Genomic DNA, 228928 nt, shown 5'->3' with positions numbered 1-228928 from the left:
AGCTCGACGACCCGGACCGTGTCCGCCTCCTCACGTCGGTGACCGAGGGCCTGCAGCGGGTCCGGCTCGCGCTCGAGGGCACGCTCCAGCTCGGCGGCATGGTGCTCCAGGTCCTGGTCACCACCGTCATCCTCGGTCTCGTCGAGCCGTGGCTGCTCCTGCTGCCCCTCGCAGCGCTGCCGCCCGTCTGGCTCGCCGACCGCGCGCAGCGCGTGCTCGACCGGGCGCGCGACGCCGCGGCCGACGACGTACGCCTCTCCCGGCACCTCGTCACCGCCGGGACGACGGGCACCTCGGCCAAGGAGATCCGGCTCTTCGGCGCGCGTCACCTCGTCGCGGACCGGCAGCGCGCGGCGTGGGACCGCACGACCGCGGTCCTGTGGAGCGCGCACCGGCGCTCCGCGCTGCTGCGCGCGGCGGGCCAGGTGTGGTTCGCGCTCGCCTACGGGGCCGCGGTCCTCCTCGTGCTGCGCAGCGCCGCGTCGGGCACGGCGGCGATCGGCCAGGTCGTGCTCGTCGTCACGCTCGCCATCCAGGTCAGCACGCAGGTCGCGGGCGCGCTGTCGCTGTTCGGCAACCTGCAGGACGCCGGACGGACGGTCGAGAAGCTCCTCCGGCTGCGCGCGACGGCGACGCCGCGGGGCGCGGCTGGCGTCGCGGGTGGCGGCACGGCCGGCGGCGCGGGTGGCGCGCCCGCCGAGGGTGCGACCACCGCCGGGCAGCTGCCCGATCGCCTCACCGGCGGCCTGCGCGTCGAGAACCTCACCTTCGCCTACCCGGGCGCGGACCGGCCCGTCCTCGACGGCGTCAGCCTCGAGCTGCCCGCGGGCGCGACCGTCGCGCTCGTGGGGGAGAACGGCGCGGGGAAGTCCACCCTGGTCAAGCTCCTGTGCGGGCTGTACCGGCCGACGTCGGGCCGCATCCTCGCGGACGGCGTGGACCTCGCCGAGGTGGCGCCCGGCGCGTGGCAGTCGCGCGTCGCGACGCTGTTCCAGGACTTCGCACGCCTCGAGCTCTCGCTGCGCGAGGACGTCGGGATCGGGCGCGTGGACGCGCTCCACGACGACGACGTCCTGTGGGCCGCGCTCGACGAGGCCCGCGCCCGCCCGATCGTCGAGCGCTCGCCCGACGGCCTGGACCAGGTCCTCGGCACGAGCTACGCGGACGGCGCCCAGCTCTCGGGCGGGCAGTGGCAGACGCTCGGTCTGGCCCGCACGCTGCTGCGCGCCGACCCCCTCCTGCTCGCGCTCGACGAGCCCGCCTCCGCGCTCGACGCGACCGCGGAGCACGCGCTGTTCGAGCGGTTCACGGAGACCGCGCACCGGACGGGCAGCACGTCCGGCGGCGTCACGCTGTTCGTCTCGCACCGCTTCTCGACCGTGCGCGACGCCGACCTCATCGTCGTGCTCGACGGCGGCCGCGTCGCCGAGCTCGGCACCCACGACGAGCTCGCCGCCGCGGGCGGGTCGTACGCCGAGATGTACGCGCTCCAGGCCCGCGCCTACCGGTGACGGCCGTCTGACAGGGTGGGGACATGACCGCCGACACGATCGCCGACGTCGTCCTCCTGCTCGTGCTCGTCGGTGCCGGGGTCCTGCTCGTCTGGTGCGCCCGGGCGACGGCGTCCGGGCGCCTCGGGCGCAACCAGCTCGCCGGGATCCGCACCGCGACGACGCTCGCGAGCGACGAGGCGTGGCGCACCGCCCACCGGGCGGCCCGGCCGCTGAGCGAGGCCGCGGGCTGGGTGCTCGTCGCCGCCGCCCCGGCCCTGTTCCTCGTCGGCGACGAGGCAGGTCTCGTCGTCGTGCTGGTCGCGACGGGCCTGACGCTCGCGCTCACGATCGGGGGGCTCGTCGTCGGGACGCGCGCCGTGCGGCGCGAGGCCGACCGGAGCCGGTGACGCGCGCTCGGGTCGGGATCGCGTCGGGCGGGCCCAGCGTCAGGCGGGCTCGGAGACCAGCTCACGCTCCGCCGTCGGGCCGGGCCGGGACTCCTGGGCCGGGCGGCGCGACGCCGGGCGGCCGTGGGTGAGGTAGAGCGGGAGGCCGGTGAGGAGCAGCCCGCCGACGAGGTTGCCGAGCACGGTGGGGATCTCGTTCCAGACGAGGTAGTCCATGATCGTGAACTCGCCGCCGAGCAGCAGCCCGGACGGGAACAGGAACATGTTGACGATCGAGTGCTCGAACGACATGAAGAAGAACAGCATCACGGGCATCCACATCGCGACGGCCTTGCCGGGCACGTCCTTCGCGAGCATCGCGCCGACGACGCCCATGGACACCATCCAGTTGCACAGCATGCCGCGCACGAACAGCGTGAGCATGCCCGACGCCCCGTGCTCCGCGTACCCGACCGTGCGGCCCTCGCCGATGTGCCCGATCGCCTGACCGACCTCGTTGGGCGGGGTGTCGAACCCGTACGTGACGACGATCGCCATCATCACCGCGACGGCGAGCGCGCCGAGGAAGTTCCCCACGAACACGAGGCCCCAGTTGCGCAGGACGCCGCGCACCGTGACGCCGGGTCGCTTGTCGAGCCAGGCCAGCGGGCCGAGGACGAACATGCCGGTGAGCAGGTCGTACCCGAGCAGGTACAGCAGGATGAACCCGACCGGGAAGAGGACGGCGCCCAGGATCGCGTGGCCCGTGGTGACCGTGACCGTCACCGCGAACGCGGCGGCGATCGCGAGGATCGCGCCGCCCATCGCGGACCGCACGAGCGTGTCGCGCGTGGACAGCAGGACCTTGCTGGCACCGGCGTCGATGATCGTCGGGACGAGCTCGGCGGGCTTGACGTAGGACATGGGCGGGCTCCGGTCTCTGAGGCGACGTCGCGGCAGGGGAGCGCCCGACGGCGCGTCCCACGCTAGGAACCCGCGGTTTCGCCCGCGTTCCCGCCGGGGAGCGACCTCGTTACCGGGGTCGCTCAGCGCGCGGGGCCGCCCTGTGAGAACTCGCACCCGACGCGGGCTCGACGACGACCGACCGGACCGTCGCGAGGCGGCGCACCGCGCGCTCGAGGGCCCGCGTGCGGCGCGGCGTCGCGCGGAAGGTCACGACGATCCGCCCGGCCCGGCCGTCGTCATCGACCGGCTCGGTCGCGAGCGAGTCGAAGCTGACCCCGCGCGTCGAGAACACCCCGGTCAGCGCCGTGAGCGTGCCCGGCTGGTCGAGGCCGTGCACGGTCGCGACCCACGCGGCCTCCGCCCCGGCCCGGCCCGACGGCGCCCGGTCGCCGGTCGCGGACGACGCACCCGGGACGGGCGCACCGGTCCGGGCCCGCTCCCGGCCGGCGGGCCGGTCGTCGTCCCGCGGCACCGTGCTCGCGGCGACCATCCGCTCGATGCCGTCCGCCGCGTGCGCGAGGCGCCGGGCCTCGTCGTCGGGCAGGTCGTCGAGGAGCACCCGCGTCCACCCGCCCGGCCCGAGGACCACCGGGACGCCGAGCACGCCGCGGTACGGGACGCCGTCGTGCCCCGCGAGAGTCCGGTCGAGCGGTCCGTCGAGCCGTCCGTCGAGCTCGCCGTCGAGCGCGACCTGCCCGGCGACCACGATCTCGCGGCCGTCGAGGATCACCTCGAGCAGGTCGACCGTCGCGCTGGCCGTCCCGGCGGGCGTCTTCGCTCCCGACTGGTGCGTCATCCACGGTCGCGTCACGAGCCGCAGGTCGGCGGGCCACGTGTCGATGAGGTCGAACGCCGCACCCATGTCCGCCGTCGCGACGCGCGCCAGCTCGGTCTTCGCCGCGGCGATCTCGGCGGGCAGCGCGTCGAGCGTCCGGCCCCGACGCAGCGCCGCGACCGCGCGGGCACGCTCGTCGGCGTCGAGACCGCTGACGCGGACCGTCGACCACAGCGGGACGGCGTCCTCGCCGTGCTGGCCACCGACGAACCCGCCGACGCGGTGCCGACGCACGCCCAGCTCGACCGCGAGCTCGCGCCGGAACCGCAGCGTGTCGAGCCACGCGCCCATCCCGAGCACGCGGTGCCGCCCGAGCCGCTCCGCCATGACGGCGACGCCGAGCTCCACGGGGTTCGTCACCACGACGACGACCTCGTGCCCCGATCCGTGGCGCGCGATCGCGTCCGCGTACTCGGCGAGGACGGCGCCGTTCGTCGCGGCGAGGACGCGGCGGTCGGGGTCGGCGCCCGTGCGCGCCGGGGGAGTGAGGCCGGCGGCGACCACGATCACGTCGGCCGTGACGTCCTCGGGGGAGTGCGCGACGTCGAGGAGCGGCGCGTGCTCGTCGTACGCGTCGACCAGGTCCGCGCGCAGCCCGTGCACGGCCCGACCCGACGCCCCGCCCGCGCGACCGACGAGCTGGAGCCGCGCCGTCGGCGGGAGCACCCGTCGCTCGACGATCTGCGTGCACACCTGCCGGCCGACGTCCCCCGTCGCCCCCACCACCGCTACGTCCACCCCGGCAGGCTACGTCCCGACCGATGAGTCCGGGCGCCCTGGCGCGTCATGACCGGTGAGGACGCACCGGGACGAGAGGAGCAGGACGATGACGACCGCCGACCCGACGGTGAAGAACCTCGACGGCTACGGGACGCCGCCGATCGAGTGGGCGCGCGTGCACGACACGCTGTTCGGCCGGCTCCCGCAGGAGCCCGGGTCCGGCGGGCCGAACCGGCACACGACGTGGCTCGCGACGACCGACCCCGACGGGAAGCCGCACGTCGTGCCGTTCGGCGCGCTCGTCCTCGACGAGGAGATCTTCCTGTGCTCCGGCGAGGGCACGCGCAAGAACCGGAACCTGCACCGCGACCCGCGCTGCACGCTCACGGTCGCGACGGAGCCGTTCGACCTCACCGTCGAGGGCAGGGCCGAGCGCGTCACGGACCCCGAGGCCCTGGAACGCGCGGCGGCCGGCTTCCGCGCCGACGGGTGGCCCGCGACCGTCGACGGCGACGCGCTCACCGCCGAGTTCAGCGCACCGTCCGCCGGCCCGCCGCCATGGGCGGTCTACCGTCTGATCCCCGAGCGCGTGTTCGCGTTCGGCACGGCCGAGCCCTACGGCGCCACGCGCTTCGACCTCCCGCCGAGGTAGAGACCAGGTCACGCGAACGCGATGTCGGCCGCGGCGGCGACCATCTCGTCGAGGACCGCGGAGACGACCGGCCGGGGCTCGTGCCGGGTCGCGCGGTGGCGCGCGACGAGGCGGCGCGAGCCGAGGCCGGGCAGGCCGACGACCGTGACGCCGTCGGGCACCTCGTCCGACGCGCCGCCCTCCACGGCGAGCGCCGGGAGCATCGCGACGCCGAGCCCGGCCGCGACGAGGGACAGCGCGACGTCGAAGTCGTAGTAGTTGTGCCGCGTGCGCAGCGTCCCGCCGAGCCCGCGGGCCAGACGGCGCAGGGCGCGCGCGGCGGCGGTGCCGGGCTCGGGACCCAGCCAGACGGCGTCGCGCACGTCGTCGAGGCGGGTCGGGGTCGACATCCCGGCGGGGACAACGAGCCGCCACGGCTCGTCGAGCAGCACGATCTCGCGCGTGCCGCGCGGCGCGGGGGAGTCGGCCTCGTAGTCGCGCTCCAGGAGCACGACGTCGAGCTCGCCCGCGCGCAGGAGGCGCAGCGCCTCGGTGGGCTCGCGCTCCTGGACGTCGAGCTCGATGCCGGGCGCCGTCTCGGCCAGGCGCCCGGCGACGGGCGCGACGACGGCGCGGATCGCCGTCTGGAACGACCCGACCGCGACGCGGCCCATGACCTCGTCGCCGAGCGCGGCGAGCGCCTTGCGCGCCTCGACGAGCTCCGTCTCGATGCGTTCGGCCGTCTCCGCGAGCACGCGCCCGGCCGGCGTGAGGGTCACGCCACGTGGTCCGCGGTCGAGGACCGCGACGCCCTCCTCGGCCTCGAGCCGCTGGATCTGCTGGGAGACCGCGGACGGGGTGACGTGCAGAAGGTCTGCTGCCGCGAGAATGCCCCCGCCACGGTGCACGGCAAGGAGAAAGCCAAGTCTGCGTGGGTCCGTCGCCATGTAGAGATGCTAAACGGCCGGTGCAGAATCCTTCGATTGTGCTGAAGCGCGCGAGGCCTCACACTTGTCGTGGCGCCGGTCGGTTACCTCCTCCTCCTTACGGGTCGGCGCCCGAGCTTCCGCACCACCCGCGCCACCAGCCATCGGCCCGGAGCGCACAGCCACCGCAGCGTCGCGGTACCCCCTCCACCCCTCTTCGTCACCGGAGTACCGCTGTGCCCGTCACCCTCGACGCGTTCGTCATGTTCCTCGGCTGGATCGGCGCCGCCGCCGGAGTCGTCGCCTACGCGATGGTCAGCCGCGGCCGCTGGGCCGCGTCGTCCGCCCCGTTCCAGCTCACCAACCTCACCGCCGCGGGCCTCATGGGCATGGTCGCGGCCGCGAACGGGGTGTGGCCGTCGGTGGCTGCCAACATCGTGTGGATCCTCATCGGCGTGCAGGCGATCGTCGTGATCGTCCGCGCGCGGGCGCGCCGCCGCGCGACCGTCGACGACGTGGCGGCCCCGGCCCCCGCGGTCGTCCCCGGCGCGGTCACGGCCACCGCCCCCGAGTCGGCCCTGCCCGACGGCGACCCCTCGCCGCGCGAGGTCGGGCTCGCCGCCTGACTACACCCCGGCGGGCGTGACGAGCCCGATCAGCAGGCCCATCACGAGCACGGTGACCAGCTCGTGCGCGACGTTGAGGACCGTGAGCCCGGCCGGCCGGCCCTCGAACGCGTCGTGCGTGACGAACCGCGCGGCGGTGAACCCCGCCCACAGCACGAGGGCGGTCAGCAGGGCGTTGCCCAGGTAGGCGCCGCCGTAGAAGGACCACGCGAGGTACGTCGCCCCGGCGAGCACCCAGGCGGTGACGAAGCTGACCACGACCGTGACGACGATCGGCACGACGGCGTCCCGGCCCTCGCCGGACGGGACGACCTTCGCGACGCGCATCCAGTACGTGCCGAACACCTTCGGCGTGTACCAGACCGAGCCCACGACCATGCTCGACACCGTCGCGGCCAGCACCGCCCAGTAGTTGATCTCCGGAACCATCGGACCGCTCCCTCGCGTCGACGCCGTCGCTCGGAGCGTAGCGCTCAGGCGGTGGCGCCCGCCTGCGGTCCGACGACCACGTCGACCACGACCGCGCGGTGGTCGGACAGGCCGGTGTCGACGGCCGTCGCGGGGCCGAGGGCCCGGATCGTCGCCTGCCCGGGCGTGGCGTCGACGAGGACGTGGTCGATCTGGCGGACGGGCCGGTCCGTCGGGTGGGTCAGCACGTCGGCGAGGGACGTGAAGCCGCTGAGCTCCGCAGGCTCCGGCGCGCGCAGGTTGAGGTCGCCGAGCAGCGCGAGCGGACGGGGGAGCGGCGCGCACGCCCGGACGAGGGACCGGAACTGGTCCGCGGTGAACTCCGGGCGGGACGTGGTGTGGGTCGTCACCACCGTGAGCGGTCCCCACGGCGTCACGACGGCGGCCGCGAGCGCCGCGCGGGGCTCGTCCGGGACCACGCGGAACGGGACGAGGCGCGCGGCCCCGCTCGCCGAACCGGGCGTCCGGCGCCGGACGCGCGAGCGCCACGGCATCCGGTCGAGCTCGAGCCGCGACCACCGCGCGACCGGGAACCTGCTGACCAGCCCGATCCCGTAGGACGCGACGCCCGGCACGCGCCGCACGCCCGCACCGGGTCGCGCCGCGCGCACCCAGGCACCCGAGACGCCGCGCAGGGTGGGGGAGAAGTGCCGGTGGTCGGCGCGCAGCGCCTCGGCGGCGACGGCGACGAGGTCCGCACGCTGCGAGCGGGGCGCGTCGCGCTCCACCTCCTGCAGCGCGAGCACGTCCGCGTCGAGGTACGCGACCGCGCGCGCGAACCGCTCGACGTCGACCGTCCCGTCGAGCGCGGCGCCGTGCAGCGCGTTGAACGTCGCGAGGCGCAGCGCGCCGTCGGGTCGCGGGGGCAGTCCGGGCGAGGCGGCGGTCGGCACCGCACGATCCTCGCGCGGACGGACGATCCGCGCGACCACACCGGCGAGGCAGCGACCTCCGGGCCGCGGGAGCACCCAGTCCCTGGGCGCCGGTCGCGCTCTCGGCCCGCGGGTCGCGGTGTCGGGGCGGTCGTCCGCCGTCGCGACCTCGTCAGCGAGTACGGCGCCAGGCGACGATGCGCTCCACCGCCTCCGCGACGGTCTCCGGGGCCGCCGCGAAGGAGAGGCGCACCCAGTCGCCGCCGCGGACGGCGTCGAAGTCGGTGCCCGGGGTCAGTGCGACGCCCGCCTCGGCGAGCAGCCGCTCGCACCACGTCACGGAGTCCAGGCCGTCGCCGGAGACGTCCGCGTAGACGTAGAACGCGCCGTCGGCCGGGGCGACGCGCGACCAGCCGAGGTCGTCGAGCCGCGACAGCACGAGCTCGCGCGACGCCGCGTAGCGCGCCAGGTTCTCCGCAGCGGCCGTGTACCCCTCGGGCGAGAACGCCGCGACGCCCGCGTGTTGCGCGAGCGCGGGCGGCGACAGCGCGACGTTGCCCGCGAGCGCGTCGACCGGACCGACGAGCTCGTCGGGCAGCACGAGCCACCCCAGCCGCCAGCCCGTCATGGCCCAGTACTTGGAGAACGAGTTGACGACGACGGCGCCCTCGCCGACGTACCGCGCCGCGGTCGGCAGCGCGGCGGGCGAGGCGCCCGGGTCGCCGTACGTGATGCCGTGATAGATCTCGTCGCTCACGAGCCGGACGTCGTGGTCGGCGCACCACGTGGCGACGGCGTCGAGCTCGGCGGGCAGGATCATCGTCCCCGTCGGGTTCGCCGGGCTCGCGACGACCAGCCCGTCGAGGCCGCCGTCGTAGTACGCCTCCATGAGCTGCGACACCGTGGGCTGGTAGCGCGTCTCCGGGCCGCAGTCGAGCTCGACGACCTCGCAGCCGAGCGCCCGCAGGATGTTCTTGTACGCGGGGTAGCCGGGACGGGCGAGCGCCACGCGGTCGCCGACGTCGAACGCCGCGAGGAACGCGAGGAGGAACCCGCCGGACGACCCGGTCGTCACCGCGACGCGCGCCGGGTCGACATCGACGCCGTACCAGCGGTCGTAGTGCTCCGCGATCGCGCGGCGCAGCGCCGGGACGCCGAGCGGCTCCGTGTAGCCGAGGTCGCCGCGCTCCAGCAGCTCGATCGCCCGGCGGCGGACGACGTCCGACGCACCCGTCGACGGCTCGCCCGCGCACAGGTTGAGGACCGACGCCCCCGCGTCGCGCAGCCGGTTCGCCTCCGCGAGCACCTCCATCACCGCGAACGGCGGCACGTGCGAGCGGCGCGAGACCTTCATCGACCCAGACATGAAGCCATCATGCCGGGTCAACGGACCCGACCACCGCCGACCCCGGGGTTGTCGCCGCCGCACGGCGCCGAACCCGGGGTTGCGGGCGAGTTCGGCGGTCGGACGGCGCACAACCCCGGGTTTAGCGCCGGGTCGGTCATCCGTTCGAGGGATGTCGGCGACGGCGAGGGATCGGTCGTCCGGGCGACGCGCCGTCGTCGGCCGGCGGGGTCGGATGGACGGCATGGCCGAGGACGTGTGGGACGACGGCTCCGAGGACCGGGCGAGGGACGATCACGCGCGAGGAGGTCGCAACGAGACGTTCCGGCCGGTCCGGGGATGGGGCGTGCTGTGGCGCAGCGCGTTCGTGCTGTGGCACGGCGGGCGCGAGTACGTCGTAGACGTGGACTTCCTCGACTGGGACGAGCGGATCCGGCTCTACCGCGACCGGCGCCTCGTCGACGAGCAGCGGTCCCGGGCCCGCTTCGACCTCGGCGACGCGCGGATCGAGGCCCGGATGAGCCTCTACGGGGTGCGGTACGTGCGCGTCGTCGACGCCGTGGGCGACGTCCGGGACGTCCCGCCGATGCCCGGCACGGCCGAGGCGTGGCGCGACCGCATGGACCGGGAGCGCCCGACGGCGAGCCGCGCCGTCGGCGTCGCCGCGTGGGTCGTGCTCGTGGTCGCGCTCGTGACGCAGGTGCCCCAGCTCCTCGACCTCGTCTCCGGGTTCACCGGCTGGACGCCGCCGTTCGTGCCCGACCTGCCCGCCTCCGTGAACACGGTGCTGTCCGTGGCCGGGGTGGTCGCCGCCGTCGACCGCGGGCTGCGGCGTCGGTACCACCCGCTCCTGGACGGCTGACCCGCCGCCTCGTCCCGCGTCGCGGAGCCTGCCTAGGGTGGAGGGACACCGACAGGGGAGGTTCTCGTGTTCCGACGACGGTCCCGCGCCACCTCGGACGACGACCCGGTCCGGCGCGCCGCGCAGTACCGGGTCGACCGCGAGATCGCGCGCGAGAGGTCCGACCGCGGAGAGGCCGGGCGTGACGAGGCCGGGCGGTCGGACACGCCCGCTCCGCCGGGGGGCGAGGCGCCCGCCGCGGCGTCCCGAGAGCCGGACGACGACGCCGGCTCCCGCGGACCGCGGCGCGTACGACCCGAGGACCGAGCGATGTACGTCGACACGGTGATCGACCAGGCCATCCGACGCGGGGAGTTCGACGACCTCCCGCTCGCGGGCAAGCCGATCCCCGGGCTCACGGGGACGCACGACCCCGACTGGTGGCTCAAGTCGGTCATCGAGCGCGAGCAGCTCACCGGGCTGGGACCGCCCGCGATGCTGCTCAGGCAGGAGGACCGAGAGCTCGACGACCGGCTCGACCGCGAGCTCGACGAGACGACCGTCCGCGAGATCCTGACGGACTTCAACGCGCGCGTCGTCGACGCCCGCCGCCAGCTCCTGGGCGGGCCGCCGGTGGTCACCCCGACGCGCGACGTGGACCACGAGGTCGCACGCTGGCGCGCCCGCCGCGACCGGACCGCCTGATTCCACGACTCCCCCCCGCCCCGCACAACCCCCCGCCGAGCACGACATGAGGGTCGCTATCGGGCTGATAACGACCCCCATGTCGTGTTCGGCGGAGCGGCGTCCGAGCGGCTAGCGGCCCTGGAGCGCGCGGACGTTGTCGCCGAACGTCCAGCCCTTGGAGCCGTCCCAGTTGATCGACCACGTCATGAGGCCCTTGAGGCGCGACGCGTACGGCTGGTACGCCTGCGTCACCAGCGACGGTGCCATGTAGCCGCCGCCCGCTCCCGCCTGGGCGGGGAGCCCCGGGACCTGCTTGTCGTAGGGCACCTTCACCGTGACGCCCTGGATCGTCAGTCCGGCGTTCAGGCAGTCGGTCTGCTTCTGGAAGCCCTGGACGGTCCCGGCGCCGTACGAGTCGCCGCTGCAGCCGTACATCGAGCCGTTGTAGTACTGCATGTTGAGCCACCACAGGCGGCCGTTGTCGACGTACCTCTTGATGATCGGCAGGTACGAGCCCCAGATCGAGCCGTACACGACGCTGCCGCCCGTCACGTACGCCGTCTCGGGCGCCATGGTGAGGCCGAAGGTGCTCGGCATCTCCGCGAGGACGCCGTCGATGATGCGGATCAGGTTCGACTGCGACGTCGACAGCGTGCTGATGCTCCCGCTGCCCGACAGCCCCGTCTCGATGTCGATGTCGATCCCGTCGAAGTGGTTGTCGCGCAGGATCGGCACGACCGTCTCCACGAAGCGGTCCGCGACGGCCGGGCTGGACAGGTCGATCCCGGCGGTCGCGCCGCCGATCGACAGGAGCAGGCGCGTCCCGTTCGCCTTCGCCGCGCACATCTCGGCGGGCGTGGGCACGTCGACACCGGTGTCCATGCCGTCCTGCCAGAGCACGGTGCCGTCCGAGAGGATCACGGGGAACGCGAGGGTCACGACGTTGTACCCGTGCGCGGAGATCCGGGGGTCGTCGATCGGGATGTGCCCGAGGCCGGGGTGCACGCCGTTGGACGCGCCGTCCCAGCTCTCCCAGTACCCCTGGAGCACCTTGCCCGCCGGCTTGCCCTGCACCGCGCAGTCGGTGGGGTCCGTGGGGTCCGTCGGGTCGGTGGGGTCCGTCGGGTCGGTGGGGTCCGTCGGGTCGGTGGGGTCCGTCGGGTCGCACGCTCCGCCGTCGGACCACAGCGTCGGGGTCGACGAGGGGGTCCAGCCCGCCCCGACGTAGGCCGTGTGCGTCACGCGCGCGGTGTAGGTGCGCCCGTTGTACGTGACCTGGGTCCCGGCGGTGTACGTCGAGCCCTCCGCCCAGGCGGTGGCCGCGCACTGGGCCGCGGCCGCGGGGGCGAGCGCACCCGGGACGACGGCCGCGCCGCCCACGAGGGCCGCCGCCAGGGCGACGGTGGCCGCTCCGGCGAGGAGCGGGGTCGGACGAGATCTCACGGGGCACCTCGAGTTCGGTCGCACGGCGGCCGAGGCGGGCGCCGTCGGCCGATGATCCCGCCAGTCTGCAAGCGGGCCACGGCGTCGCGCATGAGGGAGAACCACACGATCCGCACGGCTCGTCCGGGCGCGGACCCGCGGGGTGTACGGGTGGTCCCGGACCTGCCGACGCACGCGACGTCGGGGGCGCGGCACGTCGCCGGCGCTGCCGCGCCGAGCGGCCTCGCGCCCGGGCGCCTAGGGTCGGCCGCATGGCCGACTGGCAGCCCGACGTCCTCGGCGACGACTACGAGCAGCTCACGCTGCCGCTCGCCCCCGACGACGAGGGCGACGTCGTCGCCACGCTCGTGCGGCGCCGTCGGCCCGGGGGAGCCGCGGCGGACGGCGCCGGCGCAGGGACCACCGCGGGGGACGGGCAGCACCTCGACGTCCTGTACGTCCACGGATGGTCCGACTACTTCTTCCAGACCGAGCTCGCCGACTTCTGGGAGGCGCACGGCGCACGCTTCCACGCGCTCGACCTGCGCAAGTACGGGCGCAGCCTGCGGCCCGGCCAGACGCCCGGCTACGTCACCGACCTCGCGACGTACGACGAGGACATCGAGGCCGCGCTCGCGGCGATCGGCCACCACGGCGACGGGCGCTCGCCGCGCGAGCTCGTGCTCATGGGCCACTCGACGGGCGGGCTGACGCTCAGCCTCTGGCTCGCCCGGAACCCCGGCCGCGCGGCGGCGCTCGTCCTCAACAGCCCGTGGCTGGAGTTCCAGACGCGCGAGGTCGGGCGCCTGCTGCTCGAGCCCGTGATCGGGGCGAGGGCGCGGCTCACGCCGACGCGCCCGCTGCCGAACGTCGACCTCGGCTTCTACACGCGATCGGTGAGCAAGGACTTCGACGGCGAGTGGACGTACGACCTCGCGTGGCGCCCCCAGCACGGGTTCCGCACCACGCCCGCGTGGCTGTCCGCCGTCTTCCACGGGCAGCAGACGGTCGCGCGCGGCCTGTCCATCGGGGCGCCGGTGCTCGTGCTGCTCTCCGCCCGCAGCACGCTGCTGCCCCGCTGGACGCCCGAGATGATGCACACGGACACGGCGATCGACGTGGACGGCGTCGCGCAGCGGTCCGTCCAGCTCGGCGATCTGGTCACGGTCGCGCGCCTCGACGGCGCCCTGCACGACGTCGTGCTCTCGGCCCGGCCCGTGCGCGCGCTCGCGTACGGGCGGATCGCGCAGTGGGTCGGCGCGTACCTCCCGCGTCCCACGCCTCCCGTGCCCGACGACGACCGGGCACCCGCGCCGGACGACGCACCACGGGCGGCGAGCGGCCTCGGTCCGCTGCTCTCCCGCCTCGGGGCGGGCGCCCACCGTGCCGGGCGGGCCGTCGCGCGCGCGGTGGGCTCCGCCGTCGGGACGCTGCGCGGCACGAGGGCCGGCCGCCGGTGAGCGGAGCGCTGACGGGGCTGGACCACGACGCCGCACCCCGCCCAGGGCGACCCGCCCCGCGCACCCGCGGCCTTACGGTGAGCAGGTGAGCCAGACACTCGACCAGGGGCCCTTCTTCCACGGCACCAAGGCCGATCTCCGGGAGGGCGACCTGCTGACCGCGGGCTTCCGGTCGAACTACCGGCCCGAGGTCACCATGAACCACGTGTACTTCACCGCCCTCGTGGACGGCGCCGGCCTCGCCGCCGAGCTCGCGGCCGGCGACGCGGCACCTCGGGTCTACCGGGTCGAGCCGACGGGTCCGTTCGAGGACGACCCCAACGTCACCGACAAGAAGTTCCCGGGCAACCCGACGCGGTCGTACCGGAGCAGCGCACCGCTGCGGGTGGTCGGCGAGGTCACCGACTGGCCGCGGCTGAGCGAGGAGGCGCTGGCGGCCTGGCGCGCGCGTCTGGCGGCTCTCCTGTCCGACGAGCGGGGCGAGATCATCAACTGAGTGCTGCCGCTCCCGGGCGCCGCGCACACGCCGTCTCCCACCGCAGGGGGAGGGCGCCGGGTCGGGGCTCGCACCCTCGGTGGATACTCCGACGGCGGTCCGGCACTACCGTCGGCGACGTCGTGCGCGAGGTGCCCAGCAGAAGGAGCGGTACGAGTGTTTCGCGAGGTCCCTGTCCTGCCCGTCGTGGTGCCCCTGGCTGCCGCCGTGCTCGGGATGCTGCTCTGGCGTCTGCGCCGCGCGGACCGGCTCACGGTGCCGCGGGCCGCCGTCGCGCTCGCGCTCGCCGTCTATGCGGCCGGGGTCGTGGCCAACACGGTGTTCCCGATCTTCCTCGACAAGCCGGTGAGCAGCGCGCCGTGGAACGCCCACCTGGCCCTCGTGCCGCTGGCGGACTACGAGGTCGCCGACGCGGTGATGAACGTCCTCGTGTTCGTGCCGCTGGGCATGCTCCTGCCGCTCCTCCTGGCGCGGACGTCGTGGTGGCGCGCCGTGGCGGCGGCGGCGGCCTTCAGCCTGGCGATCGAGGTCGTCCAGTACGTCACCTCGCACCTGCTCGGGGGCGGCCACATCGCCGATGTGAACGACCTGCTCTTCAACGTCGTGGGCGGCGTGCTCGGCTACGCGCTGTTCGTCCTCCTGTGCCGCGTCCCCGTGCTCGACGCGTTCCTCGAACGTTTCCGCTGGTCCACAGGACCGCGAGCGCGCCTTGGCGGAGCGGACCTGCGTCGCGTGCATCCGCACTGACGGTTGCCCGGGTCCGCGGCGTGTCGCGGCGGCGGAGCGCGACCGCCCGACCGACGCTCAGCCGTCGAGCTGCGTGCGGACGAAGTCGACGATCCCGTCCGCGGCGGCCTCCACCTCGGCGAGGCAGTCCTCGAAGTCCTGCTGACCGCCGTACCAGGGGTCGGCGATGTCGAGCACGTGCTCGGGCTCGCCCGGCGCGACGCGGGGGGCGGCCGGGTCGAACGAGCGGTACATCCGCACCGGGCCGGCGGCGTCGAGGCGGCGCAGGGCGCGGGCGTGCTGGGACGTCATCGCGAGCACGAGGTCCCGCGCGGCGAGGTCGCCCGCGCGCACCTGTCGGGCGCGGTGCGTCCCGTCGACGACGTACCCGTGCTCGGCGAGGACGGCCCGCGCGCGGCGGTCGATCGGGTTCCCTCGCTCCTCGTCGCTGATCCCCGTCGAGTCCACCACGACGCGGTCGCCGAGCCCGGCCGCCTCGAAGCGGTCGCGCAGCACCACCTCGGCCATCGGGGACCGGCAGATGTTGCCGGTGCAGACGGTCATGACGCGGTAGGGCACGGGGGCCTCGGTACTGGTCATGGGCCCATTCTGCGGGAGGCGCGCGCGCTCCTCACGTGCGGCCGGTCGCCGGGCGGCCCGCGACCGCCACGTCTACCGTGAGGACATGATGATCGGGGCGGGGTCGGGGCGGATCGCCGTGACGGGCGCGAGCGGGCTCCTGGGGTCGAAGCTCGCGTTCCGCCTCGCCGCCGAGGGCGCGACGCAGCGCCTCGTCGTGCGCGACGCCGCCCGGGCGCCCCGCCTCGGCGACGACCCGCTCCCCGAGTCGGACGTCGCCGTCGTCGACGGGTACACGGACACGCGCGGGATGGTCGCCGCCTTCACCGACGTGGACACCGTGTTCCTGGTGTCCGCCCGCGAGGACCTCGACCGCGTCGCGCAGCACCGCGCGGCGGTCGACGCCGCCATCGCGGCGGGCGTCGGGCACCTCGTCTACGTGTCGTTCGTCGGCGCGGCACCGGACGCCGTCTTCACCTTCGCGCGCGACCACTGGCGCACCGAGGAGTACATCCGCGCGACGGGCGTGCGGCACACGTTCCTGCGCGACAACCTCTACCACCGCGGGCTCGCGCTCATGGTCGGCGACGACGGCGTGATCCGCGGACCCGCGGGCGACGGGCGGGTCGCGTCCGTGTCGCACGACGACATCGCGGACGTCGCGACCGTCGTCCTGCTCGACGCCGACACGCACCGCCACGACGGCGTCACCTACGACGTCACAGGGCCCGAGGCCCTCACGCTCGACGAGGTCGCGGAGGCCCTGACCACCGCGACCGGCCGCGACATCACGTACCACGCCGAGACCGTCGACGAGGCGTACGCGTCCCGCGAGCGGTACGGGGTGCCGCGGTTCGAGGTCGACGGCTGGGTGTCGTCGTACACGGCGATCGCCGCGGGCGAGCTCGCGCACGTGAGCGACGCCGTCCCCCGGCTCGTCGAGCGCCCCGCGCAGTCGTTCGCCACGTGGCTCGACGACTACCCCGAGGAGTGGGCGCACCTGCGCCCCGCGTGAGCTCGGCGCGCGTCGCCGCTCGGCGCGCACCCGCGAGATCGACCCGCACGTCCGAGATCGACCCTCGGTGGGTCGATCCGGCGACGGGCGGGTCGATCTCGGCGGTTCCACGCCGTGCGCGAAAACCCCTGGCGTCGCCGCGGGGGGCGGACGTACCGTCGTCGTACACGCGAAAGGAGGTGGTCCTGGAAGTGAAGATTCTTCGGACTCGTGAGGTGGTTGCGCGCTAGTCGTCGCGCAACCGATCCAGCAACGGACCGGATGCGGTGAGCCCGTGAACCGGGCGGGGTCTCCCGAGGGGAGACGCCCGACGGCGAGCGAGTACCACGCAACCACCGGAGCCCGCGGGTGTCGTGCCCTCGTCCAGCACGACAGGAGGAACCCTCCAGCCCGCGGGCTTCTCGCTGCCCGCGCCCTGCGCTGCGTGCACGAGACAGTCGCGTCCGGCACGTCCGGACGCGACTGTTCTCCTGCGCTCAACGGGTGACCGGGGCCGGGGCGGGCTCCGGGAGGGCGGCCTCGGCGACCGGGGTCGCGGCGGCGGCGGGACCGGCCGGCTCGACGACGGGCCGACGGCGGCGCAGCGCTCCCATCGCGACTGCCGCGAGGGCGAACGCCGCGACCGGGACCCACAGCGCGGTGTGGAACGCGGCGAGGCCCGCCTCCGGCCCCGTCGCGTCGCCGAGGGCGAGGACGCTGACGGCCGTCGCCGCGGAGATGCCGATCGCCGCGCCGAGCTGGAACGCCGTGTTGAGCACCCCGCCGGCCACGCCCTGCTCCGCGTCGGTCACGCCCGTGGTCGCCGCGATGGCGATCGGCCCGTAGACCAGTGCGAACGCGACCCCGACGAACGCCATCGACGGGACCATGACGGCGTACGTCCAGTCGAGCCCCGACGCGAGGAACCACGCCGCCGCGAGCGTCCCGGCGACGAGACCGCCGACGATCACGCGCGGCACCCCGAAGCGCTCCACGAGGCGCGGTGTGAGCACGGGCGCGAGGACGACGTCGATCGCCATGAGGAGCATCGCGAGCCCGGTCTGCAGCGGTGTCCAGCCCCGCAGCTCCTGCAGGTAGAGGGTGAGGAGCACCTGGAACCCGTAGAACCCGCCCGCGAAGAGCACCGCCGTCACGTTCGCCCGCACGAGCTCGGTCGACCGGAAGAGCCGCAGCGGGAGGAGCGGGTGCGGCGCCCGGCGCTGCCGGGCGACGAACGCCGCGAGGAGCACGGCACCGCCGCCGAGCGCGGCGACCGTCCACGCGAGCCCCTCGCCCGGGTGCTCGAGGCGCACGATGCCGACGGCGAGCAGGACCATGGCGCTCGTCGCCAGGACGGCACCGAGGACGTCGAGCGCGCCGCGGACGCGGCCCGTCGGGTCGCGCGGGACCGTGACGAGGGCCAGCGCGAGGAGCACGACGGCGAGCAGCACCGGGGCGAAGAACACCCACCGCCAGTGGATCGCGGCCAGGAGCCCGCCCACGACGAGCCCGAGCGAGAAGCCCGCGGCGCCCGCCGCGCCGTACACGACGAGCGCGCGGTTGCGGCGCGGCCCCTCGGCGAACGACGTCGTGATGAGCGACATCCCGGCGGGCGTGAGGAAGCCGGCCGCCACGCCCGTGACGAAGCGTGACAGCAGGAGCATCCAGCCGTCGGTCGCGAACCCGCCGAGCCCGGAGAACACGAGGAAGACGAGCAGCCAGAGGACGAACATCCGGCGTCGGCCGTAGAGGTCGGCCGCGCGCCCGCCGAGGAGCATGAACCCGCCGTACCCGACGACGTACGCCGTCACGACCCCGCCCAGCTCGCCGGTCGCGAGCCCCAGGTCGGCGCGGATCCCGGGGAGCGCGACGGACAGCATCGCGATGTCGCTGCCCTCCAGGAAGATCGCCCCGCACAGCACGAGGAGCAGCCCCCAGTCCCGGAGGCTGAAGCGTTCCGCCGCTCGTGCTCGCTCACGACTGCGGCTCGTCGTCCCGTCGGTCATGCCCGTCCCCTTCCTCCTGAGTACCGCTCGGTACTCGGTTACCTCTTGATACCGAGCCCATCGTGGGTCAGGATCAGGAGGCATGGAAGACGGCACATTCGACTCACCAGGTATCACCGTGGATACCGTGGCGGCGCGCGGACGGACCGCGGACGGGCACGAGGCTGCTCGCGCGGGCGCGCCCGACGACGCCCCGACCTCCGAGGACCGTCACGGCTGCCCACCGGCAAAGTGGGAGAGCGACGTCGAGGTCTGGCAGTGGGACGCGCGCGAGGACTGCGAGGTGCGGCAGATCCTCGACCGCATCGCGGACAAGTGGTCGCTGCTCGCCATCGCGCTGCTCGACCGGCGGGTCATGCGGTTCACCGAGCTCAAGCGGGAGATCGACGGGATCAGCCAGCGCATGCTGTCGCGCACGCTGCGCCAGCTCGAGCGCGACGGCATCGTCGAGCGCACGGTCTACCCGACCGTCCCGCCGCGCGTCGACTACGCCCTCACCGAGATGGGGCGCTCCCTCCACGCGACGACGAAGGCGCTCGTCGTGTGGACCGAGGCGCACCAGGAGCGCATCGCCGCCGCGCGCAGCGCCTACGACGAGCGCGAGGCGTCGCTCCAGGACCTCTGAGGGCCGCAGGTCACGCGACCGCGGTCGCGAGCACGCCGAACGTCGGGTCGGGCGTGATGGGGGACGGTGCGGGCTCGTCGCCGGCCGGACCGCTCGTCATCTCCCACGTCCCGTCGCTCTCGACGCGGACGGCGGCGGTGCGGGCCCCGGACGCGTCGACGACCTTGACGCTCCCCCCGAACGGCCGCCCCGGGAGCTGCGCGAACGCGGCCCGGACGAACCGCGACGCGGCCTCGGGCAGAGGGTCGCCCATCTGGAGCGGCCGCACGTGCCAGATGCCGAACGGGCGCGGCTCGAGCACGACCGCACCGCCCTGCGCACCGACGAGCAGCGCGGCGTTGGTGCGCTCGTCCGCGATCGCCGCCGCCTCCACCCACTCGGTCGCGGTCGTGAGGACGCGCGTGAGCGGGACGACGTTGCCGACGGGCGCGAGCACCTCGCCCTCGACACGCGCGAGGCGCCGCACGACGAGCGAGCTGAGCCCCGCCGCGAGGAGGGGGGAGTCGGCGGGCACGTCGGGGAGGCGCAGGTTCTCGCGCGTCCTCGTGGCGGCGGGTCCCTCGTTGAGCGACAGGAGCACGAGCAGCTCCGGCCCCGTGAGCTCGATGAGCCCGTCGTCCGGACGGCTCGCCGCCTCGGTCTGCGTGGTCATCGGTCGTCCCTCTCCTCGTGCGGACCGCGGCCGCGGTCCGGCGCGTGGGCCGCGGTCACCACGGCCATACCTTCTTCAGCGTCTCGGTCGCCCCGTCGACGAAGTCCCCGCCCGCGTCCCACACGTCGCCGGCGAGGTCGGCGGCACCGTCGGCGAGGTCGCCCCCACGATCCCACAACCAGCCCGCGCCGTCGGCGATGCGCTTCGTCACGGGGACGTCGCCGGAGAGCAGGGTCGCGACGCCCCACACGGCTCCCGCACCCGCGATCGCCCAACCGACCGGGTTGCTCGCGAGGAAGATCGCCGCGCCGATGCCGGCGGCGCCGAGACCCGCGGTGATGACGCCGTCCGTCCCCTTGAACCCGTCGCCCTCCGCGAAGCCCTCCCACGCCTGCACCGAGCCGCTGTACACCGAGTAGCCGTCGAACAGGAACCCGGCGCCCTTGAGCACCTTGCCGGCGGACGCGAGGTTGTCCGCGAGCCCCGCCACGTTGAGCGGGTCGTCGAGCTTGTTCATCGCCGCCCAGGCGTCGACTCCCTGGGACGCGACCCAGTTGAGCACGCCGCCCTGGGTCATGTCCGTCGTGAGCCACGACGGCGGGACCAGCCAGTCCGGCGGACCGCCGTCGCCACCCTGGGTCACCGGATCGCCTGGCCCACCCGGAGAACCCGGTCCGCCGGGCCCACCGGGGCCGCCCGGCCCGCCCGCGCCACCGTCGCGGCTCGTCGCGTCCTGCTGCTCGGCGTTGCCGCGCAGGACGTCGGCGGCGTCCGTGAGCAGCGCGGCGGTGCCCGTCAGGCTCGGCCGCAGGGTCGACGTCCACGCGGTGCGGAACTCGGCGGCGTCGGAGCCCTCCCAGCCCGCTCGGCCCACGGCCGTCTCGATCGCCGCCGCGGCCAGCTCCAGGGCCTGCGCGCCGTCCGCCACACGGCCCGCGAGCGAGCGCAGGGCCTCGACGTCGGCCCCGTACATCCCGCTGCTCATTCCTCGCCCCTCTGCGCTCTCACCCGCACCCCCCGCACGCTCCCGGGTCGGTCACGCCGTGCCGGCGCCGCCGACAGGGTACGGAGGCGGAGCGGGAGACGTCGATGGTGACCGGTCCCCATGCCCGTCAGGACGGGCGCACGCCGCGGCGGCGGTCGTCGGCCACGAGCGCGCGGTACCGGCGCCACTGCCGGACGGCGAACCGGCCGAGGAACACGCAGGCCAGCACGCCGACGGCCACCCAGCCCCAGGGGAACGGGTCGCCCGCGTGGTAGCTGCGGAAGCCCTCCGTCCAGCCGTACACCTGGGCGCGGTACCAGCCCAGCACGAAGACCGCGACGACGGCGGGAGGGACGACGGCGGCGAAGGTCAGGAACCACGCGTACGTGCGCGCCTGCTTCGTGTCGCCCACGAACCGCGTCCGCGCCGCCCCGTCCATCCGTCCACCTCCGTGCTCGGGCCTCCGGGCACCCTACCCGGCGCCGGCCGACCGGCCGAGGCGTTCGCGCCCCGGCCCGTCGGCCAGCGTCCGTCAGCGCGCGAGGTGGGGCTCGACGAGCTCGACGTACCGGCGGGCGAGCGTCGCCACGACGTCGGCGCCGGGCGCGGCCCAGACGTCGGCGTGGAAGATCTCGACCTCGACGTCACCGGCGTAGCCCGCCGCCGCCACCGAGCGCGTGAACGCGGCGAAGTCGACGTGGCCGTCGCCCATCATGCCGCGGCCGAGCAGCGTGTCCGCGGGCAGGGGCGTGATCCAGTCGCACACCTGGTAGCTGACGATCCGGCCCGCGGCGCCCGCCCGCGCGATCTGCTCGTGCACCTTGGGCTCCCACCACAGGTGGTAGGTGTCGACGACGACGCCCACCTCCGCGGGCGCGAACGGCTCGGCGAGGTCGAGGGCCTGCTCGAGCGTCGAGACGACGCCGCGGTCCGCCGCGAAGATCGGGTTCATGGGCTCGATACCGAGGGTCACGCCCGCGTCACGCGCGGCCGGGACGAGCGCGGCGATCGCGTCCGCCGCGCGTGCCCGGGCACCGATCAGGTCGCGGTCGCCGTCGGGCAGCCCGCCCGGGACGAGGACGAGCGTCGGCGCGCCGAGGGCCGCCGTCTCCGCGATCGCGGCGAGGTTGCTCGCGTGGGCCGCGGCGCGCGCGTCCGGGTCGCTCGCGGTGAAGAACCCGCCGCGGCACACGGACGACACCCGCAGCCCGGCGTCGCGCACCCACCGCACCGCGGTGTCGAGCCCGACGTCGGCGACGGGTTCACGCCAGACCCCGATGGCCGGGAGCCCCGCGGCGACGCAGCCGTCGATCGCCTCGCGCAGCGACCACCGCGCCGTCGTCCGCTGGTTCAGGGACAGCCGCGCGAGCCGAGGATCACCGACCCCCGGCGTCCCGACCCGCGCGCGGACCCCGCTGGGCACGTCCACGTCACCCACCGCTCCGCCGAGCAGGTGGTCCTGGTCCGTCGCGCCACCAGGACGAGCCGAGACCACCTGGTCGGCGCGCAGGATCGCCTGGTCGGCGGAAGACCGGGGGACGGAGGACGGGAACTCCGAGATCTCGGTGCTCATGCGACCACCTCGGCGACCTCGGCGGGCGCGCCCGCGATCTCGCCACGGTCGATGCCCGCCGTTGCGAGGACGAGGCCGAGGCGGTGCGCGGCGAGGTCCGGGTCCGGCAGGAGGCGCGCCTCGTTCGCGAGCTCGAAGGCGCGCGCGAGGTGCACGACGCTCCGGGCGGACTGCAGGCCTCCGACCATCGTGAAGCCGGGCTGGTGTCCCGCGAGCCACGCGAGGAACGCGATGCCGGTCTTGTAGTAGTACGTCGGCGCCTCGAAGACGTGGCGCGAGAGCGCGAGCGTCGGCGCCATCTCGGCGTCGTAGCGGTCGAGGTCGCCGTCGTCGAGGGCGGTCAGCGCGGCCGAGGCGGCGGGGGCCACGGCCGCGAACGCGCCGAGCAGCGCGTCGGAGTGCCGCTCGCCGTCGCCCCGGATCAGCTCCGGGTAGTGGAAGTCGTCGCCGGTGTACAACCGGACGCCGTCGGGAAGTACGGCGCGCAGACCGACCTCGTGCGCCGCCGAGAGCAGCGACACCTTGACCCCGTCGACCTTCGCGGCGTGCGCCCGGACGAGGTCGACGAACGTCGCGGTCGCGGTGTCGACGTCCCCGGACCCCCAGTAGCCGCGCAGGTTCGGGTCGAACGCCTCGCCGAGCCAGTGCAGGACGACCGGCTCGCGCACCTGGGACAAGATCGCGTCGTACACGCGCAGGTAGTCGTCGGCCGACGTCGCGACGCGCGCGAGGTGCCGCGACGCCATGAGGATGACCTGCGACCCCGTGCCCTCGACGAACGCGACCTGCTCCGCGTACGCGCCGATCACGTCGTCGACCGTCCGCAGGTCGTCGGGCGACCGGTGGTCCGTCCCCGCGCCCGACGCGATGCGCGCGCCCAGCTCCCGCGCCTGGGCGGCGCTGCGCGACACGAGCTCCTGGACCGCGGGCCAGTCGAGGCCCATGTTCCGCTGCGCGGTGTCCATCGCCTCGGCGACGCCCAGGCCGTACCGGAACAGGTGCCGCCGGAACGCGAGGGTCGAGTCCCAGTCGACGACGGCCGGCGCGCCGGGCACGTTCTCGCCCCGCGGGTCCGCGACGACGTGCGCCGCCGCGAACGCGACGCGCGACGCGTACGGGCCGGGGTGGTCCGCCCACTCCCGGGGCGCGCGCAGCTCGACGAGCCGCGCGCCGCCGTCGGGCAGCGGGATCCGCACCCCGCCCGGCGCGCTCATGCCCCCACTCCGGACGCGGCGCCCAGCTCCACCCGACGCCCCTCGCGCGACGACGTGTACCCCGCGTCCACGAGGCGCAGGCCGCGCACGCCCGCGTCGAAGTCGTACGGGTGCGGTCGCCCGGCGTGGACGTCGCGCAGGAACTCCTCCCACTGCGCGCGGAACCCGTTGACGAACTCCTGGTTGTCCGGGATCTGCTCCCACTGTGCGCGGAAGTCCTGGTCGGTCGGCAGGTCCGGGTTCCACACCGGCTTCGGCGTGCGGGCGCGCGGCTGGATGCGGCACCCGAACAGACCCGCGACCGCGGACCCGTGCGTGCCGTCGACCTGGAACTCGACGAGCTCGCCCCGGTCCACGCGCACCGCCCACGACGAGTTCACCTGCGCGAGGATCGGGCCGTCCGCCCCGGCGAGCTCGAAGATCCCGTACGCCGCGTCGTCCGCCGTCGCGGCGTAGGGCTTGCCGTGCTCGTCCCAGCGCTCGGGGATGTGGGTCACGGCCTTCGCCATGACCGCCTCGACCGGGCCGAACAGGTTCTCCAGCACGTAGTTCCAGTGGCAGAACATGTCGAGGACCATCCCGCCGCCGTCCTCGGCGCGGTAGTTCCAGCTCGGGCGCTGCGCGGGCTGCCAGTCGCCCTCGAACACCCAGTACCCGAACTCGCCGCGGACGGACAGGATGCGGCCGAAGAACACGCCGTCGATCAGCCGCTTGAGCTTGAGCAGGCCGGGCAGGTACAGCTTGTCGTGCACGACGCCGTGGATCACCCCGGCCGCGCGCGCCGCCTCCGCGAGCTCCTCGCCCTCCGCGACCGACTCCGCGATCGGCTTCTCCGTGTACACGTGCTTGCCCGCCGCGATCGCCTTGAGGATCGCCTTGGTCCGCTCGGACGTCACCTGCGCGTCGAAGTAGATCGTGGCCGTGTCGTTCGCGAGCGCCGCGTCGAGGTCGGTCGTGTACTCGGCGACGCCGTGTCGCGCGGCGAGCTCGGCGAGCTTGGCGCGGTTGCGGCCCACGAGCACGGGCTCCACCTGGAGGCGCGTGCCGTCGTCGAGCTCGACGCCGCCGTCGTCCCGGATCGCGAGGATCGAGCGGACGAGGTGCTGGCGGTACCCCATGCGCCCGGTCACGCCGTTCATGACGATGCGCACGGTGCGGGTGGTCGGTCGGTCGCCCCCTGCGGCGTCCGTGGTCTGGCTGGTCATGCGGGCGGTCATCCGTTCTGCGAGAGCGAGCGCTCGGCGGGCCGGCCGCCGAGGTAGAGCTCGGAGAGCTGGGGGTCGGCGAGGAGCTCGGGCGCGGGGCCGGTGATGTGCACGCGGCCGAGGTCGAGCACGCACCCGATGTCGGCCGTCTCGAGCGCGCGGCGCGCGTTCTGCTCGACGAGCAGCACCGCGACGCCGGCGTCGCGCATGCGCACGACCTGCTCGAACACGGTCGACGTCGTCTTGGGGTCGAGGCCCATCGACGGCTCGTCGAGCAGCACGACCTCGGGGCTCACCATGAGCGAGCGCGCGAACTCGACCTGCTTCTGCTGCCCGCCGGACAGCAGGCCGGCGAGCTGCTTCCACCGCTCGCCCACGATGGGGAAGAGGTTCTGCACGAACGCCACGCGCTCCGCGATCTTCTGCTTGTCGCGGAGCGTGTACGCGCCGAGCAGCACGTTCTCCGCGACCGTCATCTCGCGGAACACGCTGTGCCCCTGGAGCACGTGCGCGAGCCCGGACTGCAGCATCTCCTGCGGCCCCTGGCCGGTGACGTCGCGCCCGCCGACGAGGATGCGGCCCGAGCGCGGCTTGAGCAGCCCGCTCGCGACCTTGAGCACCGTCGACTTGCCCGCGCCGTTGGGCCCGACGAGGCACACGACCGTCGACGCGGGGACCTTGATGGTCAGCCCGCGCAGCACCATCGCGGCGCGGCCGTACCCGGCCTGGACGTCGTCCAGCTCGAGGAGGTACTCCTGCTTCGCCCCCGTCCCGGGGGTCGGGTCAGACACCAAGGTAGGCCTCCAGCACTCGCGGGTCGGCTTGCACGACGGCGGGGGTCCCTTCGGCGATGGGCCGTCCCCGGTCGAACACGATGACGTGGTGGGACAGGCTCATGACCATGTCCATGTTGTGCTCGACGACGAGGAACGTCTTGCCCTCGGCGTTGAGCTCCTGCACGAGCGTCCCGATGCGGCCGATGAGCGCCGGGTTCACGCCGCCCGCCGGCTCGTCGAGCATGATCGTGTCCGGGTCGCCCATGAGGACGCCCGCGAGCTCGAGGAGCTTCTGCTGCCCGTAGGACAGGTTGCGCGCCTCGACGCTCTCCAGGTGGTCGATGCCGACGCGCACGAGCAGCGCGCGCGCCTTGTCGATCTCCTCGGGGTTGCGCGCCCCGGCCAGCAGCTCGCGCACCCGTGTGCGGCGGACCGCGACGAGCATGTTCTCGAGGACGGTCATGCGCGGGAACACGCGGCAGAGCTGGAAGCTGCGCCCGATCCCGGCGCGCGCGATCTTGTGCGGCGCGCGCCGCGTGATGTCCTCGCCGCGGAACGTGACCGTGCCGGAGTCCGGCTTGATCATGCCCGTCACGCAGTTGAAGAACGTCGTCTTGCCCGAGCCGTTCGGGCCGATGAGCGCGTTGATCTTGCCGTGCTGGAACGTGACCGTCGCGTCGCGGACGGCGTGGACGCCGCCGAACGACTTGGTGAGGCCGACGGTCTCGAGGTTGCGGGTCGTCTGCGCGGTGGTCGTCGTCGTCATCGGTCCTCCTCCGGGCCCGTCCGAGGGGCCGCGTCGCCGTCGCCGTCCGGCGGGACGACGGCGGTGGTGGGTCCTGCGGTCGGCTCGCCCTCGGCCGGGGCGGCGGCCGCGCGGTTGCGCTCGAGGAGCTCGGCCGCGGTCATCTCGCGGATCGAGGAGTCCTGCGGGCCGAAGCGCTTGAAGAGGGCCTGGGCCGCGGGGATGATCCCGTCCGGCATGAAGAGGACGACGACGCCGAGCAGCAGGGCGGTGGCGACGAGGTGGAACTGCGTGTCGCCGAACTCGAGCTTGAAGTACTCCAGGCCCGTGCCGACGACGACGGCGCCCAGCAGCGGGCCGAAGAGGTGCCGGACGCCGCCGAACAGCGCCATGAGCACCATGTACGAGCCGAGCATGATGGAGAACTGGAAGATCGGGTCGAGGTCGCCGAACCACAGGGCGTACATGCCGCCCGCGAGGCCGGTGAACGTCGCCGAGACGACGTACGCGACGAGCTTGTAGTTGCGCGTCGGGACGCCGAGCGCCTGGGCCTTGTCCTCGTCCTCGCGGATCGCCTTGAGCCCGGTGCCGAACCGCGAGCGGTCGATCGCCCACCACGCGACGAGCATGACGACGAGCAGCGCGGCGAACAGGTAGAAGAACGTGCGGTGGTGCTCGGGCCGCAGCAGGTCGGGGAACGGGCGCGGGACGACGAGGCCGTCGGACCCGCCCGTGAAGGACCCCCACGCCTGGAAGACGAGCAGCAGGATCAGCACGAACGAGATCGACACGATGACGAACGACGCGCCGCGCACGCGCAGCGCCGCGATCCCGACGGGGATGGTGATGAGCAGGACGAGCGCGCCCGCGACGAGCCACGCGGCGAAGCTCGGGAGCCCGAGGTCGCGGATCAGCAGGCCCGTGCCGTAGGCACCGAGCCCGAAGAACGCGGCGTGCCCGAGCGAGACGTACCCCGTGAAGCCGCCCATGAAGTTCCAGGCGGTCGCGGTGCACGCATAGCTGAGGACGACGATGCCGGCCGACAGGATGTACGCGTTGGGCGCCATCGTGGGGAAGGCCAGGACGAGCACGGCCAGGACGACGAGCACGGCGAGGCGGACGACGCGGCCCCAGGGGCGGCGTGCGGGAGGTGCGGCGGCAGCGGCGGCCGAGCCCGCGCCGTCGGGCACCGGGCTGGCGGCCGCACGGCGGCTCGCGGGTCGGGTGTCAGAAGCGTTGGGCAAGGCGACCTCCGAAGAATCCCTGGGGCCGCAGCATCAGCGTCGCGAACAGCGCGACGTAGAAGATGGTCTGCGCCCACGTGGTGCCGAGCGGCACCTGGAGCAGGCTCTGGCCGATGCCGAGCACCATGGCGGCGATCGCGGCGCCCGGGATGGACCCCAGGCCGCCGACGACGATGATGGCCATGAGTGGGCCGATCCAGTGCCAGTGCAGCGACGGGTAGATCGTCGCGTCGAGCGACAGCGCGGTCCCGCCGATGGCGGCGGTCGCGAGGCCGAGGCCGAAGCCGTAGCCCGCGACGCGGTCGGTCTTGATGCCGACGAGCTGCGCGGCCTCGCGGTGCTGGATCGTCGCGCGCAGGGCCTGGCCGAACCGGCTGTGCTTCATGAGCAGGTACAGCAGCGCGAGGGACAGCGCCGCGAGCCCGAAGGCCACGAGCTTCACGACGGCGATCCGCGCCCCGAAGAACTCGATGCTCGCGCCCGAGTACGGGAGCTGGATGCGCCGCTGCGTGCCGCTCCAGACGAAGCCGATCATGCCCTCGATGAAGAGCGCGACGGCGAACGTGAGGAGGACGGACATCATCGTGAGCGTCGCGGGCCGCAGGCGCGTGATGAGCAGGCGCTGCATGCCCACGCCGACGAGGAAGAACAGCGGCACCGTGACGACGAGCGACAGCAGCGGGTCCATGCCGGTCTGCTGGTTGAAGAACCAGGCGAGGTACGCGGCGAGGATGAGGAACGCCGAGTGGGCGATCATCACGACGCGCATCACGCCGAAGTACAGGGTGAGGCCCGCTGCCAGGAGGGCGTAGAGCCCTCCCAGCAGCACGCCGAGCACGAGGCTCTGGAAGAGGAGCGTTCCTGTCACGAGGTGATCACCAGGCCGGCTTGGGGAAGACGAAGTCGGCTTCCTTGGCGTCCTGCGGCAGGACGATCTGGATCTCGCCGTCCACGTACTGCTGGATGAGGTGGGCGCCCTGCGGCTTGCCCGTCTCGTCCCAGGTCAGCGGCCCGACGACGGTCTCGACCTCGTTGCTGCGCAGCCACGAGATGAGCTCCTGCTGGCACTCGCCCTGCTCGGCGCACCCGACGGCCTCGACCGCGGCGGCGACGACCTGGCCGGTCGTGTACGCGTTGGCCTCGTCCTCGCCGGGCGGGTTGCCGTGCAGCTCCGTGTACCGCTCGACGAAGTCGACGTTGGACGGCCAGCTCGCGGTCTCGGTGTAGCCGGTGGGCGAGAGGATGCCCTCGGTCTTGGCGCCGATCGCCGCCGAGAACTCGGGGTTGGTCGGCGCGGTGGAGAACGCCGCGAGCGTCGGCTGGTAGTTGAGCTGCTGGAGGGCGACGATGAGGTTCACCGCGTCCTGGTACTGCGTGCCGCCGATGACCATGTCCGCACCCGAGTCGTTGATCTTCGCGGCGATCGAGGAGAAGTCGGTGGTGTTGGGCGGGTAGACCTCGTCGACGACGATCTCGAGCCCGGCGTCCGCGAGCTTGTCGCGCAGGCCGTAGGCCGTGCCCTGGGCGAAGGGGTCGTCCATGGCCGCGACGGCGACGGTCTGCGGGCGCTCGCCCTCGGGCATGTCGAGGATGTGGTCCGCGAGGTAGTTGTAGTGGTCGTCGGCGACGGCGGGGGCGGCGTAGAAGAGGTTCTCGAAGCCCTGCTCGAAGACCTCGTTCGCGGCGCCGGCGGGCTCGACGAAGAGCATCCCGTACTCCTCGGCGACGCGGGCGCTCGGCACGACGAGGCGCGTGGAGAACGGCCCGAACACGAGGTCGACCTCGTCCTGGGCGATGAGCGCCTCGTAGTCCTGCACGACGCGGTCCGCGTTGGACTGGTCGTCGAGGATCTTGAGCTCGACCTGCCGCCCGAGGAGGCCCCCGTCCTCGTTGACGAACTGCGCCCAGGCCTCGTAGCCGCGCTGGACGCCCTTGCCGGGCTCGGAGAAGTCGCCGGTGAGCGGGAGGGAGATACCGATGACGATCGGGTCGTCGGACCCGCCGCCTCCGCCCTCGCCGTCGGACCCGCCGGAGCACGCCGTGAGGACGAGCGCCGTCGCGGACACGCCGGCCGCGAGGGCGAGCGCGCGGCGTGAGCGGGGGCGGGTGGACATCCGTGGAGTCGACCGAGAATGCATGGACGTGACTCTCCCTACTTCGTCGTAGTGAAGACCTGAGGCCGTACTGCTCCGTACGAGACTGCTGCATTGCGAAAGCGCTTTCGTAAGCGCTTCCGCTAGAGTACGGTGCGGACAGCGGATGTGGCAAGCGTCACGTCGGGGAGGGCCTTCGGGCCACCGACCGGGCGACGCACGGACGAGCGGAGCAGGGGTGCGTCGAGAGAGTCGGACCACGAAGGGTCGCAGCGCGCTGCGGCTGGTCGACGTCGCCGAGCGCGCGGGCGTGTCCCTCGCGACCGCGTCGCGCGCGCTGTCGGGCAGCGACGGCGTCTCGGAGGTGCTCGCGGAGCACGTCCGCGAGGTCGCCACGGAGATGGGCTACATCGCCAACCCGCACGCGCGCACGCTCGCCGGGGGCACGACGTCGGTCGCCGGCCTGCTCGTCTACGAGATCGGCGACCCGTACTTCTCCGAGATCGCGAGCGGCGTCGTGCGCGTCGCGACCGAGCACGGCTGGAGCGTGCAGATCAGCCACACCGAGCGCGAGCCCAGCGCCGAGGTCACGCAGATCCGCCTCATGCGCGCGCACCGCGTGGGCGCGATCCTCGTCGCCGGGTCCGGGTACGTCGAGCCCGCGATGGAGGCCGACGCCGCGCGCGAGCTCGAGGCGTTCCAGGAGTCCGGGGGGCGCGTCGTCGTCATCGGGCGGCACCACCTGCACAGCGACGCGGTGCTCCCCGACAGCGAGGCGGCGGCCGCGAGCCTCACCGACCACGTCCTCGGTCTGGGCCACCGGCGCCTCGCCGTCGCGGCCGGGCCCGAGCGGCTCACGACCGTCGCGGACCGCATGGCCGGCATCCGGAGCGCGGTCGCGGCCCAGGGCCTCGACCCCGACGACCTGTTCGTCGTGCACGCGCCGTTCACGCGCGAGGGCGGCCGGGACGCCACGCAGCGCATCCTCGCCCAGCGCCCCGACACCACCGCGATCCTCGCGCTCAACGACGCCATGGCCACGGGCGTGCTGTCCCTGCTGCGCGAGCGCGGCGTCGTCGTGCCGCGCGACATGTCCGTCACCGGGTTCGACGACATCCAGGTCGCCCAGGACCTCGCGCCCGCGCTGACCACGGTGCGCCTCCCGATGAGCGAGATGGGGGCGACGGCGTTCGAGCTCGCGCTCCGGCCGCCGTCGGGCCGCCCGCGCCGCAAGCGCACCGACCACGAGCTCGTGGTCCGCGACTCGACGGCCCCGCCCCGCCCCGGCCCGCTGTGGGCATGAGACGGGCCCGGTTCTGCGGCGAGAACCGGGCCCGTCTCATGCCCACAGCGATGGGGTGGGGCGGGGGCGTCAGAAGGGCTTGCGCGCCACGACGAGGAAGCGCGGGGCCTCGTCGACGAACTCGTGGCCCGCGGCGAGGTGCAGGTGCAGGGCGCGCAGCGGCGCCTCGTACCGGGCGACCGCCTCGGGTGCGAGCGACGCCAGGTCCGGCACCTGCCACGCCATGAGCTTGAGGTACCAGAGCAGCGAGGACAGGTCACGGAACCGGCGCAGGCCCTCGTGCTCGCGCGCGACGTCGACGACGAACCCCGCGTCCCGCAGCACCTCCACCGCCGCGGCGAGCGTCACGGAGTCCGGGTCCCACGGGAGCTCGGTGCCGAGCGCGGTGTTGAGGCGCAGGCCGTCGCGCGAGTCGACCTGCTGGGTGAGGAACACGCCGCCGGGCTCCAGCACGCGCAGCACCTCGTCGGGGTCGAACTCCTCGTGCCGGTCGAGCACGACCGCGAACTGGCCGTCGAAGAACGGCAGGAGCTGCTCCTCGTCGCCCTCGACCGCCCGGACGTCGACGCCCAGGGGCTCCAGCCGGCGTCGGGCCACCGGCAGGTTGGGCGCCCAGCCCTCGGTCGCCGCCGACCCGGCGGGCAGCGGGCCCAGCGTGGACAGCAGCTCGCCGCCGCCGGTCCCGAGGTCGAGCACCGGGCCGCGCCCGCTGCCGACCAGCTCGCGCGCGAGCGCGGCGTAGTCCCACGGCAGCGCGTCCTCGACGACGCGGTCTGCCACGGGCGAGAGGTCGAACCCGACCACGGGCACGGCGCGGGCCCACGCCACGTGCTCCTCGAACGAGGCGTCCCGGGCGGGGACGGGCACGTCGGCCGCCCGGTCGGAGGTGGCGGGGGTGTCGGGGACCGCGGCAGGCATGCGTCGATTGTCACCCGTGCGGGTGCCGTCGCCGAACATGCGCGCCGGGCCCGTCGCGCGCCCACGGGGAGCCCTCCCCGTCGCCGCGGGGCAGGTGCGCGCGGTAACCTCCGCGATGCCCGTTTCGCGCGTTCCGTGACAGGCGGCGCGCGGCGAGGACACCGATCGACCAGCGAGGGGACCAGACGACGTGAGCGGGATGTGGGGCGCCGACGTCACCGAGCTGAGGAGGCTCGCGCAGTCGCTGCGCTCCGCCTCCGACCAGCTCGTGAGCACGACGTCCGAGGTCAGCGGACTCGTGGAGGCCGCCGGCCGGTGGCAGGGCGGCGACGCCGACCAGTTCCGGGGCGAGTGGACCGGGTCCTCGGTGGCGCTCCTGCGCGGGGTGAGCCAGACGCTCGCCGAGGCGTCGCAGGCGGTGCTGCGCAACGCCGACGAGCAGTACCTGACGAGCACCGAGGGCGGCGCCATCCCGTCCCCCGGCGTGCCCGGCCCGGGCGTGCCCACGGGCCCCGGCGGCGGGCCGCTCGGTGGCGGGACCACGCTCGCCGGGTCGATCTGGGACGTCGGGGAGACCCTCGGGGAGTCGACGATGTTCGTCCTCGACGGGCTGAAGGCCTGGAAGGTCGGCCAGTCCCTCACCGCGTTCCTGCAGGCCAGCCGCCTCGCCGACCTGTCCGACGCCGCCGCGAGCGCGTCGGTCTTCGCGCGCGGCATGGTCCTCGACGACGCGATGGGGCTCCTCGGCGGCCTCGGGACCGCAGGCCGGCTCGCGGGCGGCGTCGGCGGCCTGTTCGGCGTCATCGGCGGCTTCAACCAGATGTTCAACACCGAGTACGACGGCGTCCGGGGCGGCGTCGACCGCGTCATGGGAGGCCTGTCGGTCGTGGGCGGCGCGGGGACGATGCTCATGATGGCGGGCATGCTCACCAACCCGGTGGGCATCGGGATCGTGGTGGGCGCGGGCGTCGTCGCGGGCGCCTGGGCGCTGGGGAACCTCGTCGTCGACAACTGGGACGCGATCTCCGGGTTCGCGACCAACCCCGGCCCGTACCTCGCGGACGGGTGGAACACCGTGACCGACTTCGCGGGCGACGCGGTCGATACGATCGGGGACGTCGCGTCCGACGTCGGGGACGCGATCGGCGACGGTCTCTCCGCCGCCGGTGACTTCGTCGGAGGGCTCTTCTCGTGACCCAGCAGACCATGCGGTGGTCCGCGTCGGACGTCGCCGCGGCCGAGCGCGCGCTGGAGCGAGCGACCCCGGGCGAGGTCACGCACGTCGTGACGCTCACCGACGAGGAGATCGTCATCCTCGACGGCCTCCAGAACCCCCAGCTCGTGGCGGTCCCGTGGCTCGACGCGCAGGAGGGCGCGGACCGCACGCTCGTGGGCCGCGTCGCGCTCCGCTCGCTCCTCGCGCGCGGCATGGTCGTGCCGAGCGAGGACGCGGCCCCGGCCGAGCCCGTGGACGGCCGGCCGGCCGTCGGCATCGAGGCCGTCCCGGAGATCACGGGTCCGCTCGTCCTGCGCCGCACGGCGCACGCGATCCTGTCCGTCGAGCGCACGACGTCGATCGGCCGGCACTGGGTGTACGTCTACCTCCACGAGGACGACCGCGTGCTGGAGGAGGAGGTCGCCCCGAGCGGCCACCACGCGTTCAGCGTCTACCCGCTGTCCGAGCTCGCGGGCCGGCTCGCGGTCTTCGTCGACCCGGGCTCGAAGGCCCTGCTCGACGGGCGCTCCCAGACGTTCACGCCCGACGAGTTCGCCGCCCGGGCGCCGAGCCTGCCGGAGCTCGCGGACGCGCTGGCCGTGACGACGCTCGGCGCCGTGCGCGCGGGTTCCGACGTCCTGGAGCAGGTGAGCGTCTACGCGACGCCCGACGGCGTGTACACGGTCCGGGGCGGCGAGCACAGGGCCGACGGCGCGCCGACCTCGCTCACCCTCTCCGAGGTCGGGGCGGCCACGGTCCGTCGTCTCCCGCTCGAGCTGCTCGGTCGATGAGCGGGCCGACGGCACCGCCCGCGACCGACGTGCGCGCGACGCGCAAGGTCAGGCACCACGCGGCGCGGTCGGGCCTCGGCAGGGTCCGGCACGTGTCGGCGGCGACGCCGAACGCCCCGGCGTGGGCGGTGACGGTGGTCGTGGTGCTCGTGTTCTCCGTCGGGCCGGCGCTCGTGGGGAACGCCGGACCCGCCGCGATCGGCTACCTCCTGCCGTCGTTCGCGGCGATCGCCGCCGTGATCCTCTGGTTCCTCGGGTCCGAGAAGCTGGTCGTGCTCGACCACGGGATCCTCGTCGGCTCGTTCGCCCCGTTCCTGCGCCCGGTCGCGGTGCCCTTCGCGGCCCTCGACGTCCGGACCGTGCGCGCCGCCGTCGCGAGCCCGCGCACCCTCGGCCTGCTGCTCACCGACCGCGGCGTGTCGACGGCGTCGCGCACCGTGCTCTGGTCGCGCCGCGCCGTGACCTTCGTGGGGGTCGCGCCGAGCCAGCTCCGGCAGGCGCGCGCGCGGGGGCTGCACGTCGACCTCGCGACCGCGACGGCCGTCGACCTCTGGGTCTTCTCGGCCCGCGACCCGCGTCGCCAGGAGCAGGTCGTCCGCGCGCTGGGCGACGCCGCGCGCGCGGCCGGGGTGCCGGGCGCCGAGCAGGTCGAGGCGCTCGCGCTGCCCGCGCAGCCGGTACAGGTCTCGCCCCAGGGAGCGGACCGGCTCGCGGTCCCGGAGCGGCTGCGCAGCGCCCGGGCGCGACACCCGCAGACGACGCGCTGAGCGTCTCGCGGACGGTCGACCGGGCGTCAGGCCGAGGAAGGCCCGAACGCCGCGGCGAGGAGCGCCGTCGGGCCGTCGCCCTCGGTGCTCGCGGCGCCGAGAGCGGCGACCTGGAGCACCATCCACGGGCTGAAGGCCCACGGGGTCGCGGCGACCGCGCGCGCGACGTCGCGCGGGTCCGCCCAGGCGGTCTCCATGACCTCGTCGGGGTTCGGCTCGACCGTGCCCGCCGCGCGCGCCGCGTAGACCGGGCAGATCTCGTTCTCCACGACGCCGGACGCGTCGACCGCGCGGTAGCGGAAGCCCGGCACCGCGACCTCGAGGCCCGCGATCTCCAGCCCGAGCTCGTGCCGCCCGTGGCGGACGATCGACTCCTCGGTGGTCTCGGTCCAGCGCGGGTGCCCGCAGAAGGAGTTGGTCCACACGCCCGGCCACGTGCGCTTCCCGAGCGCGCGCCGCGTGAGCAGGAGGCGGCCCGCGTCGTCGAGCACGTAGCAGGAGAAGGCGAGGTGGAGGGGCGTCTCGGTCGTGTGGACCGCGGCGCGCTCGAAGGTGCCGGTTCGGCGACCCTGGTCGTCGACGGTGACGACGTGGTCGGCGGCGACGGGGACGTGCGAGGTCATGCGGCCACTCTCGCACACGCCGGACCTGCACGGGGAAACGCTGTCAGGAGTCTGCGGGACCCCGCGGCGAGGCCCCGGGGAGGACGGCGGGCGAGGCTCGGCCGTGAGGGGAGTCACCCCGACGTCGCGCCCCACCGTCTTGCCGGGCCCACCCTGGCGTGAATTAAGGTGAGGGTAACCTCACTAGGCCACCACCGACCGGGCACGCGCCCCCGAGCAGATCCGAGCACCATGACCTCGCCCGCGACCGCCGACGCGCCGATCGGCGTCCCCGACGGGCCCGTCCGGCCCGCGACGGGCCGTGACGACCGCCCGGCCGGGGTCGCCCGCACCAACGCGGGCCGCAGCCTCGGGCTCCTCGTCGCCGTCGTGGTCCTCGCGGTCGCGATCGTGCTCAGCCTCGTCGTCGGCTCCAAGCCGGTCCCGCTCGGCACCGTATGGGACGCGCTCACCGGGTACGACGGCTCGGGCGACCACGTGATCATCCGCGACCTGCGGCTGCCCCGCACGATCGTCGGCCTGCTGGTCGGCACCGCGCTCGGGGTCGCGGGCGGGCTCATCCAGGCCATGACGCGCAACCCGCTCGCCGACCCGGGCATCCTCGGCGTCAACGCCGGGGCGGCGTTCGCCGTCGTGCTCGCGGTCGCGTTCCTCGGGTTCGCGGACATCCAGTCCTTCATCTGGTTCGCGTTCGCCGGGGCGGTCGTGGCGACGATCGCCGTCTACGCGATCGGCTCCCAGGGGCGCGGGGGAGCGACGCCCGTGCGCCTCACCCTCGCGGGCGTCGCGCTCGGGGCCGTCCTGGGCGGCATCTCGCAGGGGATCACGCTGCTCGACCCCGCGGCGTTCGACCGCATGCGCTTCTGGGGCGCCGGCTCGCTGGCCGGCCGCACGATGGAGATGGCCGGCACGATCGCGCCGTTCGTCGTGGTCGGGCTCGTCATCGCGCTCGTCGTCGCGCGCCCGCTCAACACGATCGCGCTCGGCGACGACCTCGCGAGCTCGCTCGGCGCGCACGTGGGGCGCACGCGCGTCCTCGTCGGCGTCGCGGTGATGCTGCTGTGCGGCGCCGCGACGGCGGCGGCCGGGCCGATCGCGTTCGTCGGGCTCATGGTGCCGCACGTCGCGCGCTGGACGGTCGGCCCCGACCAGCGCTGGATCCTGCCGTACTCGGCCGTGCTCGCGCCCGTCCTGCTGCTCGTGTCCGACGTCGTCGGCCGGGTCGTCGTCATGCCCGGCGAGCTGCAGGTCGGGATCGTCACGGCGTTCGTCGGTGCGCCGGTCCTCATCGCGCTCGTGCGCCGCTCGAAGGCGAGCGGGCTGTGAGCGCCCCGGTCCGGGACGACGCGCCCGTGGGACCGCGCGTGGGCGGGCCCTCGTCCGACCGCGCGCACCGCGTCGACTTCGGCCGCCCCACACGCGTCGTGCGGGGGCTCGGCGGCCGCGCGAGCCTGCGGCTCGACCTGCGCACGCTCGCCGTGTGCGGGGTGCTGCTGCTCGTCGCGCTCGCGATCGGCGTCGTCGCGCTGACCACCGGCGACTACCCGCTCACCGTGCCCCAGGTGCTCCAGGCGCTCGTGGGCGCCGCCGACGGCCCGGTGCACATGGTCGTCGTGGAGTGGCGCCTGCCGCGCGCGCTCATGGCGCTCGTGCTCGGCGCGGCGCTCGGCGCGAGCGGCGCGATCTTCCAGTCGCTCACGCGCAACCCGCTGGGCAGCCCCGACGTCATCGGGTTCAACACCGGCGCGTACACGGGCGCGCTCGTCGTCATCATGCTGCTCGGCGGCGGGTACGTCGGCGTCGCGGCGGGCGCCCTCGTCGGCGGCGTCGTCACCGCGGGCGTCGTGTACCTCCTGGCCTACCGGCGGGGCGTGCAGGGCTTCCGGCTCATCATCGTCGGGATCGCCGTGTCCGCGATGCTCGCGTCCGTCAACCAGTGGCTCATCGTCAAGGCGGATCTCGAGACCGCGATGGCGGCCGCCGTGTGGGGCGCCGGGTCGCTCAACGGCATGACCTGGGCGCAGGCGGTCCCCGCGTGCGTGCTCGCGGCGCTCCTCGCGCTCCCGCTCCTGTGGCTCGCGCCGCGCATGGGGCTGCTCGAGCTCGGGGACGACGCCGCGGCGGCCCTCGGCCTGCGCAGCGAGCGGGTGCGCCTCGCCCTCGTGATCGTCGGCGTCGCGCTCACGGCCCTCGTGACCGCGGCGGCCGGGCCCATCGCGTTCGTCGCCCTCGCCGCCCCGCAGCTCGCGCGCCGCCTCACGGGCGCCGCGGGCGTGCGGATCCTCCCCGCCGCCGTCATGGGCGCCGTGCTGCTCGCGGCGAGCGACCTCGTCGCCCAGCGCGCGTTCGCGCCCACCCAGCTCCCCGTCGGCGTCGTCACCGTGAGCGTCGGCGGCGCCTACCTCGTCTGGCTCCTCGTCCGCGAGGCCCGCAAGTGACCACGAACCCGCAGACCGGAAGGACCCCGGTGGCTCTCACGAACCTCGCGGCCGCCCCGAGCGGCGCAGTCGCCGACGCGCCGACCGACGCGCGCGCCGACCGCGTCCCGCCCGCGGACCGCCTGCACGCCGACGGAATCACGGTCGGCTACGACGACCGCGTCATCTCCTCCGACCTCGACGTGAGCATCCCCGACGGGTCGTTCACGGTGATCGTCGGGCCGAACGCGTGCGGCAAGTCGACGCTGCTGCGCGCGCTGTCGCGCCTGCTCAAGCCGTCGCGGGGCCAGGTCGTGCTCGACGGCCGCTCGATCTCCTCGATCCCCGCGAAGGAGGTCGCGCGCCGCCTCGGCCTCCTGCCGCAGACGTCGATCGCGCCCGAGGGCATCACCGTCGCCGACCTGGTCGCGCGCGGGCGCTACCCGCACCAGAAGCTCCTGCGCCAGTGGTCGCGCGAGGACGAGGCCGCGGTGGTCGGCGCGCTCGCCGCGACCGGGACGACCGAGCTCTCGGGCCGCCTCGTCGACGAGCTCTCCGGCGGGCAGCGCCAGCGCGTGTGGGTCGCCATGGTCCTCGCGCAGGAGACGCCCCTCCTCCTGCTCGACGAGCCGACGACGTTCCTCGACATCGCGCACCAGATCGAGCTGCTGGAGCTGTGCGCCGACCTCAACCGCGACCGCGGGCACACGCTCGTCGCGGTGCTGCACGACCTCAACCACGCGTGCCGCTACGCGACGCACCTCATCGCCATGAAGGACGGCGCGGTCGTCGCCGAGGGCGCGCCGGCCGACGTCGTGACGGCCGACCTGGTCGAGGACGTGTTCGGCCTGCCGTGCCGCATCATCGCCGACCCCGTGACGGGCACCCCACTCGTCGTGCCCGAGGGTCGTCCTCGCCGCGCCTGACCGCGCGGCCCCCGTTCCCCGCCGGTCGACCCACCCGCCCGACCGGCCCCCCACCGTCCTGCGCTCGCCCGCACCGCCTCGTCGGAGGAGCAACGCATGACCCGCACCACCCGTCCCCCGTCCACCCTGCCCACGGCAGCCCGCCCGACCCGGCACCGGCGCCCGGTGCGCTCCCTCGCCGCCGGCGCGCTCGCCGTCGGGCTCGCGGCCACGCTCGCCGCGTGCTCGGCCGGCACCGAGCCCGGGACCGACGGCGCGGACCCGACCGCGGCCGCGGACGGCTGGTCCTGGACGTCCTCGGGCTACGGCACGACGTACGCGCTCGACGAGGCGCCGGACAGCCTCGTCGTGGACGGCTACACCGCCGCGGCGCTGTGGGACTACGGCGTGCGGCCCGCCGGGGTGTTCGGCTACGGCTTCTCCGACGCCGGCGCGCTGTCGATCGGCAACGCCCGGGTCGACGAGATGGAGGTCGTCGGGGCCGACGCCGAGCTCAACCTGGAGAAGCTGCTCGCGCTCGAGCCCGACCTCGTGATCGGGTTCGGCAACGAGGACGGCACGGCCTGGACCTGGTGGGACGACACGGTCACCGAGGAGGCGACGGCGGTCGCTCCGTTCGTCGGCATGAGGTTCTCGGGCCGGCCGGTCGTCGAGGTGATCGAGGACTACGCGTCGCTCGCGGAGGCGCTCGGCGGCGACGTCGACTCGCCGGAGGTCGCGGACGCGAAGGCCGCGTTCGACGAGCGGCTCGACACGCTGCGCGGCATCGCGGCGGAGAAGCCGCTGACGATCCTGCCGCTCAACGGCGCGGAGCAGCTGTGGGTGGGCCAGAAGAACCTCGGCCAGCTCGCGCTGCTCGAGGAGCTGGGCTTCACGATCGGCGGGCCGCAGGACCAGGAGGGCTGGGCCGAGCTGAGCTGGGAGCGCGTGCCGGACCACCCGGCCGACGTCGTGCTGAGCTACACGGGCTCCGACGAGGCGATGGCCACCAACCCCGTCTACGCGGGGCTGCCCGCGGTGCAGGCGGGCCAGGTCGTCGGGTGGGACGACAAGCGGCCGTTCACCTACGCGAGCTACGTCGAGTGGTTCGACGAGCTCATCGCGGTGCTCGACGGCGCCGAGGTCGTGTCGGGCGCGCCGACGTCCTGACGCCCGCGCCGTCCCACCAGTCGAGGACGACGGTCGCGTGGTAGGTGAGCCAGCGCGACGGCTCGCCCGCGGGGGCGTCGACCTCGAACCACACCCGGCCCGGGTGGCGCCGGCCCTGGAGCCAGGTGCCGTCCGGGCGCCGGGCGCGGCGGACGTGCTCGACAGCGTCCGCCGCGCGCGGGTCGGGAGGCGTCCCGTCGAGCAGCGACGCCTCGCGCAGGTAGACCAGCGCGTTGAGCACGCTGTAGTACCAACGGAACGGGTACGCGAGACGGAACACCCAGTCCCCGACGGGCTCGCCCGTGCTCAGGCGGCGGAACAGGCCGCGGCGCAGCAGATACTCCTCGCCGGAGCGACGCGCCGCCCGCAGCTCGTCGCTGCCGCCCGCGAGCTCCTGGTACGCGAGCAGGCCCTTGAGCGCATTGAGGGTCGAGTGGAACGAGGAGACGGTGGCGCCCTCGACCCAGTCGCAGTTCCACCCGCCGTCGGGCAGCCGGCCCGCCACGACGGCGGCGAGCAGCTCCGAGACGTCGGCCCCGAGCCACGCACCCGCGGCGAGCGTGTACCCGTTGATGCACCAGTCGACCTCGCCGCCCCAGTAGGGCAGGTCGTCGTACTCCCAGCGGCTGTGCGCCGCGAGCAGCTCGGGCGTGCGGCGCGCGCGCAGCACGCCCGGGTCGAGCCCCCACTCGCGCAGCGCGACGAGCGACCACGTCGTCGCCGTCCAGGGCTGGCCCTCCTCGGGCGCTCCGCCGGCGTCCACCGCTCCCGCGTCCGCCGGGAAGTACGCGCCGCCCGCCCACTGCCCGTCGGGGTCCTGCAGCGCGAGCAGGCGCGCGCCGAAGCCCTCGGTCGCGACGCGCGCCCGCGTCGCCTCCCAGACCTCGGGAGGCGCGTGCACGACGTCGCGCTCGACCCGCCACCGCAGCGCCGGGTCGGCGTCGAGCAACCAGTCGACCAGCCCGTCCTCGGGCGGCCCTCCGGGAGTGGCGGCGGCCATCCCGCCACGCTACGCCCGGGCGCACGCGGCGTCAGCCCTCGTCGTCCGCCCGTCCGGCGACGACGGCGACGGCGCGCGCGAGCTCGTCCCCGCTCGGGACGGCGTCCGGGTCGAGGAGCCAGAGGATGCCGAGGCTCTGCACGAGCACGAAGTCGAGCCGGGCGACGGCCGCGAGGTCGGCCTCGCTCAGCTCGGGCCGGGCCGCCCGCCCGACGCCGCACGCTTCGACCTCGTCATCGGGGCCGACGGCGTCCACTCCGCGACGCGTCGGCTCGCGTTCGGGCCGGAGGAGCAGTTCGTGACCTACCTCGGCGGCTACGCGGCGTTCTCGACGTCCCCGATCCGGTCGCCGGCCGGGTGGTGCTCCCGGGGGACGCGGCGTCGTGCGGCTCGCCCATGACGGGCCAGGGCACCGCGACCGCCCTGGTCGGCGCCTACCTCCTCGCCACGCGGCTGGGGGCGACCCCCGACGACCCCGCCGGCGCGGCGCGGCGGTACGCGGCCGACGTCGCCCCGTTCGTCGAGGCGGGGAAGAAGATCCCCGGCGGGGGCATCGCCCGCATGGTGCCGGGGAGCCGGCTGGAGGCGGCGGTGCTGCGCGCGACCACCGGCGTCATGCTGTCGCGCGCGCTGCGCCCGCTGGTGCGGCGCATGTTCCGGGCGGGTGGCGATGCGCCGTCGCTCCCGGCGACCGACGCGGCGCCGCAGCCCGTCCGCTGATCGCGCGTCCGTGCCGGGCCCGCCGCGGGCCCGGCACGGCGGGTCGTCAGACGAAGCCGAACACGGGCGGGAAGACGACGGCCACGATCGCGGCCCACGCCGCGTACACGGGCAGGAACCGGGTCTGCCAGGCGACGAGGTCGGCGAACGGGCGCCGCCCGCGCAGGAACGCCGTCGCGAGGACGGCGGACCACACGAGGTGCACGAGCAGGAGCAGGTTGAGCCCGAGCGCGGCGGCCTTGTTGGGGCTGACGCCGAACTCGGCGATGCGCGTGAGCATCGCGGTGAGCGCGACGGCGTCGACCGCGAGCGCCGCGACGACGAGGACGACCTGGAGGCCGTCGAAGAACGACCCGGGCGCGAGCGGGTCGCGTGCCGAGACCGAGTAGAGGAGCAGGCACAGGACGAGCACGAGGATCGCGTCCATGAGGATGAGCAGCTCGCGGTCGACGGCGGCGAGGTTCCCCGCGGTCGCGAGGACGACGAACGCGGCGAGGAGCATGACGAGCGTCAGCGGCGTGAAGACGCGCGTCAGCACGGGCGCGATGTTCTCGACGACGTTCTGCTTGGCCTCGACGAGCCACGCGGCCACGATGAGCGCCGCCGGGACGCACAGGGTCAGGATCCAGGCGTCGAGGTAGGGCTCGAGGTCGACGCCGGCGAGCGAGAAGACCCCGATCGTCAGGCCGAGCAGGACGCCGCCGCCGAGCGCGATGAGCGTGTAGTACACGGCGAGCTCGCCCGTGAACCGCACGAAGTCCATGCGTCGTGCGTCCGAGCGCCACCGCCCGCCGACGTACGCGAGCCCGACGACGGACCACAGCGTCACGGGCGCGGCGAGCGCCGCGAGGACGAACGTCGAGTCCGTGGGCTGGAACGGGTACAGGTTGAGGACGAGGCCCAGCGCGACGAACGGCACGACGAGCGCGCCGACCACGCGCGCCGTGACCTGCCGCTTCCACGCGAGGTAGGCCGTGAGGAACGGCAGCACGAGGAGCCCGACGTTGAGGCCGACCGTCTCCCACGGGAGGAGCACGGTCGCGACCTTCACGGTGACGCCCACCGCGACGGCGAGCGCGAGCACCACCGCGAGCTCGCGCCACGACCGCGTGCGGCCGGTCGGCTGCTCGCCGACGAGGACGAGCTGCTTCCACAGCCGCTCGGAGTGCTCCTGCGCGAACTCGCGCGAGAGGTCGTCGAGCGTGCCCATGCGCTTCACCGCGACGAGGAACGCCTCGTCGTCGTCGAGCCCGGTCGCGCGGAGGTCCTCGACCCGCTCGCGCAGGTGGTCCTCCATCTCGTCGACGTCCGCGCCGGAGATGGCCTCGCGGCGGCGGACGTAGCCGCGCCACTGGTCGATCTGGGCCTCGAGCGCGGCGTGCGGGCCCGGGCTCGCCCCGCCCGCGGGAGCGGTCGTGGCGCCCATCAGGCCCACCCCTCCGCGACGCGCGGCGGGGTCGGCAGCCCGTCCTGCGCCGCGCGCCAGACCTGGTGGAGCGCGTGCGCGACGACGTCCCACTGCGCCTGGCGCTCGACGAGCGCCTCGCGCCCCGCGGCGGTGATCGCGTAGTGCTTGCGGCGCCGCCCGACGTCGGACGTGCCCCACGACGCCTCGACGAGACCGAGCCGCTCCAGCCTGTGCAGGAGCGGGTAGAGCATGCCGTCGGTCCACTGCATGCGGCCGCCCGAGAGCTCGTCGACGCGCTTGAGGATCGCGTACCCGTACGACTCGCCGTCCGCGAGGATCCCGAGGACGAGCGGGGTGGCCGACGCGGCCACGAGGTCCTTGTCGATACGCATGGCACTCCTATGCCTAGTTCTTCTAGGGATACAGACCCTAGCAGATCTAGGGTTGGCGGAGCGGCCCTGGGGGCTAGCGTGGTCCTGCGACGCGGTCGTCACGTCGCGAGCGGGACGCCCCTCGCCGGCCGCGACCGGGGGGTGGGCCATGCCTCGCACGTACCTCTTCGCCCTGACCGACGGCGGCGGGACGGTCCCGCCGGAGGTGGGGGCCGTGCGGCGGCTCGTGGAGCGCGGGCACCGCGTGCGCGTGCTCGCCGAGGACTCGATGGCTCCCGAGGTCCGCGCGACGGGTGCGACGCTCGTCCCGTGGCGCACCGCGCCGAACCGCCCCGACCGCGACCCGGCGCACGACCCTCTCCAGGACTGGGCGGCGCCCAGCCTGCTCGCGCAGGCGCGCGACATGGGCGACCACCTCATCGCGGGGCCCGCGCCGGACTACGCGCGCGACGTGCTCGCGGCCGTCGACGACGAGCGTCCCGACCTCGTCGTGACGTCCGTCTTCGCGTTCGGCGCGATGATCGCGGCGCAGTCGCGCGGGATCCCGTTCGACGTCCTGATCCCCAACGTCTACGCCCTGCCCACGCCCGGCCGCACGCCGTTCGGTGCGGGGCTCACGCCCGCGCGCGGGCCGCTCGGCCGGCTGCGCGACCGCGCGATCACCGGTCTCTCGACGCGCGTGTTCGACCGGTACACGCGCGACCGGCTCAACGCCCTGCGCGCCGACCTGGGCCTCGACCCGCTCGGGCGCTCGTGGGAGCAGATGAGCGCCGCGCGCCGCCAGCTCGTCATGACGAGCCCGGCGTTCGACCTCCCCGGCCCGCTCCCGGCGAACGCCCGGTACGTGGGGCCCGTGCTCGACGACCCGGCGTGGGCCGACGACGTCCCGTGGGCCGCGCCGCCGGGCGACGCCCCGCTCGTCCTCGTCGCGCTGTCGTCGACGTTCCAGGACCAGGCCGCGCTCCTGCGGCGCATCGTCGCCGCGCTCGCGACGCTGCCCGTGCGCGGCGTCGTCACGACCGGGCAGGGGCTCGCGCCCGACGCGGTGCCGGGCGCGGCGAACGTCTCCGTGGTCTCCGCCGCTCCCCACCACGAGGTGCTGCGCGACGCCGCGCTCGTCGTCACGCACGGCGGGCACGGCACGCTCCTCAAGGCGTTCGCGGCGGGCTGCCCCGTCGTCGTCCTGCCGCACGGGCGCGACCAGGGCGACAACGCGGTGCGCGTCACGCTGCGGGGTGCGGGCGTCACGCTGTCGCGGAAGGCCTCAGCAGAACGGGTCGCGCGGGCCGTCGGGCAGGTCCTCGGCGACCCCGCGTACCGGCGCCGGGCCGCCGCGCTCGGCGCCGCCGTCCGGCGTGACGCCCAGCACAGCACGCTCGTCGCCGAGCTCGAGGACCTCGGGCCCGAGGGCGACCCACGACCGTCACGCTGACCCGACGGACGCCGCGACGCGAGGGCGCGACCCCGTCCCCGGCCATGGCCGGACCGCACCGTCCCGGGGATGCACGAAGTCCCGGCCAGGAGAACCTGACCGGGACTTCTCGAGGGTCTTCCGACTGCACCAGTCGGAACCTCGTCACGTGCGCGAGGGGGGACTTGAACCCCCACGCCCTTTCGGACACTGGCACCTGAAGCCAGCGCGTCTGCCATTCCGCCACTCGCGCGTGCCGCAGAAGACTAGCACGACGCACGACGGCGCCTGGAACCGCTCGGCCCGACGTGACGGCCGCCACGTGCCGGTCGTCACGGACGACGAGGAGCCCCGACGGCCGGGCGCCCGACGTTCACACGCTCCGCCCCGAACGCGCCACATCCGTCCGGAGATCGTGCGACGAATCGGGCCTCCGGCGCAGACGTGATCGATACGATCTAGGTAGTCTGCCCGGGACGCGGGTATGCACGAGGGGGCCACCAGGAGCACGTCCGGAGGAGCAGACGACGACCGCGCGGCGCGAGCCGCGGCACGAGCGAGCACGAGGGAGGAGGTGGCATGGGAGTCCTGGACCGCTTCGAGAAGGGCGTGGAGCGCGTGGTGAACAACGCGTTCGCCAAGGTCGGGCGCAGCGAGGTCAAGCCCGTCGAGCTCGCGAGCGCGCTGCGGCGCGAGGTCGACGACCGCGCCGCCGTCGTGGACCGCGAGCGCACGGTCGTGCCCAACGAGTTCACCATCGAGCTGTCGGTGGACGACTTCGGCCAGGTCGAGGGGTGGGGCGCGGAGACGCTCGCCGACGAGCTGGCGTCGAACGTCACGCAGTACGCGGCGTCGCAGCACTACGCGTTCGTCGGCCCGGTGAGCGTGAGCTTCGAGCAGAACGACGCGCTCGACGTCGGCCGCTTCCAGCTCCGCTCGGCGAGCGTGCGGGGCAACGTGGCGCCCGCGACGTCCGCGTCCCCGAGCACGCGGCACCCGCTCGTCGACATCGACGGGCAGCGCTACCTGCTCACGGGCCCGGTCACGGTCATCGGCCGCGGCTCGGAGGCCGACATCGTCGTCGACGACCCGGGGGTCTCGCGCCGCCACCTGGAGATCCGCGTGACGCCGGAGGGGGTCATCGCGACGGACCTCGGCTCGACCAACGGCCTGTTCGTCGAGGGTCACCAGGTGCCGGCCGCGACGCTGCTGGACGGCAACTCCCTGACGATCGGCCGTACCCGCATCATGTTCTGGACCGGCGCGTCCGACAACGAGGAGTGGTGATCCGGCCCGCATGACCGACCTCACGTTCACCCTGCTGCGGCTGGGCTACCTGGTGCTGCTCTGGGTGTTCGTGCTCTCCGCGATCGGGGTGCTGCGTCGGGACCTGTACGGCACCAGGATCACGCCGCGCCGGGGCCGCAAGGGCACCGCGCAGGCCGCGCGCCCGACGTCGGGCCCCACCCCCGCCGCGGCGCCCGAGCCCGCGCGTCCTGCCGCACCGGCCGGGCCGTCGCGGCTCGTCGTCACCGCCGGCCCGCTGACGGGCACGACGATCCCCCTCACGACGTCGTCGATCCTCATCGGGCGGGCACCGAGCTGCACGCTCGTGCTCGACGACGACTACTCCTCGTCGCGCCACGCGCGCATCTTCCCGCAGCACGGGTCCTGGTTCGTCGAGGACCTCGGCTCCACCAACGGCACCTACGTCGAGGACCAGCGCATCGGCCAGGTGACGCCGCTGGGTCCGGGCACGCGGGTGCGGATCGGTCAGTCCGTCGTCGAGCTGCAGAGGTAGCCCGCAGTGAACATCGCCCTGCGCTACGCCGCGCGCTCCGACGTCGGGCTCGTGCGCTCCAACAACCAGGACTCCGGCTACGCCGGCCCGCACCTGCTCGTCGTCGCCGACGGCATGGGCGGCCACGCCGGGGGAGACGTCGCCTCGTCGATCGCCATCGCGGCGCTCGCACCGCTCGACGGCGAGTCGCACGGCCCGGACGACGCGCTCGCCGAGCTCGAGCGCTCGATCGACCACGCGCGCCAGGACCTCGTGGACCGCAGCGTGACCGACCCCGAGCTGGTCGGCATGGGCACGACCGTCACCGCGATCCTGCGCGCGGGCAACAAGCTCGCGATGGCGCACCTCGGCGACTCGCGCGCGTACCTGCTGCGCGACGGCGAGCTCACCCAGGTCACGACCGACCACACGTTCGTGCAGCACCTCGTGGACACGGGCCGGATCTCGCCCGACGAGGCGGAGACCCACCCGCAGCGCAACGTCGTCATGCGCGTGCTCGGCGACTTCGACATCGACCTCACGCCCGACATGTCGGTGCGCGAGGCGAAGCCGGGCGACCGCTGGCTCCTGTGCTCCGACGGGCTCTCGGGCTTCGTCAGCCCCGAGACGATCGCCCAGTCGCTCTCGGACACCCCCGACGTCGACGAGTGCGCCGACCACCTGCTGCAGCTCGCGCTGCGCGCCGGTAGCACGGACAACGTGACGGTCGTGGTGGCCGACATCGTGGACCTCGACACGCTGCCCGACGGCACGGCGCCCGGCACCGGGGCCCAGGTCGTCGGGTCGGCCGCGATCGACCGCGACGCCCCGACGTCGGCCGCGGACGGCCCCGCCGCCCGGGCGGCGGCCCTCATGGCGAGCGCGAACGCACCCGCCGCGGCCGAGGAGCCCGCGGCGGACGGCGCGGCGGATCCCGCGCAGGGGGCCGAAGGCCCGGCCGAGACCCCGGGGGACGGCGACGACGACGTGCGGCCCGGCCGCGCGCCCCGCCGCTGGATCACGGTCGTCGCGATCCTCCTCGTCGTCGCGGGCCTGGGCGTGGCCGGCTGGGCGGGCTACCGCTGGACGCAGACGCAGTACTACGTCGGCGTCGCCGACGGCCAGGTCGCCGTGTTCCGCGGCATCCCGGAGAACGCGGGCCCGGTGACGCTGTCGACGCCGATCGAGCTCACGGGGACGCGCGTCACGGACCTGCCGGGCTACGTCGTCGACCGCCTGGAGACCACGATCCCCGCGGAGTCGCTCGAGGACGCCCGCGCGCGGGCGGAGCGCCTCGTCGCCGAGGCCGCGGAGGAGTCCACCGACGCGCCCGCGACCGACGACACCACGGAGGCTCCCACCGAGGGCGCCACCGAGACCCCGGAGGCCGGGGCGCCCGACGTGACCCCGGCACCCACCGACGGCGCCGGCTCGGGGGCCTGATGGCCACGGTGGAGACCACCGAGGTGCGCCCCGGCCGGGGCGCGGAGCTCGGTCTGCTCGTCCTCGCGCTCGCGCTGGGCATCGGGGCGTACGCGCTCGTGGGCCTCCAGCTCACGGGCGAGCTCCCGGGCCGCTTCTACGTGTACAGCATCGGCACCGTGGTGCTCGCGGGCGCCGCGCACCTGCTGCTGCGCTTCAAGGCGCCGTACGCGGACCCGGTGATCCTGCCGATCGCCGTCGCGCTCAACGGCATCGGCCTCGCGATGATCTTCCGCCTCGACCTCGGCTCGCAGGTCACGGGCGGGACCCAGGACCTCGCGCCGCGCCAGCTCCAGTGGACCGCGCTGGGCATCCTCTGCGCGTTCGCCGTGATCTGGTTCCTGCGCGACCACCGGACCCTGCGGCGCTACACATACACCGCGATGATCGCGGGCATCGTGCTCGTCGCGCTGCCGCTCGTCCCGGGCCTGGGGACGCGCATCAACGGCGCGCAGATCTGGATCAACGTCTTCGGCTTCTCGCTCCAGCCCGCGGAGTTCGCGAAGATCGCGTTCGCGATCTTCTTCGCCGGCTACCTCGTGACGAACCGGGACACGCTCGCGCTCGCCGGGCCCAAGGTGCTCGGGCTCCAGCTCCCGCGCCTGCGCGACCTCGGGCCGATCATCATCGTCTGGCTCGTCTCGCTCGCGATCCTCGTGTTCGAGCGCGACCTCGGCACGTCGCTCCTCTTCTTCGGGCTCTTCGTCGCGATGCTCTACATCGCGACCGAGCGCGTGAGCTGGGTCGTCATCGGCCTCCTGCTCATCGCGGTCGGCGCGGTGCTCGCGGCGTCGACGTTCGGCCACGTCCAGGCGCGCGTCGACGTGTGGCTCCATCCGTTCGACCCGGAGATCTTCGGCCGCAGCCCCGGCGGCTCGGGCCAGCTCGTGGGCGGCCTGTTCTCGCTCGGCAACGGCGGGCTGTTCGGCACCGGCTGGGGCGCGGGCTACCCGCGGACGGTCCCGTACGCGTTCTCCGACTTCATCTACGCCTCGCTCGGCGAGGAGCTCGGGCTCACGGGCCTCATCGGCATCCTGCTCGCCTACCTCATCCTCGTGGAGCGCGGCCTGCGCACCGCGATCGGCGTGCGCGACGGGTTCGGCAAGCTCCTCGCGGGCGGCCTCGCGTTCGTCATGGCGTGGCAGCTCTTCGTCGTCGTCGGCGGGATCACGCGCATCATCCCGCTGACGGGCCTCACCATGCCGTTCGTCGCCCAGGGCGGGTCGTCGCTCCTCGCGAACTGGCTGGTCGTGGGCTTGCTGCTGCGCATCTCCGACGACGCGCGGCGGCCGTCGTCCCTGCCCGTGCGCGGGCAGGTGGCCCCCGGCGGGGCGCGCACGCGCCCCGACTCGGAGCCGGTCGAGGTCGTGGGCGGCGGGGCTCCCGCCGTCGGTGCCCGGCCCGACGACGCGCCCACCACGGTCGGGGCGCCCGCCGCGGGCGCCTCGGCGGGACCCGTCACAGGTCCGACGCGCGCGACGACGGGCGTGCAGCCCGCCGTCGGACAGGCCGGCGACGTCTCGGCCCACCCCGACGAGCTGCGCACCGAGGTCGTGCGGCGCCCCGGTCCCGACGGCACCCACCCCGAGACCGACCCCTGGGGAGGAGCCCGGTGAACGTCCCCCTGCGTCGCGTCGCGACGGTCGTCCTCGTCATGTTCCTCGCGCTCATGGTGTCGACGACGTACATCCAGTTCGTCCAGGCGGACTCGCTCAACAACGATTCGCGCAACGCCCGCACGATCTACCGCGAGTACAACAAGTTCCGCGGCCCGATCGTCGTCGCGGGCGACGCGATCGCCTCCTCGACCCCGGTGGACGACGCGTTCGGCTTCCAGCGCCAGTACGCGAACGGCCCGCTGTACGCGCCGGTCTCGGGGTTCCTCTCGCTCACCAACGGGCGCACGGAGATCGAGGACAAGGAGAACGACTACCTCAACGGCGAGGCGAGCTCGCTGTGGCTCGACCGCCTCAGCGCGCTGTTCACCGGCAAGCAGCCCCAGGGCGCGTCCGTCGAGCTGACGATCGACCCCGCAGCGCAGCAGGCCGCCTGGGACGCCCTGGGAGACCAGCGCGGCGCCGTCGTGGCGATCGAGCCGAAGACCGGCCGCGTCCTCGCGCTCGTGTCCAAGCCGAGCTACGACCCCAACGAGCTCGCGACGCACGACACCGCCCTCGCGCGCGAGCGCTACCAGGAGCTGCTCAACGCCGACGGCAACCCGATGTCGAACCGGGCCATCCGGGGCAACACGTACCCGCCGGGCTCGACGTTCAAGATCGTCACCTCGGCCGCGGCGCTCGAGAGCGGGCAGTACACGGCCGAGACCGTGATCCCGGCCCCGGACGAGCTCCCGTACCCGCAGTCGACGCAGACGATGAAGAACTTCGGCGGCACCCGCTGCTCGCCGACGGGCGAGATGACGCTCGCCGACGCCCTCCGCATCTCCTGCAACACCGCCTTCGGCGACCTGGCCATGACGCTCGGCGAGGACGCGATGCGGGACCAGGCCGAGGACTTCGGCTTCGACGCCCCGCTCGAGATCCCGATGGACGTCACGCCGAGCCAGTTCCCCGCCGAGGGCACCCCGGGCGCCGACCCGGCGGGCATCGCGCGCGCGGGCATCGGGCAGGGCGAGGTCAAGGTCACCCCGCTCCAGATGGCGATGGTCGCCGCCGCGATCGCGAACGACGGCGTGCAGATGGCGCCGTACACGGTGGAGACGATCCGCAACCCCGACCTCGACGTCGTCCGCCAGTCCGAGCCGCGCCGCCTGCGCACCTCGGTGTCGCCGTCGACCGCCGAGCAGCTCACGCAGATGATGCTCGGCGTCGTGCAGAACGGCTCCGGGAAGGCGGCGCAGATCCCGGGCGTGCAGGTCGCGGGCAAGACGGGCACCGCCGAGACGGGCGGCGAGGCCGCCCCGCACGCGTGGTTCACGAGCTTCGCGCCCGCCGACGACCCGCAGGTCGCCGTCGCGGTCATCGTCGAGAACGGCGGCTCGCTCGGCAACGAGGCGACGGGCGGCGCGATCGCCGCGCCGATCGCGCGCGCCGTCATGGAGGCGGTGTTGAACGGATGAAGCCCGTGAGGGGGCTGACGCTCGGCAACCGCTACCGCCTCGTGCGGCGCATCGCCGTCGGCGGCATGGGCGAGGTCTGGGTCGCGGCCGACGACGCGCTCGGGCGCGAGGTGGCCGTCAAGGTCCTGCGGACCGAGTACGCGGGCAACGAGGACTTCCTCAACCGCCTGCGGACCGAGGCCCGCAACAGCGCCGCGCTCTCGCACCCGAACATCGCGCAGATGTACGACTACGGCGAGACGAACGGCTCCGGGTACCTCGTCATGGAGCTCGTCGTGGGCGAGCCCATGGCGGACCTGCTGGAGCGCGAGCCCGTGCTCCCGCCCGCGCGGCTCCTGCCGATCCTCGCGCAGACCGCCCGCGCGCTGCACGCCGCGCACCTGTCCGGCGTCGTGCACCGTGACGTCAAGCCGGGCAACATCCTCATCGACCGCTCCGGCACCGTGAAGATCACCGACTTCGGCGTCTCGCTCGCGGCCAACCAGGTCCCCATGACCGCGACGGGCATGGTGATGGGCACGGCCCAGTACCTCTCGCCCGAGCAGGCCGTCGGGCAGGCGGCCACCGGGGCGTCGGACATCTACGCGCTGGGCATCGTGGCGTACGAGTCGATCGTCGGGAACCGGCCGTTCACCGGGTCCACCCCGGTCGACATCGCGGTCGCGCACGTCAACGAGCCCGTGCCGCCGCTCCCGTCGTCGGTCGACCCGGAGCTCGCCGAGCTCGTCATGGTCATGCTCGCCAAGGACCCTTTGGCCCGGCCGCACCCGGCCGACGCCCTCGCGCGCGTCTTCGAGGAGATCCAGGCCCGCCTCGCGGCCGACCCGTGGTCCGCCCGGGCCGGCGCCGCCGCCAACACCCGGCGCGGCCGGCGCGCCCGCACGACGGCGGACGACGCCCCCCGCGCACCCGAGCCCGACCCCGCGCCCGTCATCACGCCGCTCGTCATCCCGGCCGCCGTGCGCGACCCGCACCCGGTCGACCCCGCGACGCCGTGGATCGCCCCGGAGGCCCGACCAGGCGCCCACGCGACCGAGCCCGCAGGTGGCCACCTCGCCGAGAGCGACGCCGAGCCCGTCGGGCGGGCGGCCGCTCCGCCGTCCGACACGCCGCCCGCGCCCGGGCCCGCCCTGCCGTGGGAGCGCCCCGTCCCCACGACCGCGGGCGACGACCCGGCCGGTCCCCGCGCCTACCCGCCGCGCCGCGAGATGCACGGCGGCACCCGCTCGTCGCGGCGCCCCCAGCCCGCTCGCGGCGGCACGCGGCCGGGCTCCGGGTCGGCCGCGAGCACCCCGCCGCCGGCACCGGCCACGCGGGCCGAGGCCCGGCGGCAGTCGCAGGCCGCCCCGTCCCGGTCGTCCTCCGGGCGCCGCACGTCCACCACGACGGGGCGACGCCTCGGCGGGCTCCCGAACGGCCTGACGTGGCCCCTGGTGGCCCTCCTCGGCCTCCTGCTCGTGCTCGTGATCGCCACCATCGCCTCCCTCGGGGACCGGGACGGGGGCGACGCCGACGCGGCTCCCGCGGCCGTCGTCGGGACGGTCCCCGACGACGCCGCGCCGGGCTCCCCGGCCGCCTCCGGACGGGTGACATCGTGACGACATCGTTGTGTTCCCGGCTTTCCCGGACGCCCTCCAGTGGGATGATTGCGCCAGATGTGCCGCGCGCGGACGCGCCCGCGGCTCCGACGACACCGAAGGACGAATGAGTGGTGGACAACGCTCCCCGAGTGCTTGCCGGGCGCTACCAGGTCGGTGAGCTCATCGGCCGTGGTGGCATGGCCGAGGTGCACATCGGGCACGACAACCGCCTCGGTCGCACGGTCGCGATCAAGATCCTGCGGTCCGACCTCGCCCGCGACCCCACCTTCCTCGCGCGCTTCCGCCGCGAGGCCCAGGCCGCGGCGTCCCTCAACCACCCGGCGATCGTCGCGGTGTACGACACGGGCGAGGACGTCCACGCGGACGCCACCGGCAACTCGGTGCACGTCCCGTTCATCGTCATGGAGTACGTCGAGGGCCACACGGTCCGCGACATCCTGCGCGACGGCCAGGCCGTCCCCATCGACGAGGCCGTCGAGATCACGGCGGGCGTGCTCGCGGCGCTCGAGTACTCACACCACGCCGGGATCGTGCACCGCGACATCAAGCCCGCGAACGTCATGATCACGCCCACGGGCGCGGTCAAGGTCATGGACTTCGGCATCGCCCGCGCGATGGCGGACTCGGCCGCGACGATGACGCAGACGCAGGCCGTCATCGGCACCGCCCAGTACCTCTCGCCGGAGCAGGCGCGCGGCGAGACGGTCGACGCGCGCTCCGACCTGTACTCCACCGGCTGCCTGCTCTACGAGCTGCTCACCGGCCGCCCGCCGTTCATCGGCGACTCGCCCGTCGCGGTGGCCTACCAGCACGTGCGCGAGGCCCCGGCGACGCCGAGCGCCGTCGCGCCGGACGTCCCCGAGGTGCTGGACCGCATCACGCTCAAGGCGCTCGCCAAGGACCGCACGGCCCGCTACTCGAACGCGGCCGAGTTCCGCGCCGACCTCGAGAACGCCGTGCGCGGCGGGGCGATCACGGCCCCTGCGCTCGGGGTCGCCGCCGCCGCGGCGGGCCTCGGTGCCGCCGCCGCGGCCGCCGACCTCCAGCCGACGATGGTCGAGTCCGCGACGCAGGTCATGGCGCCCGCAGCGGCCGCCCCGAACCCGTGGGCGACGAGCGTGGCGCCGGCCGTCCCACCCGGCGAGGAGGTCCCGGGGGACGACGAGGAGGAGCCCAAGAGCCGCAAGGGCCTCATGTGGACCCTCATCGCGATCGGCGTGCTCGCCCTCGCGGCGATCATCACGATGCTCGTCATCAACAGCCAGGGCGAGGAGGAGCCGACGACGGGCACGGTCCCGACGCTCTCGGCGCCGATCACGCCCGAGGAGGCCGAGAAGGCGATCACCGACGCCGGCTTCGAGTACGCGCAGGCCATCGACCAGGAGTCGACCGAGCCCGAGGGGACGTTCACGAAGACCGACCCGGCGGGAGGCACCACCCAGGAGCTCGGCGTGACGGTCACGGCGTTCTTCTCCGCCGGACCGGACGCCGTCACGCTGCAGGACCTCAAGGGCAAGACCCAGGAGGAGGCCCGGCAGTACCTCGCGGACAACGGTCTCAACGTCGGCGACGTCGCCACGGAGGACTCCCCGGACGTCGCGAAGGGGTCCGTGACGCGGACGGACCCGGGCGCGGGCCAGTCCGTGCCCGCAGGGTCGACGGTCAACCTGTTCGTGTCGAGCGGGCTCGTCACCCTGCCTGACGTCACCGGTCAGCAGTTCGACGCCGCGAAGGCGACGATCGAGGCCCTCGGTCTCGGGGTCGACCGTAGCGACGAGGAGTCCGACGAGGCCGAGAACCAGGTCCTCTCGCAGCAGCCCAACGCCGGGAGCGTGCCCCAGGGGTCGCGCGTGACCCTCAAGGTCGCGATCCCGCGTGCCGCGGAGACGACGACGGTCCCGTCCAACCTCGTCGGGATGACCGAGGCGCAGGCAGAGGAGGCGCTGCACGGCGCCGAGCTCAACATGGGCACCCGCCAGACGCAGGAGTCCGACCAGTGGCCCGCCGGCACGGTCATCGGCTCCGACCCGCGAGGGGGTGCTGAGGTCCCCGTCGGCACCGAGGTCTCGCTCATCGTCTCGACCGGCCCCGGCCCGTCGACCGGTGGCGACAACGGCGGCGGCCCCGGCGGTGGGGGCGGCGGAGGCGGCGGCGGGAACAACGACGGCTGACGCGCCGCCAGGCTCGGCATGACGAACGGGCCCCCACCTCGCGAGGTGGGGGCCCGTCGTCGTCCGGAGGACGAGCGGTCAGCAGCCGGGACCAGCGGCGCCGGAGTCCTGGGCCCGTGCCGTGGCCCGCGGACGGGTCGGCTCCCGGGTCTACTGGCGGACCAGCGGTGCCATGCCCGCCGAGCGCTCGACGGCGCCGTCGAGCCCGCAGGCCTCGAGCCAGTTCGCGAGCAGGCGGTGGCCGCCCTCGGTGAGCACGGACTCCGGGTGGAACTGGACGCCGTGCAGGGGCAGGTCGCGGTGCTGCAGGCCCATGATGACGCCGCCGGCGGTCGAGGCGGTCACCTCGAGCTCGGCGGGCACCGTGTCGCTCACGACGGCGAGCGAGTGGTAGCGCGTCGCGGTGAACGGGTCGGGGAGCCCGGCGAGGACGCCCTCGCCCTCGTGCTCGACGAGGCTCGTCTTGCCGTGCATGAGCTCGGGCGCGTGCGTGACCGTCGCGCCGTACACCTCGGCGAGCGCCTGGTGGCCGAGGCACACGCCGAGCATCGGCGTGCGCGAGGTCGCGCACGCACGGATGACCTGCTCGCTCTGGCCGGCCTCCTTGGGCGTCCCGGGCCCGGGCGAGACGAGGACGCCGTCGAAGACGGTCCCGTCGGCGTCGTGGAACCGGCCCTCGGCGTCGGGCTCGGGCACGGCGTCGTTGCGCACGACGACGGTCTGGGCGCCGAGCTGGTCGAGGTAGCCCACGATCGTGTAGACGAACGAGTCGTAGTTGTCCACGACGAGGATGCGGGTCGGGTGGGTCATCGCGGGGCCTCCACGGACACTGCGCCGGCGGCGTCGGTCTGGATGTTGGGGTCGTTGAACGGCATGTACTCGGACACGATCGGGAACAGCCACTCGAAGCACGCGAGCACGACGGCGGCCGCGAGGACGAGCAGGATCAGCACCCGGACCCACGCGGGCCCGGGCAGCACGCGCCACAGCGCCCCGTACATCACGCGCTCCCTTCAGCGGCAGGAGCCGTCTGGCCGACGAGGTCCGGCGGCGTGCCGTCCTCGACGGGCATCCAGTAGTCCAGCTTCGCGTTGACGATGAACCGCGCCACGAGCGAGTTCAGCCCGATCGGGTGGCACGTCGTCAGGGTGAGGTACCGCTCCGTCGGCTGGACGCCGGGCTGCCACGGGACGGGCGCCACGGCCTCCACCTGGTCCGGCTTCACCGCCTGCATGTGGTCCACGCGGTACACGTACCAGACCCCGCCGGCTTCCACGACGATCGGGTCGCCGATCTCGAGCTCCTCCACGTCGTGGAAGATCTTGCCGTACGTCTGCCGGTGCCCCGCGACCGAGAAGTTCCCGACCGCGCCCGGCATGACCGTCTCCGGGTAGTGCCCGGCCATCGCCTGGTCGAGGATCGAGCGCTTGTCCGTCCCCTCCGCGATCGGCATCATCTTGCCGTCCCACCGCGGCACGTAGAGCGTGCCCCACACCTCGCCCAGCGCGGGCGCCTCCATGACCGGCGGCTCGTCCCGGCGCACGGCCGTCGCGACGTCCCCGGCGTCCGGCGTGGGCGCGTCCATCTCCTCCAGGACCTGCGCCTGCACACGGTCGGCCTGCACGTCCGTCCACCAGAGCTGCCACACCACGTAGAGCCCCAGCAGGATGCCGAGCGTGATGAGCAGCTCCCCGACGACGCCGACGACCGTGGACACGGGGCCGCGCCCCGAGGCACGGCGGCCCGCGTGCCGCACCGGCGTGGACGTGGTGGCCGTCACGACGCCACCGCGTCGGACGGGCGCGCGTAGCGGAGCTCGAGCGCGCCCTCGTAGCCGGGGAGCTCGAGGTCGGACGTGTCCTCGACCGACCAGCCCAGGTTCACCGCGTCGACGTACTCCTGGTACACCTGGACGCCCGGCGAGCGCTCCAGGGCGTCGCGCAACGCGTCCGGGTCGCCCACGGCCTCCACGACGTAGGGCGGCGAGTACACGCGTCCGTGCAGCAGGAGGATGTTGCCCGCGCACCGGAACGCCGACGTCGCGGTCACCCGCTGCCCCTGGAGCGTCATCGCCTCCGCGCCGCCGGCCCACAGGGCGTTGACGACGGACTGGATGTCCTGCTGGTGCACGACGAGGTCGTCCGGACGGATCTGCGGCGGGTAGTTGCCCTCGGGCGGGGCGTCGTCGAGCGTGACGGTCAGGCCCGTGCCGCTGACCGGCGTCGTGCCCGCCGCGACGGCGGTGCGCGACGCGAGGTCGGGGTCGACGCCGGCCGGCGCGTCGCCGGTCTGCGACAGTCCCGCGATCTCCTCCGTGAGCGCGTCGACCTGGGCCGAGAGGTCCGCCACGCGGTCCGACTCGCGGTCGACGAGCTGGGCGAGGTTCTCGGGGTGACGCGAGTCCTCGCCTCGGGCGAGGCGCGCGTTGGCGGTGAACATGACGCCGGCGAGCGCGAGGACGAGGGCGACCGTCACGGCGGACCGGACCCGGCGCGAGCGCGGGGGCGCGGCGGGCTCGTCCGGCGTCGCGGAGGCGGGGTCGGTGCCGCTCACGGACCGTCTCCTTCCTGGGCGGACGAGGGCGTCGACCGTCTCTCCGACGTGTCTCGGCCGCGCGTCTGTCGTGTCGTCGTCGCCGCGACCGGGCCGTTGCCCGCGCGCGGTGTCCCTGCCTATTGTGTGCGCCCACTACGCTAGTCGACGAACGTCGTCCACGATCGTGACGGACCCGTGCTCTCACGGAGCCCCGCGGCGCGTCGACGACCTTCGCCCGAGCCATGCACGGTTCCTGCACGACGACGGCAGGCGTCCGCTCCCGCGGTGCGTCCCGACGCCGCCGCAGCGGACCCCACCAGGACAGGAGCCCACCCTCGTGCCCGAGTCGAAGTCGCGCAAGAAGCCCAAGCCGCAGCGCCCGCCGAGCGTGCCCAAGCCCGAGTCGGGCAACCCGCGCTGGCTCGTGCCCACGATGCTCGGGCTGATGCTCCTCGGGCTGGCGTGGATCGTGCTGTTCTACCTCAGCGGGCCCAAGCAGCTTCCGATCCCGCCGCTGGGCGCCTGGAACCTCGGCGTCGGCTTCGCGTTCATCATCGCGGGCTTCGCGCTCACCACGCGCTGGAAGTAGCCGTCCCGACGACGTCGGCCGTCCGGGCCGCGGGCGGTTTCCTGCGCCCCGGACGGCGACCGGCTTCCCCGAGAGCACGACGACACAGGTGTAGTTCCACACCTGTGAGTAACCCTGGGGATAACCCGGTGGAATCGCTGGAAGACGGAGTCGGCGTCACGAGAAGCAGATGGAGACCGGCCCCGCGTTCGCGTACGTGATCCATGCCGCTACAGCGAGCACGGCAGCCATGACGATCGTGGCGACGCCGGAGACGATCGCGCGCCGGTCCTTGGGCGCGTATGCGTACGCCGCACCCAGGGCAAGACCGACGACTAGACCCCCGAGGTGCGCCTGCCAGGCGATTCCTGGGAAATAGAGTCCGATCGCGAAGTTGATGCCGATGAGCACGATGATCTGCATCGCATTGCGCCCCGTCCTCCGAAGGACGAGGAGGATGGCGCCGAACAGGCCGAACACAGCCCCCGACGCGCCGACGACAGCTTGGCACCACATTGGGTTCAGCGGGCCTCCGGCGAGCAGGAGATAGCCGACCGAGCCGCCGATCGCCGAGAGCACGTAGAGCGCGACGAAACGCCAGCGACCCAGCATCTGCTCCAGGAACGGACCTGTGACCCACAAGGCGTACATGTTGAAGAGGATGTGGACGGGGCTCGTCGAGTGCAGGAATGCCGAGGTGAGGAATCGATAGGCCTCCCCCTCAGCATCCACAGGCGCGAACCACCACATCTCGGTCCATGCCCTGCCCATCACGAGCTGCAGGATCCAGCTCACCACGCACAGGCCGATGATCGTGAACGTCACGACCGGCGGGCCCCCGCGGACCTTGCCTCCGAGCGCGGTGCGCTGCGTCGGCGCCTGCCGGGCGGCGTCGCGCACGCAGTCGACGCACTGCACGCCGACGGCGGCCGGGCGCTGGCACTCGGGGCACGCGGGGCGCCCGCACCGTTGGCAGCGCACGTACGACACCCGGTCCGGGTGCCGCGGGCACACGGGCGGGACGGCAGGACCGTCGTGCGGTCCTGCCGTCCCGTACGCCGGCGGGCCGGGCGGCCCGGGAGGTGTCGTCGAGATGGTCAGTCCTCGATCGTGACGGACGTGATGACGATGTCCTCCTGCGGGCGGTCGCCCGGGCGGGTCGGCGTCGCGTTGATCGCGTCGACGACCGCGCGGGACGCGTCGTCCGCGACCTCGCCGAAGATCGTGTGCTTGCCGTTGAGCCAAGGCGTCGGCACCGTCGAGATGAAGAACTGGGACCCGTTGGTGCCCTCGGCCTCGCCCGTGACCGGGTTGCGGCGCAGTCCCGCGTTCGCCATCGCCAGGAGGTAGGGGCGGTCGAACTGCAGCTCGGGGTGGATCTCGTCGTTGAACGTGTAGCCCGGACCGCCCGTGCCGGTGCCCAGCGGGCAGCCGCCCTGGATCATGAAGTCCTGGATCACGCGGTGGAAGATCAGGCCGTCGTAGAAGGGCTCGGTGCGCTCTGCACCGGTGCGGGGGTCGGACCACGTCGTGGTGCCCTGCGCGAGCCCGACGAAGTTCGCCACCGTCTTCGGGGCGTGGTTCGGCAGGAGCTCGATCCGGATGTCACCTGCGGTCGTGTGGAGGGTTGCGAACATGGGCACCATCCTCCCACGAGACCCGCGCGCGACCCGTCCGACGCGATGTCTCGCGGGGCGGGCACGGTGGTGGCAGAGTGGTCGGAAACGCCCATCGCATCCGCACTTTCGTCCCGTCGGACGACGACCCCGGGGAGCACGCATGACCCGTTCTCGCTCAGCGAGCGACTCCGTCAAGGACACGCTCGAGTCGATCGACACCGAGAAGCTCAAGGACCAGGCCGCGCAGGCCGCCGCGACCGCGCAGAGCGCGGCGAGCCAGCTCGCCGACCAGGCCAAGGACGCCGCGGTGCAGGCCAAGGAGTGGGGGACGCCCAAGGTGGAGGCGTTCCTCGAGTGGCTCCAGCCGCGCGTCGAGAAGGCGTGGCAGGACAGCATCCAGGCCGCCGCACCGCGCGTCGAGAAGGCGGCGGGCAAGGCCGCGCCCGCCATCGACACCGCGCACGACAAGCTCGTCGACGAGGTGCTGCCCAAGATCGTCGCCAGCTTCAACGCCGCCGCCGCCAGCGCCGCCGACTCCGCCCAGCGCGCGGCCGACAACGCGGCCGAGGCGACCGCCGCCGCGTCCGCGGCCACGGCAGCGGCGACCGGCAAGAAGGCCCGCAAGCTCGCCAAGGAGGCGCAGAAGGCCGCCGCGGAGGCGGCGAAGCAGGCGCAGAAGACCGCGGGCAAGGCGGGCAAGAAGGCCGCGAAGCATGCCGACAAGGCAGCCGAGAAGGCCGCGGCGAAGCTCGCTGCCGCAGCCGACAAGGCCGCGGCGAAGGCCGCCGAGGCCGACGCGTCGAAGGGCAAGGGCCGCACCCTCTGGTGGATCGCTGGCGGCGTCACGGCCGCGGGCGTCGGCTACGTCCTCTACCGGCGCGCACAGCCCACGACCGACCCCTGGGCCGAGCCGTGGGAGCAGGAGGAGCAGCAGGTCCACTTCGACGACGTGGTCGGCGACGCCCGGCACGCCGTCGGGGACGCCGCCGAGTCGCTGGGCGAGGCCGCGGGCGTCGCCGTCGCGAAGGGCCGCGAGGCAACTGACAAGCTCGCCGAGCGCGCCGCCGAGGTGCGCGACGACGTCAGCGACCGCGTCAGCGACGCCGTCTCGGACGCCAAGGACGCGGCCAAGAAGGCCACCAGCCGCGCCCGCAGCACGACCCGCAGCGCGGCCTCGTCCGCCAAGGACGCCGCCGCGGACGCGAAGGACGACCTGGGCGACGCCGCCAAGAAGGCCCGCGAGGCGGCCGAGGACGCCGCGGAGGACGCGGCCAAGAAGGCCGACGACGTCTGACCCCGCCAGAGCGGCACGCTGGACACGCACGCACGACGCCGGGCCCACCGCAAGGTGGGCCCGGCGTCGTCTCGGGACGATGGGGCTCCCGGTCACCGAGTGGCGTGTCCTACGGCGCCCTCGAGGCCGTCGCACGATGCTCGCCCCAGTGCTTGCCGAGCCAGTCGACCTGCTGTTCTCGGAGGTCGAGCTGCAACGGCCTGCCATCGAGGCACGCGTACTGCGGGAACGCCGCGAGCTCGCTGTCGACGTCGATCCTCAGGGTGGTGGGATCGACGGCGAGCATCCCGTCGTCGAACAGCCTGTGGATATCACGGCGAAGCATGAGCCCACCGTGCGCGTGGTGCTCGCCGAGCCGCGCATAGCTGTAGAGGTGTCCCGCGTCGAGGACTCGTTCCGGCGCACCGCCGGTGAACGCGCAGGTGCTTCCCTGGCTCGACAGGAGATGCGCCCGGAACTGACGTTGCCCGCGTCTGACGCGCACGAGCGAACGGCGAAACCCACCCGAGAGCTCCAGCGTCACACCCGCGCCGTCGCTCCACACGGCATCCGGGAGTCGGCCCTGCACGCGGCTCAGGGCACGGTCGGCGTCCTTGCGGGCGAGCGCGTCGCGGAACGCGTCCCAGTCCAACGGACGCATCGCGTTGATGTCCACGGCATTCGTCTGGACCGCGCGGACCTCGTGCTCGTCCAGGACTCCCTCGAGCGAGGTCCACGCAGCGTCGTACCGGGCCGTGTAGAGCTCGACCTCGGCGACGTCGGCTCTCGCAGCCTCGAACGCTGCACCGCACTTCATGCACCGATAGCGCGGCGTAGCCCTCTTGCGGAGGGAGATTCGCGTCGTCCCGCACTCCGGGCACCTGTTGAGCACCTTCTGGCCCGGTGAGGTGTCGATCTGCTCGATGACCGAGATGCCGAGGAGGCGCACCTTGTCCCACAGGGCGATCGGGTCGCCCACCCGAAGGTTCTTGTGGTTGGGCACGTTGCTGTCCCAGGAGTAGTACGCGTCGTACTGATCGTCGTAGCCCGAATGACCACCGTGGCCGCGGTTCTCTCCCGCGGCCATGAGCAACCATGCGCGCCGCCGGCCGAGCTTCTCCACGTCGAGAGCTTGCCACGACGCCATCGAGGAGCACGCCGCACGCGCCGGAGCCGCGCACTCGCGAAGAGAGGTGTCAGACGAAGACGACCAGCATCGAAGTTCTCGATGCTGGTCGACGGAGTGGAGCCAGGGGGACTCGAACCCCCAACCCCCTGCTTGCAAAGCAGGTGCGCTACCAATTGCGCCATGGCCCCAGGTGACGCGGCCAGGGGCCGGTCAGGAGTGAGACGTGCTCACTCGAAGGTGTCGGTGACCTCTGCCCAGAGGTCACGCTCGGCGTTGTCCTCCGTGTACTTGCGCCACAGGAGATATCCGGCGCCGGCGGCGAGGAGCAGGACGAGAAGCTTCTTCATGACGTTCCCCCTCGAGTGGGTTCGGCAGTGGGCCTAAGAGGACTTGAACCTCTGACCTCTTCCTTATCAGGGAAGCGCTCTAACCGTCTGAGCTATAGGCCCGTACGCGCCTCGCCGGACAGCCCCGGGGGGCCGCTCCGCTCGCAGGCAGCGATTGAGGTTACCCCACCGGGAGCCGCAGACCCAAACCGAGGGCCCGTGGCCCCCGGTCCGGGAGCCGTCCTCGGTCAGTCGTCGGTGAGCGTGAGGTGCACGCCGCCCACCAGCGCGGCGACGATGTTGTACAGGAACGCCATGATCGTCGAGAGCGCGGTGATGATCACCACGTTCACCACGCCGAGCAGCGTGGCGATGGAGATCACACGCCCGAACGCGACGTACTGCTGGATGTCCACGTCCGTCTCGGTCCCGACGATCTGCGTGAACAGGTCCTCGATCTTCGCGAAGACCATCATCCCGTCGAGGACGTACCAGACCACGGCCGTCGCGACGACCGTCATGATGCCGATCGCGACGGCGAGCAGGAAGCCGAGCTTCATCGCGGACCAGGGGTCGATGCGCGAGACCGCGAGCCGGACGCGGCGCGGGCCGCCGTCGTGCCGCACCGTGGGCGTCGCACCGGTGAGGGGGGTCGCCGATCCGGAGACGCCCGCGGCGGAGTAGTGCATCGCCGCCGGCGCCGGGGTGTTCGTGGACGCCGCTGGGGCGCTCGGCGCTGCCGCGCTGGTCGTGGGCACGCGCCTCACCGTCTCGTCGTCGATCTCGTCGTGGCCGGGCTGGGGGTCGGTCTCCGCGGGAGCGGCCGGGACCGCCGCCGAGACCTTCTTGGCCGCGCTCTTCGCCGCGGCGATGGCCGCGGCGGCAGCCTTCACGGCGCCGGCGCGGGCGACCGCGACGCGACTCTCGCCGGACGCGCGCTCCATGCCGTCGTCGTCGACCCCGCGCTCCGGGGCGGCCTGGCTCGGGGCCCGGCCCGCAGACTGGCCCGGCGGCGGGGGCGGGGGAGGCGGCGGGACGGCGCCCGACGCCGCACCGTTCGACGCGCCGTTCGACTCCCCGTGCTTGCTCGGCGCGGGCGCACCCCCGGCGCGCGAGGCCGGGTCCGTGTCGGGACGCGGCACGGTCAGCCGGGGCGTGATCGTCGGCGGTGCGTTGTTCTCGCTGCTCATCTGGTTTCCTCGGTGGTTCCGGGGGCCGGCTCGGTCCCGCTCGCCTCGTCGGACGAGGCGGTCGGGTCGGTGGTCGGTGCGCTGCTCGTGTCGGTGCCGCCCGGGGCCGTGCCGGTCCCGTCCTCGCCCTCCACGGTATCCCGATCCTCTCCGAGGCGACGCTCGACGTTCCGCGCGACCGCGATGATGCGGTCGCCCTTGTCGGGCTTCGCGAACGTCACCCCCTGCGTGTTGCGGCCCGTGAGGTTCACCTCGTCGACCGCGGACCGCACGATCTTCCCGCGTTCCATGATCACCAGCACCTCGTCGTCGGCCTCTGTCACCAGAGCCCCCACGAGATCTCCACGAGCCTCCACCAGGTTCGCGACCTTGATGCCCAGACCGCCACGGCCCTGGACCCGGTACTCGTCGATCCGCGTGCGCTTCGCGAACCCGCCCTCGGTCACGACGAAGAGGTCGGAACCCTCCTCGACGACGTCGGCCGAGAGGAGCTCGTCGCCCTCGCGGAACTTCATGCCCGTCACGCCCGACGTCGCGCGGCCCAGCGGTCGCATCGTGTCGTCGCCCGCCGGGAACCGGATCGACTGGCCCTTGCGCGAGACGAGGATGAGGTCGTCGTCGGCGTCCACGAGGAGCGCCGCGACGAGCTCGTCGGGCGTGCCCGACTCGTCCTCGCGGAGGTTGATCGCGATGAGCCCGCCCGAGCGGGGCGAGTCGTACTCCGACAGCCGCGTCTTCTTGACCAGACCGCGCCGCGTGGCGAGCACCAGGTACTCCGCGGCGCCGTAGTCGCGCAGGTCGAGGACCTGGGCGATCTTCTCGCCGGGCTGGAACGCGAGGAGGTTCGCCACGTGCTGGCCCTTGGCGTCGCGGCCGCCCTCGGGCAGCTCGTACGCCTTGGCGCGGTAGACCCGCCCCAGGTTCGTGAAGAACAGCAGCCAGTGGTGCGTCGTCGTCACGAAGAAGTGGTCGACGATGTCGTCCTCGCGCAGCTGCGCGCCGCGCACGCCCTTGCCGCCGCGCTTCTGCGCGCGGTAGCTGTCGCTGCGCGTGCGCTTCACGTAGCCGCCGCGGGTGATCGTGACGACCATCTCCTCCTCGGCGATGAGGTCCTCGATCGAGACCTCGCCGTCGAACGGGAGGATCGTCGTCCGACGCTCGTCCCCGTACTTGGCGACGATCTCGCCCAGCTCGTCGCCGACGATCGACCGCTGGCGCTCCGGCTTGGCGAGGATGTCCTCGTAGTCGAGGATCTTGCGCTCGAGCTCGTCGTGGTCGTCGATGATGCGCTGCCGCTCGAGCGCCGCCAGACGGCGGAGCTGGAGGTTGAGGATCGCCGTCGCCTGGATCTCGTCCACGCCCAGCAGCCCCATGAGGCCCGCGCGGGCCTCGTCGGCGTCGGGGGAGCGGCGGATGAGCGCGATGACCTCGTCGAGCAGGTCCAGCGCCTTGAGGTAGCCGCGCAGGATGTGGATGCTGCGCTCGGCCTCGGCGAGCAGGTACCGGGTGCGCCGCACGACGACGTCGAGCTGGTGCGTCGTCCAGTGCCGGACGAACGCGTCGAGGCTCAGGGTGCGCGGGACGCCGTCGACGAGCGCGAGCATGTTCGCGCCGAACGTGTCCTGGAGCTGCGTGTGCTTGTACAGGTTGTTGAGCACGACCTTCGCCACCGCGTCGCGCTTGAGCACGATCACGAGGCGCTGGCCCGTGCGGCCCGACGTCTCGTCGCGGATGTCGGCGATGCCCTGGACGCGGCCGTCCTTGACGAGGTCGGCGATCTTCGCGGCGAGGTTGTCCGGGTTCACCTGGTAGGGGAGCTCGGTGACGACCAGGCACACGCGGCCCTGGATCTCCTCGACGTTGACCACCGCTCGCATCGTGATCGACCCGCGGCCGGTCCGGTACGCCTCCTCGATGCCCTTGTGGCCGAGGATCGTCGCGCCGGTCGGGAAGTCCGGACCCTTGATGCGCAGCAGGAGCGCCGCGAGGAGCTCCTCGCGGCTCGCCTCGGGGTGGTCCAGGTGCCACTGGACGCCCTCGGCGACCTCGCGCAGGTTGTGCGGCGGGATGTTCGTCGCCATGCCGACCGCGATGCCCGCCGAGCCGTTGACCAGCAGGTTCGGGAACCGCGACGGCAGGACCGCCGGCTCCTGGGTGCGGCCGTCGTAGTTGTCCTGGAAGTCGACGGTGTCCTTGTCGATGTCCCGGACCATCTCCATGGCGATCGGGGCCATGCGGCACTCGGTGTACCGCGGGGCGGCCGCCGGGTCGTTGCCGGGCGAGCCGAAGTTCCCCTGGCCCGCGACCAGTGGGTAGCGCAGCGACCAGTCCTGCACCAGGCGCACGAGCGCGTCGTAGATCGCGCTGTCGCCGTGCGGGTGGAACTTGCCCATGACGTCGCCGACGACGCGCGAGCACTTCGAGTACGACCGGTCCGGGCGGTAGCCGCCGTCGTACATCGCGTACAGCACGCGGCGGTGCACCGGCTTGAGGCCGTCCCGGACGTCGGGCAGCGCGCGCCCGACGATGACGCTCATCGCGTAGTCGAGGTACGACCGCTGCATCTCGAGCTGGAGGTCGACCTGCTCGATGCGCCCGTGGTGCACCGCGACCGCCGTGCCGTCCGCGTGCACGACCGCCTCGTCCCCGTCGCCGGGGGCGGTGGGCTCGGTCTCGGGGTTCTGCTCGTCGGTCACGGTCTACCTCGCTCGTTCGTCTCTGCGTGCTCGCTGCGCTCGGTGGCTGGCTCTGTGTCTGCCGCGGACGACGCCGGGGCGCGTCCGAGGGCCGGTCGCCCGCGGGGCGCGGGCACCGGCTGCTCAGATGTCAAGGAACCGCACGTCCTTCGCGTTGCGCTGGATGAAGCTGCGGCGGGACTCGACGTCCTCGCCCATGAGGACGGAGAAGATCTCGTCCGCGGCCGCGGCGTCGTCCAGGGTGACCTGGTTGAGCGTGCGGTGCTCCGGGTCCATGGTCGTGTCCCACAGCTCCGAGTAGTCCATCTCGCCCAGACCCTTGTAGCGCTGGATCCCGTTCTCCTTGGGGATCCGCTTGCCCGCGGCCTGCCCGGACGCGAGGAACGCGTCGCGCTCCTTGTCCGAGTAGACGTAGTCGTGCGGGGCGTTCGACCACTTGAGCCGGTACAGCGGCGGCTGTGCGAGGTACACGTGCCCGTTCTCGATGAGGGGGCGCATGTACCGGAAGAGCAGCGTGAGCAGGAGCGTCGCGATGTGCTGGCCGTCGACGTCGGCGTCGGCCATGAGCACGATCTTGTGGTAGCGGAGCTTGGTGAGGTCGAAGTCCTCGCCGATGCCCGTGCCGAACGCGGTGATGATCGACTGGACCTCCTGGTTGGACAGGGCCCGGTCGAGGCGCGCGCGCTCGACGTTGAGGATCTTGCCGCGGATCGGGAGGATCGCCTGCGTCCGCGGGTTGCGACCGCGGACGGCGGAACCACCGGCGGAGTCGCCCTCGACGATGAAGATCTCGCACTCCTCGGCGCGGTTCGACTGGCAGTCGCGCAGCTTGCCGGGCATGCCGCCCGACTCCAGCAGGCCCTTGCGCCGGGTCGCCTCGCGCGCCTTGCGGGCGGCGAGCCGCGCCTGCGACGCCTGGATCGCCTTGCGGATGACGTCGCGCCCCTCGTTCGGGTGCGAGTCGAACCAGTCCGTGAGCTGCTCGTGGACGACGCGCTGGACGAACGTCTTCGCCTCGGTGTTGCCGAGCTTCGTCTTGGTCTGGCCCTCGAACTGGGGCTCGCCGAGCTTGACGGAGACGACGGCGGTCAGGCCTTCGCGGATGTCGTCGCCCGTGAGGTTGTCGTCCTTCTCCTTGAGGATGCCCTTGTCGCGCGCGTACCGGTTGACCAGCGAGGTCATCGCCGCGCGGAAGCCCTCCTCGTGCGTGCCGCCCTCCGTCGTGGAGATCGTGTTCGCGTACGTGTGGACGGACTCGGAGTACGAGCTGGTCCACTGCATCGCGATCTCCACGGAGATGCGCTTCTCGGTGTCCTCCGACTCGAAGTCGATGACGTCGGGGTGGACGAGCTCGACCTTCTTCGCCGCGTTGAGGTGGGTGACGTAGTCCACGAGGCCGCCGTCGTACTTGTACGAGACGGTGCGAGCAGGCGTGGACGCGCCCGGGGTCGCGTCGTCCGCCTCGGAGACGCCGTCCGCGTCGGCCGCGCCGTCGCCGCCGGTGACCTCGTCACCCGTGTCGAGGTGGGCGGGACGCTCGTCCGTCAGCGTGATGCGCAGGCCCTTGTTGAGGAAGGCCATCTGCTGGAAGCGGGCCCGCAGGGTCTCGAAGTCGTACTCGGTCGTCTCGAAGATCTCCGGGTCGGCCCAGAACGTCTGCGTGGTGCCCGTCTCGTCCGACGGCTCGAGCCGCTCGACGGGCGTCACCGGGTTGCCGCCCTCGGTGAACTCCTGGCGCCACGAGTACCCGTCGCGACGGACCTCGGACACCATGCGCGTCGAGAGCGCGTTGACGACGGACATGCCGACGCCGTGCAGACCGCCGGAGACGGCGTACCCGCCGCCACCGAACTTGCCGCCCGCGTGGAGGATCGTCATGACGACCTCGAGCGTCGGCTTGCCCTCGGTCGGGTGGATCGCGACGGGGATGCCGCGGCCGTTGTCGACGACGCGGACGCCGCCGTCGGCCAGGAGCGTCACGTCGATCGTGTCCGCGTGCCCGGCGAGGGCCTCGTCCACAGAGTTATCCACAATCTCGTACACAAGGTGGTGGAGGCCCCGCTCGCCGGTCGAGCCGATGTACATGCCCGGACGCTTGCGGACCGCCTCGAGGCCCTCGAGGACGGTGATGTTGCTCGCGTCGTAGCCGCCGTCCGCCGAGGGTGCCGCCTCCGCGGACGCCGTCGGGTCGGAGATGGCGGTGTCGGTGTGGTCTGCCACGGGCAGGACTGCTCCTCGTCGTCGTGCACGCTGCGCCCGCGTTCGTGCGGAAGCGGTCGCCGCTGCTCAAGGGTTCCGGGCCCGTACCACGGTCGACGTCGGCTCCTCCGCCACGGGGGACGACCGGCCGTGGACGGCCGGCCGCACCTCCTCGGAAGGGCTGCGCGCACGGGTGGTGAACAGACCCGGAATGACCTCCCCAGTCTACCCGCCACGAGCCGAATTCCGCGGATTGTGGCCCTCCTGGGGGCGGCTGAACCGGCATTCCCGACGTGATCCGCGCGTCGCCGTCGAGATTCCTCCACACAGTTGTCCACAGCCTTTGTCCACCGGGGGGAGCGATGCCCCCGCACGGCCGCCGGAGCCCTGGCGGAACGCTCTTACGGCCGGGGTGTGGGAACGCTCCCTTCGGGACAAGTCGGGAATCGGCATTTCGCGCTGAAAGTGGTCTAATACCACACACCATCATGATTCGCGCGTCGTCCGCGCAGGAGTGATCCGCGTGCGGGCGGCCTCACTCCGAAGGGACCCTCACCTCGTGAAGAGACTCCTCGCGAGCGCTGCGGCGACAGCGCTCGCGCTCGGTGGCCTGCTCGTGGCCACCGCTGCCCCCGCCTCCGCCCACACGCCGCAGATCTCGGCGTCGTGCTCCACGCTCTCCGTCAAGCTCACGCAGTACCCCGCCAAGAGCAACGACGTCACCGTCACGGTCGACGGCAAGATCCTCGAGAAGGCGCAGTTCACCGGCCGGTTCGAGAAGTCGTACCCGCTCGACGGGACGACGAGCCACACGTGGAGCGTGGCCGTCGACGCGCCGGACGGCAAGGACGGGACCCAGTACGACGTCACGAAGTCCGGCACGACCGAGGCCTGCGACGTCCCCGACGACGACTCCGTCCAGGTCGCGGTGTACGTGTACCCCAAGCTCCGCGCGGACCAGCCCGCGGCCTGGGAGAACTCCGGGCTGCAGCGGATCGTCACGAGCGCCGAGATCGATCGGCCGGCGAACCCCAGGGACAAGGCCGGCTGGCTCGTCCAGCCCCTCACGCTGGAGACCGTGCTGCAGGCCGTTCCCCAGGTGGAGCTCGACGAGCTCTGCACCGCCTGGGGCGTGCAGCAGGACCTGGTCGACCTTCCGGGTGGCCTGGAGGACGTGCCTCGCGAGGTCCAGTACTCGAAGGACGGGAAGCACCTCAACCCGTTCCCCGAGGGCACGCTCATCGAATGGGACCACGCGGAGCTCGTGGACCTGCTCCCCGCCGGATCGTGCGACGACCGCCCCACGCCCGGCCCCACGCCGGGGAAGACCGCGACCCCGACGGTCCCGGACGCGCTCACCACGTGCGAGGCCGAGCTCACGGAGGACAACCTGCCGTCCGACTCCGCAGAGATCGTCTACAGCCCGACCGCTGACGGCGTGCTCGCCGAGCTGACGGACGACAACCTCACCTTCTCCCCGGATACCGCGCAGCTCGGCTACGTCGTGGCACCGGACGGGCGCTCCGCAGTCTTCCCGCTCGAGAAGCTGCAGCCCGGCGACGAGGCGTGCGCCCTCGTGCCGGGCACGATCGAGGCGGTCTGCCAGGGCGACGTCCCGTACCTCGGCTACGAGGTCGCGCTGCCCGCCGGGGTCACCGTCGACGACGAGAACCCGCTCACGATCACGTTCCTGCACCCCAGCGGCGGCGAGAGCTACGTCATGACGGACCAGCCGCTGAGCGGCACGATCCTGTGGCCGGGCGCCTCCGCCGAGGAGCCCCGGCAGTGGCCCGGTTTCGTGCGCAACGATGACGGGTCGTACACCGAGACCGAGGGCAACTACGCGTGGACACGTGACGGCGTGGAGGTCCTCTTCGAGGTGAACCCGTCCTACTCGAAGGTCGTCTCCTACCCGCCGACGACGAGCGCCTGCGCCAACCCGCCGGTCGCCCCGGTGGCGGTCGAGAACGTCGCCGGCCCCGCCGAGCCGGCCGGCCCCGCGCTCGCCACGACGGGCGCGACCGTCGCCGGTGCCGCGGCGTTCGCCGCCCTGCTCGTCGGCGGCGGTGCCCTGGTGTTCTGGCTGCGTCGCCGCGTGCAGTCCTGACGCCGACGCGGTGACCTGACCCGGTCCCCCCCGCGAGGCCCGCCGTGCCCCCGGTCACGGCGGGCCTCGTCGTCTCCGGCGACCCACGCCCGGACGCGGCCCGCAGGACGGTGTGAGGACGCGCCGTCGGGCACTCAGCCCCAGGTGTCGCGCGGGCCCGGCCCGCGGACGGACTTCTTCCCCCGCCGGAAGCTCGGGCCCGCGGGCCCGAGGACCGTGACCGTCTCCACGACGCCCTCACCGACCTCGTGCGCGAGCCGCTCGAGGAGCTGTGGTGCGAGCAGGCGCACCTGCGTCGCCCAGGCCGTCGAGTCCGCCCGGACGACGAGCACCTTGTCCTCGAAGGTCTCGGGCTCGCAGTGGTCCGCGACCTGGTCCCCGACCACCTCGCGCCACCGCCCGACGACGCCGCCCACCGACACGTCGGCGACCCAGTCGCGCTCGCGCAGCAGGCGCGCGACGACGTCGCCCAGGAGCTGCGGGTCGCGACCACCCGGTCGAGCGCCCGACGTCGACGGGTCGGCCAGGATCCGACGCCGCGGCTCCTGGCCGGGCCGCAGGCCCTTGGCCCGGGCCGCCGCCTTCGCCCGGTTGAGCGCCTGCCGCGCCACCTCCGCCGGCGGGGTCAGCTCCACGACGTCCCCCACGGGCAGCCCCGTGGCGCGAGGCTCCACGCCGTCCCGGTCCTCCACGGCGTCCGACGGCTCGGCGCCCGGCGTCGCGTCACGGTTCGGCACGGCTCACCGTCCCGTCCTGCACGACGAACCGCGCCCCGTCCAGGAGGGCGGGCACGTCGTCGGGCACCGCCGCCGTGATGATGACCTGGCCCGCGTCCGCGACGAGCTCGGCCAGCCGTTCGCGGCGCCGGACGTCGAGCTCGGCGAACACGTCGTCGAGCACGAGGACAGGCTCGCCGTCGGGACCCCACTGGTCCGCCCACAGGAGGGAGTCCAGTCCCGCCGGTGCCCCGTCCCGGAGGAGCCGGTACGACGCGAGACGCAGCGCGAGGGCGAACGACCAGGACTCGCCGTGGCTCGCGTAGCCCTTCGCGGGAAGCCCGCCGAGGGTGAGGACGACGTCGTCCCGGTGAGGTCCCACGAGGTTCACCCCGCGCTCGATCTCCTTCGCCCGCACCGCCCGCATGGCATCCAGCATGCGCTTCTCGAGCGTCGGTGCGTCGGGGAGCCCCGACGGCGGTCCGTCGCCGTCCCGGTCCGGCTCGCCCGGGGCGGGCGTGCCGCTGACGGCCCCGTCCGGGTCGAGCGCCTCGTCGACCGAGGACCGGTAGGCGATCCGCGCCTCGCCCTGCCCGGCGCTGACCTGCTCGTACGCCTCCGCGACGTACGGCGTCAGGGCCGCGACGAGCTGGAGGCGCAGCGCCGTGATCTCGGCACCGAGGCTCGCGAGCCGCGCGTCCCAGACCTCGAGCGTCGCGAGGGGGGAGGGCGCGCCCTCGGGCGCGTCGTCGTCGGGCGGTGGCTCCGCGGCCGCGGGACGGCGCGCCCCGCGGCCGCGCCCCCGGAGCGCGGTCGCGGACTTGAGGAGCGCCCCGCGCTGGCGCAGCACGCGCTCGTAGTCCGCGAGGAGCGCGGCGACCCGCGGGACCAGGAGCACGGCGAGCTGGTCGAGGAACCGGCGACGACCGTCCGGGTCGCCCTTGACGAGCGCGAGGTCCTCGGGCGCGAAGAGGACGGTCCGCACGATGCCGAGGACGTCGCGCGGCCGCTTCGCGGGCGACCGGTTGATCCGCGCCCGGTTCGCCCGGCCGGAGGCGATCTCCAGCTCGACGGTGCTCGCCCGGTCGCCCCGGACGACCCGCGTCCGGACGACGGCGCGCGTGGCCCCCGCGCGCACGAGCGCCGCGTCCCCGGCGACCCGATGGCTCGCGAGCGTCGCCACGTACCCGATCGCCTCGACGAGGTTCGTCTTGCCCTGACCGTTCTGCCCGACGAGGGCGTTCACGCCCGGGGCGAGCTCCACGTCGACGGACTCGTAGGAGCGGAAGTCGACGAGGGACAGGTGGGAGACGTACATCGCGAGGACGTGCCGGGGACGGCCGACCGGTCAGGCCGGGTCGGCGGCCTTCACGGCGTGCCCGCCGAACTGCTGGCGCAGCGCGGCGACGGCCTTGAGGGCAGGGGACTGCTCCTGGCGCGAGGCGAAGCGCGCGAACAGCGCCGCCGAGATCACGGGCAGCGGAACGGCGTTGTCGATGGCCTCGTCGACCGTCCAGCGGCCCTCGCCCGAGTCGTCGACCCAGTCGTCGATCGCGGCGAGCTGCGGGTCCTCCTCGAGCGCCTTCACGAAGAGGTCGAGGAGCCAGGACCGCACGACCGTCCCGCGCGTCCACGCCTTCATCGTGCCGTGCACGTCCTTGACCAGCCCGCTCTTCGCGGCGAGGAGCTCGTAGCCCTCCGCGTAGGCCTGCATGAGGCCGTACTCGATGCCGTTGTGGACCATCTTCGCGAAGTGCCCGGCGCCGACCTCGCCCGCGTGGACGAAGCCCTCCTCGCGCGGCCCCTCCGGGCGCAGGGCGTCGAACACCGGCATGGCGGCCTCGACGTGCGTGCGGTCGCCGCCCACCATGAGGCCGTAGCCGTTCTCGAGCCCCCAGACCCCGCCGGAGACGCCGACGTCGAGGTAGCCGACGCCCTTCTCGCTCAGCTCGGCGGCACGCGCCTGGTCCTCGGCGTAGTACGAGTTGCCGCCCTCGATGACGAAGTCGCCCGCGCCGAGCAGGCCGCCCAGCTCGGTCACGACGCTCCGGGTCGGCTCGCCCGCCGGGACCATGACCCACACGATCCGCGGGCCGTCGTCGGGCAGGGCCGCGACGAGCTCGGCGAGGGTCGCGACGTCCGACACCTCGGGCCGCGGGTCGTAACCCACCACCTCGATGCCGGCGGCGCGGATGCGCGCCCGCATGTTGTTGCCCATCTTGCCGAGGCCGACGAGTCCGATGCGCGTGACCATGCGAGTCCTCCGGGGTGCGGTGATGCGGTCGGGGCGGTGGTGCGAGAGCGGTCCTCGCGGGTCAGCCCGCGAAGCGGATCGGCACGAGCAGGTAGCGGTAGTGCGACGAGTCCTCGCCGTCGAGCGAGTCCTGCCCGGTGAACTCCACGGGCTTGTTCGGGTGTGTGAAGCTCAGGCGCACGAAGTCCGTGCCGAGGGCTCCGAGACCGTCGAGGAGGAACTGCGGGTTGAACGCCACCGAGATGTCCTCGCCCACGAGCACCGCCTCCAGCGCCTCGGACGCCTGCGCGTCGTCTCCCTGGCCCGCGTCGAGCACGACCTGCCCGTCCGTGAACGACAGCCGGATCGGCGTGTTGCGCTCGGCGACGAGCGACACGCGCTTGGCCGCGTCGATGAGCGGGGCCGTCGGGACGACCGCGTGGATCGGGGTCTCGTCGGGGAACAGCCGGCGGACCGCCGGGTAGTCCCCGTCGACGAGCTGCGACGTGGTGTGGCGGCCTCCGGCCTCGAAGCCGATGAGGTCGACCCCGGCGCCCGTGTTCAGGCCGACGTTCACGAGACCCGAGCTGCCGAGAGACTTCGCCACGTCGTTGAGCGTGCGGGCACGGACGAGGGCGACCGCCGAGTAGCTGGGGGTGACCGGGGTCCACGTGAGCTCGCGGAGCGCCAGGCGGTAGCGGTCCGTGGCGAGGAGCGTGATCTTCTCGCCCTCGATCTCCACCCGTACGCCGGTGAGCAGGGGGAGCGTGTCGTCGCGGCTCGCCGCCACCGTGACCTGCGCGACGGCGTTCGTCAGCTCGTCGCCGGAGACGGTGCCGGAGAGCTCGGGCATGGCGGGCAGCGCCGGGTACTCGTCCACAGGCATGGTGAGGAGCGTGAAGCGGCTCGCGCCGCACGTCACCGTGACCTTGTTGCCCTCGAGGACGACGTCGACCGGCTTCGCGGGGAGCGCGCGGGAGATCTCGGCGAGCAGACGGCCCGACACGAGCACCGTGCCGGGCTCGCTCACCTCGGCGGGGATCTCCGAGCGGGCCGAGACCTCGTAGTCGAAGCTCGACAGGCCGATCGTCCCGGACGCGTCCGCCTCGAGCCGCACGCCGGCGAGCACCGGGGCCGGTGGGCGGGTCGGCAGGGTCCGCGCCGTCCAGGTCACCGCGTCGGCCAGGACATCACGCTCAACCCGGAACTTCATCCCACACCCTCTCGTCCCAACGTCCTGATCGGACTCGATCTTCACATGTGCCGTCCGGCCCCGCCTCGGCGCCCGGACCGTCGTCGGGCCGGGCGCGTCCTGGCCGCTCGCGGGAAGGCCCGTGGGCGGTGGACGCGAGGAGCTCGGGTCGCAGGTCCGCGCACACGTGTCGTGCATGAACCCTACGCGAGGAGCCGGTCGGGAGGAACTGGAACGACGGGCCTGTGGATGGTCCCGTGCGCTGATCGCGTCGTGGCGTCGCGCCGTGCGTCCCGACGCTCGTCGACGGCCGTCTGGTGGTGGGTGCGGCATCGTGGTCGGGTCGGTGGTCGGGCGGAGGCGCGGGTCGGCCGCCGGAGCCTGATGAAGGCGTGTGGAATTTCCCCCTAGATCAAACCTTCGTCGTCGTCATAGGGGTTGTGGAATGCGTGGAAAACGGGTGTCGTCGCAGGTCAAGCGGCAGAAATGCGTGTGGACGAACCCGTGGCCCCGCTGTGGGAAAGTCGCACGGCCTGTGGGTGGACGATCTGTCCCCACACGCCGTCCACCGATCGGCGCCTCGTCGTCCACACCGTAGGGCCTGTCGTCCACAGTTATCCACAGAAGCGTGCACAGCGGAGTGGTCCGGGTGCCGTCCACAGTCTGTGCACGACGTGCCGTTTCCACAGCAGTACCGGGGAAAACGCACGATACTGCGCCGATCGTGGGGCGCCGCTGCGCCGTGTGGTCGACCGAAGATCGCCAGATCACGCGGATGTCACAACGCACAGGTGGCCTGTGGATGACTGTGGACAACTCGACCCACACGCTGTGTACGAAGGCGTGCGAAGGGCGTCGCGGGCCTCGTGGTGTCGTTCGGGAGGGCTGTATCCACAGGATGATGCACCCCGGTGGGCATCTCTGTGGATCTGTGGGGGTCGCTCGGGACGGCGACGAGCGGGCGTCCCGGAGCGCGGTGGACCACGGCCCGGACCACGGGATGCGCGGCCGGGCCCGGCATCGCGTCTCAGCCTCGGTGCTGCTGCTTGATCCTGCTCGTCAGCTCCGTGACCTGGTTGTAGGTCGACCGTCGCTCGGCCATCTGCTCGGTGATCTTGCGGTTCGCGTGCATGACCGTCGTGTGGTCGCGGCCGCCGAACTGCTGCCCGATCTTCGGCAGGGACAGGTCGGTCAGCTCGCGGCACAGGTACATGGCGATCTGCCGTGCCGTGACCAGGACGCGCGAGCGCGAGCTCCCGCAGAGGTCGTCGATCGTCAGGCCGAAGTACGCGGCCGTCTGCGCGATGATCGCGGCAGGGGTGATCTCGGCGCTGTCCTCGTCGGTGATGAGGTCCTTGAGGACGATCTCGGCGAGCGGGAGGTCCACCTGCTGCCGGTTCAGGTTCGCGAAGGCGGTCACGCGGATCAGCGCGCCCTCGAGCTCGCGGATGTTCGTCGAGATGCGAGACCCGATGTAGGAGAGCACGTCGTCCGGGGCGGCGAGCCGCTCGCTCGACGCCTTCTTCCGCAGGATCGCGATGCGGGTCTCGAGGTCCGGCGGCTGGACGTCGGTGATGAGACCCCACTCGAACCGGGAACGGAGCCGGTCCTCGAACCCGTTGAGCTGCTTGGGCGGGAGGTCGGACGTGATGACGACCTGCTTGTTGGCGTTGTGCAGGGCGTTGAAGGTGTGGAAGAACTCCTCCATCGTCTGTTCCTTGCCCTGGAGGAACTGGATGTCGTCGATGAGCAGCACGTCGACGTCCCGGTAGCGGCGCTGGAACGCGCCGGCCTTGCCCTCGCCGATGGAGTTGATGAAGTCGTTGGTGAACTCCTCCGAGTTCACGTAGCGCACGCGGACGTTGGGGTACAGGTTGTGCGCGTAGTGGCCGATCGCGTGCAGCAGGTGCGTCTTGCCGAGACCCGAGTCTCCGTAGATGAACAGCGGGTTGTAGGCCTTGGCGGGTGCCTCCGCCACCGCGACGGCCGCGGCGTGCGCGAACCGGTTCGACGACCCGATGACGAACGTCTCGAAGACGTACTTGGGGTTGAGCCTGCTCGGCTCGGCCTGCGGTCGGGGCGGGGGAGGGGGCGGGAGGTCGGGCAGGCCGTCGTCCGGCTCGATGTACGGCCGCTCGACGGCGGGGCGGGACGCGGGAGCGACGACCGGGTCCGAGCTGAGCTCCGGGTCCACCGTGATCCCGAAGCGGACGTCGCGGCCGAGGCACGACGACATCGCCGTCACGAGCTCGTCGCGCACGCGGGTCTCGAGATAGGTGCGGGTCTGCTCGTGCGGCACCGCGATGAAGACCGTGTCGTCCAGGATCGCGAGAGGCTTGGCGAGGCGGATGAAGGCGATCTGCCGTGGCGTGATGTCCGGGCTCGCCTCGAGGATGCTCAGGGTCTGCACCCAGACGTCGGCGATGTTCTCGTCCGGGTTGGCCACGGGCAGTTCCTCACAGGTCGAGGGTGTGCGTCGGCGCGCGGAGCCGACCGTCGAGCGCGCGCTGACGGGCCGGGCGGGGTGCGCCGACGAAGGAAGGTCACGGGTGTGGTGATGCTGAGGTCGATCGTGCCATGGGAACCCCTCGTCCACATAGTTGTCCACAGGCTGTGGGTTGTAGGGTGAGCCTGCTCTCAGCGCCCGGAGGATGCCGTGGCGACCGCGACGGTGCGGCACCCCGCGCCGCGAGGTATCTCACGTCTCCTGGTTTGACCCGGTGGGGTCGCGCAGCGTAACGTCAGACAGCCGTTCCAGGTGTTCTTGGCGCGCCCGCGTGGAGGAGACTCGACACGAGGCCTCGCGTCGTGAGCTGACTGCACGGATCCGGTGCCCCCAGCAATGGCCCACTCGATCTGCGTGCCTGGACGGCGTGCGTGCGGGAGACCGCACGATGCACCACCTGAACCACCGACAGGCTCCAACCGGGACCTGTCACTGCATCGTCGAGGACATAGACGGTGTACCTCCCCGACGTTCTTGGAGTACCTCGTGAGCAAGCGGACCTTCCAGCCGAACAACCGGCGCCGGGCGAAGACCCACGGCTTCCGGCTGCGCATGCGGACCCGTGCCGGCCGCGCCATCCTGGCTGCCCGCCGTCGCAAGGGCCGCACCGAGCTCTCTGCCTGATCCCACGTGCTCCCCGCGGCGCACCGACTGCGCCGTTCCGTCGATTTCGAGCGGGCGGTGCGCCGCGGCGTGCGTGCGGGTAGGTCGACCGTGGTCGTGCACCTCTCGGAGGATCTCGAGGGGGATGCGCAGCCACAGGTCGGCTTCGTCGTCTCCAAGGCAGTGGGGAACGCGGTGCACCGCAACCTCGTGAAGCGTCGTCTGCGTGCCGCGGCCGCGGCACGCCTCGACGTGCTGCCCGCGCACGGACGTGCTGTCGTCCGAGCGCTTCCCGCCTCGGCGTCGTCGTCCTTCGACGCCCTGAGCGCCGACCTCGACCGCGGCCTCCAGAACGCGGTCCGGCGACTCCACGAACGCTCGGGCGTGGATCGATGACGACCACGCACCCGGTCGACGCTCCCGGCGTGGAGTCCCCCGAGGACGCCGGCGGAGCTCCCGGCATCGTGCGTCGCGTCGTCGCCGTGCTGCGTCGCGTCCCGGCGCTCACCCTCATCGGCATGATCCGGGCCTACCAGTCGGTGATCTCGCCGATGACGGGTCCCACGTGCAAGTACTACCCGTCCTGCTCCCAGTACGCCCTCACGGCGGTGCGTCGTCACGGCGCCCTGCGCGGAACGGGCCTCGCCCTCTGGCGGCTGCTGCGCTGCAACCCCTGGAGCCTCGGTGGGGTCGACGACGTTCCGCCGGCACGACACACGCACTAGTCCCGAGCCCCGTAGCGGGCGATTCACAAGCTTTGTCCGAAGTTGAGGGAGCAGTCACTGATGGACTTCTTCGCGTTCCTCGCCCCGATCGAGTGGGTCGTGGCGTGGATCATGTACCTGTGTCACCAGGGTCTGGTGTTCCTCGGGTTCTCCGACGGCCCGGGCCCCGCGTGGGTCCTGTCGATCGTCGGGCTCGTCATCATCATCCGCATCCTGCTGATCCCGCTGTTCTTCAAGCAGATCAAGGCGTCGCGCGGCATGCAGATGCTGCAGCCCGAGATGCAGGCGATCCAGAAGAAGTACAAGGGGAAGACGGACCCGGCGTCCCGTGAGGCGATGAGCCGCGAGACGATGGAGCTCTACCGGAAGCACGGGACGAACCCGTTCGCGTCGTGCATGCCGATCCTGCTGCAGTCGCCGATCTTCTTTGCGCTCTTCCGCGTGCTGAACGGGCTCGTGCCGATCTCCGACGGTTCCGCCAAGCCGATCGGCCCGATCGACGCGTCGGTCGCGTCCGACATCGAGAGCTCGTCCGTGTTCGGGGCCCAGCTCTCCGACGTCTTCCTGCGGACCGACGACCTGCAGACCAAGATCGTCATCGCCGTGCTCATCGTCGCGATGTGCGCCACCACGTTCTTCACGCAGCGCCAGCTCACCATGAAGAACATGCCGAAGGCCGCCCTCGAGGGCCCGATGGCGTCGACGCAGAAGATGATGCTCTACGTCTTCCCGTTCATCTTCGCGGTCTCGGGCGTCAACTTCCCGGTCGGCGTCCTCGTCTACTGGACGACGACGAACCTCTGGTCGATGGGGCAGCAGTTCTACACGATCCGGCGCATGCCTGCGCCGGGCTCCGAGGCCGAGCGCCTGCTCAAGGAGCGTCAGGCCCGCAAGCGTGCCGCGAAGGGCATCGTCGAGGATGCGACGCCCGTGATCGAGCAGCCGCGCGGCCAGCGTCAGCAGCCGAAGCGCAAGGATCGGCAGAAGGGTGCCGCTCCGGCGCGGCCCGCGGCGTCGTCGTCGACGCGCTCTGAGGACGCACCGGTGGAGGACGCGCCCGTGGTTGAGGACGGCCCTGTGACGGACAACGGCGCGAAGGGCTCGTCGTCTCCCGCGACGCCGAAGCCCGCGCCCAAGAAGAAGAAGCAGAAGTAGACCCGCGCCCGAGCGCGCCCGCCGTGAGGAGCACCGTCATGACGCCTACCGAGACCCCCGCGCCCGAAGAGGCCGCAACCGACGAGTCGTCGCGCGAGACCACCCGCCTGGAGGAGGAGGGCGAGATCGCCGCGGACTACCTCGAGGAACTGCTCGATATCGCCGACCTCGACGGTGACATCGACATCGACGTCGAGCACGACCGTGCAGCGGTCGAGATCGTCGCCGACGACCCTGCGGCGTTGCGTTCCCTCGTGGGTGACGGCGGGGAGGTTCTCGACGCTCTTCAGGAGCTGACGCGTCTTGCCGTGCAGGCGCGGACCGGGGAGCGCAGCCGTCTGATGCTCGATGTCGCCGGTTTCCGCGCGGACCGTCGACGTGAGCTCACCGCACGGGCCGAGGAGGCCATCTCCCGCGTCCAGTCGGGCGGTGCGAAGGTCTCGTTGGAGCCGCTGAACGCGTTCGAGCGCAAGGTGATTCACGACGCCGTCGCCGCAGCCGGCCTGCGGAGCGACTCCGAGGGCGTCGAGCCGCAGCGCTACGTGGTGATCTACCCCGCGGACTGACGCCGCTCTCTCCGTGCTCGACGTTCGCCCCTCGTTTCACGTGAAACGAGGGGCGAACGTCGTCGTGGCGACCATATCCCCGGATGTCGGCCCGGACGGGTGGTCGTGAGCATGGCGTCGTCGTGCTCTGGGATGCGGTCGGGGCGTGACGGTACGACCTCCGCAATCAAGCGCCTCCGCATTCCTGGGCGGCTCATGCCGGGATCGACGTCGTGCCTGGTCGACCTCGCGGAGTATGGAGGGTCACCTGCTGAGCGGGAACGCCGCCGGGCGTTTCACGTGAAACGATGTGGCGTGCCCATTGACGAGGAGGCAGAAGAGCCGATGCACGACCAGGCTGACGGCAACGCAGAGCCGGAGATCTCGCGGGAGGCAATGGCCGAGTACTTCGGTGCGTCGTTCCCGACCGTCGAGCGGTTCGCGGACCGGCTGCGTGACGAGGGTGAGCTACGCGGGCTCATCGGGCCCCGCGAGGTCCCCCGCATCTGGGACCGGCACATCCTGAACTCCGCCGCGGTCGTCCCGTTCCTCCCAGAGTCCGGTCTTATCGCGGACATCGGGTCAGGCGCAGGTCTCCCGGGGGTGGTGATCGCCGCGATGCGTCCAGAGGCCACCGTCTACCTGATCGAGCCGATGGAGCGTCGGTGTGCCTGGTTGTCGGAGATCGCGACGGACCTGAACCTCGCGAACATCGAGGTCAAGCGGGGGCGCGCCGAGGAGTACCACGATGCGTTCGAGTGCGATGCCGTGACGTCGCGCGCCGTGGCCGCGTTGGACAAGCTGGTGCGGCTCTCGCTACCGCTCGTCCGACCGGGCGGGGAGATGATCGTCCTCAAGGGTCGAAACGTCATCCGAGAGATCGAGCCCGCCCGCAAGGTACTGCGCCGACTCAAGGGAAGTGAACCCGAGATCGTGGACGCACCGACGATCCCCGGTGTGGAGACCACGACTGTCGTGCGGATCGTGCGGCAGACTGGGTCACGCTGAACCTGTCCCTGTGCGCCGGCACGGCTGGTGCGACGACACGGGGACGACCCGCGCTCGACCTCCACCGATGAGTGGACCGGACGGCGCATGCTGGGAAGCGACGACGGAGAGGATGAGACGCGTGACGGAAAGCCCTGTCGACCCTGGGGAGCTTCAGGATCGGTCGGCGACCTCACTCTCCCCCGACGGCGGAGGGGCTCGGAGTTCCGGGAGCGAGGAGGACCGGAGAGCGGCGCTCATGGCAAGCCTGCCGATCACGGACGATTCGACGCCCCTCGCTGCTCAACTCGCCGAGGATGCCCGTCGTCGCATCGACCTCCAGGGTCGACGTTTCCCACGCCCCACATCGACGCGCATCATCACCGTGGCGAATCAGAAGGGCGGCGTGGGGAAGACCACCACGACGGTGAATCTCGCCGCCGGCCTCGCGCTGGCGGGATTGAACGTTCTCGTCATCGACAACGACCCCCAGGGAAACGCCTCCACAGCGCTCGGGGTCGAGCATCGCGCCGGGACGCCGTCCGTCTACGAGGTCCTGGTCGACGGCGACCCGTTGGCCAGCGCCGTGCAACAGTGCCCCGACATCCCGACGCTCTGGTGCGTGCCCGCGACGATCGACCTGTCCGGGGCCGAGATCGAGCTGGTCTCCCTCGTTTCACGTGAAACACGGCTTCGACGTGCCCTCGACGAGTACCTGGCAGAGCGCGAACGTGAGGGCCTGGCACCGATCGACTACGTCCTGGTGGACTGCCCTCCGAGCCTGGGCCTCCTCACGGTCAATGCGTTCGTCGTCGGTCGGGAGGTGCTCATCCCGATCCAGTGCGAGTACTACGCGCTCGAAGGACTGAGCCAGCTCCTGAAGACGATCGAGCTCATCAAGTCGCACCTCAATCCTGGCCTGCACGTGTCGACGATCCTTCTCACGATGTACGACGGCCGCACTAATCTCGCGCAGCAGGTGGCGGCGGAGGTCCGCGAGCACTTCCCCGACCAGACGCTGAGGACGACTGTCCCGCGCTCGGTCCGCATCTCGGAAGCGCCAAGTCACGGGCAGACGGTGATGACCTACGATCCCGGCTCGACGGGTGCGCTCGCCTATCTCGAGGCCGCGCGCGAGCTGACGCAACGGGGTGCCAACCGGCCGGAGGATCGCGATCTTGATGCGCTCCCGCAGCACGAGCCGAAGCGGGAGCAAGGTGTCGCAGCCGGGCCCGGCAGCGAGACACAGACGGTCCGAACGGAACACGAGTTCGCCGGCACCATCGGTGGTCCCGGCCTGCGGCAGGAGGAACTGCGATGAGCGAGAAGCGTCGAGGGCTCGGTCGGGGGCTCGGGGCTCTCATCCCGACGAGCTCGGAGGGGAAGCGTCCCGTCGACGTGTTCTTCCCGAGCCCGACGACGGACGAGCCGCGGACCGATGAGGCATCGAGTGACGGTGCGGCCACGGCCACGGCCACGGCCGCTGCTGCGGCGGCAGACGAGCAGGGCGCCGCGGAGAGCAGCGCGGGCGCCACACCCGTCGTGACCCTGGTCGCCGAGTCCGGTTCGGGGCCCGCTGACGTGGACTCGCTGACCTCGCTCTCTCCCCACGACCTCGCCGAGCTGGACGCGTTGAGCGTGGAGTCTCTGCCCGTGAGCGTCCCCGAGGTCGGGAACTCGCCGTCCGCGCGCGATGCGGACGACGACACCGCGGTGCACGACGGCGAGGCTTCCGACGCTGTTTCACGTGAAACGGTGACGGAGACCGCGACGGGTGAGGAAACGACGCGACGTCCTGTCGTCGAGTCGGCATCGGAGGTCCCTGCCGGCGAGGACACCGCCGTCTCCGAGGAGTGGACAGGGGGCGCCGCGGACGACCTCGTTCCGGTCCCCGGGGCAAGGTTCGCTGAGGTGCCGACGGCGTCCATCCGGCCGAACCCTCGTCAGCCGCGCACGGTCTTCGACGAGGGCGACCTCGACGAGCTGGTGGGATCGATCCGAGAGATCGGTGTCCTTCAGCCGATCGTCGTCCGGCCTGTTCCGGGGGAGGACGGCTCCTTCGAGCTGATCATGGGCGAGCGGCGCTGGCGCGCGACGCAGGCGGCCGGGCTCGACGTGATCCCCGCGATCATCCGCGAGACAGATGACGCGGACCTGCTGCGCGACGCGCTCCTCGAGAACCTGCACCGGAGCGCCCTCAACCCGTTGGAAGAGGCCGCGGCGTATCGCCAGCTGCTCGACGACTTCGGGTGCACCCACGAGGAGCTCGCAGAGCGGATCTCCCGCAGTCGTCCCCAGATCTCGAACACGCTGCGACTCCTGCGGCTCCCGCCGCTCGTGCAGCGTCGTGTCGCGGCCGGAGTCCTCTCCGCCGGACATGCCCGCGCCCTGCTCGGTCTGACCGACGGGGCTGAGATCGAGCGTCTCGCTCAGCGCATCGTCGCCGAGGGGCTCTCCGTGCGTGCGACCGAGGAGATCGTCGCGATGGGTGGTCTGGACGGTGAGCGTCGAGCTCCCCGTGCCCCGCGGGCTGGTCAACGATCCGCCGCGATCGACGAGCTCGCTCACCGGCTCTCGGACCGCTTCGAGACGCGGGTCAAGGTCGACCTCGGCAAGAACAAGGGGCGCCTGACCGTCGAGTTCGCGTCGGTAGAGGACCTCAACCGGATCCTGGACGTCATGGCACCGGACGACCCGGGCCTCCTGCGCAAGTAGTCGGGGAGCATTCGTCTGGGTCTGGGTCTGGGTCTGGGTCTGGGTCTGGGTCTGGGTCTGGGTCTGGGTCTGGGTCTGGGTCTGGGCCTCGGCCTCGGCTGGCCCTGGGCCTCGGCTGGCCCTGGCTTGGGCCCGCGCTGGGTCTAGCCCTCTTCGGAGTTGGCTCAGCGTCGGAGGCTCCCGACCGGCCCAACCGCGCCGCGGCAGGCGGGGGATGTCCAGATCGGCCTTTCTCACGACGCTGCGGGCGACAGTGGCGGAGTCGGGTCCGTGCGCTGGCCTTGCGCCACGTCGCTGGCGCAGATGAGGAGTTCCCGCAGATCCGTCGTCTCGCGTCGGCGGGCGCGCCCTGGCCCATCATCGTGGGGGAGGGGAGTGCCTCGCCCCCGAACGACGTTGAGAGAGTGTCTGCGGTTGCGCTTCGAGGTGCGGTGTCTGGGAGCACCAGTGGCGCCCGGGTGCCCGTCGCGACGCCGGCACAACCTTCTACACAGCGGTCCGCGTGAAACTCCTAGCCGTCGCGGTTCCTGAGGGCTTGGACGTTTCACGTGGAACAGGCGGCGAGAGAGGGATTCGAGAAGCGTGTCGACCCGCCCTCACTGGGTCGGCCGAGTTCCTGTCGAGCCACCTTCGCCGGATCGGTCGAGCAAGGCTCGTCCGAGAGAACTGGCTCGTCGGTGCCCCCGTCGCCGAGCACGTGGTACCTCGCACGGGCATCGCCGGAAGATGACCGCGCCCTTGCACGCTCTGAGCGCACGGCCGAGCCGAGACGCTGGGTCTCGCCGGAACGCCGCCGTGGCGCGACAAGGCGGGCTGGCCGGAACGTTGCCACGCGACAACAACGTCCGCGCGCCGCGCGAGCTCGAACGATGCCCGCGCGCGCCGCGGGAGCTCGCCCGAACCCCCGACGTACGCAGCACCCAGCCCCTCCTTGCCCGCGGGGTTGCCGCACGTGCACGCCCGGGTCCGCGGCGGCCCCGCCGTCGTCGCGAGGTCGCCCGTCCCGTCAGGGCTCGCGTCGTCGACGACGAGCACTCCTGCGTCCGGCGCCGCCGCAGGCAGGCGTGCGAGCGTGCCCGGGCGGGGGCAGCGTCTCGTCGCACGTGGGTCCAGCGTGTCGCGATCGGAGCGGTGCAGCAGCTCGGGGGCGGCGACCTGCTCCGTCGTTTCACGTGGAACATCGCGTACCCGAGCACCGCGGGGGGGGGCCGCACAGATCAGCTCCTCGTCCGGCAGCGCATCGGCCGGTTCGGCAACGGGCCCTCGCCGTGCTGCTCGCGATGGCTGGTCGGCAGCGACGAGCACGCGCGGATCAGGGCCACTCGCCGCGCGGCCCGCGTGGGACGCGAGATTCCAAGGGACGGCGCGCCACCGCTTGCCGAGAACCTGGCCTCGACCAGCGGTCGCCGGCATGGCGTCGGCACTTCGCGTGGCACAACGGTCGCTGCGCGGTTCCCTGGCGTCGTTTCACGTGAAACCCCGGCCCCAGCCTCGTGCGGGACGACGCCTCAGGTAGCGCGGGATGCGCCTGGCAGGGGAGGGATGGATCTCTGTTTCACGTGAAACGGAGTTCCAGCGCCGCGTGGCGATCGATCGGGAACCGTCGTCCATTCACCGAGCCCGCGAAGCGTCTGCGGCACTCGTTCCATATCGTCCTGGTGAGACCAGTCCAGCGCTTTGGCGCGGCAGCAGGGAGCGGATTCCCCCTGAGGGGGATCGCACACCGGCGTGCAGAGGTCCCCACCGGGACCCCAACGCAGCGTCACCGAAACAGAGGGGCCCGGGACGACGGTGAGCGGATGGCCCCGGGGCGACGGGCCGGCCGCTGAGGCGCGGACGACGCGAAGCGTCCATGAGCTTGGGCAACGACAGCTCCGGAGTGCTCGCATCTCTCCTGTTCCCGCACGGCGGGGGCGCCGGAGTCCGTCCTGGTCGATATCCTGCGTCGAGGCCCGAGGCCCGAGGCCCGAGGCCCGAGGCCCGAGGCCCGAGGCCCGAGGCCCGAGGCCCGAGGCCCGAGGCCCGAGGCCCGAGGCCCGACACTGACAGCCACAGCTGCCGAGAAGCGGACTCCGACGGGGCGACGGACTCCACGCGCCAGGAGAGGTAACTGTCGCTCCCGTCGGCGAGCGGGCGAGATCGCTGTGCACAGAAGCAGGCTCGATTCTCGATCCCAACCAGGCGGTGGCGCGGAGATCCGCCGCGCGCAGGGATCTCCGACTCAGCAGGTGACGGTGTCGGACGTACAGCGTCGCGCGAAGAGCGGCGGCACACCGACGAGTGCCTGCCTCGAGCATGGGCCCTCGCCGGCACGCACCCGCCGGTCGTCCGCGCGAGCGCCCAACGGGAGCGAGCGTCGACCGTGTCCGAGCGTTCTGTCGAAGCGAGCATCGACCGTGTGCTGAGCCGGGAGCGTCGGAGCGGACTCAACGGCACCCGACCCATGTCGCGATCGCGACCGAGGCGCCGTCGCATCACCGAGAGGTCGACTTCGGCCACGGTGGGGACTCGACACGACACGACCACGTCGGGTCGACGAGGTCGAACGTACCGTCGTCCAGGACGACGACGTCGTCCGAGCGCCAGGAGGGAGGCTCGACGCGTGCGATCCGTCCCGCGAGCTCGTGGCCCGGACTCAGCTACCGCTCGAGCTCGCAGAGCTCAGCAGCCCAGTCCTCCGCGGGTCGTCCCGGACCTCGCCGCCGCCGCTCACTGCCCGAGGGCCTGAGCCCCACCACGGATCGATCCCGCCATCGCCCCGTGACGAGAGGCGCATCGTCCGCCGAGCACCGGATCGGAAAGCCTCGAGGTCGGGGGCGAGGACGGCGGCGAGGACGGTCCGGCGCCGGCGAGAGCCCATCGACACTCGACGTTCCACGTGAAATACGGGGCGCACGGGGCGCACGGGGCGGTCGAGGACGCTCAGCGGCGCACGTGGGTGTGGACGAGCGAGCGGTAGAGGTGACCCAGATCGAGGCCGGCGGCACGCGCGGCCTGGGGGAGGAGCGACGTCTCGGTCATGCCCGGTGCGACGTTGACCTCGAGGAACTGCACCACTCCGTCGGGGTCGAGGATGACGTCCGTGCGGGAGAGGTCGCGCAGCCCGAGCGCGGCGTGCGCACGCACCGCGACCTCGCGGACGATGTCCAGCACGTCGTCGTCCAGACGTGCGGGGGCGAAGTACTCGGTCCGCCCGGGGTTGTACCGCGCGTCGAAGTCGTACGTGCCCGTCGTGACGATCTCGACCGGGGGCAGCGCTTCGGGACCGGTGCCGACGTCGACGACGCTGACCGCGAGCTCGACGCCACGCACCGCGCGCTCGATCAGGGCGACGTCCCCGTAGGCGAAGCAGTCGACCATGGCGCGCGGGAGCTGGTCCGCTCGCTCGACCAGGGTGACACCGAGCGCCGAACCGCCATGGGTCGGCTTGACGACGAGGGGGAGGCCGAGCCGGGCCACGACCGCGTCCAGGACGGGCTGGGCGCCGAGCTCGCGGAAGAGGCTCTGGGGGAGGGTCACGTACTCGGGCGTGCACAGGCCCGCGCCGAGCACGACGCTCTTCGCGACGGGCTTGCTCCACGCCGAGCGGCTCTCCCGCGGTCCGGTCCCCACGTAGGGCACGCCGACGAGCTCGAGCACGTCGCGGATGGAGCCGTCCTCGCCGCTCGCGCCGTGCAGGAGCGGCCACACGACATCAGGGCGGGTCGCATCGAGGAACGGGAGGAGGTCCGCGTCGACGTCGTGGACCGTCACCTCGAGGCCGGCAGCGCGCAGGCTCTCGGCGACGCGGCGTCCGGACCGCAACGAGACGTCGCGCTCGTGGGACAGCCCGCCCGCGAGAATGACCACGTGGTTGCCCGCGGGCACCTCGTCATCGGGCCGGAGAAGGCGAAGGTGCTGGTCAGGGCGTTGCGCGTCGGTCTCGGCCGCGCCACCGGCCTCGTCCGCCGTCGTCGGGGTGCTCGTGGTCGTGTCCACTGTTGACGGACTCCTGTTCGGTGCCGGCGTCGCCCGGTAGGGTCCGCTCGGCGTCGTGGTGTAAGAGCTTCAGGCCAGGTCGGGCGACGGGTTCTCGACGTCCGTGACGTCAGGGTCGAGCTCGGCGTTCGTCCCGAAGATCTCGACGAGCTCCTGCTCGGCGTTGACGACGCCGGCGAGGCGCCGAACTCCCTCACGGATCCGCTCGGGGGTCGGGAAGCAGTACGAGAGGCGCACGTGGCTCGAGCCCGTGCCGTCCGCGTAGAACGCCGTGCCGGGGACGTAGGCGACGCGGGCCGTCACGGCGCGCGGCAGCATCGATCGGGCGTCGAGGCCCTCGGGGAGCTGCACCCACGTGTAGAAGCCACCGTCCGGGACGGTCCAGCGGGCCGACGGGAGATGCTCCGAGAGCGCACCGATCATCGCGTCGCGCCGCTCCCGGTAGAGCTCGCGGAACTGCTTGATCTGGCCCTTCCAGTCGCACGTGTCGAGGTAGGCGGCGATCGCGAGCTGTGACGCGTTGGAGGGGCACAGGATCGCCGACTCGCTCGCGAGCACGAGCTTCTCGCGCACCGCGTGCGGCGCGACCACCCAGCCGACCCGGTACCCGGGGGCGAAGGTCTTGGAGAAGGACCCGAGATAGAGGACGCCGTCCTCGTCGAGCGACCGCAGCGCGGGGAGCGTCTGGCCGTCGAAGCCGAGGAGCCCGTAGGGGTTGTCCTCGATGACGAGGACGCCGTAGCGCTGCGCGATCTCCAGGATGCGCGGGCGGCGCTCCGCGGTGAGGGTCACACCGGCAGGGTTGTGGAAGTTGGGCACGGTGTAGAGCAGCTTGACGCGTCGGCCGTCGGCGGCGAGACGGGCGAGCGTCTCCTCCAGCGCCTCGGGGACGAGGCCGTGCTCGTCGAGGGGCACGTGTACGACGTCGGCCTGGTACGACCGGAACACGCCGAGGGCGCCGACGTAGCTCGGTGCCTCGGCGACGACGACGTCACCGGGGTCGACGAAGATCCGGGTCACGAGGTCCAGGGCCTGCTGCGAGCCCGTCGTCACGACCACGTCGTCGGGGTGGCACTCGATCCCCTCGAGCCGGACCACGTCGAGGATCTGCTCGCGGAGCGTCTCGTCGCCCTGCCCGGACCCGTACTGGAGCGCGGTCGCGCCGCGCGTCGCGACGAGCCGCTGCATGGTGTCGGCGATCTGGTCGAGCGGGAGTCCTTCGAGGTACGGCATCCCGCCGGCGAGCGACACGACCTCGGGGCGGTTCGCCACGGCGAACAGCGCCCGGATCTCCGACGCTCGCATCCCGTGCGCTCGCTCTGCGTAGGCACCGAACCACGGGTCGAGGCGGGTGCCGCCGGGAGCGGGCTGCTGCGGGGGAGTCGTCGGTCCAGTCACGACCCCCAGTGTCGCACGGTGCATCGGGGGATCCCGTGAAGACGCCGGAGGGCGGACCGCGGTGCGCGCGGTCCGCCCTCCGGGCAGTGATCGGGTGCGGCTCAGACCGCCGTGGCGAGCACGGCGTCGATCTCCTCGGTGAGCGCGCGCTTGGGGCGCGCCCCGATGATCGACTTCTGCAGCTCGCCGCCCACGTAGACGTTGAGCGTCGGGATCGACACGATCCCGTAGGCACCGGTCGTCTCGGGGTTGGCGTCCGTGTCGAGCTTGGCGATCTTGATCTTGCCGTCGTACTCCTCGGCGAGCTCTTCGAGGATCGGCGCGACCTGGCGGCACGGGCCGCACCACGTCGCCCAGAAGTCGACGAGGACGGGGACTTCGGACTCGAGGACCTCGGCACGGAACGTGTCGTCGGTGACCGGAACGGTCGGCATGGTGACCTCCTGCGGTAGGACTCGGTGGGTGAGGGACGCTCAGGCCTGCAGCTCGGCGAGCGCCTCGGGCAGCTCGTCGGGGTTCGGCGTGGTCGGCGTGCCGGCGAGGTCCTCCAGGCCGGCGGCGTCGGCGAGCTCGGTGAGGTAGCGCTGTGCGTCGAGCGCGGCCGCGCAGCCGGAGCCCGCCGCCGTGATGGCCTGGCGGTAGGTGTGGTCGACGGCGTCGCCGCACGCGAACACGCCCTCGAGGTTGGTCGCGGTGGTGCGCCCGACGACCTGGATGTAGCCCTCGTCGTCCAGGTCGATCTGTCCCTTGACGAGCTCGGTGCGGGGCTCGTGCCCGATCGCGACGAACAGGCCCGTCGCGGGGAGCTCGCGCTCCTCGCCGGTGACGGTGTCGCGCAGGGTCACGCCCTCGACCTTGTTCTCGCCGTCGATCCCGGTGACCTCGCTGTTCCAGGCGAACTCGATCTTCGGGTCGTTCAGGGCTCGGTCGGCCATGATCTTCGAGGCGCGCAGCTCGTCGCGACGGTGCACCACGGTCACCTTCTCGGCGAAGCGGGTGAGGAACGTGGCCTCCTCCATCGCGGAGTCCCCGCCGCCGACGACGGCGATGTGCTGGTCGCGGAAGAAGAACCCGTCGCACGTCGCGCACCACGAGACGCCGCGGCCGGACAGGCGCTTCTCGTCGTCCAGGCCGAGCTCGCGGTACGCGGACCCGGTCGCGAGGATGACGGCGCGGGCACGGTAGGTGTCGCCGTTGCCCGTCACGACGGTCTTGACCGGGCCCTCGAGGTCCAGCAGCGTGGCGTCGTCCCACTCGATGCGCGCGCCGAACCGCTCGGCCTGCTTGCGCATGTTCTCCATGAGGTCGGGGCCCATGATCCCGTCGGGGAACCCGGGGAAGTTCTCGACGTCCGTCGTGTTCATCAGCGCGCCACCGGCGGTGACCGAGCCCGCGAGCACGAGCGGGGCCAGCCCCGCGCGCGCCGCGTAGATCGCCGCGGTGTACCCCGCGGGACCGGACCCGACGACGATCAGGTTCTGGACGGCAGACTGCTCGGTCACGTGCTCTCCTCGATGCTCGGTGCGTGGCGGCCGACCACGCGAGAGTGTGAACGCCGCTGGGGCGGCTTCTGTTCCACGGTACGGGTGTTCGGCACGCTACGGGGACCGGGCGCACGGCGCGCGGGCCGTCCACGCACCGTGGGTGGGTGACGGCCGGACCGGGGTCAGGTCCTCCGGCGACCGGAGGTCAGGAGATGAGGATCTCGTTGATCTCCGCGCGGAACTCCCCGGACGGGTTCTGCGGCAGCTCGGTGAACCACAGCACGATCGACTCCGCCTCGACGGGCTGGTCGAACGTGAACTCCGCACCGGGGGCGAGCGGCCCGGAGGCGAGGACCGGGCCCTCCGTGGGGGCGTCCGGGCTCGTGGCACGGATCTCGACGTTGCCGCCGGTGACGGCCGTGTCGAGTACGACCGTCGAGACCGGCGCCTTCTCCTCGAGCGTGACCGCGAACCCGATCCCGGTGCGCAGGCCGGCGAAGTTGGCGGCGTTGTACCGGCGCGAGAACCACGTGGTGTCGGGCTGCTGGTCGTAGGCGAGCGGGGCGAGCTCGGGGTGCTCCCCGTCGTTGTTCCCGGAGGCGTCGCCCTCGGGGTCCAGGGCCTGGCCCGAGGCGATCACGGGACGGACCTCCGTCGCCGGGGGCGCCTGCTCCCCCTCCGCGGTCTCTCCGTCACCCTCGGACGGGGCCTGCGACCCCTCGCCCGTGGGCTCCTCCTCGCTCGTCTGCAGAGCAGGCCCGAAGCCGTCGAACGCCGTGCCGACCGCCCACACGACACCCCAGACCACGAGGCCGAGGACGAGGACGAGGACGATCGGGGTCGCGTTGAAGCGGCGGGGACCGCGTCGGCGGGGTGCCGGCTCGCTCCAGGCCTGCGGCTCCTCCGTGACCGGGGGCACGGGCGGCGGCGCGGCCGCGTACTGGACGGGCGTTGCGCCGGCGTCGTACCCGACGGGCGGCGGGGGGACCGCGTAGGCCGCGGTCGCCGGGTCCGGTGCCGGCGGCGGGACCGCGGCGGTCGCACCCGTGGCGGCCCCGGCGGCGTACGCGACGCCCGGACCGGCGGACCCGGGCACGTCCCCCACGCGGTGGATGCGTCCGGTGGTCGGTCGTCGGACCGGGGGTGCGGGGGGAGGCGTGCCCGGGGGGGCGCTCGTCGCGCCGTCGAACGCCGTGCGGACGGACTGGCGGCTCACGCCCGCCGTCGCGGGCTGCACGAAGGACGGCAGGGCGGCGACGACCGAGACCTCGCCCCAGGGCTCGACCGCGCCGACGACGTCCGCGGGGGAGCGGGGCACGTCGCCCGCAGGCGGTGCCGTCCACTCCTCCGCCGTGCCCTGCGTGCCGGCGAAGGCACGCGCGCAGAGCGCGTCGAGCTCGGCCGGGACGTCGGGGCGGACGGCGGAGAGCGGCAGGATCTCGTCGCCCGCGCGCTGCGCGGGCAGCGGGTGGATGGCGTCGGGGGCGATCCAGGGCACGTCGAGGGACGGCCCGGCCCAGCGCGCGGTCATCGCGTAGTAGAGGAGGGCGACGAGCCCGACGGCGTCGGTGCGCGACGTCAGGTCGGCGTCGTGCTGGTCGTGCCCGGCCACTCCCGCGTCGAGGCCGAGGCCGGTGAGGAGGACGCGGCTGCCGTCGACGCGGACCGCGTCGGGTCGCAGCGCGAGGTGGTGGACCCCCCGTCGGCGGGCGACCTCGAGCGCGGCCGCGGCCTCGCCGACGATCGCGCGGGCCTGCTGCGGGTCGACGATGCCGCCCGCGACGACCTCGCTCAGCGTGATGCCCGTGTACCGCTCGGTCACGACGTACGCGACGCCGTCCTCCGTCCCGACGTCGAGGACGCGGGTCAGGCGCGGGTCGACGACGAGCGCGGCGCGCCGGGCGGAGTCGAGGGCGTCGGCGACGTGCGCGCCGGAGACCAGCGAGATCCGGACGGGCCGGTCGAGGATCTGGTCGTGCGCCGACCATGCGGTGACGTCCGACAGGTCGGACGCGAGCTGCTCGTCGAGCCGGTAGCGCGCGACGAGCAGTGTTCCTGGGGCCACGCCGTTCACCGGACCTCCTCCGTGGGACTCGTGGTCGACACACCATGGTACGCGGGCCCTGATTGCCCGCGTATCACCCGATTGGTTCCGGGCGGTCGGGCCGCGCTCACCGGCGCACGAGCCGTCGGACGCGGCCCACGACGGGCCCGGCGAGCTGGTCGAGCTCACGCACCCGCATGAGCTTGAGCCCGCCCGCGTAGACGGCCGTCATGACGGCCCCGGCGGCGGCCACCACGACGACGGCCTGCCACCACGAGAGCCCGTAGATGCCGTCCGGGCCGTCTCCGGTGAGGACGACGAACCCCCGCAGCACGCCCCAGCCCGCGACGGCGCTGACGACCGCGGCGAGGCCGGCCTTGACGTGGAGCCGCAGGATCCGGGCGCCGTCGAGCCCGCGCAGCGTGCGCCGCAGCCCGACGGTGCGCAGCGCGACGGCCACGAGGTTGGACACGCTCATCGCGAGGCCGATCCCCACGACCCAGAGCTGGGGCGCCAGGACCTGGGTCGCGAGCCAGGACACGCCGACGAGCACGAGCGTGCCCGGGACCTGGATCCAGAAGACCGTCCGGCCGTCCTCGAACGCGTAGTACACCCACTTCATGAGCACCATGCCGCCGAGCGGCACGAGCCCGAGCGCCATGGCCCGCAGCACCTCGGAGACCGCCTCGCCGGACGCGGCGTCGACGGAGGGGACGAGGAGCTTGGTGATCGGCAGGGCGAGGACGACCAGGACGACGGTCGCGAAGACCGTGAAGACCCCGACGGTGCGCACGCCGCGCGAGAGGTCGTGCCGGACGCGCGCGAGGTCGCCCGCGTGCGCGGCTGCGCTCATGCCCGTGAAGAGCGCCGTCGCGATCGACACCGTCACGAGCGAGTGCGGCAGCAGGTAGATCATGAGCGCCTGCGTGTAGGCCGCGTTGCCCGCGACCGCGAGCGCGCCGGAGAAGGCGTCCGGGGCGCCGGTGACGAGTCCGGTGACGGCGCCGAGGGTCCCGGGGTCGTCGCGGTAGGGCCCGAACGTCTGCGCGAGCGCCGCGCGCGGCGCCTCGCTCGCGAAGCGCGTGGTGAACAGGACGCCCACCTGCTCGAGGAGGACGGCGGCGAACGTCCAGAGCGCGACCTGGCCCGCGGAGCGCAGCCCGATCCCGTGGAGCCCGAACCGCAGGTGCCAGCGGAAGCCCGCCCGCCACAGGGGGACGACGAGGATGAGCGCCTGCGCCGCGACCCCGAGCGTCGCGGTCCCCGCGAGCAGCGCGATCTTGGGCCCGTCCCACTGCGTGAGGTCGTCGACGTTGCCCACCGCGGCGGGGCCGTAGATCGCGATGAACGCGCCGAACCCGACGATCGACACCACGTTGTTGAGCACGGGCGCCCACATGAACGGGCCGAACTGGCCCCGCGCGTTGAGCACCTGCCCGAGCAGCGTGTACAGCCCGTAGAAGAAGAGCTGTGGCGTGCACCAGAACGCGAAGGCGACCGCGAGCGACGTCTGCGGCGCGGTCCACCCCGGCCCGGTGTAGAGCGCGACGAGGATGCTCGACCCGGCCGTGAGCAGCGCCGAGAGGGCGATCAGCACGACGCCCGAGAGCGTGAGCAGCTTGTCGAGCCGCTCCTGGGTGTTGTGCGCGCGGTAGGCACGGACGATCTGCGGCACGAGGACGGCGTTGAGGACGCCGCCCGCGAGGATCGCGAAGAGGACGTTGGGGATCTTGTTCGCGACGTCGAACGCGTCGGCGACCAGGCCGGTGGTCCCGATCGCGGCGACCAGGAGGACGTTGCGCACGAGACCGAGCCCGCGCGAGACGAAGGTGCCCGACGCCATGAGCGCGGACGAGCGGCCGAGCCCGCCCGAACGGGGGGAGGGCGCCGCGGTGGCCCCGGCCTCCGCGGTCTCGTCCGGGGTGCCCGACGCCGCGGGGTCGCCCGGGAGCGCCCCGGACGGGACGACGTCGCGCGTCGTGCCGGGCCGCGTGCCGTGCCCGGCGCCGGCGGGCCGGACGTGCCGGGGCTGGTCCGGGCTCACTCGACGCGCTCCTCGTCCCGCCGGCCGGGCTGCGCTGCCGGCGCCGGGTCCTGCGCGGGCGGTGCCGGCTGGTCCACGGTGGCGCCCGCCAGACGGCGGGGCGAGCGGCCGCGCCGCACGGTGCGCCAGATCCCCGCGACCAGGGCGAGAGCCAGGAGCACGGCCACCACCACCGTACCGACCGACTCCCAGTCCGCTCGGACGCGCACGACGAACTCCTGCGGCTCCGCGACGCGGACCTGGGGCTGCGCCGCGCTGACGAGCTCGACCTCCACCGTGACGTTCCCGCTCCCGAACCCCTCGACGGGCACGCCGACGCTCGTCTCGGTCGCGACCAGGTCGCCGTCGGCGTCCCGCGTGGCCGCCGGGATCGTCACCGTCCTGCGCTCCGGGGCGCGCAGCCGCGGATCGTCGGGCCGGAGCACGACCTCGACGGTCGCGTCCTGCGCCAGGGTGCTGCGCACCCGGACCGGGAGGTCCTCCTGCTCGGCCACGAAGAGGAACGGGGTGCGCGTCTCCACGGAGAGCGTGCCCCGGACGGCGGCGGACTGCTGCTCGGCGTGCTGGACGGCGAGCACGCGCGACGGTTGCGCGGCACGGAACGCGACGGCGGTCGGCGTCACGAAGCCGGGCTCGAGCGGCCGTGTGATCGTCGCGGGGTCGGTGGCGACCGTCGCGAACGCGGCGAGGTCGGTGCGCGACCGGTCGAGAGCGCGGAGCTGGGCGACGGTGATCTCGCCCTCGGACGCGCCGGAGTCCGGGAGCGGCGCGCGCTCGACCGCGGGCGGCGCGGCCGCGAGGAGGTCGTCCACGGGGGCCAGGTCGACCCACGGGGCGGCCCGGAGGGCGTCGAGCCGTGCCGTGAAGACGGCCGGCTCGGCCTCCCAGCTCCGGGGCAGCGCGACGAGGACGTGGCGCTGCTCGGCCGGCCGCTCGCGGGCGATCACCGCGGTCTCGGCGAGGATCCGCTGCGTCGCCGTGACCCCCGAGCCGTCACCGGCGGACAGCAGGGCGGTGAGCACCGGGTCGGCGACGAGCGCCTTCACGGGCCCGGCGGCGGTCGACACGTCGGCGACCCCGGAGGGCGTGTACGTCAGCGACTCGTCCGGGACGAGCCCGCCGGGACCGACGACCGTCGCGGTCGCGCCCGACGCCGCGGCGAGCGTCGTCGTGGCCAGGTCGGGGACGGCGTCGCCCGGCCAGGCGAGGTCGGTCCGCCACCCGGCGGTCAGGCCGGTGGTGGAAGCGTCCGCGCCGTCGGCCACCTCGTCCGTGCCGGCCGTGTCGCCTGCCGTCGCGTCGTCCGTCGTCGTGCCGTCTGCCGTCGCGTCGTCGGGCGACGGCCCGTCGGTCGTCGGGTCGGTGGGGAGCGGGGTCCCCTCCGGCAGCGCGAGTCCCGCGTGCGCGAACGCCGCGACGTCCGGGTCGTAGGCGCGCAGGGCGAACGTGGACCGGCCCGCGGCGGCGGCACCCACGGCGTCGGCCCAGGCGTTCACCGCCGGGTCGGTCGCGCCCGTCGCCGCGGCGAGCAGGGCCGGGTCGGCGACCCACGCGACCTCCGGCGCCCCGCCGGTCGCCGCGAGCAGCCGCCCGAGGCGACCGTCCGTCCCCGTCGCGGTGGAGAGCGCGTCGTCGTACGCCTGGGGGTCCGGGTCCACCGGCGGACCGGTCATGGCGGCGACCACGCTCAGGCGCAGCGGCGTCACCTCGCTCGACGGCTCCCAGAGGACGAAGGTGCGCTGCACGGCCAGGCGTGCGCCGCCGTCGGACACCGTGAGGGAGATGCCGCGCGGGCCCCAGTCGCTGCCGGCGTTCAGGTTGAGCTCCGCGACCGGGACCGTGAGCGTCACGTCCGCGCTCGCGCCCGGTGCGAGCGGTGCTCCGAGGTCCTGGGTCGTGACGCCGACGCCGACGCGGCCGTCGGGCCCGGTCGTGGCCCAGCTCTCGAGAGCCGACCGGGTGCTCAGCACGCGCCGGTCGATGCCGAGCGCCACCTCCGGCGACCCGAGCGTCTCCGCGGTCCCGTTGGTCACGCGCGCGGTGACGGTGAGCGTGGCGCCCGGGCCGAGGACGGTCGGCTGCAGCGACGACACCTCGAGCGTCACCGCGTCCTCGGTCTCCGTGGCGGTGGTCGCCGTCGTCCCGGCGGCCGCGCCCGCCGCGGTGAGGGATCCGCCGAGCACGACGCCGACGGTCAGGACCAGGAGGACGACCAGGGCGACGAGGAGCCGAGCGGACCTGCCGAGGAGCGGGACCGACGCGGCGCCTGCGGGGCGCGCGCCGCTGCTGGGGGAGGGCGTCATGAGTGGTCGGTCGAGCTCCGTGGGGCGGGCGGTGCCTGGCCGCCGCGGCCGTCGTGCGGACGGCCGGGCGAGCGGACGATCGTCCGGGTCACCCTACTCTCGACCACCCCGTGGAACCGCGCCGGCCTGCCCTCCAGGACGCTCTGCGCGACGGCGGCGATCCTGCGCTCGTTCGGGTAGGCGAGGCGGTCGGGCAGGTCCGCCACGGGGATCCACGCGACGTCCTCGGCCTCCCCGTCCGGGTCACCCTCGACCGTGAGGTAGCCGCCCGTCGCGCGCAGGAGGAAGTGGTGGACGACCTTGTGCACGCGGCGGTCGTCGCCGGTGAACCAGTAGTCGATGACGCCGAGCGGCTCCTGCACCGCTCCGTGGATGCCCGTCTCCTCCGCGATCTCGCGGACCGCGGCCTGCTCTGGCGTCTCGTCGCCCTCGAGGTGACCCTTGGGCAGGCACCACTCGAGGCGTCCGCCCCGGTTGCGTCGCGCGATGATCGCCGCGCACACGTCGCCGCCGGCGATCGTGACGACGAGCCCGCCGGCCGAGACCTCGTCGACCACGGGCAGCGGTGGGGGCGCGGGGGCCGGGCGCGAGCGCGGGTCGATGCGCAGCGCGTGCCCGCCGGGCGGGGCGGGGACCGGGAGGGGCTGCCCGCGACCGTTGCCACGCCCGCCCGCCGGATCCCTCCGGGGCTCGTCGGCGTGCGCAGGGGTGGACATGTCCCAACTTTACCGAGTGGACGTCGGCTCCCCGGGACCGGCTCCCCGGTGCGGGCCTCGCATCTGGCAGGCTTGGGTGTCGTGCCCCAGCCTTCGTCGTCCCAGCCGTCGCCCCCGCCGGCATCTCAGCCGACGCCGCAGTCGCTCGACCTGCAGCGCCGCGCCCTCGCCGTCCTCACCGAGATGGCACCCGCGGCGATCGAGCTCGGCGAGGCGTTCCGCGCCGCCGGTCACGAGCTCGCGCTCGTCGGCGGACCCGTCCGCGACGCGTTCCTCGGACGGGCGAGCAACGACCTCGACTTCGCCACGTCCGCGTCGCCCGACGAGACCGAGGCGCTCCTCGCGCGCTGGGGCGACGCGCACTGGGACATCGGCAAGGAGTTCGGCACGATCGGCGCCAAGCGGTTCGGCCGGGGGGGAGCCGCCGACGACCTCGTCGTCGAGGTGACGACGTACCGCACGGACGAGTACGACCCGACGTCGCGCAAGCCGGCCGTCGCGTTCGGCGACACGCTCGAGGGAGACCTGTCGCGCCGGGACTTCACCGTCAACGCGATGGCGGTCCGGGTGCCGGAGATGACGTTCGTCGACCCCTTCGACGGCCTCGACGACCTCGCGCGCCGCGTGCTGCGCACGCCGATCGCCCCCGAGCGGTCGTTCGACGACGACCCGCTGCGCATGATGCGCGCCGCGCGCTTCGCGGCCCAGCTGGGGTTCGACGTCGACGGCGGGACGCTCGCCGCGCTCGTCCTCATGACCGAGCGCATCGAGATCGTGTCCGCCGAGCGCGTGCGGGACGAGCTCTCGAAGCTGCTGTGCGCGGCGTCGCCGCGCCGCGGGCTCGAGGTGCTCGTGGACACCGGCCTCGCCGACCACGTGCTGCCCGAGCTGCCCGCGCTCAAGCTCGAGATCGACGAGCACCACCGGCACAAGGACGTCTACGAGCACTCGCTCACGGTGCTCGACCAGGCGATCGCCCAGGAGACCGGGCCTGACGGCGCGGTCCCGGCCCCCGACCTCGTGCTCCGCCTCGCGGCGCTGCTGCACGACGTCGGCAAGCCGCCGACGCGGCGCTTCGAGCCGGGGGGCGGCGTGAGCTTCCACCACCACGAGGTCGTCGGGGCCAAGATGGTCGCCAAGCGCCTCAAGGCCCTGCGCTACGACAAGCAGGTCGTCAAGGACGTCGCACGGCTCGTCGAGCTGCACCTGCGCTTCCACGGGTACGGCGACGGCGCCTGGACCGACTCCGCCGTGCGCCGCTACGTGACCGACGCCGGCCCGCTGCTCGAGCGGCTGCACCGCCTCACGCGCGCCGACTGCACCACACGGAACCGGCGCAAGGCGCAGCGGCTGCGCGAGTCGTACGACGACCTCGAGCGCCGCATCGCCGCCCTCCAGGAGAAGGAGGAGCTCGACGCCGTCCGCCCGGACCTCGACGGCCAGCAGATCATGGCGATCCTCGGCATCCGGCCGGGACCGGTGGTGGGGAAGGCGTACAAGCACCTGCTGGAGCTCCGTCTCGACCGCGGGCCGGTCGACGAGGAGACCGCGCGCGCGGACCTCCTGGCCTGGTGGGCCAACCAACCGGAGTCGTCGACTTCCTGAGGTTGGTCTGCGCTGGGCCGAACACGACATGGGTGCCGTTATCGGGCTGATAACGGCACCCATGTCGTGTTCGAGGGCGCATGACGTCGTGGTCGACGCCGCGGTGACGGTTCAGACGTCGTCGGTGGCCAGTGCGGCTTCGACCTTGACGTCGTCGACCGGTGCGTCCTGCGTCCGGTCCTGCGCGGGGCCGTGGCCCGGGCCGTGGTCCTGCGGCGCGGGGCGGCGCAGGAGGAACGAGAGGCCCACGGCCACGAGCATGACGGCCGTGCCCCAGACGAACGCGTCGCCGACGCCCTCGGCGAGCGCCGCCTGCGGTGACGCGCCCGCCTCGCCGTAGGCGATGGAGCGGGTCGTCATGACGGCGACGAACATGGCCGTGCCGGCGGCGCCCGCGAGCTGCTGCACGGTGCCGATCGACGCGGACCCGTGCGAGTACTGGTGCGGCTCGAGCGCCGAGAGCGCGGACGTGAACAGCGGCGTGAACATGAACGCGAGGCCCAGGCTCAGCGTGACGTGCAGCGCGAGGACGAACCACGGCGACGAGCTCGCGTGGATCGTCGTGAACGCCGCGAGGGCGACGGCGACGACGCTCACGCCGGGGATGACGAGCGGACGCGGTCCCACCCGGTCGTAGAGCCGGCCGACGGTCGGGCCGAGCAGACCCATGAGGAGCCCGCCCGGGAGCACGATGAGGCCGGTCGCGAGCGGCTCGAGGCCCATCGCGTCCTGCAGGAACAGCGGCAGGAGGATGAGAGAGCCGAACATGGCGACCATGCCGACCGCCATGATGCCGAGGGGCACGCTGAACCCACGGTGCGTGAACACGCGGAGGTCGAGGAGCGCGCGGTCCTCGCGCTGCAGCACGATCTGGCGCCACACGAACGCGCCGAGCGCGAGGGCCCCGAACGCGATGGGCACCGCCGGCGGGACGACCGGGGTGTGGCGCGCGGCCTCGCCGATGCTCGACAGCCCGTAGACCAGGCCGCCGAACGCGAACGCCGCGAGGACCAGCGAGAACGGGTCGAGGCGCGAGTGCGTACGGTCGGCGACGTCCCGGATGTACAGGAAGCCGAGGACGAGCGCGACGAGCGCGATCGGGAGCACGATCCCGAACACCCACCGCCAGCTCAGGGAGTTGAGGATGAGGCCCGAGAGCGACGGGCCGAGCGCGGGCGCGGCGGCCATGACGATCGAGATGTTGCCCATGACCTTGCCGCGGATCGTCGGTGGGACGAGGGTCATGATCGTCGTCATGAGCAGCGGCATCATGATCGCCGTGCCCGACGCCTGCACGACGCGGCCGACCAGCAGCCACGCGAACCCGGGGGAGACGGCGGCGAGCAGCGTGCCCGCACTGAACAGCGACATCGCGAGCAGGTAGGCGCCGCGGGTCCCCAGGCGCTGCAGCAGGAAGCCGGTCGCCGGGATGACGACGGCCATCGTCAGCATGAACGCCGTCGTGAGCCACTGACCCGTGCTGGCCGTGATGCCGAGGTCGGCCATGAGCGGCGCCAGCGCGACGCTCATGGTCGTCTCGTTGAGGATCACGACGAACGCGGAGCCCAGCAGCAGCGCGATGACGAGGAAGTCCGCCCGGGGTAGCCGGTCGACGGGTGCCGAGGTGTCATGGGTGGGGGAGGCTGTCACGGGGGTGTCTCCGCTCGCGTCGGTGGCGGCCCGGGCTCCGGTTCGGACCCGGTTCGGGGCAGGGCGGGCTGCGCGGGGGCAGCACGGGCTCGCGTGCGGTGCACGCGACGTCGGTGTCGGTTCTCGGTCGGCGGGGCCACGGTGGAGGGTGGGTGACCCGGGACGATCGACGCGGTCGGCCACGACGATCCGTACCCTGTACGACCATTCACCATCCTGCGTTATTCCCGCCGACGGTGACGACTTCTTTTCCGCCCCGGACTCATCGGTGCGCCGACGGCAGAACCGGTGCCGGAACGGCGCCGGAGCGGTGCGCTTCGATCAGGCGGGCGTGGTCCGCGACGCCGCCTCGGCGTCGGGCACGACGGCGTCCCCCGCCCCGGCCGGGGTCCGCGCCCCGCGCGTCCACATCACCAGCGCGGCGAGCGCGTACGCGACCGCGAGGGCGACGAACACGCCGCGCGACCAGCCCGTGTCGGGGAGCGTGAACGCCGCCAGCGCGGCCGCACCGACGAACGCCGCGTTGTACAGGACGTCGTAGAACGCGAACGCCCGGCCGCGGAACTCGTCGTCGGTGTCGCGCTGGACGATCGTGTCCACGGCGATCTTGGTGCCCTGCGCGGCCAGCCCGAGCAGGGCGGCGCCCGTGTACACGACCGCGCGCGACGGCGTCGTCACGAGCAGGAGCTGGCTCGCCGCGGCGAGCAGCAGCATGATCGCGATCCACACCTGCGGACCCGTGTACCGCGAGAGCGTGGGGGTCAGCACCATCGCGCCCGCGCCACCCGCGCCCGTGAGCCCCACGACGATCGCGAAGGTCGCCATGCCCGCCGTCTGGCTCCCCGCGTCGAGGAGGTTCCGGGCGATGAGGATCGACGCGATGAAGACCACGCCGTAGAGGAAGCGGTGCGTCGCCATCGCGAGCAGCGCCTGGCCCGGGGTGCGCCGCGCGACGAGGTACCGGGCGCCGTCGGCCAGCCCGCGTGCGACCTTGACGATCTCCGACCGGATCGCCGCCTCGGCGGGCCGCTCCGGGCCGAGCTCCGTGCGGCCGAGCCGCAGCGCGAGCAGCGACGCGACCCCGAAGACGAGCGCCGCGCACACGAGCGCGGACGAGTCCTTGACCCGGCCCGGCTCGAACGCGAGACCCAGGACCAACCCGATCCCGCCCCCGACGAACGCCGCGCCGGCGCCGAGCGTCGGGGTCAGGGAGTTCGCCGTGAGCAGCAGCGGGCCGTCCACGACGCGGGGGAGGCCCGCGGACAGGCCCGCGAGGAGGAAGCGGTTCACCGACAGCGCCGCGAGGCCGAGCGCGTAGATCCACCCGCTGACGCCGCCCGAGAGCATGAGGGCCGCCATGCCGAGCGTGATGACCACGCGCACGGCGTTGCCCCACGCGAGCACCTGCCGGCGCTGCCAGCGGTCGAGGAACACCCCCGCGAACGGGCCCACGATCGTGAACGGCGCCAGCATCACCGCGAACGCGCCCGCGATCGCCGCGGCCGTGCCCTGCGACTCGGGCGAGAAGAACAGCAGCGACGCCAGGCCCACCTGGAACATGCCGTCCCCGGCCTGCGAGACGAGGCGGACGGCGAACAGCCTGCGGAACCCGCGCAGCCGCAGCAGCGCTCGCAGCTCGGCGACGACACTCACCCTCCAACCCTAGGCGGTCGTCACGGCCCACCGAGCCGCCGCAGGCAGACCCGGGCTGGGACCTGCCGTTCTCGCATCCTGGGAACCCCCTGGCCAAGAATGCTTAGGAAGGTTACCTTTTCGTTTTCGTCACGACCCGCCGCAGTGGCCGGGCCCGGAGAAGCAGCGAGGCATTCTCGAATGACACGAACCCCCAGGACGGCGGCCGCAGGGCTCGCCTTCGCAGCGACGGCAGCGCTCGTCGCCGGCACGGTCGGGGCGGCGCACGCCGCACCCGCGACGGCCGGCGGAGACGGCGCCAACGGCTACAAGACCGTCGGCTACTACCCCGCGTGGGACGCCGGCAACGAGGACGGCTACCAGGTCGCCGACCTCCAGAGGACCGGGGCGGCGTCGGACCTGACGCACCTCAACTACGCGTTCGGCAACGTCACGACCGACCTGGTCTGCGACATCACCGACCGCGAGGACCCCGTCGACGGCGGCCTCGAGGGCGACCCCCTCAACGACTACGTCCAGCTCAAGCCGGCCGGGCAGGCCGTCGACGGCGTCGCGGACACCGCCGACCAGGCGCTCGCGGGCAACTTCAACCAGCTCAAGAAGCTCAAGGAGGCCAACCCGGGCCTGAAGGTCCTCATCTCGCTCGGCGGCTGGACCTGGTCGGACAACTTCTCCGACGCCGTGTCCACGCCGGAGAACCGCGAGCGGCTCGTCGAGTCCTGCCTCGACGTGTACTTCCGCGGCAACCTTCCCGTCGTCCAGGACTCGGAGAACGGCACCAAGGGCGGCGACGGCGTCGCCGCCGGCATCTTCGACGGCGTCGACCTCGACTGGGAGTGGCCCGGCGCGACCGGTGAGCACCCCACGCCGCGACCGGAGGAGGACGCGGAGAACTTCGTCCAGTTCGCGCAGCTCCTGCGCGCCGAGCTCGACGAGCTCGGCACCGAGACCGGCGAGGACTACCTCATCACCGGCTTCGCACCGGCCGGCTGGGCCCCGCGCACGTACGGTGGCTGGCTCGACCCGCGCTTCGTCGACGCGCTCGACTTCATCAACGTCCAGGGCTACGACTACCACGGCGACTGGAACACCACCCGCACCGGGCACCAGGGCAACCTGCACGTCTACGACGACCCGACCACCGGCGAGCCCGCCAACTGGGGCCTCGCCGCGGACGGCGTCCTCGGTGCCTACCACGCGGCCGGGTGGCCCAAGGAGAAGCTCGTCCTCGGCATGGCCGCGTACGGCTACGGCTGGAAGAACGTCACCGACCCGACGCCCGGTGCCGCCGCCGACGGCGCCCTCCCGTTCACCTACTACTCCGAGATCAAGGCCAAGGGCCTCCCGGAGTACTACGACGAGGTCGCCGGGCAGGGGTACTTCTACGGCGACGGCGAGTGGTGGACCGCGGACACCCCGCGCTCCGTGACGGCCAAGGCCGAGTACCTCGCCGTCAACGGCTACGGCGGCGGCTACTTCTGGGACCTCGCGGGTGACCTCGACAACGAGCTCCTCGGGACCCTGCGCGGCACGTTCGAGACCGCCACCCCGGGACCGCTCGTCCCCGCCGACGCGGCCGCCCCCTGGTACGCCTCCGGCGTGTACGCCACGGGCGACGTCGTCTACCACGACGGCGTCGAGTACCGCGCCGCCTGGTGGACCCGGAACCAGGAGCCCGGCCAGCCGAACGGGCCCTGGCGCGCCATCGGCGGTCCCGGCACCGCCCCGGCGGGAGCGGCACCCGCCTGCGGCGACGCCTGGGACGCCGGGCGCACCTACACCGCGGGCGACGTCGTGACCCGCGCGGGCGTGAACTACACCGCGCAGTGGTGGACCACCGGCTCCCAGCCCGGCACCGACGTCCACGGCGCCTGGGACGCGGGCAGCCCCTGCGCCTGACGCACCGCACGACGAGCACACGGGCAAGGCCCCTGCCGATCACCGGCAGGGGCCTCGCCCGGATCTCCACCTTCGCTGCGCTCCGGATCAGCGCTCGACTCTGCTGGTCGCGCTGGTCCTGCGCTCCGCTACGGCCGAGGGCCCGGCGAAAAGCGTGCCGGGCCATCAACCTTCGCTGCGCTCCGGATCAGCGCTCGACCTCACCGGCGATGAAGGCCTCCAGCTGCGCACGGCCCTTCGTGTCCTCCATCTGGACCGGCGGGGACTTCATGAAGTAGGTCGAGGCCGAGAGGATCGGGCCGCCGACGCCGCGGTCCTTGGCGATCTTCGCGGCGCGCACGGCGTCGATGATGATGCCGGCGGAGTTCGGGGAGTCCCACACCTCGAGCTTGTACTCCAGGTTCAGCGGGACCTCGCCGAACGCGCGGCCCTCGAGGCGCACGTAGGCCCACTTGCGGTCGTCGAGCCACGCGACGTAGTCCGACGGGCCGATGTGGACGTTGCGGTCCTCCTTCTTGCCGCCGAGCGGGCCCTCGAGGTTCGAGGTCACGGCCTGCGTCTTGGAGATCTTCTTGGACTCCAGGCGCTCGCGCTCGAGCATGTTCTTGAAGTCCATGTTCCCGCCGACGTTGAGCTGGTACGTGCGGTCCAGCACGACGCCGCGGTCCTCGAAGAGCTTGGCGAGCACGCGGTGCGTGATCGTCGCACCGACCTGCGACTTGATGTCGTCGCCGACGATCGGGACGCCGGCCTCCTCGAACTTCGCGGCCCACTCCGGGTCGGACGCGATGAAGACGGGCAGCGCGTTGACGAACGCCACGCCGGCGTCGATCGCGGCCTGCGCGTAGAACTTCGCGGCCTGCTCGGAGCCCACGGGGAGGTAGCAGACGAGCACGTCGACCTGGGCCTCGCGCAGCGCGGCGACGACGTCGACCGGCTCCGCGTCCGACTCCTCGATCGTCTGCGCGTAGTACTTGCCGATGCCGTCGAGGGTCGGGCCGCGCTGGACGGTCACGCCGAGCGGCGGGACGTCCGCGATCTTGATCGTGTTGTTCTCCGAGGCGTTGATCGCCTCCGAGAGGTCGAAGCCGACCTTCTTCGCGTCGACGTCGAACGCCGCCACGAACTCCAGGCTCGACACGTGGTAGTCGCCGAACTGCACGTGCATGAGGCCCGGGACGGTGCTGCTCGGGTCGGCGTCACGGTAGAAGTGCACGCCCTGGACGAGGGACGATGCGCAGTTGCCTACTCCGACGATGGCGACGCGGATGGAGGTCATCCTCGCTCCTTGGTGTTCGATGTTCCAGGGTCCTCGGGTCGCCTCGCGCCGTCGGGCTCCTGCTCGGATGGTTCCGCAGGATGCGGGGTGCTGCTGGTCCGCGCACGGGCGGTGCTCCGGGAGTGCCCGGAGCTCCGGTCGCGCTCGGTGGTGATGAGACCGTCGAGCCAGCGCACCTCGCGCTCGACCTGCTCGAGTCCGTGACGTTGCAGCTCGAGCGTGTACTCGTCGAGCCGCTCGCGGGTGCGAGCCGCGGACTCTCTGACCGCCTCCAGCCTCTCCGTGAGCCGGGTGCGCCGGCCCTCGAGGATGCGGATGCGGGTCTCGGCGTCGGTCTGCGCGAAGAACGCGAACCGGACGTCGAAGCTCTCGTCCTCCCAGGCTGCCGGCCCCGACGAGGCCAGCACGCTCTGGAGGTGCTCCTTGCCCTCGGCGGTCAGCTCGTAGACGATCCGCGCGCGCTTGCCCGAGAGGGCGGGCGCGAGCGTCGACTGCGCCGCGGACTGCTCGGTGCCGCTGATGAGCCCGCGGGCCACCAACGACTTGAGGGCGGGGTACAGCGAACCGTAGGACAGCACGCGGAACGACCCGAGCATGAGGTTGAGCCGCTTGCGCAGCTCGTACCCGTGCAGAGGGGACTCCTTGAGGAGGCCGAGGATCGCGGTCTCGAGCACCGGCGTCTTGCTGCGCACGAGCCCACCTCCTGACGCTCCTCGGGCGTGCCCCGGCGGGCTCGCTGTGACCTGGTGGTCGACTCGATGTATCGAGTCGATACATCGACAGGTTAGGTCGTCTCGATGTGTCGTGCAATCTTCGGGGAGTGTCGCGCAACGCGCCACAGATGTGAAGGACCCGCGGAGGCGGCGGGACGCCGCGGCGAATCAATGGCGCACGATCGCGCTGTCAGTGCTGCAGACCCTTGTCCCGACAGGGCGACGCCCTATTGTTCAGGGTGGTCCGGCGTGTGCCGACCCCGTGCCCGACGACGTCCCGCGCCCGAGGCGGGGACGCGCCGTCGGGCAGGCGGTCCGCTCGCGGCGGGCCACGAGCAGGTCCGCGGACGACGTGGAGCCGGCTTCCCGTTGCCCCCCAGAGGAAGGTAGACCGTGGCGCGATCCACGAGGACGAACGGACGGACGACCCCCCGCGGGCGCCGTCGGTTCTTCAACTACCCGCGCTCGCACGTCAAGAGCTTCCGTCGCTGGCTGCCGTCGTGGCGCGTCGTCGTCGGGACCATGCTGACCGGCGTCGCGCTCGTCGCGGGCGTGCTCGTCGCGGCGTGGTTCACGACCGAGGTGCCGACGAAGCTGCCGAGCGTCGGCGCGCAGACGTCCACGGTGTACTGGGGCGACGGGGCGACCGAGATGGGGACGTACGCGGTCGAGAACCGCGAGATCGTCGACTACGCGTCGCTGCCCGACTACGTGGGCAACGCGGTCGTCGCCTCGGAGGACAGCACCTTCTGGACCAACTCCGGCGTGGACTTCCGGGGCATCGCACGTGCCTTCTACAACAACCTCAAGGGCGGCGGCCGCCAGGGTGCCTCGACGCTCACGCAGCAGTACGTCGAGCGGTACTACACGGACACCGTCACGGACTACGCGGGCAAGGCCCGTGAGGCCATCCTCGCGCTGAAGATCACGCAGCAGCAGGACAAGGAAGACATCCTCGGCAACTACCTCAACACGATCTACTTCGGCCGCGGCGCGTACGGGATCCAGGCGGCCGCGCAGAAGTACTACGGCGTGAACGCGGCGGACCTGACGATCTCCCAGGCCGCGATGATCTCGGGCATCATCCCCAACCCGACGAACTGGGACCCCGCGAACAACCCCGAGCAGGCGCAGCACCGCTGGGAGCGGTCGCTCAAGAACATGCGGGACGACGGCCACATCGACAAGGCCCAGTACGACGAGGCGATCGCGGCCGGGTTCCCGACGGCGAACCCCTACGAGAAGTCGGACAAGTACTTCGGACCGACCGGGTACCTCCTCACCATGGTCGAGCAAGAGCTGGCGAGCAAGGGCATCGGCATCTCCGAGGCCGACCTGACGAGCAAGGGCTACAAGGTCGTGACGACGATCGACCAGGGGATGCAGGACGCGGCGGCGGCGACGGCCGAGTCTCTCCCTCGCGCCGAGCGCGGCGAGGAGAACCCCGTCTCGGAGAACATCCGCGCCGCGATCGTCTCCATCGACCCGAACGACGGCTCGATCCGGGCGCTCTACGGTGGCCGGGACTTCCTGCAGAACCAGTACAACAACGCGACCCGCGGCGCGGCCCAGGGCGGCTCGACCTTCAAGCCGTTCACGCTCATCGCGGGGCTCGAGAACGGCCACACGCTCGACGAGCGGTTCGACGGCGACTCGCCCAAGACGTTCCCCGGCGCGGACAACGGCAGCGACTGGAAGGTCCGCAACTTCAGCGACCACGACTGGGGAAACATCGACCTCACCGAGGCGACCGCGCAGTCGGTGAACACCGCCTACGCGGAGCTCAACCTCGAGGTCGGGCCGGAGAAGACCGCGGACGTCGCAGCACGTCTGGGCATCAAGGCCGACGTCGGGTCAAACCTGGCGAACGTGCTCGGTGACGCGACGGTGACGCCGCTCGAGCTGACGAACGCCTACGCGACCATCGCCGCGCAGGGCATGCGGTCGACGCCGCACATCGTGGCTTCCGTGACCGACTCCCGGGGCAACCTGGTGTACCAGGCACCGGGCGCCGACAAGCGCGAGCAGGAGTTCGCTCCGGACGTCATGGCTGCCGCGACGTACGCCCTCTCCCAGGTCGTCGAGAAGGGGTCGGGCAAGCCGGCGCAGGCCATCGGCCGCCCGGCCGCCGGCAAGACCGGAACCTCCACCGACAACAAGTCGGCCTGGTTCGCAGGATTCACCCCTGGTCTCGCGACGGTCGTCGGTCTCTACCAGTCCGGACCGAACGGCGAGCAGGAGCAGATCACCCCGTTCGGCAAGTGGGTCGGGGACGAGATCACGGGTGGTTCCTGGCCGGTCGAGGCCTGGACCTCCTACATGCAGACGGCCGTGGCGAACCTGCCTGCCGGCGAGTTCCCGGCGTACACGCCGCCCAAGCCGCAGCCGACGGAGACGCCCACCGAGACCCCGACGGAGACCCCGACCGAGGACACGCAGCCGGAGGAGCCGGTGGAGCCGGAGCAGCCGGAGAACGTCACGGTGCCCAGCGTCGTCGGCATGGAGAGCCGGGCCGCGCGCGCCCAGCTCGAGGCGGCAGGGCTCAAGGTGCGGATCACCGAGGAGTTCTCCGACCAGCAGCCGCGGGGCTTCGTCATCAGCCAGTCGTCGATGAGCGAGGTGCCGCCCGGGTCGACGATCGCGCTCGTGGTCTCGAAGGGCACCGATCCCGGGCAGCAGCCGACCGACCCACCAGACCCGGAGAACCCCAATCCGTCCCCGACCGAGACGGGGAACCCGGGCGGTGGCGGGAACGGTGGCGGCGGCGGGAACGGCAACCCCTGACCTCGGCCGTTCCGGAGATTTCCAGGGGCCCGCGCCGAGCGGGTACCCTGGGGAGCTGCCGTCCGCACGTCGGACGGCAACAGCACGAATGCATGAACCCTCCTGTCACGGAGAGACCGTGACCGCGAAGACCAGAGGAGGTGGGTTATCCGCATGCGTCAGTACGAACTGATGATCATCCTCGACCCCGAGATCGAGGAGCGCACCGTCGCCCCGTCGCTCGACAAGTACCTGTCGGTCATCAAGACCGACGGCGGCTCCGTCGACAAGGTGGACATCTGGGGTCGTCGCCGCCTCGCGTACGACATCAACAAGAAGTCCGAGGGCATCTACGCGGTCGTCGACTTCACGTCGACGTCCGACACCGCCAAGGAGCTGGACCGTCAGCTCGGCCTCAACGAGGTCGTCCTGCGGACCAAGATCCTGCGCACGGACGCTCGCTGACCCTCCCCGCGTCCCCCGTCCGACCGTCCCGCACGGGATGCTCCACGCCGTAGCGCGTGTGGGCGCCGCGTGATGGGATGAGCGACGCGAGAACGTTACGAGCGAGGCGCGCGGCGCCGTCGACGACACAGACGACACACGAAGGAGCTGGCCATGGCAGGTGACACCGTCATCACGGTGATCGGGAACCTCACGGGAGACCCGGAGCTGCGTTTCACCCCCTCGGGTGCGGCGGTGGCCAACTTCACGGTGGCGTCGACGCCGCGGACCTTCGACCGCCAGTCGAACGAGTGGAAGGACGGGGACACCCTGTTCATGCGCTGCTCGATCTGGCGCGAGGCCGCGGAGAACGTCGCGGAGTCGCTGACGAAGGGCATGCGCGTCATCGTGCAGGGCCGCCTCGTCCAGCGCTCGTACGAGACTCGCGAGGGGGAGAAGCGCACCGTCGTCGAGCTGCAGGTGGACGAGATCGGTCCTTCCCTGCGCTACGCCTCCGCGAAGGTCACCCGCGCCCAGCGCTCGGGTGGCGGCGGCTTCGGCGGCGGTGGCGGCTACGGAGGTGGCGCCAACTCCGGCGGCGCCTCCGGCGGCGGATTCAGCTCCGGCGGCGGTCAGCAGCAGAGCGACGACCCGTGGGCCACGGCCGGCCCCGCGTCGTCCGGTGGTTCGTTCTCCGACGAGCCCCCGTTCTGATCGCCCGCCACTCCCAGAACACACACCCGTCCCCGCGGGTGCCGCGCCGCTCGTCGGCGCGGACCGCGCGCGGGGATCGCACCTTGTAGAGGAGCAACACCATGGCGAAGCCTGTGGTGCGCAAGCCCAAGAAGAAGTCCAACCCGCTGAAGTCGGCCAAGATCGAGTCGGTCGACTACAAGGACACCGCGCTGCTGCGCAAGTTCATCTCCGACCGCGGCAAGATCCGCGCGCGTCGCGTGACCGGCGTCTCCGTCCAGGAGCAGCGCCAGATCGCCCGTGCGGTGAAGAACGCGCGCGAGATGGCGCTGCTGCCGTACACGTCGACGGCTCGCTGAGCGGGAAGGGAGAGAACTCATGGCCAAGCTGATCCTGACCCACGAGGTCACCGGTCTCGGTGAGCCCGGCGACGTCGTCGAGGTGAAGGACGGGTACGCCCGTAACTTCCTCGTCCCGCGCAAGCTCGCCACGCCGTGGTCCAAGGGCGCCGAGTCGCAGGTGACTGCGATCCGCAAGGCGCGCAAGGCCCGCGAGATCGCGTCGCTCGACGACGCGAAGGCGATCCGCGACTCGCTGCAGTCGAAGCCGGTCGTCGTGCCCGCGAAGGCCGGCGCCGCCGGTCGTCTCTTCGGTGCCGTGACGACGGCGGACATCGCGTCCGCGGTCGCCGCTGCCGAGGGCCCGTCGGTCGACAAGCGCAAGATCGAGATCGGCCAGCCGATCAAGGCGACGGGTGACTACACCGTCTCCGTCCGCCTCCACCCGGAGGTCTCCGCGACCCTCGCGGTGAAGGTCGTCGCTGCCTGATCTGCTGCTGAGCAGTCCTCGAAGGCCCGGTCTCTCCTCGGAGGGGCCGGGCCTCCGTGCTGTTCAGGCCGTGCCGGTGACCATCCAGGCGGTGCCCCGGGCGCGAAGGCCCGTGGTCACGGCGCGAGCCGCCATGAAGACCCCCGCGAAGGCGAGCCACAACCACGCGAGCCCCGCTGCGCCGTCGGGCGCCCACTGCCGGACGGCGAGCGCGAACGGCGCGTAGACCACCAGCGTGAGCATGCCCGCCCAGGCGAGGAACCGGCCGTCCCCGGCGCCGATGAGGACGCCGTCGAGGACGAACACCCAGCCCGCCATGGGCAGGAGCAGCCCGCACACGGCCATGCCGACGGCGACCGCGGCGCGCACGTCCGGGTCCGACGTGAAGAGCAGCGCGAACCACCAGCCGCCCGCGGCCATGACGATCCCGAGGGCGGCGCCTGCCGCGACCCCCCACTGCAGGGTGCGGCGCAGGACGGCCCGGACGCGCGGGACGTCGTCGGCCCCGAGCCCGTGGCCGACGAGCGCCTGTGCGGCGATGGCGAGCGCGTCGAGCGCGAACGCCGCCAGACCCCACACGGAGTTCACGACCTGGTAGCCCGCGAGCGTCACCTCGCCGAGCCCGGTCGCCACGAAGACGGTGAGGAGGATCGCGAGGCGCAGCGAGAGGGTACGGACGAAGAGCGGCACCCCGGCGCGCGCGTTGGACCAGATGCCGCCGGCCGCGGGGCGCAGGGACGCGCCGTGGCGCCGTGCACCGCGCACGACCACGACGACGAGCACCGCGCCCATGCTGAGCTGCGCGACGGCCGTCCCGATGCCCGAGCCGGCGATCCCGAGACCCGCGCCGTAGACGAGGACGACGTTGAGGACCGCGTTGAAGGTGGCACCACCCGCGGCGACCCACAGGGGCGTCCGCGTGTCCTGCATGCCGCGCAGCACGCCTGTGGAGGCGAGGACGAGGAGCATCCCCGGGAGGCCGAGCGCAGACCAGCGCAGGTAGACGACGGCGTGCTCGGCGACGTCGCCCGTCCCGCCCATCGCTCCGACCGCCCAGGGCGCGGTCGCCCACAGGGCGGCGGCGAGGAGCACGCCGAGCCCGACAGCGAGCCACAGGCCGTCGACGCCCGACTGGAGCGCCTCGCGCGTGTGCCCGGCGCCGATGCGACGGGCGACGGCCGCCGTGGTCGCGTAGGCGAGGAAGACGCACAGCCCGACGAGCGTGACCAGGAGCGTCGAGGCGAGGGAGAGCCCGGCGAGCTGAGCCGTGCCGAGGTGGCCGACGACGGCGCTGTCGACGAGGACGAAGAGCGGCTCCGCGACGAGCGCGCCGAGGGCCGGGACGGCGAGCGCGAGGATCTCGCGGTCGAGCCGGGAACGGGTGCGGCGTCCTGTGGACGACGACGCCGGGTCGGGTGGCGTCCGGGTGTCGCCGACGTGGCCGGGCGGTGTCCGGCGTGTCGTCGGCGTGTCGTCCGACTTTCTTTCTTCCACACCCCTGAGGGTAGTGACGAGGCTGGTCAGAGGCCGCTCGCGCTGATGTACACAGGGAGATCGTGACGTTGTCCACACGGTTATCCACCGGGTGTGCACAGCGAGGGGGACTGTGTCCACAGGTTCGGGGGTCCCTGTCCACCGGGCGTGCACAGGGCCGTTTGCGGGGTGTCGACCAGCGATCTAGTGTCGCGGGGTCGTGCTTGTCGGAGGCGGGAGGCGCGGCCACCGGGACAGTCGTGTGGGTGGCCCGCGGTAGAACACGTGTACGACGAAGGTTTGTCCCGGTCGCGCGGTCCCTCGGTGGGTCGTGAAGGGCTCGGGGGAGCGAGGGGCGCATGTCGATCGAGGAGCTCGAGGAGAGCTACGGGGGACCGGGGCCGTCAGGTTTCGACCGGACGCCTCCCCAGGACGTCGCGGCGGAGATGAGCGTGCTCGGCGGCATGCTGCTGTCCAAGGACGCCATCGCCGACGTCATCGAGCAGATCCGTGGCTCCGACTTCTACCGCCCCGCGCACGAGGTCGTCTACGAGGCGATCATCGACCTCTACGGCCGCGGCGAGCCCGCCGACGCCATCACCGTCGTGGCCGAGCTGACCAAGCGCGGCGAGCTGCAGCGCATCGGCGGCGCCCCGTACATCCACGACCTGATGGCCGGCGTCCCGACCGCCGCGAACGCCGGGTACTACGCGCGCATCGTGCGCGAGCGCGCCGTGCTCCGGCGCCTCGTCGAGGCCGGCACGCGCATCGTGCAGCTCGGCTACGCGACCGACGGCGGCGACGTCGACGAGATCGTCAACAACGCCCAGGCCGAGGTCTATGCCGTCACGGAGCGTCGGACGACCGAGGACTACCTCCCGCTCTCGGAGATCCTCGGCCCCACGTTCGACGAGATCGAGGCCGCGCAGGGCCGCGGCGAGGGCATGACCGGCGTCCCGACCGGCTACTCCGACTTCGACCGCCTCACCAACGGCCTGCACCCCGGTCAGATGATCGTCGTCGCGGCGCGACCTGCCATCGGCAAGGCCCTCGCGCTGGACACGCCGCTCCCGACGCCGTCGGGCTGGACGACGATGGGTGACGTCGCCGTCGGTGACCTGATCCTCTCCGCGGACGGGACGCCCACGCGGGTCGTCGCCGCGACCGAGGTCATGGTCGACCGCCCGTGCTACGAGGTCGAGCTCGACGACGGCACGGTGATCGTCGCGGACGCCCAGCATCAGTGGGTGACCTCGACCCGCGCCCAGCGACGCGCGGTGCGATCCGGCCAGACGCCGGACTCGTCCGTGCGGACGACCGAGGAGCTCGCCGCCACGCTCCGGACGGCGACTGCCGACAAGCGCGCGAACCATTCCATCGTCACCGCGGCGCCGCTCGACCTGCCCGACGCGGACCTCCCGATCCACCCGTACGCACTCGGGGTGTGGCTGGGCGACGGCAGCTCCCGACGTGCCGAGCTCACGTCCGCCGACCCCGAGATCGAGATGCGGCTCGAGGGGCTGGGCTACGTCGCGCGGCCGGACGCGGACGACCTGCTCGCGCTCGGTGTGCCGGGGACCGACCACATCCCGGCGGCGTACCTGCGCGCGAGCGAGGCACAGCGTCGGGACCTTCTGGCGGGGCTGCTCGACACCGACGGCACCGTCATGCCGCAGGGCAGCGTCCAGATCAGCCTGACGAACGAGCGGCTCGCGCGCGAGACGCGTGAGCTCATCCTGTCGCTCGGGTATCGCACGGGTTGGTCGACGAAGACCGTGAAGGGACGGACCGAGGCGTCGTCGACGGCGTACACGATCACCTTCACGACCGAGGACGACGTGTTCTGGCTGGAGCGCAAGCGCCTCGTCCACAAGGAGCGCCGCCGTCCGGGCACCGCGCGGCTCACGTCACGGTTCGTCGTCGACGTCCGCCGGGTCGAGTCGGTGCCGGTGCGCTGCGTCGAGGTCGACCATCCCTCGCACCTGTACCTGGCAGGACGATCGATGGTGCCGACGCACAACTCCGTGCTCGGCATCAATGTCGCGACCCACGCCGCGGTGCACCACCAGATGGCGTCCGTCATCTTCTCGCTGGAGATGAGCCGCAACGAGATCACCATGCGCCTTCTCGCCGCCGAGGCGCGGGTGCCGCTGACGCGGATGCGGTCCGGGAAGATGGACGAGCAGGACTGGCAGAAGCTCGCGTCGACCATGGGCAAGGTCGCCGAGGCGCCGCTGTTCATCGACGACTCGCCGAACATGTCGCTCATGGAGATCCGGGCGAAGTGCCGCCGCCTCAAGCAGCGCCACGACCTCAAGCTCGTCGTCATCGACTATCTCCAGCTCATGAGCTCCGGCAAGCGCGTCGAGTCGCGCCAGCAGGAGGTCTCCGAGTTCTCGCGTGCGCTCAAGCTCCTCGCGAAGGAGCTCGAAGTTCCGGTCATCGCGATCTCGCAGCTGAACCGTGGTCCGGAGCAGCGTGGGGACAAGAAACCACAAATGAGTGATCTTCGCGAAAGTGGATCTATCGAACAGGATGCTGACGTTGTGATCCTTTTGCATCGCGAAGACGCGTACGAAAAAGAATCACCGAGGGCGGGTGAGGCGGATCTCATTGTTGCCAAGCATCGAAATGGTCCGACCGACACTATTACCGTCGCGTTCCAGGGTCATTATCAGCGGTTCGCCGATATGCAGATGTAGCGAGCGCCTGTGTAGAGATGCAGCCAACTTTTCTCGATCGGCCAAATAGGCAACTTGACTGCAATCAGACCTCCCGCAGGCCAAAGCCCTAACCATCATGCCGTCTAGTCGTGTTGAAGTCAGGTGACGGCCCGGTCGGGGCGATCTTGCGTCGATAGATGGTGGCGGATACTCAAGGAGGTGGCCGGTGGCGGTGAATCGGTACGACCGTGAGGTGCGAGATGGTGAGTACCTCCAACGGGTTCGTCGGCATCCGCCGAGCGGGTTGCTGCCGCTGGTCGCGGCCGCTTCGGCGCGTTATCCGATGGATGGTTGGGAGTCGAGTCCCGGGCGCCGGTACACCCCGTGGGCTCTGGCCGATGTCGCGAGAGTGAGCTTGGCCTACGGCAACGAGAAGCGCGGCGGGGTTACTGATGAGGACGATCTGCTCTCGTGCTTGTGCGCCTACAGTTCCTTGGGTGATCCGACGCTCACGCCCGACAGTGGCGCAGGGGAGTTGTTCGCGTTCTTCCTGAGACTGTGCTCCGAGCAGCTCCCGTTTCAGCGGCGCGCGTTCGGCAGTCTCGCCCGGACGATGGCTCTGTTCGAGCAGACGATGCCCGCGCGGGAACTCGAGGTGATCCGCCAGGGGTGGGACGAGGAGGTCCTCGGTGCGTCGCTCGAGAACTACGTGCGCACGGCGTTGCTGCTTCAGGCCGGCGCCGTGAACAACCTGGGCACGTTTGATCTTGCCTGGCTCGATCAGCCGAACTTTGAGGAGATCCTCCAGACACTGCCCCGTGATGCGTTTCTCAGCGCGTTGACGAAGCAGTTCGTGACGGATCCCGTCACGTTCAGGAAGGATCAGGATTCTCAGCCTGCCCTCGAGCAGGAGTATCGCCGCTTCGGCCACAACCCACTGTGGGCAAGACCCGTGGTGCGGTCGCTTGGCGAGTCGCTCCTCATCCCGGTCATCGACCTCCTGGCCCTCAAGGTCAGCCCGCTGGGCATCTTCTACTCGGGAGTCGCCGCATATGGCGAAGCGTTCTCTCGGGACCTAGGGCATCTCGTCGAGGCGTATGTTGGGCGACAACTCCGACTCCTACCAGCAAACCATGACGTGCGCGCAGCGATCACCTACGGGCGTGACAAGCGTCAGAGCGTGGACTGGATCGTCATAGGACCAGGTGTCACGGTTTTGATCGAGGTCAAGTCCGTACGGCCGACAGAAGCCGTACGACTGGGTACCGCACAAGCGGCGAGCGCGCTGCAGCGCATGTTGGGCAAGGCTCACACGCAGATCGCGGAGACCGCGCGACTGGTGCGATCACGGCAAGCAGAGTTCGCCGTGATCCCCGACCAACCCATGCTCGGGCTCGTCGTAACGCTTGAACCTTTCGACACCCTCTACGACCCTTTCCGCGTCGTAGAGTTCCCTGCACCTGGCGTTCCGACCGCGATCTGCTCGATCGCAGACCTTGAGTTCCTCGTCGGAGCCGACTCGGACCCGTTCCTACTTCTGACGCGGCAGCACGAGGAGTCAGGCCAGATCGACGTCCGGCGCGTTTTAACTGGCCGGCCAATCGAACGCAACGCCGTACTCGACGCGGCCTTCGGGCGATACTCCTGGTTGCGCTCCACCAGCCAGGGCCTGGACGCGTAGGCCGCCCACTACCCTCCCGTGACACGACCGCATCTCAGAAGCCCGGATCCTTCGGGGGCGAGGATGTCGAAGACCTGCTCCACGGCACCAGCCTGAGCTCCAGGGTGCTCGTCCTGACAGGATGAGAGTGCTCGTCATCGGGCCCGACGTCGAGGGCGAACCGCCCGCCGGCGCGCCGCGCGCTACGAGTTTGGGCACATTGCCGCGAACGTCTGTGTCGCGGCCGCGCCCGAGATCCTCGTCCGCCAGGCGGGCATCGTTGCCGTCTATCGACCGTTCACACGCGAACGCGCCCCCGTCCTCCCCTCGGGAGGGCGGGGGCGCGTCGAGCGCTATGCGTTTGCGTGGCTCGTGGGGTGAAGGGCGGGCTTGGCGAAGAACCCGGTGAACCCCAACACGGCGACGGCTCCTCCGATGGCCATCGTGGTGACTGCGCATCCGAGCAGTAGGGTCACCTGACTGCGTGGCACACCGTCCTCGGCCAGCGGGTTGTCGGAGATGACGCTGACGGTGTAGCCGATCACGAGGCTGACCACCCCGAGCAGGATGCCGAGCACCATCAGCGAGACAGGTACTTTGCGCGACATGGCATTCCTCCAGGTCAGGGGTTGCAACCGGCGAGGAAGGTGCTGCCCCAACCGCCGTTCGGACGCCAAGAGTCGATGTTCCAGGTGTCCTTGACCCTAGCGATGGTCGGAGAACGGGCGGACCTACTCGTCGCGGGAGATGAGCGCGTGGAGTGTGGTTGCGGTCGCGGCGAACGTACTAGTGCCCGCGCTCACCGCCGCGAGGCAGGCGACCGCGGTCCCAGACGCCTGTGTCGAGATGGCGGCGGTGGCAGCGGTGCAGAGGGCTGGCACTGATGAGACGGTGAGGATGAACGCGGCACGAAGGTTCACCAGCCCGCCTGTCCTGTTCGGCGTCGGCGTGGGCTTGCGGCGTACCCTGAACATGGTTGACCTCCTGGACTTGACTCGAGCGTCATGAACGGGGCCGGCCCGCGGCCCGCACCGCTGCTACGGTGCGGGCCGCTCGCGTCGGGCTGGCCTCGGTGCGTTCATCATGGGCGCCCTCTCCCTGGCTGTCACGGCACCGCCGCGGTACGATTGACCGGCCAGGAGTTGCCATCTGATATCACACGTCAGTAGCGATCAGGCCGGTCAAAACGTAACGATCAATTGTGCGAACGGGTCACGAGCATGGCATTGCCGCCCCTCTCAGCCAAGCAACGGACGTCGCTCGAGCGCCGCGTCAAGCGACTCGTCGCCATGGCCGACTCGGTCCACAATGCCCGCGACCGCTACGCCGCCGCGTACGGCGAACTGGATCGACTGCGCCTACGCAGGGGGTTCGCCTACCGGCCCGACATCGACGACTCCCAAGAGGCATCGGACCGGAAAGCTCCACCGCATGGCGAGCGACCCGCAGCCAGTCGCCTCGTCACACCACGTGGGGGAGCGCTCCGACTGCAACTCACCGCGCTAGCCGCGAGACAGTCAGCGGTACGGCCCCGCCTCACTCTGCCGGTCGGCCAACCGCGAGGTGCTGAGACCGGCCAGCCGCGCAGCTGGGCCGACTTGTTCGCATCACCCTCGCAGGCGACCACGGGCGGTCGGGCCAACGTCTCGCGCATGGACAAGCGTGTGAAGCAGGTGCGTTCGGCCCTGCGTCGCATGGAACAGGAAGGCCTCGCCATCGTCGGCGACCATCTGGACCTCCTGCAGGAGGACGCTCTGTCTGCACAGGCGGGGGCACCGTCCTACAAGCCGCCCAGACTGCCGGAGCCGACCTTCGATCTTCCAGGAGACTTCATCAACAAGGGCTGGGTGCACGTTCTCGAAGACACCGAGATCCTGCTGCTCCTCATGGTTGCCTGCGGAGCGGGACGCCTTGCCGACGTCTCCCCGGAGATAGCGATCCCGAGCCGAACCCGACTCTTGAACTACGGGATCACCCGCGACAGCTACAGCACCGCCCATCACGCGCTCAGCGACTTCGGGCTCCTACAAGTCGACGACGTCGGCCGCTACGACGACGGGCGAGTGATCGACTACGGCACCGAGGACGGACAACTGCAAGTACATCGACTTACGCTGCGTCCCGACGGGTTCGCTCGTGACGCGTACCCCGTCGTGCGCGATGCGCTCCAGGTCAGACTCGCGATCTAGAGACACGCGTACGTTGCGGACGGCACGCTCAAAGCTTGCCTTCAGCCGGCACTCAGTTGCTCGGCCGTCGTCCTCATGACCGTCTCCCAGCCCTCGCGAAGCGCCCACCGCGCCGTGTGTTCGTCTGTGTGGATCTCAACGATCTTGCCGGGAACCTCGCCGAGAGAGGACGGCTGGAAGTGGAGGGCGGCAGCGAACGCGGCCTTGTGGGCGACCGCAAGTAGCCGTGCCACCTCGCCAAGTGAATCGGGGTCGATTGGAACCGCCTCAAACTCTTCGTGCCGGGCACGGGGTTGCTTAGGTCGCGGCGTGCGCTTCCGCCACATGAGCCGCTCGCCAGCCTCACTGACCCGCGGCAGTCCGTGCGCGAGCCCATGGCGATATGCGAGTAGGTCAGCGGCGTGGTCTAGCGTGAGCGTTAGTCCGCGCCGCTCCTGCTCAGTCAACGGTGGAAGCGCGCGGCGCACGCGCCCGATCACGTCGCTGCTCCCGTACGACCGGTAGTACTCGGTTTCGTACTCGCGTGGTGTCGCATCGCGCCCAACGGTGAGCGCCAGTGCAAGGCGGTTAAGCATGTCCTCGAGTTCCGTCGCCCGGTAGATGACGTCAGCGATGGAGCGCAGTTCATCAGGTGTGAGTTTGTGGTACCGGAGCTTCATGAACTCAGCGATGGGAACCATCGCGGGAGCATACTGCCACTCCCGCCATCCGACGCCGGTCAGCAGGGACTGCTGGACGTCTCTCCGCGGAGCTGGTGTATCCCGTGCTCGGTGGAGTTGGGTTGCCGGGGTTCTTGTGCCACCCGAGCCTGTAGGAAGGGCATCGTGGGACGCCGTGGGGCACGTCGAGACTGCGACATACGGTCGCAGGCGGGTCGTGCGCGTCGGGGACGACGGCCGTGTCGACGACGGCCGTGTCGCAGTGCGCTTCGAGACCGCCCGGCCCGGTCCTGGCCGTCAGCGCTGGGAAGACCTGGATGTCGAGGATCTCACGCTGGTCGAGCCGCTCGGCCCCGACGGCGTGCCGGTGCGTGGCACGCTCCTGGACCGGGAGGAGTAGGGCCGAGGTCAAGACCCAACGGCTGCGTTAGGGCGCGGAGTACCTATTCCGCTCGTCGACGGAGTTGTTCGGCGGTGCAGTGCTGAGTGTGCGGCTCGCGTACGAGCTCGTGAAGCGTCCTCCGCGCGAGCGAACCTGGACCGGGCATAGAAGACCTCGAGACGGGCGGGGTCTGACTCGAAGCCACAGGACGGCGACAACGTGAGGGTGAGCCAGCGCTGGTCGGCCATGGTGCACACGGCGCTCCGACTCGCGTGCCGACGCCGCACCCGCGCCGTCCTAGGGGTCCGACTACGCGACTGCCTTGTCGTTAAGGACCCAGCCGCTCGGGCCGCAGTGGTAGATGGACCCGGCGGTCCAAGTCGACGTGAGCCACACATGGGTGAGCCCATCAGGCAGGTCTGGCAGGACGGTGGGTAGGGGAGGGTCCGCGCGCATGAGCAAGTCGGTGGCTGAGAACGGTCCCGAGGCGAACCCTGGGACGATCACGAACATGTGCTTCTCGGGGAGACCGGACCTGGTGAGCTTGGCGATGTTGTGTGCCTGTTGCGGTTCGCGTATCCACTCATCGAACCAACGGACCAGCCCGTTGCCGTCGTCAGCGACGATGCCGCCTGTGAACTCGATTCCACGCTCGACCGTGAGATAGATGCTTCCGGGAAAGTTGGTACCGCCCTGATGGGCGTCAACGACTCCGAGTGACCGAAGCACTTGCGCCGCTGCAACGTCGTTCGGGTTGGCTTCCAGGCGGCGCAGTAGGCCTGGTGCCTCTCGCTGAAGGGTCCTGATCTTGCATCTGGGGTCCAGTGAGAGCATCCATCCGCCGTCTAGCCCATCCACGATCCAGCGCTTCCCGTCACCGTTGGCGACGTTCCAGGTCTCGATCGCTCGTCTGTCGGCTGCCGCGGTGACCTCGCACGCCCCAAACACGGTCCCGTCCCGGACCAGGTTCAGGTCGTACATCGAGCTCTCGCTGCCGTCGTCGTGCTGTTCGACCGTGACCCCGTCGAGCGCAGCCTCGATGTGGGCCGCAGCCCGGGCCTCCTCCGCGCGCAGGTCTCCCATGCGCGGCATCATGCCTGGCCGGCGGGTTGTCTGACTATCGGCCGTGGCACCCGGCCTCGACGATGGCCTGCTGGTCGGAGAGGCCCACGAGGCCTTAGCAGCGCCAAGTCGCATCGTGGTCAGGGTGGCCCTCGCGAGGGATGACAGTTGCCGTGAAATTAAGTGTTGTGGACCGCACCGTCGAGGTTGCGACGATCTGCAACGGGTGCGCCTCATCTGGGCCGTCTCGACTTCCCCTACCTCTACCCGACAAACGTCCGGTGAAGCGAACTCGAGCCCTCTGACCTGCCATGATGCCAACTAGTCTGCTTGGCTCGGTCAGGTAGTCCCGCGCGAAGCAAGCTTCGCCGCCCCCGGGCGAGCAAACTTGGCTGCATCTCTACAGCCTGCGCACCCTTCATCGCTAGCAGGCGGCGGTCGGTGGTGACATCGAGATGCGGCCGTCCCTGCGCAGAGATTCCTCGTCGCCGAGGGGCGGATCATGTGCGATTGATCCGACGTGGCAAGACGCGCCGGCACCTGCGCCGAGCTGTTCGCCCATGGTCGGCGACGGCACCTACCGGCGCCGCCGACGGAAACGTCGACGGCGGGGAGCCTTCTTCGCGGCTGCTGCCGCCCGTGCCTCCGCGGCGCGTGCTGCCCGGCGCCGTGCCCATGCGGCGACGGTCTGGTCGACGTCCCGCGGCATGGTGACGAGCGGCGGGCCGGCGGGTGCTCGGTAGCGGCCGCGGAGCACGCGGCGGTTGAACTCCTCGACCTCGTGGCGCACGTCGTCCTCGACCCAGATCTCGTCGAGGCGCTCGTCGAGCGCGGCGTCTTCTCTGCGCAGCTCGATGGAGGGTGGCAGCACCACGAGCCGCTCGCGCTTGACGAGGTTCTTCAGCCACCAGTCGGGGTCGTAGCGGTCGGGGATGGGGAGCGGCTTGCCGCTGCCGGGGAGGTCGTCGAACTCGCCGCGTTCGATGGCCTTGCGGATGTGCAGGTCGGCCAGCAGGGCGATCGCCACCTCCTGGTCGACGGCGACGGCGTACGGGTTGAAGAACGCGGGGGACGGGTGCGGGTCGGCCATCGTCTCTCCCTCCCAGGGTTTGCCATACAGTTGTATTGTGTCACGCGTACCGCCGCAGGGAAGGGAGCCCGGGTGCCGAAGCTGGTGGACCACCAGGAACGCCGCGAGGCGCTCGCGCGGGCGCTGTGGCGGGTCGTCGACCAGCACGGCTGGACCAAGGCGACGATGCGCGAGGTCGCGAGCGAGGCCGGGGTCTCGCTCGGGCACGTGCAGCACTACTTCGCGTCGCGCGCCGGGATGCTGACCTTCGCGATGGAGTTCGCCGCCGAGCAGACCGCGGGCCGGGTCGCGCGGGGGCTGGCCGCGCTCGACCAGCCCCCGCACCCGCGGGACGTGCTCCGGCTGGTTCTCGTCGAGATGCTGCCCCTGGGGCCCGACGCGCGGGCGTCGAGCCGCATGAGCGCCGCGTACGTCCTGGAGGCGTTGCACGACCCGGCGCTGCGCGAGCGGGCGCGCCTCGGGCTCCGTGACGGCCGCGCCATGGTGGCGCAGCTCGTGCGCGATGCGATCACCCACGGACAGATCGCACCGGACCGCGACCCGGACGTCGAGACCGACCTGCTCCTGGCGCTGACCGGGTTCACCCCGCTGCTCGAGCTCGAGGTGATCGAGCCGCGGGCCGCAATGGCAGCCATCGACCAGCACCTGGATCACCTCTTCGCCCGAGCCGCCTGACCGCGGCCGCCGCGAAGCCGCAGGGGTAGAGGCTCGCGTGGTGCGCGCACGACCGCCCGTCGCGGCGGCGTCGCTCGACGCGGTGTCGTCGCCCGACGTGGGCTCCGTTGACCCCACCCGGCACCCGGGCTACTCTCTGCGCCCCCATTCGGAAAGTGCGCCCGAAATTTCGGGGGTCACGACACGAAGGAGTGCCTGATGGATGGAACGACCACGACCGCACGGAGCGGCGTGCAGCGCCGTCGCGGAGCCGCGCTCGTCGCGGGCGGACTCGTCGGCGGGCTGGCCCTGGCGGCCGGCCTCGCCACTCCCGCCGCGGCGGCGAGCGTCCCGGCGGCGGGGAGCGTCCCCGCGACGGCGACGCCCGGCGTCGGGCCTGACGGCCTAACCGGCGCGCAGCGCGCGACGCTGGAGACGTACCTGGAGGACACGTACACCTCGCTGGAGGCCATGACGGACGAGGGGACCGGCCTGCCCGCGGACAACATCGAGGGTGACCTGGACCCGGCGTCGAGCAGCGCGTACACGTCGCCGACGAACATCGGCGGCTGGCTCTGGTCCACCGTCGTGGCGCGCGACCTCGGCCTGGTCGACGCCGCCGAGGCGCACGACCGCCTCGCGACGACGCTCGACACCGTCGCGTCCCTCGACCGGCACGACGCGAGCGGGATGTTCTACAACTGGTACGACCCCGCGACCGGCGACCGGGTCGAGACGTGGCCGGACAGCGGCGACGTCGTCCACCAGTTCCTCAGCTCGGTGGACAACGGCTGGCTGGCCGCGGGCCTGCGCGTCGTCGCGGAGGCGGAGCCGAGCCTCGCGGACGAGGCGCGCGCGATCTACGACGACATGCACTTCGGCGCCTTCTACAACCCGGACGCGCGCCCGGACCTCGGCGTCGGGCTGCTGCGCGGCGGGTTCTGGGACGAGGAGCCGCCCGGCTGCTCCGTGGCGGGCGACTACCTCGGCACGGGCACCGACGTCTACTACACGTGCCACCACTACGACACGACGGTCTCCGAGACGCGCATCGCGACCTACCTCGGCATCGCCGAGGGCGAGGTGCCGCCCGAGGCGTACTACGCGAGCTACCGGACGTTCCCGGACACGTGCGACTGGTCGTGGCAGGAGCAGAAGCCGATCGGGGAGACGCGCGAGTACCTGGGCGTCCCCGTCTTCGAGGGCGCGTACCGGTACCGCGACCTCGCGGTCGTCCCGGGCTGGGGCGGCTCGATGTTCGAGGCGCTCATGCCGGACATGCTGGTGCCCGAGGCGGAGTGGGGCCCGACGTCGTGGGGCGTCAACCACCCGCTCGTGGTGCGCGCGCACAAGGAGCACGGCCTCGACGAGGCCGGCTACGGGGCCTGGGGCTTCTCGCCCGCGAGCAACCCCTTCGGCGGGTACGCGGAGTACGGCGTCGACGCGATCGGCCTGCGCTCCGACGGCTACCTGTCCGACGGCGAGACCGACGTCGACCTCGGGTTCGAGGGCTGCCGCGAGGCGACGAACCCCGCGCCGGAGTTCGGCGACGGCGTCGTGACGCCGCACGCGTCGTTCCTCGGGCTCGCGTACGACACCGAGGGCGTGCTCGACAACCTCGCCCACCTCGCCGACGACCTCGGCGCGTACGGGCCGGGCGGGTTCTACGACGCGGTCGCCGTCCGTTCGGGCACGGTCGCCGAGCGCTACCTGTCGCTCGACCAGGCGATGATCGTCGCCGCGATCGGGAACGTCCTCGACGACTCGCGCCTCAAGGACTACTTCGTCGACGACCAGCTCGAGCAGCGGCTGCGCCCGCTCATGGCGGCCGAGACGTTCTCCGCCACGGCCGACCTCACGCCCGGCGTGGGCGCCGACGTCCAGGTCCAGGCGCGCTGCCTCGGCCACCGGGCGGCCGTCGCCGTCCGGGCGACGAGCACGGGGGACGGCCGCGCGGACGTCACGCTCGCCACGCCCTACGGGTCGCGGTCGTTCGACGACGTCGTCCCGCACCGCAGCACCTACCAGTCGTTCGCGGCGCGCACGGCGGAGATCCCGTCCGGCACCGCGACGGTGACGGTCACGTCCGACGACGGGTCGACGACCCAGGAGCTGTCCTACCGCTACGCGGGCGTCTCCTGCGGCTGACCGGCCGCCTGCTCGCCGGTCGACCGGCACGCGACGACGGGAGGGACGCGGACCGCGTCCCTCCCGTCCGTCGTGGTCCCGGCGTGCCCCGGGCGCGTGCGTCCGGACCGCGCGTCAGGACCGCCTCAGGTTCGCACGTCGGGACCGCACGTCCGCACCGCGCGCCAGGGCCGTCTCACGACCGCGGGGGAGCGGTGGACTCCCGGACGACGAGGCGTGTCGCGAGTTCGGTACGCAGCGTGTGCCCGTGCGCGGTGCGCGCGCGGTGCACGAGCCCGACGGCGGAGGCGCCCATCTCGACGAGCGGCTGGCGGACCGTGGTGAGGGGCGGGTCGGTCCAGGGTGCGACGGGGAGGTCGTCGAACCCGACGAGCGAGACGTCGTCCGGCACGGACAGCCCCGCCTCGCGCAGCGCGCGCAGCGCGCCGAGCGCCGTGTCGTCGCTGCTCGCGAAGATCGCCGTCGGGGGGTCGTCGCGGGCGAGCAGGCGCTGCGTCCCCTCGTAGCCCGCGGGGACGCCGTACGTGCTCAGGCAGACCAGGTCCTCGTCGACGGGCACGCCCGCCTGGATCATCGCGGCGCGGTAGCCGGCGAGCCGCGCGATCGCGTTGTCCTGCTCCGGCACGCCCGTGATCGTCGCGATGCGCCGGTGCCCGAGCTCCAGCAGGTGCGTCGTCGCCTCGAGCGCCCCCTGGAAGTTCGCCGCGCCCACGCTGAGCACGTCCTCGGGCGGGCGTCGCCGCGGATCGACGACGACGAGCGGCACCCCGGCGGCCGCGAGCGTCGCGCGTGCCTCGGCGTCGGGCACCGCGACGACGCTCACGAGGCCGTCCGTGCCCCGGGCGAGCGCGTGCCGGACCCACGCGCTGCAGTCGTCGGGGTCCAGCTCCACGGACAGCACGACGTCCAGGCCCAGGCGCCGCGCCTCCGCGACCGCGCCGCGCACCACCGCCTCCGACCACGGGCCCTCGAAGTCGACGATGCGGACGTCGACGAGTCCCGTCCGCTTGGCCGTGGGAGGCCGGATCTCGTAGCCGTGGCGCTGCAGGACCTCGGCGACCCGCTCGCGCGTCGCCGCCGAGACGTCCGGGCGCGCGTTGAGCACCTTCGACACGGTCGGGACGGACACCCCGGCCTCGGCCGCGACGGCGGCGAGGGGGACGTTCCGCCGGCCGGGCCGCGCGGTGCTCATCCGGCTCCTTCGTCCCCGTCGCGCCGCGGAGCGACCTCCGTGGCGCGCGCCGCCGTCAGCCAGCCGTGCGGGTCCTCGCTCGCGACGAGGTCCGTCCCGGACACGAGCCACGTGGCCCCGGCGCGGAGCGCCTGCGGGACGATCGAGCGCGTGACGCCGCCGTCCAGGCCGACGGCGTGACCCGGGCCCGCGACCTGCCCGACCGTGGCGAGCGCGTCGACCTGGAACGTCGAGCCGGCGTGGCCGGGGGTGATCGACATGACGAGGACGTCCGTCCCGGGCTCGACCTTCGGCACCTCGACGCCGGGCGAGAGCGCGACGCCGGCGCGCGCACCCCGGGCGCGGACGCGGTCGAGGGCGGCGCGCCAGTTGCGCGTCCCCGCGTGGACGACGACGAGCTCGCAGAAGTCCGTCCAGGGGTCGACCTCGCGCAGCGGCTCCTCGACCATGAGGTGCGCCTCGGCGGCCAGCCCGCTGGCGGCGGTCACGGCCGCCGCCTCCGCGGCGGTGAAGCCGCCCGCCGCGGCGTAGCGGCCGTCGGTCCGGTCCCAGTGGACGGTGCGGAGCCCGGCCCGAGCGAGCCGCTCGGCCTCCGCGGCGACGCGGTCGCGCGGCGTCGACCAGAACGACGCGGCGACGCGGGTGCGGGAAGCCCTCATCGGCTCGCGCCGCGCGCGACGGGCGGGAGGTCGAGCAGGGCCTCGGCGCACCGCTGCTCGGTGACGAGGGCGGAGACGAGGCCGGACCGCGTGACGGCGTGGACTGCCGCCGCCTTCTCGTGCTCGGCGGCGACCGCGATCACCTGGGGTACCCGGGCGAGCTGCCGCGCGGAGATCGAGAGGCACCGCTCGGCGAAGTCGGGGACGAGGTCGCCCTCGGCGGTGAGGAGGATGCCCGCGATCTCGGCGCGGACGCCGCGCGCGGTGAGGTCGTCCCGCTCGTCGCGTCCGAGGACCTCGCGGAGCTGGGAGATCGGCGGGTCCCACGAGCCGATCGCGACGACCGCGACGTCGACCCGGTCGAAGAGCGAGAGCGCGCGGGCGATGTCGGGCTGGCGGCGCAGCGTCGCCGCGGTCGCGGCGTCCTCGACGACCAGGGGCGCGAAGATCGCGTGCGCGTCGCCGCCGGCGCGCAGGGAGACGCGGCGGATCACCTCGACGGGGGAGTCGGAGAGGTCGGAGCCGACCGCGCCGGTGAGCTGGACGACGGTCACGGGGGGCAGCGCGGTGAGGCGCTCCGTCATGGCGGTGAGCGTCCGTCCCCACGCGAAGCCGAGGGTGTTGCCCGGGCGCAGCGACCGGGTGAGCAGCTCCGCGGCGGCCGCGCCGACGTCCTCGCGCAGCTCGGGCACGGTGTCGCGGCCCTGGACCACGAGGCACTCGTCGAGGCCGAGGTGCGAGCGCAGGCGCGCGGAGAGGGCCGGGTCGACGACGCCGGCGTCGTCGATGGTGATGGTCACGATCCCGGCCTCGAGCGCCTGCTCGAGCATCCGGGCGACCTTGAACCGTGAGACGCCGAGCTCCGCGCCGATCTCGACCTTGGAGGCCGAGTCCACGTAGTAGCGGCGGGCCACGTGTGCCAGCTCGTGGCGCGAGAAGTCCGTCATGTCACCCATTCTTGCTCATCTGAGCGCTCGTCTGCGCATATGTTACCGATCTGTGATCGAGGCGCGTTGCTTGTGGCCTCGTGGTGTCCATACTATCGACATACGAGCAATCGCGTGCTCATATGAGCACCCGCAAGGAGGCGAGAAGTACATGTCGCGACGACGCGTCCCCGACGAGGTCGGGATCGCGGGGATCTTGGTCCTCGTGGTGGTGGTGATGAGTCTGCTGTCCCCGAACTTCCGCACCGCCGGGAACTTCGAGGTCCTGCTGCTGAACGGCGCCGTGGTGGCGCTGCTCGCGCTGGGCCAGACCTTCGTGCTGCTCACCGGTGGCATCGACCTCTCGACGGGGTCCAACCTCGCCCTCACGGGCATGGCCGCCGCGCTCGGGATGCAGGCGGGCCTGCCCTGGTGGGCCGCGACGGTCCTCGCGCTCGTCGTCGGCGTCGCGGTGGGACTCGTCAACGGGATCTTCGTGCACTACCTGCGCCTGCCCCCGTTCATCGCGACGTTCTCGATGTTCGGCATCGCCGGGAGCATCCCCATGATCCTCACGGGCGCGGCGTCGGTCACGGTGCGCGACCCGATGTTCGCCTTCCTCGGGCGCGGCGGGGTGTTCGGCATCCCGACGCCGATCCTCATCGTGGCGCTCGTCGCCGTCGTCTTCAGCGTCCTCCTGGCGCGCACGAGCACGGGCGTCCACATCTACGCGCTCGGCGGCAACAAGGAGACGGCGCGCCTCGCGGGCATCCACACCGGGCGCACCACGCTCTTCGTCTACGCGGTCTCCGGTCTGTGCGCCGCGCTCGCGGGCGTCGTGACGACCTCGCGCCTCATGGTCGGGTACCCGTCCGCCGGCTCGGGCAACGAGCTCTTCTACTCGATCGCCGCCGCGGTGGTCGGTGGCGTGAGCCTGTTCGGCGGGGTCGGCTCGATCGGCGGCGCGCTGCTCGGTGCGGTGCTCATCGCGACCGTCTCGAACGGCATGAACGTCGTCGGCGTCGACAGCTTCTGGCAGCCCCTCGTCATCGGCGTGATCATCCTCGCCGGCGTCAGCCTCGACACCTACCGCCGCTCGCTCTCGACCACCGGGGGGAGAGGCCGCCTCTTCCTCCAGCTCCTGCAACCACGTCGCGCCTCGCGCGCCACGTCCTGACCCCCCACCGCTCGAAGGAGAGTTCTCATGCGACGCAAGATCATCGTCTCGGCCCTCGCCGTGACCGCCCTCGCCCTCGCGGGCGCCTGCTCCGCCGTCGACACCGGCACCGGCACCGGCGACGCGACCGGGAGCGGCGCGACCGACCAGGCTCAGACCACGCTGCCCGCGTCCTGCGACGGGGAGAACCCGTACGTCGCGGTCAGCCTCCCGAACCTCACCAACCCCTACTACGTGGCGATGAAGAAGGGCTTCGAGGACGGCGGCGCCGCCAACGGGTTCGACGTCGAGGTCCAGGTCGCGAACGACGACGACGCCCAGCAGCTCGCCCAGGTCGAGGCCATGCTGCAGAAGGACCCGTGCGCGCTCGCGCTGAACCCCGTGAAGTCGGAGCCCGCCGCGGGGATCGTCAAGGCGGCGAACGACGCCGGCGTGCCCGTCTTCACCGTGAACGTCATCGTCGACGAGGACGCGCTCGCCGCCCAGGGGGCGTCGATCGTCCAGTACCTCGGCGCGGACAACGAGGCGGGCGGCCGCGCGATGGGCGAGCAGGTCCTCGAGGACCTCGGCGCCGACGCCGCGCTGAGCATCGGCTTCATCACCGAGCCCGACGAGCGCCCGGTCGTCATCCGCGACGAGGGCTTCACCGACGCGGTGTCGGCCAACCCGAACGCCTCCGTCGTCGCCAAGGTCGACGGCAACGTCAAGCCCGACGACTCGCTGCGCGTCACGGGCGAGATGCTCCAGGGCAACCAGGACATCAACGTCATCTGGGCCTCGACCGGCCCCGCCGTCTACGGCGCGCTCCAGGCCCTGGGCAACCGCACCGACGTCGCGCTCTACGGGTTCTGCGCCTCCGAGGAGACGCTCACCGAGGTGTACCGCGGGTGCGTCGCCCAGGAGCCGGAGAGCTACGGCACCCAGGTGACCGAGCAGATCCGCGCGTACGTCGACGGCGAGGACGTCGAGCCGGAGATCCTCCTGCCGCTCAAGGCGTTCACCGTCGGCGAGACCCCTGCGCCGGGGGAGGTCGGCTGACATGACCGACGTCACGACGTCGGTCCCGCGGGGCGCCGCCGAGGGTGGCGCCCTGCGGGCCAGCGGGATCGTCAAGAGCTTCTCGCACGTGCGGGTGCTCAAGGGCATCGACCTGACGCTCGCGGCGGGCACGGTCACCGGGCTCGTCGGGCACAACGGCGCCGGCAAGTCGACGCTGCTCCGCGTGCTCGCCGGGGCGCACCCCGCCGACGAGGGCACGGTGACCGTGGACGGCCACGAGCTGCCCCAGGGCTCCCCGACCGCCGCGCTCGACGCCGGGATCTCGACCGTCTACCAGGAGCTGTCGCTCCTGCCGAACCTCACGGTCACGCAGAACGTGTTCCTCGGCCGTGAGCTGACGCGCGGCGGGGCGCTCGACCGCCGCACCATGCGCGAGCAGTCGCGCGCGCTCGCGGACCGGTTCGGTCTCGCGGTGGACGTCGACCGCAAGCTGGGCGCCTACCCCGTCGCGACCCGCCAGCTCCTCGAGATCGCGGTGGCCGTGGCGCGCGACGCGCGCTACCTGCTGCTCGACGAGCCGACGACGAGCCTCGAGGGCGGGCAGGTCGAGCGGTTCCTCGAGACCGTGCGCGACCTGGCCCGCACCGAGGGCCTCGGGATCCTGCTCGTCGACCACAAGCTCGACGAGCTGTACGCGGTCGCCGACCACGTCGTCGCGCTCGTCGACGGCGAGGTCCGCATCGCGGGTCCGGCCGGCACGGTCGACCGCCAGGCGGTCGTGCACGCGATCGCCGGGGACGAGGCGACCGCCTCCACGGGCGGGGTCACCGAGCCGGCGCACCGCACCGACGTCGTCCCGCTCGACGCGGGCGCGCGCCCGTCCCTCGTGGTGCGGAACCTGCGCACGCCCACGCTCGCCGACGTCAGCCTCACGGCCCACCCCGGCCGGGTGCTGGGGGTCTACGGGCTCATCGGCGCCGGCCGCACCGAGCTGCTGCGCACGCTCGTCGGCCTCGACAAGGTCCTGGGCGGGAGCATCGAGCTCGACGGCGCGCCGTACCGGCCCGCGGCCCCCGCCGAGGCCCAGCGGCGCGGGCTCGTCTACCTGACCGAGGAGCGCAAGGTCGACGGCATCGTCGGAGGGCTGGACGCGACGACGAACGTCGTCCTCCCCGTCCTCGACCGGTACCGCCGGCTCGGCCTGCTCGACAAGCGGCGCATGCGCCGCGAGGCGGCGGCGCTCATGGACCGCATGCAGGTGCGCGGGGACCGCGAGGGCCCCGTCGAGCGCCTGTCGGGCGGCAACCAGCAGAAGGTGCTGCTCGCCCGCGTCCTGGCGCAGGCACCGCGCGTGCTGCTGCTCGATGAGCCGACCAAGGGCGTCGACATCGGCGTCAAGACCGAGATCCACCGGCTCCTGCGCTCGCTGGCCCACGACGACGGGCTCACGGTCGTCGTCGTGTCCAGCGAGGAGGAGGAGATCCTCGAGCTCGCGGACGACGTCGTCACCCTCACGGAGGGCCGGTGCGACGGCGACGTCGTCGCGGCCGGCGACCTGTCCTCCGTGGACCTGCGGCACGCGGCCTGGAGCGCCGCGTGACCTCACCGAGAACCCCTGGACGAGGAGTACCCATGACCATCCCCGACACCACGACGCGCCGCCGTGCCGCCGTGCTCGAGACCGCCCGGGCGGTCGTCGCGCACGAGGCGCAGGGGGTCGCCGCGAGCGTGACCGACCTGGGCGACGTGTTCCTGGACGTGGTCCAGCGGGTGTACGAGTGCACGGGCAAGGTCTTCGTCACCGGGGCCGGCACGTCCGGCGCGGTGGCGCGCCGCATGGCGCACCTGCTCTCCGTGTCCGGCACCCCGTCGGTGTTCATCTCGGGCGCGGACGCGCTGCACGGCACGATGGGCGCGATGGCCCCGGGCGACATCCTCGTCGCGATCTCCCGCGGGGGCGGGAGCGACGAGATCAACGACCTCGTCGTGCGCGCCAAGGAGCGCGGCGTCGACACGGTCGTCGCGGTGACGGCGGACGCCACCTCGCGCCTCGCGCGGAACGCGGACGTCGTGGTCGAGCTGACGATGATCCCGGGGATCGACCCCGGCGAGGTCATCGCGATGGGATCTACCCTCGTGACGGCAGCGTGGGGCGACGCGCTCGCCGTGGTCCTCATGCGGATGCGCGGGTACTCGTGGGCGAACGTCCTGCACTCGCACCCGTCGGGGGCCGTCGGCAAGATCGACGAGGCGCCCCAGGAGCTGCCGCCCCTCGAGCCCTACTGGAAGTAGCCATGGACCTTGTCGCAGGGGTCGACTCCTCGACCCAGTCCTGCACCGTCGAGCTGCGTCGCCGGGACGACGGCGCGCTCGTCGGGACCGCGTCGGCCCCCCATCCCCGCACCGCGCCTCCGGTCAGCCGGCAGGACCCGCGGGACTGGTGGGCCGCGTTCCGGGCGGCGTTCTCGGGCGCCCTGCGCGACGCCGACGCCGACCCGGCGCAGGTCGTCGCGCTCGCCGTCGGCGCCCAGTGCCACGGGCTCGTGCTGCTGGACCGGAGCGGCGAGCCGCTGGCCCCCGCGCCCCTGTGGAACGACACGACGGCGGGCCCGGCGGCCGCGCGGGTCGCCCACGAGTACGGGCTCGGACGGTGGATGGAGGACGTCGGCATGGCGCCGTCGTCCGCCCTGACCATCATGAAGCTCGCGCACGTGGCGGAGACCGACCCCGCGCTCCTCGAGCGCGTCGCGCACGTCCTCGTGCCGCACGACTACCTCACCTACCGGCTCACCGGGTCGACGGTCACCGACCGGTCCGACGCCGCCGGGACCGGCTACCTCGACGTCCACCGCGGCGTCTGGCGGCCCGAGCTCCTGGACCGCTTCGTCTCGCCGGACGTCGGCTGGGAGGACGTCCTCCCGACCGTCCTCGGTCCCGACACCCCGGCCGGGACCGTGCGGCCGGACGTCGCCGCCGAGCTCGGGCTCCGGCCGGGCGTCGTCGTCGGTCCGGGCGGGGGAGACCAGCACCTCGCCGCCGTCGGGCTCGGCCTCGTCGAGGGCGACCTCGGGGTCTCGCTCGGCACGTCCGGCGTCGTCCTCAGCCCGCGCCGCACGTCCGTCGTCGACCCCCTCGGCACGGTCGACTCCGTGTGCGACGCGACCGGCGGGTATCTGCCGCTCGCGTGCACGCTCAACGCCGCCAAGGTCACCGACACCTTCGCGCGGCTCCTCGACGTCGACCACGCGACCCTCGAACGCCTCGCGCTCGCCGCCCCCGTCCGGGGAGAGCGGCCGACGCTCGTCGCCTACCTCGACGGCGAGCGCACCCCGCGGCGACCGGGCGCGACCGGCGTGCTCGGCGGGATCACCGGAGAGACCTCGCGGGAGGACCTCGCGCTGGCCGCGTTCGAGGGTGTCGTCGCCGGCCTGGTCGGGGCGGCCCGCGCGCTCGAGCGGGTGGGCGTCGACACGAGCGGGGAGGTCGTCGTCAACGGCGGCGGCGCCCGGTCGCTCGCGTACCGGCAGGTCCTCGCCGACGCCCTCGGCCGCCCCGTCGTGCGGCGTGCGGCTCCCGAGGCGACGGCGCGCGGGGCGTGCGTCCAGGCCGTCGCCGTCCTCGAGGGCACCACCGTGGCGGGAGTCGCCGCGTCGTGGGCGCCCGAGGTGCTCGACGTCGTCCCGCCCCGCGACGTGCCCGCGACGATCGACGCCCCCTACTACGACCTGCTCGCCACGGTCGCGGACCGGCCCCGGCCGCCCGCGGCCTGACCGCACCACCAGGGAGAACGCATGCTGTACATCGACTCCGCCGACCGCGACCAGGTCGAGCGGCTCCTCGCGACCGGACTGTTCGCCGGCGTCACCACGAACCCGACGATCCTGCGCCGGGCGGGCCTCACCGTCGACGACGCCCCCGACGTCCACCGGTGGGCGCGCGCGGCCGGCGCGGGGACGGTGTTCCTCCAGGCCGTCGGCCCGGACGAGGCGGCGCTGGAGGCGCACGGCCGGGAGCTCGTCGGCCTCGGCCCGGACGTCGTCGTCAAGCTGCCCGCGACCCGCGACGGCCTCGCCGTCTCTCGCCGGCTGACGCGCGAGGGGGTGCCCGTGCTCGTCACGGCGGTCTACCACGCGTCCCAGGCGCTCCTCGCGGACGCGGCCGGTGCGGGCTGGATCGCGCCCTACGTCGGGCGGATGAGCGACCTGGGCCTCGACGGCGTCGAGCAGACGGTCGACCTCCACGCGACGTTGCTCGCGTCGGGCCAGGGGTGCCGCGTGCTCGCCGCGAGCCTGCGCGACACGACCCAGGTCGCGGCGCTCGCGGCCCGCGGGATCGAGGACTTCACGCTGTCCACCGCGCTCTGCGCGGCGCTCCTGGAGAACCCGGACACCGTCGCCGCTGCGGCCCAGTTCGAGACGGACGCCCGCGCGGCGGGGTGACGTCCTCCGGACGGACGACGACGCGGGGCGGGGACGATGTCCCCGCCCCGCGTCGTGACCTGCAGGAGGGTGCGGTGCGCGCGGCTCCGGCCGCGTCGCGTCAGTCGTCGAGCGAGACCGTGCCGCGGGCGACGCCGCCGAGCCAGGCGAGGCTGGGCTTGGGCGTGCGCTCGAAGGTCTCCGGGTCCCACGCGACGAGCCCGAACGTCGGGGCGTACGAGCCCCACTCGTAGTTGTCGAGCAGCGACCAGTGGAGGTAGCCGAGCAGCGGGAGGCCCGCCTCCATCTCGGCGTGCAGCGCGCGCAGGGCGTCGCGCGTGTAGTCGATGCGGCGCGCGTCGTCCGCCGTCGCGATGCCGTTCTCCGAGACGAGGACCGGCAGGCCGGTGAGCTCGTACCCGAGGCGCGCGGCCTCCGCGATGGCGGCCGGGTAGTACTCCCACCCGGTGAGCGTCTTCTCCGAGTCCTCGGGGGCGGGCAGCGGCCCGTCCACGGTGATGCGCGTGCGCGTGTAGGCCTGGACGGCGACGAAGTCGTCGCCGCGCGCGGCCTCGAGGAAGACGGTCTCGCGCGGGTAGGCGTACTCGCGCAGGACCTCCTCGGCGCCGGGGTCGGCGAAGAACTGCTGCGGCGCGACGGGCCACCCGACGGGCACCCCGACGGTCCGCACGAGCTCCACGGCCCGGCGGTGCGCGGCGATGAGGTGCTCGGTCGCGACCGGGTCGGGCGCGTGCATCGTGCCGGCCTGGAGCTGCTCGGTGCCCTTGGCGGCCGTGATCATCATCGCGAGGATGTTCGGCTCGTTGATGGTGAACACGTGCGACGCGCGGTCGAGCAGCGGCAGCACGTGCTCGACGTACCGCGCGAACCGCTCGACGGACCGCGGGTCGGTCCAGCCGCCGTCCTCCGCGAACCAGCGCGGCGAGGTGAAGTGGTGCAGCGTGACGAGCGGCGTGACCCCGTGCTCGAGGCAGCAGTCGATCATGCGGCGGTAGTGGTCCAGCTCGGCCCGCGAGAAGCGACCCTCGGCCGGCTCGATGCGCGCCCACTCGATCGAGAACCGGTACGAGGTGAGCCCGGACTCGGCCAGCAGCCGGATGTCGTCGGCGTACCGGTGGTAGGAGTCGGCGGCGTCGCCCGACGGCTCGGCGAGGGTCGAGGCCGGGTCGACCTCGCGCGCCCACCAGTCGCTGTTGACGTTGTTGCCCTCGATCTGGTGGGCCGCCGTCGAGGCGCCCCAGACGAAGTTCTCGGGGAAGGTGATCGACACGGGCTCTCCTCGTCGGTCGCCGGTCACTTGATGCCGGTCATGGCGATGCCCTGCACGAAGTAGCGCTGCAGGAACAGGAACAGGATGAGGATCGGCGTCACGACGAGCACGGACCCGGCCATGAGGAGGCCGTAGTAGGTGCCGTTCGAGCCGACCGAGTACAGCGAGAGCGCGACCGGGAGGGTGTACATGTTCTCGGTCTGCGCCACGACCAGGGGCCACAGGAAGTTGTTCCACGACCCGAGGAACGTGAGGATGCTCAGCGTCGCGAGCGGCGGCCCGCACTGGGGCAGCACGATACGGAAGAAGATCCGGAACTCGCCTGCGCCGTCGATCCGGGCGGCCTCGATGAGCGCGTCCGGGATGCCGAGCATGAACTGCCGCATGAGGAACACGCCGAGCGGTCCGGCGAGGAACGGCAGGATGAGTGCCGGGTAGGTGTTGACGAGCCCCATGTTGGACACGAGCACGAACATCGGCACGAGCGTGACGACGCCCGGGACCATGAGCGTGAGCATGACGAGGGCGAACAGCACCCGCTTGCCGGGGAAGCTCATCTTCGCCAGGGCGTAGCCGACCATCGAGCAGAACACGATGTTGCCGAGCACCACGGCGACGGCCACGACGATCGAGTTGGTGAAGTACTGCCCGTAGTTGAGCTGGGAGAGCCACCGCTCGTAGTTGTCGAGCGTGGGGTCCTGCGGCCACCACGTGATGGGGCGCTGGAGCAGCTCGCCCTGCGTCTTGAAGCTGCCGAGCGCCATCCAGATGAACGGCATGAGGGTCAGGAGCAGCCCGACGACGAGCGCCGTGTACGTGGCGCCGCGCGACCACCGGATCGGGCGTCGCGGGCGGCGCCGGGTGGTCGTGCCGGCGGTCCCGGGCGTCGCGGGGGTGGTCCGCGAGGACGTGACGGTCATGTCAATCCTCCTTCGACCGCAGCAGGCGGAACTGGACGGCGGCGAGCGCGGCGATCAGCGCGAACAGGACGTACGCGGCCGCGGAGGCGAACGCGTAGTTGCCGTAGCCGAACTGGTTGTAGACGTAGTAGCTGATGGTCAGCGTGGAGTTGACCGGGCCGCCCTTGGTCATGACGAACGGCTCCTCGAACACCTGGAGGAAGCCGACGGACAGCAGCACCGCGCCGAGCAGCAGGGTGGGGCGCATGAGCGGGACCGTGATGGAGCGGAACCGGCGCCACGAGCCGGCGCCGTCGACCTCGGCGGCCTCGTAGACGTCGCGCGGGATCGCCTGGAGCCCGGCGAGGAAGATGATCATGAGCGTGCCCATGTTGCGCCAGGCGGCCATGAGGATGATCGACGGCATGGCCCAGGTGCTGTCGTTGAGCCAGTCGGGACCGTCGATCCCGACCCAGCCGAGCACGGTGTTGACGAGGCCGGAGTCCTGGAGGATGAACCGCCACACGACGGCCACCGCGACGATCGACGTCACGACGGGCGTGTAGTAGCCGACGCGGAAGACGCTGCGGAACTTCTCGATGCCCGAGTTGAGGGCCACGGCCAGGGCGAGGCCGAGCACCATCGTCAGCGGGATGCCGACGAGGACGAAGTAGAAGGTGTTGAGCAGCGCCTTGCGGAAGAGCTCGTCCTGGAAGACGCCGGTGAAGTTCTCGAGCCCGACGAAGTTCACCGCGAACGGCGTCTTGATGTCACGGATCGTGAGGTCCGAGAACGACATCCCGAACGACGCGAGCAGCGGCCCCAGCATGAAGACCGTGAAGACCGCGACGAACGGGAGCGCGAACAGCCAGGCGACGAGCGCTTGCCGTCGCCGGTGGACGGCGCCGGCCGTGCGCCGGCGCCGTCCCTCGGTGGTGGTGGTCATGACCGACGGGTCCTGTTACCAGCCGAGCCCGAGCGTGTCGGCCTTGGCCTGGATCGCCTTGGCGGCGTCCTCGGACGTGACCTGACCGTTCGCGACCTTCTCGGCCTCGGTCTCGATCGTCGCGGAGAGCTCGTCCCAGCTCGGCACGGTCGGCGGGGCGATCGTGTTCTCGAGCTGCTCCTGGAGCACCTGCGTGCGGGGGTTGGACGTCAGGGGCTCGTAGTCCCACGCGGTGGTGAGGGCGGGAAGGTCGCTCGTCGCGTCGAACCAGGCCTGCTGCGTCTCGGGCTGGGCGAGCCAGCGCACGAGCTTCCACGCGCCGTCGGGGTTCTTGGCCTCGGCGAAGACGCCGAGGTGCCCGCCGCCGATGTACGAGTCGTTGTTCGCGGAGCCCGCGGGCACCGGGACGGTCGCGACGTTCTGCTCGACCCAGTCCTCGCCCTGGAGGTCGGCGAGCACGTTGACCATCCACGGGCCGGAGATGAACGCCGGGTCCGAGCCGTCGACGAACGCGCTGTTCTGCGAGTCGCCGTAGCCGGACAGCGGGGACAGGCCCTCGGTGAAGAACGACGCGTAGTAGTCGAGCGCGTCGACCATCGCCTGGTTGTCGAGGTCGAACGCGTCGCCGGCCTCGTTGAGGACCGAGCCGCCGGCCTGCGAGTAGAACGGCAGGATGACCTGCGTGGAGTCCTCGGCGTCGCCCATGGGGAGCTGGAGGCCGTAGGTCGAGCCGTTGGCCTGCATCGCCTCGGCGAACGACGTGAGCTCCTCCCACGTCGTGGGCGCCTCGACCCCGGCCGCCTTGGCCAGGTCGGAGCGGTAGTACAGGACGCGGGTCTCGACGTACCACGGCACGCCGTACTCGACGCCGTCGGCGACGGTGGAGGCGGCAGCGCCCTCGACGAAGTCCGCGCTGTCGACGAGGCCGTCCGGGACGGGCGCGAGGCCGCCGGTGGCGACCATCGTCGGCATGAAGGACGAGCCGATCATGATCGCGTCGGGCACGGTGCCCGCGGCGACGGCGGTCTGGAACTTCGTCATGACGTCGGCCCACGGGATCGTGGTGACCTCGACGTTCGCGTCGGGGTTCTCGTCCGTGAAGCCCTGGACGAAGTCGGGCAGCTTCTCGCCCTCCTCACCCATCGCCCAGATCGTGATGTCACCCTTCGCGGGCGCGTCGTCCACCGTCGTGGTGGACCCGGCGTCGGTCTCGCCACCCGTCGAGTCGTCGTCCGCACGACCGCACGCGGTCAGGGCCAGGAGTCCGACGACGCCGATGGCGACCGCCTTGCGTCCGAGCTTCATGAGCAATCCTCCTCATCGAGCAGTCGGCTCGTCTGGTGTGAGCCGCTGTGGAAACTACCTTAGCGTGCGCTCGGTTAGTATTTTCAACCGGGGCGTCCAGGCCGTACCGTTGGCGCCGAGAGACTGGGCGAAGGAGACGGTGATGAACGAGAGCGACTCCGCAGGTGGCGGCGCCACGACGGGGACGGCGGGGGGCCGGGCGACGACGACCGGGACGCGTGGCACGACGGCGGCCGGCCTGCCCGACCGACGCATCGTCCGGGGCGAGCAGCGCCGTCGCGAGATCCTGCGCACGGCCGTCGAGGTGTTCGGCGAGCAGGGCTTCCGCGGCAGCTCGCTGCGCGAGATCGCGGCGCGCGTCGGCATCTCCGAGGCCGGGCTCCTGCACCACTTCGGCAGCAAGGCGGGCCTCCTGACGGCGACGCTCGAGGAGCGCGACCGGCGCGACCTCGTGCGACGCACCGAGGACGAGGCCGCGGGCGCCGACCTCCTGACGACCATCCGCGACCAGGTCCGGCGCAACGCCGAGACGCCGGGTCTCGTCTCGCTGCACGTCGTGGTCGCCGCCGAGGCGACGGACGCCGCGCACCCGGCCCACGACGTCGTGCGCGACCGCTACCGCGCCCTGCGCCACCAGGACGACACGCGCTTCCAGGACGCCGTCGCGCGCGGCGAGCTGCGCCCCGAGGTCGACCCGCAGGCGATCGGCCAGCTCTTCTCCGCCGTCATGGACGGCCTGCAGCTCCAGTGGCTGCTGGACCCCGACAACGTCGACATGGTCGCCCTCTTCGACCAGTTCCTCGCGCTGCTGCGCCCCGAGGGCACGACCCCCGCAGCACCCGAGACCCGCACCACCGAGCAGGAGACCGCGTGACCCTCACCGCCAGCCCCGCACGCACGACCCCCCTCGCGGGCGCGACGCTCGCCTCGGGCGAGCTGACCGTCGAGCTCACCGGCGGGGGTGACGTGCGCGCCGTGAGCACGGGCGGCCTGCTCGTCAACCAGTACCTGCCGGGCGAGCACGACCGCATGCCCGGCGGCGTCCTGCTGCGCGCGACCCGCGCGGACGGCGGCGTCGAGGTCGCCCGGCTCACCGGGTCGGCGCCCGCGGTGACGTCGGTCGAGGTCGGCACCGACCGGGTCGTGTGGTCGGGCGAGGCGCTCGGGCTCGCCACGCGCGTCGCGCTGACGCTCGACGGACGCACGCTCGTCTGGCGCGTCGACCTCACGGCCGGCGCGAGCACGCCCGCGGACGCGCGCTACGACGTCGTGCACGCGCAGGACCTCGCCCTCGCGCCGCCCGCGGCGGCGCTGTCGAGCGAGCCGTACGTGTGCCAGTACCTGCTGCACCGCGCGTTGGAGCACCCCGACGCGGGCACCGTGCTCGTCAGCCGGCAGACCATGTCCGCCCAGCCGCGCCTCCCGCTCGCCGTCGCGTTCCTCGTCGAGGGCGCCGTCGCGCACCTCACGGACTCGCTCCAGGTCTTCACGGCCCGGACCCGGCGCGACGGCGTCCCGCACGGCCTGCTCGGTCCCGTGGACTCCGGCGTGCTCCAGTACGAGTACGCGATGCCGACCCTCGTCTCGCGCCCGCTCGACCTGTCCGGCGGGACGGCCCGCGTGCACGCGGTGACCGTCGTCGACCCCGACGCGCCCGGCCCGCTCGCCGCGCACCTCGACGAGGTGGCCGGCTGGGCGGCGGCTGCGGTCGCCGCCGCCGCCGACGAGCGCGCGACCACCCCGCTGCCGCGGACCGGGTCCGTGCTGCGCGACGCGCCGCTCCTCGCGGGCGACGAGCTCGACGAGGCCGGGCTGCTCGCCGCCGTCGGGCTCGGCGCCGACGACGTGCTCCTGCCCGAGCGCGACGCCGACGGCACGCTGCTGTCGTTCTTCACCGCGGACGGGACGCACGTCGTGGACGCGCGCAAGGACACCGTGACCGAGCGCTCGCACGGGCACGTGCTCAAGGCGGGCGACGACGTGCTGCCCACGGACGACGTGCTCTCCACGACGGCGTTCGCGCCGGGCGTCTTCGCGTCGCACGTCGTGCTCGGCAACACCACGGCGAACCGCCTCGCGACCGTGCACCGGCACCACCTCAACCTGCTCCGCAGCAGCGGGCTGCGGGTCCTCGTCGACGACGGCCGCGGCCCCCGGCTGCTCGGGCTCCCCTCGGCGCTCGTCCTCGACGTCGGCGGCGTCCGCTGGGTCTACGAGACGCCGCTCGGCCGCGTGGACGTGCGGACCGTCGCGCACGACCGCGAGAACCGCATCGACGTGGACGTGCGCTGCGACCGGCCGCTGCACGTCACCGCGACGCTCGAGCTCGACGACGAGGCGGGCGGCTGGGTCGTCGAGCACGTGGCCCCGACGGCGGACGCGGGCGAGGCCGTCGTCGTGCATCCCGTCCCGGGCGGCGACGTCGACGCGCACTACCCCGACCTGCGGTACGTCGTGTCGTCGAGCGCGTCCGTCGTGCTCGACCCCGAGCACCCGGCGGGCGCCCCTGACGGGACCGCGCACCGCCTCACGAGCGCGACCGACACCGGTGCGCTCCGGCTCGCGATCACCGGCTCGCTGGACGGGGCCGACGCCGCGCTCGCGCTCGCCGCGCCGGCGCACGACCCGCTCACCGACGTCGACGCGACCCTCGCGGGCCACCTCGCGACCGTCCGCGGGGTCGTGCGCGGCCTGCGGTTCGCGCCCCACGCGGAGGTGGAGACGCAGGAGCTCGACCTGCTCGTGCCCTGGTACGCGCACGACGCCCTGATCCACTTCCTCGTCCCGCACGGCCTGGAGCAGTACTCGGGCGCCGCGTGGGGCACGCGCGACGTGTGCCAGGGACCGTTCGAGCTCGCGCTCGCGGGCGGGCGGCACGACGTCGCGCGCGCGATCGTGCTGCGCGTCCTCGCGCACCAGCACACGTGGGGCGAGTTCCCGCAGTGGTTCATGTTCGACGCCTACGGCGAGCGCTACAACGACTCGTCGCACGGCGACGTCGTCGTGTGGCCGCTGTTCGCGCTCGCGCAGTATCTCGACGCGAGCGGCGACCTCGCCGTGCTCGACGAGCCGGTCCCGTTCTGGGACCACGCGCACCGGCGCCCGGCCGCGTCCGGGCCCGACGCCGCGGCGACCGTGCGCGACCACGTCGCGCGCCTGCTCGACCACCTCGACCGCGACCGCCTGCCCGGCACCGCCCTGCCCGCGTACGGCGAGGGCGACTGGGACGACACGCTCCAGCCCGCCGACCCGCGCATGCGCACGGACCTCGCGTCCACGTGGACGTCCGCGCTGCTCGTGCAGGCCGCCGAGCTGCTCGCGCGCACCACGTCCGGCGGCGACGACCACGCCGCGCTCTCGCAGCGCGCCGGGGCTCTGGCCGCCGAGGTCCGCGCCGACCTGCGCGAGCGCGCGCTCGTCGACGGCGTCATGGCCGGGTACGTGCGCCACGGCGCCGACGGCGACGAGCTCGTCATCCACCCGTCCGACACGGTCTCCGGGATGCGGTACCGCCTCATCCCCATGACGCAGTCGATCATCGCGGGCATCCTCACCCCCGAGGAGGCGGAGCACCACGAGCGCCTCGTGGTCGAGCACCTCCACTTCCCCGACGGCGTGCGCCTCATGGACCACCCCGCCGCGTTCGACGAGGGCGTCCCGCACACGTTCCTGCGGGCCGAGCAGGCCGCGAACGTCGGCCGCGAGATCGGGCTCATGTACGTGCACGCGCACATCCGCTACGTCGAGGCGCTCGCGGCCCTGGGCCGCGGCCGCGCGCTCGACGAGCTGCTGCGCATCAGCCCCGTCGACCTGGGCAGCCGCCTCGCGCACGCCGCGCCGCGCCAGCGCAACGCGTACTTCTCGTCGAGCGACGCCGACTTCCCGGACCGCCAGAGCTTCGCGCGCGACTTCGACCGGCTGCGCGACGGGACCGTGGGCGTCCGCGGTGGCTGGCGCGTGTACTCCAGCGGGCCGGGCATCTACCTGCGTCAGCTCGTCCAGGGCGTGCTCGGCCTCACGGAGCGCTCGGGGTCGTCCGGCGCGCTCGTCGTCGACCCCGTGCTGCCCGCGGCGGCCGACGGCCTCGCCGTCGACCTCGAGCTCGCCGGACGGACGCGCCGGGTCGTCTACCGGGTCGTCGAGCCGGGCGAGCGCGTGCGGGTGCGCGCGGGGTCCGACCTCGGCACGCTCGCCGACGTCACCACGACCCCGCGGGCGGGCGACTACCGCGAGCGGGGCGTCGTCGTCGCGACGGGCGACCTGGGTGACGCGGGGCTCGTCGAGATCATGGTGCCCGCGGGCTCGTAGGCCGCGAGATCTCGCCGTCCCGAGCCGTTCCCCGCGCAGGGGTCGGAGGCGCTAGCCTTCGGACCACGCCGCCGTCGGGACGGCGTCACCCGCGACGAAGGAACACGCCGTGAGCCAGCCTCCGTACCAGCAGCACCCGGGCGGCGACGCCCAGCAGCCCCCGCAGGCCCCCGGGCCGTACGGGCAGGGCCAGCCCGCCTACGGGCAGCCGGCCGCTCCCGGTCCCTACGGGGCGCCGGCGCCGTACGGCCAGGGCCAGCCCGCGTACGGACAGCCCGCGCAGCCCGAGCAGCACCAGCCGGCCTACGGGCAGATGGCGCCGCAGGCTCCTCCCGTGGCGCCGTACCCGCCGCAGGGCCAGCAGCCCTACGGGGCGTCGTACCCGCCGCAGGGTCAGCAGCCGTACGGCGCGCCCTACGGCCAGCCCGGCTACGGCGCGTACGCGCCCGCCGGCCCGCAGCCGATGACGTGGCGCACGATCCTCGCGTACGTGTTCAGCCCGATCGCGGTGTTCTTCCTGCCGATCGTCTTCGGCGTGCTCGCGATCGTCTTCTCCGCGATCGCGGTCCGCCGGAACGAGAAGACGGCGAAGATCGCGCTCGGCGTCGCGATCGCGTGCACCGCGGTGGGCTTCATCCTGGGCGCGATCAGCGGCTACCAGGCGGCCAGCCAGTACTTCTGACGCCGCCCGTCCTTCTCAGCCGCAGTCGACCCCCGCGTACGGCGTCTCCACGACGACCGGGCCGTCGTCGGTCGCCACCGTCAGCGTGGCGGTGCCCGCGTCGACCGACGCGGCCCTCGTGCTGAACGACTGGTAGGCGTTGCGGCCCGGCCGGACGTCGGCGAACGAACGCTCGCCCGCGGCCGTGCCGAGCGTGACGTCCACGGCGTCCTCCCCGACGTTCAGCGCGCGCACGGCGACGTGCGCCGTCCCCGCCAGGCAGCGCGCGTCCACCTCGACGTGGACGGGCGGGAGCTCGCGGACGCGCACGTCGCGGTAGGTGACGACGTCGGGCGCGGACCCGTGCGCCTGCAGGCCGACGTACCCGACGAGGCCGCGGCTGCTCGAGTCCGGGTCGAGCGGGCGGTCGGGGAACGGGACGCCGGGCAGGTTCTCGTACTCGTTGATGACGACCCCGTCGCGGATCACCGTGTAGTGCTGCCCGACGACGCGCACCTCCAGCTCGTTCCACGTGCCCTTCGCGGTGGGTCGGGCGCGGTCGAGCCCGATGTCGGCGAACCCGTAGACCGAGCCCGTCTTGCGCGGGTCGTTCGACCCTCCCTCGGGCGAGTCGTTCACCTGGATCTCGTGGCCGCAGTTCACGGCGATCCAGGAGAGGTTGCCGGTCTCGTTGCCGTTGAACGTCGTCGGGCACCCCTCGACCGGCCCGGAGAGGTCCGGGAACCGGACCTGGACGCCGCTGTTGGCGCGCGCGTCGCCGGGCGCGTCGTCGCGAAACTGCACGACGAGCGAGAAGTCGCCGTACTGCCGCACCGGGTACCAGAGCGTCCCGAACCCGCCGCCCGCGCCCGCCCGGGAACGGATCGTGCCGTCGTCGAGCAGGTCGAACCCGCCGTCGCCCGCGTACTCCCAGGCCGCGAACGACTCGGCGGTGCCGTCGAAGATCACGTCGTACCCGTCGTCGGGCGCCGCGGCCACGGCCGTCGTGGTCTCCTGCGCCGTGGTCCTCTGGGCCGCGGGCACGACCGCCGCGGCCGGCGCCGCGAGCGCGACCCCGACGGCGAGCGCGGCCGCCCCGGCGAGGCGGACGCGGTGCGCCCGACGGAGGACGGGGGGACGGGTGGTGCTCGACATCGGAACTCCCTCGTTCGACGCGTGTCCCTCCACCCTCGCACGGATGCCGGGCGCTCTCCACGGCACGGGGAGCGAGCGCACACCCGGGGCCGCGCCCGTCCGCACCCGCGTGCGCGCGTCGGGCGCGGTGGGAGAATCGACCGGTGTCCGGAGCCGAGGAGCGAGTGCTGGAGTCCGCCCGGGTCGCGGCGACGCTGCGCGACGAGATCCTGGACGGGGTGCGACGCCCGGGGTCCCGGCTGGTCGAGCGGGACCTGGCGGCCGACTTCGGCGTGAGCCGCATCCCCGTGCGCGACGCGCTCAAGGCGCTCGAGGGGGAGGGGCTCGTCGTGCTGCGGCCGCACACGTGGGCCGTCGTCCGGGAGTTCTCCGACGCGGACCTCGCCGACCTCGACGAGGTGCGCGAGGTCCTGGAACCGCTGGCGTTCCGTCTCGCGGCCGAGCGGCACGGCGCGGAGGGCCTGGACCGGCTCCGACGCGCGCTCGCGCGAGAGCAGGAGGGCGCGCGCACCGCCGACAGCATCGGGTCGCGCCGGTCCGCGGCGGACTTCCACGAGATCGTGACCGAGCTCGCGGACAACCGGCTCCTGCGGGACATGATGCAGGGCATCCGCAGCCGCGTGCGCTGGGCGTTGTCGCAGCACGACGACCTCGCGCACGTGACCGAGGAGCACGCGGAGCTGTTCGAGGCGGTCGCGGCGCGGGACGGCGAGCGGGCGGCGGCGCTGGCGGAGGCGCACGTCGACAGCAGCCGGCGCGAGCGCGCCGCGCACGTCGCGGCCCTGCGCTCGGGGGGCTGACCGGCCCGTCGACGGGACCGTGGGCTCGGCCCGGGGCTCAGACGGGGCCGACGGTCCCGTCGTGCGACGTGGCCGGCCGGGCGGGGATCTCGGTCGCCTTCTGCCACGACCCGACCAGCCGCCCGTCGCTCGTCTCGAGCCGGAACGGCGCGAGCGGGAGGTTGCCCGCGCGGCGGCGAGCGCGGAGCACGTCGATCGCGTCCTCGTCGCTGTCGGCGCCGAACGGCTCGCCGCGGCGCGCGCCGGTGGCGGTGACCACGCGGTAGCGGGTCATGCTGTCGTCGTCGTGGTGCACCTCGTCGGCGAGCGCGGCGACCTCCTTGGCGACCTCGAGGTTCGGCAGCGCGACCCAGGTGCGCTCCGGCCCGTCGAGCGTCCAGCCGTCGGTCTCGTCGCGCCGGATCACGTACTCGCGCGACGCGCTGCGGGCGCGCCAGGTCGCGTCGTCTTCGGCAGTCCAGGTGAGTGTGTTCATGAGCGCTGGTGCGGGTCGGACGGCGGTCCGGTCTCTCGTCGGTCGAGCGGTAGTTCCCCCTGTCCGTCGTCCGGTGACCCACCCGCAGCGTACGCTGCCCGCCCCGCGGGCGTGTCCACCCTGGGGAGGAGATCACCCGTCGCGCAGGTCACACGCCGTCCGTCGCACGGACGACCCGCCGCGGCGGGGTGACCGGTGTCAGGAGCCGAGCGGGGCGACGGGCGCCCGCCAGTCCGTGCCGACCGGGATGTTCTTCACGGGTACCGCCAAGGCGTCGCCGCCGCCGAGCCACGGCATCCCCGGCGCGAGGGTGCCGAAGCCGGGGCGGCCCTGCGACGGCCCGAACGCGGGGAGGTGCGCGCCGTAGATCGCCAAGGTCTCCTGGATGGGCCGGTAGCACCCGGTCCGGGTGCTCGGGTCGTACGCCTGGATCGTGCCGAGCGCGCGCAGGCCGGTGGCGTCCGAGCGCCAGACCGGGGCGCCCGCGTCGCCGAGGTCGGTGCGCATGTCCGTGCAGAGCAGCGTCATCCCGCGGAACATGACCGCCCCGGTGATCCGGCCCTCGGTCCAGCCGGTCCCGATCCCCATCTTGCCCACGAGCATCCCCCGCGTCTGCGCCGCGGACGCGGTCCAGCCCACGACGCGGCCGTCGCCCGGCGTCCTCCCCGTGAGCGGGTCGCGGACGATCTGGTACGCGTCGTCCCCCGGGACCTCGCGCACGAGAGCGTTCCCGTCGGGGTAGTTCTGGGAGAACGTCCACCCGTAGAGGCGGTCGCTGCCTCGCACGGACGAGAAGATCACCGAGCAGGCTCGCGGACCGAGGAGGAAGGTCCCGCTGTCACCGGCGACGGCGTAACCGCCGGTGCAGGCACCCTCGTAGCCCCCGGACGCCGTCCCGCCGTTGCTGAAGATCATGGGGTCGCCCGGTCGGAAGACGTACCCCCCGGCCGGCGTGGCCGTGACCCCCGCGGCGGTGGTGACCGTGCTTCCGCTCGCCGCGCCGACGTCCTGCCCGAGCGCCGTCGCGGTGCCCAGGCCGAGCGCCAGGGCACAGATCGTGGCGAGCGTCACGCACAGTCGTCTCCTCATGGACCGATCCTGGCGCCCCGACGGTCCTCTTGCCAGGGGTGGCAGCCGTGCGTCGTGGGCCGCGGGGGCTGGTACGCCCGCGCGAGCGACTCCGCTACCCTGCACGAGCCGCCTGCGACGAGAGGACCCGTCCGATGTCCCACCCCACCGACCCGAACCACCCGGTCGACGACCACACCGTCATGCGGCCGCCGCGACGGTACGGGGACGACGGCGGGACGGGCTCGGCCGGACCGGGGCCGTCCGCGCCCGGCTACGGGTACCCCCACGCCCAGGCGCCCTACGACACCGACCCCTACGGCACAGGAGGGCGCCGCGCGCCGGGCCGGCCCGGCGACCCCCACGCGACGCTCCCGCCCGCGGACACGGGGGCGACCTGGCCGCCCGCGGGAACCGCGCCCGGGTACGCGCCGCCGCCCCCGCCGCCCGGCGCTCCGTACGGCACCTCGACGGCCCCGTACGGCGCCCCGGCGACCCCGTACCCGGGCCCGTCGGGCCACGCCTACGGCGCGCCGGACGACGCGACGGTCGTGCCGGGCCCGCCCGCCCCGCCGTCGGACCCCTACGGCTTCTCCCCGTACACGACGCCGCCCGGTCGCGGCTCGCGGAAGTGGCTCGTGCCCGTCCTCGCGGGCGTGGGCGCGTTCGTGCTCGTCGCGGGCGGCCTCGGCGTGTGGCTCGCGGTGCGCGACGACGCGTCGCCCGCCCCGGAGCCGACGACCGCCGAGCAGGCGCCCGCGACGGAGACCCCGGCGGAGCCGGAGGAGACCGACGAGCCGGAGGCCACCGAGGAGCCGGTGGACACCGACGTCACGGACGACGAGCCGTGGCTCGAGCAGCAGTACCGCGCGGGCGCGGAGATGGACCCGGAGTCGGGCCCGGCGCTCGCGCCCATGTCGTGGGACTACTTCTCCGACAACGACTACCTCGTCAACGAGGACCGCATCGCGCTCGTGGCGCGGCGGGACTTCGCGTGCGACGACCTGCCCGCGATCCCTGCCATCGAGGCGATCGCGGGCTCGTGCCAGGCCGGGTTCGAGGCCCGCGTCGTGTCGGACGACGGCCCGACCCTCGCGCTCGACCTGGTCCTGGTGGACGTCGGGTCGGAGGAGGAGGCCGAGCGCATCGCCGCGGCCTTCAACGCCGCGCCGGAGGGCGACCCCCTCGCCGACACCTCGGGACCTGCGCACCCGACCCTCGCCGCCGCGGTGCCGCAGCCGGGGTTCCAGGGCACGTACGCGCTGCTCGACGACGGGGACTCGCCCGGGGTCATGTTCAACACCGGGACCGTCGTCATGATGTACCGGCTCGGCATCGACGACGGGCTGGAGCGCGACCAGATCCTGCCCGTGGCGCAGGCCGTCGGGTTCGTCATCACGGACCACGAGCTCGCCAAGTCGTTCGGCGAGAAGAAGTGGCTGGACACCAAGGCCGGCTGAGCGGTCGACGGCGCGCCTGGGTACCCTGGGTGCGGTGATGGATCCCGCCGGGGCGTAGCCGCCCGAACCGCCGCCAGGGCTGATGGTTCCTGCCTCGTCGCACGTCGGCGGGCAGGGTGCTGCCCGCGGGAAGAGGTCCGCATGAGAGCCAGACGCGTGCCCCAGCCCGCGCTCGACCGCATGGTCCCGTTCGCAGGGCACCCCGTCGTCGTCGGTGTGGTCCCCGGCGGGGACCCGCTCGTGGTCCGCACGGCCGCGGCCTGGGCGGACGCCGCCGGGTCCCGCGTGGTCGCCGGGTACGCCGACACCTCGCGCCACGTGGTCGAGGAGCACCCCGACGGCTCGGTGACGCACGCGCCGCTCGACCCGGACTCCGCCGACGACTCCTGGCAGGAGGTCGAGGCCGGGCTGCGGGCCGAGGTCGAGGAGGCGCTGCGGGGCACGGGCGTGGCGTGGGAGCTGCGCTACCTCGCGGGTCGCCCCGACCGCGCGCTGACGCACCTCGCGCGGGCGGTCGACGCCGCGGTGATCGTCGTCGGGACGCGCGCGCCCGGGTCGACCGCGCACCTGCGCGAGCTCGGCGAGGGGTCCGTCGCCGCGCACCTCGCCCACCACCAGCACCGGCCGGTGCTCACGGTCCCGCTCGCGGTCGTGGACTGGAAGGAGCTCCGCACGCCGTGGGAGAGGTGAGACGAGGGACGCCGCTCCTCGCGCTCGCGGGGCTCGTCGCGCTCGGGGGAGCGGTCGGCACGACGGCGCGCGCGCTCCTCGAGCAGGCGTTCGCCCCCGTGCCCGGGTCGTGGCCGTGGACGACGTTCTGGATCAACCTCGCCGGGTCGTTCGTGCTCGGCGCGCTGCTCGAGACGCTGCTCCGCTCGGGACCGGACGCCGGGTGGCGGCGGGGCGTGCGGCTCGGCGGCGGGACCGGCGTGCTCGGCGGGTTCACGACGTACTCGACGTTCGCCGTCGAGGTCGAGCGGCTGGCGAGCGGGGGGCACGCCGCGCTCGGCGCGGCGTACGCGCTGGGGAGCGTCGCGCTCGGCGTCGCGGCCGCGGCAGGCGGGATCGCGCTCGCCGCCGTGGCCCGACGGCGGCTGGTCGCCCGGGGCGGTGGGGCGCGGTGACGGGCGTCCCCGAGCTGGTGCTCGTCGCCCTCGCCGGCGGGCTCGGCGCGGCGTCGCGGTTCCTGCTGGACACGCTCGTGGCCCGGCACAACCGGTGGTCGACGCCGCTCGGCACGGTCGTCGTGAACGTCAGCGCGTGCTTCCTGCTGGGGCTGCTCACGGGCTGGGGCGTGACGCACCCGGGCCACGGCGACGTCGCGGCGGTGCTCGGGGTCGGCTTCCTGGGCGGCTACTCGACGTTCTCGACGGCGTCGGTCGAGGGCGCGCGCCTGCTGCTCGCGGGCCGCGGTGCCGTCGCGCTGCTGCACGCGCTCGGGATGCTCGTCGTGTGCCTCGCGGCCGCGGTGGCGGGGATCGCGGCCGGGGGTGCGTGAGCGGGCGTGATCGATGCGACGCACCGCCGGCTCGCGGCGATCAAGCGCATCGCGGAGTCGTAGGCCGGGCGATCACGACCCCGGGGCGGGGACGGGATGCTCCTGGAGCGCCGTCGCGACCGCGTGCAGGTTGTGCGCCATGAGGCGGCCCGTCTCTCGGGCCCACTCGTGGCCGTGGCCGGTCTGCACGTAGTCCGGGCCCGGGCCGGGACCCTGGTTCCAGTAGGTCCAGGCCTGGCCGGGGATCGTGTAGCCGATGTCGGCGAGCGCGCCGCTGACCTCCGAGATGACGTGGTGCGCGCCGTCCTCGTTGCCCGTCACCACCACGCCCGCCACCCGGTTGTAGGCGACCGGCGCGCCGTCGGGCCCGTCCTCGGAGAGCATCGCGTCCATGCGCTCGAGCATGCGCTGGGCGACCGACGACGGGCGGCCCAGCCACGTGGGCGTGAGGACGACGAGGATCTGCGACGCCAGCAGCCGCTCGTGCACGCGCGGCCAGTCGTCGCCCGCACCGGCGTCGGTGACGACGCCCGGCAGGACGTCGAGGTCGACGAGCCGCACGTGCTCGACCTCGACGCCGCGGTCCTGCAGCGCCTCGGCGACCACCCGCCCGAGCGCCTCGGTGTTGGACGGCTCCGGGGACTTCTTGAGCGTGCAGCTCACGAACAGCGCCTTCATGGGTCCTCCCGTGTCGCCGGGCAGGGCGACGGTGTCCTCGTGCCTCCGCCCGGACGGCCGACGGCGGGTGGCTTCACCGTCCCGTCCAGCGTCGCGGGGCCCCGGCCCGCTCGCAACGCGCCGAGCGCTGCGCCCCGGGCAGGCGCTGCACGCGGAGGTGCCTCTCCCGACCGGGAGTGCCTCTCGGGCCGGCCGTCGCGCCCGACGTCACGGCAGGGCGGCGTCGTCCTGCCGGTACCCCGGCGCGAGGCGGACCTCGCCCTGCCCGACGGCGGCGACGTCGTCCCACGGCACGAGGAACGTCCCGCGGTGCCGGCGACGCACGAGCTGCGGGACCGGCCACGGAGCGGTGACGCCCGTGCGTTCGTACCCGAGGAACGACCCGCCCGTGCGCGGGCTCACGAGGATCCCGACGACGCGCGCCCGCCCGACCCGGCTGCGTCGCCGGACGCTCGCGCTCAGGGCACGGTCCTCCGGGTGCGCGTCGTCGGGGTCGTCCCCGGCGTCGGACGGGCCGCCGTCGGGCAGCGTGTCGAGCGCGAGCCGGACGTCCACGAGGAAGCCGAGGCCCTCGCCGTCCGGGCCCAGGACGTGCGCGTCGAGCAGGTCGCCGAGGATCACGGTTCCTCCTCGGGGTCGTGCCGGCCGCCGGGGACGCGGCCGACGACGTGCTCGCGCAGCCAGTCCTCGGTCCAGTGCAGGTCGAGCGAGTCCGCGCGGACGGTGAGCTCGAGCGCCGTCCCCACGTGCCCGACGTCGGCCCACCGGACCCGTTCCCAGCGTGACGCGGGCGGTCGGCCGCCGAGGAGGCGCGTCACGAGCACCGGGCCGGTGAGGATCGCGCCGACCTCCGCCGGCTCGCCGGGCACCGCGTCGCGCGGCCCGTCGTCCCGAGCGCTGCCGTCCGCGCCGTCCGTGGCGACGAGCTCGAGGTCGTCGACGGTCGTGACCGGCTCGCCGTCGACGTCGAGCACCTGGCGGCTCAGCAGGTGCAGGCGCGCGTCCACGACGCGCACCCCCGTCGGCGTGGAGGCGTCCCGGCTCATGACCCCGCTCCCGTCGCGATCATCAGGGGTATCGCCGCGACGGCCGCGGCGACCACGATCACCAGGTACACCATGCCGAGCGCGTTGGTCGCGCGCCCGTTGACGTGCTCGCCCATGTACTCGGGGTCGTTCGCGACGAGGAGGATCGGCACGTACGTGAGGGGCAGCGCGACGGCGGAGAACACGACGGACATCTCGGTGACCGCCACCGGGTCGACGCTCGTCATGAGGATCGCCACAGCGAGCAGCAGCGCGACGACCATCGACACGTGGAAGCGCGCGGCGCGGGCCGGGCGGCGGAACTTCCCCCACGACCAGCCGAGGTACTGCGCGAGCGTGTAGCCGCTCGACAGCGCGGTCTCCAGCGCCGCGCCGAACGTCGCCGCGACGATCCCGACGATCACGACCGCGAGCAGGAGCGTCCCGCCGGCCTCCGCCACGGGCAGCACGATCTGCGACAGCGACGAGACCTCGATGCCCGCCGGGAGGAGCACCACGGCCGCGCACGCGGCGATCGCGACGGACAGCAGCCCGCCGAGCGGGAACCCGACGAGCACGTTGACCCGGTTCTGCGCGAGGTCCTTCGCGGTCCACCCCTCCTCGACGGCGCCGGACGAGAAGAAGAACACCTCGTACGGCGTCATCGCGGCCCCGAACAGCGCGACGGCGTAGTACCAGTACGTCGCGACGTGCTCCGTCGCCGGGGGAGAGGGCGGCACGGCCTGGCGCAGCAGCTCACCCCAGTCCGGGCCGAGCAGGAAGAGCGCGACCCCGAACCCCACGAGCAGGAGCCCGAGCAGCCCCGCGACGTTCTCCATGACCTGGAACTTCACGCGCCACAGCACGAGCCAGACGGCGAGCGCCGCCACCGGGATCCACAGCCGCGGCTCGACGCTGCTCGCGAGGTGCAGCGCGAGCGCGATGCCGCCCACCTCGGCCGTGAGCGTGAGCAGGTTGATCGCGAACGACGACGCGAGGTTCGCGCCCGCCGCGCGGGGGCCGAGGCGCTCGCGGATGATCTCGAACGTCGCGCGCCCGCTCACCGCCGCCACGCGGCCGGACATCGACGCGAACAGGCAGATGCCGACGACGCCGACGACCACGACCCACACGAGCGACAGCCCGAACCGCGACCCGACGACGGCGTTCGTGACCAGGTCCCCGATGTCGACGAACCCGCCGATCGCCGTGAGGATCCCGAGCGCGACCCCGAGGAGCCGCTTCACGCGCCACCCGCCAGGGCCAGGGCCGTGTCCACGTCGTCGGCGGCGCGGGCCAGGTCGGCCTCGAGCTCGGACGCCGTGAGCGGGACCGCACCGGCCTCCGACAGGTCGCCGCCCGCCTCGCGCGCGACCCACGCGCGCGCCGCGACCACCTCGCGCGTCGCGTCCGCGACGGCCACCAGACCGGCGTCGCGCTGCGCGGACGAGACGTCGTCGGGCGGGACGAGGGTCGTGAGCGCCGTGGTGGACTCCTCGAGCACGCGCACCTGGTCCAGCACCGCGGCGTCCGCGACGGGCGTGGTGACGCGGTCGGCGTCGAGCAGGCGCACGGTGAGCCGCGTCGTCTCGACCGCCGACCCGGCCTGGGCGAGCGCGTCGGCCACGGCCGCGGTCGCCTGCCCGGGGTCCTGCCGGCTCACCGTGCAGCCCGCGGTCGTCCCGAGCACGAGCGCGAGCACGAGCGCGTGCGCGTGCCTCGGCACGGCCCCGGAGCGGGTGATGCGCGCGCGACGTCCCACGTCAGCGATGGTCCCGCCGGGAGCCGCTGCTCGCACACGGACGGCCTCGCCGGTGGCGCGGGCGTCCGTGGCCGGCGTCAGGGGCGCAGCAGGGACTTGATCGCGCGGCGCTCGTCCATGGCGGCGTAGCCCTCGGCCGCGTCGTCGAGCGACAGCTCGAGGTCGAACACGCGCGCGGGGTCGATGCGACGCTCGAGGACGAGGTCCATCAGCTCGGGCAGGTACCGGCGGACCGGCGCCGGGCCGCCCGACCAGTGCACGTGCCGGTAGAACATGTCGACGACGGGAAGCTCGACGCCGTGCGGCAGCCCGACGACGCCGACGTGTCCGCCGGGGCGCACGGCGCCGAGCGCCTGGGCCACCGACTCCGGCGTGCCGACCGCCTCCACCACGCCGTGCGCGCCGAGCCCGTCGGTGAGATCCAGGACGCGCGCGACGCCGTCGTCGCCGCGCTCCGCGACGACCTCGGTCGCGCCGAACGCCCGCGCGAGCTCCTGGCGGGGCGCGTGCCTGCTCATGGCGATGACCTGCTCCGCCCCGAGCTGCGCGGCGGCGAGGACCGCGAGCAGGCCGACGGCGCCGTCGCCCACCACCACGATCGTCCGGGCCGGTCCCGCCTGCGCCTCGCGGGCGCCGAACCAGCCGGTGCCGAGGACGTCGGACGCGGTGAGCAGCCCGGGCAGCAGGTCGTCGTCGGGACGTTCGGGCGTCGCGACGAGCGTCCCGTCGGCGAGGGGGACGCGCAGCAGCTCGGCCTGGGCGCCGCGCACGGGCTCCCGGTGGACGCACGACGTCTGGTAGCCGGCGCGGCAGATCGGGCACGTGTTGTCGGACGCGAAGAACGACCCGACGACGAGCTGTCCCGGGCGCACGGTCCGGACGTCGGCGCCCACCTCCTCGACGGTGCCGACGTACTCGTGGCCCATCGCCACGGGGTGGTCGATCGGGTTCGCCCCGCGGTACGTCCACAGGTCCGAGCCGCACACGCACGCGGCCTCGACGCGCACGATCGCGTCGGTCGGTGCGAGCAGTCGCGGGTCGTCGCGCTGCTCGACGCGGACGTCGTACGGGGCGTGGATGACGGTCGCGCGCACGGCGGCTCCCTGTGGCGGGCGGACGGGACGCCGTCGAGCCTACGACCGCCCGCCCGGGCGAGCCCGCCCGGATGCCTGCGTCGGGGCTTGCCGGGTCACCGCGGGCGCTGCGCCTCGCTCAGGATGTCCAGGGCGGTCGCGCTCAGGGAGCGACCCTGCTGCTCGGACCTGCGGACGAGCTCGTCGTACGCGGCGCCCATGTCGACACCGAGCAGGTAGGCGAGCGCACCCTTGGCCTGCTCGACGGCGGCCCGCCCCGCGAGCGCCCGCGCGACGTGGCGCGTGAGCTCCTCCGCGCCCAGGTGGTCGGGCTGCGCGACGGCGAGCGTGAGCATGTCGGCGAACGCGCGCAGGATGCGGCGCTGCTCCTCCGAGGGGCCCACGGGCTCGCGCCCGAAGACGTTGAGGCCGCCGAGGACGCCGCCCTGCCAGACGAGCGGTGTGGTGAAGACGCTGCGGTAGCCGGCGTCGACGATCGCGGGACCGACGTGGGGCCAGCGCTCGAGTATCTCCGGGACGCCCGCGGCCTCCACGGGTGACTCGGACGCGAAGACGTCGACGCACGGGCCCTCGGTGCGCTGGGCCTGGTAGAGCTCCAGGTGCGTCGCGGTGTGCGAGGTCGCGCTGAGCATCTCCAGCTCGCCGTTGGTGCGGACGAGGACGCCGCCGGCGTCGCCTCCGGAGAAGTGCACCGCGTCCTGCGTCAGGTGGTGCAGGACGTCGGTGATGTCGTGCTCGCGGAGGAGAGCGGCGGTCGCCTGCGCGAGGGAGTCGGTGGGGGTTCGCGGCGTCATGGTTCCTCGGTCCTCTGCGTCTGGACGGCGTTGCTCTCGTCGTAGGTGAAGCTCAGCCGTCTTCTGACGACGTCCTCGGCGACCTCCTCGAGCGTCGTCGACCGGGCGAACGCGTGCGCCCGGAGCACGGCGAGCGCGTCACCGGGGGCGACGCGGAGCTGCGCGGTCACCATGCCCGTCGCCTGGTGCACCTCGGCGCGCGTCGACCAGTCGAGCGAGTCGAGGTCCCCCAGGAGCGACAGCCCGACGACGTCGGCGAGGAACTGGACGTCCTGAGGCCCGCGGGCGAGCGTCGCCGACGCCGTGAGGAGGCTGAGCACGCCCATGACCCGGCCGCCCGCGTGCATGGGGACGGCATGGTAGGTGGCGGGTCCGCTGATCGCGCCGACGACGTGCGTGAAGACGGGGAACGCGTTCGCGTCGCGGCTCCCGTCGACCTCGCTCACCACGACGCGGTCCTCGGTGAGCGCGACCTGGGCCGGCCCCTCGCCGAGCATCTCCTCGAGGTCCTCGATGCGTCCCGCGACGCCGTCGGACGTGGCGACGGTGAGCCGGTCGTGCGACGTCGCGGCGACGGTCAGCGCGGCGCTCTGGGCGCCGAGGACCGTGGCGCACGCCTGGCACAGGCGCGCCGGCATGGGGAGGTCGTCGTCGACCGCGGCGAGCGCGCGCGCCAGGAGTCCCAGCAGCTCTGACGCGCCCACCGTCCGCCTCCGTCCTCGTCGTCCACCGCGGTCAGTCTTTCATCACTGCGGTCGCACGCCCGGCGACACGACCTGCAGGGTCATCGTCCTGGCCACTCGTCCTCCCACGCGGTGCGCCGCTCCACGATCTCGCCGACGCGTCGGCTCGGCGGGGCCGAGCGGAGGACCGTCTCCGCCGCCGCGACGATGCCCACCCCGCGCCGTCGTGCCGTCGCGCGCAGCGCGTCGTGGGCCTCGCCCGCCGTGGTCTCCTCGTGCGCCATGAGCACCCCGGCCGCCCGCTGGACGGTCACCTCGGCGCGGCGCCGCCGGGCGAGGTCCGCCCGGGGGTCCGCGCCGACGTCGGACCGGAGCCTCAGCTCTCCGGCGACGAGGCGTACCAGCGCCTCGGCGGCCCGGACCGACGGTTCGGGCCACGCCTCGGGGGTGCGCGAGTAGAGGGTGAGCGCGATCACGACGCCGGGCCGCACGTCGGCCGGGGCCACGACCGCGCGGCAGTACCCCTCGCGGGCGAGCGCGAGCCGCCAGGCGGACCAGCGCGGCTCGTCGGTCGCGTCGGGCACGAGCTGGGTCGCGTGCCGCGACCGCGCCGTCCGGCCGGGTCCCTCGGCCGCGAGCAGCTCGGCCCGGTCGCACCGCACGGCACCGGCCGCGCCCCCGCCGAGCTGGGCGACCACCCCGTGCTCCGACACCGTGAGCGACGCCTCGACGTCGTCCCCCAGCGTCCCGGCGGCGCCGATCACGTACCCCTGGAGACCGCTCGCGAGGCTCATGGCCCGCTTCCCGTCCGGCGGCCGGCACAGGGGCGGGTAACCGTCGCACGGTGGAGCACCGAGGTCTGTCGGGAGCCCGCGTCTCCTGGAGGCCATCCTCGTTCCACCGTACGCCGGTGCGCGCGGTTCGTTGCGCGGGCTGCGGCGGTTGCAGAAGCGCCGCGTCGGACTACAGTCCGGGTCTTGAGTCTGGACCTGGCTCACGACCCGCTGAACCACGACGGAGACGACCCATGTCCCTGGAGGATCACGCCACGCTGCACCCGCTGTCCCTCGCCGACGACACGACCCTGGGGCAGTACCGGGTCGACCTCGCGACCGACACCTGGTGGTGGTCGGCCGAGACGTACCGCCTGCACGGCTTCGAGCCGGGCGACGTCGTGCCGACGACGTCGCTCGTGCTGGCCCACAAGCACCCCGACGACCGTGAGCGCGTCCGGGACGTGCTGGAGCGCGCACGGCGGGACGGCGCACCCTTCTCGAGCCTGCACCGCATCATGGACGCGCGCGGCAGGGAGCGCGTCCTCGTCGTCGTCGGCCAGGGGCGGCGCGACCGCGACACGGGGCGGGTCGTCGAGCTGCTCGGGTACTTCGTCGACGTGACGCGACCGGTCCGTGCGCAGGCCGGACGCCAGGCGCAGCGGGATATCACGGCCGCGGCCGACAGCCGGGGCCCGATCGAGCAGGCGAAGGGGGTCGTGGCCGCGACGCTCGGGGTCCGGCCCGAGCAGGCGTTCGCGCTCCTCAGGCGCGCGTCGAACGAGCGCAACGTCCGTCTGCGCGAGCTCGCGCGGCAGGTCGTCGAGGAGGGCACGCGGCCCGACGACGACCGCGCCGACCGGGTCGCCGTGCTGTTGTCGTAGGCGCCGCCGTCGCGCCCCGGACGCGACGTCCGACGGCCGCCAGACGTCGCGTCCGCGCGCGGCGAGGCTGGGTCCGTGACCACCACCTCGACCCGCCCCGCCCCGGCGCACGTCGTGATCGACCCGGGGATCCTGTACTTCGGCACGCCGGTCGCGCTGCTCAGCACGGTGAGCACCGACGGCCGCGTCAACCTCGCCCCGATGTCGTCGGTGTTCTGGCTGGGCCGGACGGCGGTGCTCGGCCTCGGCGCACGCTCGCAGACGGCGTTGAACCTCCTCGCGACGCGCGAGGTCGTCGTGAACCTGCCCTCGACGGCCGAGGTCGACGCCGTCGACCGCCTCGCCCTGACGACCGGGCGGGACCCGGTCCCGGAGCGCAAGGCGTCCGTCGGGTACCGCTACGAGCCGGACAAGTTCGCGCGCGCGGGGCTGACGCCCGTCGCGTCGGACACGGTCGCGCCGCCGCGCGCCGCGCAGTGCCCCGTCGCGGTCGAGGCACGGCTCGTGCACGCCCACCCGCTCGGGCGCGACGATCCCGCCCGCGCCGGGTCGCTCGTCGCGTTCGAGGTGCGCGTGACGCGGGTGCACGTCCACGAGAGCGTCCGCATGCCGGGGACCGCGCACCGCGTCGACCCCGACCGGTGGCGTCCGCTCCTCATGAGCTTCCAGCGGTTCTACGGCCTCGGGCCCGAGGCGCACCCGTCGCGCCTCGCGACGATCGACGAGGACTGGTACCGCTGAGACGGACGCGCGACAGGTGCGCGAGATCGGCCCGAGCGTCCGAGATCGACCCTCAGGGGGTCGACCTGACGACGGGTGGGTCGATCTCGGGATGGGGCCCGGGGCTGACGTCCGCGGCAGGACGGACCGCGGGGCCGGCCGGTCAGCGCCGGCCGAGCGCCCGCACGACCGCCGCGACGTCGGCCGGGGCCTCCTCGGCCATGAAGTGGCCGGCCGTCGTCGTGAGGTGCTCCAGGTCCGGCGCCCAGCGCCGCCAGACGCCCGCGGCGTCGTACCCGAGCTGCGCGCCCCAGTCCTGCTGCACCACGGTGACCGGCATGGCCAGCCGGTCCCCGGCGTCGAGCGACGCCTGGTCGTGCTCGACGTCGACGGTCGCCGTCGCGCGGTAGTCCGCGACGATCGAGTCGACGGCGTCCCGGCTCGCCGCGAGGTAGTGCGCGCGGACGTCCGCGGGGATCGCCGCGGGGTCCTGGGTCCACGCGTCGAGGAAGGACCCGAAGAACGCGTCGGCGCTGTTGCGGATCATCGCCTCGGGCGTGGTCGCCGCGGGCTTGGCGCTGTCGCCGTAGCCGCGCAGGTCGGGTACGACGACACGGTGGTCGCGCGCGAGGTCCGGGGCGACGTGCCGCCACATGTGGCGGGTCTGGGGGAAGCCGTGCAGCAGGACGACGGTCGGGCCGTCGCCCGCGGTCTCCGCGCGCAGCGCGACGCCGGGCGCGACCTCGACGGTGCGGGTCTCGAAGCCGGGGATGTGCATGGGTGGGTCCTCTCTCGGGTGGTTCGGGCCGCCGGAGGTCGTGCCGGGCGGCTCGCGACCATCCTCGGAGCGGCGGATCAGCGTCCGATCAGTGCCGCGCGCCGCCCGGGCCGCGCGCACGCCGCCCTCGTCGCCGCCGCGGCACGGCCCGGCGAGAATGGCCGGGTGGTGGAGCTGCGCATCGAGGTGCTCGGGCCGGTCCGGCTGCTGCGCGACGGCGCGGAGGTCGACCCGGGCGGGCCGCGTCAGCGCGAGCTCCTGGCGCGGCTGGCGGCCGCGCGCGGTCGTCCGGTGTCGTTCGAGCGGCTCGCGGCGGACCTGTGGGACGACGACGCCGAGCGCGAGCTCCGCGCCCGGCGCGGTGCCCTCGCGACGTTCGTCGGCGACCTGCGCCGCCGCCTGGAGCCCGAGCGCGCACCGCGCACGCGGCCGCGCGTCCTCGTCACCGAGCACGGCGGCTACGCGCTGCGGCTCCCGGACGGTGCGCTCGACGCGGCGCGGCTGGAGTCGGCCGTCGCCCCGGTCGGTGGACGCACGACGCACGGTCCGGCCGCCTCCGCGCCCGGCGCCACGCCGGGGCTCGGGGTCGGGGACGCGCCGTCGGGCACGCGTGCCCTGCAGGACGCGGTCGCGGCGTGGCGCGGGGAGCCGTACGCCGACCTGCCGGACCGCGCGTGGGTGCGGGCGGAGCGGCGGCACCTCGCCGAGGTGCACGCGCGGGCCGTCGAGCTGCTCGCGGAGGCGCTGCTCGCGGACGGGCGCCCGGGCGAGGCGGTCGCGGCGCTCGACCTGCACGCCGCCGCGCACCCGTGGCGCGAGCACGCGTGGGCGCTGCTCGCGCTCGCGCTGTACCGCGAGGGCCGCCAGTCCGACGCGCTCGACGTCGTGCGCCGGGCGCGTCGTCGGCTCGCCGACGAGCTCGGCCTCGACCCAGGACCGGAGCTCGTGCGGCTCGAGCGCGACGTGCTCGCCCAGGCGCCGGCGCTCGACGGCCCGACGCCGGGTGCCCGCCTCGCGGTCACGGCCCCGACCTCGCGCGCCCACCTGCGGTCCACGGTCGACGTCGCGCGCACGCTCGCGATCGCCGGGGGAGACCACCTCGCGACCGCGCAGCAGCAGCGGGTCGCCGCGGCGCTCGCGGCCGAGGCGACGGGCGACCCGGTGCTCACCGCGCGCACGGTCACGGCGTACGACGTCCCGGCCGTCTGGACCCGGAGCGACGACCCCGAGGCGGCCGCCGCGCTCGTCGGCGTGGCGCGGCGCACGCTGCGCCGCCTAGGCCCCGAGGCGAGCCCGGTGCTCCGCGCGCGCCTGCTCGCCGTCGTCGGGATCGAGCACCGGGGGACGCGCGACGCGTGGGCCTGGGCCGCGGCCCAGGACGCGGTGGGCGTCGCGCGCGCCGTCGGCGACCCGGGGACGCTCGCGCTCGCGCTCAACGCCCGGTTCCTCCAGTCGTTCCAACGTCCGGGCGCGGGCGCCGAGCGGGAGACGACCGGCGCCGAGCTCGTCGCGCTCGCCGCCGCCCACGACCTGCCGACGTTCGCGATCCTCGGGCACCTCGTCCGGATGCAGGCCGCCGCGGGGGCCGGGCGGTTCGGCGACGCCGACGCCCACGCCGCCGCGGCGGAGGACGTCGCGGCCGGGTACGAGTCGCCCGTCGTCCCCATGCTCACGGCCTGGTACCGGGCGATGCGCGACGCCGAGACCTCCGCGCCCGACGCCGCGGCGCGCGCGTACCGGGCCGCCGACGACCTGCTGGCCGGGGTGCGCATGCCGGGCGTGCGCGACGGGCTGCTCCCGCTCGCGCTGCTCACGGTGCGGCTTCGCCACGGCCGCCCGCTCGTCGGGCTCGGCGACGCGGGACCGTACGCGCCGTGGGTCGCGCCGCTGCTCGCGCTCGACGCCGGCGACCGCGAGGCCGCCGCCGACCTGGTCCGCGTGGCACCCGAGCCCCCGGCCGACCACCTGCGCGAGCTGCGGTGGGCGCTCGTGGCCGAGACCGCTGTCCGGCTGGGGGACGCGCGCCTCGCGCGTCGTGCGCGGGACGCGCTCGCGCGCACCCCGGACGAGCTCGCGGGAGCCGGGTCGGGGCTCGTGTCGCTCGGCCCGGTCCGGGCGTGGCTCGACCGTCTCGGCCCGGTCGCGGACGGTGCGAGCGGGCGCCCGGGCGGCGGGTAGCGCCGCGGGGACGACCGTCCGTCGGGCAGGTGAACTTCGGGGGCGGGGTCTTGAGGTCGGCGGGGACGACACGTACCGTGAGGGCGGCGAGGCGGAGCAGCCTCGGCACGACCCCCCCAAGGAGAACTCTCGTGGCCAGACCATCTGCCGCGCGTCTTGACAGCGCTGTCGGACGACGCGGGGCCAGCCCGACGTCCGACCCCCACCCCCGACGAGGCCGCCGCAGCCGGCCCGGCGGAGCCCTCGCCGGGGCGCTCGCCGCCGCGCTCGCCGTCGGCGTCCTGCCGCCCGCTGCCGCGGTCGCGGCCCCCGTGGTGCCCGCCGCCGAGAGCGACCTCGCGTCGCTCGTCGACGTGTTCGTCGGCACCGAGGGCGACTACGGCAACGACATGCCCGCCGCGCAGGCGCCCAACGGCCTGGCCAAGGTGAACCCGCGCACGACGCCGGGGCGCAACAACACCGGCTACGACTACGCGCAGTCCAAGATCTCGGGCTTCACGCACACCAACCTCGACGGGGTGGGGGGCTCCGGCGGCGGCGGTGACATCCTCGTGGTCCCGACCTCCGGGTCGTACACCGCGCGGCCGGGCACGGGCACGTACGCGCACACCTTCTCGCACGACGACGAGCAGGCCGGCCCGGGCTTCTACTCCGTCGGGCTCGGCAACGTCGCGGGCAAGGACGGCGCCATCGCGGCCGCGCCGGGCACGATCGAGGCCGAGGTCGCGGCGACCACGCGCTCGGGCGTGCACCGCTACGCGTTCCCCGAGGGCTCGACGCCGAGCCTCGTCGTCGACCTCGAGACGAACAACACGAGCCGCCGCTCGTCCTCGGTGCAGGTCGAGACGCGCGCCGACGGCACCGTCGAGCTGTCCGGCCAGGTCACGGGCTACTTCTACAACGCCGCCTACACGCTCTACTACACCGCGCGCACGCTGCAGCCCGCGACGGTGCAGACGTGGGGCGACGACGACAAGCTCGTCGACGCGACGTCCCAGGACGGCGTCGACACGGGCGCGATCCTCACGTTCGACCCGGCCGACGCGGGGGACGTCGGCCTGCAGGTCACGCTGTCGCCGGTGAGCGTCGAGCAGGCGCGGATCGACCAGCAGGTGGAGCTCGGCGACCTGTCGTTCGACGCGATCCGCGACCGCACGCGCGCGGAGTGGAACGCGACGCTCGGGCGGGTCGCGATCGACGCCTCGACGGCGACCGACCCGACGGGCGAGCTCCAGAAGCTCTTCTACACGCACCTGTACCGCATGTTCGCGATGCCGATGAACGCGACCAGCACGTCCGGCACCTACCGCGGCGTCGACGGCGCGGTGCACGCGGCGCAGGGCTTCACGTACTACGACTCGTGGGCCACGTGGGACGACTTCCGCAAGTTCTCCGTCATCGCCTACATCGACCCGGCGCTGTACCGCGACATGGTGCAGTCGCTCGTCTACCTGTTCGCGGACGCCGAGGCGACCGGCACGGGCAGCGGCCTCGGCGGGTTCGTGCACTCGGTCCCGACGGTCCGCTGGGAGCGGTCGTCCGTCGTGGTCGCGGACGCGATCGCCAAGGGCTTCGACGGGTTCGACCGCCTCGACGAGGCGTACCCGGCGCTCGAGCGGCTCGCCGGGCAGTACAGCGCGGACGAGCTCCAGCGCGGGTACGTGGCGGGCAACCCCGGCGCGTCGGTGCAGCGCGGCTACGACCAGTACGGCCTCTCCGTGATCGCGGACGAGCTCGGCCTGACGGACGAGGCGCAGACGATGCGCGAGCAGGCGTCGTGGCCGATCGAGAAGCTCACCAAGCCGGGCGCGTGGACCGCGGCCGACGGCACGCAGGTCGGCCTCCTCACCCCGCGCGCCGCCGACGGCTCGTGGCAGAGCGCCGACTACGCGAAGTTCGAGGCCGCGAGCCTCTACCAGGGCACGCTCTGGCAGTACCACTGGTACGACGCGTACGACATGGACGCGCTCGTCGAGGCGATGGGCGGCCCCGAGGCGGCGCGCCTCGCGATGCGCCACATGTTCGGCGAGCACGCACCGGACGACGGCAAGGCCATGCTCCACTCGAACGCCAACGAGATCGACCTGCAGGCGCCGTACCTCTTCAACTACACGGGCGAGCCGAGCCTCACGCAGAAGTGGGCGCGCGCGATCTACACGAAGGAGACCTGGAACAGGTACATCGCGACCGGTTCCTCCAGCGCGGTCCCGAGCGGCGGCGGGGAGTTCACGCCGCCCGTGAAGACGAAGGTCTACCAGCTCGACCCGCGCGGGATGCTCCCCACGATGGACAACGACGCCGGCACGATGTCGACGATGTTCGTCGCCGCGGCCGTCGGCCTGTTCCCGGTGACCGCCGGGTCGGACGAGTTCCAGATCGGTTCGCCGTTCTTCGACTCCACGACCATCACCTACGACGACGGCAGCGCCTTCACGGTCACGGCCGACGGCGTCTCCGAGGACGCGTTCTACGTCCAGTCCGCGACGCTCGACGGCGCACCGTTCGGCAACACGTGGGTCGACTACGCGACCGTGATCGGGGGCGCGGACCTCGCGTTCCGCATGGGCGAGCAGCCGAGCGACTGGGGCACGGACACCGAGCCCGCGTTCTCGATGAGCACCGCCACCGACGAGCCCGCCGAGGGACCGCGCGTCAGCGCGGACCCCACGACCGTGCAGACCGGCGACGGCAGCGCGCTCGACGCGACCGTGACGCTCACGCTCGACGGCGCGCGGTTCGCCGCGCCCGCCGGCACGGACCTCGTCGCGGGCGGGGCGGCGAACGTCGTCGGGCTGCCCGACGGCGTCACGGCGGCCGTGACGGTCGCGTCGCCGACCGCGCTCACGGTCTCCCTGACGGGGACGGCGTCCGCCGACGCGCGCTTCTACGTCCACCTGGGCGACGGTGCGCTCGCCGACGGCGTCGCCGCGTCGTCGCTGCGCGGACAGGGCGTCTCGGTGCTCTCCCCGCTGCGCCTGTCCGTGGCGTCCGCCGAGCGCGACGTGCTCGCCGGGCTCGTCGACGACGCCGTGCTCGTGCGGCACGGGAACTACTCCTCGGTGACGTTCGACCGGTTCTCCACCGCGCTGACCCAGGCGCAGGACGCCCTCGCGGACGAGGCGGCGACGAGCATCGCGCTGCGGTTCGCGGCCGACCGGCTCGGCGCGGCGATCGACGCGCTCGACCTCACGGGCGGCGGCTACCGCACGCTCGAGGCCGAGCAGTCCGAGGAGTGGTCGGGCGGCGAGCTGAAGAACGAGGCGAACAGCTCGTCGGGCAACCTCGGCGGCGTGCGCTCCGGGTCGTGGGTGCAGTACCGCGACATGACCTTCGAGACCGCGGCCGGGGACACGCCGCCGCGCTTCCTCACGGTCCGGTACGACACGAGCTTCGCCCCGACGGACACGCCCAGCACCGTGCGCGTGCACGCCGGCGACGTGAACGGCCCCGTGGTCGCGACCGTGGACCTGAAGGGCACCAGCGGCTGGGGCAAGTACACCGAGGTGACGGCGGAGCTCGGCGACGTCCAGGCGCTCGTGGACGCGAAGGCCGTCACGTTCGAGCTGCTCGCCCCGTCGGGGCGGAACTGGGTCGGCAACTTCGACTGGTTCCGCTTCAGCGCCGAGGACCCGACGGCCCCCGGCCAGCCGGGCGAGTCGCCGACCGTGACGATCGAGGCCGAGGACTGGACCGCGAACTCCGGTCGCGGGCTCAAGAAGGAGTCCTCGACGTGGACGAGCGGGCCGGTGACGAACGTCGGCGGCACCGCGGACGGCGACTGGATCGCCTACGGGCCGGTCGACCTCGGTGAGCTCCCGCTCGGCGAGCTGTCGGTCCACTACGTGCACAACTCGAACCGGTCGGGGAACAACTCGGCGCTGTCGGTGTACCTCGACGCGTTCGACCCGGCGAACCCGGGCGAGCCGTTCGTCACCGTGCCGCTGCCGACGACCGGGTCGAGCTGGACCTCGGACGGGACGGCGACCGTCGTCCTGCCGCAGACGGTGCAGGGGACGCACGAGGTGTTCGTGCGCCTGTCGACCGAGGCGTACGCCGACCACCCGTACGTCGCGAACCTCGACAGCCTGACGTTCGCGCCGGGCGGCCCGACGTCGGTCGTCGTCGAGTCCGAGGCCTGGACCTCGAACTCGGGCCGCGGGCTGAAGAACGAGAGCTCGACGTGGACGAGCGGGCCGGTGACGAACATCGGCGGGACCGCGGACGGCGACTGGCTCGCGTACGGCGAGATCGACCTCGGCTCCGCCGCGCTCGACCAGCTCTCCGTGCACTACGTGCACAACTCGAACCGGTCCGGGCGGAACTCCGCGCTGTCGGTGTACCTCGACGCGTTCGACCCGGCGAACCCGGGCGAGCCGTTCGTCACCGTCCCGCTGGCCAACACCGGGTCGAGCTGGACGACGGACGGCACGGCCGTCGTCGACCTGCCGACCACGGTCCGCGGCAAGCACCAGGTGTGGGTGCGCCTGTCCACCGAGGCGTACGCCGACCACCCGTACGTCGCGAACCTCGACAGCATGCGGTTCTTCACCGACGCGTACGAGGTCGAGGTCCCGCCGACCGACACGGCCGCGCTCGCGGCGTCGGTCGAGGACGCCGCGGCGTTCGAGGCGGAGATCGAGCGGTACGGCCGGATCGACGCGGGCGTCTTCTCGCGCGAGCTCACCGCCGCGCGGTCGCTCCTCGCCGACGCCGGCGCCGCCCAGGCGCAGGTCGACGAGCGGGCGCGCCGTCTCGGGCTGGCGACCGACCAGCTCGTGCCGGCCGAGCGTCGTCGGCTCGAGAACCTCGTGACGAGCGCGGAGGCCCTGACCGACGACGGGTACAGCCCCGAGTCGTGGCAGGCGTTCCGCACGGCGCTCGCCGCGGCGACCGAGATCCGGGACGACGCCGCGGCGTCGGACGAGGCGCTGCGCGACGCGCGCCTCGCGCTCCAGGGCGCGATCGACGCCCTGGAGGAGCCGGCGGACGTCGAGCTCGTCGAGGTCACGCTCAGCCCGCGCTGCCTGGCCGGCAAGCCGTACGTCGCGGTCCGCGCGGTGAACGTCTCCGACGCCACGGTGGACGTCGAGCTCGCCTCGGCGCTCGGGGCCAAGACGTTCACGGACGTCGCGCCCGGCGCGAACGCCTACCAGTCGTTCGCGGCGCGCGGCGTCACCGGTGACCTCGTGGTCACCGTGACCGCCACCGGTCCCGACGGCGAGCAGACGGTCGAGCAGACGGTCACGATCCCGACCTGCTGACCCGCACCCGACGTGCCCGCGTCACGGCCTCGTGCCGTGACGCGGGCACGGTCGTCTCCCGGGACGGGCGGGGTTCGGGCGTGCGGAAGAATGCGCAGAGGTCGGCCCCGGTCGAGGGCCGGGACGGGGAGGCGTGCGATGGCGGTCGTCGGGTTCGGAACGCCGGGTCGCGGCGCGGCGCGGGTCAGGACGGCGCGCCCGTGAGCCCGCGCGGCGGCTGGTGGCCGCTCGGCGGGCGCGGGCACGGGGAGGAGCGGCCCTCCGCCGAGCATGCCGCCGCGGCCGAGGCGCAGACGCGCCTGCTGGGCGTGCTGGCCAAGGAGCTGGCGGCGGCCCAGACCGAGCCGTGGGACGAGCTGTCGTACCGCGCGTTCGTCGTGGCCGACCGGACGCAGTCGCACGTGTCGCTCCGCGGCGCGTGGCCACCGCCCCTCGCGCAGAAGCCGACCTCCTCGACGTTCGCGGAGGCGCTCGCCGAGCTGCGGGCAGCGACGGCGGCGCCCGGCCGGGGGGCCTGGTTCACCGTGTCGATGACGGTGCGCGCGGACGGCGAGGTCGACGCGTCGTACGACGTCGACACCGAACCCGGCTTCCTGCCCCCGGCCGGCCCCGCCGACTTCGCCCGCGACCTGGAGCGGTTCCCGCGGTCGGTCGAGGCGCAGCCGACCTGGCTGCGCGAGCGGCTCTCGTGGGCACGGCTGACGTCCGAGCAGAGGTCACGCGCCGAGGCCGGGGTGGGCGCGCTCCAGCCGTACCCCGCGCTCGGCGGCAGCCGACCGCTGTTCACCGTGACGGTGACGCCGGAGGACGACGTCGTCGACGTGCTCGACCACGCGACCGGCCGGCGAGCGCTCGTCGACCGGGACGGCACCGTCCGCCTCGTCGCGCCGGACCCCTCGGCCCGCCCGAGCTGACCACCCCCTACCGCACGAGCGCGCGCACCGCGTCGATCGTGTCGGCCTCGTCGGCGGTCTTGTCGTCGCGGTAGCGCAGCACGCGCGCGAACCGGAGCGCGAGGCCGCCGGGGTAGCGGGTGGACCGCTGGAGCCCGTCGAACGCGATCTCGACGACCTGCTCCGGCCGGACGTGCACCACGTACCCGTCGTCGGACGTCTCCAGCTCGCGGAACCGGCGCGTCTGCCACTCCAGCATCTCGTCCGTCATGCCCTTGAACGTCTTGCCGAGCATGACGAACCCACCGTCGGGGTCGCGCGCGCCGAGCCAGATGTTGGACAGCCACCCGCGGCGCCGGCCCGAGCCCTGCTCGACCGCGAGCACGACGAGGTCGAGCGTGTGCCGGGGCTTGACCTTGACCCAGCCCGCGCCGCGCCGCCCGGCCGCGTAGGGGGTGTCGAGCGACTTCACCACGACGCCCTCCTGCCCCTCGGCCACCGCGCCCTCGAAGAACGCGGTCGCGGCGTCGGGGTCGGCGGTGACGAGGCGTCGGACGGCGTGGGGGCCCGCCACGTCGTCGAGCACCGCGAGCCGGTCGCGCAGCGGCTCGTCGAGCAGGTCGCGGCCGTCGACGTGCAGCGCGTCGAAGAAGAACGGCGACAGCTCGAGCGACGCCGCGAGCTCGGCCTCCTCGGCGGCGCTCCGCTCGCCCTGGGTCGCGGAGCGGGCCGCGGTCTCCTGGAAGGGGCGCGGGACGCCGTCGGGCCCGACGACGAGCGCCTCGCCGTCGAGCACGAGCGCCCGGGCCGGGAGGGACCGCGTCGCGGCGACGATCTCCGGGACGCGCTCGGTGATGTCGTCGAGCGAGCGCGTGAAGACGCGCACGTCGTCACCGTCGCGGTGCACTTGGATGCGGATCCCGTCGAGCTTCACGTCCACGGCCACCGCGGTGCCCGACGGCGGGCGCTCGCCCTCTGCGACTCCCTTGCCGCCGGGTCCGGCGCCGAGCTTCTCGAGCGCGGCACCGACGTCGGACGCTGACTGCGCGAGCATCGGCCGGACGGGACGGCCGACCGTGAGTCGGAACGTCGCGAGAGCCTCGGTCGCGGCCTCGGGGCTCCCGGCCGTGAGCGCGGCGCGCGCGACCGGTCCCGTCGCGCCCGCGAGCATGACCGCGCGGCGCACCGCGTCGGCGGGCACCCCGGCGGCCTCGGCGACGGCGTCGACCACGACCGAGTCGAGCGCGCCCTGTCGCAGCTCGCCCGAGACGAGCCCCGCGAGGAGCGACTGCTCGCGCGCCGTCGCGGCACCGAACAGCGCGGCGGCCTCGGCCTGGCGGGCCGTCGCCGAGCCGGGACCGGAGAGACCGGCCATGCGCGCGAACGCGGCGTCGACCGCGGTCAGGGTGAGGCTCGGCTCCTCGGCCGGGGTGGGCAGGTCGCGCAGCGACCGCCACCCGAGTCCCGTGCGCCGCTGGCGCAGCTCGCCCGCGAGGTACGCGACGGCGATCTCGACCTCGTCGCGCGCGGCCCGGTCGGCGGAGTCGTCAGCCGCGCCGGTCGGGCCTGCGTCGGCAGCGACGCGGCGCAGCAGATCCGCGATGGCCGCGCGCTTGGCGAGGCGCGAGCGCGTGGCGGCGACGGCGTCGGACGTGGCGGCGACCTCGGCGAGCAGCATGCTCCATCCTCACGCCGACCACCCACGTCCGCCCGTGCTCCCGCCGGTGCCGAACCCGGGGTCGCTCCCGACGATCGCCGCCCCGTGGGGAGGAACCCCGGGTTCGGCGGCCCAGGGGAGCGCCCAATCGGGAGCGAGCCCCGGTTCGGCGGCGCGGGACGCCGGCGGCCGGTCAGCGGGCGGGCGCCACTACGACGTCGACCGTCCCGACCGACGGCAGCGCGCCCCGCAGCCTGGCCTCGGCTGCGGCCGAGGTCCGGTCGGCGACGGCGACCGGCGTCTGCGGCGGCACGAGGACGCGCGCCTGGACGGCCAGGCGGTGGCCCGACCAGCGCAGCCGGACGTCGTCCACACCCTGCAGCCCGTCCACGCCGTCGAGCGCGTGGCGCGCCCGGTCCGTGAGGTCCGGGTCGACGCCGTCGAGGAGCCGGCGCCCGACGTCGCGCGCGGTGCCCCACAGCAGCACGAGGATCGCGGCGGTGATGAGCAGGCCGACGAGCGGGTCCGCGAGGGGGAGACCGGCGAGGACGCCGAGCGCGCCGAGCACGACCGCGAGCGACGTAAACCCGTCGGTGCGGGCGTGCACGCCGTCCGCGACGAGCGCGGCCGAGCCGATGCGGCGTCCCACCCGGATGCGGTACACGGCGACCGCCTCGTTGCCCGCGAACCCGACGATCCCCGCCGCGATCACCCAGCCCAGGTTGTCCACAGGCTGCGGGTCCGCGAGGCGCCGCACCGACTCGACGCCCGCGACGACTGCCGAGAGGGCGATCATCGCGACGATGAACAGGCCCGCGAGGTCCTCGGCCCGGCCGTAGCCGTGGGTGTACCGGCGCGTCGCCGCCCGGCGGCCGAGCACGAACGCGATCCACAGCGGCACGGCCGTGAGCGCGTCGGAGAGGTTGTGGACGGTGTCCGCAAGCAGCGCGACCGAGCCGCTGACCGCGACGATGCCGAGCTGCGCCAGCGCCGTCGCACCGAGCACCACGAGCGACACCTTGACCGCCCGGATGCCCTGCCCGCTCGCGACGAGCTCGTCGTCGATCGAGTCCGCGGCGTCGTGCGAGTGCGGCACGAACACCTCGTGCAGCCAGCCGCGCAGCCCGGCCGGGTGAGGATGATCGTGGTCGTGGTCGTGGTCGTGGTCGTGGTCGTGGTCGTGGTCGTGGTCGTGGTCGTGGTCGTGGTCGTGGTCGACGGCGGCCGGGCGGGTCGTGCTCATCGGTCCGCCGCCGTGGACGTGGCGGTCCCGGCGGCGGGGGAGGAGCCGTCGACCGTGGCGTGCGCGTCGTCGGCGTGGTGCGCGGGGTGGTCGTCCACGGCGTGCTGCGCCTGGAAGACGGCCTGGGTCACGAGCGTCCGCGCATGCTCGTCGACGAGCGAGTAGAAGACGCGGTTGCCCTCCTGCCGGGCGCGGACGATGCGACCCCAGCGCAGCTTGGCGAGGTGCTGGGAGACGGCCGTCGGCGACTTGCCGACGATCTCCGCGAGCGCGTTGACCGGCAGCTCGGTGTCGCGCAGGGCGAGGACGATCCGGACGCGCGTCGCGTCCGCGAGCAGCGAGAACACCTCCGCCGCGAGCTCGACGTACTGGCTCTCCACCCCGAAGGTGCATGCCTTCGTATCTTCACGCATACGCAGATACTAACGGAGTGCGCACGCCCACGAGGCCGAACCCGGGATCGCTCCCCACCGGCGCGGCGTCGTGGGGACCGACCCCGGGTTCGGCGGTTCGGGGGCGGCCCTGATCCGTGGCCGTGTCGCGGGACTTACGATCGCGACGTGAACGCCTCGGGAGCACCGGCGCGCCGCCGTGTGCCGCTGTGGCTCGTCGCGGCGGTGGTCGTCGTCGTGCTGCCCGCGACGGGGCTGCTCCCCGCCGCCGACGCGCGCGACCTGCTCGCGCGGACCGGCCCGGTGCTGGTCTTCCTGCTCGCGATCACGGTCGTCGCCGAGCTGTGCGCGGGCGCGGGCCTGTTCGACGCCGTCGCCGGGCGGGCGGCGCGGCTCGCCCGGGGGCGGCGGCTCGCCCTGTGGGGGCTCGTCGTGGTCCTCGCGACGGCGAGCACGGTCGTGCTGTCGCTCGACACGACGGCGGTGCTCGTCACGCCCGTCGTGCTCGCCCTCGCGCGCCGCACGGGCACGAGGCCCCTGCCGCTCGCTCTCACGGTCCTCGCGCTCGCCAACACGGCGTCGCTGCTCCTGCCCGTCTCGAACCTGACCAACCTGCTCGCGGCGCACCGGTTCGGCTCCGGGTACGTCGGGGTGATGTGGGCGCCCGCGCTCGCGGTCCTCGCCGTCACGATCGTGGTCCTGCTCGTGCTGCACGGCCGTGACCTGCGCGGACGCTTCACGCTCGGGGGAACCGGCCCGACGCCGCCCGACCAGGTGCTCCTCCGGGTCACCGCCGCCGTCGTCGCGCTCCTCGCGGTCGCGTTCGCGGTCGAGCTGCCCGTCGCGCCGACGGCGCTCGCGGGCGCCGCGGTCCTCGTGCTGGCGACATGGTGGCGGCGCGTGCAGCCCCTCGTGCCCGTGCGGGAGATGCTGCCGTGGCGGTCGGCGCTCGTCGTCGCCGCGCTGTTCGTCGTCGTCGAGACGTGGCACGCGCACGGGCTCGGCGACCTCCTCGCCGCCGTCGCCGGCACGGGCACCGGCCCGGGCGACCTCGCGCGGCTCGCTGCGACCGGCGTCGTCGCGGCGAACCTCGTCAACAACCTGCCCGCGTTCCTCGCGCTGCTGCCCGCGGCGGGGGAGAGCGTCGACCGGCTCGCGACCCTGCTCGTCGCGGTGAACGCCGGGCCGCTCGTCACGCCGTGGGCGTCGCTCGCGACCGTGCTGTGGTGGCAGCAGTACCGCCGTCACGCGTTCGAGCAGGGGCCGCCGCCCGCGTGGCACGTGGTCCGGCAGGGCCTCGTGCTCGCGCCCCTGACGGTCGCTGCGGGCGTCGCCGTCGTGGCGTTCGGCTAGGCAGAGGGGCGCGCTCGGCGCCCGGGTGGCGTCCCGTCGTCGTGCGCACGCCGCACGGCCTCACGTCACAGGCGGTCGAACGGGGCGGCGTAGGTGAACCGGCCCGCGTACTCGTCGCGCCACGCGCTCAGGGCGCGCGCCTGGAAGTAGTCCCCCCACGCCGGCTCGGGAGCCTCGATCCCGAGGGCGCTGGCGGGCACGAACCCGAACCGGGAGTAGAGGGCCGGCTCCCCGAGTAGCACCACGACGGGTTCCGCGAGGGCGTCCGCCGCGCCGAGGATCGTGTGCATCAGCGCGGAACCCACTCCGCGCTGCTGGTGGTCGCGACGGACGCTGAGCGGCCCGAGCCCCAGCGCCGGCCGGTCCCCGAGCCGCCCGCGGGTGGCGACCACGTGACCGACGACCTGCGGGTCGGGCAGTCCGGTCTCGGCGACCAGCGACAGCTCCGGGATCCACCCGCCGTCCTCGCGCAGCCACCCGACCAGGGTGGCCTCGCCGGGTGCGCCGTCCGGCTCGACGGACGGGGCGGCGTGCTCGACCGCGGAGAACGCGTCCGCGGTGACCGCCCGGATCGCCGGGACGTCGGACGGGCGCTCGCGTCTGATCAGCATGCCGACACTCTCGACGCGTGCGCACCCGGGGGCAACGGAAAATCGCCACCGGACGCGGATCGTCACCGTCAGGGCGCTCGTCCTCGCGTTCGGGGGAGCGGTCGCTACGTCGAGACCGCCAGGCACCCGTCGGTCCAGTCCCAGTCGCTCGCTGCCCGCTCGGCGACGTCACCGCCCGCGTCGTAGGCAGCGCTGACCTGCTCCGGGGGCAGGCTCGTGCGGATCGTCGGACCCCCGCACCCGCTCCCGATGAACGCGCCGTCGCGCTCGATCCACAGGCAGAAGGCGGTGTCCGGCTCGAGCGACTCGGCGAGGAAGAACGCGTACCCGTCCTGCTCGTGGAGAAGCCGGGTCTCGCCGATCGATCCCGGGTCGACGTCCGGGGAACTCAGGTCCACCGAGTCCTCCGGCCCGGCCTCCGTGGCCAGCACCCGGGACGGGTCGCAGGCGGAGGTCCCGGTCCCGCAGGACACGGTGGCAGCAGCGGTGATCAGTACGAGCGCCACCGGAAGCACCGCTCGACGTCGCGGGCCGAGGTCTCGGCGCAGGCTCGCGAGTAATCCGATCGCATGCATGTCGCAACGATACTGGAATCGATCGTCATGATCGAGGAAGGTCACCTCCCGACCGGCCGCGCGTCCTCGCGTGTGCCGCGCGGTGGTGCGTCGGTGGTGCGCCGGTGGTGCGCCGGTGGGCCGGGGCCGCCGCCGGTCCGGCTGCCCGGAGGGAGCCCAGCAGTGCGTCGCGGGACGCGAGGGCCGCCGAGAGCGCGTCCGGGGACGCCGGGAGCAGCGGGAGCCGCACGCGCGGGCTGGCGATCCGGCCGTCGGCGGCGAGGACGGCCTTGATCACCGCGGGATTGGGCTCGGCGAAGAGGGCGCGCGTGAGCGGGACGAGCGCGTCGTGCACCGTGCGGGCCCGGTGCGCCGGGCCGTGCCGCCAGGCTTCGATCAGCTCGGCATAGGCGCACGGGGCCACGTTGGCGCTCGCGGTGATCGCGCCGCGGGCGCCGAGGGAGATCAGCGGCCCCGCGTACAGGTCGTCGCCGGCGAGCACGGACACGTCGGGCCGAAGGGCGCTCAGGAACGTGACCGTCGTGTCGTCGATCGAGCCCACCGTGTGCTTGAACCCGGCCACGCCGGGCAGGTCGGCGAGCCGGTGGAGCGTGTCCGCCGTGAGGGTCAGGCCCGTCCGGTACGGGACGTTGTAGACGACCAGCGGGACGGGGGCCGCCGCCGCGAGGCGCCGGACGTGCTCGACAACGCCCTCCTGGGAGGGGCGCGTGTACGACGGGACCGCGACGAGCGCGGCCGTCGCTCGGGGGTCGAGGGCCGTGATGAGGTCGACGGACGCGGCGGTGCTGCTCGTCCCCGTGCCGACGACGAGGTGCCGGTCGTGTCCTGCGCAGACCTCGGCGCAGACGTCGACGACCTGACGCGCCTCGGCGCGAGTCAGCGTCGCCGGCTCTCCGGTCGTGCCCAGGGCGACGACGCCCGCCGCGCCCTCGTCGAGCACCGCTGCGGCGAGCGTCGCGAGCGCGTCGAGGTCGAGGCGGTCGTCGTCGGTGAACGGGGTGACCAGGGGGACGTAGAGACCGGAGAGCTCCATGACGGCCACTCTGGGCCGACCACGTCGTCGGGTCTAGTTCCTGTTCGTGCGGCATGCCGTAAGTTCTCCTTATGCTCGACGTCCGCAGGCTCCGACTGCTCCGGGAGCTCTCGCACCGAGGAACCATCGCGGCGGTGGCCGAGGCGCTCACCTACACGCCGTCGGCCGTGTCGCAGCAGCTCTCCGCGCTCGAGCGCGACGCCGGGGTGCCCCTGCTGGAGCGGTCGGGCCGCCGGGTCCGGCTCACCGCGGCCGCCGAGCGGCTCGTCGAGCACACCGAGAAGATCCTGGAGATCCTCCGCGAGGCCGACGCGGACCTCGCCTCGGCCGCCACGACGCTCCGCGGGACGCTGCGCATCGGCGTCTTCCCGACCGCCGTGCCGACCCTGCTCACGCCCGCGGTCGTGCGCCTGAGCTCCGACCACCCGGGGTTGCGGCTCCTGGTCTCCGAGCTCGACCCCGCGACGGTCCCCGCCGCGCTGCGCGGGGACGCGGTCGACGTCGCGCTGGTCCAGGAGTACGACCACGTCCCGCTCACGGTCGGGCCCGGCGTCGAGACGGAGCCGCTGCTGGAGGAGACGGTCCACCTGGCCGCCCTGGACGCCGGGTCGCTCGCCGATCGTCGCGACGCGCCCTGGATCGCCGGGACGCCCGGGACCCTGTGCCACACGCTGACCCTCAGGGCCTGCGAGGCCGCGGGCTACGCCCCCGGCATCCGTCACCACGCGGACGACTTCGGTGCGGTCCTCGCGCTGGTCGCCGCCGGGCAGGGCGTCGCGCTCGTCCCGGACCTCGCGGCCGGGAACCCTCCCACGGGTGTGGTCCTCACGCCGCTCGCCATCCGCCGTCGGACCTCGCTCGCCTACCGTCGCGGGACCCGGGCGCACCCGGAGGTCGCCGCCGCACGCGCAGCGCTGCACGTGGCCGTGGCGACCGCCCGACTCACGCGCACCACCGGGTAGCAGCACGAGGATCGACGGCGCCGGTGCGCACGGCCGCGCCGGGGAGCCGTCAGCTCTCGGGGTCGTCCTGGAACACGCGCACCTCCTGGCGGCAGCGGCAGGCGACGGCGATCTTCGCCGCCCACCGGAGCGCGTCGTCACGCGTGGGTACGTCCAGCACGGTGTAGCCGCCCTCGATCCGGGCGGTCTGCGGGTACGTGCCCTCGGTGACGGTGCCGTCCCCGGAGACCAGGACCGGCGGGACGCTCTCGTCGATCCCGCCGCCGAACACCCAGACTCCGGCCTCCTTGGCCTCGCGCACCACCGTGTGCGCCGCGTCCGCGGCGGCCTCGAGGCCGCCTGGACCGAGCTCCATCTCGCCGCTGGGGAACGAGATCAGGTACTTCGCCATCGCACGACTCCTTCGTCTCCGGGGATCCCGGCCCATCGTCGCTCGGGGTACCCACGCCACGCCGACCCTTGACGCCCTGGATGTCCGTCTCGTAACGTCCGTACTGCACAACGCAAGAAGTTGACAGAAGTCCAGCACAAAGCAGTGCACACGCTGCAACTCTCGAATTCCGCCACGGGTCCGACCGGTGACCATCCCTGACGGGTCGTTTCGTGGCACCCGGCCGACCGGATCCGACCTCGGGCCCGGTCCCGACCCCGAACCAGCCCTGACCCGACCCACCCGTGACGGTGGCGCCGCACCAGCACGATCGCGTCCGCCGTCGGGCACCGTCGCCCGCGGGTGGACGAGCCCGCCCCGGCGGGAGAACGAGGACGTTCATGAGAACCCCCTGGAAGCACACGGTCGTGGCGGGTGCCGCGCTGGCGCTCGTCGCGCCGCTCGGCGTCGTCGCCGCGGCGCACGCCGCGGACGCCACCAACCTGGCGCTCGGCAAGCCGATCGCCGCGTCGTCGGTGACGCAGACCTACGTCGCGGGCAACGCGAACGACGGGAACACCGGCTCCTACTGGGAGGGCGCGGGCGGCCAGTACCCGTCGCACCTCACCGTCGACCTCGGGGCGGAGGCCGACGTCGACCGCGTCGTCGTCACGCTGCCCCCGCCCTCCGTGTGGTCGTCGCGCACGCAGACGTTCAGCGTGCTCGGCCGCTCCGACGGCGAGACGGCGTTCCGGACGCTCAAGGCGTCGGCGGCGTACCGGTTCGACCCCGCGAGCGGCAACACGGTCGAGATCCCGCTCGACGCCGAGGTCGACGAGGTGCGCCTCGCCTTCACCGCCAACACCGGTGCGGGCAACGGTCAGGTGTCCGAGCTCCAGGTCTGGGGCACGCCCACGGGCGGCACCGACCCGACGGACCCCACCGACCCGACCGGTCCCACGGACCCGACCGGCACCAACTACGCGAAGAGCCGCCCCGCGACGGCCTCGTCGACCGAGTGGCAGTTCGTCGCCGCGAACGCGGTCGACGGCAGCGCGACCACCTACTGGGAGGGCGCGGGCGGGCAGTACCCGTCGACGCTCGACGTCGCGCTCGCCGCGCCCACGCAGCTCAGCAGCGTCCGCGTCCGGCTCAACCCCGACGCCGCGTGGGGCGCGCGCACGCAGACGTTCTCCGTGTGGGGCCGCACCGGCATGGGTGCCTGGCAGGAGCTCAAGGCCTCGGCCGGGTACGCGTTCGCGCCGGGCAGCGGCAACCTCGTCGACGTGCCCGTGACGGGCACCGCGACCGACGTGCGCCTGCGCTTCACCGGCAACACGGGCGCGGGCAACGGCCAGGTCGCAGAGCTCGAGGTCTACGGCGCCCCGGCGCCGAACCCCAACCTCACCGTCACCGCGGTGACCGCGTCCCCGGCGTCGCCCACGGCGACGACCCCCGTGACGCTCACGGCGACGGTGACGAACACGGGCGACCGTGCGTCGTCGGCCACCACGCTCGACGGGAAGCTCGGCGGGTCGACCGCCGGCTCGGCCGACGTCGCCGCGCTCCAGCCCGGCGCGAGCGCGCAGGTCCAGGTCGCGGCGGGCACCCGCCCCGCGGGCGAGTACACGGTCGGTGCCGTCGTCGACCCGGCGAACACCGTCGTCGAGCAGGACGAGACGGACAACGCGTTCACGGCGACGGCCAAGCTCGTCGTGGGCGAGGCGCCCGGGCCGGACCTCGAGGTCGTCTCCGTGTCGTCGAACCCGGCCAACCCGGCCGTCGGCTCGGCCGTGACGTTCTCGGTCCAGGTACGCAACCGCGGCAACCAGCCCGTCGCGGCCGGGTCGGTGACGCGCGTCGTCGCCGGCTCCACGACGCTCGACGGCACGACGCCGGCCGTCCCCGCGGGCGCGACCGTCACCGTCACGCCGAGCGGCTCGTGGACCGCCACGAACGGCGGGGTCACCGTGACCGCGACGGCCGACGCGACGGGCGTGGTCGCCGAGACGAACGAGGACAACAACACCGGCACGCTCGCCGTGACCGTCGGGCGCGGCGCCGCCGTCCCGTACACGACGTACGAGGCCGAGGACGGCCAGTACACGGGCACGCTGCTCCAGACCGACGCGCTGCGCACGTTCGGGCACACGAACTTCGCGACCGAGTCGTCGGGCCGCGAGTCCGTGCGCCTGACCAGCACGGGCCAGTACGTCCAGTTCACGTCGACGAACGCGACGAACTCGATCGTCGTGCGGAACTCGATCCCCGACGCTCCCGGCGGTGGAGGCCAGGAGAAGACGATCAGCCTCTACGCGGACGGCCAGTTCGTGCAGAAGCTCACGCTCTCCTCCCAGCACGCCTGGCTCTACGGCACGACCGACCAGCCCGAGGGCCTGGTCAACACCCCGGGCGGGGACGCGCGCCGGCTCTTCGACGAGTCGCACGCGCTGCTCGGGCGGTCGTTCCCGGCCGGGACGGTGTTCCGGCTCCAGCGCGACGCGGGCGACGACGCCGCGTTCTACGTCATCGACCTCGTCGAGCTCGAGCAGGTCGCCCCTCCGCTGGCCAAGCCCGCGCAGTGCACGTCGATCACCGAGTACGGCGCGGTGCCGAACGACGGGCTCGAGGACACCGCCGCCATCCAGGCCGCCGTCACCGCGAACCAGAACGGGGAGATCGACTGCGTCTGGATCCCGGCGGGGCAGTGGCGCCAGGAGAAGAAGATCCTCACCGACGACCCGCTCGACCGCGGCATGCACAACCAGGTCGGCATCCGCGACGTGACGATCCGTGGTGCGGGCATGTGGCACTCGCAGCTCTACAGCCTCATCCCGCCCCACCTCGCCCCGGGCGTCATCAACCACCCGCACGAGGGCAACTTCGGGTTCGACATCGACGACAACACCCAGATCTCCGATCTCGCGATCTTCGGCTCCGGCACGATCCGCGGCAACAACGCCCAGGAGGAGGGCGGCGTCGGCCTCAACGGCCGGTTCGGCAAGAACACGAAGATCACCAACGTGTGGATCGAGCACGCGAACGTCGGGGTGTGGGTCGGGCGCGACTACTCCAACATCCCGGAGCTGTGGAACCCGGGCGACGGGATCGTCTTCTCCGGCATGCGGATCCGCAACACCTACGCGGACGGCATCAACTTCAGCAACGGGACGCGCAACTCGACGGTGGTGAACTCGACGTTCCGCAACACCGGCGACGACGCGCTCGCCGTCTGGGCCAACCCGTACGTCAAGGACCGGGCCGTGGACATCGGCCACTCCAACACGTTCCGCAACAACACCGTCCAGCTCCCGTGGCGCGCCAACGGCATCGCCATCTACGGCGGCTACGACAACTCGATCGAGAACAACCTCGTCTACGACACCATGAACTACCCCGGTATCATGCTGGCGACCGACCACGACCCCCTGCCGTTCTCGGGGACGACGCTCATCGCCAACAACGGGCTCTACCGCACCGGCGGGGCGTTCTGGAACGAGGACCAGGAGTTCGGCGCGATCACGATCTTCCCGCAGACGCACGACATCGTCGGCGTGACCATCCGCGACACGGACATCGTCGACTCCACGTACGACGGCATCCAGTTCAAGAACGGCGGCGGGAACATGCCGGACGTGAAGATCACGAACGTGCGGATCGAGAAGTCCAACAACGGCTCCGGCATCCTCGCGATGGGCGGCGCCCGTGGCAACGCGATCCTCTCGAACGTGACCGTCACGAACTCGCGTGACGGCGACGTCGTCAAGGAGCCCGGCTCGCAGTTCGCGTTCACGGGCCAGTAACGGGGGGGGCGACCCGGGTCTACCCCGCGGTGCCGAACACGACATGGGGGTCGTTATCCGCCGGATAGCGACCCCCATGTCGTTCTCGAGGGCGGGGAAGGTCGTGGTCGACGGCGGGCCGTCGGGTCTGGTCCTCGGCACCTGGTCACACCGGGGTGACCAGGTGCCGGTGATGTGCCGTCTTCCGCACGTCGTCCCGCCCGCGCAGACTCGGGGCATGACGCACCAGACGCACGAGTTCGACGACATCCGGGCCGAGTTCGACGCCACCGTCGGGCGGACCGTCTACGCGACCATGGTCACGGTGGACTCGCAGAACCGGCCGCGCACGCGCGCCCTCATCCCGGTGTGGGAGGTCGTCGACGGCGCCCCGCTGGGCTGGCTCGCGACGTACCGCACGCCGGTGAAGGCCGCCCACCTCGCGAACAACCCGCACGCGAGCTTCTCCTACTGGGCGCCCCGCGGGAGCGACTTCGCGGCCGCGGACGTCGTCGCCGGGTGGGTCGACGACGAGCAGGACCGCCGCCACGTGTGGGACCTCTACGCGCGGACCAGCCCGCAGGGCGCCGGCTACGACCTCGGCGCCTTCTGGACGTCACCGACGGACCCGCGGCTCCACGTCCTGCGCCTCGACCCCTACCGCGTCCAGGTGATCCGCGGCCTCGACCTGCGCAACCGGATCTGGACCCCGAGCGACGTCCCGGCCGTCGTCCCACGAGCGGCCGTCGCACCGGCCTGACGGGCGCTCTCCGGCGGACGGCGGGTACGCCGCGGGTGCCCGCACAGCGGGGCTCAGCGCGGCGACGGCCGGTCGGCGACGGGCAGCGACGGCACGGTGTCCTCCACGAAGCGGGGGCGGCAGGCGAACCAGCCCCCGACCACGCCGGGGACGGCGGTGGCGGCGAGCACGAGGAGCGGGACCGACCACGACCCGGTCGCCTCGCGCAGCAGGCCCAGGCCGATCGGGCCGAAGCACGCCAGCGCGTAGCCGAGGCCCTGGACGAAGCCCGACACGGCCGACGCGGTCTGCGGCGTCCGGGTCCGCCGGTTGATGAGGGTCATGCACAGCGGGAACGTGCTCACCCCGATCCCCAGCGCGCACATCCAGAGCGCCGTCCCGTCGAGCGGGGAGAGGAGCAGGCCGACGTACCCGGTCACGAGCACGACGGCGCACACGACGACCACGACGAACGGGTTCGCCAGGCGCGTGGCGAGGTGCGGGACGACCAGCGCGGCGGCCATGCCCCAGGCGGAGTAGAGGGCGACCATGGTGCCGCCGAGCGCGGCGCTGCCGCCGGCGTCGGTGAGCACGGCCGGGACCCACGTGATGATCCCGTAGTTCGAGAGCGAGATCGCCGCGAACAGGACGACGAGGCCCCACACGGTCGAGGACCGGCCGATCCGCGGTCTCGCGCCGACGGCGGTCGAGGTGCCGGGCGCGTGGTGGTTCGCGGGCATCCGGGTCGCCAGGACGAGCCACACGATTGCGGCGAGCGCCGCAGGCCCTGCCCAGATCCCGACCGAGAACCGCCAGCTGGTCGCCTCGGCGACGGGGACGGCGAGGAGCGGGGCGACGAACTGACCGGTCTGCATGAGGATCAGGTAGAGCGACGTCCACAGGGCGATCCGGTCCGGGAACCACGCCTTCACCAGGGGGACGATCACGACGTTCGCCGCACCGATCCCGGCGAGGGCCAACACGGTCGACGCCACGAGCCAGCCCGTCGACGGGGACGCGGCGCGCAGCACGAGCGACAGGGCCGTCAGCGCCAGAGCGACCGTGGCTGTGCGCTCGAGCCCGAACCTGCGCGTCACCACGGGAGCGAGGAACCCGAAGAGCCCGAACGACACCGCGGGGACGGTGCCGAGCAGGCCGGCCACGGCCACGCCGTAGCCGAGGTCGGCGCCGATGGTCTCCAGCAGCGGGGTGAACCCCGTGACGGCCGTCCGGAGGTTGATCGCCGTCAGCGCGACGGCGAGCCCGGCCCACAGGGTGAGGCGGACCCGCCCGGCGGGGACGCGGGTGGGGGAGAGTGTGGCCATGTCAAACTCCGCTGCGAGATCGGCCGACGATAGGATCATGGGATGAATCCCGAGCAGTCTGACACGCGTGAGCCGCTGCGTCGAGTAGGACTCATCGACCAGGCGGCGGCACGGTTCCGCGACGAGGTGGTCTCCGGGCGCTGGCCCGTCGGCGAGCGCATCCCGACCGAGGTCGCCCTGGTGGCCGAGTTCGGCATCGGGCGGAACACGGTCCGCGAGGCGCTCCAGTCGCTGGTGCACGCGGGCCTGCTGCGCCGCGAGCAGGGGCGTGGCACCTTCGTCATCTCCCGCTCCGAGCTGACCGGCACCCTCGAGCGTCAGCTCGCCGGAGGCACGCGCCGCCACTACCTCGAGCTGCGCCTCGCCCTGGACAGCACCGCGGCCTCGCTCGCCGCCGCGAGCCGCACGGACGCCGACGTCGTGCTGCTGCGCGAGCTGCGCGACCGGCGGGAGGCGGCGTGGTCGACCGACGATCCCGACGCGCGCGCGAGCGCGGACCTCGACCTGCACCGCGCGATCGTGGAGGCGACGCACAACCCCCTGTACGTGACGCTGTACTCGAGCATGCTCGACGTGTTCGCCGTCCACATGCGCGACGAGGAGAACGAGGACGAGGACGCGGCGCACCGGCACCACCACGAGCTGGTCGAGGCGATCGCCGACGCCGACGCGGACGCTGCCGCGGAGGCGGTGGCCGCGATCATGGACCCGTTCCTGCGCTGAGCCGCGCCGCGGCAGCCGAGCGCGCGGTCAGTCCAGGCAGAACTCGTTGCCCTCGACGTCCTGCATGACGATGCACGACTCGTTCTCCTCGTCCGCGACCATCACGCGCACGCACGTCGCGCCGAGGGCGACCAGACGGTCCCGCTCGGCCTCCAGCGTCGCGAGGCGCTCGGCGCCGACGAGCCCGGTCCCGACGCGCACGTCGAGGTGCACCCGGTTCTTGACGACCTTGCCCTCGGGGACGCGCTGGAAGTACAGGCGAGGGCCGACGCCGTCCGGGTCGCTGCACGCGAACCACGCGTCCCGCTGCTCGGGCGGGAGCGCGGCGTTCGCGTCGTCCCACGTGGCGAAGCCGTCCGGGGGCGACGGCGGGGCGTAGCCCAGCACCTCGCACCAGAACCGGGCGACGCGCTCCGGCCGCGCGCAGTCGAACGTGACCTGGACCTGCCTGACCGTCGTCGTCATCCCGCCACCCTAGGCACGCGGGCCCTCCTGGTCGGAGGGCATTTCCGGCCCCGGCGCGTCCGCTACCGGCGCGTCGGCCACCGGCGCGTCGGCCGTCGACACGTCCGCCACCGCCGTCGCCGCGGTCGGCCGCGCGGGGAACGTGCGCCGCGCGACGAGGACCACGACGAGCGCGCCGGCGACGATCCCCGCCCCGAGGAGCGGGACGACGTCGAGCCCGGACCGCGCGAGGACGAGCGCGCCGAGCGCGGCGCCGCCGCCGATGCCGACGTTCGACGACGCGTTGACGAGCGCTCCCGTGAGGTCCGGCGACGCCCCGTGCGCGCGGATCGCCGCGGCCTGGAACACCGGTGCGACGGCGCCGAACCCCGCGCTCCACACGCCGATCGCGACGAGCACCCCCACGGTCCCGGGGAACGCGAGCCCGACCGCGAGCATGCCCGCCAGGACCGCGATCAGCGTGACGACCGTCGTCCGGCGCGGCCGGTGGTCGAGGCGCGCGGCGGCGAACGCCGTCCCGACGAGCCCGAGCGCCCCGAGCACGAGGAGCGCCGGGCCGAGCGCCGACTCCTGCAGGCCCGCGCCCAGGAGCAGGAGCGACACGAACGTGTAGACCGTGTACTGGCCCAGGTACGTGAGAGCGTTCGTGGTCGTGGCCACCGCGAGCGCGGAGCGCCGGCTCGCGCTCGACGCGTCCGACGGCGGAGCCCCGCCTCCCGGCACGGGCGGCAGCAGGAACGCGATGAGCACGGTGGCCAGTGCGCACGCGCCCGCGAGGACGCCGAACGCGGGACGCCAGCCGATCGCGGTGCCGAGCGTCGTCGTCAGCGGGACGCCGAGCACGAACCCGACCGCCGCCCCGGTGGTGACGAGCGAGAGCGCGCGCCCCGTGAGGTGCGGCAGCACGAGCCGTGACGCGTACCCGATGCTCACCGAGAAGAACACCGCGTGCGACGCGCCTCCCAGGGCCCGTGCCGCCGCGACGACGGCGAACGTCGGCGCGACGGCGACGAGCACGTTGCTCACCGTGTAGAGCACGAGCGTCGTCAGCAGCAGTCCCTTGCGCGGGAGCCGGGCCGTGCCGAGCGTCAGCGGCACGGCGAGCGCCGCGACCATGACCGCGTACGCCGTGACGAGCAGGCCTGCGACGGACTCGGTGACGTCCAGGTCCGCGCTGAGAAGCGGCAGCAGCCCGACGGGCACGAGCTCGGTCGTGATCGCCACGAACGTCGCGAGGCCCAGGGCGACGATGCCGCCCGCGGCCTCGCGGACCGTGCCGGGCCGGAAGGGTGCGGTCATGCGTCCGTCTCGACCTGCAGGGTCGTGTGGGGGTTCTCCAGGCCCTCGACCATGACGATCGTGCACGCCGTGACCCGGCCCTTCCACCGCGCCGCGACCTCGAGGTCCGCGCGCGGCTCGAGGGGGTAGCGGTTGGCCGTGAAGCTGTTGCCCCCGTTGCCGTGCGGGGACGCGTGGACGTGGTTCATGTACCGGATGCCGGTGTCGAGGTCGACGACGACCGGGTGCGCGAACGCCTCGGACTGGCTGAAGCCCCGGCGCTTGCGCTCGGGGCGGGTGTCGGCGAACTCGGTGACCTCCACCGTGTGCCCGACGGGCAGGGGAGCGGGGTAGTTGAGGGCGACGGTGCGCAGCATGCGTCCACCCTAGGAGCCGGACCTACCCGCCGTCCCGGAGACGCTGCCGCGCGATCTGGCATCCTGACGCGGTGCGCGTCGAACCGGTGACCGAGGACGTGCTCGTGGGCCGGGTCGTGGACCGCGTCCTCGGGTTCCGGCGCCGCGACCGGGCGACGGTGCCCGACGGCGCGGTGCGGCTCCTCGTCGACGGCCACCCGTCGACGCACCCCGAGGCGCTCGCGGACCGGCTCGTCGCCCCGCTGCGCGCGGCGGGCCGACCCGTCGCGCGGGTCCGCGTGGAGGACTTCTGGCGCCCCGCGTCGCTGCGGCTCGAGCGCGGTCGCGAGGACCCGGACGCGCTGCTCGACGAGTGGATCGACGTGGCGGGCCTCAACCGCGAGGTGCTCGACGCCGTCGGCCCGGGCGGGACGGGTCGCTACCTGCCGAGCCTGCGCGACCCGGCGACGAGCCGGTCCACGCGGGCGGCGCCCGTCGCCGCGGAGCCGGGGCTCGTCGTCGTGCTCGACGGCGCGCTGTCCCTCGGCCGCGGGCTCGCGGTGGACCTCTCCGTGCACCTCGCGCTGCGCGACGCGACGCTCGCGCGCCGCACCGCGCCCGCGGACGCGTGGACGCTCGACGCGTACGCGCGCTACGAGCGGGAGGTCCGGCCTGCGGAGGCGGCCGACGTCGTCGTGCGGGTCGACGACGCGCGGCACCCCGCGCTCGTCGTGCGCTGACGCCCGCTACGCGAGGTGGCGTGCGCTCAGCGCGGCAGGTGCGCCTCGACGAGGTCGACGATGGCCGGGTCGTCGGGGAGGGTACGGGGGCGGAAGCGGTGCACCTCGCCGCCGGGGAGGACCACGAACTTCTCGAAGTTCCACGTGACCCGGCCGGCCTTCCCCTCGGCGTCCGGCGCCTTCTTGAGCTCCTGGTAGAGCGGGTGCGCGTGCCGCCCGTTGACGCGCACGCGGTCGACCACGGGGAACGTCACGCCGTACGTCAGCGAGCAGAACTCCTGGATCGCCTCGTTGGTGCCGAGCTCCTGGAGGAACTGGTTGCTCGGGAACCCGATGACGGTGAACCCGCGGTCGCGGTACTTCTCGTGCATCGCCTCGAGCGTCGCGTACTGCGGCGCGAGGCCGCACCGCGACGCGACGTTCACGACGAGCACGACGTCGTCCGCGTGCTCGCGCAGGGTGCGCGTCGTCCCGTCCATGGCGTCGAACGGGATGTCGTACAGGCTCATGCGGGGCGCTCCTGACGGTCAGGCGGAGACGGGTCGTCTCCCATCCTGCACCCGGCGGCGCCCGAGATGTGAAGATCTCGGGCCGAGGTCGCGCCCGCGGTCGCCGTCCACCACCGGGCCCGTCAGACTCGCGACATGACCACGCCCGACCTGGACGACTCCCGCACGGACGGCACGTCGCGCCTCGGGAGCGCCGTCGTCGGCGTGGTCGTGGGGCTCGTGATCTTCGCGTGCGTGGGCGTCGTGGGGTACTCCGTGTTCGTGGGGGTCACCATGAAGCAGTGGGCCGGGTCGTACGACTCGTCCCAGCCCGAGGCCACCGTGACGGCCGAGGACGCGACCGCCGTCGGGCAGGAGGCCGGGCTCGACGCGTCCAACGAGGCGTACCGGCAGCGCGCGGGCGCGCCCGAGGACCACGCGGAGGCGGCGCTCGCGGTGCCCGCCGTCCAGGCCGCGCTCGACCCGGTCGCCGACGGGTCGGCCGTCGACGGCGACGAGGTCTCGGCCGCGCTCGTCGCGGCGGGCTTCGAGAACGTGCAGGTCGTGGACAGGAACGCGTTCGGCGACGTCGTCCCGGTCGTCGGCGTCGGGGTCGCGGTCCCCGGCGGCTGCGTGTACGGGGCGGTCGCGCCCGACGCCGTGACGCTCGACTCCGGAGGGCCGATCGCCGACGGCGGGTGCCTGGAGATGCCGTCGCACTGACAGCCTCCGCCGGTGCCGACGCGAGATCGGCCCGAGCGTCCGAGATCGACCCTCGGTGGGTCGATCTCGCGACCCGCGGGTCGACCTGGGTACGGTCAGCGGGGCGGGCGACGACGCCCGCGCAGGTGACGGAGGGTGAGACATGCGGATCGAGGGCACGGTCGCCCTGGTGACCGGAGGGGCCTCGGGCCTCGGGCGCGCGACGGCGGAGGGCCTGGTCGCGGCAGGGGCGCGGGTGGTCCTCGCGGACCTCGCGTCGTCCGACGGCGTCGCGGTCGCCGGGGCGCTGGGCGACGCGGCGCGGTTCGTCCCCACGGACGTGACGAGCGAGGACGACGTGGCGCGGGCGCTGGACGCCGCGGACGACCTGGGCGGGGCGCGCGTCGTCGTGAGCTGCGCCGGGATCGTGCTCGCGCAGCGCGTGCTCGGGAAGTCCGGCGTGCACGCCCTGGACGCCTTCCGGCGCGTCGTGGACGTCAACCTCGTCGGGACGTTCAACGTCGTCCGTCTCGCGGCCGAGCGCATGCTCGCCCTCGACCCCCTGGGGCCTGACGGCCCCGGTCCGGACGGGGAGGAGCGCGGCGTCGTCGTGCAGACCGCGTCGGTCGCGGCGTTCGACGGGCAGGTCGGGCAGGCCGCCTACGCGGCCTCCAAGGCGGGCGTCGCGGGCCTCACGCTGCCGCTCGCGCGCGACCTCGCGCAGCACCGGATCCGGGTGATGACCATCGCACCGGGCATCTTCCGCACCCCCATGATGGCGTCGCTCCCCGAGGCGGCGCAGGAGTCGCTCGGCGCGCAGGTGCCGCACCCGAGCCGGCTCGGGCGGCCGGAGGAGTACGCGCACCTGGTGCGCGCGATCGTCGAGAACCCGATGCTCAACGGCGAGGTGGTGCGCCTCGACGGTGCGATCCGCATGGCGCCGCGCTGAGCGCACGGACCGCGCCGCGGCGCGGACCGCACGGACCGCGGGCGACCGCCCGCACGAGAGGAGAAGGACGATGCCGCCGTACACCACGGCGACCGACTTCCGCGCCGACCTGCTCGCGCGCGCGACCGCGGCCCAGCGCCGCGCCTACGCGCGGCACTTCCCGGGCGACGACACGCTCGCCGGGGTGCGCATGGGCGACGTGTTCACGCTCGCGAAGGGTGCGCTCGACCTGCCGGTGGACCAGATCGAGCTGCTCCTCGAGGACCGCGTGCACGAGGTGCGGGCCGGCGGCTGCTCGATCATGGGCAAGGCGGCGACGGCCCGGCGCGTCACCGTCGAGCGGCACGCGGAGCTCGTCGAGCTCTTCCTGCGCCGCCACGACCGGATCGACACGTGGGACCTCGTCGACCTCACCGCCTACCAGGTGCTCGGGTCGTGGCTCCTCGACCGGCCACGGGACGTCCTCGACGACCTCGCCCGCGCGCCGGACTGGCCGCGCCGGCGCTCCGCGATCGTCGCGACGGCCGCGTTCCTGCGGCGCGGCCAGGTCGACGACACGTTCCGGCTCTCCGAGGTCCTCGTCGACGACCCCGAGCCCTACGTGCAGAAGGGCGTCGGGTGGATGCTGCGCCACGCGGGCGACGTCGAGCCCGAGCGGCTGCGGACGTTCCTCGAGGACCACGCCGCGACCATGCCGCGCGACGTGCTGCGGGCCGCGGTGGAGAAGCTGCCGCCCGCGGAGCGCAAGGAGTGGCTCGCGCGCTGACCTGGCCCGGACGAGCGGAGGAGCGACGTCATGACGGAGGACCCGAGGACCCGTACGGCATTCGCCGCGCTGCTGCGCGCGTGGGGTGACTCGCTCGTCGCGAACGACCCCGCCGCGATCGACGCGTTCGTCGACCCGGGCTGGGTGGTCGTGGGGACGGACGGGAACGCGCAGCCCCGCGCCGGGTTCCTCGCGGTCGTCGCGTCGGGGGAGCTCGTGCACACCGAGATGTCGTCCGAGCTCGTCGCGGTGAGCGTGCACGACGACGTCGCGGTCACCCTCGCGCGCGGCGTGTCCGCGGGCACGTGGCGGGGGACGCCGTTCCGCGACGAGGAGTGGTCGGTCGACACGTTCGTCCGTCGCGGCGACGCGTGGCGCTGCGTCCACACCGCGCTCGTCCCCGCCAGGTCGGGCGGGACCTGACCGACGGGAGCCGCCGGCTCAGCCCAGCCGGGTGACGGTCGCGTCCCCGCGGTCCGCGCGCAGCAGCCGGCCCTGGACCGCGACGTACCACGACCCGGTCGTCGCGTCGCCGCGCCACTCGACGTCACCGTCGCGGAGGTCGAGCGCGACGAGCCGCGCGGTGTCCTCGCCGTCCTCCGACCAGGTCGTCACGACGAGCAGCGCCCGCGCCCCGTCCGTGAACGCCTGCGTGACCATCGACATCGGGGCGGGGGTCGGGGCGCCGTCGGGGTCGGGCGGGGCCAGCACCTCGGCGGTTCGCGTCCAGAGCACGCGTCCGGTCTCCACGTCGACGCCCACGACGACGTTGCCCATCCCCTGGCGGACCACGGCCGTGCCGGCCGCGACGACGTAGGCGGACTCGGCGCCGTTCACCCCGGAGCTCTCCCAGCGTCGTGCGCCCGTCGCGTCGCGGGCGACGAGAGAGGTGACCTCGCGCGTGAGGACGAGGCCGCCCGTGGCGCCGTCCGTGGCGTGCGGGACGAGGACCGTGCCCGGGGGCTCCCAGCGGACCTCGCCCTCGGGCTCCAGCACGACCGGGGGTCCCGTCGACGCGGCGCCGTCGGCGGCGGAGCCCGGTGGCGTCGTACGGTAGAGCGCGCCGTCGGGAAGCCGCGAGAGCACGTCGGCGGGCGCCCGCGGGTCGTCGACCCGCGTCCCGTCGGCCGTGAACCAGGCGTCGACCCCGCATCCCTGCACGACGACGAGCCCCGCCCCCAGGACGAACGTCGCACCGTCGAGGTCGGCGTAGGTGACGCTCTCCGTGTCGGAGTACGGCGCGCACGACCCCTCCTCGGGCACGAACGGGAGCTCGTGCTCCCAGCGGACCTGGCCCGTCCTCGCGTCCTCGAGCGTGACGACGGCGGGGCGGCCGGCCGAGAGGTCGGAGGGCACGCCCGTCGTCGGGTCGACCGTGACGCGCGGCCCGTCCGGCGCCTCGCCCGCGCGGCGGAACCGAGCGACGCTCCCGTCCGGACCGGGCGCGGACCAGCCGCGCGCCGCGTCCAGCGTGCGGGTCTCGGCGTTCCCCTCGGCGTCGATCACGGTGACCTCGGCGCCCTCGGCGGCGGGGACCGGCTCGTCTCCGAGCGGCGTGAGGGCGGTCGTCGCCTCGAGGGGCGACGGCACGTCGTCCGTCACGCACACGAGCTCGTCGTCGGGCACCGGAGCCGTCGCGGAGACCACGAGCTCGCCGCCGCACCGCGAGGTGGGCGGGAGCGGCACCGTCCACCGGACCTCGCCGGTGTCGACGTCGTGGGCCACCGCCTCGTCGTCCCGCACGAGGACGACGAGACCGGGCAGCGTGGCGGGGGTCCCCGCCGTCTGCGCCGGCACGGTCCAGAGCTCGGTCGGTGCGGCCGGGAGGGGCTCGACGCCGCCGACCGCACGCCGCACCGTCTCGAGCGACCCGCGCGACGACACGGCGTCCACGACGATCATGCCGCCTACGACGACCACGGCCGCGGCGGCCGCGACGAGGGCTCCCCGTCGACCCCGCCGTCGTGCGGCGCCGGTCGGGCGAGGAGCGTCGGGGCTCGCGCTCCCGGTGTCGCCGTCCGGGGAGCCGGTGCCCGCCGGCGCGCCCGCCGGGTCGCCGTCGGGAGCCGCGTCCGCGGCGTGCGGACCCTCCTCGAGCTCGAACGCGACCCGGCCGTGGTCAGGACGTCGACGTCGTGGCATGCGCCGATCCTAGGTGCGCGCTGCGGGGGCCCCCGGACCGGGTCGCCATCGATGAACTTTCGACTTTTGATTGACACCCGACAGAAGCCTCGTAGGATGACGACCGGGTGGTAGGTGAGAGGCCGCCCGACACGGTGGGACGCGCTCCTCCGGCACGACGACGTGCGGAGGACTCGCTCGACGACGAGACGAGGAGGACCAGACGCAGGGCGCTGTACGGCCCTGACGAGGACGGACGACGAAGAGGGCCGCCCGAGGACCTGTCGTCGGCGTGACGACGAGCGCCTGTACCGCCGTCCGCCGCCGACCTGCACCACCCGCGGTGCGGCTCGCCCGAGCCGCACCGTCCCATCCCTCGAAGGAGAGACGATGAGCAAGTCTCAGATGACGCGCCGCAGCCTGATCAAGGCGCTCGCGACGTCGACCGTGGCCGTGGGCCTCGGTGCCGCCGTCGCGCCGGCGGCCGGCGCCGCCCCCGCCCCGACGGCCGCCGGGCCGCTCGCGGCCGCGGGCAACGGTCGCCTGGTCCCCCCGGGCAAGATCGGCATCCAGCTCTACTCGATCCGTGACAAGGTCTCGAGCCTCGGGTTCCGGACGGTGTTCGAGCAGCTCGCGGACATCGGCTACTCGGAGATCGAGTTCGCCGGCTACACCCAGAACCAGGTCGGGCCGATCACTCCCGAGGAGATCCGTCAGCTCCTCGACGACAACGGGCTGCGCGCCGTCGGCTCCCACGTCGGCATCAACGCGCTGCGCACCGACCTCCCGCGCCAGCTCGAGATCGCCAACATCCTCGGCATGCCGCACGTCGGCACGGCGAACGCCCCGTCCAACGTCAACACGGTCGACGGGTACCGCGCCGCCGCGGACGAGTTCAACGCGTGGGGCGCCCAGGCGGCCGCCGCGGGGCTCAAGCTCTACCAGCACAACCACGCGGGAGAGTTCGCGTTCGCGACGGACCGCCCCGACGTCCGGCTGTACGACGTCTTCTTCGACAACACCGACCCCCGCACGGTGTTCCTCGAGATGGACGTCTACTGGGCGTTCGTCGGGCAGCACCTCTACCCGGGCTTCGAGCCGATCGACTACGTCCGGAACCACGCGCACCGCTACCCGCTCCTGCACCTCAAGGACGGGGCGCGCAACGAGGCGAACCCGAACGGGTTCGACATCATCGAGTTCGACGCGGGCGACCTGCCGTACCGCGAGTTCCTCCGCGCGACGAAGGCGCGCGGCACGCGCTGGGGCATCTGGGAGCAGGACAACGCCCCCACGACCGCCGTCCCGCCGAACCCGGTCGACTCGTTCGGCAACGCCCGGCGCAGCTACACGTCGATCCTCGGCCTGCGCGGCTGAGGCACCCGGCCTCGAGGGCCCCGTCCGCGGCTGCGCGGGCGGGGCCCTCGTGCGTGCGCGGGCCCTCGTGCGTGCGCGGTCAGACGGCGCGGACGAACGTCCGGAGGTCCGCGAGCACCCCGGGCGCGGCGTCGCCGCCGAGGAAACCGTGGCTCGCGCCGGGCACCTCGACGAGCTCGCAGCGGACGCCGTCGCGCGCGCACGACGCGGCGAGCGTCCGCGCCTCGGGGAGCAGCGCGTCCTGGTCGCCGACCGCGAGGAACGTCGGTGGGAGCCGCGACGCGTCGAGGTCGAGCCGCGGCGCGTCCGCGAGGTCGGCGACCCGGGTCCAGGCGCGGAAGGACTCCGCGGACAGCGCGGCGTCGGGCCCGCCCGGCCGGTCCGGGTCGAACGACCCGAGCGTCAGGTCGAGATTCGGGTTGGTGAGCGCGATCCATGCCGGGGCGAGCGGCGTGCTGTGGGCCAGGTGCGCGGCGGCGACCGCGACGGCCCCGCCCGCGGAGTCGCCGAACAGGGCCGGCCTCCCGACCCCCTCCGCGGCGAGGAGCGCGAGCGCGACGAGCGCGTCGTCGGTCGCCTCGGCGAGCGTGCCCTCGGGCGCGAGCCGGTAGTCGACGGAGACGACGGTGGTCGAGAGCGCGGTCGCGAGGCGTCGGCACGAGGCGTCCTGCAGCTCCAGGTCTCCGAACAGCCCGTACCCACCGTGCAGGAACACGACCCCGGCCGCGGGCTCGCGGCGGGGGTCGTGCGCGTCCGGGACGTAGCGTCGCAGCCCGACGCCGTCCCGCGTCTCGTCCTGCACCGTCCCCGCGAACGGCCACCGCGGCCGGGCCAGGGCGCGCACGCGCGCCTCGCGTCGCAGCGTCGTGACCCTCTGGGTGAGCTCCACGGGTCGATTCTCGGTCATCGTGCGCGAGGTGGTGGCCGGTGCGGGGGCCACGGTTGCTCGCTCGTGCGACCGGGTCCTACCTCGTGGGCTCCTCGGCGGGCACCGCGGCCACGGGGTGGGGTGCCGGGCGGGGGAGCGGGCGTACCTGGCCGGCCACGGCGAGCGACAGGACGGTCGCGGCGCAGATGACCAGGAGCATGTGGCGGGCCCCGACCTGGTCGACGAGCAGGCCGAGCAGCGGCGGCGCGGTGAGCATCGCGACGGTCGAGAACGACGTCGCGACCGCGACGCGCGGCGCGGCGTGGGCCGGGTCGTCGGAGGCCGCCGCGATGGCGACGGGGTTGGCGAGCGCGGCGCCGCAGCCCCACAGGACGATGCCGACCCACGCGAGCGGCAGGCTGGGCGCGAGGCCGAACACGAGCAGCCCGACGAGCGCGGAGACGCCCGACGCGCGCAGCACGGCCACGCGCCCGAACCGGTCGATGAGCCCGGTCCCGGCGAACCGGAACACCGTCATCGCGCCGACGAACGTGCCGTACGCGACGGCGCCGAGCGCCTCGCGCACCGCGAACCCGTCGACGACGGCGATGGAGAGCCAGTTGCCCGCCGACCCTTCGGACAGCGACGACGCGAGCAGCACGAGCCCGATGAGGAGCGTGCGCGGCTCGCGCCACGCGGCGAGCGCGGCGCGCACCCCCGCCCCGCGGCGCGGCGAGGTCGGGTGTGCGGGTGCCGCGCCGTCGTCGGCCGGCTCGGTGGTGCCCGACGGCGCGGCCGCGCGCGCGGGCGCCGTGCGGTCGGGGGCGAGCGCGGTCGCGGGGGCGACGAGCACGGCGCGCGCCACCGTGACGGCGAGCGTCACGACGAGGATCTGCGCGGTGATGCCCACGTGCGCCCACGAGAACGCGGCCGCGACGAGCGCCCCGCACGCGGCGCCGATGGAGAACGCGGCGTGGAAGTGGGGGAGGATCGCCCGTCCGACGTGCTGCTCGACGGAGGCCGCGCAGATGTTGATCGGCACGTTGGTGAGCGCGCCGCACACGCCGTTGAGGAATGCCCCGGCCGCGAAGAGGACGACGCCTCCCGTCCCGGTGCCGAGCGCGACGAGCCCGAACCCGACGACGTTCCCCACCGTCGCGACCACGAGCGTCGTGCGGCTGCCGAACCGTGCGACGACCGCGCCCGCGGACACCACGGACACGAGCGAGCCCAGGCCGCCGACGACGAGCAGCAGGCCGAGCTGGCTCGCGCTGATCCCCAGCGCCTCGCGGACCGAGGGCAGGCGGCTCATCCACGACGCGCCGATGACCCCGAACAGCCCGAACTGCACCATGAGCGCCCAGCGGGCGCGCGCGACGACCGCGCGGTCCGTCAGGGGGCGGTCGGACCCGGAAACAGGTGGGGTTCTTGACACTTGCCCCAGTCTACGGAGCCCGGGGACCGTCGAGCCCGGGGATATCGCCGAGATCGAGCGCCGATGCCGGCGACGTCCCCCGGGTTCGGCACCCGGACCTCGGCCCGTCGCCGACGGGTGCTCAGAGGCGGACGGTGCCCGCGACGCACGTGACGCTCGCGCCGCCGACCCAGACCGTCCCCGACCCGTCGCGCTCGACGCGCACGCGCCCGGCCCGGCCGAGCGCCGCGCCCTGGGCGGCGAGGTAGCGGTCGGGGAGGCGGCCGTCCCGCGTGAGCCACTGCCCGACGACGGCGTTGAGGCTCCCGGTGACGGGATCCTCCGGGATGCCCATGGCGAGCGCGAACCCGCGGACCTCGACGGCGGCGCCGTCGGGGCCGCCGTCGTCCCCGTACAGGCCGGCGACCCCGACGGAGAGGTCGGGGTGCTCGACGCGCAGCCGCGTCCAGTCGGGCACGAGCCCGGCGACGCGGTCCGCCAAGTCCAGCAGCACGACGCGCCACCCGGGCCCGTTGTCGAGGACGCGGTGGTCGACCACGGCGTCGTCGGGGACGCCGAGCGCGGCGACGATCGCCGCGAGGTCGTCGTCCGGGACCGGCTCGTCGGCGAGCAGGTCGGGCGCGGCGAACGCGAGCCCGCGCGGGAGGTCCCCGTCCGGCTCGTCGTCCGGTCCGGCAGCGTCCGACCCGGCGGCCGGCGCCTCGCGCCGGATCGTCACCAGGCCGACGCCGCACTCCTGCACGACGGCGTCGCCCGCCCGGGGCTCGCCGCCCGCCTCGAGCCACGCGTGGCAGGAGCCGAGCGTCGGGTGCCCGGCGAAGGGGAGCTCGCCGCCGGGGGTGAAAATCCGCAGGCGGTAGTCGGCGCCTCCGGCGGCCCCCTCGGGGCTGGGCGGGAGGAGGAACGTCGTCTCCGAGAGGTTCGTCCAGCGGGCGAAGGCGGCCATCTGGTCGTCCGTGAGCCCGTCGGCGTCGAGCACGACCGCCACGGGATTGCCGAGGGTCGGGACCTCGGTGAAGACGTCCACCTGCGCGAACGGCCGGGACGCGGTGCTGTCGGCGATGTCGCCGTGGCGTGCGCTCATGCCTCCGAGCGTACGTCCGAGCAGGCCAGGGCACTTTTGTCGACTGCAAGTCGGAAGTTGTAGACACATCGATAGAACGAGGGCTAGCCTGTCCAGCGTTGTCATCGACGGAGCCGGGCAGGGGTTACGCTCCGTGGACTCGAAGTCCGACCGAGTATGAGGGAGCAACGATGCTCGAACGCACCAGCCTGCCGGTGTCCCGCCGGATCAGGTACCGACGCGGCGCGGCCGCCCTGACCCTCGGCGCCGTGGTCGTCGCGGGCTGGGCCGTCCCCGCCGCGGCCGACCTTCCCGAGCAGGAGCCCGGCGTCACGCTGCGGACCTTCCAGCTCGCGCAGAACCCCGGGGCCGTCTGCACCCTGAAGTCCGGCCAGACCCCCAACGTCGACAAGCTCATGCCGACCATCGACTGGTCGACCGCCGAGCAGTTCGGCGCCGAGGACAACTTCATCTCGCAGGTGACCGCGAACCTGACCGTCCCCGCAGACGGCCAGTACCAGTTCAAGGTCACCAACGACGACGGCGCCCTCGTCTACATCGACGGCCAGCTCGTCCTCGAGAACGACGGCCCGAACGACTCGACCTCCGTCGAGGGCAGCGCGACCCTCACGGCGGGCGTGCACGACCTTCGGGTCGACTACTACGAGGGCAGCGACAAGCAGCGCCTCACGCTCGCGTGGAAGACGCCGGGCAGCTCGACGTTCGAGGTCATCCCGACGTCGGCGCTCAGCACCGAGGCGGGCGTCGTGCGCGTGACCGCGCCCGGCTACAAGTACTGCGAGGGTGCGACCGACACGGCCGGCGACGGCCTGCGCCTGGACGCCGTCAACCCGAACTACGACCTCGTCGACCTGCGCCCCGAGGGCTTCGAGCCCAAGGTCTCGGGCCTGGCGTTCACGCCGGACGAGAAGCTCGCCGTCGTGACGACGGGCGAGGTCAGCTCCGGGGGCTGGCGCCCCGACCCGGTGTCCGGCGAGGTCTACTTCCTCGACGGCGTCACCACGGCGGACGGCCCCGAGGACGTCACGGCGACCCTGGTCGCGGACGAGCTGCTCAACCCGATGGGCATCGAGGTCGTCGAGGACTCGATCTTCGTCTCGGAGCGCTACCAGCTCACGCAGCTCACCGACCCCGACGGGGACGGCTTCTACGACCAGCACACGAAGATCGCGGAGTGGCCCGACGGCGGCAACTTCCACGAGTTCGCGTTCGGCCTGATCCACGACGAGGACTACTTCTACGTCAACCTCTCCGTGGCCATCAACAACGGCGGCGCGACGACCAACCCGCAGCCGGCGGCCAACCGCGGCACGTCGATCAAGATCGACCGCGAGACCGGCGAGGTCACGTACGTCGCGGGCGGCCTCCGCACGCCCAACGGCATCGGCTTCGGCCCCGAGGGTGCGATCTTCGGGACGGACAACCAGGGTGCCTGGCTGCCGGCGAACAAGCTCATCCACATCCAGCCGGGCAAGTTCTACAACCACTACACGAACCCGGCCGGGCCGTTCGACGCGAACCCCGTCTCCCCGCCGGCCGTGTGGCTCCCGCAGAACGAGATCGCGAACTCCCCGGGCAACCCGATCCTCGTCCAGGACGGCGAGTTCGCCGGCCAGATGCTCATCGGCGACGTCACCTACGGCGGCATCCAGCGCGCGTTCCTCGAGAAGGTCGACGGCGAGTTCCAGGGTGCGGTCTTCCGCCACACCGCCGGCCTCGAGGTCGGCGTGAACCGTGTCATCTACGGCCCCGACGGCGCGCTCTACGCCGGCGGCACCGGTGAGGGCGGCAACTGGGGCGAGTCCGGCAAGCTCCGGTACGGCCTCCAGAAGCTCGTCCCCGTCAACGAGGACTCCTTCGACATGAAGGAGATGCGCGTGGTCGAGGGCGGCTTCGAGATCGAGTACACCGACCCGGTCTCCGACGAGGTCGTCGAGAAGCTCGCCGACGCCTACCAGGTCAAGCAGTGGCGCTACGTGCCGACGCAGCAGTACGGCGGCCCGAAGGTCGACGAGGAGCCGCTCTTCGTCACCGACGCCACGGTGTCCGAGGACCGCACGACCGTCACGCTGAAGATCGACGGCCTCAAGCCCGGCCACGTCGTCTACATCCGGTCGCCGCGTCCGTTCGCGTCCGCCGACGGCGCCGAGCTCCTCAGCACCGAGGCCTGGTACACGCTCAACTCGCTCCCCGGCTACGTCGCCCCGGCCGACCGCGGCTGGTACGAGGCGGAGCTCGCGCAGCCGCTCGGCAGCTCGAGCATCGGCTCGGACCACAGCAACTACTCGGGCTCCGGCTTCGCCGCGGGCATGACGAGCGTCGGCGCCGGCCGCACGTTCTCCGTGACCGTCCCCGAGGCGGGCACCTACCCGGTCAACGTGCGCTACGCCAACGGCATCCACCCGTACACGACGCTGCGCGCGAAGAACGTCTCGCTGCACGTGAACGGCCAGGACCTCGGTCAGTGGAACTTCCCCACGACGGGGAGCTGGAAGGACTGGGGTGTGCTGACGCGCAACCTCGAGCTCCAGGCCGGAGTCAACACCATCACGCTCGCGTACGAGACCGGCGACGAGGGCAACATCAACATCGACGTGCTCTCGATCGGCGAGAACCCGGACATCTGCTCGCCGGGTGAGGTCGAGGACGGCTACACGGCCCTCTTCGACGGCACCCTCGCGAGCCTGCAGGAGGGCTGGCGCATGGCAGGTCCGGGTGGCTTCGGCCGCCAGGACGACTGCTCGATCCGCGGTGCGGGTGGCATGGGCCTGCTCTGGTACACGGCGCAGGAGCTCGGTGAGAACTACAGCCTGAAGCTCGACTGGAAGCTCACCAAGGACGACAACGGCGGCGTGTTCGTCGGGTTCCCGAACCCGGGCGACGACCCGTGGGTCGCCGTCAACAAGGGCTACGAGATCCAGATCGACGCGACGGACGCCCCCGACCGCACCACCGGCGCGGTCTACACGTTCCAGGGTGCCGACGAGGCGGCCCGGGACGCGGCCCTCAAGCCGGTCGGGCAGTGGAACGCGTACGACATCCGGGTCGAGGGAGACCGCATCCGCATCTACCTCAACGACGTGCTCGTCAACGACTTCACGAGCACCGACCCGGCGCGGCTGGTGAACAGCTTCGTCGGCATCCAGAACCACGGCAGCGGCGAGATGGTCAACTACCGGAACATCCGGTTCAAGGAGCTGACCGACGAGCCGGTCGAGGAGCTCGCGATCTCGACGACGGTCCAGACCCGCTGCATGGCGGGCAAGGTCTACGTCGCGGTCCGTGCCACGAACGACGACACGGTGCCGGCGGACATCACGCTGACGACGCCGTTCGGGACGAAGACGGTGACCGGCGTCCAGCCGGGTGCCTCCGCGTACCAGTCGTTCGCGACGCGCTCGACCTCGGTCGAGGCGGGCACCGCCCAGGTGTCCGCGACGGGCGGCGACCTGACGTTCCAGGCGGACGTCGCCTACGAGGCCGCGACCTGCGGCTGAGCTGAGACCCCGGGGCGGGCGGCGTGAGCCGTCCGCCCCGGGACGGACCGGGCGGGGGCGGCAGCACGAGCCGTCCCCGCCCGTCCCGTCTCACCCCCCTTCTCCACCCCGGTGGTCCCGAGGCGCACCCCTCGCACGGGCGGAGCGTGGTCCGACGGCGCTCCCACCCTCGCGTAGGGTGCTGACCTCACCTCACGGTCCGCGCAGGACCCGCACGAGCTCCTGCACCCGACCGGCTCTCTCCGCACGACGTCCCTCGACGAGGAGGACTGCCCATGGCGCTCGGACGCCTCCTGCACCGGACCGGACGGTTCGCCGCGCGTCGCCGTGGCGTCGTCCTCGGGGTCTGGGCGGTCCTCCTCGTCCTCGGCGCGGTGCTCGGCGGCGCCGTCTTCGACAAGACCACCGACGTCGATCCCGCCCCGCCCGGGAGCCCCTCCGCCCTCGCGGCCGAGCGTCTCGACGAGCTCCAGCCCGAGGGCGAGACCGTCGTCGCCGTCCTGTCCGGGCGCGACTACTTCTCCACGGAGCTGATCGCCCAGGCGAGCGAGGTGATGCACGGCATCCGGGCGATGCCGGGCGTCGTCGAGCTGTTCGACGCGTACACCGGTGGCGGCCTCATCGCCGACGACGGCCAGGGCTCGCTCGTGATCGTCGAGCTCGACCCCGCGCTGTCCGACGACGACGCCCTCGCCCTCGCGCACCAGGTCGCCGACGCGCTCCACACCGTCGACACCCCCGAGGTCCTCGTCGGCGGGGCGCTGCTCGCCGAGGAGGCGTTCGTCGACCAGGCGATCACCGACGCCGCCGTGGGCGAGGGCGTGGCGATCGCCGTCCTGCTGGTCGTGCTCGTCGTCGTCCTCGGCGGCCTGCGCGCGGGCCTGGTGCCGCTGCTGTCCGCGCTCGCCGCCATCGCGGTCGCGCTGCTCGTGCTCAGCGGCCTGCTGGGGATCGTGCCCGTCAACGAGTTCGCGGTGAACGTCGTGACTCTGCTCGGCCTCGGGCTCACGGTCGACTACTCCTTGCTCGTCCTGGCGCGCTTCCGCGAGGAGCGCGCCGAGCACCCGGGCCTCCCGCTCGACGAGCTCGTCGGGCGCACGCTCGCCACCGCCGGGCGCGCCGTCCTCGCGTCCGGGCTGGCCGTCGCGATCGCCCTGACCGGCCTGCTCCTGCTCGGCGACTCGCTGCTCTCCGGCATGGCCGTCGGCGGCGCCGTGGTGGTGCTCGTCGCGACCGCCGCCGGGCTGACGCTCGTGCCCGCGCTCGTCGCGACCTGGCACCGCGCCATCCCCGCCCCGGGAGCCCGCACCTGGTCCCACCCGTGGACCGGTCGCGGCGGGGCCGGGACGCTCGGGCGCCTCGCGCGCACCGCCCAGCGGCACGCCGTGCTCGTCACGCTCGGCGCGACCGCCCTCCTCCTCGCGCTCGCCGCGCCGCTCGGCTCGATGACGCTCGGCAGCTCCGAGGTCCACTCCCTGCCCGCCGACGCCGAGGCGCGCCTCGCCGCCGACGCGTCGACGTCGCGCTTCGCCGACCTCGGCGTCACCCCGATCACCGTGCTCGTCGAGGCGCCCCGCGGCGACGAGGCCGCCTCCGCCTACCTCGACCGCGTCGCGGCCCTGCCGGGCGTCGAGGACGCGATGCAGGACACCGACTACCCGTCCGAGGTCCTCGTCGTCGACGTCACGCCCGACGTCGGCGAGGGCGGCGACGCGACCGCCGCCGAGGCCCAGGACCTGCTGCGCGCGATCCGCGCGATCGACACGGGCGACCTCGACGTGCACGTCGCCGGTCCGGCCGCCGAGGTCGTCGACACCCAGGAGCACCTCGCGCAGCGCCTCCCGCTCGCCGCGGGCGTCGTCGTGCTCGCGACGTTCGTGCTCCTCTTCCTGCTCACCGGCTCGCTCGTCGTGCCGCTCAAGGCGCTCGTGATGAACCTGCTCACGCTCGCCGCGACGCTCGGCGTCCTCGTCTCGGTGTTCCAGCACGGCGTCGGGGCCTCGCTGCTCGGGTTCGAGCCGTGGGGTGCGCTCGACGTCACGACGCCCCTGCTCATCGGCATGCTCGTGTTCGGTCTGTCCACCGACTACGAGGTGTTCCTCCTCGCGCGCACGGCCGAGGAGTGGCGCGCCCGCACGCCCGGGGAGGACCTGCGCGCCGCGAACGACCGGGCCGTGCTCCGCGGCATCACCGCGACCGGCCCGGTCATCACGACGGCCGCCGTCGCCATCGGCATCGTGTTCCTCGGTTTCGCGGCGGGCGAGCTCGTCGCGATGAAGGAGGTCGGCGTCGGCATGGCCGTCGCCGTGCTCCTCGACGTGACCGTCGTGCGCGGCCTCCTCCTCCCGGCGACCATGACGCTTCTCGGGCGATGGAACTGGTGGCCGTCGTGGCGGGACGGTTCCGAGGGTTCAGTCCGGGCGAGGGCTCCGCGGGGGGCGCGACGGGTCTTCCATCCGCCGCTCGTCCCTCGCGGCTCCCGCCAGACCCACCACGACCCGTCACACCCCCGCTCCGCCCTCGCCCTCGGCGTCCGGCTCACCCTCCGCGCCGCCGAGGTAGAGCCTTGGTCTGCCGAGGTAGAGCCCTGGTGGGCCGAGGGAGAGCCGTGGCGCGTCAGGCGTCGCGCATGACCTCGGCGACGAAGCGGGCGGAGCGCTCGCGGAGGCCGTCGACGCGGAGCTCGACGAACAGCTCGCGCATCGACTCGTCGTCGCCGATCTCGGTGCGGGTCGGTGTGCGGCGCACGTTCTGCGAGCACAGGAAGTGGGTGCAGATGAGGGTGCCGACGGTGTTGCCGCGGCGCCCGGCGGCGCCGGCGCGCCGCGCGACGTAGAGGCTCACGTCGTCCGTGACGACGACGTCCTCGCACCACGCGCAGACGGCACGCTTGCGCATGCCGCCCGTCTTGGCGTCAGTGGAGCGCAGCAGGACGCCGCGCGGCTCGCCGTCGACCACGACGACGGCGTACGCGAGCAGCGGCGCCTTGCGGTCGCGCCACCCGAGGTAGTCGAGGCGGTCCCAGTCGAGCGAGTCGAGCTCGGGGAGGGTCGCCTGCGCGGCCTCGCGCTTGGACGCGTTGACGAACGACGCGCGGATCTGCTTCTCGGTCAGGGGAATCATGGGTTCAGGGCTTCCGTGTCGGTACGGTCCCACCCTGCCCGACGGCGTGCCGCGGCGCAGGAGGTCGGCTCACCGCGACGCGGGGTCGCGGTGGCCTCACGACGACGGCGCTCGTCCGAGGCGGGGAAGGCGGGGAGGACGGCATGCCCGCTACCGCCGTCGCCAAGACCTGCTCGGTGCGGGGGAGGTGTCGTCAGGAACGCGTCGTGACGACGAATACCCAGCACCCAACGGGGCGGGGCGCCTTGTCGGCGTCCGGAGGGTGGTCTCAGCGGGTGACGGTGCGGGAGGGGATGGTGCCCGAGCAGGCCGCCATGGCCACCTCGCAGCCTGCGGTGCTGTGCATCCGCGTCTCCTCGTCCCGTGCGGTGCGCCCGTCCGGCGCGACCTGAACCGTGGCCGTGCCCGACCGGCACGACGAACGGCTGCCCTCGGCAACCGTCACCCTCGATGGTGCGCCTCGCACACCGCCGTCGTCAACGTGATTCCCCCTCGCACGGCGAGACCGGTCGTCGCCGAACCCGGGGTTCCTCCCCAGGATGCGCTCCGCGTGGGGAGGAACCCCGGGTTCGGCGATGTCGCGACCGGTGACCTCCGGCGCCCGGAGAGGGACGAAAGACGACGCGGCGGGACGCCCGCGGGCGCGAGACTCGGAGGCTCCGCCACCCGTCGTCGAGGAGGATCCTCCGTGCCCGTCGCGCCGTCACCGTCCGAGACCGTCGCACCCGTGGGGGAGCGCTTGGTGTCCGTCGAGGTGGTGGTGCCGTCCGGGGTGTTCTGGTCGGGCCCGGCGCGCAGCGTCACGGTGCCGTCGGTGTCGGGCACGCTGGGGATCCTCGCGCGGCACCAGCCCGTCGCGGCGACCCTCACGGCGGGTCGCGTGCGGCTGCGGACCCCGGACCGTCCGACGGCGGAGCTGCGCATCGGCGGCGGCTTCCTCGTGGTCGACGACGACGAGGTGACGATCCTCGCCGACGACGCGACGTGGGTGCAGGCCCGGTAGCCCCTAGGCGGGGTCGGCCGCCGGACCGAGCTGCACGACGACGATCCGGTGCCCGTCCGGATCGTGGACGTGCGCGAACCGGTCCCCGGACTCGGCGTCGGAGTCCGGCCCGACGAACGGCTCGACCCCCACGGCGGCGAGCCGCGCAAGGGTCGCGTCGAGGTCGTCGACGTAGAGGACGAGGTTCGGCAGCCCGTGGCGCACGAGGGGTGCGCCGCCGTCGGGGAGCGGGACGAGCCACAGCCCGGGCTCGTCGACGCGGCCGGGTCCGACGTGCAGCAGCGGGAACCCGTCGGTCTCGCCGCGGAACAGCGTGCCGAACCCGAACCCGTCCGCCCAGAACGCGGCGCTCGCGTCGAGGTCGTGGCAGAGCAGGACCGTGCGGCCGATCGTCGTCGTCATGGCGGCGAGCCTAGGCCGTGCCGCCGACACCGCGCCCGCCCGGCGCCCGCCCTCACGGGCGCGCGTGCGCCGTCGGGCATACCGTGGACCGCATGGCGACCGACGGCGGCATCCGCAGGACGATCAGCGACCTCGTCGCGCAGGAGCGCGAGCTCCGCGAGCAGCTCGCGCACGGCGAGATCACCGGCGGGCAGGAGCACGAGCGACTGCGTGCGATCGAGGTCGAGCTCGACCAGTGCTGGGACCTGCTGCGCCAGCGCGACGCGGCCCGCGAGTTCGGGAGCGACCCGGATGCGGCGACCGTGCGCGACCCCGGTACGGTGGAGAACTACCTGGACTGATCGTCGCCGACGACGACGCCCAGGCCCACGCACCGACCTCAGAAGGAGAACGCCATGACCACGACCAGCGAGCAGGCGGCCGACAGCCCCCTCCCCACCGGGACGGAAGGCCGCGACATCCCCGGGCACGCGGGCGCGCTGGCGCGGTTCGTCGTCTCGTTCGCGCTGTTCGTCGGGGGCCTGGTCCTCATGGGGTCGGGCATGTCCGGCGTCGACGGCGGCGTGTGGCTCTTCGTCGGCGGGCTCCTCGCCGCGACGCTCGCGTTCGCCCTCCCGATGGCGGGGACGGGCACGACCGAGCGCTGACCGACACGACGCGGAGGCCGGGTCCCGACGGGACCCGGCCTCCGGCGTGTGCGGGGATCAGCCGAGCGTGGCGCGGACCGCCTTCGCCGCGGCGACCAGGTGCTCGAGCGACGGCACGGTCTCCTCGTAGCGACGCGTCTTGAGGCCGCAGTCCGGGTTGACCCACACGACCGTCGGGTCGATCGACTTCACGGCGAGCTCCAGCAGCTCGGTGACCTCCTCGGCGGAGGGCACGCGCGGGCTGTGGATGTCGTAGACGCCCGGCCCGATGCCGCGCGCGTACCCGGCGTCGCGCAGCTCCGGCACGATCTCCATGCGGGAGCGCGCCGCCTCGACCGACGTCACGTCCGCGTCGAGGCCGTCGATCGCACCGATGACCTCGCCGAACTCCGAGTAGCACAGGTGCGTGTGGATCTGCGTCGCCGCCTCCACGCCCGACGTCGCGAGCCGGAACGAGCCGACCGACCAGTCGAGGTACGCGGGCTGGTCGGCCTTGCGCAGCGGCAGGAGCTCGCGCAGCGCGGGCTCGTCGACCTGGACGATCCCGATGCCGGCGGCCTCCAGGTCCGCGATCTCGTCGCGCAGCGCGAGGCCCACCTGGTTCGCGGTGTCGCCGAGCGGCTGGTCGTCGCGCACGAACGACCACGCGAGGATCGTCACCGGCCCGGTGAGCATGCCCTTGACCGGCTTCTCGGTAAGTGACGCCGTGTAGGCGGACCACTCGACCGTGATCGGCGCGGGCCGCGTGACGTCGCCCCACAGGATCGGCGGGCGGACGCAGCGCGAGCCGTACGACTGGACCCAGCCGTTCGCCGTGACGGCGAACCCGTCGAGGTGCTCCGCGAAGTACTGCACCATGTCGTTGCGCTCGGGCTCGCCGTGCACGAGGACGTCGAGGCCCAGCTCCTCCTGGAGCGCGACGACGCGCGCGATCTCCTCGCGCATCGCGGCCGTGTAGTCCGCGTCCGAGAGCTCGCCCTTCGTCCACAGCGCGCGGGCGCGGCGGATCTCCGGCGTCTGCGGGAACGAGCCGATCGTCGTCGTGGGCAGCGGCGGCAGGTTCAGACGCTCCTGCTGCGCGGCTGCGCGCTCGGCGTAGTCGCCGCGCGCGAAGTCCGCGTCGGTCAGCGCGGCGGCGCGCTCGCGCACCCCGGGCACGACGACGCCGCTCGCCTCCGCGCGCGACGCCACCGCCGCGCGGGACGCCTCGATCTCCGTCGCGACGGCGTCGCGACCCTCCGTGAGCGCGCGGGCGAGCGTCGCGACCTCGCCGACCTTCTGGTCCGCGAACGCGAGCCAGTCGCGCAGGCGCGGGTCGAGCGTCGTGCCCGACGCCGTCCCCGGCTCGGCGAACACCTCGTCCTCCACGTCGTGCGGCACGTGCAGCAGCGACGTCGACGTCCCGACGGCGACCGCACCGGCACCCAGCGTCTGGAGCGCGTCGACGACGTCGAGCTTCGCCGCGAGGTCCGCGCGCCACACGTTGTGCCCGTCGATCACGCCCGCGACGAGCGTCTTCCCGGCGAGGCCGGGGACGCCGCCGTCGGCCGCCGTCGGGACGGCGCCCTTGACGAGGTCGATCGCGATCGCCTCCACGTCGGTGCCCGCGAGGAGCGCGAGCCCGTCCCGCGCGTCGCCGCCGTCGTCCTCGGCACCGGCCTGCAGCCCCCCGAACGGCGCGGCGACGAGGATCGCGGGCCGCTCGCCCGGTGCCGAACCCGGGATCTCTCCCGAGCCGGAGGACTCCGTGGGGAGCGACCCCGGGTTCGGCACGGGGCGGAGGTCCGTCGCGAGGGTGCGGTAGGCCGACTCCACCGCTGCCGCGAGCTCCGTGAACGGCACGTCGACCGAGTCGGTGACGAGGATCGGCTCGTCGAGCTGGACCCACGGCGCGCCGGCGGCGGCGAGCGCGCGCAGCAGGTCGGCGTAGGCGGCGACGACGTCGTCGAGGCGGTCGAGCGGGCGGAAGCCTGCGACCGACGACGCAGCGTCGTCGGCGGCCTTGGACAGCGCGAGGAACGTCACGGGCCCGACGACGACGGGCCGCGTGACGATGCCCGCCTCCTTGGCCTCGACGAACTCGCGGACGACGCGGTCGTCGACGAAGCGGATCGGGGTGTCCGGGCCGATCTCGGGCACGAGGTAGTGGTAGTTCGTGTCGAACCACTTGGTCATCTCGAGCGGGGCGTCGTCGCCCTGGCCGCGTGCGACGGTGAAGTAGCCCGCGAGGTCGAGGCGGCCCGCGTCGTCGGTGAGCGACGCGAACCGCGACGGGATCGCCCCGAGCGAGGCGGCGACGTCGAGCACCTGGTCGTAGAACGAGAACGACCCGGGGACGGACGCGTCGTCGGCGCCGAGGCCGAGCTCGACGAGCCGGCGGACGGTCGCGAGGCGCAGCTCGCGGGCCGTGGCCTCGAGCTCGTCGGCGCTCGTGCGCCCGGCCCAGAACGCCTCGACGGCCTTCTTGAGCTCGCGGCGGCGCCCGATGCGGGGGTAGCCGAGCACGGTGCCGGCGGGGAATCCGGCCTGGATCTGGGTAGGGGAGGGTACGGAAGTGGCCATGATCGAAACCTCTTGCTGGTCCGGAGGACCGGTCAGACGGGCGTGCCGTGCGTGGCGGCGCTCGTCGGGGGCAGGGAGGTGCCGGTGACCCACGGCCCGCTGGCCAGGTCCGGGACGAGCGGGGCGGCGGCAGCGCTGGCGCTGCCCCCGGTCCCGCGCGACCCGCCGCCGAGGTGGACACCCTCGAGCAGGTCAAGAGCGGCGCGGTGCTTGTTGAACGTGTACACGTGCAGACCGGGCGCGCCCGCGTCGAGGACGCGCTGCGCGAGGTCGACCGAGTACGCGATCCCGTAGGCGTGCTGCGCCTCCGGGTCGGGCAGGGCGTCGAGCGCGTCCAGCAGGTGCTGGGGCGCGCGCACGCCCGTGAGCTCCTCGACGCGGCGGAGCCGTGCAGGCTCCGTCGTGGGCAGCAGCCCGGCGAGGATGGGGATCGTCACGCCGGCCGCGCGGGCCTCGGCGACGAAGTCGGTGTACGACGACGCGTCGTAGAAGAGCTGCGTGATCGCGAAGCTCGCGCCGGCCTGCTGCTTCTGGAACAGGCGGCGCACCTCCTGCGTGCGCGTCGTGCCGGCGGCGGGGTTGCCGTCGCAGAACGTCGCGACGGCGATCGTCAGCGGCCGGGCCGCGCCGCGCAGCGCCGCGGCCGGGTCGGCCGCGCACCGCGACGCCTCGACCTCGCGCAGGAGCGCGACGAGCTCGGTCGACGACCGGACGCCGTCGGGCGCGGGCTGCCAGTCCGGCTGGTCGCGCGGCGGGTCGCCCCGCAGCGCGAGGAAGCTCCGCACGCCCTCGTCGAGGAAGTCGGAGATGACCTCCTCGACGTCCTCGCGCGACGCCCCGACGCACGTGAGGTGCGCGATCGGCAGCACGGGCGTGCCCTGGAGCAGGCGGCCGACGACCTGGCGAGCCGTCGCGCGGTCGGTGCCCGCCGCGCCGTACGTCACGGACACGAAGTCGGGGTGCGTCGCGACGAGACGGCGTGCCGTCTCCCAGAACTTGGGCGCCGCGTCCGGGCGCCGCGGGGGCATGAGCTCGAACGAGACCGTGGGACGTGCCGCCCCGCCGTGCGCCTGCCCGACGGCGTCCGCGACGCTCACGACGTCGCCTCGCCGGGGCGCGCCACGGCACGCGGCGCCGGGACACGGAAGGGCGCGACCGCCGTCGGGCACGTGCCCGGACGGTGCGCGAAGGATGCCTCTGAGGTCATGCGTCACTCCATCGACCCTGGCGTTAGCACCTTTGTCCTCGGGAGGCTTCCGTCGGCGGGTTGCTGCGGTGTCGTCGAGCCAGGACTCTCGACCGCTCTGGATGGTTGCCACGATCCTACGGGCCATCCGGCATACGGTCGAGGGTGCCCGTCACGTGAGACGGGATGGCGTTGCCCGGGGGTGCCGTGACGTTCGGGGACGTGGGCCGGTGTCCGCGTCCCTGGACGGCGAGAACACGGTGTGAGTGCGATCGCAACAGGGTGACCCCGGGGGTGACCGCGGGTGAAGGATGCTGTGAGTGGTATCACGGGTGGGGCCGCCAAGCATGCTCTCGCCTGCGACGATGCGCGCCGTGGCTCTCAGGAGCGCTCAACTGGACGGTCGTTCAGGTCTACCGTCGAAAGGCGTGGTCGACCCGCTCTGACATGCGATCTGCCCGGCCCCTCTTGGCGGAGTACGAACCGGGCAGATCTCTCCCTCTCAAGGAAGGACCTCACTGTCCCATGCGTATCGCATCGGGGGCAATGCTCGGCGCTGCCCTCATCCTCAGCCTGTCCGCGGCACCCGCGCTCGCTGGCGGGTCCGACTCGCCCACGCCCTACCGCGTGGCCCCGGAAGGGCTCTATCTCCCCGCGGGTGACGCGTTCCCGGACGGTGGCCACGTGAACGTCCGCTACACGGTCGAGGGCGCCGAGCGGTCGGTCGGCATCCACTTCGAGACGCTCAACGACCAGCCGTCGGGCCGGTTCGTCGGCTCGAGCTTCCTCCCGTGGTCGGCGCTCGTCCACTCGGACGACTACTGCATCACGTGGGTCCAGGTCGCCCACTACGACGAGCACTTCGGTGAAGGCGGCCAGGATCCCGTCTGCTCGAGCGTGCCGTCGGACCCGGTTGAGCCGTCAGACCCGGTTGAGCCGTCGGATCCGGTCGAGCCGTCAGACCCGGCCGAGCCGACAGACCCGGCCGAGCCGACAGACCCGGCCGAACCGACAGGTCCGGCCGAGCCCACGCACCCGGCGGACCCGAGCGATCCGGCGGAGCCTGTCGTGCCGTCGCAGCCCGTCGACATGGTCGTGGCCGAGCCGACCACGGACGCCATACCTGGTGCGGCGCAGCCCGCGGAGAAGGGAGAGCTGGCGGCGACGGGGCTTGAGACGGTGCCGGTCGCGGCGGCGTCCGGTGCGCTGCTCCTGGCCGGTGTCCTGCTCGTTGCCGGGCGCCGCCTCGTGCGCCTCCGCGAGGGCTGAGCGGGAGCCGGTTCCCGTGAGGTCGGGCCGTCGCTCCGTCCTGTGGTCACCCTCAGGATCACCCTCCGTACCTCCTGACTTCGCCGGTCCGTGAGGTTGTATCGGGGCAGACGTAGGGCGCGCGGTAACCGTGTCGCCCTGCGTCCTTGTGCCGGGCGCATGACGGATCACCCGTCGTGACTCCGGCCGACCGACGTCTGTCAGAGGTATGGAGCGGTGGCGGAGGCGAGAGACGGCGGACGACAGCGAGAGCAGGGTTCACCCTCGATCAGCGGGTGGCAGCAGGTGCTGACCGGTCGGGAAGAGGCGGGCGGCGCGGGACGGGCCGAGGTGGAAGCGGCGCTTCGCGGTCTGCTCCCGCGTCTGGCGACGACCTCTGCGGCGATCGAGCGTCCGCTCCTTGACGACACGCTCACGAGCACCACCCGTCACGTCCTGGTCCGCGCCGCGCGCGGCTTCGGGAAGACCGTGTCGGTCGCACGGTGGTCGCGGGCCGCGCTCGCCGAGGGCCAGGTGATCGTCTGGCTCTCGGCGTCCGCGAGCGACCCGGCGCGGCGGTGCATCGGTGCCGGAGAGCTCGCGGACCGCGTTCTCGACCAGGTGCGGTACGTGCTCCGGCCCACGGGGTCCACCGATCTCGACGGCGCGGGACCCGGGCGCCTCGGGGCGCTGCTCCGCGCTCTGGGCCCGGTGACCGTCGTCGTCGACGACGTCCGTGCAGGCCATGCAGGCCTCATCGACGCGGCCTGCGCGGCGGCGGTCGCTCTCGGGGCACGGGCGGTCGTGCTGAGCACCGTCGGTCCCACGCCCGTCCGGCGGGGCACAGGCATGGTCGAGGTCGGCATGGCTGCGCTCGCATGGAGCGCGCAGGACACGGTGCGCTTCGCCCGGGTGCGAGGGATCGAGATCACCGAGGAGGTGGCGGGGCTCGTCACCGACGGACTTGGCGGCTACCCGGCGTCGATCGTCACCGCGGTGGCCGACCTGGGTTCGGGCGGTTCGGGAGGAGTCGATCTCCACGACGCGGTCCCCGCCGTCGTCCGTCGAGAGACGACGCGAGCTCTGGGGTCGTTCGTGCCTCCGGAGATCATGCCCTTCCTCCTCGACACCTGCGTCGAGCGTCGTCTCCAGGTGGACGAGCTCGACGACCTGACGGCGGTGCCGGACGCGCGCTCGACGGCTCGGCGACTCGTCGAGGGGGGGATCCTCTACCGTCATGTGGGCGCTGACGCGGGCGTGCTCGAGTACGAGCCCAGGATGCGGCAGAGCCTGCTCTCGCACCTGCGCTATCTGGATCCGGCCGGCTACGTGCGCCGCTTCCAGCAGCGTGTGGACGCTCACGTCGCCCGGGGGGCCACGTGGGCGGCCCTCTCGCGGGCGCTCGACTCCAGAGAGCCCGGAGTCGTGGACCGCGCGCTGGTCGCGACCTGGCCCGACCTGCTCGCCGTCAGCTCCGGGCCGGGCTTCGACGAGCTGTGGCGCAGCGCCGTCGAACGATGTCCGGAGAGCATCCCGGGCCGACTCCGCATCCTGCGCGCGGCGATACGACCCACGATCGGCCGCATCGAGTCGCTCGACGAGCACGACGAGCCTCTTGCCGAGGCCGTCGCGCCGACGACCGCATCGCCTGAAGCGCGGGCGTTGGACGCCTTCTGTCGGGTCGCACTCCTGCGCCGCGCCGGCCTGTACGACAAGTCCTTGCAGGCGGCACAGGGTGCGCTCGACGATCTCGGTGCCGACCGCGGCGCGCCGCGGTCGATCGGCGCGGCAGTGCTGCTCGAGCTGCAGGCGTCGATGAGCGCGCTCTGCGCAGGTCTGGTCCGGGTCGCGGCAGCGTTCGCCGACTCGGCCTCGCAGCGGGCCACACGCTCGGGTGCGCTCTCCGTCGCTGCCGTGGCGTGCGAGCTGGCGGCGGTCGCGGAGGCGTGTGGTGGTGATCTCGTGGCCGCGGACGAGTGGGTGCGCGAGTCGCGGTCCTTGCAGGCCCCGCCCGCCTGGTGGCGCGGGTGCGGGGGGGACGTCCCGTCGGTCGTCGCAGCGCTGGTCCACCTGGAGGGTCGCCGTATCGACGAGGCCAAGGCGTCGCTCGGGAGGAGCATCGAGAGGCCGGGCGGTGACCTCTGGTTCGTGCGGAGGCATGTGATGGCGGTGATGGCCGAGCTCAGCGGTACTCCGGATCTCGCGCTCGACGTCCTGGTGGCGGATGCCGCGAGGAGAGGCATGGCGGTCGAGCCCGACGCGAGCGAGCGGCGCGCACCTTTCCTGGTCGTGCAGGACGTCGCTCGCTTGCACCTGGTGGCGGGTCGCGGTGCAGCCGCCATCCGCGTCGCCGACACCCTCCCGCGGTCCGCGCCGGTCCGAGACGTCGTCAACGCCCATGCGCTCGTGGCGAGCGGGAGCCTGGTCGAGGCGTTCCGTCGCGTCGCGAGGCTCGGCGAGAGGGCCCGGCTGACGACGGGGGCTCGCATCGAGGGCCTCGCCGTCACGGCCAGCGCACTCGTGGCGCTGGGAGAGAAGGACCAGGCCCGCGCGGAGATGCGGCGGGCGTGGGGCCTTGCGCGCCGGGCGAACGCGCTGCTCGAGCTCCGGTGGGCCTCTCCTGAGGCGATGGACCTCCTGCTCGCGGACGTCGACGGTGCGGAGCGTGCCGAGCTGGAGCCGGTGGCGGAGCTTGGGCGGCGGGCCTCGCCCGAGGGCGGGACGGTCCTGCTGCCCGAGCGTCAGCTCCTCGTGCTCCAGCTCGTCGTCGACGGGCTGAGCGGCCCCGAGATCGCCCGCAGGCTCTACGTCTCGCACAACACGGTGAAGACTCAGATCCGCGAGATCTACCGTCGCCTGGGCACCCACACGCGTGCGGAGACGGTGATGCGCGCGAAGCAGCTCGGTCTCGTCGCGGCGAGCCGGGGAGCGGTCCGGCGCGGCGTGAACGCGGCCTCGGCGGCAGGTACGAAGCAACATCGATGACGGCGCCGGTCGGCCCCGGCTAGGGCTCCGTCGTCACCTGCCCGTGGTGGCGCAGATAGGCGTGTCGGAGGCGTTGCCGCGCCCGCCGCGCGAGGGACGACACGGCGTTGGGGCTGATCCCGAGCACGTCGGCCAACTCTGCGGGCGAAGCGCCCAGGACCTCGATGTGCCAGAGCACCTTCTGCCATCGTGCCGGGAGAGCGGCGAACGCGTCGAGGACGCGATGTCGCTCGATCTCGTCCAAGAGAACGTCTGGATCGTGGTGGGTCCCGTCGAGCCGGTGCAGGTCCGTCGCCCGGACGCGGTCCTGGGACCGCAGCGTGGACCACGCGACGCGTCTCACGATCGTCAGGAGGTAGGCCCGCACGTGCCGTGACGGACCGCGTCCGGCGCGGATCACACCCAGGAGGGCCGTGAAGGACTCGGCGACCACGTCGTCGGCCCAGGACGGGCCGACGAGCGCCCTGGCCACGACCAGTGCGTACGGTCGGTGAGAGCGGTAGAGCGCAGCGAACGCGTCGTCGTCGCCCTCGCGCAGCCTGGCCACGAGCTGCTCGTCCGAGAGGGGCGCCGTGAGCGAGGGCGACCCGGTGTCGAGGGTCACCTGTTCAGGGAAACGCGCGAGCGTGGCCTGCGCGCGGCAGGAGAGGGTGATTCGGCGGGCGAGCGACGTGTCGGTCCCGGTCCGTCATGAGACGGGTCCGCGGACGTCCTTCTCCACGATGACCACGACCGGGGCAGGCGCGCCGCTCGACGAGCTGTGCGAGAGGTGGCGCGCGGCGACGTTCGCAGCGGGCTGGGACGCGCTCGCGGACTGGGCGGTCCCCGCGGTGGTCCACGTGGCTGCCGCGCACCTGGGAGGCCGGGACGTCACCGGGCCTGCGCGAGCCCTCGGCATCGCTCGCGCGAACGCGGGGGTCGGTATCGCCGACGGGATCCGGGATCTGGCGGTCTTGTACTCCCTGGGCGGCGCAGGTCTGCCCGGCCCCGTCGTCGCGGCTCTCGCCGACGGGTGGGAGCGGACGTCGGGCATGCTGGGCGGGGCGGCAGCGCACGGGAGCCTGAGCGGTCTCGGGACGGTGGACGACTTCCTGAGCGGCTGTGGCGCGGTCGTCGCCTCCTATCGCCACGGCCGGGAGGGCGACGTGCCGATCGTCGTGGTGGTCGACGGCCGGGCCGGTTCGTCGGTCCCCCTCGACAGGTGGGAGCGCGACCTCGCACTCGGGGAGTCTCTGCGCCGCGTGTTCCCTCCGCCCGCACCCGCCTGCTACGTGGACGGCGTCGCCCTGGTGGTTGCCTGGCGCGTCCCCTGCGAGGATCCGGACACCACGCGGAACGTCGTTGCGACCCGTGTGCGAGACGAGCTTGCACGATGGACGGCAGGTTCGCTGAGGGTGCCTGTCCGGGTCGGTGTCGAGGCCCTCCCGGACGACTCGCGTGGGCTCGGACGGCTCGTGCAGAGACTGCTCAAGACGTAGTCCGGGGCAGCCGCCCGGACCAGGCGGGCGGGAGCAGTGTCACTCGTCGAGCTCTTCTACCACGCCGAGACGACGAGCATGACCAGCACGAGCAGGCCACCGAGGACGCAGCACACGCTGAGCACGGCGAGGAGGCGTGCTGTCCGGCGCTGTCGCCGGGGCGTCGGCGGCTTCCACGTCACGACCGGCGCTTCCCAGCCGCGCAGCTCCTCGTAGTCGTCGGTGCGGATGGCGCGGAGCACCACGTGGGTGGGTGGTGCGAAGGTTCGCGGACCGCTGCCCCACGACCAGGGAGCGACGATCTCCCGCGAGGGACGGGTCGGTTCCGCGGCTGAGCTCTTCCGGGCCATGTCTGGACAGACGCCGCCGACGCTCGAGCAACTCTATGTGACGTACATCACATCAATGCCCCATCACCGGGCTCCGAGATCCCCCGTCTGTACCCCCGAGCGACGGGCTCCACGTCCGTCGCGACTCGAATCCGCGCAGGGCGTCCCGCCCGGCTCTACGGAAGGGCAGTCCATGTACAACACCCCTGGAATCAGCACCGGCATCAGTGGGGCCACCGCGGGTGCCGGTGCGCTCGCAGTGACGGGTGCCACGACGTTCGCCTACGTCGCGCTCGCCATGGCGCTCGTCGTGGGAGGTCTGCTGCTGCTGCGGACCTCGCGCCGTCGACGTGAGGCCGTCGCCGGGGTCGAGGGCTGATCCGTGAGCGCCGCGGAGGCGACCGTACCGCTCGTGCCGAGGAGCGTCTCGCGTGCCTTCGACCGGACGGTGCGGTGGACGCTCGCCGTGGCGCTCGCCGTCGGCTCCGTGGCGGCGATCCTGCATGCGCAGGCGTTCCGTCAGCTTGAGGCACGCCTCGCGGGCGAGGTCACCGGTCTCGTCTTCGCGCGCGAGGTACGCGTCATGACGTACGAGCCCGTCCTCGCGTTCGAGCGGGTCGCGGGCGACGACGCCACGTGGTTCGCGCTGCGCATCACCCCCGACTGCAGCGCGCTCTACTTCCTCGTGCCGCTCGCGATCATCGCGGCGTTCGTGCTGGCCACAGGGCGCTCGAGCGTCGCCAGGATCGTGCTCGCGACCCTGGGAGCGGGACTCTTCCTCGAGCTGTTGAACGTCGTCCGTGTCGAGGTGATGGTGCTCTCGATCGTGCGCTGGGGGGCTGAGGTGTTCCAGTGGGTGCACGACACGCTCGGCTCGGCGCTCATGCTCGGTGGGCTCACGGTCGCGCTCGTGCTCTTCTTCCGGCTCGGGTTCTTCGGCCGGCGTGGTCGCAGGACGCGCGGAGCCCGTGGTGAGCAGCCGTGATGGTCGTCCTCGACATCCTCGCGCGGGTCGTCATCAGCATCTCGATGGTCTACTTCATCCTCCTGATGGGCTCGGGCCTCGTGCAGCTGCGCCGCGCGCGGGCGAGCCTCGGGGTGCAGGGCCAGGCGACCTACGGGTCGCGCGACTCGCGGGCGCACGAGCGCCTCGACGTCTACTTCCTCGTCCCCTGCCTCAACGAGGACGCGGTGATCGGGCAGACCGTCTCGGCGCTGACGCTCCTCGACGGCACGACCACCCTGGTCATCGACGACGGTTCCGACGACGACACGGCCCGCTGCGCCGAGGAGGCGGGGGGAGATCGGGTCCGGGTCCTGCGCCGCGTGCTCCCGGAGGCGCGCAGGGGCAAGGGCGAGGCGCTGAACAACGGGATCGCGTGGGTCCGCGACGACGTGGCGGCGCGGGGCCTGGACCCCGGGAAGGTCGTCGTCTGCGTCATGGACGCCGACGGGCGGCTCTCGGACCACGCTCTCGACCATGTCCTGCCGCTGTTCGAGGACGAGAACGTCGGGGGCGTGCAGCTCCAGGTGCGCATCCGCAACCGGGGTTCCTTCCTCACCCGGTACCAGGACTACCAGTTCTGGGGTATCGCCGCGGTGACGCAGTTCGGGCGCCAGGCGACAGGCACCGTCAGCCTCGGCGGCAACGGGCAGTTCGCACGGTTGTCGGCGTTGGACGACGCGGGCGAGAGGCCGTGGTCCGCGTCGCTGACCGAGGACCTCGATCTCGCGATCACGCTCGCACTGAAGGGGTGGGAGCTGCAGACCACGCCGCACGCCTCGGTCGACCAGCAGGCGGTGGAGAAGCTCCCCCTGCTCGTCAAGCAGCGCACCCGCTGGTACCAGGGGCACATGATGGCGATCAAACGTGTCCCGGAGATCTGGCGCGCCCGTGACCTGAGCAACGCGAAGGCGCTCGAGCTCACGTCGTACTGCCTGGTCCCGTGGGTGCTCGACCTCCCGTGGTCGATCCTCTTCCACTACTGCCTCCTCATGCTCGGGCTGAACTGGGACCAGATCGCCGTCGTCGCGGGCGGTGACAGTGTCGCGGTGATCGTGCTGGCGACGGTGTTCTACCTCTTCGCCTTCCTGCCGGCTCTCGCAACGGGGTGGGTGTACTACCGGCGGGACAAGCGGTGGGGAGTGCTCAAGAGCCTGCTCATGGGCAACTCGTTCATCCTCATGAACTACCTGTCGTTCGCGTGCGTCTGGAAGGCACTGGCCCGCATCCTGCGTGGCGAGACGTCCTGGGACAAGACCGCCCGCGTGCGCGAAGGTGCAGCCGCCGTCGACGGGCCGAGCGCTCAGCCCGTCGTCGCGACCGCTGGCTGAACGCCTGGCATGCCCGAGCAGGACCGCCCGTCACGTCCGGCCGGGCGCTTCGTCAGTCGGGGCATGACGACGACCTGGAGCCTCATCGAGCCTGACGAGGCACGCAGCACCGACCCGACCACAGAGAGCTCACGGCGGCACGTCCGCACCGATCCCGGCGTCGAGGCCGACCGCCCCCGGGTCCTCGCGGTCCTCCTCGGAGGGATCGTGTCGCTGCTCTTCGCGGTCCGCGCGCTCGTGCCTGGCCCGATCGGGCTTGCCGACGACGGTGGCGCCGTCCGGTACGCCTGCCAGACCGGGCTCACGGCAGAGACGGCGGGCGGCCCCCGCTTCTTCGACTTCGCGATCCTGCGCTGGTCCGTCGGCGAGGCGGCCACCGGGAGCGAGGGGTGCCCCTCGCACGCGAGCAGCGTGACGTGGCTCGCGGGAGCGTTCCGGTGGGTGGCCGGGCTCCTCGGCCAGGACGTCGTCGACCTGCGGCTCGTCTCGCTGCTCTACGCGGCGGCCTGCGGCCTTCTCGTCGCCCTCGTCCTGCTCGTGATCGGCGGCTCGGTGCGCCGCCAGGTGGTCGTCGCGACGGGTCTGCTGCTCGTAGTGGCTGACGCGGCGTTCGTCGGGTTCGCGGGGTCGCTCTACGCCGAGTCGACGGCGGTGCTGGGCGTGCTCCTGCTCGCCGCCGGGCTCGTCCTGGTGGACTCCCGGGGTCCGCGGGCGTGGGCCGGTCTGGTGGTCGCCGTGCTCGGGTCAGCCCTGGTCACCGGAGCGCGGTCGACGACCGCGATGCTGGCGGTGCCGGTGGCCATCTACGTGGCGATCGTGTGGTGGCGACGCGGGAGCCGCATTGACCGTCGACGGTGGGCGGCGCGCTTCTTGTACCACGGGGTGGCCGTGGCCGCCGTCCTCGCACTGGTCGCACCGGCCGTCTGGGCCGTCGCCGGCGAGTCGGAGCGGGCACGGGTCGCGGAGACCTGGGCGATGCTGACGCAGCGCGGTCTGCTCGATCCGGAGGCGGCGTCCGCGGAGCTGCGTTCCACCGGGCTGACGCCCGGCGCGGTGGACCTCGCGACGACGTCGCCCACGACGTTCGAGAGCAGCGACGAGCGAGAGGCCAACGCCGGCGTGCTCAGGCCGTCGACCGTATGGTCCTTCCTCCTCGCCCATCCTGGACGGGCCGTCGGCGCGCTGGACGACGCCGCGCGCGACTACCTCACTCCTCGACCGGCAGGTCTCGGTTCCTATCCCGTCGATTCGCAGATGCCGCCGAGGGCCCAGGAGAACCGCGTCGTGGTGGTCTCGTCGGTCACGGGATGGTTCGCGGGCGGAGGGCTCATCGTCCTCGGTGCCGGCTGGGCGCTCGTCGCGCTGGTGGGGCTCCGGCGCGCACGGTCCACGAACACCGTCGCGTCGACGCGGAGCGCCGCACGGGCGTCCCTCGTCCTGCTCGCCGGGTCCATGCTCGGAACGGCCACGGTCGCGTTCGGCGTCGGCGTCGCACCCGACCGGGCGGTGGTGCCCGCCGTCCTGAGCGGGCTGCTTGCGGTGGTGCTGCTGGTGGCGTCCCGCCCGAGCGGTCCGTCCCCTGTCGTCGCGGGCTTGCGCTGGGCGGCATCGCGCGGTGCGACCGCACTCTCGGGGGCGAGCGCGGCACTGCGGGAGAGCGCGGCACGGCGCGGGTCGGACGGCGCGCGCCGGTGACGATCACGCGAAGCATGGTCGGCGCTCCTGCGGGTGTGGTCGACGTCGTCCCGAGCAGGAGTGCCGGGCATCACGACGACGTCCCGCTGGCGTCGACGTACTACCGCGCCATCGACGGGCTGCGTGGCGTCGCGGTGCTCTCCGTCGTCGTCTACCACACCGGGCTGTACGAGGCCGGGCTGTTCGGCGTCGACGTGTTCATGGTGCTCTCCGGGTTCCTCATCACGCTGACGCTCCTGCGCGAGCGGTCGCGTCGCGGCCGCGTCGGCCTTGGTGCCTTCTACCGCAGGCGCGCGAAGCGGCTCATCGTGCCGCTGCTCGTCGTCCTCGGGGCGTCGGCCCTCGCCGTCGCCCAGCTCGGGCGCGCGACGGACGCAGACGTGTTCGCGCGACAAGGGCTCGCCTCGCTGCTCTACCTCGCCAACTGGGAGCAGATCCTGCGCGGTGACGCCTACTGGGACGCGACCGGAGGCGTGCCCGGGCCCCTTGCGCACATGTGGTCCCTGTCGATCACCGAGCAGTTCTACCTCGTGTGGCCCCCGCTCCTCGTGCTGATCCTGTTGCTGGTCCCCGCGTGGCGTCGGGTTCCCGTCGTCGTCGGGACGCTCGCCGGAGCCCTCGCGGTGGTGACGGGCTTCGCCACCGCGCTCCTGTACGACGGGACGAACGCCGACGCCCTCTATCTCGGCACGCACACGCACGGGTCAGCGCTCGCCGTCGGTGCCGTGGTGGCGGCGCTCGTCGCCGATGGTGCGCGGCGCGCGGCCGGGGTCCGGACCCGTCGCCAGCGGATCCCCTCTTGGTGTGGGGGTCTGCTCTCCGCGGTGCTGCTCACGGCCCTCGTCGTCGTTTCGGTCCTCACACCGAGCTATCGGGAGCCGTGGCTCTACGCGTCGGGTGGGCTGACGGTCGTCGCGCTCCTGGTGGGTCTGCTCGTCCTGTCCCTCACGCGCGAGGACACCGTGGTCGCGCGTGCGCTCGGGGCGGCGCCGCTCGTCGGCATCGGGAAGTTCTCCTATTCGTTGTACCTTGTCCACGTCCCCGTGCTCTGGGCGCTCTCGAAGAGTCTGCCCGACCCGCGGCCGATCGTGCTGCTGATCGTCGGGCTCCCGTTGTCGATCGTGCTCGCGGCGTTCCTCCACCACATCATCGGCGAGCCTGCCCGTCTGCGCCGGTGGAGCCGGGCGGGGGTCACGGTGTTCACGGCTCTGGCCGTGGTGGTGGTCGGTGGAGTGGCGGTGGTGCCGAGACTGGTGGACTCGACGCAGGGCGAGGGCGCGCGCCGGGTTCTTGTCGTGGGCGACTCGCTCGGGCACGACGTCGCGGACGCGCTCGTGCTGTACGCGCCCGGGCAGTTCACGGTGACGGACGCCGCGTTCGACGGGTGCGGCATCTTCGGTCAGGACACGAGCCGGTCGGCGGAGAGCGACGTGGACCAGGATCCCGGAGCGGGCTGCAACCCGTGGGAGCCGCGGTGGGCCGCGGCCGTCGACGAGCACGACCCCGACGTCGTCGTCGTCACCCTGGGTTGGGACGCGACCCGCATGCAGTTGGACGGACGGTGGATGGACGCGTGCTCGGCGGAGTACGCCGCGCACTACGACCGCCAGCTGGAGGCGGCGCACGAGGTCCTCACCTCCGGGCGCGACGGTCGCCAGGTGCTCTTCACCTCGTCCCGCCGGCACACCAACGTCGTGACGCCGGCGTGGGCGGAGTGCCACACGGCCCAGCTCCGTGCTTTCGCCGAGGACCATGCCGACGTCCACGTGCTCGAGCTCGACGAGCAGGTGTGTCGTGATGATGCCTGCATCCAGGAGACGCCCGAGGGCGACGCCGTGTACTTGGACACGGTGCACTTCACGCGCGCCGGCCTGGCGTGGATCGCACCGTGGGTGGCGGCGGAGATCGACGCGGTGACGGCAGAGCAGGGAGACGGAGACGCGTAGCGCGCTGCCTCACCCGCTGCCTCACCCCGTCACCGGCGGGTCGGCCTCCCGTCTGTTGGTGTGACCTCCGTCTCCGACGGTGGTTGCACGGCGTCGGGGGCGAGGTGCTCCCGGCCTGACAGGAAGAGAACTCGATGAGAACCACACTGCGAAGGACGGCGCGCGCTGCCGTGATCGCTGGTCTGTGTGGAGGGCTCGCGCTCTCCGGGTCCGCCATGGCCATCGCCGCGCCTGCGACCGGTGACCAGACCCAGGCCAACCTGCTCTACTCCGTCGACGGCGGGACCACCTGGTCCGACACCGTCACCGCCGAGCGTGGCCAGCAGGTCCTGGCCCGCCTGTTCTACGACACCACCAAGGACACCCCGGTGACGGGCACGTCCCTGACCACCCAGATCCCCGACGGATTCACCTACGTCCCCGGCACCACCCGCAACGTCCTGGCCCCCGGCTCCGACGTCACCACCGGTACCGTCGGTGCCGAGACCAAGGCCGTCGCCGTCACCGACTCCGTCTGGACCGGCGACAACCTCCAGGTCTCCCCCTCGGCCGGGTTCAACGGCGAGTCCAACGCCTCCCAGACCGGCACCCTGCGCAACGGCACCAAGCGCTACCTCAACCTGCACCAGTGTGACTTCGTCCTGCGCAGTTCCACGGGTACCGAGCGTGATCAGTTCCGGTACGTGACCAACCTCGGCGGGGGCAACTGGGGTGCCGGAACGAACGCGTCGAACACCGCCGACTCCGCGGCGAGCTGTGGCGCCGGTGGGGCGGGGGATGCGGGCGGCACGTGGGTACTGCGTAACAGCCAGGTCGCGGCGCTGGACCTCCTCGGCAACCGTTACGTGAACCTCCAGGAGTGCGACTACGTGATGCCGAGCGTCGGCCGCGGCGACGTGGCGCGCTGGGTGACGAACCTGGGCGGCGGCAACTGGGGTGCCCCGTCGACCGCGGCGAACGCGCCGAAGGCCGCGGGCGACTGCGGGCCGGGTGGGACGAACAACGGTCTGACGTGGGAGCTCAACGGCGACCAGGTCGAGGTGCTCGACACGCTGGGCAACCGGTACGTCAACCTTCACCAGTGCGACTACGCCATCGCGTCGGACCTGACCGGCAACCCGCGCTACCGCTACACGACCAACGCCGGGTCCGCTACGGGCAACTGGGCTGTCGGGACGAACGCGTCGAACGCCGCCGACGCGGCGGCGCTCTGCGGGCCGGGTTCCGCGGGCTGGGAGCTGAACGGGCAGGGCGTCCGCGCGCTGGATCTTCTAGATGCGGCGCGTGGTCAGGGGTTCATCGAGTTCGCCTTCACCTCCGAGGCACCTGAGCCCCCGGCATGCGAGCAGACCGTCACCGAGCCCGCGATCACCTCCACCCGTCAGGGTGTGCTCAACGGCACCGGGACCGGCACCCCGACCTCCACCGCCGCCATCACCCTGGCCGAGTACACCGCCACTGGGGACCCCTGCCCCGAAGAGCTGGCAGCGAACACCGACGAGTACACCACCGTGCAGGACACCACCCTGACCGGGAACGTCCTGGACAACGACGTCATCCCCGACGGATCCACCATCACCGTCACCGGCCCGGGCGCCGGCCCCTGGAACGGTGACCTCACCCTGAACGAGGACGGCACCTTCACCTACACCCCGGCCCCCGGGTACGTCGGCACCGACTCGTTCAGCTACACCATCACCGACCAGGACGGCAACACCTCCGTCGGCACCGTCAACATCACCATCACCGAGGACGAGAACGGCATCCCCCTCATCGCCCCCGGCGCCGCCGCCACCGCAGGCCTGCTCGGCCTGGCCGGCCTCGGCCTCGGCTACACCCGCCGCCGCGAGACCACGAACGAGGTGATCTGACCCCACCAACCGATCCACTTCCTGACAGCGGCCCTCCCACCACCAGGCGGGAGGGCCGCCGTCGTGCGCCCCGGCCCGCGCGGTATGGAAGCAGTACGGAATCGGCACCTACCCCGAGGAGGGCGTCATGGGGAGTCCGTCGTGCCGTCGGTACAGCCGAACGCCGGGCACCGGTCCGGCGCACGAACACAGGAGGTCTCGATGGCAGCACGAGCGCGGGTGTCATGGCGAGGGAGGGCGCTCGGACCGTCCGCCGGAGCGGTAGGTCTGGCGACGGCGGCCCTGGTCGGGTTCGCCGGGGTCGCGGCGGCCGCACCCGTCACCGACGTCGTCGACGGCTCCGGGACGAGCGGGACGTTGGAGTCCGGAGTTCGCTGGGAGTCGACCGCGGAGCTCTCCGGCGGACAGGCCACGTTGACTCAGGGGCAGGAGGCCACCGTCGCTTTCTCGGAGCCGGTGGAGCTTGAGCTTACGATCTGGAGCCTCCAGCAAAATGCGGCGGGACAGGAGTGCGTCTTCGTCTCGGACGGTATCGAGCCGGTGAGCGTCAGCGCCCGGCACCGTTGGGACCCCGGCACCCGTCAGCTCTGCGGCGTGGAGAACGTGTCCGGCGCGGCGAGCGTGTTCGAGGGTTCGGCGGTCGAGCAGGTGACGGTGACGGCGACCGGGTCCAACGCGACGCACGCGCGGCTCCTCGGCGACTTTCGCGTGACCGTGGAGCGGGACGCCGCAGAGCTTGTCGGCGACTCTGCTGCCACCGTGACCGGTGCGGGGACGACGATCGACGTCCTGGCCAACGACGTCCTGCCCGAGGGGTCGAGCCTGCCGACGGTGGACGCCGCGTCCGCCCACGGAGGCGCGGTCACCGTGACGCCCGAGGGGCTCGTCGTCTACACACCTCCCGCCGGGTTCGTCGGCACCGACTCGTTCACCTACCAGGTCGTCGGGCCGGACCGGGTGGCACGGTCGGCGACCGTGACCGTGACCGTGACCGAGGATGAGAGCAGCATCCCGCTGGTCGCGCCGCTCGGGGCCCTCGCGGCCGGTGTCGGGGCCCTGTCCTTTGTGGCGGTGCGGCGCCGGGCACGCCGCTGACCGACGCGCGCTCGCGCGGCGGATGACCGTGGCGCGTCCCGGTGTTGGGGCGCGCCACGGTCGTGTCGTGGCAGCGCGGCCAGGGGCGGAGGCATGGACCGGGTGAACCGGTCAGACCGGCTAGATAGGTCGAAGTCGGAGAGGTATGGTCCGGTGGGGATTGTGCACGTCCAGTGCCCGCCGCGCCGTGCGGATCAGCACACATGCGCGGTGATACCGTCCGTCCAGGTGCCACGAGGTGTCAGAGCATGCTTGACCGCGCAGAGAGCGGCGCGTCGCAGACCTCGCTCGGCTGGGCGGATCTCCACGACGACCGGCTCGTCGACGCGCTGCGCGCCGGGCAGGACGCGGCGTTCACCGAGCTCTACCGTCGGCACGGTCCCGCGGCGCTCGGGGTGGCCCGGCGCGTCCTCGGAGCGGGACCCAGCGCCGACGACGCGGTGGCGGAGGCCTTCACCGCGCTGCTGGCGAAGGCGCGCGAGGGCGGCGGGCCGACGAGCAACGTCCGCTCGTACCTACTGACGTCCGTGCGCAACGCGGCGCTGAGCCACGTCCGCTCGCAGGAGAAGGTCCGGCCAGCGTCGCATGAGGCTCTCGACGGCCCGGCGCACGACCCCGACCGCCTGACCGTGGCCGAGGACGTCTCCCTCGTGCGCTCGGCGTTCGGCACGCTGCCGGCCCGCTGGCAGCAGGTGCTCTGGTACCTGGACGTGGAGGGCATGACGCCGGCTCAGGCGGCGCCGATGCTCGGCATCTCGCCGAACGCCGCGTCGTCACTGGCCCGGCGAGCGCGCGACCGTCTGCGCCACGGCTATCTCCAGGCCCACGTACGGCGGGCCGACCCCGGGTGCGCGGACTTCTCGCCGCACCTGGCGCGGTACGCGCAGGGTGGTCTCACCCCGCAGGTACGGCGGCGCATCGAGACGCATCTGACGACCTGTGCCCCGTGCACCGCAGTCGTCGAGGAGCTGAGCGACCTCCGCGGTCGTATGCGCATCCTGCTCCTGCCCCTTGGAGCCCCGGCAGTGCTCGCAGCGTCGTCGGACGGCCAGCGTTCGCACCGGGCGGGCAGGTCGGCGCTGGGTGGTCGGTGGGCGGCACAGCGCCGCACTCGTGGCGCAGCCGCCGGCGCCCTCGCCGTGGTCGGTGCGTCCGGGACGTTGGCCTCCGCCCGTCCCACGGACGACGGCTCGGACGGCCCGGCCGACGACCTCGCGACCGGTGTGGTCGGTAGCCCGCCCGAGGGCGTGGTCGGTGGTGTGGCAGGCGTGCACGAGGCGGACGGCGTGGACCGGGCGACGGCGGCAGTACCCCTGGGGGGCGAGCGAGCAGGTGCCGCAGCAGGGGCTGCGGCGGCCGTCGTGGCGGCTGCTGGGGCGGAGCGAGGTCCGTCGGCGCTCTCTCGTCGGGGACGCCGCCGTGGGGTGGGCGGCGCCGCAGGTGCCAGCGCCGTCAGACAGCGCGACGGCGCGTCGTCGGGCGGTCTGCTCCTGCTTCCTATCGTGGGGTGGTTCGGGGAGTGGCCGCGGTGGTGGTCCGCGGTGGTGGGGACGGTGCGTCACCCGGGGCGCTTCGTGCGCCGGGTGTGGTGGTCGCGCCCCGCGCGGACCTGGCCCTGGTCCGTCGGTGTGGTGTCGACGGTGCTCGTCGTGCTCCTGGGTGTGGCGGCATCGGGGATGCTCCCCGTCCCGGTGGTCGTCGCCCCGGTCGGTGCGCCGGTGGCCTCCGACGGGGCGGGCCCCGCGGACGCCGAGTCCGGCGTGGAGGGCGACGAGGGTGACCCGTCGGTGCCGGCCGAGGCTCAGGGGAGCGGGGCGGTACCGACGCCGGGAGAGCACGGCTCCCCGGTGGGCGCACCAGACGGCGCGGGCGGAGAGGGGCCGGGCACCGGGGGCGACTCCGGCGCGCCGGGCGACGCTGCACCGCCTGGGGTGCCGCGGGGGGCGGCGGATCCCGGCGACCCCACGACGCCCCCGGACCCGGTCGAGCTCGACGTCGTCTTTGAGGACCTCGGAGACCTCGCGCCCGGGCGCCCCGGGGTCCTCGGCGTCACCGTCACGCACGCCGGCCCGGCCCTGGTCGCGACCGTCGTACTCGAGGTGGTGCTGCCCGCTGGCGTTGCCCTCGACTCTGCCGACCCCGGGCGGGCTTCTTCCGACTGGACGTGTGAGCCGTCGGACGCTGGTGCTCTCTGTACGGTACGCGGGCTCGCCCTCGGGGCGGCCTCGACGCTGCTCGTCCCCGTCGTCGTCGCCGCGCACGCCACCGAGGGCGCGGTTCCCGTCACTGTCCGACCCGCAGACGGGCAGTCGGACGCGGTGTTCAGCCAGGACGTCGTGGTGCGGGACTCGTCGCTCGCCGCGCGCTACGTCGCGGTGGGCGACGTCGGCGTCACCCAGGTGGGGGCCCCGGTCCTGCATTGCCCGCCGTCCGACAGCAGGTGCGCGAGCGTCGTCGACGGCACCGCGACCGGGACCCTGCAGGACAACAAGGCGTGGCAGATGGTGACGGTCGACGAGCTGGGCACGGGAACGCCGTCGTCCCGGGCTCGTCTCGACCTGCCGTCCGGCAGCGAGATCGTCAGCGCGCGGCTGTACTGGGGCGGCGAGTACCGCACCGGCATGTGTGACGGGTCCGTCGGGACGGTGCGGCTGGCCTCGCCCGGTGGATCGCTCAGGCAGCCCGTCGGCGCGGTCGTGGTCGAGCGTGCGCCCGGGCGCGACTACGCGGTCTACCAGGCCAGCGTCGACGTGACGGCGCAGGTCCGGGCCGGGGGGTCGGGAACCTGGGGGGTCGCCGACGTGTGCGCGGCCGGTGGCAGCGGGTCGATGGCCGGGTGGGCACTCGTGGTGGTGCACCGGGACCCGACCGGCACCGCCTCGAGACTCGCGATCGTGAACGACGGTCTCCTGGCTGTCACCAAGGGGGACGGAGGCCGCGAGACGGTCGTCGCAGGTCGCGCAGGGTCGCAGGCCCGCATCGGTGCGGTCGCCTGGGAGGGCGACCGCGCGACCGGTGGGGACCAGCTCTTCCTCGACGGCACCGCGCTGGTACCGCTGCGGTGGACCGGATCCGGCCCCGGCGCGGTCGGATCGGGCAGCAATGCCTTCGACTCGACGGCGTGGGGGTCGTCCTACGCGAACTCGCTTGGTGTCGACGTGAAGCCGTTCCGGCCGGCAGCGCTGCTCGCCTCGCGTGCCGCGCTGCGTGCCGTGAGTACGGGGGACGACTTCTGGGTGGGGGCGCTCACCGTCGTCACGGGTGGGTCATGAGCCCGGGCCGGACGACGGGGTCGAGCAGACCGGTCTCGTGCGCCCTCCGCAGTGCGGATGCCCTGTCGTGCACTCCCAGCCGGCGGTAGATGTCGCGCACCTGCGTCTTCACGGTGTTCGCCGACACGAACGACCGACGGGCGATCTGGGTGGCGGTGAGCCCCTGCGCGAGCATGCTCAGCACCTCCGACTGCCGCTCGGAGAGCGTGGCAAACGTCGGCTCGACCGGTTCGCGTGCCGTGCGCGCGAGCTCCTCGACGACGGGGTGCCCGAACAGGCGCGCGGCAACGCGAAGGACGGCGGGCGATCCCCAGCGCAGCGGGAAGGACCCTCCGGTGCGGCGGACCGTGTCGAGAGCGTGGGCAAGCTCGCGGTGGGCGTCGTCATCGGATCCGAGCGCGAGGTGCGCGTCCGCGCTGAGCAGGCGCGCCTCGATGCGAACGCGTGGTGAGGCGGAGTGGGCGACCGCTGGGTTGCGGACGGCGGCGAGGGCCTCGCGGGGGCGCCGATGGGCGAGGCAGAGCCGCGCCGTCAGGAGCGAGTGCGCAGCGGGCTCCTGGTCGAGGAGCTCGGCCACGAGCTCGGCGCTCGTGCCGCGGCCGTGCTCCAGGTACAGGCGCCCGAGGTCGAGCGCGAGCAGAGGGGGGATCGGCCGGGGTCGGTGCGGGTCTCGTGCGACGTCACCGGTGTGGGCCGCGGGAGAGCGCTGCAGCAGCGAGGCGTGGAGGCCGTCGAGGGCGACGGCGGGCGTCGGGCTCAGGGCGGCGTGCCAGGTGTCCAGGTGCAATGCGACGAACCAGAGGTCCGTCGCCCAGTGCGCGTCCCGGAGGCAAGGGTCGGCGACAGCGCCGGTGGGGACTGTTGCTTCGAGGAGCGCGACGTTGGTGGCGAGGAGGAGCGGGTCGCCGAACGTCTGCCGCCACCACGGTGGTGGCGAGGGGAGCAGACAGGCCTCGGCGATCCAGCTCTGCGCGCGGTGGCGTTGCGCGTCGAGCGCTAGCGCGAGGGCTGCGGCCTCGGCGGCCGCCCGTGCCAGTCTCGCCGCCCCGGTGGAGATCGACAGCCGGTACGCCTCCTCGGCGTGGAGGAGTGCCTCCGTCGTCCGTCCTGCCTCGAGTGCGCTGACGAAGGCCTGGAGCATGACCAGGACCCGGGGCCGCGGGAGCTCGGTGTTCCTCGCCCGCAGGAGCCACTGCGAGGCGGTCGCCGACGAAGGACCGGGCTGCCCCGCGCGTCGTTGGTTGGCCGTCCGGATGAAGGCGGACAGCCCGGACAGGGTCTCGTCGGGGGAGATGCTGGTGGCCCGGTATTGCGGGTGGGTGGGCATCGGGCGTGTCACGGACACGAGGTCGAGGAGGTCGGAGGGGACCGACGGCGGGTCCCCGGCGAGCACCGCGGCCTGGACATCCTGGAGGGCGGTGCCGTCCTCCTCGTCGAGCAGGCCGGTCCAGCAGTGCTCCAGCACGCTCCGTGCGGCGTCGGTGTCGCCTGTCCGGATGGCTCCCAGCAGCGTATCGACCTCGCTCGCGTTGGTGGTTCGGGTCGGCATCGCCTGACACTCCACTGTGCAGTCCTCCCAGATTCCCAGCGTGAAGCCGATATTTCCGATTCGGTGGGGTCTTGCACCACTAGGACGCCGAGCCTCACAGTTCGTGTCGTGTGATGCGGGTCACATGCAGCACGGCGGCCCTCCCGCCTGGTGGTGGGAGGGCCGCTGTCAGGAAGTGGATCGGTTGGTGGGGTCAGATCACCTCGTTCGTGGTCTCGTGGCGGCGGGTGTAGCCGAGGCCGAGGCCGGCCAGGCCGAGCAGGCCTGCGGTGGCGGCGGCGCCGGGGGCGATGAGGGGGATGCCGTTCTCGTCCTCGGTGATGGTGATGTTGACGGTGCCGACGGAGGTGTTGCCGTCCTGGTCGGTGATGGTGTAGCTGAACGAGTCGGTGCCGACGTACCCGGGGGCCGGGGTGTAGGTGAAGGTGCCGTCCTCGTTCAGGGTGAGGTCACCGTTCCAGGGGCCGGCGCCCGGGCCGGTGACGGTGATGGTGGATCCGTCGGGGATGACGTCGTTGTCCAGGACGTTCCCGGTCAGGGTGGTGTCCTGCACGGTGGTGTACTCGTCGGTGTTCGCTGCCAGCTCTTCGGGGCAGGGGTCCCCAGTGGCGGTGTACTCGGCCAGGGTGATGGCGGCGGTGGAGGTCGGGGTGCCGGTCCCGGTGCCGTTGAGCACACCCTGACGGGTGGAGGTGATCGCGGGCTCGGTGACGGTCTGCTCGCATGCCGGGGGCTCAGGTGCCTCGGAGGTGAAGGCGAACTCGATGAACCCCTGACCACGCGCCGCATCCAGAAGATCCAGCGTTTGGACTGAGGAGAGGTTTGGTCCGTATTCAAAGCCGGACTGTCCGGGTCCGCACTCGACCGACGTGTTGGCGGTGTTCGACGTGTTGGTGCCGGTGCGGTATGTGGCGATGCTGGTGTCCGTGGTGTTGCCGAACCAACTCGTGTCGCCGCCGGCCGCCGACCTCCAGTTGCACTGGTGGAGGTTGAGGTAGCGGTTGCCCAGCAGATCCAGGGCGTGGACGGAGGAGACGTTCGAGCCGATGGCGTAGCCGGCTGCGGGGTTTCCGGGTCCGCAGGTGACGGTGCCGTCGGCAGAGTTGGATGCGTTTGTTCCGGTCTGGAACCCGGCGAAGCCGGCGGTGGCGGTGGTGTTACCGACCCAGCTGGTGTCGCCGCCGGCTGCCGACCTCCAGTTGCACTGGTGGAGGTTGAGGTAGCGGTTGCCCAGCAGATCCAGGGCGTGGACGGAGGAGACGTTCGAGCCGATGGCGTAGCCGGCTGCGGGGTTTCCGGGTCCGCAGGTGACGG

At 73.2% G+C, this 228928-nt stretch carries 201 protein-coding genes, 3 tRNA genes and 2 riboswitches (1 of these 206 cut by a window edge); of the genes, 98 read left to right on the top strand and 106 right to left on the bottom strand.

Annotated elements, in window-relative coordinates:
• Positions 1–1511 carry the 3' portion of an ABC transporter ATP-binding protein gene (locus NHH00_RS09755; RefSeq protein ID WP_253051653.1) on the top strand. Its footprint begins 331 nt before the window's first position, so 1511 of the gene's 1842 nt are visible here — the last part of the coding sequence; the start codon falls outside the window, past its left edge; its stop codon occupies positions 1509–1511.
• 23 nt (positions 1512–1534) lie between these two features.
• The gene (locus tag NHH00_RS09750) at positions 1535–1900 is read left to right on the top strand and encodes an SdpI family protein (RefSeq protein ID WP_253051652.1); all 366 of its coding nucleotides are present in this window, start codon (positions 1535–1537) and stop codon (positions 1898–1900) included.
• Between the two features lie 39 nt (positions 1901–1939).
• On the opposite strand, the gene NHH00_RS09745 is transcribed toward NHH00_RS09750, so the two are convergent.
• Together NHH00_RS09745 and NHH00_RS09740 are read right to left on the bottom strand one after the other, a co-directional pair.
• Positions 1940–2803 carry a formate/nitrite transporter family protein gene (locus NHH00_RS09745; RefSeq protein ID WP_253051651.1) on the bottom strand — a complete coding sequence of 288 codons (864 nt, stop codon included), beginning with the start codon at positions 2801–2803 and terminating at the stop codon, positions 1940–1942.
• A 109-nt stretch (positions 2804–2912) separates the two neighbouring features.
• The gene (locus NHH00_RS09740) at positions 2913–4418 is read right to left on the bottom strand and encodes a lactate/malate family dehydrogenase (RefSeq protein WP_253051650.1); all 1506 of its coding nucleotides are present in this window, start codon (positions 4416–4418) and stop codon (positions 2913–2915) included.
• A gap of 88 nt (positions 4419–4506) precedes the next feature.
• Between NHH00_RS09740 and NHH00_RS09735 the strand changes: the two genes are divergently transcribed.
• Positions 4507–5052 (top strand): pyridoxamine 5'-phosphate oxidase family protein, encoded by a 546-nt coding sequence (locus tag NHH00_RS09735; protein ID WP_253051648.1) that lies wholly within the window; start codon positions 4507–4509, stop codon positions 5050–5052.
• 8 nt (positions 5053–5060) lie between these two features.
• On the opposite strand, the gene NHH00_RS09730 is transcribed toward NHH00_RS09735, so the two are convergent.
• A complete protein-coding gene (locus tag NHH00_RS09730; RefSeq protein WP_253051647.1) occupies positions 5061–5978 on the bottom strand; it encodes a LysR family transcriptional regulator in 918 nt (305 codons plus the stop codon).
• A gap of 215 nt (positions 5979–6193) precedes the next feature.
• Here NHH00_RS09730 and NHH00_RS09725 point away from each other — a divergent pair, with 215 nt between their 5' ends.
• Entirely contained in the window at positions 6194–6583 is a 390-nt protein-coding gene (locus tag NHH00_RS09725) for a CBU_0592 family membrane protein (RefSeq protein WP_253051646.1), read from the top strand.
• On the opposite strand, the gene NHH00_RS09720 is transcribed toward NHH00_RS09725, so the two are convergent.
• From NHH00_RS09720 to NHH00_RS09710, 3 genes are all read right to left on the bottom strand, one after another.
• Positions 6584–7012 (bottom strand): DUF1761 domain-containing protein, encoded by a 429-nt coding sequence (locus NHH00_RS09720; protein ID WP_253051645.1) that lies wholly within the window; start codon positions 7010–7012, stop codon positions 6584–6586.
• A gap of 44 nt (positions 7013–7056) precedes the next feature.
• A complete protein-coding gene (locus NHH00_RS09715; protein WP_253051644.1) occupies positions 7057–7944 on the bottom strand; it encodes an endonuclease/exonuclease/phosphatase family protein in 888 nt (295 codons plus the stop codon).
• A 151-nt stretch (positions 7945–8095) separates the two neighbouring features.
• Entirely contained in the window at positions 8096–9277 is a 1182-nt protein-coding gene (locus NHH00_RS09710) for a pyridoxal phosphate-dependent aminotransferase (RefSeq protein WP_253052486.1), read from the bottom strand.
• A 235-nt stretch (positions 9278–9512) separates the two neighbouring features.
• Between NHH00_RS09710 and NHH00_RS09705 the strand changes: the two genes are divergently transcribed.
• Both NHH00_RS09705 and NHH00_RS21220 read left to right on the top strand, forming a co-directional pair.
• Positions 9513–10130, top strand: a complete 618-nt coding sequence (locus NHH00_RS09705; RefSeq protein WP_253051643.1) for a hypothetical protein — start codon at positions 9513–9515, stop codon at positions 10128–10130.
• Between the two features lie 309 nt (positions 10131–10439).
• Complete coding sequence (locus NHH00_RS21220; protein ID WP_374614724.1) at positions 10440–10814, top strand: DnaJ family domain-containing protein; 375 nt, start codon at positions 10440–10442, stop codon at positions 10812–10814.
• 111 nt (positions 10815–10925) lie between these two features.
• Here NHH00_RS21220 and NHH00_RS09695 read toward each other — a convergent pair whose 3' ends face one another.
• Positions 10926–12239, bottom strand: coding sequence for a carbohydrate-binding protein (locus NHH00_RS09695; RefSeq protein ID WP_253051641.1), 1314 nt, complete (start codon positions 12237–12239; stop codon positions 10926–10928).
• Between the two features lie 251 nt (positions 12240–12490).
• Here NHH00_RS09695 and NHH00_RS09690 point away from each other — a divergent pair, with 251 nt between their 5' ends.
• The 3 genes from NHH00_RS09690 to NHH00_RS09680 all read left to right on the top strand — a co-directional run bounded on the left by NHH00_RS09690 (position 12491) and on the right by NHH00_RS09680 (position 14921).
• Complete coding sequence (locus NHH00_RS09690; protein ID WP_253051640.1) at positions 12491–13678, top strand: alpha/beta hydrolase; 1188 nt, start codon at positions 12491–12493, stop codon at positions 13676–13678.
• Between the two features lie 85 nt (positions 13679–13763).
• Entirely contained in the window at positions 13764–14174 is a 411-nt protein-coding gene (gene arr, locus NHH00_RS09685; RefSeq protein WP_253051639.1) for an NAD(+)--rifampin ADP-ribosyltransferase, read from the top strand.
• A 156-nt stretch (positions 14175–14330) separates the two neighbouring features.
• Complete coding sequence (locus tag NHH00_RS09680; protein ID WP_253051638.1) at positions 14331–14921, top strand: VanZ family protein; 591 nt, start codon at positions 14331–14333, stop codon at positions 14919–14921.
• Between the two features lie 57 nt (positions 14922–14978).
• On the opposite strand, the gene NHH00_RS09675 is transcribed toward NHH00_RS09680, so the two are convergent.
• Positions 14979–15500: a low molecular weight protein-tyrosine-phosphatase gene (locus NHH00_RS09675; RefSeq protein ID WP_253051637.1), complete on the bottom strand. Its 522-nt coding sequence runs from the start codon at positions 15498–15500 to the stop codon at positions 14979–14981.
• An 85-nt stretch (positions 15501–15585) separates the two neighbouring features.
• On the opposite strand from NHH00_RS09675, the gene NHH00_RS09670 reads away from it, so the two are divergent.
• A complete protein-coding gene (locus tag NHH00_RS09670) occupies positions 15586–16494 on the top strand; it encodes an SDR family oxidoreductase (RefSeq protein WP_253051636.1) in 909 nt (302 codons plus the stop codon).
• Positions 16495–16970: 476 nt separating this feature from the next.
• Here the strand turns inward: NHH00_RS09670 and NHH00_RS09665 are convergent, their stop codons facing one another.
• Entirely contained in the window at positions 16971–18479 is a 1509-nt protein-coding gene (locus tag NHH00_RS09665; RefSeq protein WP_253051635.1) for an MFS transporter, read from the bottom strand.
• Between the two features lie 82 nt (positions 18480–18561).
• Between NHH00_RS09665 and NHH00_RS09660 the strand changes: the two genes are divergently transcribed.
• Positions 18562–19104 (top strand): winged helix-turn-helix transcriptional regulator, encoded by a 543-nt coding sequence (locus tag NHH00_RS09660; protein WP_253051634.1) that lies wholly within the window; start codon positions 18562–18564, stop codon positions 19102–19104.
• Between the two features lie 10 nt (positions 19105–19114).
• Here the strand turns inward: NHH00_RS09660 and NHH00_RS09655 are convergent, their stop codons facing one another.
• From NHH00_RS09655 to NHH00_RS09605, 11 genes are all read right to left on the bottom strand, one after another.
• Entirely contained in the window at positions 19115–19756 is a 642-nt protein-coding gene (locus NHH00_RS09655; protein ID WP_253051633.1) for a hypothetical protein, read from the bottom strand.
• Positions 19757–19811: 55 nt separating this feature from the next.
• A complete protein-coding gene (locus NHH00_RS09650; protein ID WP_253051632.1) occupies positions 19812–20741 on the bottom strand; it encodes a WXG100 family type VII secretion target in 930 nt (309 codons plus the stop codon).
• Positions 20742–20868: 127 nt separating this feature from the next.
• Positions 20869–21180 (bottom strand): hypothetical protein, encoded by a 312-nt coding sequence (locus NHH00_RS09645; protein WP_253051631.1) that lies wholly within the window; start codon positions 21178–21180, stop codon positions 20869–20871.
• A 93-nt stretch (positions 21181–21273) separates the two neighbouring features.
• A complete protein-coding gene (locus tag NHH00_RS09640; protein ID WP_253051630.1) occupies positions 21274–22314 on the bottom strand; it encodes a sugar phosphate isomerase/epimerase family protein in 1041 nt (346 codons plus the stop codon).
• A complete protein-coding gene (locus NHH00_RS09635) occupies positions 22311–23528 on the bottom strand; it encodes a dihydrodipicolinate synthase family protein (RefSeq protein ID WP_253051629.1) in 1218 nt (405 codons plus the stop codon). Before NHH00_RS09635 ends, NHH00_RS09640 begins: the two co-directional genes overlap by 4 nt.
• On the bottom strand, positions 23525–24733 hold the full coding sequence (locus NHH00_RS09630; RefSeq protein ID WP_253051628.1) for a Gfo/Idh/MocA family protein: 1209 nt from the start codon (positions 24731–24733) through the stop codon (positions 23525–23527). The genes NHH00_RS09635 and NHH00_RS09630 overlap by 4 nt, the downstream gene beginning before the upstream one ends.
• Before the next feature lie 8 nt (positions 24734–24741).
• Positions 24742–25524, bottom strand: a complete 783-nt coding sequence (locus tag NHH00_RS09625; RefSeq protein ID WP_253051627.1) for an ABC transporter ATP-binding protein — start codon at positions 25522–25524, stop codon at positions 24742–24744.
• Positions 25517–26275, bottom strand: coding sequence for an ABC transporter ATP-binding protein (locus tag NHH00_RS09620; protein ID WP_253051626.1), 759 nt, complete (start codon positions 26273–26275; stop codon positions 25517–25519). The genes NHH00_RS09625 and NHH00_RS09620 overlap by 8 nt, the downstream gene beginning before the upstream one ends.
• Positions 26272–27498, bottom strand: coding sequence for a branched-chain amino acid ABC transporter permease (locus NHH00_RS09615; RefSeq protein WP_253051625.1), 1227 nt, complete (start codon positions 27496–27498; stop codon positions 26272–26274). The genes NHH00_RS09620 and NHH00_RS09615 overlap by 4 nt, the downstream gene beginning before the upstream one ends.
• Complete coding sequence (locus NHH00_RS09610; protein ID WP_047230871.1) at positions 27482–28366, bottom strand: branched-chain amino acid ABC transporter permease; 885 nt, start codon at positions 28364–28366, stop codon at positions 27482–27484. Before NHH00_RS09610 ends, NHH00_RS09615 begins: the two co-directional genes overlap by 17 nt.
• 7 nt (positions 28367–28373) lie before the next feature.
• Positions 28374–29612 (bottom strand): amino acid ABC transporter substrate-binding protein, encoded by a 1239-nt coding sequence (locus tag NHH00_RS09605; protein WP_253051624.1) that lies wholly within the window; start codon positions 29610–29612, stop codon positions 28374–28376.
• 217 nt (positions 29613–29829) lie between these two features.
• On the opposite strand from NHH00_RS09605, the gene NHH00_RS09600 reads away from it, so the two are divergent.
• The gene (locus NHH00_RS09600; RefSeq protein WP_253051623.1) at positions 29830–30894 is read left to right on the top strand and encodes a LacI family DNA-binding transcriptional regulator; all 1065 of its coding nucleotides are present in this window, start codon (positions 29830–29832) and stop codon (positions 30892–30894) included.
• Positions 30895–30963: 69 nt separating this feature from the next.
• On the opposite strand, the gene NHH00_RS09595 is transcribed toward NHH00_RS09600, so the two are convergent.
• Positions 30964–31812, bottom strand: a complete 849-nt coding sequence (locus tag NHH00_RS09595; RefSeq protein ID WP_253051622.1) for a class I SAM-dependent methyltransferase — start codon at positions 31810–31812, stop codon at positions 30964–30966.
• 190 nt (positions 31813–32002) lie between these two features.
• Here NHH00_RS09595 and NHH00_RS09590 point away from each other — a divergent pair, with 190 nt between their 5' ends.
• From NHH00_RS09590 to NHH00_RS09580, 3 genes are read left to right on the top strand one after another with little or no spacing between them, the layout of a single operon-like run.
• Positions 32003–33007 (top strand): WXG100 family type VII secretion target, encoded by a 1005-nt coding sequence (locus NHH00_RS09590; protein WP_253051621.1) that lies wholly within the window; start codon positions 32003–32005, stop codon positions 33005–33007.
• A complete protein-coding gene (locus NHH00_RS09585) occupies positions 33004–33819 on the top strand; it encodes a hypothetical protein (protein WP_253051620.1) in 816 nt (271 codons plus the stop codon). The genes NHH00_RS09590 and NHH00_RS09585 overlap by 4 nt, the downstream gene beginning before the upstream one ends.
• Positions 33816–34586 carry a hypothetical protein gene (locus tag NHH00_RS09580; RefSeq protein WP_253051619.1) on the top strand — a complete coding sequence of 257 codons (771 nt, stop codon included), beginning with the start codon at positions 33816–33818 and terminating at the stop codon, positions 34584–34586. The genes NHH00_RS09585 and NHH00_RS09580 overlap by 4 nt, the downstream gene beginning before the upstream one ends.
• A 26-nt stretch (positions 34587–34612) precedes the next feature.
• On the opposite strand, the gene idi is transcribed toward NHH00_RS09580, so the two are convergent.
• Entirely contained in the window at positions 34613–35209 is a 597-nt protein-coding gene (gene idi, locus NHH00_RS09575) for an isopentenyl-diphosphate Delta-isomerase (RefSeq protein WP_253051618.1), read from the bottom strand.
• A gap of 231 nt (positions 35210–35440) precedes the next feature.
• Between idi and NHH00_RS09570 the strand changes: the two genes are divergently transcribed.
• From NHH00_RS09570 to NHH00_RS09555, 4 genes are all read left to right on the top strand, one after another.
• Entirely contained in the window at positions 35441–36535 is a 1095-nt protein-coding gene (locus NHH00_RS09570; RefSeq protein WP_253051617.1) for an iron chelate uptake ABC transporter family permease subunit, read from the top strand.
• A 38-nt stretch (positions 36536–36573) separates the two neighbouring features.
• The gene (gene fepG / locus NHH00_RS09565) at positions 36574–37647 is read left to right on the top strand and encodes an iron-enterobactin ABC transporter permease (RefSeq protein WP_253052484.1); all 1074 of its coding nucleotides are present in this window, start codon (positions 36574–36576) and stop codon (positions 37645–37647) included.
• A gap of 122 nt (positions 37648–37769) precedes the next feature.
• Positions 37770–38552 (top strand): ABC transporter ATP-binding protein, encoded by a 783-nt coding sequence (locus tag NHH00_RS09560; protein ID WP_253052482.1) that lies wholly within the window; start codon positions 37770–37772, stop codon positions 38550–38552.
• Positions 38553–38648: 96 nt separating this feature from the next.
• A complete protein-coding gene (locus tag NHH00_RS09555) occupies positions 38649–39701 on the top strand; it encodes an ABC transporter substrate-binding protein (RefSeq protein WP_253051616.1) in 1053 nt (350 codons plus the stop codon).
• Here NHH00_RS09555 and NHH00_RS09550 read toward each other — a convergent pair.
• Together NHH00_RS09550 and NHH00_RS09545 are read right to left on the bottom strand one after the other, a co-directional pair.
• Positions 39649–40701, bottom strand: a complete 1053-nt coding sequence (locus NHH00_RS09550; protein ID WP_253051615.1) for a squalene cyclase — start codon at positions 40699–40701, stop codon at positions 39649–39651. The genes NHH00_RS09555 and NHH00_RS09550 overlap by 53 nt on opposite strands.
• Positions 40702–40732: 31 nt before the next feature.
• Entirely contained in the window at positions 40733–40957 is a 225-nt protein-coding gene (locus NHH00_RS09545) for a hypothetical protein (protein ID WP_253051614.1), read from the bottom strand.
• A 140-nt stretch (positions 40958–41097) separates the two neighbouring features.
• On the opposite strand from NHH00_RS09545, the gene NHH00_RS09540 reads away from it, so the two are divergent.
• The gene (locus NHH00_RS09540) at positions 41098–41421 is read left to right on the top strand and encodes a hypothetical protein (protein ID WP_253051613.1); all 324 of its coding nucleotides are present in this window, start codon (positions 41098–41100) and stop codon (positions 41419–41421) included.
• Positions 41422–41467: 46 nt separating this feature from the next.
• Here the strand turns inward: NHH00_RS09540 and NHH00_RS09535 are convergent, their stop codons facing one another.
• Positions 41468–42847 (bottom strand): permease prefix domain 1-containing protein, encoded by a 1380-nt coding sequence (locus tag NHH00_RS09535; protein WP_253051612.1) that lies wholly within the window; start codon positions 42845–42847, stop codon positions 41468–41470.
• A complete protein-coding gene (locus NHH00_RS09530) occupies positions 42847–43221 on the bottom strand; it encodes a PadR family transcriptional regulator (RefSeq protein ID WP_253051611.1) in 375 nt (124 codons plus the stop codon). The genes NHH00_RS09535 and NHH00_RS09530 overlap by 1 nt, the downstream gene beginning before the upstream one ends.
• Before the next feature lie 148 nt (positions 43222–43369).
• Here NHH00_RS09530 and NHH00_RS09525 point away from each other — a divergent pair, with 148 nt between their 5' ends.
• Complete coding sequence (locus NHH00_RS09525) at positions 43370–44653, top strand: glycosyltransferase (protein ID WP_253051610.1); 1284 nt, start codon at positions 43370–43372, stop codon at positions 44651–44653.
• 149 nt (positions 44654–44802) lie between these two features.
• Here the strand turns inward: NHH00_RS09525 and NHH00_RS09520 are convergent.
• A tRNA-Leu gene (locus NHH00_RS09520) sits at positions 44803–44885 on the bottom strand.
• A gap of 326 nt (positions 44886–45211) precedes the next feature.
• Here NHH00_RS09520 and NHH00_RS09515 point away from each other — a divergent pair.
• The 7 genes from NHH00_RS09515 to pknB all read left to right on the top strand — a co-directional run bounded on the left by NHH00_RS09515 (position 45212) and on the right by pknB (position 54745).
• Complete coding sequence (locus NHH00_RS09515; RefSeq protein WP_024841610.1) at positions 45212–45919, top strand: FhaA domain-containing protein; 708 nt, start codon at positions 45212–45214, stop codon at positions 45917–45919.
• Positions 45920–45929: 10 nt separating this feature from the next.
• The gene (locus NHH00_RS09510; protein ID WP_253051609.1) at positions 45930–46433 is read left to right on the top strand and encodes an FHA domain-containing protein FhaB/FipA; all 504 of its coding nucleotides are present in this window, start codon (positions 45930–45932) and stop codon (positions 46431–46433) included.
• 6 nt (positions 46434–46439) lie between these two features.
• Positions 46440–47855, top strand: a complete 1416-nt coding sequence (locus NHH00_RS09505) for a Stp1/IreP family PP2C-type Ser/Thr phosphatase (protein WP_253051608.1) — start codon at positions 46440–46442, stop codon at positions 47853–47855.
• The gene (locus tag NHH00_RS09500) at positions 47855–49510 is read left to right on the top strand and encodes an FtsW/RodA/SpoVE family cell cycle protein (RefSeq protein WP_253051607.1); all 1656 of its coding nucleotides are present in this window, start codon (positions 47855–47857) and stop codon (positions 49508–49510) included. Before NHH00_RS09505 ends, NHH00_RS09500 begins: the two co-directional genes overlap by 1 nt.
• The gene (locus NHH00_RS09495; protein ID WP_253051606.1) at positions 49507–50973 is read left to right on the top strand and encodes a peptidoglycan D,D-transpeptidase FtsI family protein; all 1467 of its coding nucleotides are present in this window, start codon (positions 49507–49509) and stop codon (positions 50971–50973) included. Before NHH00_RS09500 ends, NHH00_RS09495 begins: the two co-directional genes overlap by 4 nt.
• Complete coding sequence (locus NHH00_RS09490; RefSeq protein ID WP_253051605.1) at positions 50970–52571, top strand: serine/threonine-protein kinase; 1602 nt, start codon at positions 50970–50972, stop codon at positions 52569–52571. Before NHH00_RS09495 ends, NHH00_RS09490 begins: the two co-directional genes overlap by 4 nt.
• 110 nt (positions 52572–52681) lie before the next feature.
• A complete protein-coding gene (gene pknB / locus NHH00_RS09485) occupies positions 52682–54745 on the top strand; it encodes a Stk1 family PASTA domain-containing Ser/Thr kinase (protein ID WP_253051604.1) in 2064 nt (687 codons plus the stop codon).
• A 150-nt stretch (positions 54746–54895) separates the two neighbouring features.
• On the opposite strand, the gene NHH00_RS09480 is transcribed toward pknB, so the two are convergent.
• The 4 genes from NHH00_RS09480 to NHH00_RS09465 are packed head-to-tail and all read right to left on the bottom strand — an operon-like array spanning position 54896 to position 57298.
• Complete coding sequence (locus NHH00_RS09480; RefSeq protein ID WP_253051603.1) at positions 54896–55555, bottom strand: aminodeoxychorismate/anthranilate synthase component II; 660 nt, start codon at positions 55553–55555, stop codon at positions 54896–54898.
• A complete protein-coding gene (locus NHH00_RS09475) occupies positions 55552–55746 on the bottom strand; it encodes a hypothetical protein (protein WP_253051602.1) in 195 nt (64 codons plus the stop codon). Before NHH00_RS09475 ends, NHH00_RS09480 begins: the two co-directional genes overlap by 4 nt.
• The gene (locus NHH00_RS09470; protein WP_253051601.1) at positions 55746–56525 is read right to left on the bottom strand and encodes a class E sortase; all 780 of its coding nucleotides are present in this window, start codon (positions 56523–56525) and stop codon (positions 55746–55748) included. Before NHH00_RS09470 ends, NHH00_RS09475 begins: the two co-directional genes overlap by 1 nt.
• Positions 56522–57298, bottom strand: a complete 777-nt coding sequence (locus NHH00_RS09465) for a DUF881 domain-containing protein (RefSeq protein WP_253051600.1) — start codon at positions 57296–57298, stop codon at positions 56522–56524. The genes NHH00_RS09470 and NHH00_RS09465 overlap by 4 nt, the downstream gene beginning before the upstream one ends.
• 319 nt (positions 57299–57617) lie before the next feature.
• Between NHH00_RS09465 and NHH00_RS09460 the strand changes: the two genes are divergently transcribed.
• Positions 57618–57869 carry a cell division protein CrgA gene (locus tag NHH00_RS09460; RefSeq protein ID WP_087470436.1) on the top strand — a complete coding sequence of 84 codons (252 nt, stop codon included), beginning with the start codon at positions 57618–57620 and terminating at the stop codon, positions 57867–57869.
• A 156-nt stretch (positions 57870–58025) separates the two neighbouring features.
• On the opposite strand, the gene NHH00_RS09455 is transcribed toward NHH00_RS09460, so the two are convergent.
• Positions 58026–58748: a rhomboid family intramembrane serine protease gene (locus tag NHH00_RS09455; RefSeq protein ID WP_308202289.1), complete on the bottom strand. Its 723-nt coding sequence runs from the start codon at positions 58746–58748 to the stop codon at positions 58026–58028.
• Between the two features lie 197 nt (positions 58749–58945).
• Positions 58946–59485 carry a peptidylprolyl isomerase gene (locus NHH00_RS09450; protein WP_253051598.1) on the bottom strand — a complete coding sequence of 180 codons (540 nt, stop codon included), beginning with the start codon at positions 59483–59485 and terminating at the stop codon, positions 58946–58948.
• Positions 59486–59627: 142 nt separating this feature from the next.
• Here NHH00_RS09450 and NHH00_RS09445 point away from each other — a divergent pair, with 142 nt between their 5' ends.
• Positions 59628–60761 carry a hypothetical protein gene (locus NHH00_RS09445; protein ID WP_253051597.1) on the top strand — a complete coding sequence of 378 codons (1134 nt, stop codon included), beginning with the start codon at positions 59628–59630 and terminating at the stop codon, positions 60759–60761.
• Between the two features lie 109 nt (positions 60762–60870).
• On the opposite strand, the gene NHH00_RS09440 is transcribed toward NHH00_RS09445, so the two are convergent.
• The 7 genes from NHH00_RS09440 to gyrB form a co-directional block, all read right to left on the bottom strand.
• Entirely contained in the window at positions 60871–61863 is a 993-nt protein-coding gene (locus NHH00_RS09440; RefSeq protein ID WP_253051596.1) for an HNH endonuclease signature motif containing protein, read from the bottom strand.
• Positions 61864–61984: 121 nt separating this feature from the next.
• Positions 61985–62057 (bottom strand) — tRNA-Ala (locus NHH00_RS09435).
• 39 nt (positions 62058–62096) lie between these two features.
• Complete coding sequence (locus tag NHH00_RS09430; RefSeq protein WP_208863433.1) at positions 62097–62216, bottom strand: DLW-39 family protein; 120 nt, start codon at positions 62214–62216, stop codon at positions 62097–62099.
• Between the two features lie 28 nt (positions 62217–62244).
• Positions 62245–62318, bottom strand: a tRNA-Ile gene (locus tag NHH00_RS09425).
• 125 nt (positions 62319–62443) lie between these two features.
• A complete protein-coding gene (locus tag NHH00_RS09420; protein WP_253051595.1) occupies positions 62444–63385 on the bottom strand; it encodes a DUF3566 domain-containing protein in 942 nt (313 codons plus the stop codon).
• Positions 63382–66018 carry a DNA gyrase subunit A gene (gene gyrA, locus NHH00_RS09415; protein ID WP_253052480.1) on the bottom strand — a complete coding sequence of 879 codons (2637 nt, stop codon included), beginning with the start codon at positions 66016–66018 and terminating at the stop codon, positions 63382–63384. Before gyrA ends, NHH00_RS09420 begins: the two co-directional genes overlap by 4 nt.
• Before the next feature lie 186 nt (positions 66019–66204).
• Positions 66205–68277, bottom strand: a complete 2073-nt coding sequence (gene gyrB, locus NHH00_RS09410) for a DNA topoisomerase (ATP-hydrolyzing) subunit B (protein WP_253052478.1) — start codon at positions 68275–68277, stop codon at positions 66205–66207.
• Positions 68278–68839: 562 nt separating this feature from the next.
• Between gyrB and NHH00_RS09405 the strand changes: the two genes are divergently transcribed.
• Positions 68840–70387 carry a hypothetical protein gene (locus NHH00_RS09405; RefSeq protein ID WP_253051594.1) on the top strand — a complete coding sequence of 516 codons (1548 nt, stop codon included), beginning with the start codon at positions 68840–68842 and terminating at the stop codon, positions 70385–70387.
• Between the two features lie 134 nt (positions 70388–70521).
• Here the strand turns inward: NHH00_RS09405 and NHH00_RS09400 are convergent, their stop codons facing one another.
• The 5 genes from NHH00_RS09400 to dnaA form a co-directional block, all read right to left on the bottom strand.
• Positions 70522–71022: a DUF721 domain-containing protein gene (locus NHH00_RS09400; RefSeq protein WP_374614886.1), complete on the bottom strand. Its 501-nt coding sequence runs from the start codon at positions 71020–71022 to the stop codon at positions 70522–70524.
• Between the two features lie 88 nt (positions 71023–71110).
• The gene (recF, locus tag NHH00_RS09395; protein ID WP_253051592.1) at positions 71111–72421 is read right to left on the bottom strand and encodes a DNA replication/repair protein RecF; all 1311 of its coding nucleotides are present in this window, start codon (positions 72419–72421) and stop codon (positions 71111–71113) included.
• A 30-nt stretch (positions 72422–72451) separates the two neighbouring features.
• Positions 72452–73357 carry a phosphogluconate dehydrogenase (NAD(+)-dependent, decarboxylating) gene (gene gnd, locus NHH00_RS09390; RefSeq protein ID WP_253051591.1) on the bottom strand — a complete coding sequence of 302 codons (906 nt, stop codon included), beginning with the start codon at positions 73355–73357 and terminating at the stop codon, positions 72452–72454.
• 61 nt (positions 73358–73418) lie between these two features.
• Positions 73419–74549, bottom strand: coding sequence for a DNA polymerase III subunit beta (dnaN, locus tag NHH00_RS09385; protein ID WP_141389782.1), 1131 nt, complete (start codon positions 74547–74549; stop codon positions 73419–73421).
• Between the two features lie 1006 nt (positions 74550–75555).
• Positions 75556–76974 (bottom strand): chromosomal replication initiator protein DnaA, encoded by a 1419-nt coding sequence (gene dnaA, locus NHH00_RS09380; protein WP_253051590.1) that lies wholly within the window; start codon positions 76972–76974, stop codon positions 75556–75558.
• 546 nt (positions 76975–77520) lie between these two features.
• On the opposite strand from dnaA, the gene rpmH reads away from it, so the two are divergent.
• From rpmH to NHH00_RS09340, 8 genes are all read left to right on the top strand, one after another.
• Positions 77521–77658, top strand: a complete 138-nt coding sequence (gene rpmH / locus NHH00_RS09375; protein WP_034225701.1) for a 50S ribosomal protein L34 — start codon at positions 77521–77523, stop codon at positions 77656–77658.
• A gap of 6 nt (positions 77659–77664) precedes the next feature.
• Complete coding sequence (gene rnpA, locus NHH00_RS09370; protein ID WP_253051589.1) at positions 77665–78033, top strand: ribonuclease P protein component; 369 nt, start codon at positions 77665–77667, stop codon at positions 78031–78033.
• On the top strand, positions 78030–78362 hold the full coding sequence (gene yidD / locus NHH00_RS09365; protein WP_253051588.1) for a membrane protein insertion efficiency factor YidD: 333 nt from the start codon (positions 78030–78032) through the stop codon (positions 78360–78362). Before rnpA ends, yidD begins: the two co-directional genes overlap by 4 nt.
• Before the next feature lie 60 nt (positions 78363–78422).
• The gene (yidC, locus tag NHH00_RS09360; RefSeq protein ID WP_253051587.1) at positions 78423–79517 is read left to right on the top strand and encodes a membrane protein insertase YidC; all 1095 of its coding nucleotides are present in this window, start codon (positions 78423–78425) and stop codon (positions 79515–79517) included.
• A gap of 38 nt (positions 79518–79555) precedes the next feature.
• Positions 79556–80083, top strand: a complete 528-nt coding sequence (locus tag NHH00_RS09355; protein ID WP_253052476.1) for a Jag family protein — start codon at positions 79556–79558, stop codon at positions 80081–80083.
• 294 nt (positions 80084–80377) lie between these two features.
• Positions 80378–81070 (top strand): 16S rRNA (guanine(527)-N(7))-methyltransferase RsmG, encoded by a 693-nt coding sequence (gene rsmG, locus NHH00_RS09350; protein ID WP_308202288.1) that lies wholly within the window; start codon positions 80378–80380, stop codon positions 81068–81070.
• 238 nt (positions 81071–81308) lie between these two features.
• On the top strand, positions 81309–82370 hold the full coding sequence (locus NHH00_RS09345; protein ID WP_253051586.1) for a ParA family protein: 1062 nt from the start codon (positions 81309–81311) through the stop codon (positions 82368–82370).
• The gene (locus NHH00_RS09340; protein WP_253051585.1) at positions 82367–83764 is read left to right on the top strand and encodes a ParB/RepB/Spo0J family partition protein; all 1398 of its coding nucleotides are present in this window, start codon (positions 82367–82369) and stop codon (positions 83762–83764) included. Before NHH00_RS09345 ends, NHH00_RS09340 begins: the two co-directional genes overlap by 4 nt.
• A gap of 2922 nt (positions 83765–86686) precedes the next feature.
• Here NHH00_RS09340 and NHH00_RS09330 read toward each other — a convergent pair.
• From NHH00_RS09330 to NHH00_RS09295, 8 genes are all read right to left on the bottom strand, one after another.
• A complete protein-coding gene (locus tag NHH00_RS09330) occupies positions 86687–87631 on the bottom strand; it encodes a D-alanine--D-alanine ligase family protein (protein WP_253052472.1) in 945 nt (314 codons plus the stop codon).
• Between the two features lie 180 nt (positions 87632–87811).
• Positions 87812–89164 (bottom strand): aminotransferase-like domain-containing protein, encoded by a 1353-nt coding sequence (locus NHH00_RS09325; RefSeq protein ID WP_374614700.1) that lies wholly within the window; start codon positions 89162–89164, stop codon positions 87812–87814.
• Positions 89165–89241: 77 nt separating this feature from the next.
• Entirely contained in the window at positions 89242–89574 is a 333-nt protein-coding gene (gene trxA, locus NHH00_RS09320) for a thioredoxin (RefSeq protein ID WP_087470418.1), read from the bottom strand.
• Positions 89575–89613: 39 nt separating this feature from the next.
• The gene (gene trxB / locus NHH00_RS09315; protein ID WP_253051584.1) at positions 89614–90642 is read right to left on the bottom strand and encodes a thioredoxin-disulfide reductase; all 1029 of its coding nucleotides are present in this window, start codon (positions 90640–90642) and stop codon (positions 89614–89616) included.
• 187 nt (positions 90643–90829) lie between these two features.
• The gene (locus tag NHH00_RS09310; RefSeq protein ID WP_253051583.1) at positions 90830–92698 is read right to left on the bottom strand and encodes a protein kinase family protein; all 1869 of its coding nucleotides are present in this window, start codon (positions 92696–92698) and stop codon (positions 90830–90832) included.
• A gap of 97 nt (positions 92699–92795) precedes the next feature.
• Positions 92796–94712 carry a murein biosynthesis integral membrane protein MurJ gene (murJ, locus tag NHH00_RS09305; protein WP_308202286.1) on the bottom strand — a complete coding sequence of 639 codons (1917 nt, stop codon included), beginning with the start codon at positions 94710–94712 and terminating at the stop codon, positions 92796–92798.
• On the bottom strand, positions 94709–97015 hold the full coding sequence (locus NHH00_RS09300; protein ID WP_253051582.1) for a DUF6049 family protein: 2307 nt from the start codon (positions 97013–97015) through the stop codon (positions 94709–94711). The genes murJ and NHH00_RS09300 overlap by 4 nt, the downstream gene beginning before the upstream one ends.
• The gene (locus tag NHH00_RS09295) at positions 97012–97731 is read right to left on the bottom strand and encodes an NUDIX hydrolase (RefSeq protein ID WP_374614697.1); all 720 of its coding nucleotides are present in this window, start codon (positions 97729–97731) and stop codon (positions 97012–97014) included. The genes NHH00_RS09300 and NHH00_RS09295 overlap by 4 nt, the downstream gene beginning before the upstream one ends.
• A gap of 150 nt (positions 97732–97881) precedes the next feature.
• Here NHH00_RS09295 and NHH00_RS09290 point away from each other — a divergent pair, with 150 nt between their 5' ends.
• The gene (locus NHH00_RS09290; protein WP_290445201.1) at positions 97882–99336 is read left to right on the top strand and encodes a CCA tRNA nucleotidyltransferase; all 1455 of its coding nucleotides are present in this window, start codon (positions 97882–97884) and stop codon (positions 99334–99336) included.
• A gap of 111 nt (positions 99337–99447) precedes the next feature.
• Here the strand turns inward: NHH00_RS09290 and NHH00_RS09285 are convergent, their stop codons facing one another.
• Both NHH00_RS09285 and NHH00_RS09280 read right to left on the bottom strand, forming a co-directional pair.
• Positions 99448–100986 (bottom strand): MDR family MFS transporter, encoded by a 1539-nt coding sequence (locus tag NHH00_RS09285; RefSeq protein ID WP_253051581.1) that lies wholly within the window; start codon positions 100984–100986, stop codon positions 99448–99450.
• Between the two features lie 321 nt (positions 100987–101307).
• Positions 101308–102639: an MFS transporter gene (locus tag NHH00_RS09280; protein WP_253051580.1), complete on the bottom strand. Its 1332-nt coding sequence runs from the start codon at positions 102637–102639 to the stop codon at positions 101308–101310.
• A gap of 180 nt (positions 102640–102819) precedes the next feature.
• Between NHH00_RS09280 and NHH00_RS09275 the strand changes: the two genes are divergently transcribed.
• The gene (locus NHH00_RS09275; protein ID WP_253051579.1) at positions 102820–104538 is read left to right on the top strand and encodes a glycosyl hydrolase family 18 protein; all 1719 of its coding nucleotides are present in this window, start codon (positions 102820–102822) and stop codon (positions 104536–104538) included.
• A 187-nt stretch (positions 104539–104725) separates the two neighbouring features.
• On the opposite strand, the gene NHH00_RS09270 is transcribed toward NHH00_RS09275, so the two are convergent.
• Together NHH00_RS09270 and NHH00_RS09265 are read right to left on the bottom strand one after the other, a co-directional pair.
• Positions 104726–105817, bottom strand: coding sequence for an inositol-3-phosphate synthase (locus NHH00_RS09270; protein ID WP_047230909.1), 1092 nt, complete (start codon positions 105815–105817; stop codon positions 104726–104728).
• Positions 105814–106509, bottom strand: a complete 696-nt coding sequence (locus NHH00_RS09265; RefSeq protein WP_253051578.1) for a PadR family transcriptional regulator — start codon at positions 106507–106509, stop codon at positions 105814–105816. The genes NHH00_RS09270 and NHH00_RS09265 overlap by 4 nt, the downstream gene beginning before the upstream one ends.
• 414 nt (positions 106510–106923) lie before the next feature.
• Between NHH00_RS09265 and NHH00_RS09260 the strand changes: the two genes are divergently transcribed.
• The 5 genes from NHH00_RS09260 (at position 106924) to rplI (ending at position 111258) form a co-directional block, all read left to right on the top strand.
• Complete coding sequence (locus tag NHH00_RS09260; RefSeq protein WP_253051577.1) at positions 106924–109314, top strand: transglycosylase domain-containing protein; 2391 nt, start codon at positions 106924–106926, stop codon at positions 109312–109314.
• Between the two features lie 153 nt (positions 109315–109467).
• Positions 109468–109758 carry a 30S ribosomal protein S6 gene (rpsF, locus tag NHH00_RS09255; protein WP_009863694.1) on the top strand — a complete coding sequence of 97 codons (291 nt, stop codon included), beginning with the start codon at positions 109468–109470 and terminating at the stop codon, positions 109756–109758.
• Positions 109759–109911: 153 nt separating this feature from the next.
• A complete protein-coding gene (locus NHH00_RS09250) occupies positions 109912–110451 on the top strand; it encodes a single-stranded DNA-binding protein (protein WP_253051576.1) in 540 nt (179 codons plus the stop codon).
• Positions 110452–110552: 101 nt separating this feature from the next.
• Positions 110553–110789: a 30S ribosomal protein S18 gene (gene rpsR / locus NHH00_RS09245; RefSeq protein ID WP_021481584.1), complete on the top strand. Its 237-nt coding sequence runs from the start codon at positions 110553–110555 to the stop codon at positions 110787–110789.
• A gap of 19 nt (positions 110790–110808) precedes the next feature.
• Positions 110809–111258, top strand: coding sequence for a 50S ribosomal protein L9 (rplI, locus tag NHH00_RS09240; protein WP_253051575.1), 450 nt, complete (start codon positions 110809–110811; stop codon positions 111256–111258).
• A 63-nt stretch (positions 111259–111321) separates the two neighbouring features.
• On the opposite strand, the gene NHH00_RS09235 is transcribed toward rplI, so the two are convergent.
• Positions 111322–112617, bottom strand: a complete 1296-nt coding sequence (locus NHH00_RS09235) for an MATE family efflux transporter (protein ID WP_253052464.1) — start codon at positions 112615–112617, stop codon at positions 111322–111324.
• A gap of 473 nt (positions 112618–113090) precedes the next feature.
• On the opposite strand from NHH00_RS09235, the gene dnaB reads away from it, so the two are divergent.
• Together dnaB and NHH00_RS09225 are read left to right on the top strand one after the other, a co-directional pair.
• Entirely contained in the window at positions 113091–115433 is a 2343-nt protein-coding gene (dnaB, locus tag NHH00_RS09230) for a replicative DNA helicase (RefSeq protein WP_253051574.1), read from the top strand.
• A 187-nt stretch (positions 115434–115620) separates the two neighbouring features.
• The gene (locus NHH00_RS09225) at positions 115621–117075 is read left to right on the top strand and encodes a hypothetical protein (RefSeq protein ID WP_253051573.1); all 1455 of its coding nucleotides are present in this window, start codon (positions 115621–115623) and stop codon (positions 117073–117075) included.
• Positions 117076–117407: 332 nt separating this feature from the next.
• Here NHH00_RS09225 and NHH00_RS09220 read toward each other — a convergent pair whose 3' ends face one another.
• Positions 117408–117662 (bottom strand): hypothetical protein, encoded by a 255-nt coding sequence (locus NHH00_RS09220; protein WP_253051572.1) that lies wholly within the window; start codon positions 117660–117662, stop codon positions 117408–117410.
• A 1044-nt stretch (positions 117663–118706) separates the two neighbouring features.
• Between NHH00_RS09220 and NHH00_RS09215 the strand changes: the two genes are divergently transcribed.
• On the top strand, positions 118707–119243 hold the full coding sequence (locus NHH00_RS09215; protein ID WP_253051571.1) for a hypothetical protein: 537 nt from the start codon (positions 118707–118709) through the stop codon (positions 119241–119243).
• Between the two features lie 41 nt (positions 119244–119284).
• Here NHH00_RS09215 and NHH00_RS09210 read toward each other — a convergent pair whose 3' ends face one another.
• Positions 119285–119923: a hypothetical protein gene (locus NHH00_RS09210; protein WP_253051570.1), complete on the bottom strand. Its 639-nt coding sequence runs from the start codon at positions 119921–119923 to the stop codon at positions 119285–119287.
• A gap of 196 nt (positions 119924–120119) precedes the next feature.
• Here NHH00_RS09210 and NHH00_RS09205 point away from each other — a divergent pair, with 196 nt between their 5' ends.
• On the top strand, positions 120120–120302 hold the full coding sequence (locus tag NHH00_RS09205; protein ID WP_253051569.1) for a hypothetical protein: 183 nt from the start codon (positions 120120–120122) through the stop codon (positions 120300–120302).
• 291 nt (positions 120303–120593) lie between these two features.
• Here the strand turns inward: NHH00_RS09205 and NHH00_RS09200 are convergent, their stop codons facing one another.
• Positions 120594–121367 (bottom strand): hypothetical protein, encoded by a 774-nt coding sequence (locus NHH00_RS09200; RefSeq protein WP_253051568.1) that lies wholly within the window; start codon positions 121365–121367, stop codon positions 120594–120596.
• Positions 121368–121923: 556 nt separating this feature from the next.
• Complete coding sequence (locus tag NHH00_RS09195; protein WP_253051567.1) at positions 121924–122436, bottom strand: DnaJ family domain-containing protein; 513 nt, start codon at positions 122434–122436, stop codon at positions 121924–121926.
• A gap of 72 nt (positions 122437–122508) precedes the next feature.
• Between NHH00_RS09195 and NHH00_RS09190 the strand changes: the two genes are divergently transcribed.
• Positions 122509–123111, top strand: coding sequence for a TetR/AcrR family transcriptional regulator (locus NHH00_RS09190; protein WP_253051566.1), 603 nt, complete (start codon positions 122509–122511; stop codon positions 123109–123111).
• 198 nt (positions 123112–123309) lie between these two features.
• Entirely contained in the window at positions 123310–125238 is a 1929-nt protein-coding gene (locus tag NHH00_RS09185; protein ID WP_253051565.1) for a glucoamylase family protein, read from the top strand.
• Between the two features lie 175 nt (positions 125239–125413).
• Here NHH00_RS09185 and NHH00_RS09180 read toward each other — a convergent pair whose 3' ends face one another.
• From NHH00_RS09180 to NHH00_RS09170, 3 genes are read right to left on the bottom strand one after another with little or no spacing between them, the layout of a single operon-like run.
• On the bottom strand, positions 125414–126430 hold the full coding sequence (locus NHH00_RS09180) for a LacI family DNA-binding transcriptional regulator (protein ID WP_253051564.1): 1017 nt from the start codon (positions 126428–126430) through the stop codon (positions 125414–125416).
• The gene (locus NHH00_RS09175) at positions 126427–127089 is read right to left on the bottom strand and encodes a hypothetical protein (RefSeq protein WP_253051563.1); all 663 of its coding nucleotides are present in this window, start codon (positions 127087–127089) and stop codon (positions 126427–126429) included. The genes NHH00_RS09180 and NHH00_RS09175 overlap by 4 nt, the downstream gene beginning before the upstream one ends.
• Entirely contained in the window at positions 127086–128036 is a 951-nt protein-coding gene (locus NHH00_RS09170; protein WP_253051562.1) for a sugar-binding transcriptional regulator, read from the bottom strand. Before NHH00_RS09170 ends, NHH00_RS09175 begins: the two co-directional genes overlap by 4 nt.
• A gap of 151 nt (positions 128037–128187) precedes the next feature.
• On the opposite strand from NHH00_RS09170, the gene NHH00_RS09165 reads away from it, so the two are divergent.
• From NHH00_RS09165 to NHH00_RS09140, 6 genes are read left to right on the top strand one after another with little or no spacing between them, the layout of a single operon-like run.
• Positions 128188–129192: an ABC transporter permease gene (locus NHH00_RS09165; RefSeq protein WP_087470399.1), complete on the top strand. Its 1005-nt coding sequence runs from the start codon at positions 128188–128190 to the stop codon at positions 129190–129192.
• Positions 129193–129219: 27 nt separating this feature from the next.
• Positions 129220–130230: a substrate-binding domain-containing protein gene (locus tag NHH00_RS09160; protein WP_253051561.1), complete on the top strand. Its 1011-nt coding sequence runs from the start codon at positions 129220–129222 to the stop codon at positions 130228–130230.
• 1 nt (position 130231) lies between these two features.
• The gene (locus NHH00_RS09155) at positions 130232–131791 is read left to right on the top strand and encodes a sugar ABC transporter ATP-binding protein (protein ID WP_253051560.1); all 1560 of its coding nucleotides are present in this window, start codon (positions 130232–130234) and stop codon (positions 131789–131791) included.
• A gap of 32 nt (positions 131792–131823) precedes the next feature.
• Positions 131824–132483 (top strand): KpsF/GutQ family sugar-phosphate isomerase, encoded by a 660-nt coding sequence (locus NHH00_RS09150; RefSeq protein WP_253051559.1) that lies wholly within the window; start codon positions 131824–131826, stop codon positions 132481–132483.
• Between the two features lie 2 nt (positions 132484–132485).
• Positions 132486–133961: a xylulokinase gene (locus tag NHH00_RS09145; protein ID WP_253051558.1), complete on the top strand. Its 1476-nt coding sequence runs from the start codon at positions 132486–132488 to the stop codon at positions 133959–133961.
• A gap of 21 nt (positions 133962–133982) precedes the next feature.
• Positions 133983–134630, top strand: a complete 648-nt coding sequence (locus NHH00_RS09140) for a transaldolase family protein (RefSeq protein WP_253051557.1) — start codon at positions 133983–133985, stop codon at positions 134628–134630.
• A gap of 100 nt (positions 134631–134730) precedes the next feature.
• Here NHH00_RS09140 and NHH00_RS09135 read toward each other — a convergent pair whose 3' ends face one another.
• Genes NHH00_RS09135 through NHH00_RS09120 form a run of 4 tightly spaced genes read right to left on the bottom strand, consistent with a single transcriptional unit; the run spans position 134731 to position 139050 of the window.
• Positions 134731–135900 carry a glycoside hydrolase family 1 protein gene (locus NHH00_RS09135; RefSeq protein WP_308202285.1) on the bottom strand — a complete coding sequence of 390 codons (1170 nt, stop codon included), beginning with the start codon at positions 135898–135900 and terminating at the stop codon, positions 134731–134733.
• A 23-nt stretch (positions 135901–135923) separates the two neighbouring features.
• A complete protein-coding gene (locus NHH00_RS09130) occupies positions 135924–136820 on the bottom strand; it encodes a carbohydrate ABC transporter permease (RefSeq protein ID WP_253051556.1) in 897 nt (298 codons plus the stop codon).
• A gap of 1 nt (position 136821) precedes the next feature.
• Complete coding sequence (locus tag NHH00_RS09125; RefSeq protein ID WP_253051555.1) at positions 136822–137745, bottom strand: carbohydrate ABC transporter permease; 924 nt, start codon at positions 137743–137745, stop codon at positions 136822–136824.
• 15 nt (positions 137746–137760) lie between these two features.
• Positions 137761–139050 carry an extracellular solute-binding protein gene (locus NHH00_RS09120; protein WP_253051554.1) on the bottom strand — a complete coding sequence of 430 codons (1290 nt, stop codon included), beginning with the start codon at positions 139048–139050 and terminating at the stop codon, positions 137761–137763.
• A 142-nt stretch (positions 139051–139192) separates the two neighbouring features.
• Here NHH00_RS09120 and NHH00_RS09115 point away from each other — a divergent pair, with 142 nt between their 5' ends.
• From NHH00_RS09115 to NHH00_RS09105, 3 genes are all read left to right on the top strand, one after another.
• Positions 139193–139924: a TetR/AcrR family transcriptional regulator gene (locus NHH00_RS09115; RefSeq protein ID WP_253051553.1), complete on the top strand. Its 732-nt coding sequence runs from the start codon at positions 139193–139195 to the stop codon at positions 139922–139924.
• Positions 139921–143358 carry a GH36-type glycosyl hydrolase domain-containing protein gene (locus NHH00_RS21020; RefSeq protein WP_253051552.1) on the top strand — a complete coding sequence of 1146 codons (3438 nt, stop codon included), beginning with the start codon at positions 139921–139923 and terminating at the stop codon, positions 143356–143358. The genes NHH00_RS09115 and NHH00_RS21020 overlap by 4 nt, the downstream gene beginning before the upstream one ends.
• A gap of 109 nt (positions 143359–143467) precedes the next feature.
• A complete protein-coding gene (locus tag NHH00_RS09105) occupies positions 143468–144040 on the top strand; it encodes a hypothetical protein (RefSeq protein WP_253052534.1) in 573 nt (190 codons plus the stop codon).
• Between the two features lie 15 nt (positions 144041–144055).
• Here NHH00_RS09105 and NHH00_RS09100 read toward each other — a convergent pair whose 3' ends face one another.
• Complete coding sequence (locus NHH00_RS09100; protein ID WP_253051551.1) at positions 144056–145174, bottom strand: 3-keto-disaccharide hydrolase; 1119 nt, start codon at positions 145172–145174, stop codon at positions 144056–144058.
• A gap of 143 nt (positions 145175–145317) precedes the next feature.
• On the opposite strand from NHH00_RS09100, the gene NHH00_RS09095 reads away from it, so the two are divergent.
• A complete protein-coding gene (locus NHH00_RS09095) occupies positions 145318–145974 on the top strand; it encodes a GntR family transcriptional regulator (RefSeq protein ID WP_253051550.1) in 657 nt (218 codons plus the stop codon).
• Positions 145975–146011: 37 nt separating this feature from the next.
• Here the strand turns inward: NHH00_RS09095 and NHH00_RS09090 are convergent, their stop codons facing one another.
• Together NHH00_RS09090 and NHH00_RS09085 are read right to left on the bottom strand one after the other, a co-directional pair.
• Complete coding sequence (locus NHH00_RS09090) at positions 146012–146449, bottom strand: hypothetical protein (RefSeq protein WP_253051549.1); 438 nt, start codon at positions 146447–146449, stop codon at positions 146012–146014.
• A 198-nt stretch (positions 146450–146647) separates the two neighbouring features.
• Complete coding sequence (locus NHH00_RS09085) at positions 146648–147538, bottom strand: S1 family peptidase (protein WP_253051548.1); 891 nt, start codon at positions 147536–147538, stop codon at positions 146648–146650.
• Positions 147539–147672: 134 nt separating this feature from the next.
• Here NHH00_RS09085 and NHH00_RS09080 point away from each other — a divergent pair, with 134 nt between their 5' ends.
• The 4 genes from NHH00_RS09080 (at position 147673) to NHH00_RS09065 (ending at position 150475) form a co-directional block, all read left to right on the top strand.
• The gene (locus tag NHH00_RS09080; RefSeq protein WP_253051547.1) at positions 147673–148977 is read left to right on the top strand and encodes a hypothetical protein; all 1305 of its coding nucleotides are present in this window, start codon (positions 147673–147675) and stop codon (positions 148975–148977) included.
• 24 nt (positions 148978–149001) lie between these two features.
• Positions 149002–149076, top strand: a riboswitch (Fluoride riboswitch).
• Between the two features lie 42 nt (positions 149077–149118).
• Entirely contained in the window at positions 149119–149667 is a 549-nt protein-coding gene (locus NHH00_RS09075; protein ID WP_253051546.1) for a universal stress protein, read from the top strand.
• Complete coding sequence (locus NHH00_RS09070) at positions 149664–150101, top strand: CrcB family protein (protein WP_253051545.1); 438 nt, start codon at positions 149664–149666, stop codon at positions 150099–150101. The genes NHH00_RS09075 and NHH00_RS09070 overlap by 4 nt, the downstream gene beginning before the upstream one ends.
• Positions 150098–150475: a fluoride efflux transporter FluC gene (locus NHH00_RS09065; RefSeq protein WP_253051544.1), complete on the top strand. Its 378-nt coding sequence runs from the start codon at positions 150098–150100 to the stop codon at positions 150473–150475. The genes NHH00_RS09070 and NHH00_RS09065 overlap by 4 nt, the downstream gene beginning before the upstream one ends.
• A gap of 72 nt (positions 150476–150547) precedes the next feature.
• Here the strand turns inward: NHH00_RS09065 and NHH00_RS09060 are convergent, their stop codons facing one another.
• The 9 genes from NHH00_RS09060 to NHH00_RS09020 form a co-directional block, all read right to left on the bottom strand.
• Positions 150548–151153, bottom strand: coding sequence for a flavodoxin family protein (locus tag NHH00_RS09060; RefSeq protein ID WP_253051543.1), 606 nt, complete (start codon positions 151151–151153; stop codon positions 150548–150550).
• Between the two features lie 207 nt (positions 151154–151360).
• Positions 151361–151774 (bottom strand): PRC-barrel domain containing protein, encoded by a 414-nt coding sequence (locus NHH00_RS09055; RefSeq protein WP_253051542.1) that lies wholly within the window; start codon positions 151772–151774, stop codon positions 151361–151363.
• The gene (locus NHH00_RS09050; RefSeq protein ID WP_253051541.1) at positions 151771–152199 is read right to left on the bottom strand and encodes a hypothetical protein; all 429 of its coding nucleotides are present in this window, start codon (positions 152197–152199) and stop codon (positions 151771–151773) included. The genes NHH00_RS09055 and NHH00_RS09050 overlap by 4 nt, the downstream gene beginning before the upstream one ends.
• The gene (locus NHH00_RS09045) at positions 152196–153425 is read right to left on the bottom strand and encodes an NRAMP family divalent metal transporter (RefSeq protein ID WP_253051540.1); all 1230 of its coding nucleotides are present in this window, start codon (positions 153423–153425) and stop codon (positions 152196–152198) included. Before NHH00_RS09045 ends, NHH00_RS09050 begins: the two co-directional genes overlap by 4 nt.
• Positions 153422–153940, bottom strand: coding sequence for a hypothetical protein (locus NHH00_RS09040; RefSeq protein WP_253051539.1), 519 nt, complete (start codon positions 153938–153940; stop codon positions 153422–153424). The genes NHH00_RS09045 and NHH00_RS09040 overlap by 4 nt, the downstream gene beginning before the upstream one ends.
• Positions 153941–154017: 77 nt before the next feature.
• Positions 154018–155034: a zinc-binding dehydrogenase gene (locus NHH00_RS09035; protein WP_253051538.1), complete on the bottom strand. Its 1017-nt coding sequence runs from the start codon at positions 155032–155034 to the stop codon at positions 154018–154020.
• A 95-nt stretch (positions 155035–155129) separates the two neighbouring features.
• Positions 155130–155828 carry a GAF and ANTAR domain-containing protein gene (locus NHH00_RS09030; protein ID WP_253051537.1) on the bottom strand — a complete coding sequence of 233 codons (699 nt, stop codon included), beginning with the start codon at positions 155826–155828 and terminating at the stop codon, positions 155130–155132.
• Positions 155825–156532 carry an ANTAR domain-containing protein gene (locus NHH00_RS21015; protein WP_253051536.1) on the bottom strand — a complete coding sequence of 236 codons (708 nt, stop codon included), beginning with the start codon at positions 156530–156532 and terminating at the stop codon, positions 155825–155827. The genes NHH00_RS09030 and NHH00_RS21015 overlap by 4 nt, the downstream gene beginning before the upstream one ends.
• 80 nt (positions 156533–156612) lie before the next feature.
• Positions 156613–157305, bottom strand: coding sequence for an ANTAR domain-containing protein (locus tag NHH00_RS09020; protein WP_253051535.1), 693 nt, complete (start codon positions 157303–157305; stop codon positions 156613–156615).
• A 233-nt stretch (positions 157306–157538) separates the two neighbouring features.
• Here NHH00_RS09020 and NHH00_RS09015 point away from each other — a divergent pair, with 233 nt between their 5' ends.
• Complete coding sequence (locus NHH00_RS09015; RefSeq protein ID WP_253051534.1) at positions 157539–158168, top strand: PAS and ANTAR domain-containing protein; 630 nt, start codon at positions 157539–157541, stop codon at positions 158166–158168.
• A 75-nt stretch (positions 158169–158243) separates the two neighbouring features.
• Positions 158244–158909, top strand: a complete 666-nt coding sequence (locus tag NHH00_RS09010; RefSeq protein ID WP_253051533.1) for a flavin reductase family protein — start codon at positions 158244–158246, stop codon at positions 158907–158909.
• Positions 158910–159051: 142 nt separating this feature from the next.
• On the opposite strand, the gene NHH00_RS09005 is transcribed toward NHH00_RS09010, so the two are convergent.
• A complete protein-coding gene (locus NHH00_RS09005) occupies positions 159052–159666 on the bottom strand; it encodes an alpha/beta fold hydrolase (protein ID WP_253051532.1) in 615 nt (204 codons plus the stop codon).
• Between the two features lie 165 nt (positions 159667–159831).
• Here NHH00_RS09005 and NHH00_RS09000 point away from each other — a divergent pair, with 165 nt between their 5' ends.
• The 3 genes from NHH00_RS09000 (at position 159832) to NHH00_RS08990 (ending at position 168019) form a co-directional block, all read left to right on the top strand.
• Positions 159832–161844, top strand: coding sequence for a BTAD domain-containing putative transcriptional regulator (locus NHH00_RS09000; RefSeq protein WP_253051531.1), 2013 nt, complete (start codon positions 159832–159834; stop codon positions 161842–161844).
• A 131-nt stretch (positions 161845–161975) separates the two neighbouring features.
• On the top strand, positions 161976–167105 hold the full coding sequence (locus NHH00_RS08995; protein ID WP_253051530.1) for a glycoside hydrolase domain-containing protein: 5130 nt from the start codon (positions 161976–161978) through the stop codon (positions 167103–167105).
• Positions 167106–167305: 200 nt separating this feature from the next.
• A complete protein-coding gene (locus NHH00_RS08990; protein ID WP_253051529.1) occupies positions 167306–168019 on the top strand; it encodes a hypothetical protein in 714 nt (237 codons plus the stop codon).
• A 7-nt stretch (positions 168020–168026) separates the two neighbouring features.
• Here the strand turns inward: NHH00_RS08990 and NHH00_RS08985 are convergent, their stop codons facing one another.
• From NHH00_RS08985 to NHH00_RS08975, 3 genes are all read right to left on the bottom strand, one after another.
• Positions 168027–169676 carry an ATP-dependent DNA ligase gene (locus tag NHH00_RS08985; RefSeq protein WP_253051528.1) on the bottom strand — a complete coding sequence of 550 codons (1650 nt, stop codon included), beginning with the start codon at positions 169674–169676 and terminating at the stop codon, positions 168027–168029.
• A gap of 172 nt (positions 169677–169848) precedes the next feature.
• Positions 169849–170898 (bottom strand): cation diffusion facilitator family transporter, encoded by a 1050-nt coding sequence (locus NHH00_RS08980; RefSeq protein ID WP_253051527.1) that lies wholly within the window; start codon positions 170896–170898, stop codon positions 169849–169851.
• Positions 170895–171311, bottom strand: a complete 417-nt coding sequence (locus NHH00_RS08975; RefSeq protein WP_253051526.1) for an ArsR/SmtB family transcription factor — start codon at positions 171309–171311, stop codon at positions 170895–170897. The genes NHH00_RS08980 and NHH00_RS08975 overlap by 4 nt, the downstream gene beginning before the upstream one ends.
• Positions 171312–171458: 147 nt before the next feature.
• Here NHH00_RS08975 and NHH00_RS08970 point away from each other — a divergent pair, with 147 nt between their 5' ends.
• Positions 171459–172643 (top strand): SLC13 family permease, encoded by a 1185-nt coding sequence (locus NHH00_RS08970; protein WP_253051525.1) that lies wholly within the window; start codon positions 171459–171461, stop codon positions 172641–172643.
• 65 nt (positions 172644–172708) lie between these two features.
• Here NHH00_RS08970 and NHH00_RS08965 read toward each other — a convergent pair whose 3' ends face one another.
• From NHH00_RS08965 to dapA, 3 genes are all read right to left on the bottom strand, one after another.
• Complete coding sequence (locus tag NHH00_RS08965) at positions 172709–173254, bottom strand: GNAT family N-acetyltransferase (protein WP_253051524.1); 546 nt, start codon at positions 173252–173254, stop codon at positions 172709–172711.
• Positions 173255–173358: 104 nt separating this feature from the next.
• A complete protein-coding gene (locus NHH00_RS08960) occupies positions 173359–173652 on the bottom strand; it encodes a hypothetical protein (RefSeq protein ID WP_253051523.1) in 294 nt (97 codons plus the stop codon).
• Between the two features lie 202 nt (positions 173653–173854).
• Positions 173855–174862 (bottom strand): 4-hydroxy-tetrahydrodipicolinate synthase, encoded by a 1008-nt coding sequence (gene dapA, locus NHH00_RS08955; RefSeq protein ID WP_253051522.1) that lies wholly within the window; start codon positions 174860–174862, stop codon positions 173855–173857.
• A gap of 71 nt (positions 174863–174933) precedes the next feature.
• Here dapA and NHH00_RS08950 point away from each other — a divergent pair, with 71 nt between their 5' ends.
• Entirely contained in the window at positions 174934–175824 is an 891-nt protein-coding gene (locus NHH00_RS08950; protein ID WP_253051521.1) for a LysR family transcriptional regulator, read from the top strand.
• A 49-nt stretch (positions 175825–175873) separates the two neighbouring features.
• Here NHH00_RS08950 and NHH00_RS08945 read toward each other — a convergent pair whose 3' ends face one another.
• Positions 175874–176215 (bottom strand): YciI family protein, encoded by a 342-nt coding sequence (locus tag NHH00_RS08945; protein WP_253051520.1) that lies wholly within the window; start codon positions 176213–176215, stop codon positions 175874–175876.
• Positions 176216–176595: 380 nt separating this feature from the next.
• Here NHH00_RS08945 and NHH00_RS08940 point away from each other — a divergent pair, with 380 nt between their 5' ends.
• Complete coding sequence (locus tag NHH00_RS08940) at positions 176596–179997, top strand: CARDB domain-containing protein (RefSeq protein WP_253051519.1); 3402 nt, start codon at positions 176596–176598, stop codon at positions 179995–179997.
• A gap of 217 nt (positions 179998–180214) precedes the next feature.
• Complete coding sequence (locus NHH00_RS08935; protein ID WP_253051518.1) at positions 180215–180736, top strand: pyridoxamine 5'-phosphate oxidase family protein; 522 nt, start codon at positions 180215–180217, stop codon at positions 180734–180736.
• A gap of 53 nt (positions 180737–180789) precedes the next feature.
• Here the strand turns inward: NHH00_RS08935 and NHH00_RS08930 are convergent, their stop codons facing one another.
• Positions 180790–182040, bottom strand: a complete 1251-nt coding sequence (locus tag NHH00_RS08930) for an MFS transporter (protein ID WP_253051517.1) — start codon at positions 182038–182040, stop codon at positions 180790–180792.
• A 42-nt stretch (positions 182041–182082) separates the two neighbouring features.
• On the opposite strand from NHH00_RS08930, the gene NHH00_RS08925 reads away from it, so the two are divergent.
• On the top strand, positions 182083–182763 hold the full coding sequence (locus NHH00_RS08925; RefSeq protein WP_253051516.1) for a FadR/GntR family transcriptional regulator: 681 nt from the start codon (positions 182083–182085) through the stop codon (positions 182761–182763).
• 27 nt (positions 182764–182790) lie between these two features.
• On the opposite strand, the gene NHH00_RS08920 is transcribed toward NHH00_RS08925, so the two are convergent.
• From NHH00_RS08920 to NHH00_RS08910, 3 genes are read right to left on the bottom strand one after another with little or no spacing between them, the layout of a single operon-like run.
• Entirely contained in the window at positions 182791–183228 is a 438-nt protein-coding gene (locus tag NHH00_RS08920) for a VOC family protein (RefSeq protein ID WP_253051515.1), read from the bottom strand.
• A gap of 9 nt (positions 183229–183237) precedes the next feature.
• The gene (locus NHH00_RS08915; protein ID WP_253051514.1) at positions 183238–184527 is read right to left on the bottom strand and encodes an MFS transporter; all 1290 of its coding nucleotides are present in this window, start codon (positions 184525–184527) and stop codon (positions 183238–183240) included.
• The gene (locus NHH00_RS08910) at positions 184524–184883 is read right to left on the bottom strand and encodes a hypothetical protein (RefSeq protein ID WP_253051513.1); all 360 of its coding nucleotides are present in this window, start codon (positions 184881–184883) and stop codon (positions 184524–184526) included. The genes NHH00_RS08915 and NHH00_RS08910 overlap by 4 nt, the downstream gene beginning before the upstream one ends.
• A gap of 71 nt (positions 184884–184954) precedes the next feature.
• Here NHH00_RS08910 and NHH00_RS08905 point away from each other — a divergent pair, with 71 nt between their 5' ends.
• Positions 184955–185602 carry a uridine kinase gene (locus NHH00_RS08905; RefSeq protein WP_253051512.1) on the top strand — a complete coding sequence of 216 codons (648 nt, stop codon included), beginning with the start codon at positions 184955–184957 and terminating at the stop codon, positions 185600–185602.
• 26 nt (positions 185603–185628) lie between these two features.
• Here the strand turns inward: NHH00_RS08905 and NHH00_RS08900 are convergent, their stop codons facing one another.
• Entirely contained in the window at positions 185629–186111 is a 483-nt protein-coding gene (locus NHH00_RS08900; RefSeq protein WP_253051511.1) for a glutathione peroxidase, read from the bottom strand.
• Positions 186112–186246: 135 nt separating this feature from the next.
• On the opposite strand from NHH00_RS08900, the gene NHH00_RS08895 reads away from it, so the two are divergent.
• The 4 genes from NHH00_RS08895 to NHH00_RS08880 all read left to right on the top strand — a co-directional run bounded on the left by NHH00_RS08895 (position 186247) and on the right by NHH00_RS08880 (position 188930).
• Positions 186247–186813, top strand: a complete 567-nt coding sequence (locus tag NHH00_RS08895) for a DUF6993 domain-containing protein (protein ID WP_253051510.1) — start codon at positions 186247–186249, stop codon at positions 186811–186813.
• 142 nt (positions 186814–186955) lie between these two features.
• The gene (locus NHH00_RS08890; protein ID WP_253051509.1) at positions 186956–187741 is read left to right on the top strand and encodes a 3-hydroxyacyl-CoA dehydrogenase; all 786 of its coding nucleotides are present in this window, start codon (positions 186956–186958) and stop codon (positions 187739–187741) included.
• Between the two features lie 70 nt (positions 187742–187811).
• Complete coding sequence (locus NHH00_RS08885; RefSeq protein ID WP_253051508.1) at positions 187812–188507, top strand: DNA alkylation repair protein; 696 nt, start codon at positions 187812–187814, stop codon at positions 188505–188507.
• A gap of 30 nt (positions 188508–188537) precedes the next feature.
• Entirely contained in the window at positions 188538–188930 is a 393-nt protein-coding gene (locus tag NHH00_RS08880; protein ID WP_253051507.1) for a nuclear transport factor 2 family protein, read from the top strand.
• Between the two features lie 18 nt (positions 188931–188948).
• On the opposite strand, the gene NHH00_RS08875 is transcribed toward NHH00_RS08880, so the two are convergent.
• On the bottom strand, positions 188949–190649 hold the full coding sequence (locus NHH00_RS08875) for an outer membrane protein assembly factor BamB family protein (protein WP_253051506.1): 1701 nt from the start codon (positions 190647–190649) through the stop codon (positions 188949–188951).
• A 369-nt stretch (positions 190650–191018) separates the two neighbouring features.
• On the opposite strand from NHH00_RS08875, the gene NHH00_RS08870 reads away from it, so the two are divergent.
• On the top strand, positions 191019–192005 hold the full coding sequence (locus NHH00_RS08870) for a sugar phosphate isomerase/epimerase family protein (RefSeq protein WP_253051505.1): 987 nt from the start codon (positions 191019–191021) through the stop codon (positions 192003–192005).
• Positions 192006–192084: 79 nt separating this feature from the next.
• On the opposite strand, the gene NHH00_RS08865 is transcribed toward NHH00_RS08870, so the two are convergent.
• The 3 genes from NHH00_RS08865 to NHH00_RS08855 form a co-directional block, all read right to left on the bottom strand.
• Complete coding sequence (locus tag NHH00_RS08865; protein WP_253051504.1) at positions 192085–192894, bottom strand: alpha/beta hydrolase; 810 nt, start codon at positions 192892–192894, stop codon at positions 192085–192087.
• A gap of 76 nt (positions 192895–192970) precedes the next feature.
• The gene (locus NHH00_RS08860; protein WP_253051503.1) at positions 192971–194308 is read right to left on the bottom strand and encodes an MFS transporter; all 1338 of its coding nucleotides are present in this window, start codon (positions 194306–194308) and stop codon (positions 192971–192973) included.
• Between the two features lie 121 nt (positions 194309–194429).
• Positions 194430–195392, bottom strand: coding sequence for a PhzF family phenazine biosynthesis protein (locus NHH00_RS08855; protein ID WP_253051502.1), 963 nt, complete (start codon positions 195390–195392; stop codon positions 194430–194432).
• A 170-nt stretch (positions 195393–195562) separates the two neighbouring features.
• Between NHH00_RS08855 and NHH00_RS08850 the strand changes: the two genes are divergently transcribed.
• Positions 195563–198889 carry a family 16 glycoside hydrolase gene (locus tag NHH00_RS08850; RefSeq protein ID WP_253051501.1) on the top strand — a complete coding sequence of 1109 codons (3327 nt, stop codon included), beginning with the start codon at positions 195563–195565 and terminating at the stop codon, positions 198887–198889.
• A 275-nt stretch (positions 198890–199164) separates the two neighbouring features.
• Positions 199165–201522: an MMPL family transporter gene (locus NHH00_RS08845; protein ID WP_253051500.1), complete on the top strand. Its 2358-nt coding sequence runs from the start codon at positions 199165–199167 to the stop codon at positions 201520–201522.
• Here NHH00_RS08845 and NHH00_RS08840 read toward each other — a convergent pair.
• Positions 201506–202012: an FBP domain-containing protein gene (locus tag NHH00_RS08840; protein ID WP_253051499.1), complete on the bottom strand. Its 507-nt coding sequence runs from the start codon at positions 202010–202012 to the stop codon at positions 201506–201508. The genes NHH00_RS08845 and NHH00_RS08840 overlap by 17 nt on opposite strands.
• 688 nt (positions 202013–202700) lie before the next feature.
• Between NHH00_RS08840 and atpC the strand changes: the two genes are divergently transcribed.
• Positions 202701–203015: an ATP synthase F1 subunit epsilon gene (gene atpC / locus NHH00_RS21010; protein WP_253051498.1), complete on the top strand. Its 315-nt coding sequence runs from the start codon at positions 202701–202703 to the stop codon at positions 203013–203015.
• A 3-nt stretch (positions 203016–203018) separates the two neighbouring features.
• Here the strand turns inward: atpC and NHH00_RS08830 are convergent, their stop codons facing one another.
• A complete protein-coding gene (locus tag NHH00_RS08830; RefSeq protein WP_253051497.1) occupies positions 203019–203417 on the bottom strand; it encodes a VOC family protein in 399 nt (132 codons plus the stop codon).
• A 92-nt stretch (positions 203418–203509) separates the two neighbouring features.
• On the opposite strand from NHH00_RS08830, the gene NHH00_RS08825 reads away from it, so the two are divergent.
• Together NHH00_RS08825 and NHH00_RS08820 are read left to right on the top strand one after the other, a co-directional pair.
• A complete protein-coding gene (locus tag NHH00_RS08825) occupies positions 203510–203758 on the top strand; it encodes a DUF2630 family protein (RefSeq protein ID WP_253051496.1) in 249 nt (82 codons plus the stop codon).
• Between the two features lie 54 nt (positions 203759–203812).
• On the top strand, positions 203813–204064 hold the full coding sequence (locus NHH00_RS08820; protein WP_231581656.1) for a hypothetical protein: 252 nt from the start codon (positions 203813–203815) through the stop codon (positions 204062–204064).
• Positions 204065–204121: 57 nt separating this feature from the next.
• On the opposite strand, the gene metE is transcribed toward NHH00_RS08820, so the two are convergent.
• Both metE and NHH00_RS08810 read right to left on the bottom strand, forming a co-directional pair.
• Positions 204122–206626, bottom strand: a complete 2505-nt coding sequence (gene metE, locus NHH00_RS08815; protein WP_253051495.1) for a 5-methyltetrahydropteroyltriglutamate--homocysteine S-methyltransferase — start codon at positions 206624–206626, stop codon at positions 204122–204124.
• A 32-nt stretch (positions 206627–206658) separates the two neighbouring features.
• Entirely contained in the window at positions 206659–207654 is a 996-nt protein-coding gene (locus NHH00_RS08810) for a methylenetetrahydrofolate reductase (RefSeq protein WP_253052460.1), read from the bottom strand.
• Positions 207655–207838: 184 nt separating this feature from the next.
• Positions 207839–207941: riboswitch (SAM riboswitch) on the bottom strand.
• Positions 207942–208337: 396 nt separating this feature from the next.
• On the opposite strand from NHH00_RS08810, the gene NHH00_RS08805 reads away from it, so the two are divergent.
• Entirely contained in the window at positions 208338–209081 is a 744-nt protein-coding gene (locus NHH00_RS08805) for a hypothetical protein (protein WP_253051494.1), read from the top strand.
• 330 nt (positions 209082–209411) lie between these two features.
• Complete coding sequence (locus NHH00_RS21005; RefSeq protein ID WP_253051493.1) at positions 209412–212045, top strand: LuxR C-terminal-related transcriptional regulator; 2634 nt, start codon at positions 209412–209414, stop codon at positions 212043–212045.
• Positions 212046–212064: 19 nt separating this feature from the next.
• Here the strand turns inward: NHH00_RS21005 and NHH00_RS08795 are convergent, their stop codons facing one another.
• Positions 212065–212649: an RNA polymerase sigma factor gene (locus NHH00_RS08795; protein WP_253051492.1), complete on the bottom strand. Its 585-nt coding sequence runs from the start codon at positions 212647–212649 to the stop codon at positions 212065–212067.
• On the opposite strand from NHH00_RS08795, the gene NHH00_RS08790 reads away from it, so the two are divergent.
• The gene (locus NHH00_RS08790) at positions 212618–213523 is read left to right on the top strand and encodes a hypothetical protein (protein WP_253051491.1); all 906 of its coding nucleotides are present in this window, start codon (positions 212618–212620) and stop codon (positions 213521–213523) included. The genes NHH00_RS08795 and NHH00_RS08790 overlap by 32 nt on opposite strands.
• Before the next feature lie 56 nt (positions 213524–213579).
• On the opposite strand, the gene NHH00_RS08785 is transcribed toward NHH00_RS08790, so the two are convergent.
• Positions 213580–213768, bottom strand: a complete 189-nt coding sequence (locus tag NHH00_RS08785) for a hypothetical protein (protein ID WP_253051490.1) — start codon at positions 213766–213768, stop codon at positions 213580–213582.
• Between the two features lie 277 nt (positions 213769–214045).
• Here NHH00_RS08785 and NHH00_RS08780 point away from each other — a divergent pair, with 277 nt between their 5' ends.
• From NHH00_RS08780 to NHH00_RS08745, 8 genes are all read left to right on the top strand, one after another.
• Positions 214046–214231 carry a hypothetical protein gene (locus tag NHH00_RS08780; RefSeq protein ID WP_253051489.1) on the top strand — a complete coding sequence of 62 codons (186 nt, stop codon included), beginning with the start codon at positions 214046–214048 and terminating at the stop codon, positions 214229–214231.
• Positions 214232–214234: 3 nt separating this feature from the next.
• Positions 214235–214837 (top strand): exosortase/archaeosortase family protein, encoded by a 603-nt coding sequence (locus NHH00_RS08775; RefSeq protein ID WP_253051488.1) that lies wholly within the window; start codon positions 214235–214237, stop codon positions 214835–214837.
• Positions 214837–216186, top strand: coding sequence for a glycosyltransferase family 2 protein (locus NHH00_RS08770; protein WP_253051487.1), 1350 nt, complete (start codon positions 214837–214839; stop codon positions 216184–216186). The genes NHH00_RS08775 and NHH00_RS08770 overlap by 1 nt, the downstream gene beginning before the upstream one ends.
• A 63-nt stretch (positions 216187–216249) precedes the next feature.
• Positions 216250–217881 carry a glycan biosynthesis hexose transferase WsfD gene (wsfD, locus tag NHH00_RS08765; protein WP_253051486.1) on the top strand — a complete coding sequence of 544 codons (1632 nt, stop codon included), beginning with the start codon at positions 216250–216252 and terminating at the stop codon, positions 217879–217881.
• 14 nt (positions 217882–217895) lie between these two features.
• Positions 217896–219827, top strand: a complete 1932-nt coding sequence (locus tag NHH00_RS08760; protein ID WP_253051485.1) for an acyltransferase family protein — start codon at positions 217896–217898, stop codon at positions 219825–219827.
• A 134-nt stretch (positions 219828–219961) separates the two neighbouring features.
• On the top strand, positions 219962–221698 hold the full coding sequence (locus NHH00_RS08755) for a cadherin-like domain-containing protein (RefSeq protein ID WP_253051484.1): 1737 nt from the start codon (positions 219962–219964) through the stop codon (positions 221696–221698).
• 456 nt (positions 221699–222154) lie between these two features.
• The gene (locus tag NHH00_RS08750; RefSeq protein WP_253051483.1) at positions 222155–222793 is read left to right on the top strand and encodes an Ig-like domain-containing protein; all 639 of its coding nucleotides are present in this window, start codon (positions 222155–222157) and stop codon (positions 222791–222793) included.
• A 248-nt stretch (positions 222794–223041) separates the two neighbouring features.
• On the top strand, positions 223042–226065 hold the full coding sequence (locus NHH00_RS08745) for a sigma-70 family RNA polymerase sigma factor (RefSeq protein ID WP_253051482.1): 3024 nt from the start codon (positions 223042–223044) through the stop codon (positions 226063–226065).
• Here NHH00_RS08745 and NHH00_RS08740 read toward each other — a convergent pair.
• Together NHH00_RS08740 and NHH00_RS08735 are read right to left on the bottom strand one after the other, a co-directional pair.
• Complete coding sequence (locus NHH00_RS08740; RefSeq protein WP_253051481.1) at positions 226049–227614, bottom strand: helix-turn-helix transcriptional regulator; 1566 nt, start codon at positions 227612–227614, stop codon at positions 226049–226051. The two genes, NHH00_RS08745 and NHH00_RS08740, sit on opposite strands and share 17 nt — an antisense overlap.
• A gap of 193 nt (positions 227615–227807) precedes the next feature.
• Positions 227808–228928, bottom strand: a 1121-nt coding sequence (locus NHH00_RS08735) for a cadherin-like domain-containing protein (RefSeq protein WP_253051480.1), incomplete at its 5' end; no start/stop codon positions are given.

This window comes from Cellulosimicrobium cellulans (assembly GCF_024124905.1).
In the GTDB taxonomy this organism is placed as follows: Bacteria; Actinomycetota; Actinomycetes; order Actinomycetales; family Cellulomonadaceae; genus Cellulosimicrobium; species Cellulosimicrobium cellulans_G.
This window is presented reverse-complemented; position numbering and strand designations above follow the sequence as displayed.

Excerpts from the sequence above, each read along its gene's own strand:
- NHH00_RS08875 (WP_253051506.1), bottom strand. The coding sequence starts at position 190,649 with ATGCCACGACGTCGACGTCCTGACCACGGCCGGGTCGCGTTCGAGCTC.
- NHH00_RS08855 (WP_253051502.1), bottom strand. The coding sequence starts at position 195,392 with ATGAGCGCACGCCACGGCGACATCGCCGACAGCACCGCGTCCCGGCCG.
- NHH00_RS09665 (WP_253051635.1), bottom strand. The coding sequence starts at position 18,479 with ATGACCGACGGGACGACGAGCCGCAGTCGTGAGCGAGCACGAGCGGCG.
- NHH00_RS08830 (WP_253051497.1), bottom strand. The coding sequence starts at position 203,417 with ATGACGACGACGATCGGCCGCACGGTCCTGCTCTGCCACGACCTCGAC.
- NHH00_RS09570 (WP_253051617.1), top strand. The coding sequence starts at position 35,441 with ATGACCTCGCCCGCGACCGCCGACGCGCCGATCGGCGTCCCCGACGGG.
- NHH00_RS08740 (WP_253051481.1), bottom strand. The coding sequence starts at position 227,614 with ATGCCGACCCGAACCACCAACGCGAGCGAGGTCGATACGCTGCTGGGA.
- NHH00_RS09200 (WP_253051568.1), bottom strand. The coding sequence starts at position 121,367 with ATGGGAGACCTGCGCGCGGAGGAGGCCCGGGCTGCGGCCCACATCGAG.
- NHH00_RS09490 (WP_253051605.1), top strand. The coding sequence starts at position 50,970 with ATGAAGCCCGTGAGGGGGCTGACGCTCGGCAACCGCTACCGCCTCGTG.
- rplI (WP_253051575.1), top strand. The coding sequence starts at position 110,809 with ATGGCCAAGCTGATCCTGACCCACGAGGTCACCGGTCTCGGTGAGCCC.
- NHH00_RS09325 (WP_374614700.1), bottom strand. The coding sequence starts at position 89,164 with ATGCACCGTGCGACACTGGGGGTCGTGACTGGACCGACGACTCCCCCG.
- NHH00_RS09640 (WP_253051630.1), bottom strand. The coding sequence starts at position 22,314 with ATGAGCACCGAGATCTCGGAGTTCCCGTCCTCCGTCCCCCGGTCTTCC.
- NHH00_RS09345 (WP_253051586.1), top strand. The coding sequence starts at position 81,309 with ATGGCAAGCCTGCCGATCACGGACGATTCGACGCCCCTCGCTGCTCAA.
- NHH00_RS08805 (WP_253051494.1), top strand. The coding sequence starts at position 208,338 with ATGCGTATCGCATCGGGGGCAATGCTCGGCGCTGCCCTCATCCTCAGC.
- NHH00_RS09605 (WP_253051624.1), bottom strand. The coding sequence starts at position 29,612 with ATGTCCACCCGCCCCCGCTCACGCCGCGCGCTCGCCCTCGCGGCCGGC.
- NHH00_RS09145 (WP_253051558.1), top strand. The coding sequence starts at position 132,486 with ATGGACCTTGTCGCAGGGGTCGACTCCTCGACCCAGTCCTGCACCGTC.
- NHH00_RS09670 (WP_253051636.1), top strand. The coding sequence starts at position 15,586 with ATGATGATCGGGGCGGGGTCGGGGCGGATCGCCGTGACGGGCGCGAGC.
- NHH00_RS09705 (WP_253051643.1), top strand. The coding sequence starts at position 9,513 with ATGGCCGAGGACGTGTGGGACGACGGCTCCGAGGACCGGGCGAGGGAC.
- NHH00_RS09185 (WP_253051565.1), top strand. The coding sequence starts at position 123,310 with ATGGATGGAACGACCACGACCGCACGGAGCGGCGTGCAGCGCCGTCGC.
- NHH00_RS08770 (WP_253051487.1), top strand. The coding sequence starts at position 214,837 with ATGGTCGTCCTCGACATCCTCGCGCGGGTCGTCATCAGCATCTCGATG.
- NHH00_RS09080 (WP_253051547.1), top strand. The coding sequence starts at position 147,673 with ATGTCCCACCCCACCGACCCGAACCACCCGGTCGACGACCACACCGTC.
- NHH00_RS09195 (WP_253051567.1), bottom strand. The coding sequence starts at position 122,436 with ATGGCCGACCCGCACCCGTCCCCCGCGTTCTTCAACCCGTACGCCGTC.
- NHH00_RS09530 (WP_253051611.1), bottom strand. The coding sequence starts at position 43,221 with ATGCGTATCGACAAGGACCTCGTGGCCGCGTCGGCCACCCCGCTCGTC.
- NHH00_RS08820 (WP_231581656.1), top strand. The coding sequence starts at position 203,813 with ATGACCACGACCAGCGAGCAGGCGGCCGACAGCCCCCTCCCCACCGGG.
- NHH00_RS08925 (WP_253051516.1), top strand. The coding sequence starts at position 182,083 with ATGAATCCCGAGCAGTCTGACACGCGTGAGCCGCTGCGTCGAGTAGGA.
- gnd (WP_253051591.1), bottom strand. The coding sequence starts at position 73,357 with ATGGTCACGCGCATCGGACTCGTCGGCCTCGGCAAGATGGGCAACAAC.
- NHH00_RS08760 (WP_253051485.1), top strand. The coding sequence starts at position 217,896 with ATGGTCGGCGCTCCTGCGGGTGTGGTCGACGTCGTCCCGAGCAGGAGT.
- NHH00_RS08895 (WP_253051510.1), top strand. The coding sequence starts at position 186,247 with ATGACCACGCCCGACCTGGACGACTCCCGCACGGACGGCACGTCGCGC.
- NHH00_RS09745 (WP_253051651.1), bottom strand. The coding sequence starts at position 2,803 with ATGTCCTACGTCAAGCCCGCCGAGCTCGTCCCGACGATCATCGACGCC.
- NHH00_RS09555 (WP_253051616.1), top strand. The coding sequence starts at position 38,649 with ATGACCCGCACCACCCGTCCCCCGTCCACCCTGCCCACGGCAGCCCGC.
- NHH00_RS08840 (WP_253051499.1), bottom strand. The coding sequence starts at position 202,012 with ATGATTCCCCTGACCGAGAAGCAGATCCGCGCGTCGTTCGTCAACGCG.
- NHH00_RS09165 (WP_087470399.1), top strand. The coding sequence starts at position 128,188 with ATGTCGCGACGACGCGTCCCCGACGAGGTCGGGATCGCGGGGATCTTG.
- NHH00_RS09180 (WP_253051564.1), bottom strand. The coding sequence starts at position 126,430 with ATGAGCACCGCGCGGCCCGGCCGGCGGAACGTCCCCCTCGCCGCCGTC.
- NHH00_RS08945 (WP_253051520.1), bottom strand. The coding sequence starts at position 176,215 with ATGGCGAAGTACCTGATCTCGTTCCCCAGCGGCGAGATGGAGCTCGGT.
- NHH00_RS09475 (WP_253051602.1), bottom strand. The coding sequence starts at position 55,746 with ATGTACGGGGCGCTGTGGCGCGTGCTGCCCGGGCCCGCGTGGGTCCGG.
- NHH00_RS09250 (WP_253051576.1), top strand. The coding sequence starts at position 109,912 with ATGGCAGGTGACACCGTCATCACGGTGATCGGGAACCTCACGGGAGAC.
- NHH00_RS09030 (WP_253051537.1), bottom strand. The coding sequence starts at position 155,828 with ATGACGCCGCGAACCCCCACCGACTCCCTCGCGCAGGCGACCGCCGCT.
- NHH00_RS09150 (WP_253051559.1), top strand. The coding sequence starts at position 131,824 with ATGACCATCCCCGACACCACGACGCGCCGCCGTGCCGCCGTGCTCGAG.
- rpsF (WP_009863694.1), top strand. The coding sequence starts at position 109,468 with ATGCGTCAGTACGAACTGATGATCATCCTCGACCCCGAGATCGAGGAG.
- NHH00_RS09550 (WP_253051615.1), bottom strand. The coding sequence starts at position 40,701 with ATGGCCGCCGCCACTCCCGGAGGGCCGCCCGAGGACGGGCTGGTCGAC.
- NHH00_RS09175 (WP_253051563.1), bottom strand. The coding sequence starts at position 127,089 with ATGAGGGCTTCCCGCACCCGCGTCGCCGCGTCGTTCTGGTCGACGCCG.
- NHH00_RS09115 (WP_253051553.1), top strand. The coding sequence starts at position 139,193 with ATGAACGAGAGCGACTCCGCAGGTGGCGGCGCCACGACGGGGACGGCG.
- NHH00_RS09100 (WP_253051551.1), bottom strand. The coding sequence starts at position 145,174 with ATGTCGAGCACCACCCGTCCCCCCGTCCTCCGTCGGGCGCACCGCGTC.
- NHH00_RS09420 (WP_253051595.1), bottom strand. The coding sequence starts at position 63,385 with ATGAGCAGCGAGAACAACGCACCGCCGACGATCACGCCCCGGCTGACC.
- NHH00_RS09140 (WP_253051557.1), top strand. The coding sequence starts at position 133,983 with ATGCTGTACATCGACTCCGCCGACCGCGACCAGGTCGAGCGGCTCCTC.
- NHH00_RS09120 (WP_253051554.1), bottom strand. The coding sequence starts at position 139,050 with ATGAAGCTCGGACGCAAGGCGGTCGCCATCGGCGTCGTCGGACTCCTG.
- NHH00_RS08825 (WP_253051496.1), top strand. The coding sequence starts at position 203,510 with ATGGCGACCGACGGCGGCATCCGCAGGACGATCAGCGACCTCGTCGCG.
- NHH00_RS09655 (WP_253051633.1), bottom strand. The coding sequence starts at position 19,756 with ATGACCACGCAGACCGAGGCGGCGAGCCGTCCGGACGACGGGCTCATC.
- NHH00_RS08890 (WP_253051509.1), top strand. The coding sequence starts at position 186,956 with ATGCGGATCGAGGGCACGGTCGCCCTGGTGACCGGAGGGGCCTCGGGC.
- NHH00_RS09500 (WP_253051607.1), top strand. The coding sequence starts at position 47,855 with ATGGCCACGGTGGAGACCACCGAGGTGCGCCCCGGCCGGGGCGCGGAG.
- NHH00_RS08910 (WP_253051513.1), bottom strand. The coding sequence starts at position 184,883 with ATGCTGCGCACCGTCGCCCTCAACTACCCCGCTCCCCTGCCCGTCGGG.
- NHH00_RS08885 (WP_253051508.1), top strand. The coding sequence starts at position 187,812 with ATGCCGCCGTACACCACGGCGACCGACTTCCGCGCCGACCTGCTCGCG.
- NHH00_RS09130 (WP_253051556.1), bottom strand. The coding sequence starts at position 136,820 with ATGACCGTCACGTCCTCGCGGACCACCCCCGCGACGCCCGGGACCGCC.
- dnaN (WP_141389782.1), bottom strand. The coding sequence starts at position 74,549 with ATGAAGTTCCGGGTTGAGCGTGATGTCCTGGCCGACGCGGTGACCTGG.
- NHH00_RS08950 (WP_253051521.1), top strand. The coding sequence starts at position 174,934 with ATGCTCGACGTCCGCAGGCTCCGACTGCTCCGGGAGCTCTCGCACCGA.
- NHH00_RS09595 (WP_253051622.1), bottom strand. The coding sequence starts at position 31,812 with ATGCCTGCCGCGGTCCCCGACACCCCCGCCACCTCCGACCGGGCGGCC.
- NHH00_RS09430 (WP_208863433.1), bottom strand. The coding sequence starts at position 62,216 with ATGAAGAAGCTTCTCGTCCTGCTCCTCGCCGCCGGCGCCGGATATCTC.
- NHH00_RS08930 (WP_253051517.1), bottom strand. The coding sequence starts at position 182,040 with ATGGCCACACTCTCCCCCACCCGCGTCCCCGCCGGGCGGGTCCGCCTC.
- NHH00_RS09645 (WP_253051631.1), bottom strand. The coding sequence starts at position 21,180 with ATGGACGGGGCGGCGCGGACGCGGTTCGTGGGCGACACGAAGCAGGCG.
- yidC (WP_253051587.1), top strand. The coding sequence starts at position 78,423 with ATGGACTTCTTCGCGTTCCTCGCCCCGATCGAGTGGGTCGTGGCGTGG.
- NHH00_RS09525 (WP_253051610.1), top strand. The coding sequence starts at position 43,370 with ATGCCTCGCACGTACCTCTTCGCCCTGACCGACGGCGGCGGGACGGTC.
- NHH00_RS09090 (WP_253051549.1), bottom strand. The coding sequence starts at position 146,449 with ATGAACACACTCACCTGGACTGCCGAAGACGACGCGACCTGGCGCGCC.
- NHH00_RS09275 (WP_253051579.1), top strand. The coding sequence starts at position 102,820 with ATGACACGAACCCCCAGGACGGCGGCCGCAGGGCTCGCCTTCGCAGCG.
- NHH00_RS09510 (WP_253051609.1), top strand. The coding sequence starts at position 45,930 with ATGACCGACCTCACGTTCACCCTGCTGCGGCTGGGCTACCTGGTGCTG.
- NHH00_RS08985 (WP_253051528.1), bottom strand. The coding sequence starts at position 169,676 with ATGCTGCTCGCCGAGGTCGCCGCCACGTCCGACGCCGTCGCCGCCACG.
- NHH00_RS09085 (WP_253051548.1), bottom strand. The coding sequence starts at position 147,538 with ATGAGGAGACGACTGTGCGTGACGCTCGCCACGATCTGTGCCCTGGCG.
- NHH00_RS09220 (WP_253051572.1), bottom strand. The coding sequence starts at position 117,662 with ATGTCGCGCAAAGTACCTGTCTCGCTGATGGTGCTCGGCATCCTGCTC.
- NHH00_RS09340 (WP_253051585.1), top strand. The coding sequence starts at position 82,367 with ATGAGCGAGAAGCGTCGAGGGCTCGGTCGGGGGCTCGGGGCTCTCATC.
- idi (WP_253051618.1), bottom strand. The coding sequence starts at position 35,209 with ATGACCTCGCACGTCCCCGTCGCCGCCGACCACGTCGTCACCGTCGAC.
- NHH00_RS09075 (WP_253051546.1), top strand. The coding sequence starts at position 149,119 with ATGAGAGCCAGACGCGTGCCCCAGCCCGCGCTCGACCGCATGGTCCCG.
- NHH00_RS09170 (WP_253051562.1), bottom strand. The coding sequence starts at position 128,036 with ATGACGGACTTCTCGCGCCACGAGCTGGCACACGTGGCCCGCCGCTAC.
- NHH00_RS09015 (WP_253051534.1), top strand. The coding sequence starts at position 157,539 with ATGTCCCTGGAGGATCACGCCACGCTGCACCCGCTGTCCCTCGCCGAC.
- wsfD (WP_253051486.1), top strand. The coding sequence starts at position 216,250 with ATGACGACGACCTGGAGCCTCATCGAGCCTGACGAGGCACGCAGCACC.
- NHH00_RS09125 (WP_253051555.1), bottom strand. The coding sequence starts at position 137,745 with ATGACCACCACCACCGAGGGACGGCGCCGGCGCACGGCCGGCGCCGTC.
- NHH00_RS09710 (WP_253052486.1), bottom strand. The coding sequence starts at position 9,277 with ATGAAGGTCTCGCGCCGCTCGCACGTGCCGCCGTTCGCGGTGATGGAG.
- NHH00_RS09480 (WP_253051603.1), bottom strand. The coding sequence starts at position 55,555 with ATGACCCACCCGACCCGCATCCTCGTCGTGGACAACTACGACTCGTTC.
- NHH00_RS08810 (WP_253052460.1), bottom strand. The coding sequence starts at position 207,654 with ATGCCCCCGCGGCGCCCGGACGCGGCGCCCAAGTTCTGGGAGACGGCA.
- NHH00_RS09750 (WP_253051652.1), top strand. The coding sequence starts at position 1,535 with ATGACCGCCGACACGATCGCCGACGTCGTCCTCCTGCTCGTGCTCGTC.
- NHH00_RS08975 (WP_253051526.1), bottom strand. The coding sequence starts at position 171,311 with ATGCGTGAAGATACGAAGGCATGCACCTTCGGGGTGGAGAGCCAGTAC.
- NHH00_RS08845 (WP_253051500.1), top strand. The coding sequence starts at position 199,165 with ATGGCGCTCGGACGCCTCCTGCACCGGACCGGACGGTTCGCCGCGCGT.
- NHH00_RS09450 (WP_253051598.1), bottom strand. The coding sequence starts at position 59,485 with ATGTTCGCAACCCTCCACACGACCGCAGGTGACATCCGGATCGAGCTC.
- NHH00_RS09020 (WP_253051535.1), bottom strand. The coding sequence starts at position 157,305 with ATGAGCCTCGCGAGCGGTCTCCAGGGGTACGTGATCGGCGCCGCCGGG.
- NHH00_RS08850 (WP_253051501.1), top strand. The coding sequence starts at position 195,563 with ATGCTCGAACGCACCAGCCTGCCGGTGTCCCGCCGGATCAGGTACCGA.
- NHH00_RS08915 (WP_253051514.1), bottom strand. The coding sequence starts at position 184,527 with ATGACCGCACCCTTCCGGCCCGGCACGGTCCGCGAGGCCGCGGGCGGC.
- rpsR (WP_021481584.1), top strand. The coding sequence starts at position 110,553 with ATGGCGAAGCCTGTGGTGCGCAAGCCCAAGAAGAAGTCCAACCCGCTG.
- NHH00_RS08745 (WP_253051482.1), top strand. The coding sequence starts at position 223,042 with ATGCTTGACCGCGCAGAGAGCGGCGCGTCGCAGACCTCGCTCGGCTGG.
- NHH00_RS08935 (WP_253051518.1), top strand. The coding sequence starts at position 180,215 with ATGACGCACCAGACGCACGAGTTCGACGACATCCGGGCCGAGTTCGAC.
- NHH00_RS09620 (WP_253051626.1), bottom strand. The coding sequence starts at position 26,275 with ATGACGACGACGACCACCGCGCAGACGACCCGCAACCTCGAGACCGTC.
- dnaB (WP_253051574.1), top strand. The coding sequence starts at position 113,091 with ATGTCGATCGAGGAGCTCGAGGAGAGCTACGGGGGACCGGGGCCGTCA.
- NHH00_RS09210 (WP_253051570.1), bottom strand. The coding sequence starts at position 119,923 with ATGGTTCCCATCGCTGAGTTCATGAAGCTCCGGTACCACAAACTCACA.
- dapA (WP_253051522.1), bottom strand. The coding sequence starts at position 174,862 with ATGGAGCTCTCCGGTCTCTACGTCCCCCTGGTCACCCCGTTCACCGAC.
- NHH00_RS09005 (WP_253051532.1), bottom strand. The coding sequence starts at position 159,666 with ATGCACATCCCCGGCTTCGAGACCCGCACCGTCGAGGTCGCGCCCGGC.
- NHH00_RS09650 (WP_253051632.1), bottom strand. The coding sequence starts at position 20,741 with ATGAGCAGCGGGATGTACGGGGCCGACGTCGAGGCCCTGCGCTCGCTC.
- NHH00_RS08755 (WP_253051484.1), top strand. The coding sequence starts at position 219,962 with ATGAGAACCACACTGCGAAGGACGGCGCGCGCTGCCGTGATCGCTGGT.
- NHH00_RS09060 (WP_253051543.1), bottom strand. The coding sequence starts at position 151,153 with ATGAAGGCGCTGTTCGTGAGCTGCACGCTCAAGAAGTCCCCGGAGCCG.
- NHH00_RS08900 (WP_253051511.1), bottom strand. The coding sequence starts at position 186,111 with ATGAGCCTGTACGACATCCCGTTCGACGCCATGGACGGGACGACGCGC.
- NHH00_RS08965 (WP_253051524.1), bottom strand. The coding sequence starts at position 173,254 with ATGCTGATCAGACGCGAGCGCCCGTCCGACGTCCCGGCGATCCGGGCG.
- NHH00_RS09270 (WP_047230909.1), bottom strand. The coding sequence starts at position 105,817 with ATGACCTCCATCCGCGTCGCCATCGTCGGAGTAGGCAACTGCGCATCG.
- NHH00_RS08980 (WP_253051527.1), bottom strand. The coding sequence starts at position 170,898 with ATGAGCACGACCCGCCCGGCCGCCGTCGACCACGACCACGACCACGAC.
- NHH00_RS09355 (WP_253052476.1), top strand. The coding sequence starts at position 79,556 with ATGACGCCTACCGAGACCCCCGCGCCCGAAGAGGCCGCAACCGACGAG.
- NHH00_RS08870 (WP_253051505.1), top strand. The coding sequence starts at position 191,019 with ATGAGCAAGTCTCAGATGACGCGCCGCAGCCTGATCAAGGCGCTCGCG.
- NHH00_RS21220 (WP_374614724.1), top strand. The coding sequence starts at position 10,440 with ATGTACGTCGACACGGTGATCGACCAGGCCATCCGACGCGGGGAGTTC.
- NHH00_RS08920 (WP_253051515.1), bottom strand. The coding sequence starts at position 183,228 with ATGACGACGACGGTCAGGCAGGTCCAGGTCACGTTCGACTGCGCGCGG.
- NHH00_RS09630 (WP_253051628.1), bottom strand. The coding sequence starts at position 24,733 with ATGACCAGCCAGACCACGGACGCCGCAGGGGGCGACCGACCGACCACC.
- NHH00_RS09675 (WP_253051637.1), bottom strand. The coding sequence starts at position 15,500 with ATGACCAGTACCGAGGCCCCCGTGCCCTACCGCGTCATGACCGTCTGC.
- trxA (WP_087470418.1), bottom strand. The coding sequence starts at position 89,574 with ATGCCGACCGTTCCGGTCACCGACGACACGTTCCGTGCCGAGGTCCTC.
- metE (WP_253051495.1), bottom strand. The coding sequence starts at position 206,626 with ATGGCCACTTCCGTACCCTCCCCTACCCAGATCCAGGCCGGATTCCCC.
- NHH00_RS08940 (WP_253051519.1), top strand. The coding sequence starts at position 176,596 with ATGAGAACCCCCTGGAAGCACACGGTCGTGGCGGGTGCCGCGCTGGCG.
- NHH00_RS09515 (WP_024841610.1), top strand. The coding sequence starts at position 45,212 with ATGGGAGTCCTGGACCGCTTCGAGAAGGGCGTGGAGCGCGTGGTGAAC.
- NHH00_RS09730 (WP_253051647.1), bottom strand. The coding sequence starts at position 5,978 with ATGGCGACGGACCCACGCAGACTTGGCTTTCTCCTTGCCGTGCACCGT.
- NHH00_RS09540 (WP_253051613.1), top strand. The coding sequence starts at position 41,098 with ATGACGGGCCAGGGCACCGCGACCGCCCTGGTCGGCGCCTACCTCCTC.
- NHH00_RS09445 (WP_253051597.1), top strand. The coding sequence starts at position 59,628 with ATGACCCGTTCTCGCTCAGCGAGCGACTCCGTCAAGGACACGCTCGAG.
- NHH00_RS09050 (WP_253051541.1), bottom strand. The coding sequence starts at position 152,199 with ATGAGCCGGGACGCCTCCACGCCGACGGGGGTGCGCGTCGTGGACGCG.
- NHH00_RS09690 (WP_253051640.1), top strand. The coding sequence starts at position 12,491 with ATGGCCGACTGGCAGCCCGACGTCCTCGGCGACGACTACGAGCAGCTC.
- NHH00_RS09300 (WP_253051582.1), bottom strand. The coding sequence starts at position 97,015 with ATGACGCCCTCCCCCAGCAGCGGCGCGCGCCCCGCAGGCGCCGCGTCG.
- NHH00_RS09735 (WP_253051648.1), top strand. The coding sequence starts at position 4,507 with ATGACGACCGCCGACCCGACGGTGAAGAACCTCGACGGCTACGGGACG.
- NHH00_RS09295 (WP_374614697.1), bottom strand. The coding sequence starts at position 97,731 with ATGTCCACCCCTGCGCACGCCGACGAGCCCCGGAGGGATCCGGCGGGC.
- NHH00_RS09635 (WP_253051629.1), bottom strand. The coding sequence starts at position 23,528 with ATGAGCGCGCCGGGCGGGGTGCGGATCCCGCTGCCCGACGGCGGCGCG.
- recF (WP_253051592.1), bottom strand. The coding sequence starts at position 72,421 with ATGTACGTCTCCCACCTGTCCCTCGTCGACTTCCGCTCCTACGAGTCC.
- NHH00_RS09720 (WP_253051645.1), bottom strand. The coding sequence starts at position 7,012 with ATGGTTCCGGAGATCAACTACTGGGCGGTGCTGGCCGCGACGGTGTCG.
- NHH00_RS09160 (WP_253051561.1), top strand. The coding sequence starts at position 129,220 with ATGCGACGCAAGATCATCGTCTCGGCCCTCGCCGTGACCGCCCTCGCC.
- NHH00_RS09580 (WP_253051619.1), top strand. The coding sequence starts at position 33,816 with ATGAGCGGGCCGACGGCACCGCCCGCGACCGACGTGCGCGCGACGCGC.
- NHH00_RS09660 (WP_253051634.1), top strand. The coding sequence starts at position 18,562 with ATGGAAGACGGCACATTCGACTCACCAGGTATCACCGTGGATACCGTG.
- NHH00_RS08780 (WP_253051489.1), top strand. The coding sequence starts at position 214,046 with ATGTACAACACCCCTGGAATCAGCACCGGCATCAGTGGGGCCACCGCG.
- NHH00_RS09535 (WP_253051612.1), bottom strand. The coding sequence starts at position 42,847 with ATGGGCGCCACGACCGCTCCCGCGGGCGGGGCGAGCCCGGGCCCGCAC.
- NHH00_RS09215 (WP_253051571.1), top strand. The coding sequence starts at position 118,707 with ATGGACAAGCGTGTGAAGCAGGTGCGTTCGGCCCTGCGTCGCATGGAA.
- NHH00_RS08880 (WP_253051507.1), top strand. The coding sequence starts at position 188,538 with ATGACGGAGGACCCGAGGACCCGTACGGCATTCGCCGCGCTGCTGCGC.
- yidD (WP_253051588.1), top strand. The coding sequence starts at position 78,030 with ATGACGACCACGCACCCGGTCGACGCTCCCGGCGTGGAGTCCCCCGAG.
- NHH00_RS09155 (WP_253051560.1), top strand. The coding sequence starts at position 130,232 with ATGACCGACGTCACGACGTCGGTCCCGCGGGGCGCCGCCGAGGGTGGC.